This is a genomic window from Klebsiella sp. BIGb0138 (genome assembly GCF_004342285.1).
GTDB lineage: Bacteria > Pseudomonadota > Gammaproteobacteria > Enterobacterales > Enterobacteriaceae > Klebsiella.
Map to the genome: position 1 here is coordinate 1 of NZ_SMCV01000003.1, position 228,080 is coordinate 228,080.

General features: G+C 56.8%; 215 protein-coding genes, 3 tRNA genes, 1 other RNA gene and 2 pseudogenes (1 of these 221 running past the window's edge). 121 read left to right on the forward strand and 100 right to left on the reverse strand.

Going from position 1 to position 228,080, the window contains the following annotated elements:
• Positions 1-12: 12 nt before the first annotated feature.
• Together EDF73_RS08075 and dkgB are read left to right on the forward strand one after the other, a co-directional pair.
• Positions 13-89: transfer RNA gene (locus EDF73_RS08075), tRNA-Asp, on the forward strand.
• 163 nt (positions 90-252) lie between these two features.
• Entirely contained in the window at positions 253-1,056 is an 804-nt protein-coding gene (gene dkgB, locus EDF73_RS08080; protein ID WP_132728148.1) for a 2,5-didehydrogluconate reductase DkgB, read from the forward strand.
• Positions 1,057-1,119: 63 nt separating this feature from the next.
• Here dkgB and yafC read toward each other — a convergent pair whose 3' ends face one another.
• Positions 1,120-2,022, reverse strand: a complete 903-nt coding sequence (yafC, locus tag EDF73_RS08085) for a DNA-binding transcriptional regulator YafC (protein ID WP_132728149.1) — start codon at positions 2,020-2,022, stop codon at positions 1,120-1,122.
• A 104-nt stretch (positions 2,023-2,126) separates the two neighbouring features.
• Between yafC and EDF73_RS08090 the strand changes: the two genes are divergently transcribed.
• From EDF73_RS08090 to EDF73_RS08100, 3 genes are all read left to right on the forward strand, one after another.
• A complete protein-coding gene (locus EDF73_RS08090) occupies positions 2,127-3,314 on the forward strand; it encodes an MFS transporter (protein ID WP_132728151.1) in 1,188 nt (395 codons plus the stop codon).
• 103 nt (positions 3,315-3,417) lie between these two features.
• Positions 3,418-4,215 carry an endonuclease/exonuclease/phosphatase family protein gene (locus EDF73_RS08095; protein WP_132728984.1) on the forward strand — a complete coding sequence of 266 codons (798 nt, stop codon included), beginning with the start codon at positions 3,418-3,420 and terminating at the stop codon, positions 4,213-4,215.
• An 84-nt stretch (positions 4,216-4,299) separates the two neighbouring features.
• Positions 4,300-5,070, forward strand: coding sequence for a class I SAM-dependent methyltransferase (locus tag EDF73_RS08100; protein ID WP_132728152.1), 771 nt, complete (start codon positions 4,300-4,302; stop codon positions 5,068-5,070).
• A gap of 46 nt (positions 5,071-5,116) precedes the next feature.
• Here the strand turns inward: EDF73_RS08100 and mltD are convergent, their stop codons facing one another.
• Positions 5,117-6,484, reverse strand: coding sequence for a murein transglycosylase D (gene mltD / locus EDF73_RS08105; RefSeq protein WP_132728154.1), 1,368 nt, complete (start codon positions 6,482-6,484; stop codon positions 5,117-5,119).
• Between the two features lie 71 nt (positions 6,485-6,555).
• Complete coding sequence (gene gloB / locus EDF73_RS08110) at positions 6,556-7,311, reverse strand: hydroxyacylglutathione hydrolase (RefSeq protein ID WP_132728155.1); 756 nt, start codon at positions 7,309-7,311, stop codon at positions 6,556-6,558.
• A gap of 33 nt (positions 7,312-7,344) precedes the next feature.
• Here gloB and EDF73_RS08115 point away from each other — a divergent pair, with 33 nt between their 5' ends.
• Positions 7,345-8,067: a class I SAM-dependent methyltransferase gene (locus EDF73_RS08115; protein WP_132728157.1), complete on the forward strand. Its 723-nt coding sequence runs from the start codon at positions 7,345-7,347 to the stop codon at positions 8,065-8,067.
• Here the strand turns inward: EDF73_RS08115 and rnhA are convergent.
• Positions 8,064-8,642: a ribonuclease HI gene (gene rnhA / locus EDF73_RS08120; protein ID WP_165905678.1), complete on the reverse strand. Its 579-nt coding sequence runs from the start codon at positions 8,640-8,642 to the stop codon at positions 8,064-8,066. The two genes, EDF73_RS08115 and rnhA, sit on opposite strands and share 4 nt — an antisense overlap.
• On the opposite strand from rnhA, the gene dnaQ reads away from it, so the two are divergent.
• The 9 genes from dnaQ to EDF73_RS08165 all read left to right on the forward strand — a co-directional run bounded on the left by dnaQ (position 8,596) and on the right by EDF73_RS08165 (position 17,690).
• A complete protein-coding gene (gene dnaQ, locus EDF73_RS08125; protein WP_207896617.1) occupies positions 8,596-9,327 on the forward strand; it encodes a DNA polymerase III subunit epsilon in 732 nt (243 codons plus the stop codon). The genes rnhA and dnaQ overlap by 47 nt on opposite strands.
• A 132-nt stretch (positions 9,328-9,459) precedes the next feature.
• A tRNA-Asp gene (locus EDF73_RS08130) sits at positions 9,460-9,536 on the forward strand.
• A gap of 378 nt (positions 9,537-9,914) precedes the next feature.
• Complete coding sequence (locus EDF73_RS08135) at positions 9,915-10,649, forward strand: FadR/GntR family transcriptional regulator (RefSeq protein WP_132728162.1); 735 nt, start codon at positions 9,915-9,917, stop codon at positions 10,647-10,649.
• Positions 10,630-11,643, forward strand: a complete 1,014-nt coding sequence (locus EDF73_RS08140) for an ABC transporter ATP-binding protein (protein ID WP_132728163.1) — start codon at positions 10,630-10,632, stop codon at positions 11,641-11,643. The genes EDF73_RS08135 and EDF73_RS08140 overlap by 20 nt, the downstream gene beginning before the upstream one ends.
• Positions 11,640-12,722: an oligopeptide/dipeptide ABC transporter ATP-binding protein gene (locus EDF73_RS08145; RefSeq protein ID WP_132728165.1), complete on the forward strand. Its 1,083-nt coding sequence runs from the start codon at positions 11,640-11,642 to the stop codon at positions 12,720-12,722. Before EDF73_RS08140 ends, EDF73_RS08145 begins: the two co-directional genes overlap by 4 nt.
• A 2-nt stretch (positions 12,723-12,724) precedes the next feature.
• Positions 12,725-14,239: an ABC transporter substrate-binding protein gene (locus EDF73_RS08150; RefSeq protein ID WP_207896618.1), complete on the forward strand. Its 1,515-nt coding sequence runs from the start codon at positions 12,725-12,727 to the stop codon at positions 14,237-14,239.
• Positions 14,240-14,259: 20 nt separating this feature from the next.
• A complete protein-coding gene (locus tag EDF73_RS08155; RefSeq protein ID WP_132728167.1) occupies positions 14,260-15,201 on the forward strand; it encodes an ABC transporter permease in 942 nt (313 codons plus the stop codon).
• A gap of 2 nt (positions 15,202-15,203) precedes the next feature.
• Complete coding sequence (locus EDF73_RS08160; protein WP_132728169.1) at positions 15,204-16,079, forward strand: ABC transporter permease; 876 nt, start codon at positions 15,204-15,206, stop codon at positions 16,077-16,079.
• 9 nt (positions 16,080-16,088) lie between these two features.
• Positions 16,089-17,690, forward strand: a complete 1,602-nt coding sequence (locus EDF73_RS08165) for a gamma-glutamyltransferase family protein (protein ID WP_132728171.1) — start codon at positions 16,089-16,091, stop codon at positions 17,688-17,690.
• Positions 17,691-17,741: 51 nt separating this feature from the next.
• On the opposite strand, the gene EDF73_RS08170 is transcribed toward EDF73_RS08165, so the two are convergent.
• From EDF73_RS08170 to fadE, 6 genes are all read right to left on the reverse strand, one after another.
• Positions 17,742-18,512: an amidohydrolase gene (locus tag EDF73_RS08170; RefSeq protein WP_132728988.1), complete on the reverse strand. Its 771-nt coding sequence runs from the start codon at positions 18,510-18,512 to the stop codon at positions 17,742-17,744.
• A gap of 292 nt (positions 18,513-18,804) precedes the next feature.
• Complete coding sequence (locus EDF73_RS08175) at positions 18,805-20,154, reverse strand: GntP family permease (RefSeq protein ID WP_132728173.1); 1,350 nt, start codon at positions 20,152-20,154, stop codon at positions 18,805-18,807.
• Positions 20,155-20,198: 44 nt separating this feature from the next.
• Positions 20,199-22,166 (reverse strand): YjhG/YagF family D-xylonate dehydratase, encoded by a 1,968-nt coding sequence (locus EDF73_RS08180; protein WP_132728175.1) that lies wholly within the window; start codon positions 22,164-22,166, stop codon positions 20,199-20,201.
• An 11-nt stretch (positions 22,167-22,177) separates the two neighbouring features.
• Positions 22,178-23,083, reverse strand: coding sequence for a dihydrodipicolinate synthase family protein (locus EDF73_RS08185; protein ID WP_132728177.1), 906 nt, complete (start codon positions 23,081-23,083; stop codon positions 22,178-22,180).
• A 4-nt stretch (positions 23,084-23,087) separates the two neighbouring features.
• Complete coding sequence (locus EDF73_RS08190; protein WP_132728179.1) at positions 23,088-23,876, reverse strand: IclR family transcriptional regulator; 789 nt, start codon at positions 23,874-23,876, stop codon at positions 23,088-23,090.
• 273 nt (positions 23,877-24,149) lie between these two features.
• Positions 24,150-26,594, reverse strand: a complete 2,445-nt coding sequence (gene fadE, locus EDF73_RS08195) for an acyl-CoA dehydrogenase FadE (protein ID WP_132728180.1) — start codon at positions 26,592-26,594, stop codon at positions 24,150-24,152.
• A gap of 238 nt (positions 26,595-26,832) precedes the next feature.
• Here fadE and lpcA point away from each other — a divergent pair, with 238 nt between their 5' ends.
• Both lpcA and EDF73_RS08205 read left to right on the forward strand, forming a co-directional pair.
• Positions 26,833-27,414, forward strand: coding sequence for a D-sedoheptulose 7-phosphate isomerase (gene lpcA, locus EDF73_RS08200; RefSeq protein WP_132728182.1), 582 nt, complete (start codon positions 26,833-26,835; stop codon positions 27,412-27,414).
• A gap of 144 nt (positions 27,415-27,558) precedes the next feature.
• Positions 27,559-28,326, forward strand: coding sequence for a class II glutamine amidotransferase (locus tag EDF73_RS08205; protein WP_132728184.1), 768 nt, complete (start codon positions 27,559-27,561; stop codon positions 28,324-28,326).
• Here the strand turns inward: EDF73_RS08205 and dpaA are convergent.
• Complete coding sequence (gene dpaA / locus EDF73_RS08210; RefSeq protein WP_132728186.1) at positions 28,297-29,037, reverse strand: peptidoglycan meso-diaminopimelic acid protein amidase; 741 nt, start codon at positions 29,035-29,037, stop codon at positions 28,297-28,299. The two genes, EDF73_RS08205 and dpaA, sit on opposite strands and share 30 nt — an antisense overlap.
• A gap of 411 nt (positions 29,038-29,448) precedes the next feature.
• On the opposite strand from dpaA, the gene EDF73_RS08220 reads away from it, so the two are divergent.
• The 9 genes from EDF73_RS08220 to EDF73_RS08260 all read left to right on the forward strand — a co-directional run bounded on the left by EDF73_RS08220 (position 29,449) and on the right by EDF73_RS08260 (position 37,191).
• The gene (locus EDF73_RS08220; RefSeq protein WP_132728188.1) at positions 29,449-30,792 is read left to right on the forward strand and encodes a Na(+)-translocating NADH-quinone reductase subunit A; all 1,344 of its coding nucleotides are present in this window, start codon (positions 29,449-29,451) and stop codon (positions 30,790-30,792) included.
• 3 nt (positions 30,793-30,795) lie between these two features.
• Positions 30,796-32,034, forward strand: coding sequence for an NADH:ubiquinone reductase (Na(+)-transporting) subunit B (locus tag EDF73_RS08225; protein ID WP_132728190.1), 1,239 nt, complete (start codon positions 30,796-30,798; stop codon positions 32,032-32,034).
• On the forward strand, positions 32,027-32,821 hold the full coding sequence (locus EDF73_RS08230) for a Na(+)-translocating NADH-quinone reductase subunit C (RefSeq protein ID WP_132728192.1): 795 nt from the start codon (positions 32,027-32,029) through the stop codon (positions 32,819-32,821). The genes EDF73_RS08225 and EDF73_RS08230 overlap by 8 nt, the downstream gene beginning before the upstream one ends.
• Positions 32,814-33,452 (forward strand): NADH:ubiquinone reductase (Na(+)-transporting) subunit D, encoded by a 639-nt coding sequence (locus EDF73_RS08235; protein ID WP_132728193.1) that lies wholly within the window; start codon positions 32,814-32,816, stop codon positions 33,450-33,452. Before EDF73_RS08230 ends, EDF73_RS08235 begins: the two co-directional genes overlap by 8 nt.
• A 6-nt stretch (positions 33,453-33,458) precedes the next feature.
• Positions 33,459-34,055, forward strand: a complete 597-nt coding sequence (gene nqrE, locus EDF73_RS08240) for an NADH:ubiquinone reductase (Na(+)-transporting) subunit E (RefSeq protein ID WP_123706666.1) — start codon at positions 33,459-33,461, stop codon at positions 34,053-34,055.
• A gap of 11 nt (positions 34,056-34,066) precedes the next feature.
• Positions 34,067-35,290: an NADH:ubiquinone reductase (Na(+)-transporting) subunit F gene (gene nqrF, locus EDF73_RS08245; protein ID WP_132728195.1), complete on the forward strand. Its 1,224-nt coding sequence runs from the start codon at positions 34,067-34,069 to the stop codon at positions 35,288-35,290.
• Positions 35,291-35,292: 2 nt separating this feature from the next.
• Positions 35,293-35,508: a (Na+)-NQR maturation NqrM gene (gene nqrM, locus EDF73_RS08250; RefSeq protein ID WP_165905690.1), complete on the forward strand. Its 216-nt coding sequence runs from the start codon at positions 35,293-35,295 to the stop codon at positions 35,506-35,508.
• 169 nt (positions 35,509-35,677) lie between these two features.
• Entirely contained in the window at positions 35,678-36,733 is a 1,056-nt protein-coding gene (gene dinB / locus EDF73_RS08255; protein ID WP_132728199.1) for a DNA polymerase IV, read from the forward strand.
• Positions 36,734-36,735: 2 nt separating this feature from the next.
• Positions 36,736-37,191, forward strand: a complete 456-nt coding sequence (locus EDF73_RS08260) for a GNAT family N-acetyltransferase (RefSeq protein ID WP_132728990.1) — start codon at positions 36,736-36,738, stop codon at positions 37,189-37,191.
• Between the two features lie 43 nt (positions 37,192-37,234).
• On the opposite strand, the gene pepD is transcribed toward EDF73_RS08260, so the two are convergent.
• Positions 37,235-38,692 (reverse strand): cytosol nonspecific dipeptidase, encoded by a 1,458-nt coding sequence (pepD, locus tag EDF73_RS08265; protein WP_132728201.1) that lies wholly within the window; start codon positions 38,690-38,692, stop codon positions 37,235-37,237.
• 257 nt (positions 38,693-38,949) lie between these two features.
• Here pepD and gpt point away from each other — a divergent pair, with 257 nt between their 5' ends.
• From gpt to crl, 3 genes are all read left to right on the forward strand, one after another.
• Entirely contained in the window at positions 38,950-39,408 is a 459-nt protein-coding gene (gene gpt, locus EDF73_RS08270; protein ID WP_004858267.1) for a xanthine phosphoribosyltransferase, read from the forward strand.
• A 106-nt stretch (positions 39,409-39,514) separates the two neighbouring features.
• Positions 39,515-40,759, forward strand: coding sequence for an esterase FrsA (gene frsA / locus EDF73_RS08275; RefSeq protein ID WP_132728203.1), 1,245 nt, complete (start codon positions 39,515-39,517; stop codon positions 40,757-40,759).
• Positions 40,760-40,816: 57 nt separating this feature from the next.
• Positions 40,817-41,215 (forward strand): sigma factor-binding protein Crl, encoded by a 399-nt coding sequence (gene crl / locus EDF73_RS08280; RefSeq protein ID WP_132728205.1) that lies wholly within the window; start codon positions 40,817-40,819, stop codon positions 41,213-41,215.
• A gap of 195 nt (positions 41,216-41,410) precedes the next feature.
• Here crl and EDF73_RS08285 read toward each other — a convergent pair whose 3' ends face one another.
• The 4 genes from EDF73_RS08285 to EDF73_RS08300 form a co-directional block, all read right to left on the reverse strand.
• A complete protein-coding gene (locus tag EDF73_RS08285) occupies positions 41,411-41,623 on the reverse strand; it encodes a YdgH/BhsA/McbA-like domain containing protein (protein WP_132728207.1) in 213 nt (70 codons plus the stop codon).
• Positions 41,624-41,804: 181 nt separating this feature from the next.
• Positions 41,805-42,221, reverse strand: coding sequence for an SRPBCC family protein (locus EDF73_RS08290; protein WP_132728209.1), 417 nt, complete (start codon positions 42,219-42,221; stop codon positions 41,805-41,807).
• Positions 42,222-42,252: 31 nt separating this feature from the next.
• Complete coding sequence (locus EDF73_RS08295) at positions 42,253-43,050, reverse strand: SDR family oxidoreductase (protein ID WP_132728211.1); 798 nt, start codon at positions 43,048-43,050, stop codon at positions 42,253-42,255.
• Positions 43,051-43,094: 44 nt separating this feature from the next.
• Complete coding sequence (locus EDF73_RS08300; RefSeq protein ID WP_132728213.1) at positions 43,095-44,105, reverse strand: aldo/keto reductase; 1,011 nt, start codon at positions 44,103-44,105, stop codon at positions 43,095-43,097.
• Positions 44,106-44,252: 147 nt separating this feature from the next.
• Between EDF73_RS08300 and EDF73_RS08305 the strand changes: the two genes are divergently transcribed.
• Positions 44,253-45,188, forward strand: coding sequence for a LysR substrate-binding domain-containing protein (locus EDF73_RS08305; RefSeq protein ID WP_132728215.1), 936 nt, complete (start codon positions 44,253-44,255; stop codon positions 45,186-45,188).
• A 24-nt stretch (positions 45,189-45,212) separates the two neighbouring features.
• Here the strand turns inward: EDF73_RS08305 and gabD are convergent, their stop codons facing one another.
• Positions 45,213-46,661 carry an NADP-dependent succinate-semialdehyde dehydrogenase gene (gene gabD / locus EDF73_RS08310; protein WP_132728217.1) on the reverse strand — a complete coding sequence of 483 codons (1,449 nt, stop codon included), beginning with the start codon at positions 46,659-46,661 and terminating at the stop codon, positions 45,213-45,215.
• 465 nt (positions 46,662-47,126) lie between these two features.
• Here gabD and EDF73_RS08315 point away from each other — a divergent pair, with 465 nt between their 5' ends.
• The 4 genes from EDF73_RS08315 to EDF73_RS08330 all read left to right on the forward strand — a co-directional run bounded on the left by EDF73_RS08315 (position 47,127) and on the right by EDF73_RS08330 (position 51,546).
• A complete protein-coding gene (locus tag EDF73_RS08315) occupies positions 47,127-48,167 on the forward strand; it encodes a TRAP transporter substrate-binding protein (RefSeq protein ID WP_132728219.1) in 1,041 nt (346 codons plus the stop codon).
• A gap of 75 nt (positions 48,168-48,242) precedes the next feature.
• A complete protein-coding gene (locus EDF73_RS08320) occupies positions 48,243-50,123 on the forward strand; it encodes a TRAP transporter large permease subunit (RefSeq protein WP_132728221.1) in 1,881 nt (626 codons plus the stop codon).
• A gap of 193 nt (positions 50,124-50,316) precedes the next feature.
• Positions 50,317-51,081: an SDR family NAD(P)-dependent oxidoreductase gene (locus tag EDF73_RS08325; RefSeq protein ID WP_132728223.1), complete on the forward strand. Its 765-nt coding sequence runs from the start codon at positions 50,317-50,319 to the stop codon at positions 51,079-51,081.
• 45 nt (positions 51,082-51,126) lie between these two features.
• Positions 51,127-51,546 carry an RbsD/FucU family protein gene (locus EDF73_RS08330; RefSeq protein ID WP_132728225.1) on the forward strand — a complete coding sequence of 140 codons (420 nt, stop codon included), beginning with the start codon at positions 51,127-51,129 and terminating at the stop codon, positions 51,544-51,546.
• Between the two features lie 40 nt (positions 51,547-51,586).
• Here EDF73_RS08330 and EDF73_RS08335 read toward each other — a convergent pair whose 3' ends face one another.
• The 4 genes from EDF73_RS08335 to EDF73_RS08350 all read right to left on the reverse strand — a co-directional run bounded on the left by EDF73_RS08335 (position 51,587) and on the right by EDF73_RS08350 (position 55,882).
• Entirely contained in the window at positions 51,587-52,630 is a 1,044-nt protein-coding gene (locus EDF73_RS08335; protein WP_132728227.1) for a LacI family DNA-binding transcriptional regulator, read from the reverse strand.
• Between the two features lie 309 nt (positions 52,631-52,939).
• The gene (locus EDF73_RS08340; protein ID WP_132728228.1) at positions 52,940-54,220 is read right to left on the reverse strand and encodes an L-fuconate dehydratase; all 1,281 of its coding nucleotides are present in this window, start codon (positions 54,218-54,220) and stop codon (positions 52,940-52,942) included.
• A gap of 43 nt (positions 54,221-54,263) precedes the next feature.
• Complete coding sequence (locus tag EDF73_RS08345; protein ID WP_132728230.1) at positions 54,264-55,106, reverse strand: ureidoglycolate lyase; 843 nt, start codon at positions 55,104-55,106, stop codon at positions 54,264-54,266.
• 35 nt (positions 55,107-55,141) lie between these two features.
• Positions 55,142-55,882: an SDR family oxidoreductase gene (locus EDF73_RS08350; protein WP_132728232.1), complete on the reverse strand. Its 741-nt coding sequence runs from the start codon at positions 55,880-55,882 to the stop codon at positions 55,142-55,144.
• Between the two features lie 228 nt (positions 55,883-56,110).
• Here EDF73_RS08350 and EDF73_RS08355 point away from each other — a divergent pair, with 228 nt between their 5' ends.
• Positions 56,111-56,872 carry a FadR/GntR family transcriptional regulator gene (locus EDF73_RS08355; RefSeq protein ID WP_132728234.1) on the forward strand — a complete coding sequence of 254 codons (762 nt, stop codon included), beginning with the start codon at positions 56,111-56,113 and terminating at the stop codon, positions 56,870-56,872.
• Positions 56,873-56,909: 37 nt separating this feature from the next.
• Here EDF73_RS08355 and EDF73_RS08360 read toward each other — a convergent pair whose 3' ends face one another.
• Entirely contained in the window at positions 56,910-57,851 is a 942-nt protein-coding gene (locus EDF73_RS08360) for a hypothetical protein (RefSeq protein WP_132728236.1), read from the reverse strand.
• Positions 57,852-58,593: 742 nt separating this feature from the next.
• Here EDF73_RS08360 and EDF73_RS08365 point away from each other — a divergent pair.
• Positions 58,594-59,913, forward strand: a complete 1,320-nt coding sequence (locus EDF73_RS08365; protein ID WP_207896620.1) for an MFS transporter — start codon at positions 58,594-58,596, stop codon at positions 59,911-59,913.
• Between the two features lie 17 nt (positions 59,914-59,930).
• The gene (locus EDF73_RS08370) at positions 59,931-60,641 is read left to right on the forward strand and encodes a cyclase family protein (protein WP_132728237.1); all 711 of its coding nucleotides are present in this window, start codon (positions 59,931-59,933) and stop codon (positions 60,639-60,641) included.
• 231 nt (positions 60,642-60,872) lie between these two features.
• Here the strand turns inward: EDF73_RS08370 and EDF73_RS08375 are convergent, their stop codons facing one another.
• The 10 genes from EDF73_RS08375 to EDF73_RS08420 form a co-directional block, all read right to left on the reverse strand.
• Entirely contained in the window at positions 60,873-62,990 is a 2,118-nt protein-coding gene (locus EDF73_RS08375) for a TonB-dependent siderophore receptor (protein WP_132728239.1), read from the reverse strand.
• Between the two features lie 108 nt (positions 62,991-63,098).
• The gene (locus tag EDF73_RS08380; RefSeq protein WP_347812714.1) at positions 63,099-64,076 is read right to left on the reverse strand and encodes a helix-turn-helix domain-containing protein; all 978 of its coding nucleotides are present in this window, start codon (positions 64,074-64,076) and stop codon (positions 63,099-63,101) included.
• 147 nt (positions 64,077-64,223) lie between these two features.
• Positions 64,224-65,738, reverse strand: coding sequence for a M81 family metallopeptidase (locus EDF73_RS08385; RefSeq protein ID WP_132728241.1), 1,515 nt, complete (start codon positions 65,736-65,738; stop codon positions 64,224-64,226).
• Complete coding sequence (locus EDF73_RS08390) at positions 65,738-67,228, reverse strand: FGGY family carbohydrate kinase (RefSeq protein ID WP_132728243.1); 1,491 nt, start codon at positions 67,226-67,228, stop codon at positions 65,738-65,740. The genes EDF73_RS08385 and EDF73_RS08390 overlap by 1 nt, the downstream gene beginning before the upstream one ends.
• Before the next feature lie 90 nt (positions 67,229-67,318).
• Positions 67,319-68,104 carry a DeoR/GlpR family DNA-binding transcription regulator gene (locus tag EDF73_RS08395; protein WP_132728244.1) on the reverse strand — a complete coding sequence of 262 codons (786 nt, stop codon included), beginning with the start codon at positions 68,102-68,104 and terminating at the stop codon, positions 67,319-67,321.
• A 174-nt stretch (positions 68,105-68,278) separates the two neighbouring features.
• Positions 68,279-69,517 (reverse strand): FAD/NAD(P)-binding oxidoreductase, encoded by a 1,239-nt coding sequence (locus EDF73_RS08400; protein ID WP_132728246.1) that lies wholly within the window; start codon positions 69,515-69,517, stop codon positions 68,279-68,281.
• Positions 69,507-70,901, reverse strand: a complete 1,395-nt coding sequence (locus EDF73_RS08405; RefSeq protein WP_132728247.1) for an NAD(P)/FAD-dependent oxidoreductase — start codon at positions 70,899-70,901, stop codon at positions 69,507-69,509. The genes EDF73_RS08400 and EDF73_RS08405 overlap by 11 nt, the downstream gene beginning before the upstream one ends.
• Positions 70,898-71,872: an ABC transporter permease gene (locus tag EDF73_RS08410; RefSeq protein ID WP_132728249.1), complete on the reverse strand. Its 975-nt coding sequence runs from the start codon at positions 71,870-71,872 to the stop codon at positions 70,898-70,900. Before EDF73_RS08410 ends, EDF73_RS08405 begins: the two co-directional genes overlap by 4 nt.
• Before the next feature lie 16 nt (positions 71,873-71,888).
• Positions 71,889-74,417 carry an ATP-binding cassette domain-containing protein gene (locus tag EDF73_RS08415; RefSeq protein ID WP_132728251.1) on the reverse strand — a complete coding sequence of 843 codons (2,529 nt, stop codon included), beginning with the start codon at positions 74,415-74,417 and terminating at the stop codon, positions 71,889-71,891.
• 46 nt (positions 74,418-74,463) lie between these two features.
• The gene (locus EDF73_RS08420) at positions 74,464-75,498 is read right to left on the reverse strand and encodes a sugar ABC transporter substrate-binding protein (RefSeq protein ID WP_132728253.1); all 1,035 of its coding nucleotides are present in this window, start codon (positions 75,496-75,498) and stop codon (positions 74,464-74,466) included.
• Between the two features lie 317 nt (positions 75,499-75,815).
• Here EDF73_RS08420 and EDF73_RS08425 point away from each other — a divergent pair.
• Positions 75,816-76,474, forward strand: a pseudogene (locus EDF73_RS08425) (IS3 family transposase); the annotation flags it as partial.
• A 21-nt stretch (positions 76,475-76,495) separates the two neighbouring features.
• Positions 76,496-76,687 carry a hypothetical protein gene (locus EDF73_RS27640; protein WP_132728255.1) on the forward strand — a complete coding sequence of 64 codons (192 nt, stop codon included), beginning with the start codon at positions 76,496-76,498 and terminating at the stop codon, positions 76,685-76,687.
• On the opposite strand, the gene EDF73_RS08435 is transcribed toward EDF73_RS27640, so the two are convergent.
• Both EDF73_RS08435 and EDF73_RS08440 read right to left on the reverse strand, forming a co-directional pair.
• Positions 76,678-77,004: a DUF1493 family protein gene (locus EDF73_RS08435; RefSeq protein ID WP_132728257.1), complete on the reverse strand. Its 327-nt coding sequence runs from the start codon at positions 77,002-77,004 to the stop codon at positions 76,678-76,680. The genes EDF73_RS27640 and EDF73_RS08435 overlap by 10 nt on opposite strands.
• Positions 76,998-77,462 carry an STM2901 family protein gene (locus tag EDF73_RS08440; RefSeq protein WP_132728258.1) on the reverse strand — a complete coding sequence of 155 codons (465 nt, stop codon included), beginning with the start codon at positions 77,460-77,462 and terminating at the stop codon, positions 76,998-77,000. Before EDF73_RS08440 ends, EDF73_RS08435 begins: the two co-directional genes overlap by 7 nt.
• A gap of 537 nt (positions 77,463-77,999) precedes the next feature.
• Between EDF73_RS08440 and EDF73_RS08445 the strand changes: the two genes are divergently transcribed.
• Complete coding sequence (locus EDF73_RS08445; RefSeq protein WP_132728260.1) at positions 78,000-78,758, forward strand: DUF4225 domain-containing protein; 759 nt, start codon at positions 78,000-78,002, stop codon at positions 78,756-78,758.
• On the opposite strand, the gene EDF73_RS08450 is transcribed toward EDF73_RS08445, so the two are convergent.
• From EDF73_RS08450 to proB, 4 genes are all read right to left on the reverse strand, one after another.
• Positions 78,755-79,069, reverse strand: a complete 315-nt coding sequence (locus tag EDF73_RS08450) for a hypothetical protein (RefSeq protein ID WP_132728262.1) — start codon at positions 79,067-79,069, stop codon at positions 78,755-78,757. The two genes, EDF73_RS08445 and EDF73_RS08450, sit on opposite strands and share 4 nt — an antisense overlap.
• Positions 79,070-79,743: 674 nt before the next feature.
• A tRNA-Thr gene (locus EDF73_RS08460) sits at positions 79,744-79,816 on the reverse strand.
• 114 nt (positions 79,817-79,930) lie between these two features.
• A complete protein-coding gene (gene proA / locus EDF73_RS08465; protein ID WP_132728266.1) occupies positions 79,931-81,184 on the reverse strand; it encodes a glutamate-5-semialdehyde dehydrogenase in 1,254 nt (417 codons plus the stop codon).
• Between the two features lie 10 nt (positions 81,185-81,194).
• Positions 81,195-82,298: a glutamate 5-kinase gene (proB, locus tag EDF73_RS08470; protein WP_132728268.1), complete on the reverse strand. Its 1,104-nt coding sequence runs from the start codon at positions 82,296-82,298 to the stop codon at positions 81,195-81,197.
• A gap of 290 nt (positions 82,299-82,588) precedes the next feature.
• On the opposite strand from proB, the gene phoE reads away from it, so the two are divergent.
• The gene (gene phoE / locus EDF73_RS08475; RefSeq protein ID WP_132728270.1) at positions 82,589-83,641 is read left to right on the forward strand and encodes a phosphoporin PhoE; all 1,053 of its coding nucleotides are present in this window, start codon (positions 82,589-82,591) and stop codon (positions 83,639-83,641) included.
• 87 nt (positions 83,642-83,728) lie between these two features.
• Here the strand turns inward: phoE and EDF73_RS08480 are convergent, their stop codons facing one another.
• Complete coding sequence (locus EDF73_RS08480; RefSeq protein ID WP_132728272.1) at positions 83,729-84,292, reverse strand: NlpC/P60 family protein; 564 nt, start codon at positions 84,290-84,292, stop codon at positions 83,729-83,731.
• 342 nt (positions 84,293-84,634) lie between these two features.
• On the opposite strand from EDF73_RS08480, the gene EDF73_RS08485 reads away from it, so the two are divergent.
• Positions 84,635-85,579 (forward strand): LysR family transcriptional regulator, encoded by a 945-nt coding sequence (locus EDF73_RS08485; protein WP_132728274.1) that lies wholly within the window; start codon positions 84,635-84,637, stop codon positions 85,577-85,579.
• Here EDF73_RS08485 and EDF73_RS08490 read toward each other — a convergent pair.
• A complete protein-coding gene (locus tag EDF73_RS08490) occupies positions 85,576-86,643 on the reverse strand; it encodes an ABC transporter substrate-binding protein (protein WP_132728276.1) in 1,068 nt (355 codons plus the stop codon). The two genes, EDF73_RS08485 and EDF73_RS08490, sit on opposite strands and share 4 nt — an antisense overlap.
• Before the next feature lie 221 nt (positions 86,644-86,864).
• Between EDF73_RS08490 and EDF73_RS08495 the strand changes: the two genes are divergently transcribed.
• Genes EDF73_RS08495 through EDF73_RS08505 form a run of 3 tightly spaced genes read left to right on the forward strand, consistent with a single transcriptional unit; the run spans position 86,865 to position 90,991 of the window.
• Positions 86,865-88,433, forward strand: a complete 1,569-nt coding sequence (locus EDF73_RS08495) for an ABC transporter permease (RefSeq protein ID WP_132728278.1) — start codon at positions 86,865-86,867, stop codon at positions 88,431-88,433.
• Positions 88,430-89,173 (forward strand): ABC transporter ATP-binding protein, encoded by a 744-nt coding sequence (locus tag EDF73_RS08500; protein ID WP_132728279.1) that lies wholly within the window; start codon positions 88,430-88,432, stop codon positions 89,171-89,173. Before EDF73_RS08495 ends, EDF73_RS08500 begins: the two co-directional genes overlap by 4 nt.
• A gap of 24 nt (positions 89,174-89,197) precedes the next feature.
• Positions 89,198-90,991 carry an aryl-sulfate sulfotransferase gene (locus EDF73_RS08505; RefSeq protein WP_132728281.1) on the forward strand — a complete coding sequence of 598 codons (1,794 nt, stop codon included), beginning with the start codon at positions 89,198-89,200 and terminating at the stop codon, positions 90,989-90,991.
• Between the two features lie 29 nt (positions 90,992-91,020).
• Here EDF73_RS08505 and EDF73_RS08510 read toward each other — a convergent pair whose 3' ends face one another.
• Positions 91,021-91,803 (reverse strand): helix-turn-helix transcriptional regulator, encoded by a 783-nt coding sequence (locus tag EDF73_RS08510; protein WP_132728283.1) that lies wholly within the window; start codon positions 91,801-91,803, stop codon positions 91,021-91,023.
• 102 nt (positions 91,804-91,905) lie between these two features.
• On the opposite strand from EDF73_RS08510, the gene EDF73_RS08515 reads away from it, so the two are divergent.
• Both EDF73_RS08515 and EDF73_RS08520 read left to right on the forward strand, forming a co-directional pair.
• On the forward strand, positions 91,906-92,715 hold the full coding sequence (locus tag EDF73_RS08515; protein ID WP_132728285.1) for a sulfite exporter TauE/SafE family protein: 810 nt from the start codon (positions 91,906-91,908) through the stop codon (positions 92,713-92,715).
• Between the two features lie 178 nt (positions 92,716-92,893).
• A complete protein-coding gene (locus EDF73_RS08520) occupies positions 92,894-93,556 on the forward strand; it encodes an HAD family hydrolase (RefSeq protein WP_132728287.1) in 663 nt (220 codons plus the stop codon).
• Positions 93,557-93,618: 62 nt separating this feature from the next.
• Here the strand turns inward: EDF73_RS08520 and phnE (EDF73_RS08525) are convergent, their stop codons facing one another.
• From phnE (EDF73_RS08525) to EDF73_RS08550, 6 genes are all read right to left on the reverse strand, one after another.
• The gene (gene phnE, locus EDF73_RS08525) at positions 93,619-94,503 is read right to left on the reverse strand and encodes a phosphonate ABC transporter, permease protein PhnE (RefSeq protein ID WP_132728289.1); all 885 of its coding nucleotides are present in this window, start codon (positions 94,501-94,503) and stop codon (positions 93,619-93,621) included.
• A complete protein-coding gene (phnE, locus tag EDF73_RS08530; RefSeq protein WP_132728996.1) occupies positions 94,500-95,372 on the reverse strand; it encodes a phosphonate ABC transporter, permease protein PhnE in 873 nt (290 codons plus the stop codon). The genes phnE (EDF73_RS08525) and phnE (EDF73_RS08530) overlap by 4 nt, the downstream gene beginning before the upstream one ends.
• A gap of 67 nt (positions 95,373-95,439) precedes the next feature.
• Positions 95,440-96,381 (reverse strand): phosphonate ABC transporter substrate-binding protein, encoded by a 942-nt coding sequence (gene phnD, locus EDF73_RS08535; RefSeq protein WP_132728291.1) that lies wholly within the window; start codon positions 96,379-96,381, stop codon positions 95,440-95,442.
• Positions 96,382-96,404: 23 nt separating this feature from the next.
• Positions 96,405-97,247: a phosphonate ABC transporter ATP-binding protein gene (gene phnC / locus EDF73_RS08540; RefSeq protein WP_132728293.1), complete on the reverse strand. Its 843-nt coding sequence runs from the start codon at positions 97,245-97,247 to the stop codon at positions 96,405-96,407.
• A gap of 173 nt (positions 97,248-97,420) precedes the next feature.
• On the reverse strand, positions 97,421-98,602 hold the full coding sequence (locus EDF73_RS08545; RefSeq protein ID WP_132728295.1) for an amidohydrolase: 1,182 nt from the start codon (positions 98,600-98,602) through the stop codon (positions 97,421-97,423).
• An 11-nt stretch (positions 98,603-98,613) separates the two neighbouring features.
• On the reverse strand, positions 98,614-99,807 hold the full coding sequence (locus EDF73_RS08550; RefSeq protein WP_132728296.1) for an MFS transporter: 1,194 nt from the start codon (positions 99,805-99,807) through the stop codon (positions 98,614-98,616).
• A 135-nt stretch (positions 99,808-99,942) separates the two neighbouring features.
• Here EDF73_RS08550 and EDF73_RS08555 point away from each other — a divergent pair, with 135 nt between their 5' ends.
• Complete coding sequence (locus EDF73_RS08555) at positions 99,943-100,851, forward strand: LysR substrate-binding domain-containing protein (RefSeq protein WP_132728298.1); 909 nt, start codon at positions 99,943-99,945, stop codon at positions 100,849-100,851.
• Here the strand turns inward: EDF73_RS08555 and EDF73_RS08560 are convergent.
• From EDF73_RS08560 to EDF73_RS08575, 4 genes are read right to left on the reverse strand one after another with little or no spacing between them, the layout of a single operon-like run.
• Positions 100,811-101,515, reverse strand: coding sequence for an amino acid ABC transporter permease (locus tag EDF73_RS08560; protein WP_132728300.1), 705 nt, complete (start codon positions 101,513-101,515; stop codon positions 100,811-100,813). The genes EDF73_RS08555 and EDF73_RS08560 overlap by 41 nt on opposite strands.
• Positions 101,505-102,257 (reverse strand): amino acid ABC transporter permease, encoded by a 753-nt coding sequence (locus EDF73_RS08565; RefSeq protein ID WP_132728302.1) that lies wholly within the window; start codon positions 102,255-102,257, stop codon positions 101,505-101,507. The genes EDF73_RS08560 and EDF73_RS08565 overlap by 11 nt, the downstream gene beginning before the upstream one ends.
• A complete protein-coding gene (locus EDF73_RS08570; protein ID WP_132728304.1) occupies positions 102,254-103,072 on the reverse strand; it encodes an amino acid ABC transporter ATP-binding protein in 819 nt (272 codons plus the stop codon). Before EDF73_RS08570 ends, EDF73_RS08565 begins: the two co-directional genes overlap by 4 nt.
• A gap of 1 nt (position 103,073) precedes the next feature.
• Entirely contained in the window at positions 103,074-103,883 is an 810-nt protein-coding gene (locus tag EDF73_RS08575; RefSeq protein WP_132728306.1) for an ABC transporter substrate-binding protein, read from the reverse strand.
• 314 nt (positions 103,884-104,197) lie between these two features.
• Between EDF73_RS08575 and EDF73_RS08580 the strand changes: the two genes are divergently transcribed.
• A complete protein-coding gene (locus tag EDF73_RS08580) occupies positions 104,198-104,374 on the forward strand; it encodes a hypothetical protein (protein ID WP_132728308.1) in 177 nt (58 codons plus the stop codon).
• A 113-nt stretch (positions 104,375-104,487) separates the two neighbouring features.
• Here EDF73_RS08580 and eutC read toward each other — a convergent pair whose 3' ends face one another.
• The 3 genes from eutC to eat are packed head-to-tail and all read right to left on the reverse strand — an operon-like array spanning position 104,488 to position 108,041.
• Positions 104,488-105,267, reverse strand: coding sequence for an ethanolamine ammonia-lyase subunit EutC (eutC, locus tag EDF73_RS08585; RefSeq protein ID WP_132728309.1), 780 nt, complete (start codon positions 105,265-105,267; stop codon positions 104,488-104,490).
• Positions 105,264-106,652: an ethanolamine ammonia-lyase subunit EutB gene (locus tag EDF73_RS08590; protein ID WP_132728311.1), complete on the reverse strand. Its 1,389-nt coding sequence runs from the start codon at positions 106,650-106,652 to the stop codon at positions 105,264-105,266. The genes eutC and EDF73_RS08590 overlap by 4 nt, the downstream gene beginning before the upstream one ends.
• A 9-nt stretch (positions 106,653-106,661) precedes the next feature.
• The gene (eat, locus tag EDF73_RS08595) at positions 106,662-108,041 is read right to left on the reverse strand and encodes an ethanolamine permease (RefSeq protein ID WP_132728313.1); all 1,380 of its coding nucleotides are present in this window, start codon (positions 108,039-108,041) and stop codon (positions 106,662-106,664) included.
• Positions 108,042-108,263: 222 nt separating this feature from the next.
• On the opposite strand from eat, the pseudogene EDF73_RS27645 reads away from it, so the two are divergent.
• Positions 108,264-108,362 (forward strand): annotated as a pseudogene (locus tag EDF73_RS27645) (hypothetical protein); the annotation flags it as partial.
• A gap of 50 nt (positions 108,363-108,412) precedes the next feature.
• Positions 108,413-109,345: a homocysteine S-methyltransferase gene (gene mmuM / locus EDF73_RS08600; protein WP_132728315.1), complete on the forward strand. Its 933-nt coding sequence runs from the start codon at positions 108,413-108,415 to the stop codon at positions 109,343-109,345.
• Between the two features lie 31 nt (positions 109,346-109,376).
• Here the strand turns inward: mmuM and fbpC are convergent, their stop codons facing one another.
• From fbpC to EDF73_RS08630, 6 genes are all read right to left on the reverse strand, one after another.
• Entirely contained in the window at positions 109,377-110,423 is a 1,047-nt protein-coding gene (fbpC, locus tag EDF73_RS08605) for a ferric ABC transporter ATP-binding protein (RefSeq protein ID WP_132728317.1), read from the reverse strand.
• Positions 110,424-110,434: 11 nt separating this feature from the next.
• The gene (locus EDF73_RS08610) at positions 110,435-112,513 is read right to left on the reverse strand and encodes an iron ABC transporter permease (RefSeq protein ID WP_132728319.1); all 2,079 of its coding nucleotides are present in this window, start codon (positions 112,511-112,513) and stop codon (positions 110,435-110,437) included.
• Positions 112,514-112,627: 114 nt separating this feature from the next.
• Positions 112,628-113,659 (reverse strand): ABC transporter substrate-binding protein, encoded by a 1,032-nt coding sequence (locus EDF73_RS08615; RefSeq protein WP_132728320.1) that lies wholly within the window; start codon positions 113,657-113,659, stop codon positions 112,628-112,630.
• Positions 113,656-114,960, reverse strand: coding sequence for an MFS transporter family glucose-6-phosphate receptor UhpC (uhpC, locus tag EDF73_RS08620; RefSeq protein WP_132728321.1), 1,305 nt, complete (start codon positions 114,958-114,960; stop codon positions 113,656-113,658). Before uhpC ends, EDF73_RS08615 begins: the two co-directional genes overlap by 4 nt.
• Before the next feature lie 84 nt (positions 114,961-115,044).
• Positions 115,045-116,586 (reverse strand): MASE1 domain-containing protein, encoded by a 1,542-nt coding sequence (locus EDF73_RS08625; RefSeq protein WP_132728322.1) that lies wholly within the window; start codon positions 116,584-116,586, stop codon positions 115,045-115,047.
• On the reverse strand, positions 116,586-117,215 hold the full coding sequence (locus EDF73_RS08630) for a response regulator transcription factor (protein ID WP_132728998.1): 630 nt from the start codon (positions 117,213-117,215) through the stop codon (positions 116,586-116,588). Before EDF73_RS08630 ends, EDF73_RS08625 begins: the two co-directional genes overlap by 1 nt.
• Before the next feature lie 304 nt (positions 117,216-117,519).
• Between EDF73_RS08630 and tauA the strand changes: the two genes are divergently transcribed.
• The 4 genes from tauA to tauD are packed head-to-tail and all read left to right on the forward strand — an operon-like array spanning position 117,520 to position 120,933.
• Complete coding sequence (gene tauA, locus EDF73_RS08635) at positions 117,520-118,482, forward strand: taurine ABC transporter substrate-binding protein (protein WP_132728323.1); 963 nt, start codon at positions 117,520-117,522, stop codon at positions 118,480-118,482.
• An 11-nt stretch (positions 118,483-118,493) separates the two neighbouring features.
• Entirely contained in the window at positions 118,494-119,261 is a 768-nt protein-coding gene (gene tauB, locus EDF73_RS08640; protein ID WP_132729000.1) for a taurine ABC transporter ATP-binding subunit, read from the forward strand.
• A complete protein-coding gene (gene tauC / locus EDF73_RS08645; RefSeq protein WP_132728324.1) occupies positions 119,258-120,085 on the forward strand; it encodes a taurine ABC transporter permease TauC in 828 nt (275 codons plus the stop codon). Before tauB ends, tauC begins: the two co-directional genes overlap by 4 nt.
• Positions 120,082-120,933 (forward strand): taurine dioxygenase, encoded by an 852-nt coding sequence (tauD, locus tag EDF73_RS08650; RefSeq protein WP_132728325.1) that lies wholly within the window; start codon positions 120,082-120,084, stop codon positions 120,931-120,933. Before tauC ends, tauD begins: the two co-directional genes overlap by 4 nt.
• Before the next feature lie 51 nt (positions 120,934-120,984).
• Here the strand turns inward: tauD and EDF73_RS08655 are convergent, their stop codons facing one another.
• The 3 genes from EDF73_RS08655 to ampH all read right to left on the reverse strand — a co-directional run bounded on the left by EDF73_RS08655 (position 120,985) and on the right by ampH (position 125,080).
• Positions 120,985-122,685 (reverse strand): GNAT family N-acyltransferase, encoded by a 1,701-nt coding sequence (locus EDF73_RS08655; protein ID WP_132728326.1) that lies wholly within the window; start codon positions 122,683-122,685, stop codon positions 120,985-120,987.
• 147 nt (positions 122,686-122,832) lie between these two features.
• Positions 122,833-123,807 (reverse strand): porphobilinogen synthase, encoded by a 975-nt coding sequence (gene hemB, locus EDF73_RS08660; protein WP_132728328.1) that lies wholly within the window; start codon positions 123,805-123,807, stop codon positions 122,833-122,835.
• A gap of 115 nt (positions 123,808-123,922) precedes the next feature.
• Positions 123,923-125,080, reverse strand: a complete 1,158-nt coding sequence (gene ampH / locus EDF73_RS08665) for a D-alanyl-D-alanine-carboxypeptidase/endopeptidase AmpH (protein WP_132728330.1) — start codon at positions 125,078-125,080, stop codon at positions 123,923-123,925.
• Between the two features lie 199 nt (positions 125,081-125,279).
• Between ampH and EDF73_RS08670 the strand changes: the two genes are divergently transcribed.
• From EDF73_RS08670 to EDF73_RS08680, 3 genes are all read left to right on the forward strand, one after another.
• Complete coding sequence (locus tag EDF73_RS08670) at positions 125,280-125,813, forward strand: isochorismatase family protein (protein ID WP_132728332.1); 534 nt, start codon at positions 125,280-125,282, stop codon at positions 125,811-125,813.
• Positions 125,814-125,931: 118 nt separating this feature from the next.
• Positions 125,932-127,152, forward strand: a complete 1,221-nt coding sequence (sbmA, locus tag EDF73_RS08675; RefSeq protein ID WP_132729002.1) for a peptide antibiotic transporter SbmA — start codon at positions 125,932-125,934, stop codon at positions 127,150-127,152.
• A 40-nt stretch (positions 127,153-127,192) separates the two neighbouring features.
• Positions 127,193-128,323 carry a DUF1615 domain-containing protein gene (locus tag EDF73_RS08680; protein WP_165905679.1) on the forward strand — a complete coding sequence of 377 codons (1,131 nt, stop codon included), beginning with the start codon at positions 127,193-127,195 and terminating at the stop codon, positions 128,321-128,323.
• Here the strand turns inward: EDF73_RS08680 and EDF73_RS08685 are convergent.
• A complete protein-coding gene (locus tag EDF73_RS08685; protein WP_132728334.1) occupies positions 128,320-128,622 on the reverse strand; it encodes a DUF2755 family protein in 303 nt (100 codons plus the stop codon). The genes EDF73_RS08680 and EDF73_RS08685 overlap by 4 nt on opposite strands.
• Positions 128,623-128,877: 255 nt before the next feature.
• Here EDF73_RS08685 and EDF73_RS08690 point away from each other — a divergent pair, with 255 nt between their 5' ends.
• The gene (locus EDF73_RS08690; protein ID WP_132728335.1) at positions 128,878-129,081 is read left to right on the forward strand and encodes a DUF2754 family protein; all 204 of its coding nucleotides are present in this window, start codon (positions 128,878-128,880) and stop codon (positions 129,079-129,081) included.
• Positions 129,082-129,180: 99 nt separating this feature from the next.
• Here EDF73_RS08690 and ddlA read toward each other — a convergent pair whose 3' ends face one another.
• Positions 129,181-130,278, reverse strand: a complete 1,098-nt coding sequence (gene ddlA, locus EDF73_RS08695; RefSeq protein WP_132728337.1) for a D-alanine--D-alanine ligase — start codon at positions 130,276-130,278, stop codon at positions 129,181-129,183.
• A 99-nt stretch (positions 130,279-130,377) separates the two neighbouring features.
• Between ddlA and EDF73_RS08700 the strand changes: the two genes are divergently transcribed.
• The 8 genes from EDF73_RS08700 (at position 130,378) to psiF (ending at position 138,277) form a co-directional block, all read left to right on the forward strand.
• Positions 130,378-131,061 carry an extensin family protein gene (locus EDF73_RS08700; protein ID WP_132728339.1) on the forward strand — a complete coding sequence of 228 codons (684 nt, stop codon included), beginning with the start codon at positions 130,378-130,380 and terminating at the stop codon, positions 131,059-131,061.
• Between the two features lie 211 nt (positions 131,062-131,272).
• Positions 131,273-132,472, forward strand: a complete 1,200-nt coding sequence (locus tag EDF73_RS08705; protein WP_132728341.1) for a multidrug efflux MFS transporter — start codon at positions 131,273-131,275, stop codon at positions 132,470-132,472.
• Positions 132,473-132,642: 170 nt separating this feature from the next.
• Positions 132,643-133,407: a gluconate 5-dehydrogenase gene (gene idnO / locus EDF73_RS08710; RefSeq protein WP_132728343.1), complete on the forward strand. Its 765-nt coding sequence runs from the start codon at positions 132,643-132,645 to the stop codon at positions 133,405-133,407.
• Between the two features lie 103 nt (positions 133,408-133,510).
• Complete coding sequence (locus tag EDF73_RS08715; protein WP_132728345.1) at positions 133,511-134,800, forward strand: MFS transporter; 1,290 nt, start codon at positions 133,511-133,513, stop codon at positions 134,798-134,800.
• A 65-nt stretch (positions 134,801-134,865) separates the two neighbouring features.
• Positions 134,866-135,858: a substrate-binding domain-containing protein gene (locus EDF73_RS08720; RefSeq protein WP_132728347.1), complete on the forward strand. Its 993-nt coding sequence runs from the start codon at positions 134,866-134,868 to the stop codon at positions 135,856-135,858.
• Between the two features lie 228 nt (positions 135,859-136,086).
• The gene (gene iraP, locus EDF73_RS08725; RefSeq protein ID WP_004858488.1) at positions 136,087-136,347 is read left to right on the forward strand and encodes an anti-adapter protein IraP; all 261 of its coding nucleotides are present in this window, start codon (positions 136,087-136,089) and stop codon (positions 136,345-136,347) included.
• An 87-nt stretch (positions 136,348-136,434) separates the two neighbouring features.
• Positions 136,435-137,865 (forward strand): alkaline phosphatase, encoded by a 1,431-nt coding sequence (phoA, locus tag EDF73_RS08730; protein ID WP_165905680.1) that lies wholly within the window; start codon positions 136,435-136,437, stop codon positions 137,863-137,865.
• 91 nt (positions 137,866-137,956) lie between these two features.
• Complete coding sequence (gene psiF / locus EDF73_RS08735) at positions 137,957-138,277, forward strand: phosphate starvation-inducible protein PsiF (protein ID WP_132728349.1); 321 nt, start codon at positions 137,957-137,959, stop codon at positions 138,275-138,277.
• Positions 138,278-138,333: 56 nt separating this feature from the next.
• Here psiF and proC read toward each other — a convergent pair whose 3' ends face one another.
• Positions 138,334-139,143 (reverse strand): pyrroline-5-carboxylate reductase, encoded by an 810-nt coding sequence (proC, locus tag EDF73_RS08740; protein WP_132728351.1) that lies wholly within the window; start codon positions 139,141-139,143, stop codon positions 138,334-138,336.
• 115 nt (positions 139,144-139,258) lie between these two features.
• Between proC and EDF73_RS08745 the strand changes: the two genes are divergently transcribed.
• Positions 139,259-139,717, forward strand: a complete 459-nt coding sequence (locus EDF73_RS08745; RefSeq protein ID WP_132728353.1) for a YaiI/YqxD family protein — start codon at positions 139,259-139,261, stop codon at positions 139,715-139,717.
• Here the strand turns inward: EDF73_RS08745 and EDF73_RS08750 are convergent.
• Positions 139,714-140,415 (reverse strand): DUF2076 domain-containing protein, encoded by a 702-nt coding sequence (locus tag EDF73_RS08750; protein ID WP_132728355.1) that lies wholly within the window; start codon positions 140,413-140,415, stop codon positions 139,714-139,716. The genes EDF73_RS08745 and EDF73_RS08750 overlap by 4 nt on opposite strands.
• Before the next feature lie 335 nt (positions 140,416-140,750).
• Here EDF73_RS08750 and aroL point away from each other — a divergent pair, with 335 nt between their 5' ends.
• From aroL to ppnP, 4 genes are all read left to right on the forward strand, one after another.
• Positions 140,751-141,308, forward strand: coding sequence for a shikimate kinase AroL (gene aroL / locus EDF73_RS08755; protein WP_132728357.1), 558 nt, complete (start codon positions 140,751-140,753; stop codon positions 141,306-141,308).
• A 96-nt stretch (positions 141,309-141,404) separates the two neighbouring features.
• The gene (locus EDF73_RS08760; protein WP_132728359.1) at positions 141,405-141,596 is read left to right on the forward strand and encodes a YaiA family protein; all 192 of its coding nucleotides are present in this window, start codon (positions 141,405-141,407) and stop codon (positions 141,594-141,596) included.
• A 251-nt stretch (positions 141,597-141,847) separates the two neighbouring features.
• Positions 141,848-142,525 carry an AroM family protein gene (locus EDF73_RS08765; RefSeq protein WP_132728361.1) on the forward strand — a complete coding sequence of 226 codons (678 nt, stop codon included), beginning with the start codon at positions 141,848-141,850 and terminating at the stop codon, positions 142,523-142,525.
• An 87-nt stretch (positions 142,526-142,612) separates the two neighbouring features.
• Complete coding sequence (gene ppnP, locus EDF73_RS08770; RefSeq protein ID WP_041144262.1) at positions 142,613-142,897, forward strand: pyrimidine/purine nucleoside phosphorylase; 285 nt, start codon at positions 142,613-142,615, stop codon at positions 142,895-142,897.
• A 53-nt stretch (positions 142,898-142,950) separates the two neighbouring features.
• Here the strand turns inward: ppnP and rdgC are convergent, their stop codons facing one another.
• On the reverse strand, positions 142,951-143,862 hold the full coding sequence (gene rdgC / locus EDF73_RS08775; RefSeq protein WP_132728363.1) for a recombination-associated protein RdgC: 912 nt from the start codon (positions 143,860-143,862) through the stop codon (positions 142,951-142,953).
• Positions 143,863-143,953: 91 nt separating this feature from the next.
• Between rdgC and mak the strand changes: the two genes are divergently transcribed.
• Complete coding sequence (mak, locus tag EDF73_RS08780; protein ID WP_165905681.1) at positions 143,954-144,859, forward strand: fructokinase; 906 nt, start codon at positions 143,954-143,956, stop codon at positions 144,857-144,859.
• A gap of 57 nt (positions 144,860-144,916) precedes the next feature.
• Here mak and sbcC read toward each other — a convergent pair whose 3' ends face one another.
• Together sbcC and sbcD are read right to left on the reverse strand one after the other, a co-directional pair.
• Positions 144,917-148,051 carry an exonuclease subunit SbcC gene (sbcC, locus tag EDF73_RS08785; RefSeq protein ID WP_132728367.1) on the reverse strand — a complete coding sequence of 1,045 codons (3,135 nt, stop codon included), beginning with the start codon at positions 148,049-148,051 and terminating at the stop codon, positions 144,917-144,919.
• Positions 148,048-149,250: an exonuclease subunit SbcD gene (gene sbcD / locus EDF73_RS08790; RefSeq protein ID WP_132728369.1), complete on the reverse strand. Its 1,203-nt coding sequence runs from the start codon at positions 149,248-149,250 to the stop codon at positions 148,048-148,050. The genes sbcC and sbcD overlap by 4 nt, the downstream gene beginning before the upstream one ends.
• Positions 149,251-149,458: 208 nt before the next feature.
• Here sbcD and phoB point away from each other — a divergent pair, with 208 nt between their 5' ends.
• The 5 genes from phoB (at position 149,459) to malZ (ending at position 156,662) form a co-directional block, all read left to right on the forward strand.
• Complete coding sequence (gene phoB / locus EDF73_RS08795; RefSeq protein WP_004204861.1) at positions 149,459-150,148, forward strand: phosphate response regulator transcription factor PhoB; 690 nt, start codon at positions 149,459-149,461, stop codon at positions 150,146-150,148.
• Positions 150,149-150,169: 21 nt separating this feature from the next.
• Positions 150,170-151,465: a phosphate regulon sensor histidine kinase PhoR gene (gene phoR / locus EDF73_RS08800; RefSeq protein WP_132728371.1), complete on the forward strand. Its 1,296-nt coding sequence runs from the start codon at positions 150,170-150,172 to the stop codon at positions 151,463-151,465.
• Positions 151,466-151,878: 413 nt separating this feature from the next.
• Positions 151,879-153,198, forward strand: coding sequence for a branched-chain amino acid transporter carrier protein BrnQ (gene brnQ / locus EDF73_RS08805; RefSeq protein WP_132728373.1), 1,320 nt, complete (start codon positions 151,879-151,881; stop codon positions 153,196-153,198).
• A 123-nt stretch (positions 153,199-153,321) separates the two neighbouring features.
• Positions 153,322-154,695, forward strand: a complete 1,374-nt coding sequence (gene proY / locus EDF73_RS08810) for a proline-specific permease ProY (protein ID WP_132728375.1) — start codon at positions 153,322-153,324, stop codon at positions 154,693-154,695.
• A 149-nt stretch (positions 154,696-154,844) separates the two neighbouring features.
• Positions 154,845-156,662, forward strand: coding sequence for a maltodextrin glucosidase (gene malZ / locus EDF73_RS08815; RefSeq protein ID WP_132729008.1), 1,818 nt, complete (start codon positions 154,845-154,847; stop codon positions 156,660-156,662).
• Here the strand turns inward: malZ and EDF73_RS08820 are convergent.
• A complete protein-coding gene (locus tag EDF73_RS08820; RefSeq protein ID WP_132728377.1) occupies positions 156,659-157,561 on the reverse strand; it encodes a LysR substrate-binding domain-containing protein in 903 nt (300 codons plus the stop codon). The genes malZ and EDF73_RS08820 overlap by 4 nt on opposite strands.
• 352 nt (positions 157,562-157,913) lie before the next feature.
• Between EDF73_RS08820 and EDF73_RS08825 the strand changes: the two genes are divergently transcribed.
• The 3 genes from EDF73_RS08825 to EDF73_RS08835 are packed head-to-tail and all read left to right on the forward strand — an operon-like array spanning position 157,914 to position 161,051.
• Positions 157,914-158,555 (forward strand): hydrolase, encoded by a 642-nt coding sequence (locus EDF73_RS08825; protein ID WP_132728378.1) that lies wholly within the window; start codon positions 157,914-157,916, stop codon positions 158,553-158,555.
• 57 nt (positions 158,556-158,612) lie between these two features.
• Entirely contained in the window at positions 158,613-159,158 is a 546-nt protein-coding gene (locus EDF73_RS08830; protein WP_132728380.1) for an antibiotic biosynthesis monooxygenase, read from the forward strand.
• A gap of 24 nt (positions 159,159-159,182) precedes the next feature.
• Positions 159,183-161,051, forward strand: coding sequence for an amidohydrolase (locus tag EDF73_RS08835; protein WP_132728382.1), 1,869 nt, complete (start codon positions 159,183-159,185; stop codon positions 161,049-161,051).
• Between the two features lie 69 nt (positions 161,052-161,120).
• Here EDF73_RS08835 and EDF73_RS08840 read toward each other — a convergent pair whose 3' ends face one another.
• Together EDF73_RS08840 and acpH are read right to left on the reverse strand one after the other, a co-directional pair.
• Positions 161,121-161,723 carry a peroxiredoxin gene (locus EDF73_RS08840; protein ID WP_132728384.1) on the reverse strand — a complete coding sequence of 201 codons (603 nt, stop codon included), beginning with the start codon at positions 161,721-161,723 and terminating at the stop codon, positions 161,121-161,123.
• A gap of 170 nt (positions 161,724-161,893) precedes the next feature.
• Positions 161,894-162,475, reverse strand: coding sequence for an ACP phosphodiesterase (acpH, locus tag EDF73_RS08845; RefSeq protein WP_132728386.1), 582 nt, complete (start codon positions 162,473-162,475; stop codon positions 161,894-161,896).
• Between the two features lie 280 nt (positions 162,476-162,755).
• Here acpH and queA point away from each other — a divergent pair, with 280 nt between their 5' ends.
• The 8 genes from queA to EDF73_RS08885 all read left to right on the forward strand — a co-directional run bounded on the left by queA (position 162,756) and on the right by EDF73_RS08885 (position 170,877).
• Complete coding sequence (gene queA, locus EDF73_RS08850) at positions 162,756-163,847, forward strand: tRNA preQ1(34) S-adenosylmethionine ribosyltransferase-isomerase QueA (protein ID WP_132728388.1); 1,092 nt, start codon at positions 162,756-162,758, stop codon at positions 163,845-163,847.
• A 32-nt stretch (positions 163,848-163,879) separates the two neighbouring features.
• Positions 163,880-165,007, forward strand: coding sequence for a tRNA guanosine(34) transglycosylase Tgt (tgt, locus tag EDF73_RS08855; protein ID WP_132728389.1), 1,128 nt, complete (start codon positions 163,880-163,882; stop codon positions 165,005-165,007).
• A gap of 22 nt (positions 165,008-165,029) precedes the next feature.
• Positions 165,030-165,362, forward strand: coding sequence for a preprotein translocase subunit YajC (gene yajC / locus EDF73_RS08860; RefSeq protein WP_004099423.1), 333 nt, complete (start codon positions 165,030-165,032; stop codon positions 165,360-165,362).
• Positions 165,363-165,387: 25 nt separating this feature from the next.
• A complete protein-coding gene (secD, locus tag EDF73_RS08865) occupies positions 165,388-167,235 on the forward strand; it encodes a protein translocase subunit SecD (protein WP_132728391.1) in 1,848 nt (615 codons plus the stop codon).
• Between the two features lie 10 nt (positions 167,236-167,245).
• Positions 167,246-168,217: a protein translocase subunit SecF gene (secF, locus tag EDF73_RS08870; RefSeq protein ID WP_132728392.1), complete on the forward strand. Its 972-nt coding sequence runs from the start codon at positions 167,246-167,248 to the stop codon at positions 168,215-168,217.
• A gap of 116 nt (positions 168,218-168,333) precedes the next feature.
• Positions 168,334-169,731, forward strand: a complete 1,398-nt coding sequence (locus EDF73_RS08875; protein ID WP_132728394.1) for a M24 family metallopeptidase — start codon at positions 168,334-168,336, stop codon at positions 169,729-169,731.
• 75 nt (positions 169,732-169,806) lie between these two features.
• Positions 169,807-170,172, forward strand: coding sequence for a VOC family protein (locus EDF73_RS08880; RefSeq protein ID WP_132728396.1), 366 nt, complete (start codon positions 169,807-169,809; stop codon positions 170,170-170,172).
• A 24-nt stretch (positions 170,173-170,196) separates the two neighbouring features.
• A complete protein-coding gene (locus EDF73_RS08885) occupies positions 170,197-170,877 on the forward strand; it encodes a YafY family protein (RefSeq protein WP_132728398.1) in 681 nt (226 codons plus the stop codon).
• Between the two features lie 84 nt (positions 170,878-170,961).
• On the opposite strand, the gene EDF73_RS08890 is transcribed toward EDF73_RS08885, so the two are convergent.
• Both EDF73_RS08890 and EDF73_RS08895 read right to left on the reverse strand, forming a co-directional pair.
• Positions 170,962-171,846 carry a nucleoside-specific channel-forming protein Tsx gene (locus EDF73_RS08890; RefSeq protein ID WP_132728400.1) on the reverse strand — a complete coding sequence of 295 codons (885 nt, stop codon included), beginning with the start codon at positions 171,844-171,846 and terminating at the stop codon, positions 170,962-170,964.
• Positions 171,847-172,140: 294 nt separating this feature from the next.
• The gene (locus EDF73_RS08895; RefSeq protein WP_132728402.1) at positions 172,141-172,683 is read right to left on the reverse strand and encodes a DUF3251 domain-containing protein; all 543 of its coding nucleotides are present in this window, start codon (positions 172,681-172,683) and stop codon (positions 172,141-172,143) included.
• Positions 172,684-172,831: 148 nt separating this feature from the next.
• Here EDF73_RS08895 and nrdR point away from each other — a divergent pair, with 148 nt between their 5' ends.
• The 6 genes from nrdR to pgpA all read left to right on the forward strand — a co-directional run bounded on the left by nrdR (position 172,832) and on the right by pgpA (position 176,933).
• A complete protein-coding gene (gene nrdR / locus EDF73_RS08900; RefSeq protein ID WP_132728404.1) occupies positions 172,832-173,281 on the forward strand; it encodes a transcriptional regulator NrdR in 450 nt (149 codons plus the stop codon).
• Between the two features lie 3 nt (positions 173,282-173,284).
• The gene (gene ribD / locus EDF73_RS08905) at positions 173,285-174,388 is read left to right on the forward strand and encodes a bifunctional diaminohydroxyphosphoribosylaminopyrimidine deaminase/5-amino-6-(5-phosphoribosylamino)uracil reductase RibD (RefSeq protein WP_132728406.1); all 1,104 of its coding nucleotides are present in this window, start codon (positions 173,285-173,287) and stop codon (positions 174,386-174,388) included.
• Between the two features lie 86 nt (positions 174,389-174,474).
• Positions 174,475-174,945 carry a 6,7-dimethyl-8-ribityllumazine synthase gene (ribE, locus tag EDF73_RS08910; RefSeq protein WP_132728408.1) on the forward strand — a complete coding sequence of 157 codons (471 nt, stop codon included), beginning with the start codon at positions 174,475-174,477 and terminating at the stop codon, positions 174,943-174,945.
• Positions 174,946-174,966: 21 nt separating this feature from the next.
• On the forward strand, positions 174,967-175,386 hold the full coding sequence (gene nusB, locus EDF73_RS08915; protein ID WP_004858621.1) for a transcription antitermination factor NusB: 420 nt from the start codon (positions 174,967-174,969) through the stop codon (positions 175,384-175,386).
• Positions 175,387-175,462: 76 nt separating this feature from the next.
• Complete coding sequence (thiL, locus tag EDF73_RS08920) at positions 175,463-176,437, forward strand: thiamine-phosphate kinase (protein WP_132728410.1); 975 nt, start codon at positions 175,463-175,465, stop codon at positions 176,435-176,437.
• Complete coding sequence (gene pgpA / locus EDF73_RS08925) at positions 176,430-176,933, forward strand: phosphatidylglycerophosphatase A (RefSeq protein WP_165905682.1); 504 nt, start codon at positions 176,430-176,432, stop codon at positions 176,931-176,933. Before thiL ends, pgpA begins: the two co-directional genes overlap by 8 nt.
• Positions 176,934-177,002: 69 nt before the next feature.
• Here the strand turns inward: pgpA and EDF73_RS08930 are convergent, their stop codons facing one another.
• The 4 genes from EDF73_RS08930 to xseB all read right to left on the reverse strand — a co-directional run bounded on the left by EDF73_RS08930 (position 177,003) and on the right by xseB (position 181,065).
• Positions 177,003-177,977, reverse strand: a complete 975-nt coding sequence (locus EDF73_RS08930) for an aldo/keto reductase (protein WP_132728414.1) — start codon at positions 177,975-177,977, stop codon at positions 177,003-177,005.
• A 64-nt stretch (positions 177,978-178,041) separates the two neighbouring features.
• Positions 178,042-179,904, reverse strand: a complete 1,863-nt coding sequence (gene dxs / locus EDF73_RS08935; RefSeq protein ID WP_132728416.1) for a 1-deoxy-D-xylulose-5-phosphate synthase — start codon at positions 179,902-179,904, stop codon at positions 178,042-178,044.
• An 18-nt stretch (positions 179,905-179,922) separates the two neighbouring features.
• Positions 179,923-180,822 carry a (2E,6E)-farnesyl diphosphate synthase gene (gene ispA / locus EDF73_RS08940; protein WP_132728418.1) on the reverse strand — a complete coding sequence of 300 codons (900 nt, stop codon included), beginning with the start codon at positions 180,820-180,822 and terminating at the stop codon, positions 179,923-179,925.
• Positions 180,823-181,065, reverse strand: a complete 243-nt coding sequence (xseB, locus tag EDF73_RS08945; RefSeq protein ID WP_132728420.1) for an exodeoxyribonuclease VII small subunit — start codon at positions 181,063-181,065, stop codon at positions 180,823-180,825. It lies immediately after the preceding gene.
• 287 nt (positions 181,066-181,352) lie between these two features.
• Between xseB and thiI the strand changes: the two genes are divergently transcribed.
• Positions 181,353-182,801: a tRNA uracil 4-sulfurtransferase ThiI gene (gene thiI, locus EDF73_RS08950; RefSeq protein ID WP_132728421.1), complete on the forward strand. Its 1,449-nt coding sequence runs from the start codon at positions 181,353-181,355 to the stop codon at positions 182,799-182,801.
• A 67-nt stretch (positions 182,802-182,868) separates the two neighbouring features.
• Here the strand turns inward: thiI and yajL are convergent, their stop codons facing one another.
• Entirely contained in the window at positions 182,869-183,462 is a 594-nt protein-coding gene (gene yajL / locus EDF73_RS08955) for a protein deglycase YajL (protein ID WP_132728423.1), read from the reverse strand.
• A complete protein-coding gene (gene panE, locus EDF73_RS08960; protein WP_132728425.1) occupies positions 183,425-184,336 on the reverse strand; it encodes a 2-dehydropantoate 2-reductase in 912 nt (303 codons plus the stop codon). Before panE ends, yajL begins: the two co-directional genes overlap by 38 nt.
• Before the next feature lie 199 nt (positions 184,337-184,535).
• Here panE and EDF73_RS08965 point away from each other — a divergent pair, with 199 nt between their 5' ends.
• The gene (locus tag EDF73_RS08965; RefSeq protein WP_004858653.1) at positions 184,536-185,027 is read left to right on the forward strand and encodes a YajQ family cyclic di-GMP-binding protein; all 492 of its coding nucleotides are present in this window, start codon (positions 184,536-184,538) and stop codon (positions 185,025-185,027) included.
• A 69-nt stretch (positions 185,028-185,096) separates the two neighbouring features.
• Here EDF73_RS08965 and EDF73_RS08970 read toward each other — a convergent pair whose 3' ends face one another.
• The 9 genes from EDF73_RS08970 to EDF73_RS09010 form a co-directional block, all read right to left on the reverse strand.
• Positions 185,097-186,461, reverse strand: coding sequence for an MFS transporter (locus EDF73_RS08970; RefSeq protein ID WP_132728427.1), 1,365 nt, complete (start codon positions 186,459-186,461; stop codon positions 185,097-185,099).
• Between the two features lie 156 nt (positions 186,462-186,617).
• Positions 186,618-187,796, reverse strand: a complete 1,179-nt coding sequence (locus tag EDF73_RS08975) for a Gfo/Idh/MocA family oxidoreductase (protein ID WP_132728429.1) — start codon at positions 187,794-187,796, stop codon at positions 186,618-186,620.
• A gap of 611 nt (positions 187,797-188,407) precedes the next feature.
• Positions 188,408-189,295: a heme o synthase gene (gene cyoE / locus EDF73_RS08980; RefSeq protein ID WP_004858694.1), complete on the reverse strand. Its 888-nt coding sequence runs from the start codon at positions 189,293-189,295 to the stop codon at positions 188,408-188,410.
• 11 nt (positions 189,296-189,306) lie between these two features.
• Positions 189,307-189,636, reverse strand: a complete 330-nt coding sequence (locus EDF73_RS08985) for a cytochrome o ubiquinol oxidase subunit IV (protein WP_132728431.1) — start codon at positions 189,634-189,636, stop codon at positions 189,307-189,309.
• Positions 189,636-190,247, reverse strand: a complete 612-nt coding sequence (locus EDF73_RS08990) for a cytochrome o ubiquinol oxidase subunit III (RefSeq protein WP_004129790.1) — start codon at positions 190,245-190,247, stop codon at positions 189,636-189,638. The genes EDF73_RS08985 and EDF73_RS08990 overlap by 1 nt, the downstream gene beginning before the upstream one ends.
• On the reverse strand, positions 190,237-192,228 hold the full coding sequence (gene cyoB / locus EDF73_RS08995) for a cytochrome o ubiquinol oxidase subunit I (protein WP_132728433.1): 1,992 nt from the start codon (positions 192,226-192,228) through the stop codon (positions 190,237-190,239). Before cyoB ends, EDF73_RS08990 begins: the two co-directional genes overlap by 11 nt.
• 19 nt (positions 192,229-192,247) lie before the next feature.
• Positions 192,248-193,195, reverse strand: coding sequence for a cytochrome o ubiquinol oxidase subunit II (gene cyoA, locus EDF73_RS09000; protein WP_132728435.1), 948 nt, complete (start codon positions 193,193-193,195; stop codon positions 192,248-192,250).
• A gap of 480 nt (positions 193,196-193,675) precedes the next feature.
• A complete protein-coding gene (ampG, locus tag EDF73_RS09005) occupies positions 193,676-195,151 on the reverse strand; it encodes a muropeptide MFS transporter AmpG (RefSeq protein WP_132728437.1) in 1,476 nt (491 codons plus the stop codon).
• A 44-nt stretch (positions 195,152-195,195) separates the two neighbouring features.
• A complete protein-coding gene (locus tag EDF73_RS09010) occupies positions 195,196-195,774 on the reverse strand; it encodes a lipoprotein (RefSeq protein WP_132728439.1) in 579 nt (192 codons plus the stop codon).
• A 301-nt stretch (positions 195,775-196,075) separates the two neighbouring features.
• Between EDF73_RS09010 and bolA the strand changes: the two genes are divergently transcribed.
• The 9 genes from bolA to EDF73_RS09060 all read left to right on the forward strand — a co-directional run bounded on the left by bolA (position 196,076) and on the right by EDF73_RS09060 (position 206,538).
• Complete coding sequence (gene bolA / locus EDF73_RS09015) at positions 196,076-196,393, forward strand: transcriptional regulator BolA (protein ID WP_015585028.1); 318 nt, start codon at positions 196,076-196,078, stop codon at positions 196,391-196,393.
• A 343-nt stretch (positions 196,394-196,736) separates the two neighbouring features.
• Positions 196,737-198,035 carry a trigger factor gene (gene tig / locus EDF73_RS09025; RefSeq protein WP_132728441.1) on the forward strand — a complete coding sequence of 433 codons (1,299 nt, stop codon included), beginning with the start codon at positions 196,737-196,739 and terminating at the stop codon, positions 198,033-198,035.
• Positions 198,036-198,382: 347 nt separating this feature from the next.
• Entirely contained in the window at positions 198,383-199,006 is a 624-nt protein-coding gene (clpP, locus tag EDF73_RS09030; RefSeq protein ID WP_132728443.1) for an ATP-dependent Clp endopeptidase proteolytic subunit ClpP, read from the forward strand.
• Between the two features lie 132 nt (positions 199,007-199,138).
• Positions 199,139-200,413, forward strand: coding sequence for an ATP-dependent protease ATP-binding subunit ClpX (clpX, locus tag EDF73_RS09035; RefSeq protein ID WP_004858716.1), 1,275 nt, complete (start codon positions 199,139-199,141; stop codon positions 200,411-200,413).
• A gap of 184 nt (positions 200,414-200,597) precedes the next feature.
• Positions 200,598-202,952: an endopeptidase La gene (lon, locus tag EDF73_RS09040; RefSeq protein WP_132728445.1), complete on the forward strand. Its 2,355-nt coding sequence runs from the start codon at positions 200,598-200,600 to the stop codon at positions 202,950-202,952.
• Positions 202,953-203,159: 207 nt separating this feature from the next.
• Entirely contained in the window at positions 203,160-203,432 is a 273-nt protein-coding gene (gene hupB / locus EDF73_RS09045; protein WP_002444653.1) for a nucleoid-associated protein HU-beta, read from the forward strand.
• Between the two features lie 213 nt (positions 203,433-203,645).
• The gene (gene ppiD / locus EDF73_RS09050) at positions 203,646-205,520 is read left to right on the forward strand and encodes a peptidylprolyl isomerase (RefSeq protein ID WP_132728447.1); all 1,875 of its coding nucleotides are present in this window, start codon (positions 203,646-203,648) and stop codon (positions 205,518-205,520) included.
• A gap of 148 nt (positions 205,521-205,668) precedes the next feature.
• The gene (locus EDF73_RS09055; RefSeq protein WP_165905683.1) at positions 205,669-206,031 is read left to right on the forward strand and encodes a helix-hairpin-helix domain-containing protein; all 363 of its coding nucleotides are present in this window, start codon (positions 205,669-205,671) and stop codon (positions 206,029-206,031) included.
• Between the two features lie 108 nt (positions 206,032-206,139).
• Positions 206,140-206,538, forward strand: coding sequence for a YbgC/FadM family acyl-CoA thioesterase (locus tag EDF73_RS09060; protein WP_132728449.1), 399 nt, complete (start codon positions 206,140-206,142; stop codon positions 206,536-206,538).
• 239 nt (positions 206,539-206,777) lie between these two features.
• On the opposite strand, the gene queC is transcribed toward EDF73_RS09060, so the two are convergent.
• Both queC and EDF73_RS09070 read right to left on the reverse strand, forming a co-directional pair.
• Positions 206,778-207,473: a 7-cyano-7-deazaguanine synthase QueC gene (gene queC, locus EDF73_RS09065; protein WP_132728450.1), complete on the reverse strand. Its 696-nt coding sequence runs from the start codon at positions 207,471-207,473 to the stop codon at positions 206,778-206,780.
• 66 nt (positions 207,474-207,539) lie between these two features.
• Positions 207,540-209,240 carry an SgrR family transcriptional regulator gene (locus EDF73_RS09070; protein WP_132728451.1) on the reverse strand — a complete coding sequence of 567 codons (1,701 nt, stop codon included), beginning with the start codon at positions 209,238-209,240 and terminating at the stop codon, positions 207,540-207,542.
• A 216-nt stretch (positions 209,241-209,456) separates the two neighbouring features.
• Between EDF73_RS09070 and cof the strand changes: the two genes are divergently transcribed.
• Entirely contained in the window at positions 209,457-210,275 is an 819-nt protein-coding gene (gene cof / locus EDF73_RS09075; RefSeq protein ID WP_132728452.1) for an HMP-PP phosphatase, read from the forward strand.
• 45 nt (positions 210,276-210,320) lie between these two features.
• Here cof and EDF73_RS09080 read toward each other — a convergent pair whose 3' ends face one another.
• On the reverse strand, positions 210,321-211,373 hold the full coding sequence (locus EDF73_RS09080; protein ID WP_132728453.1) for a PLP-dependent cysteine synthase family protein: 1,053 nt from the start codon (positions 211,371-211,373) through the stop codon (positions 210,321-210,323).
• Positions 211,374-211,488: 115 nt separating this feature from the next.
• Here EDF73_RS09080 and EDF73_RS09085 point away from each other — a divergent pair, with 115 nt between their 5' ends.
• The 5 genes from EDF73_RS09085 to amtB all read left to right on the forward strand — a co-directional run bounded on the left by EDF73_RS09085 (position 211,489) and on the right by amtB (position 217,434).
• Positions 211,489-211,947, forward strand: coding sequence for an Lrp/AsnC family transcriptional regulator (locus EDF73_RS09085; RefSeq protein ID WP_132728454.1), 459 nt, complete (start codon positions 211,489-211,491; stop codon positions 211,945-211,947).
• 42 nt (positions 211,948-211,989) lie between these two features.
• A complete protein-coding gene (locus EDF73_RS09090) occupies positions 211,990-213,762 on the forward strand; it encodes a SmdA family multidrug ABC transporter permease/ATP-binding protein (protein WP_132728455.1) in 1,773 nt (590 codons plus the stop codon).
• Complete coding sequence (locus tag EDF73_RS09095) at positions 213,755-215,533, forward strand: SmdB family multidrug efflux ABC transporter permease/ATP-binding protein (RefSeq protein WP_132728456.1); 1,779 nt, start codon at positions 213,755-213,757, stop codon at positions 215,531-215,533. The genes EDF73_RS09090 and EDF73_RS09095 overlap by 8 nt, the downstream gene beginning before the upstream one ends.
• Positions 215,534-215,775: 242 nt before the next feature.
• Positions 215,776-216,114, forward strand: coding sequence for a P-II family nitrogen regulator (gene glnK / locus EDF73_RS09100; RefSeq protein ID WP_004858743.1), 339 nt, complete (start codon positions 215,776-215,778; stop codon positions 216,112-216,114).
• A gap of 33 nt (positions 216,115-216,147) precedes the next feature.
• Positions 216,148-217,434 carry an ammonium transporter AmtB gene (gene amtB, locus EDF73_RS09105; protein WP_165905684.1) on the forward strand — a complete coding sequence of 429 codons (1,287 nt, stop codon included), beginning with the start codon at positions 216,148-216,150 and terminating at the stop codon, positions 217,432-217,434.
• Between the two features lie 69 nt (positions 217,435-217,503).
• Here amtB and tesB read toward each other — a convergent pair whose 3' ends face one another.
• The gene (gene tesB / locus EDF73_RS09110) at positions 217,504-218,367 is read right to left on the reverse strand and encodes an acyl-CoA thioesterase II (protein WP_132728458.1); all 864 of its coding nucleotides are present in this window, start codon (positions 218,365-218,367) and stop codon (positions 217,504-217,506) included.
• Positions 218,368-218,586: 219 nt separating this feature from the next.
• On the opposite strand from tesB, the gene EDF73_RS09115 reads away from it, so the two are divergent.
• On the forward strand, positions 218,587-219,102 hold the full coding sequence (locus EDF73_RS09115; protein ID WP_132728460.1) for a YbaY family lipoprotein: 516 nt from the start codon (positions 218,587-218,589) through the stop codon (positions 219,100-219,102).
• A gap of 38 nt (positions 219,103-219,140) precedes the next feature.
• Here the strand turns inward: EDF73_RS09115 and EDF73_RS09120 are convergent, their stop codons facing one another.
• Positions 219,141-219,452 carry an MGMT family protein gene (locus EDF73_RS09120; protein ID WP_132728461.1) on the reverse strand — a complete coding sequence of 104 codons (312 nt, stop codon included), beginning with the start codon at positions 219,450-219,452 and terminating at the stop codon, positions 219,141-219,143.
• A 232-nt stretch (positions 219,453-219,684) separates the two neighbouring features.
• Here EDF73_RS09120 and ffs point away from each other — a divergent pair.
• The 3 genes from ffs to EDF73_RS09135 all read left to right on the forward strand — a co-directional run bounded on the left by ffs (position 219,685) and on the right by EDF73_RS09135 (position 220,649).
• An RNA gene (gene ffs, locus EDF73_RS09125) (signal recognition particle sRNA small type) lies at positions 219,685-219,781 on the forward strand.
• Between the two features lie 398 nt (positions 219,782-220,179).
• Positions 220,180-220,437, forward strand: coding sequence for a hypothetical protein (locus tag EDF73_RS09130; RefSeq protein ID WP_132728463.1), 258 nt, complete (start codon positions 220,180-220,182; stop codon positions 220,435-220,437).
• On the forward strand, positions 220,434-220,649 hold the full coding sequence (locus tag EDF73_RS09135; protein WP_132728464.1) for a hypothetical protein: 216 nt from the start codon (positions 220,434-220,436) through the stop codon (positions 220,647-220,649). Before EDF73_RS09130 ends, EDF73_RS09135 begins: the two co-directional genes overlap by 4 nt.
• 132 nt (positions 220,650-220,781) lie before the next feature.
• On the opposite strand, the gene EDF73_RS09140 is transcribed toward EDF73_RS09135, so the two are convergent.
• The gene (locus EDF73_RS09140) at positions 220,782-222,209 is read right to left on the reverse strand and encodes a PLP-dependent aminotransferase family protein (protein ID WP_132728466.1); all 1,428 of its coding nucleotides are present in this window, start codon (positions 222,207-222,209) and stop codon (positions 220,782-220,784) included.
• A gap of 87 nt (positions 222,210-222,296) precedes the next feature.
• Here EDF73_RS09140 and EDF73_RS09145 point away from each other — a divergent pair, with 87 nt between their 5' ends.
• On the forward strand, positions 222,297-222,911 hold the full coding sequence (locus tag EDF73_RS09145; RefSeq protein ID WP_132728468.1) for a hypothetical protein: 615 nt from the start codon (positions 222,297-222,299) through the stop codon (positions 222,909-222,911).
• A 92-nt stretch (positions 222,912-223,003) separates the two neighbouring features.
• A complete protein-coding gene (locus EDF73_RS09150) occupies positions 223,004-223,357 on the forward strand; it encodes a DUF1428 family protein (RefSeq protein WP_132728469.1) in 354 nt (117 codons plus the stop codon).
• Positions 223,358-223,432: 75 nt separating this feature from the next.
• Here EDF73_RS09150 and EDF73_RS09155 read toward each other — a convergent pair whose 3' ends face one another.
• On the reverse strand, positions 223,433-223,978 hold the full coding sequence (locus EDF73_RS09155) for a flavin reductase family protein (RefSeq protein ID WP_132728471.1): 546 nt from the start codon (positions 223,976-223,978) through the stop codon (positions 223,433-223,435).
• A gap of 822 nt (positions 223,979-224,800) precedes the next feature.
• Between EDF73_RS09155 and EDF73_RS09160 the strand changes: the two genes are divergently transcribed.
• Both EDF73_RS09160 and ykgO read left to right on the forward strand, forming a co-directional pair.
• Positions 224,801-225,061, forward strand: coding sequence for a type B 50S ribosomal protein L31 (locus EDF73_RS09160; protein WP_132728473.1), 261 nt, complete (start codon positions 224,801-224,803; stop codon positions 225,059-225,061).
• A 2-nt stretch (positions 225,062-225,063) separates the two neighbouring features.
• On the forward strand, positions 225,064-225,204 hold the full coding sequence (gene ykgO, locus EDF73_RS09165; RefSeq protein ID WP_003859006.1) for a type B 50S ribosomal protein L36: 141 nt from the start codon (positions 225,064-225,066) through the stop codon (positions 225,202-225,204).
• On the opposite strand, the gene EDF73_RS09170 is transcribed toward ykgO, so the two are convergent.
• Entirely contained in the window at positions 225,201-225,911 is a 711-nt protein-coding gene (locus EDF73_RS09170; protein ID WP_132728474.1) for a GNAT family protein, read from the reverse strand. The two genes, ykgO and EDF73_RS09170, sit on opposite strands and share 4 nt — an antisense overlap.
• Positions 225,912-226,011: 100 nt before the next feature.
• On the opposite strand from EDF73_RS09170, the gene EDF73_RS09175 reads away from it, so the two are divergent.
• Positions 226,012-227,463, forward strand: a complete 1,452-nt coding sequence (locus EDF73_RS09175) for a PLP-dependent aminotransferase family protein (protein WP_132728475.1) — start codon at positions 226,012-226,014, stop codon at positions 227,461-227,463.
• Here the strand turns inward: EDF73_RS09175 and EDF73_RS09180 are convergent.
• Positions 227,438-227,908, reverse strand: coding sequence for a YlaC family protein (locus EDF73_RS09180; RefSeq protein ID WP_132728477.1), 471 nt, complete (start codon positions 227,906-227,908; stop codon positions 227,438-227,440). The genes EDF73_RS09175 and EDF73_RS09180 overlap by 26 nt on opposite strands.
• A 99-nt stretch (positions 227,909-228,007) precedes the next feature.
• Positions 228,008-228,080, reverse strand: the 3' portion of a protein-coding gene (gene maa / locus EDF73_RS09185) for a maltose O-acetyltransferase (protein WP_132728479.1). Its footprint extends 494 nt past the window's final position; only the last 73 of its 567 coding nucleotides appear in the window; its start codon lies off the right edge, out of view; its stop codon occupies positions 228,008-228,010.

Below are 228,080 nucleotides of genomic sequence, written 5' to 3' on the forward strand. Positions count from 1 at the left end.
GAAAAATTCGGTGGAGCGGTAGTTCAGTCGGTTAGAATACCTGCCTGTCACGCAGGGGGTCGCGGGTTCGAGTCCCGTCCGTTCCGCCACTTATTAAAAGCCCTGAGCATTTGCTCGGGGCTTTTTCTTTTCCTGCTGCTCTATTTTTGCTGATTTAGCAAAAATCCTCTGCATTTATCGATCTTTTTCCCCTGCGCCACATCAACCATAATGGCCTCAATCAACCAACATTACGAAATAACGAGGAATTTTATGGCAATCCCTGCATTTGGTCTTGGAACCTTCCGTCTGAAAGATGATGTCGTTATCGCATCGGTGAAAACGGCTCTGGAACTGGGATATCGCACGATCGATACCGCTCAGATTTATGATAACGAAGCCGCCGTCGGCCAGGCGATCGCCGAGAGCGGCGTGGCGCGTGATGAGCTGTTTATCACCACCAAAATCTGGATTGAAAACCTGAGCAAAGACAAGCTGGTTGCGAGCCTGAAAGAGAGCCTGCAGAAACTGCGTACGGAATATGTCGACCTGACGCTGATCCACTGGCCGTCACCGAATGATGCCGTCGCTGTCGAAGAGTTTATGCCGGCGCTGCTGGAAGCAAAAAAACTGGGCCTGACCCGTCAGATTGGTATCTCTAACTTTACGATTCCGCTGATGGAGCGTGCTATCGCCGCCGTGGGCGCAGACAACATCGCCACCAACCAGATCGAGCTCTCCCCGTACCTGCAGAACCGCAAAGTGGTGGACTGGGCACGCGAGCACGGTATCCATATCACCTCTTACATGACGCTGGCTTATGGCAAGGCGCTGAAAGATGAAGTGATTGCCGGGATTGCGGCAAAACATAATGCGACACCGGCGCAGGTGATTCTGGCCTGGGCTATGGGAGAAGGCTATGCGGTCATTCCTTCATCAACCAAGCGTGACAATTTGGCCAGTAACCTGAAAGCTCAGGATCTGACGCTGGATGAGGCCGATCGTCAAGCGATAGCCGCGCTGGATTGCAACGATCGTCTGGTAAGCCCGGAAGGCCTGGCGCCTGAGTGGGACTGATCGGATAGATCAGGATAAATCCCGGCTGGCGTCGCGAAGGCGTTAGCCGGGAAGTTACCGATGCTACAGCTCCTGCGGGAGCTGTTTTACGTGCTCGCTCAGGAAGTCGATAAATGCCCTGATTCGCGTGCTGACCGCTCTGTCGCTGTAGTACACGGCGCTAAACGGCATCTCCACCGGCAGACGCTTCTCTGCCAGCAGTTCCACAAACTGCCCGTTAGCAATTTCCTGATCCACCATATAATCTGACAAACAGGCAATGCCATTGCCCGCCAGACATAGCTGTTTGATGGTTTCCCCACTGTTCGACGAGATCCCACAGTTCACTTCCAACAGCTGGCCGTCGCAGCAGGAGACGGGCCAGGTATTCAGCGATGCCGGTTCGGTAAAGCCCAGACAGAGATGATCCTTGAGGTCGGCGACGTTTTTTGGCGTACCATGCTGAGCGAGATACTCCGGCGAGGCGACAATTTTCCGGTAGCTGTTGAAGAGCGGGCGAGCGCGCAGGCTGGAGTCCGTCAATGTGCCGGCACGGATGGCAACATCAACCTTACGTTCGATCAAGTTAATGAAGGTTTCTGAAGAAACCAGCGCCAGAGTCATTTCCGGATAACGCTCGCGAAAAGGTTTCACCAGCGGCATCAGGAAATGCAGCATCACCGGCGTGGCGGCATCAACGCGCAACAATCCCCTCGGCGTCGTCCGGGTTTCCAGTAGTTCATTCTCCGCTGCCGCCATCTCCTGTAATACCCCCTGCATACGACGAAAATAGCGCTCTCCCTCCTCAGTCAGGCTGAGCTGGCGGGTTGTCCGGTTCAGCAGACTGACGCCCAGTTTTCCTTCCAGCTTTTTCACCGCCCGGCTGACGGCAGAATTTGCCTGTCCCAGTTGCTCTGCTGCCCGGCTGAAGCTGCCGCTTTCAACTACGGCGACAAAGATGGCAATCTCTTCTGAAGTGGCTCTCATTATTGCACCTGTAGCAAAATTATATTGAGACTTTGATAGTTTTTGTTATTTAAACATCGCTTCATACTACGTGTCATCTAAATCCTGATGATACGGAGTAAATTATGCCACTGGCGTTACTTGCCTTGACCATCGGTGCCTTTGCGATTGGCACCACTGAATTTGTGATTGTGGGTCTGGTTCCCACCATCGCTGAACAGCTGGCTATCTCGCTGCCTTCGGCGGGACTGCTGGTCTCTATTTATGCCCTGGGCGTAGCGATTGGCGCGCCGGTACTCACCGCGCTGACCGGGCGTATGCCGCGTAAACAGCTGCTGCTGGCGCTGATGGTGCTGTTTACCGCCGGTAATCTGTTGGCCTGGCAGGCGCCGGGCTATCAAACGCTGATCTTTGCGCGCCTGCTTACCGGTCTGGCGCACGGGGTATTCTTTTCAATTGGCTCAACCATTGCGACGAGCCTGGTGGCAAAAGAAAAAGCCGCTTCGGCAATCGCGATTATGTTTGGTGGTTTAACCGTGGCGCTGGTAACCGGCGTACCGATTGGGACCTTTATCGGGCAGCACTTTGGCTGGCGTGAAACTTTCCTTGCGGTGTCGATCCTCGGCGTGATTGCATTGATCGGTAGCCTGATTCTGGTACCCAATAATATTCCTGCCCGCGCCAGCGCTAGCCTGGCCGATCAGTTAAAAGTATTAACACATCCGCGTTTGTTGATTATCTATGCCATCACCGCGTTGGGCTACGGCGGCGTCTTTACCGCGTTTACTTTCCTCGCGCCAATGATGCAGGAGCTGGCGGGCTTTAGCCCCGCAACGGTGAGCTGGATTCTGCTGGGATATGGGATCTCGGTCGCGATTGGGAACGTCTGGGGCGGTAAGCTGGCGGATAAACATGGCGCCGTTGCGGCACTAAAGGCTATCTTTGCGGCGTTAGTCGTCCTTCTGCTGGTATTCCAGTTTACCGCCAGCATTCAGTACGCAGCCCTGGCTACGGTACTGGTGATGGGCATTTTTGCCTTCGGCAACGTCCCGGGACTGCAGGTCTATGTCGTGCAAAAAGCCGAGCAATATACGCCAGGCGCGGTCGATGTCGCTTCTGGTCTGAACATTGCCGCCTTTAATGTCGGTATCGCGTTGGGTTCAGTGATTGGTGGTCAAACCGTCGAGCGCTATGGGTTGGCTCAGACGCCGTGGATTGGCGCGGTGATTGTGTTAGTCGCGCTGCTGCTGGTGGCGCTGAGCGGCCGTCTGGATAACTCCCGCCCGGCAAAGGCCGTTTCCGTCGAAGGGTAAAGGTTTCTCGCGAATTGCATTGAAAGTGCCTAAGAAAGTCCCTATAACAGAAGAACCAGCCGCAGTCGGGCTGGTTTCCTGTTATCGAGGTTTGATGCCTAAATTGCGAAAGAATACTTATGCTATGCGCTATGTCGCCGGACAGCCCGCGGAGAGAATTTTGCCTCCGGGGTCGTTTGCAAGCATTGGCCAGGCATTTCCTGCCGGCGTCCCGTTAAGCGCGGATGAAAAAATCCGCGTCCTGGTGTGGAATATCTTTAAGCAGCAGCGCGCTGAGTGGAAGTCGGTTCTCAAAAACTTTGGTAAAGATGCCCATCTGGTGCTGTTACAGGAAGCGCAAACCACTCCTGAACTGGTCAGATTCGCCACCACGAATTACCTGGCTGCCGATCAGGTACCTGCTCTGGTCCTGCCGCAGCATCCCTCCGGCGTGATGACCCTGGCTTCGGCCCATCCTGTTTACTGCTGTCCGTTACGCGAGCGCGAGCCGATTCTGCGGCTGGCGAAGTCGGCCCTGGTCACCGTCTATCCGCTGCCGGATACGCGTTTGCTGATGGTCGTTAATATCCACGCGGTGAATTTCAGCTGGGGCGTGGATGTTTACAGTAAACAGCTGTTGCCCATCGGCGACCAGATTGCTCATCACAGCGGCCCGGTGATTATGGCTGGCGATTTTAATACCTGGAGTCGCCCAAGAATGAATGCGCTTTATCGCTTTGCGCGCGAAATGGCGCTGCGCGAAGTGCGCTTTCCGGACGATCAGCGCCGTCGTGCGTTTGGTCGCCCGCTCGATTTTGTCTTCTATCGGGGGTTAAGCGTTCACGACGCTTCCGTGCTGGTGACCAGCGCCTCCGACCACAACCCGCTACTAGTCGAATTCAGTCCCGGCAAGCCTGATTAATAGAGGTATGTCAGGCCTGCCATGGGGCGGGCCTGTGTAAGCATGGTGCCGCCTTTATTATTCAAACAACCGAAGGACAACCCAATGACAACACGCTCTCATCATGACAACGTCGAAAAGCAGTTTGGCTCGCAGGCAAGCGCTTACCTGACCAGCGCGGTCCATGCATCCGGACGCGATCTGCAACGCCTGGCCGAGCGGCTGGCTGATTTCCCCCATGCGCATGTTCTGGATATGGGATGTGGCGCGGGTCATGCCAGTTTTACGGCGGCCGGGCAGGTGGCAAAGGTGACGGCCTATGATTTATCCAGCCAGATGCTGGAGGTTGTCGCCCAGGCCGCGCAGGATAAAGGTTTCTCGAATATTGTGACTCAGCAAGGTTATGCGGAAACGCTGCCTTTTGCGGATGCCAGCTTTGAGGTGGTGATAAGCCGCTATTCTGCTCACCACTGGCATGATGTGGGTCAGGCATTGCGGGAGGTAAAACGCGTCCTGAAGCCTGGCGGGGTGATGATGATTATGGATGTGATGTCGCCCGGCCACCCGGTGCGCGATGTCTGGCTGCAAACGGTTGAAGCGCTGCGCGATACTTCCCATGTCCGCAACTACGCCAGCGGCGAGTGGCTGGCGCTGGCGAATGAGGCCGGGCTGGTTATCAATCATCTGTTGACCGACCGTCTGCCGCTGGAGTTTGCCTCGTGGGTGGCGCGGATGCGCACGCCGGCACCGCTGGTGGAGGCAATTCGCTTGTATCAGGAGAGTGCGTCCGCAGAGGTAAAAGCCTATTTTGCCTTGCAGGAAGACGGCTCATTTACCAGCGATACGATTATGTTTGAAGCGCATAAAGCGGTATAAAGCAAAAAGGCACCGTTAAACGGTGCCTTTGTTTTTATCCGATGTATCAGGAGTCCGGCCTGTCGCTGTTTTTCACAAACAGCGTCAGCTGATCGCCGGGTTTCAGATCGTCGGTGCCGCGGTTCCAGCGCATCACATCACGTGTGTTGACGCCATGACGTTTGGCAATGCTCGATAACGAGTCGCCTTTACGCACGCGATAGGTAATGCTATCGCTGTTGCTGGCAAGACGTTCCGCGCTGCTTCCTGCGCCAATCACCAGGTTCTGGCCCACTTTCAGACCTGAACCACGCAAACCATTCCACTGCTGCAGATCTTTGGTCGATATGCCGAGCCGGGAAGCAATTCCGGAAATCGTATCGCCAGAACGCACCTTGTAGCTACGGCTGGTCAACGGCGTGTTGTCCGCCAGCTGGGTAGGCTGTACGGCGGCAATGTCACCTGAGGCCAAAGATTCACGCAGCTGAGCGGCATGCTTCTGTGGCACCATCACGTACTTTGGCCCGTTTGCACCGAGGGTAGAACCCTTGACGCCGGCGTTGAACGTTTTCAGCTTGCCGACAGGCATGCCTGCCATATCCGCCAGCTGGCTAATATCAACCGGACTGTCGAGGCGCACGCGCGCCAGCGCACGGCTCTCGTCTGCCGTCGGCAGTCTTACGCCATAGCGCTTGCTGTTTTTGAGAATATCGCTCAAAGCCAGCATCTTAGGTACGTAGACCTTGGTTTCCCGTGGTAATGGCAGCGACCAGAAATCGGTGGGTTTCCCACGCGAACGGTTCGCTTTCATTGCTTTCAGTACCCGGCCTTCACCGCTATTGTACGCGGCGACGGTTAATAACCAGTCACCGTCGAACATCTTGTTCAGACGCTGCATCATATCCAGCGCCGCCGTTGTAGAGGCGACGACATCACGACGCGCATCATAGCTGCGGGTCTGTTTTAAACCATAATTGCGCCCGGTGCTCGGAATGATCTGCCAGATGCCTGCGGCATTGGCGCCAGACGTTGCGTGCGGGTCAAAAGCGCTCTCCACTATGGGTAGTAATACCAGTTCCATTGGCATGTTACGTTTCTTAACTTGCCCGGCTATCCAGTACATATACGGCTCTGCCCGTAAAGTTACATCGTGGAGATAGCTCTTATTACGTAAATACTTCTGTTTTTGTTCGCGAATCCGGGGATTTTCCGGAATTCCCATCTTTAGCTCGTCGCCTATGGAAGTCCACAGATCCTGGTCTTGCGCGTAGAAGGTTCCATCATCTAACCAGCGCGCTTGACTTGTGAACTTACCTGCTTCCCCTTGACCAGCTGCAGAAAGGCTCTGTGCGTGCTGTTGGACGTTACCATCGTGCTTAGACGCCTGGCACCCCACCAGCAGGACGGAGGCGAGTAAAATCGCTCGTGCCTTCATGTGTGTGTCAATAGTTGCTTAAAAGACGAGCAAGAATAACGGTGAAGGCTACGAATGACAAGCGTTAAATGTCAGAAGTCATCTTTCTTTGACCTTAACCACGCAAATCGCTGTGCAGAGTGTTGCAAATTTGTTTCTTTTGAAATTTCTTTAATTAAATCATTATCATCTGTGCGTAGAAATATATTTATGCGGCGCTCATTTTTCAGAGTTACGGGGAGTGTTTTTTGTTTTTTCGCGCGTAACTCATTAACTTTATGATAGTAATCGCTTATATCCACATCATGAGGCAGGATACTCAAGGCAAACTTCATGTTTGCTAAAGTATACTCATGTGCGCAACAAATCAGAGTATCCTCAGGAAGGGCATTTATTTTCTTAAATGATTGATACATCTGCTCAGCCGTTCCTTCGAACAGCCTGCCGCAGCCGCCGGAAAACATTGTATCGCCACAGAATAGATAAGGTGCGCTATAGAAACAGATGTGTCCTAAAGTGTGACCCGGCGTGGCAAAAATAGAAAATTCGCGGCCCAAAATAGTCAGTCGATCGCCGTCGGCGACAAGGTGGGTCGTTCCCTTATCCTGGGTTTCTGCCGGTCCGTAAACAACGAGTCCGGGGAATTTTTCGCGCAGTTGTTTTACGCCGCCAACGTGATCGTGGTGGTGGTGGGTCAGCAGAATCGCTTCGGGTTGCCAGCGGTTAGCCTCTATGGCGGCCAGTACCGGCGCCGCTTCGCCGGGATCGACGATCAGACAACGGCCGTTATCCGCACTGAGAACCCAGATGTAGTTGTCCTGGAAGGCGGGAATGCTGATAAGATTCATAAATTACCTCTCAAAGCGTAGCGGAAGGTTACGATGAAGCCGGCAAGGATACCTCAGACAGTTACAGCGCCAGAGCACTGGTCCAGTATGCCCTGGGGCGAATACTATCGCGAATCGCTGGAACGGCAGATGAAACCGTGGCTGGCTAAATTATATGGCTTTCATTTACTTAAGATTGGCAATCTGAGCGCGGAAATCAATACGGAATCCTGTGCTATCTCGCATCAGGTGAACGTTTCTTTGCAGGGGAACCCTATTCAGGTGAAAGCCGACCCGCTACATCTGCCCTTTGCGGAAAAATCGGTCGATGCCTGCCTGCTGGCGCATACCTTGCCCTGGTGCAGCGACCCGCATCGTTTGCTGCGTGAAGCGGACAGGGTATTGATTGATGACGGCTGGATGATTTTGACCAGCTTTAACCCCGTGAGCCTGATGGGGTTGCGTAAACTGGTGCCGGTATTGCGTAAAACCGCGCCCTACAATAGCCGGATGTTTACGCTGATGCGCCAGCTGGACTGGCTGGCGCTGCTGAATTTTGAAGTGCTGCACCATGGCCGCTACCAGGTGCTGCCCTGGTCCAGGCACGGCGGTAAGTTGCTGAGTACTCATCTGCCGGCGCTGGGCTGTCTGCAGCTGATCGTCGCCCGTAAGCGTACGATCCCGCTGACCTTAAACCCGCTGAAATCAGGGAAAGCGAAAACGCCGCTACGGCAGACCGTTGGCGCCACGCAGCAGTGGCGCAACGGGGAGAATTAGTTTTCCGCCTGGTAACCGATATCGCTCTGCGTCGGGTTAGAGGCGGCAGCACGAGCCAGCTCGTCGCAGCGTTCATTTTCCGGATGTCCGGCGTGGCCTTTGACCCACTCCCATTTAATTTGGTGCTGGCCGAGCGCGGTATCCAGGCGCTGCCAGAGATCGACATTCTTAACCGGTTTTTTGTCAGCGGTTTTCCAGCCGCGTTTTTTCCAGTTATGAATCCACTGGGTGATCCCCTGGCGCACATACTGGCTATCGGTGCTGAGTATCACTTCGCACTGCTCTTTCAGCGCTTCCAGAGCGACAATTGCCGCCATCATCTCCATCCGGTTATTGGTCGTGAGGTGATAACCCTGACTAAAGATTTTTTCCTTCCCGCGATAGCGTAAAATCGCACCGTAACCGCCGGGGCCTGGATTTCCCAGGCACGAACCATCGGTGAAAATTTCTACCTGTTTAAGCATATCTGGTAGACTTCCTGTAATTGAAATCGATATGTAAACGGCAAGTCTGACATAAATGACTGATATGAGCACTGCAATTACACGACAGATTGTTCTCGATACGGAAACCACCGGTATGAATCAGATCGGTGCGCATTACGAAGGACATAAGATCATCGAGATCGGTGCGGTGGAGGTGATTAACCGTCGCCTTACCGGCAACAACTTCCACGTTTATCTGAAGCCGGACCGGCTGGTGGATCCGGAAGCGTTCGGCGTTCACGGAATCGCCGATGAGTTCCTGATGGATAAACCGGTGTTTGCCGATGTGGCTGAAGAGTTTATGGACTATATCCGCGGCGCGGAACTGGTCATTCATAACGCGTCGTTCGATATCGGCTTTATGGATTATGAATTCAGCAAGCTGAATCGCGGTATTCCGAAAACCAATACCTTCTGCAAGGTAACCGATAGCCTCGCGCTGGCGCGGAAAATGTTCCCCGGCAAGCGTAACAGCCTCGATGCGCTGTGTTCACGCTATGAAATAGATAACAGCAAACGAACGCTGCACGGGGCGTTACTCGATGCCCAGATTCTGGCCGACGTTTATCTGATGATGACCGGCGGTCAGACGACGATGGCATTTTCGATGGAAGGCGAGGGGCAGCAGCAGACGGGAGAAATGGGAATACAGCGCGTTGTCCGTGCTGCCAGTAAATTGCGGGTGGTTTATGCCTCTGATGAAGAGATCGCGAACCATGAATCCCGCCTCGATCTGGTCCAAAAGAAGGGTGGCAGTTGCCTGTGGCGCGCCTGATTCGCTGGAATATGCGCTAAAAATAGCCGGGTGGGCGATTTTTGCAGCAAACGATTCAAAAGTGAAGAAAAAGCGTTGACGGCGTTACGGGGAGTCCGTAATATTCGCCTCGTTCCCAGGGGAACAGTAAGTGGAGCGGTAGTTCAGTCGGTTAGAATACCTGCCTGTCACGCAGGGGGTCGCGGGTTCGAGTCCCGTCCGTTCCGCCACTATTCAGAAAGCCTGAATCAGCAATGATTCAGGCTTTCGTCGTTTTAGCCCCCCACCCATTTCCCTTATGCTTTCTATTAACAAAAAGTTAATAATCTAGGTGCAATTATTTAACATGTGATCAGTTTTGGTGCATGTAATGCACCGTTTTTGTGCGCTCGCCCTCTGGCATGGTCATTATCCGCTCCCCTAACGCAACAAAATCGTAATAATAAACCTGCCTTTATTCATGGCCTTATCCAGATATTTCAAATAATTTCCGAACCAATAGATGATTGGTTCGGAAATTGCTTGATCTCTATGGTCTCAGGTACACATCTATATCAATAACTTATTGTTAATAAAACCAAAGAAATGATGAAAGCAGGCGAACCAATATGGAAAAGGCGTCACCGTTTCTGGCAAATTCCAGCACTGCGCTGGAGCAACTGCGCGGGCTTATCAATCAGCATGAATCGACCCCAGGCGTACCGCTGCCCACCGAACGCGAACTTGCGGAGACGCTGGGCGTAGGGCGACGCGAGATTCGTCGGGCGCTGGACGTCCTGGAAGAGGAGGGGCGCATCTGGCGCAAACAAGGGAAGGGCACCTTTATTGGGCCTGCGGCCCCCGTTGAGCCGCTGGTGCTTCAGGGGCTGGTGCAGCAAACCAATTTGCTGGAGGTCATGGAGGCGCGTCTGCAGCTCGAACCCGGACTGGCTCGCCTCGCAGCCCTGCGCGCTACCGGGGAAAATCTTGCGCTGATGCAGCGCCTGCTGGAACGGATTAATAAGGTCAGCCCTGACGATCGCGACCTTAACGAGCTGTGGGACAGCGCGTTTCATCGCGCCATTGCCGAAGCTGCCGGCAATCGTCTGCTGTTGGGCCTGTTTGACGCCATTGATGCCGTTCGCCGCGAACCGGGTTGGCAGCATTTACGCGAGCTGGCGCGTACGCCGGAACGCGTTAACAACTATAACTCTCACCACCACGCCATCATCAACGCCATTATTCAACGCCAGCCCAATGAAGCTGCCGCCGCGATGCGCGAGCATCTGCTCTCCCTGCAAAATGCCCTGATCCAGGCCATTCATCTTGAGGACGATACACGCCATGACGACGATCCCCTTTAAGGAAGCCGTGCCGGTACTGCGCCTGCAAAACCTCAACGTTAAATTCGCCGGTTCGCCGGTCAGCGTGCTGGACGGTATTTCCCTCACTGTCCAGGCGGGGGAAACGCTGGCGCTGGTGGGAGAGTCCGGCTGTGGGAAAAGCATCACCTCGCTGGCGCTGATGGGGCTGTTGCCCGCCAGCGCGCAAATTGTCAGCGGCGAGATGCAGTTTCGCCGCCACGATCTGCGCAAGCTGTCGCCGCGGGAATATGCCGATCTGCGGGGCAACGAGCTGGCGATGATTTTTCAGGAACCGATGACTTCGCTGAATCCCGCTTTCACCCTTGGCGATCAGCTAAGTGAAGCGGTGATGCGCCACCAGAAGATGCCGCGCGCGGCAGCGATGAAAACCGCGCTGCAGATCCTGGAAAAAGTGCAGATCCCGGCGGCGGAAATGCGCCTGAAGGCGTATCCCCATCAGCTCTCTGGCGGGATGCGCCAGCGGGTGATGATCGCCATGGCGTTAATTAACCATCCGCGGCTGCTTATCGCCGATGAGCCGACCACCGCGCTGGACGTCACGATCCAGGCGCAAATCCTGACGCTGTTGAATGACCTGAAAGCAGAGACCGGCACCGCGGTACTGATGATTACCCACGATTTAGGCGTGGTGGCGGAAGTCGCCCAGCAGGTCGCGGTGATGTATGCCGGACAGGTGGTGGAGCAGGGGAGCGTCGAGGCGATTTTCGCTGACCCGCAGCACCCTTATACCATCGGTCTGATGGGGTCGATTCCCTCCCTCAGCGCCCGGAAAGGGGCGCTTTCGACTATCCCGGGCTCCGTACCGCTGCCGGAAGCGATGCCGAAAGGATGTCGTTTTGCAAGCCGCTGCCCGTTCGCGCAGGTCCGCTGTCATGAGCAGAAGCCGCCATTACAGACCTTAGGCGCCAGCCACCAGGTCGCCTGTTTCCGTGCTCCGCTGGAGCAGCATATTGCGTTGGGAGAAATCGCATGACCCTACCCATTCTTGAAGCCCGCGATCTGAGTAAATGGTTTCCCGGGCCGAAAAAACTCTTCGCGCCGGCGCGTCATGTCACCGCCGTCGATCGGGTGTCGCTGGCGGTTATGCCGGGGGAAACGCTGGCGATTGTTGGCGAGTCCGGTTCGGGGAAATCGACGCTTGGCCGCCTGCTGCTGCGTCTGCTGGCCGCAAGCGAGGGGCGGGTGTTCTGGCAGGGCGAGGAAATTACTGACGCGACGGGAACCCGACTCAACCAGCTGCGTCGCGAGCTGCAGATCATCTTCCAGGATCCCTTTGCGTCATTGAACCCGCGGATGACCGTGGAGCAGATCGTCGGCGAACCGCTGTGGCTACATCAGAATATGAAAAAGGCCGATCGGCACTACCGCGTCGCTGAACTGCTGAAAACCGTGGGGCTACCGGCGGCATGGGCCGACCGTTATCCACATGAGTTTTCCGGCGGCCAGCGCCAACGTATTGGTATCGCCCGCGCGCTGGCCTCCGGGCCTAAGCTGCTGCTGGGCGATGAACCGGTGTCGGCGCTGGACGTTTCCGTCCAGGCGCAGGTGGTGAATCTGCTGGAGAGTCTTAAGCATCAGCTTGGCCTGACGATGATTATTGTCGCCCACGGACTGGCGGTCATCCGCCATATGAGCGACCGCGTGGCGGTGATGTACCTCGGGCAAATCGTTGAGCTGGCGACGGTCGATGAGATCTTCGATGCGCCGCTGCACCCGTATACCCAGGCGCTGATCGCTTCGGCGCCGCAAATGCAACCGGGCGTGCAGCGTGAGGCTCCGCTGCTACAGGGGGATCTACCTAATCCGGCCAACCCGCCGACGGGCTGCCGTTTCCATACCCGCTGCCCGTACGTCAGCGATCAATGTCGGCAAAGCGAACCGATTAACCAGCTGCTTGACGGCGGACGGCAGATCGCCTGCCACCGCTGGCAGGAGATCAACCGCGATCGCAGCGTGATCCAGATTGCTCCGCCGTCCGCCGCATTTCTGCGCCGCCGCGCGCTGTTTGAACACGCGGCCACTCACTCATCCCTTGCTGCAAGGAACTCATGATAATGACAATGCGTAATTCTCTTTTGACCGTTCTGGGAAGTGTTATGTTGCTTGGCGCGGCGCTGCCCGCGCATGCAGAGAGCGTACTGCGCATCGGCCTGGGGGCGGATCCCGATATGCTCGATCCCCATCTGGCGCGCACCTACTACGGCCGCTTTGTTTTCGCCTCGCTGTGCGACAGGCTGGTGGACGTCGATGAGCATCTCAAGATCGTGCCGGGGCTGGCGACGGACTGGTCGTGGAGCGATGACGGTAAAACGCTGACCATGAACCTGCGCGACGGGGTCACCTTCCACGACGGCGAGAAGTTCGACGCCGCAGCGGCAAAATATAACCTCGATCGCGCGCTGACGCTGAAAGGCTCACTGCGCAAAAGCGAGATCTCCTCGATCGAATCGGTGGCGGTGACCGGCCCGCTGCAAATCGCTGTGCATCTGAAAACGCCGGATGCCGCGCTGCTGATGCAGTTGACCGATCGCGCCGGGGCGATGATGGCGCCGGAAGCGGCGAAAAAAGCGGATTTTGCCGCTCATCCGGTCTGTTCCGGTCCTTACAAATTCGACAGCCGGGTTTCTCAGGATCGTATCGTCCTGAGCCGTTTTGACAACTACTGGAATAAAGGCGCCTACCACTTTGACAAGCTTATCTATTTGCCGATCCCCGATGCTTCGGTCCGGCTGGCTAACCTGCGCGCCGGCGATCTCGAGCTGACGGAAGGTATCGCCGCCAGCGACGTAAAAACCGTTGAAGCCGACAGCAAACTGGCGCTCGCTAAAGTCACGGGGCTGGGCTATCAGGGTATCACTTTCAACATTAATAACGGCAAAGTAGCGGCCAACGATCCGTTTAAAGATACCCGCGTTCGTGAAGCCTTCTCCTTAGCTATCGACCGCGATGCGCTTAACCAGGTGGTATTCGAAGGGCTATATACTCCGGCAAATCAGGCCTTCTCGCCGGTTAGCCCGTATCACGTCAAGCTTCCGGTTGCGCCGCGTAATGTGGAAAAAGCGCAGGCGCTGCTGAAAGCCGCGGGAGTCTCCACGCCGCTGAACGTCAATCTGCTGGTACCGAATAACCCGACCTCGCAGCAGGTGGGACAGGTGCTGCAGGCGATGGTCGCCGAAGCGGGCTTTAACCTCAATTTGCAGATGACCGAGTTTGCCACGCTGCTCGATCGCCAGCAGAGCGGTGACTACCAGTTGAGCTTCTCCGGCTGGTCGGGACGCCCGGATCCTGACGGCAGTATCTACGGTTTTATTCATAGCAAGGGCACCCTCAACGACGGCCGTTACAGCAACGGACAGGTCGATGAATGGCTGACTCAGGCGCGACTGAGCAACGATCAGGCCGTTCGCCAGCCGCTGTATGACAAGGTCGTTCACCAGCTGCAAACCGACATGCCGATCGCCTATCTCTACTTTGAGCCGCGCATTTTTGGGCTCAACAAAAAAGTACAGGGCTTTAAACCTTACCCGGACGGCATCGTACGCGTAGCGGGTCTGTCGCTGACGCAATAATCGAGGCGTGAGGAGAAACCATGCTGGAACTGATTAGCAAACGGCTGCTGCTCGCGATACCGACGCTGCTGCTGGTGAGCATGATGGTGTTTGGGCTACAGAAACTGCTGCCCGGCGACCCGCTGATCGCCATGGCGGGCGAGGAGCGCGATCCGGCAGTGATTGCCCAGCTGCGAGCGGAGTTAAACCTCGATGCGCCGATCCCGGTGCAGTACTACCACTGGCTGACCCGCGCGTTGCAAGGCGATCTCGGCGTCTCGTTACGTACTCATGAGCCGGTGACGCAGCTTATCGCCAGCAAGCTGCCGGTGACGCTGGAACTGTCGCTGCTGGCAATGATTATTGCCCTGATCGTCGGCATCAGCATGGGGATTCTGGCGGCGGTGAACAAAAACAGCTGGATCGATCACGGGGCGAACTTCGTGGCGATCTCGGGGATCTCAATACCGCATTTTTGGTTAGGGATCCTGCTGATCCTGGTCTTTTCGGTCAATCTGCAATGGCTGCCCGCCTCCGGATTTGTACCGTTTAGCGAGGCGCCGCTGCAAAATCTGCGCACGCTGCTGCTGCCGGCGGCGGTGCTGGGGACCGGTCTGGCGGCCACGCTGATGCGCCACACCCGCGCTTCGATGATCGCGGTGCTGAAAGCGGACTATATACGTACCGCGCGGGCAAAAGGGCTACTACCAAAAGCGGTGATCTTAAAGCATGCCTTTCGCAACGCGCTGGTGCCGGTCATCACGCTGACCACGCTGCTGTTTGGCGAGCTGCTGGGCGGCGCGGTCCTGACCGAGCAGGTGTTCACCATTCCCGGCTTCGGCAAGATGATCGTCGATTCGGTGTTTAACCGCGATTACGCGGTGGTGCAGGGCGTGGTGCTGATCGTGGCGATCGGTTTCCTGATGCTCAACCTGCTGGCCGATGTGCTCTACTTCCTCATTAACCCGAAAATGCGAGGCTAACCATGGCGGAATTCACAACGCAGAGCGTGGCGCTCGTCAAGCCGCGTGCGCAAAACCGGGTACTGAAGAAATTTCTCGCCAATAAAAGCGCGGTGATCGGCGCGGTGGTGGTCGGCATCTTCGTGCTGATTGCGCTCCTGGCGCCGTGGATCGCGCCGTTCGATCCGGTCAAGGCCAATTTTCTGATGGTGCGTAAGCCACCATCGGAGATGTACTGGTTCGGCACCGATGAGCTGGGGCGCGATATTCTCTCGCGGATTGTCTGGGGAGCGCGCACCTCGCTGATGGCCGGCTGTATGTCGGTACTTATCGCGGTGGTTATCGGTGTTCCGCTCGGGCTGGTGGCGGGTTATTTTCAGGGGATCTGGGACGGCGTCATATCACGCTTTATCGAAGCGCTGCTCGCCTGTCCGTTTCTGATCATGGCGATCGCCCTCGGCGCATTTTTAGGACCGAGCCTGAGTAACGCGATGATCGCCATCGGCCTGTCGGCGATGCCGATCTTTGCCCGTCTGACCCGCGGCCAGACGATCGCCATTCGTAACGAAGAGTATATCGACGGCGCGCGGGCCATCGGCCTGCCGGACCGGTGGATCGTTCTGCGCTACGTCCTTCCTAACGTGATGTCGCCGATTCTGGTGCAGGCCACGCTGGCGATTGCTTCGGCAATTATCGCCGAGGCCAGTCTCTCTTTCCTCGGCCTTGGCCAGCAGCCGCCGAACCCTTCCTGGGGCTCGATGCTCAATACGGCAAAAGGTTTTCTTGAACAGGCGCCGTGGATGTCTGTGTTCCCCGGCGTCGCTATTTTCCTGGCGGTACAGGGTTTTAATCTACTCGGCGACGGGCTGCGCGATGCGCTCGATCCGCGCCATGACTAAGGAGTCATAATGACAAAAGCGCTTGATTTCTCGACCGGTTATGCTTCACGTCGCCCACCGATGATGGGGCGCAACGCCGTGGCGACGTCGCAGCCGCTGGCGGCGCAGGCGGGGATGCGGATGCTGCAGCTGGGCGGCAATGCGGTTGATGCGGCGATTGCCACCGCGATGGCTCTCACCGTGGTGGAACCGACCGGCTGCGGTATCGGCAGCGATGCGTTTGCCATTATCTGGGACGGTGAAAAATTGCATGGCCTGAATGCCTCCGGGCGCTCTCCCGCCAGCTGGCATGCCGATCTGTTCGCCGGCAAAGGCGCGGTACCGGAAATCGGCTGGGATGCGGTCACCGTCCCGGGCGCGGTTTCCGGCTGGGTGGCGCTGGCGGAACGCTTCGGTTCGCTGCCGCTCACCACGCTGGCGCAGCCGGCCATTGACTATGCGCGTAACGGCTTTCCCGTTTCGCCGCTGATTGGTCACCTGTGGCAGCGGGGCTATAACAAACTGAAAGATCAGCCGGGCTTCAGCGCCTGCTTTGCGCCGCAAGGCCGCGCGCCGCGGGTCGGCGAGATTTTCCGTAACCCAGCGCAGGCGAAAACCCTGGCGCTGATCGCCGAAACCAATGGGGAGGCGTTCTATCGCGGCGAGCTGGCGCAGAAGATTGCGGCATTCGCCCGGGAGCACGGCGCGCATCTGACGGCGGACGATCTGGCTAACCACCGCGCCGATTGGGTCGAACTGCTGTCGCGTGATTTTGCCGGCGGTTCGGTACAGGAGCTGCCGCCTAATGGCCAGGGGATCGCCACCCTGATTGCGCTCGGGATCCTCGAACAGTGTGATATCGGTCGCTACGACCCCGATTCGGTACAGTCGCTGCATCTGTCGATTGAGGCAATGAAGCTGGCGCTGGCGGACCTCGATCGCTACGTTGCCGACGAAGATCATATGGAGTTTGCTGCCGGGACGCTGTTAAGCGACGAGTATCTGAAATCCCGCGCCGCGCTGATCGATCCGCAGCAGGCCTCCGATTTTACCTACGGTTCTCCGACCCAGAGCGGAACGGTCTATCTCTCGACGGCCGACGCCAGCGGAATGATGGTGTCGTTTATTCAGTCCAACTATATGGGCTTTGGCTCCGGGGTCGTGGTCCCTGATACCGGCATCAGCCTGCAAAACCGCGGCTGCGGCTTTGTGCTCGATCCCGGCCACCCGAACGCGCTGGCGGGCGGCAAGCGGCCGTTCCATACCATCATTCCCGGTTTTGCGTTAGATGGCGATGGCAAGCCGCTGATGTCGTTTGGCGTGATGGGCGGTCCGATGCAGGCGCAGGGGCATATGCAGATGGCCCTGCGCATTATGCTGCATGGACAAAACCCGCAGGCGGCGATCGACGCGCCGCGCTGGCGGGTGGTGCAGGGGCGGGAGGTGGTGGTTGAATCGACCTTCAGCCGCAACGTGATTGCGGGGCTGCGCGAGCGCGGGCATCAGATTGTGGTGGAGGACCCGCTGCAGGACTACAACTTCGGCGGCGCACAGGCGATTTATCGCCTGCCGGAGGGCCATTACGTCGCCGCGACCGAAAGCCGCAAGGACGGGCAGGCGCTGGTGAGCTAAATCCTGGTGGCGTAAAAAGGGGGCGAATAGCGCCCCCTTTTGGATCTCGCTTTACCCGAGGGTAAAAGGATCCGCATCCTGCCAGGCGGGAAATTTCTCGCGATACTCGGTGAGCGCCGTCAGCGACAGCTCGGCATCAAGGCGCGTGGCCTGATGGGGCTCGGCGGTGGCCAGAATTTCTCCCTGTGGGCTGATGATACGGCTGTCGCCGCGATAATGATGGCCGTTGCCGTCGGTGCCGACGCGGTTACAACCGGCGACGTAGGCCTGGTTTTCAATGGCCCGGGCTACCAGCAGCGACTGCCAGTGCAGCGAGCGCGGCGCGGGCCAGTTGGCCACGTACAGCGCTAAATCGTAGTCGTTATGGTTGCGTGACCACACCGGGAAACGCAGGTCATAGCAGACCAGCGGTAGAATCCGCCAGCCGCGCCACTCAAAAACAACCCGTTCGCTGCCCGCCTCATAATGATGATGTTCTCCGGCCATCCGGAACAGATGCCGCTTGTCATAGAAGCGCGTGGCGCCGTCGGGATCCACCAGCAGGAAGCGGTTAACCGGCCCGCGCTCGGTTTGCAGCGCGGCGCTACCGGCGATCAGGGCATGAGTTTGCATCGCTTTTGCCCGCATCCAGTCAACGACCTCTTCCTGCGCCATCGACTGCTTTGCCGCTTCCATAGCGAAGCCGGTGGTGAACATTTCCGGTAAAACAATCAGGTCACGCCCGGTAATACCTTCCAGTTGACGATCGAAATGGCGTAGGTTGGCGGGACCGTCCATCCACACCAGAGGTTGTTGCAGCAACGTAATTTTCAGGCCAGGCACGGTGGTGAACTCCAGTATCATTAGGGCGTTATCATTATTTTAATACCATATCAGCCGCAGGATGGTGAGAGGAATATTTTGTTAAAAAAATGCTAATGCTGGAAACGATTTGTGCGGGAAAGAGAGCGTCAGAGGTACAAGGGCGCATGAGGCGAAAAGCCGCAAAGACGGGCTCGCGCGAATTTATTTACGCGGCTTTTTTACTTCAGGGGGGGCTATACGGCGGTGCCCCGTAAACCCTGGCCCGCGAGGGGGAATTTAAGGGGCACTGCGTGAAGCATGGCCGTGCGGTTTAAATCGCCATGCTGGCCAGCATAATAAAGATCAGGCCGCAAAGGGATAACATTGTTGACATCAGCGTCCAGGACAGTAGAGTTTCCTTGATGGTCAGGCCGAAGAAATCCTTTATCATCCAGAAGCTTGCGTCATTTACATGAGAGCAAATGCAGGAGCCTGCTCCCGTTGCAAGAGTAATCAAGGCCAGGTTTGTGTTTGGGTGTGCAGACAGCAGAGGGATCACCAGACCGGCGGTGGAGATGGCGGCAACCGTTGCGGAGCCCAGACAAATCCTCAAAAAGGCCGCTACTCCCCAGGCCATCAGAATGGGGTTGATATCCGTGCCTGCCACCAGCGTCGAAATATACTGGCCGACGCCGGAATCAATCAACACCTGTTTGAATGCGCCGCCACCGCCGATAATCAATAACAGACCGGCAATGCCTGCAATCGCTTTCCCGCAGGAGTCCATCAGTTCCGGAATCGTTTTTCCTCTCCCGAGACCCATGGCCCAAATGGCGAACAGCAGCGAAATCAGCATCGCGATCGTCGAGTTTCCCAAAAAAAGGAACACGGAATAGAGCATACCGGGATCGCCTGCGTCTTTTGGCCGGACCATTTGCATAATGGTGACCAGGGCCATCAGGATAACCGGCAGCATGGCGGTCAGAAAACTTATCCCAAACCCCGGCATTTCGCTTTCGGTAAAGCTCTTTGTCGCCCCAAGGGAAGCAATGTTGCCTTCTTTGGTAAATGCCTCCGGGATCAGCCGTTGGCATACTTTATTCAGCAGCGGGCCACAGAGAATAAAGGTTGGAATGCCCACGATAATACCATAAATCAGCACGACACCAACATCTGCACCATATTCTCTGGCGATGACGGTAGGGCCGGGATGCGGCGGCAGAAAACCGTGCGCCACTAACAAACCCGATAGCATCGGTACGCACATATACATCGGTGATATTTTAGCTTCCCTGGCGATGGCGAATAAAATCGGTACCAGCAGAATTAAACCGACTTCGAAAAATAGCGCGATACCGACAATAAATGCCGAAGTTACTACCGCCCAGTCCAGCCTTTTGACACCAAAATAGTTCAGCATGGTCAATGCAATACGCTGCGCGCCGCCGGCATCGGATAATAGCCGTCCCAGCATTACGCCAAAACCGAATATCAAGCCGATATGACCAAGCGTGCCGCCTAGCCCGGATTCGACAGAAGCGACGACCTTATTCAGGTCCATGCCGCTGGCAATAGCTACGGCCAGCGAGACAATAATTAATGAAACAAAAGTATTGAGTTTTATTTTTATGGTTAAAAGCAGGAGTACAGCGATACCTGCCACAACAATTAATAGTGGCATAACGTCCTCTCATTAATAATGTAACAATGGTTTTAATTATTTCTTCAGGATTTAGTCATGTGCTGGTGCAGCGCAGAGCTTATTTTATTAACGTCGTAGATGCAGCCGCACCAGGTGCCACCGCTCACCGCCTGGAGCATCGCCCAGAGTTGGGTATCATCTGGTAAATCAGGATCGGGCAATAAATCAGGGTGGCTGCTTCTGCTGTTTAATATAACGGTAGCCTCCTCTCGTGAGGGGATGTCCTGAACATTAGCGAGACCCAGGAAATTGACTTCTCCCTGGAGTTGTTTGCAGTCAATTTTAATTTCAATAAGATCCCCGGTGCGTAATTTCCCGATAGCGCCGCCTGCCAGAGCCTCCGGGCCAACGTGGCCAATACAGGCGCCGGTGGAAACACCGGAGAATCGAGCGTCGGTAATAAGCGAAACATGCTTCCCATAGGATAAATGCTTCAGCGCGCTGGTGACCTGATAAGTTTCCTCCATCCCGGTGCCGGATGGCCCTACGCCGATAATAACCAGAATATCGCCCGCTTTAATTTTTTCATGTTTGATATCATAAATAGCGGTTTTCTCCGAGAGGTACACCTTCGCCACGCCCTTATGATAATAAATACCTTCTTCATTAATGACCGAGGGGTCGATAGCCGTGGATTTTATGACCGAGCCCTCCGGAGCGATATTTCCGACCGGGAAGGTAATCGTGGAGGTTAACCCGCGTTTTTGCGCCTGCTGCGGAGACATGATGACCTCCTGGGGATCAACCTGCTCCTGACTGAGCAGCAGATGTTTAAATATCTGCCGACGCTCGGAGCGCTCCCACCAGTCGAGATTTTCCCCTAGCGTATTGCCCGTTACGGTAATGACATCCTCATGCAGGAGACCCAACTGGCGCAGATGCAGCATCACTTCAGGTACGCCGCCAGCCATAAAGGCCCGTACGGTTGGGTGGTAAACCGGGCCATTGGGCAGTACGCTGACCAGGCGCGGTACCTGTTTATTAATACGTATCCAGTCCTCCACCGTCGGAATATGGCAGTCCGCCTGATGGGCAATCGCCGGGATGTGCAGCAGGAGATTGGTGGAGCCGCCAAATGCCGCATGGACCATCATGGCGTTTTCAATAGAGCGATCGGTGAGGATATCCTTAGTCGTGATGCCTTTCTGGCTTAGCTGCAGCGCGGCCCGCGCTGATGCCCTGGCGATCTCCGTCCAGACCGGTTCGCCCGAAGGCGCCAGCGCAGAATGCGGAATCGCGAGGCCGAGGCCTTCAGCGACGACCTGCGAGGTGCCTGCGGTTCCGAGGAACTGGCAGCCACCGCCCGATGAAGCGCAGGCCTGACAGCCCGCCCGACGAGCGTCCTGCAGCGATAATTCGCCGTTGGCAAAACGCGCGCCAATAGTCTGCACCTTGCCGTTATCTTCTCCATGTAAAGCCGGCAGCGTGGCCCCGCCGGGGATCAATACCGTTGCTTTATCATGCTGTGAGGCCAGCGCCATCATAGTGGCTGGCAGCCCTTTATCACAGGTTGCCACGCCAATCACCGCTTTAACTCCCGGTAGGGAACGGATCAGGCGGCGCATCACCATAGAGGCATCATTACGATAAGGTAATGAATCGAACATACCGGTAGTACCCTGCGTGCGTCCGTCGCAGAGATCGGAGACATACACCGCGTAAGGCAGCACGTGATGGTTTTTTATGACCTCCGCCGCTGCTCTCATCTGGATATCCAGCTCGTAATGTCCCTGATGAAGCGCCAGCGCGACGGGTTTGCCGTCCGGCCCGCGCAGCCCGCCTAGCGTGCTAAGCAACAGGATTCCATCCTGATTCAGCTCATCCGGCGACCAGCCCATCCCGGCATTCATAGTCATGCCAAAAATATCGCCGCTAGGGCGGTTGATTAGCATATCCGGGGTCAGCGGCAGCTCGCCCTGCGGACCCGGTGCGTGGGTTCTGACGCGGTAGATATCCGGGTTATTGCTAGCAAAAATATCGTCAATGGACATCGAATGCCTCCTCATGATTTTAAAATGCCCTGCGAGGCCAGCAGCTCGCGAACTCGCGCCTTTGCCTCTTCCGATGCATCCAGAATCGGCGGCAGGCAGTAGGTATTTACCGGCAGCCCCACACACTGCATGGCATATTTGATAAGAGAGACAAATGGTGTTTCCAGGGAGTAAATAGCGGGTAGCTGCAGCAATTTTTTATTGAGCGCCGCCGCTGTTGCGAGATCGCCATCTTGCCAGGCGCTAAAAATGCCTACGGACAGTTCCGGCGCGAAGTTTGCACTGGCGGTAATAGCACCATCCCCGCCCAGCAGCAGGTTATTCAGTAAATGGTCGTCGAAACCGCAGAACACGGAGAACTCGGGGCGCACGGCTTTGACGGTGTTAATCATCGCCCGCAGGTGGCCGACGCTATCGATAGTGTCTTTAATACCGACGATGTTTTCATTTTGCAGTACCAGCCGTTTGACGATAGCAGGGGTGAGATCCTGGCCGGTGAGGTCCGGGAAGTTATAAACGATCGCCGGTAGGCGGACGCTGCTGGCGATGCGATGGTAATAGTCATCCAAATTGCTGGCGGCAACTTTCCAGTAATAGGGGTTAATAATAACGATGCCGTCCGCGCCGCAGGTTTCGGCGTGTTTTGCCAGTTTCACCGCTTCGTCAGTGGAGGGGGAGCCAACGCCAATTAATACCGGAACGCGTCCGCCAACCGCCGCAATTGCCGCCTCGGTAAAGTCCATCCTTTGTCCGGCGTTCATCTGACTAAATTCACCGCCGGTTCCCAGATAAAACAAGCCGTCGACGCCTTTCTTAATAAGAAAATCGGCGACCTTTGTTAAGGCTATTTTATCAATGTTGCCGTCGTTATCGAGTGTCGTGGAGACCGGTGGAATAATTCCCCTGAATTTTTTCATTAGATCAATTTCCTTTTCTTAAATATTCATTTTCGGTTCTATAACCCAGACCATGCGAGATCTGATCGGCGCATTGCCTGAGCAGTTCGAGATAACTATCGATCCTCTTTCCCGCATAAACTATCGGGTCTCCCGATAATGAAATTGCATAATTTACGCGATGATACATATCGAAAATAGGCATGCTCAGGCATACCGCTCCATAGGTCGATTCTTCATTATCTATCGCCCATCCCCTGAGGCGCGTTTTCTGTAGCTCTTCACGAAATAACTTTTTATCGGTGAAGGTGTTTTGCGTGTGCTTTTTCAGAATTAAGACATCGAGAAAATAATCTATCTCTTCTCGCGGCTTCCAGGCCAGCAGCGCCTTACCGAGTGCGGTGATATGCAATTCTAATTTTTTACCGATCCAGCTTTTTTTAGTTGGCACGGAATCCGGGCTCTCGACTTTATCCAGATAAATGGCGGAATAACTCTCCATAACCCCTAAATGGCAGACCAGTCCGCTTTTCAACGAAAGCTCCTGCATCGGGCGCTTCGTCACCTCAAATATGTTTTTCCGGTGCAGCGACTGACACCCGAGCTCGTAATTTTTTATGCCAAGCGAGTATTGATTACGCTCACTTTTTATTAAAAAACCGCAGTCGACCATGGCATTTAATAAATTCAGCAGGCTACTTTTCGGGTACTGAAATTCTTTTAGCAGCTCCATAAAGCTGGCTGCTCCGACATATGCAATGTAGGTCAGGATTTTTTCTGCCCGGATTAATGAATTACATCCTTTACCGCCCATAACGGCTCCTGTTTCTCGTTGATATAAAGCCTATCCACTCTGGAAAGCGGAAAATACGCCTTGTTCAGCAGGCTGAACCGAGTTACTGGGAGGAAACGTGATCCACGTAGGTATTTTAATTATTGAGCGGGAATTTGCGGTGCGTGGCGCTGGCCGATTGACAGCCTATCGCGCTAATTCGGAAAATGATTTGTGCGAAGTCGGGGGGTAAAGCGGGGCAAAAAAAGGCGGGGGAAAACCCCCGCCCCGATCGTGATGTGATTAATTTATGATTCAGGCCGCTTCAATCTTGCGGACTTTCTCCGGCAACTTTACCGGTTTGGTCGCCAGCTCATCCGGCGCGAAATCATCCACGTTAATACTGCGCAGGCGACTGGTTTCCGCGCGGGTGAGGATCGTGGCCTCATCCTGATTGATTAAACCTTTGGTCAGGGCGTTACGCGCCAGTTCATCCAGGCGGGTAAACGGCAGGTTTTTACCCAGCTCTTTGCAGATACGCTGGTGGATCGGGTCGGCCGCCATGACATCAAGCAGCGCCTCTTCCAGCAGACCGACCGGGTTATGTTCGCTCGGGGTCAGATACTGGCCGCGGCCGATGCGGGAACGCGTGGCGCTCGGCACCTGCAGGATTTTCGCCACCTTATGGTCCAGCTTATCGGACGGCGCGTTGTAGTGACGGCCGGTCGGGAAGATGGCGAGGCGCATTACGCCAGCGACGAAACGGTTCGGGAAGTTTTTCAGCAGATCGTCGATCGCCTGCTCCGCCTGATACAACGCATCCTGAACCCCCCAATGAACCAGTGGAAGGTCGGCTTCATTGCGCCCTTCATCGTCATAGCGCTTCAGTACCGCCGAGGCGAGATAGAGCTGGCTCAGGACATCGCCGAGGCGGGCGGAAATCCGCTCGCGACGCTTCAGGCTGCCGCCCAGCACCGCCATGGCGACGTCGGACAGCAGCGCCAGGTTCGCGCTCAGACGATTCATGTGCTGATAGTAGCGGCGAGTGCTGTCGCGGGTCGGCGTGCTGCTGGTCAGGCCGTGGGTCAGGCCCAGCCAGAAGCTGCGCACTTTATTGCTACCGACGTGGCCGATATGCTTAAACAGCAGCTTGTCGAACGCGTCCACATCGTTGTTCTGCGCGGCGGCCATCTCATCAAGTACGTACGGATGGCAACGAATCGCCCCCTGACCGAAGATCATCATACTGCGGGTCAGGATGTTGGCTCCTTCCACGGTGATGGCGATCGGCGCACCCTGATAGGCGCGGGCGAGGAAGTTACCTTCACCGAGCATAATGCCTTTACCGCCGGTGATATCCATGGCGTCAATAATTGAACGCTGGCCGCGGTGGGTACAGTGGTATTTCACGATAGCCGACAGCACCGCCGGTTTTTCTCCCAGCATGATCCCGTAAGTAATCAGCGAAGCGGCGGCATCCATGACATACGCGTTACCGGCGATGCGTGCCAGGGGCTCTTCGATACCTTCCATTTTACCGATAGAAATTTTGAACTGCCGGCGAATGTGGGCATAAGCGCCGGTCGCCATCGCCACGGATTTCAGCCCGCCGGTGGCGTTAGACGGCAGGGTGATACCGCGGCCCACGGAGAGGCATTCTACCAGCATCCGCCAACCCTGACCGGCCATCGTCGGGCCGCCGATGATGTAATCGATCGGTACGAAAATGTCTTTACCCTGCGTTGGTCCGTTCTGGAACGGGACGTTCAGCGGGAAGTGGCGACGGCCAATCTCCACGCCGGGCGTGGTGGTTGGGATCAGCGCGCAGGTAATCCCCAGCTCTTCTTCCCCGCCCAGCAGACGATCCGGGTCAGAGAGTTTAAAGGCCAGTCCCAGCACGGTCGCGACAGGAGCCAGGGTAATGTAGCGTTTGTTCCAGGTCAGGCGCATGCCCAGTACCTGCTCGCCTTGCCATTCGCCCATGCAGACGACGCCGGTATCCGGAATCGCGCCGGCATCTGAACCCGCTTCCGGGCTGGTCAGGGCAAAGCATGGAATTTCCTGGCCACGGGCCAGACGCGGCAGATAGTGATTTTTCTGTTCTTCAGTACCGTAATGTTGCAGCAGTTCGCCCGGGCCTAAAGAGTTCGGTACGCCGACGGTGATCGCCAGAATGCCGGAAACGCCGGAGAGCTTTTGCAGCACGCGGGACTGAGCGTAAGCGGAGAACTCGAGGCCGCCGTACTCTTTCTTAATGATCATTGCAAAGAAGCGATGCTCTTTCAGATACGCCCACAGTTCCGGCGGCAGATCGGCCATCTCATGGGTAATTTCAAAGTCGTTAGCCATGCGGCAGGCTTCTTCTACCGGGCCGTCGATGAACGCCTGTTCTTCGGCGGTCAGGCGCGGCTGTGGATAGTTATGCAGCTTTTGCCAGTCCGGGTTACCGCGGAACAGATCGCCTTCCCACCAGGTGGTGCCCGCGTCAATCGCTTCTTTTTCGGTGCGCGACATCGGTGGCATCACTTTGCGAAACGCGCGAAATGCCGGTGCCGACATCATCGACTTACGCATCGGCGCGAAGTTAAACGGCAGCAGGATAATCGCCAGCGGTACCAGCAGCCAGATATTCCACAGCCCGGCCACGCTAAGCGCGGCGGTCCAGGCGAGTAAAATCGCACTGCTGAGCAGGAGATTGATTCGGTGATAGAAGAGTGCACCGAGCAGAACAACGGTTGCAACAATACTCAAAATCATCATAGAGAAATGCTCCCTGTCTTGTAGGAGGTCTGACCACTTGTGATGATATGGTTGTAGTGGATGTAATTTGTTTTAGCAATGTGTTTACAAAATAATTACAACCTTGCTCACATTGTTGTACGTAAAAGCGGCACGTAAAATCAAAACCCCGGCGGATAAGCGCGCCTGCTGCTTCTCGCCCCGGCGGCTATCCGGTACACTGCCAGGGTTATTCCACCAATACTGAAGGATTATCCTCATGTACCAGGATCTTATTCGTAACGAACTGAACGAAGCGGCGGAAACGCTGGCTAACTTTCTGCAGGACGAAGCCAATATTCACGCCATCCAGCGTGCCGCGGTGCTGCTGGCAGATAGCTTTAAGGCCGGTGGCAAAGTCCTCTCCTGCGGCAACGGCGGTTCCCACTGCGATGCGATGCACTTTGCGGAAGAACTGACCGGGCGCTATCGTGAGAATCGTCCCGGCTATCCGGCGATTGCGATTTCAGATGTCAGCCACCTGTCCTGCGTCAGTAACGATTTTGGTTACGAGTACGTCTTTTCCCGCTACGTCGAGTCCGTCGGTCGCGCCGGCGATGTGCTGCTGGGGATCTCCACTTCCGGCAACTCCGGTAACGTGATTAAAGCGATTGACGCTGCCCGTGCGCAGGGGATGAAAGTGATTACCCTGACCGGTAAAGATGGCGGTAAAATGGCGGGATCCGCCGATGTTGAAATCCGCGTGCCGCATTTTGGTTATGCCGACCGCATTCAGGAAATTCACATTAAAGTGATTCATATTCTGATTATGCTGATCGAAAAAGAGATGGTGAAGGCTTAAAAGGCGACTCTGTTTGCCATTTTGCACCGGGCCAGCGCGCAAACCCTCGCGTACATTCGCTACGGTTGTTGCGCGCTGGCCGTGTTCAGAGCGGCGGCGGTAATAACGCCTTTTGTGTTTAAGCTGAGTGGTGTGAGGTGATGTATGTGCGAATTGCTCGGGATGAGCGCGAATGTGCCAACAGATATTTGCTTTAGCTTTACCGGGCTGGTCCAGCGCGGTGGAGGAACCGGTCCCCATAAAGACGGTTGGGGCATTACCTTTTATGAAGGTAAAGGCTGTCGCACATTCAAAGATCCCCAGCCCAGTTTTCAGTCGCCAATAGCGAAGCTGGTACAGGACTACCCGATCAAATCGTGCTCGGTCATCGCCCATATTCGCCAGGCTAACCGCGGTATCGTCGCCCTGGAAAATACCCATCCGTTTACCCGCGAACTGTGGGGGCGCAACTGGACCTACGCGCATAACGGTCAGCTGGAAGGCTATGAGTCTCTGGAGACGGGGAATCTTCAGCCGATCGGCGAGACCGACAGCGAAAAAGTCTTCTGCTGGATCCTGCACTGCCTGACCGAGCGCTATGCGGGCACGCCGGACGATATGGTGGACGTGTTCAGGTTTATCGCGACGCTGGCGGGTGAGCTGCGGGAAAAAGGCGTGTTCAATATGCTGCTGTCGGACGGGCGCTATGTGATGGCGTTTTGCTCGACGAACCTGCACTGGATTACGCGCCGGGCGCCGTTTGGCGTGGCAACGCTGCTGGATCAGGATGTGGAAATCGACTTTCAACGAGAGACCACACCTGATGATGTGGTCACCGTTATCGCCACTCAGCCGCTGACCGGCAATGAGACCTGGAATAAGATTATGCCAGGTGAGTGGGCGCTATTTTGCCTGGGGGACCGTGTAGTTTGACGCCAGCTGCGGATGAATAACTTCATGGCTGAGCGGTTTGCTCACCACGTAACGGCCATCCATCACCGAGACAACAGGCGGCTTGTGGGTTTGCTGGAAATAGTCGTAGCCGGGCTTCAGCTGTTTCCAGAAATCCGCATAGTAAGAGTACTTGTGGCGTTCCATATTGGCATCGGTCATGCGGAAGGGATAGATGCTGACCTGCACGTTGGGCTGGCCGAACACTAACGCGCCGGTGACAAACTGGAAAATCTCATCGATGCCGGTATCGGTCATCGCATAGCAGCCGATGGATACGCAGGCGCCGTGAATCATCAGGTATTTACCTTCATAACCATGCGCGCGGTCGTAAGCATTCGGGAAGCCGATATTAATGGCTTTATAGAAACGGCTGTCAGGCTTTAGCTGATTGCGCGTCACGTTATAAAACCCTTCCGGACTTTTGAAGTCGCCCTGACGCTGTTTCGGTCCGAGGCCGCCGGAGTAGTTACAGATCCGGTAGCTGTCGAGAAGTTGCCAGGTTTCGCCCATTTTGACGTAAAGATCGAGCATGCGCTCTTCTTTGAAGATCTCAATGTAAACCGGGGAACCCATTAATTGTTGCTTATATTCTTTGCTAACCGGCGTCGTCGGGCCGTTATTGCTGAGTAGCCCAGCAAATGAAACGCACGGCAACAGAAGCATCGCAATAAAGAATGCGATTTTGCGCATACTGCTTGTTCCTTGATAAATCAAAAACCACATTGCCAGGACGGCAAGAGATACCCGAAATCAGACTTTTCTGGATTTAGAGCGCTCACATTAGCATCACGGCAGTTTTTCGCAAGCGCGGCCGCACCGCGTTTACAATTTAGTTTTCCTTTATAACCAATCTGGCGTCAAAGCGCAGTGAGAACTTTGCGCAACATGTCTCATTTTATAGCGAGTTAATCGTGGTTTACCTATAGCCTCCGCTTACGAAATGTTACACTTACGCCGCTAAATGATCAGGGTAAGAAAGGATGCTTCTCTCCCGTCTGGTGAATCACCAGGACCTCGCTTTTCCTTTTTCTCTGATTTCCCATCAATGTTGCTGGCCTCGGCCTGATGCCGGGGTTTAGGTTACGGATACCTGCTAACGATATGATTAAAATCACGAAAGGGCTGAATTTGCCCATAGCTGGCATGCCATCACAGCAGATCACTTTGAGCGTCGCGGTTAAACGCGTCGCGCTGTTGGGCGAAGAGTATGTCGGTATGCGCCCCTCAATGGCGGTCCGCGAAGGCGACCGGGTGCAAAAAGGGCAAACCCTGTTCGAAGATAAAAAGAACCCTGGCGTCCGCTTTACCGCGCCTGCCGCCGGGGTCATTAGCGCTATCCATCGCGGCGAACGTCGGGTTCTGCAATCGGTGGTGATTGATGTCGACGGCGACGAGGCCGTGCAGTTTTCCCGCTATGCGCCCGACGAGCTGGCGGGGCTGGCGCGGGAAACCGTCCAGCAACAGCTGCTGGAATCCGGTCAGTGGACGGCGTTGCGTACTCGCCCGTTCAGTAAAACCCCGGCGCCGGGCAGCGTGCCGGCGGCGATATTCGTTACCGCCATCGATACCCAGCCGCTGGCGGCGGATCCTCAGCCGCTGATTCGCGCCCGGCGCGAGGCCTTCGACGCCGGCCTCACCATACTGACCCGCCTGACGGCGGGCAAAGTTCATGTCTGCCAGGCCAGCGGCGGTAAGCTGGGCGGTCACCCGTCAGGGCAGGTGACCTTTAACCAGTTCGCCGGGCCGCATCCTGCCGGGCTGGTGGGTACTCACATTCATTTTCTTGAGCCCGTCAGCCTCAGCAAACAGGTCTGGCACCTTAACTATCAGGATGTTATCGCCATCGGCCGGCTGTTCCTCGACGGGGAACTGTGTAGCGAACGGGTGATCGCGCTCGGCGGCCCGCAGGTTAAAGAGCCGCGGCTGATTCAAACCTGCAGCGGCGTTAGCCTTGATGAACTGCTGGCTGGCGAGCTACAGGAAGGTGAAAACCGGGTCATTTCCGGCTCGGTCCTGAGCGGCAGCCGTGCGCAGGGGCCTCATGCCTTCCTCGGGCGTTTTCATCTGCAGGTCAGCGTGGTCAAAGAGGGGCGTGACAAGGAACTGTTTGGCTGGGTGATGCCGGGGAAAGACAAATTTTCCATTACCCGCACCACGCTGGGCCACTTCCTCAAGCGCAAGCTGTTTAACTTCTCGACCGATACCCACGGCGGCGAGCGCGCCATGGTGCCGATTGGTAACTATGAGCGGGTAATGCCGCTGGATATTCTGCCCACCATACTGCTGCGCGATTTGCTCGCGGGCGACAGCGATAGCGCGCAGGCGCTGGGCTGCCTGGAACTGGATGAAGAAGACCTGGCGCTGTGCACTTACGTCTGTCCCGGCAAGTATGAATACGGCCCGGCGCTGCGTAGCGTGTTAACCCAGATTGAGCAGGAAGGATAAGTGATGGGCTTAAAGCAACTGTTTGACAAACTTGAGCCGCACTTTACTCACGGCGGCAAGCTGGAAAAATACTACCCGCTGTTCGAAGCGACGGCGACGCTGTTCTACACCCCGGGCCAGGTGACGCGCGGCGCCGCTCACGTTCGTGATGCTATTGACCTCAAGCGTATGATGATTCTGGTCTGGCTTGCCGTCTTCCCGGCGATGTTCTGGGGGATGTATAACGTCGGCCTGCAAACCCTGCCGGCGCTGCATAAACTGTACGGCGCAGAGCAGCTGCAGCAGGTGATCGCCGCAGACTGGCACTACAGCCTCGCGCAGTGGCTGGGAGTCAGCTTCAGCGCCGATGCGGGCTGGATCAGCATGATAACGCTGGGCGCGGTGTTCTTCCTGCCCATCTACATGACCGTCTTTATCGTCGGCGGCTTCTGGGAAGTGCTGTTTGCTATCGTGCGTAAGCACGAGATCAATGAAGGCTTCTTCGTCACCTCGATTCTCTTCGCGCTGATTGTCCCGCCTACGCTGCCGCTGTGGCAGGCGGCGCTGGGGATTACCTTCGGCGTGGTGATTGCCAAAGAGATTTTCGGCGGGACCGGGCGTAACTTTCTCAACCCGGCGCTGGCGGGGCGCGCTTTCCTGTTCTTTGCCTGGCCGGCGCAAATTTCCGGCGATCTGGTGTGGACCGCCGCGGAGGGTTTCTCCGGCGCGACGCCGCTGTCCCAGTGGGCAAGCGGCGGCGGCGAGGCGTTGGTGAATGTGACCAGCGGCCAGCCGGTCAGCTGGATGGCGGCTTTCCTTGGCAATATTCCCGGCTCCATCGGCGAGGTTTCGACGCTGATGATCCTGATTGGCGGCGCAATCATTATCTTCGCGCGCATTGCCTCGTGGCGCATCGTTGCCGGGGTGATGATCGGCATGATGGCGACGGCGACGCTGTTTAATTTCATCGGCTCGGCCACTAACCCGATGTTCGCCATGCCGTGGTACTGGCATCTGGTGCTCGGCGGTTTTGCCTTCGGCATGATGTTTATGGCGACGGACCCGGTGTCTGCATCGTTTACGGATAAAGGGAAATGGAGCTATGGCCTGCTGATCGGCGTGATGTGTGTGCTGATTCGGGTGGTCAACCCGGCCTATCCGGAAGGGATGATGCTGGCGATCCTCTTCGCCAATCTCTTTGCGCCGCTGTTCGATTACCTGGTGGTGCAGGCCAATATTAAGCGGAGGAAGTCGCGTGGCTGAGAAGAAAAGTAACGATAGCATCGGCAAAACGCTGCTGGTGGTGCTGGTGCTTTGCCTGGTGTGCTCCATCGTGGTCGCCGGGTCCGCCGTGGGTCTGAAGTCGCGCCAGCAGGAGCAACGTGCGCTGGATAAACAACGCAATATTCTCGCGGTTGCCGGGCTGATGCAGCCGGAGATGAGCGCGGATGAGGTGGCTTCCGTCTTTGCTGCCCGTATTTCCCCGCGGCTGGTGAATTTAGCCACCGGCGAACTGCTGGATAAAGATCCGGGCAAATTCAACCAAGCGCAGGCGCTGAAAGACCCACAGCAAAGTATCGCGCTGGATGTCAGCCAGGACCCGGCAGGCATTAAACGCCGGAGTAATATTGTCGAAATTTACCTGGTGCGCGATGAGCAGCGGCAGATTCAGGAAGTGGTGCTGCCCATCTATGGCAACGGCCTGTGGTCGGTGATGTACGCCTTTGTCGCCCTCGACACCGACGGTCGTACGGTGAAAGGGATTACCTACTACGATCACGGCGAAACGCCGGGGTTAGGTGGGGAGGTGGAAAATCCCAACTGGCGTCAGCAGTTTGTCGGCAAGCAGGTGCTTGACGATCGCGGCCATCCGGCGCTGAAAGTGGTGAAGGGCAGGGCGCGTCCGGGCGATGTCCATGCCGTTGATGGGCTGTCCGGGGCGACGCTGACCTCGAACGGCGTGCAGCATAGCTTTGATTTCTGGATGGGTGATATGGGGTTTGGCCCGTTGCTGAAAAAAGTTCGTGAGGGAGGGCTGAATAATGGCTGAACTGGGCGATATGAAAGAAATGAAGCGCGTGCTGGTGGGGCCACTGCTGGCCAATAACCCCATCACGCTGCAGGTCCTGGGAGTCTGTTCGGCCCTGGCGGTGACCACCAAACTGGAAACCGCATTGGTGATGACCATTGCGGTGACGCTGGTGACGGCATTCTCCAGTATGTTTATCTCTATGATCCGTCACCATATTCCCAACAGCGTGCGCATTATCGTCCAGATGGCGATTATTGCTTCGCTGGTGATTGTGGTGGACCAGCTGCTGCGCGCTTTTGCCTATGAGACCTCTAAACAGCTGTCGGTATTTGTCGGGCTTATCATTACCAACTGTATCGTGATGGGGCGCGCCGAAGCGTATGCCATGAAGTCGCCGCCGCTGGCCAGCTTTATGGACGGTATTGGCAACGGTCTGGGCTATGGCGCAATCCTGATGATGGTCGGCTTTCTGCGCGAGCTTATCGGCAGCGGCAAACTGTTTGGCATCACCGTGCTGGAGACGGTGCAAAACGGCGGCTGGTATCAGCCGAACGGCCTGTTCCTACTGGCGCCGAGCGCCTTCTTCATCATCGGTTTGCTGATTTGGGCGCTGCGTAGCTGGAAGCCTGAACAGCAGGAAAAGGAGTAACCGATTATGGCTCATTACATCAGCCTGTTTGTGCGCGCGGTGTTTGTGGAAAACATGGCGCTGGCCTTCTTCCTCGGGATGTGTACTTTCCTGGCGGTCTCGAAAAAGGTCTCGACCGCCTTTGGCCTCGGCCTGACGGTCACCGTGGTGCTGGGTTTGTCGGTGCCTATCAATAACCTGGTCTATAACCTGGTGCTGCGTGACGGGGCGCTGGTGGAAGGCGTCGATTTAAGCTTCCTTAACTTTATTACCTTTATCGGCGTTATTGCGGCCCTGGTGCAGATCCTCGAGATGATCCTCGATAAATATTTCCCGGCGTTATACAACGCGCTGGGGATTTTCCTGCCGCTGATCGCCGTGAACTGCGCGATTTTTGGCGGCGTCTCCTTCATGGTGCAGCGTGACTATAACTTCCCGGAGTCCATCGTGTATGGCTTCGGCTCTGGTATCGGCTGGATGCTGGCGATTGTGGCGATGGCGGGGATCCGTGAAAAAATGAAATACGCCAATGTGCCCGCCGGTCTGCGCGGGTTAGGGATCACCTTTATTACCACGGGTCTGATGGCGCTGGGCTTTATGTCATTCTCCGGTGTGCAGCTATAAGGGCGGAAAGTATGGAAATTATTCTTGGCGTCGTCATGTTCACGCTGATCGTGCTGGTACTGTCAGGGTTGATCCTGGCGGCGCGCTCGAAGCTGGTCAACGCCGGTGACGTGGTCATTGAAATCAATAACGAGGCGGATAAACAGATCCACACGCCAGCGGGCGATAAGTTGCTGAATACGCTATCCAGCAACGGGATCTTTGTCTCCTCCGCCTGCGGCGGCGGCGGTTCCTGCGGCCAGTGTCGGGTGATGGTGAAAGAGGGCGGCGGCGATATCCTGCCGACCGAACTTTCCCATATTACCAAACGTGAGGCGAAAGAGGGCTGCCGGCTGGCCTGTCAGGTCGCGGTGAAGCAAAACATGAAGATCGAACTGCCGGAAGAGATCTTCGGCGTGAAAAAATGGCAGTGCGAGGTTATCTCCAATGATAACAAAGCGACGTTCATTAAAGAACTGAAGCTGCGTGTGCCGGACGGCGAAGCCGTACCGTTCCGCGCCGGGGGCTATATCCAGATCGAGTGTCCGTCGCACAAGGTGGTGTATGCTGACTTCGACGTGCCGGACGAGTATCGCGCGGACTGGGATAAATTTAACCTCTTCCGCTATGTTTCCGAGGTTAAAGAGCCAACGCTGCGTGCCTACTCGATGGCTAACTACCCGGATGAGAAGGGCATCATTATGCTCAACGTGCGTATCGCCACGCCGCCGTCGCAAGTGCCGGACGCCCCGCCGGGGATCATGTCCTCGTATATCTGGTCGCTGAAAGCCGGCGATAAGGTGACGATTTCCGGGCCGTTCGGCGAGTTCTTTGCCAAAGATACCGAAGCGGAAATGGTCTTTATCGGCGGCGGAGCCGGTATGGCGCCGATGCGTTCGCATATTTTCGATCAGCTCAAGCGCCTGCACAGCACGCGTAAAATCAGCTTCTGGTACGGCGCGCGTTCGCTGCGCGAAATGTTCTACGACGATGAGTTTGCCCAGTTGGCCCGTGAAAATCCGAACTTTACCTTCCACGTGGCGCTTTCCGATCCGCAGCCGGAAGATGGCTGGACCGGTCACACCGGCTTCATTCACAACGTGTTGTATGAGAACTATCTGCGCGATCACCCGGCGCCGGAGGACTGCGAGTTTTATATGTGCGGGCCGCCGGTGATGAACGCGGCAGTTATTAAGATGCTGAAAGAGCTCGGCGTCGAGGATGAAAACATCATGCTGGATGACTTTGGAGGTTGATGATGTTGACGGTGTTCGTGGCAACCTTTGTTATTTTCGCGCTGGTGATCCTGGGCATGTCTCTGGGGTATCTGGTTAGACGCAAAAGCATCCAGGGCAGCTGCGGCGGGATTGCCGCGCTCGGGCTGGAAAAGATCTGTGATTGTCCTGAGCCGTGCGATGCGCGGAAAAAACGCATGGCCCGCGAAGCGCAGCGCCAGCAGAGGCGGATCCTCTGATTACGCCTCCTTCTGTCGCCCGGTCGAGCGCAGCGGCGCCGGGCGATATCTCCTGTCCCCTCTTATTTTCCACGTAACAAAAAAGGACCCTACGCCGAGCCGGGGTCGCTCTCTTCTCATCTGACAGAGTTGTGCTGTATACTTGTCCAGTGGTAGGTGAGGGCTAACTATGCGTAAAATCATCCATGTCGATATGGACTGCTTCTTCGCGGCGGTCGAGATGCGTGACAATCCGGCGCTGCGGGATATCCCCATCGCCATCGGCGGTAGCCGGGTGCAGCGAGGCGTGATCAGCACCGCCAACTATCCGGCGCGTCAGTTTGGCGTGCGCAGCGCGATGCCAACCGCGATGGCGCTTAAACTTTGTCCGCATCTGACGCTGCTTCCCGGGCGCTTTGACGCCTATAAAGAGGCGTCGTCCCATATCCGGGAAATTTTCTCGCGCTATACCTCGCTGATTGAACCGCTGTCGCTGGATGAGGCGTTTCTTGACGTCAGCGACAGCGTACACTGTCAAGGTTCAGCCACGCTGATGGCGGAAGAGATCCGCCAGACGATCTATGACGAACTTCAACTGACCGCCTCTGCCGGTATCGCCCCGGTAAAGTTTCTGGCGAAAATTGCCTCCGATATGAATAAACCCAACGGCCAGTTTGTGATTGCGCCGCACCAGGTGGCGGAATTTGTGAAAACGCTGCCGCTGGCAAAGATCCCCGGCGTGGGCAAAGTTTCTGCCGCAAAACTGGAAAATATGGGATTGCGTACCTGCGAGGATGTGCAGAAAAGCGATCTGGCGATGCTGCTCCGCCGCTTTGGTAAATTTGGCCGGATCTTATGGGAGCGCAGTCAGGGGATCGATGAGCGGGAAATCAACAATACGCGGCAGCGTAAATCACTTGGCGTCGAGCGTACGCTGGTGGCGGATATCCACGAATGGGCCGAGTGTGAGGCGATTATCGAGAACCTGTATCAGGAGCTGGAGAGACGGCTGGTGAAGGTCAAGCCGGATCTGCTGATTGCCCGCCAGGGCGTAAAACTGAAATTCAATGATTTTCAGCAGACCACTCAGGAACACGTCTGGCCGCGGCTGAATAAAGATGATTTGCTCGCCACTGCCTGCAAAGCCTGGCATGAACGGCGGGGCGGCCGCGGCGTGCGGCTGGTGGGGCTACATGTGACGTTGCTCGATCCCCAGCTGGAGCGGCAGCTGGTACTGGGATTATGACGATGCCGATTATCAGGCCATACCGGGCAGACGACTTTTCTGCCCTGGTCACCATTTTTCTACGCGCGGTCCGGGAGACCGCCTGCCACGATTATTCTCCGGCGCAAATTGCCGCCTGGGCGCAGGTCGATGAGGCGCGCTGGCGGCAAAAAATACAGCACTCCTGGATAGGAGTGGCGGTGCTTGACCAGCAGGTCGTTGGGTTTATTACCGCCGTGGGCTGCCATATCGACTTACTGTTTGTCGCGCCGGACTACGGCCGTCGTGGCGTGGCCAGCGCGCTGCTCAGGGAACTGTTTGTGCAGATACCGCAGAGGACGCTAACGGTTGAGGCCAGTATCACGGCGAAACCGTGCTTTGAGCGTCATGGTTTCAGGGTGGTGGAAGAACAGCAGGTGGAAGCCCGTGGCGAGAGGTTTATCAATTATCTGATGGCGAAGGTGAGAGGGCCCGGATAAGGCGCAACGCGCCGCCACCCGGGCTCTCTTTTCTGGCAGGAGCTTACTTCGCCGGAATAGCTTTCAGCAGTTCAGTCAGCAGCGTCCAGTACTGGCCAACGCTCTCGATATGCACCTGCTCATCCGGGGAGTGCGGGCCGGTAATGGTTGGCCCGATGGAGACCATATCCATATTCGGATACGGTTTCTTGAACAGGCCGCACTCCAGACCGGCGTGAATGATCTGGATATTCGGCGTCTTGTTGAACAGACGCTGGTAGGTTTCACGCACCAGATGCATCACCGGTGAGTTCGCATCCGGCTGCCAGCCGGGGTATGCGCCTTTGGCTTCGGTTTTCGCGCCCGCCAGTTTACCCAGTGAATCCAGCATGCTAACAACATAGTCTTTACCGCTGTCGATCAGCGAACGGATCAGGCAGTGAATCTGGACATTGTCATCGGTCATGGTGACGACGCCAACGTTCAGGGAGGTTTCAACCACCCCTTTGGCCACGTCAGAGTTGCGGATCACGCCGTTTGGCGTGGCGTTCAGCAGACGCACGAAGCTGTCGCGGGATTGCGCCGTCAGCGCCGCTTTGTCATTGGCGGCGGCATCCAGCAGCAGCACCAGGTTCTTCTCTTTTGCCGCCAGTTCGTTTTTCAGAATTTCCTGGAAGGCATTGACCCGCGCTTTCAGCGCATCGACTTTATCAGCCGCGACGGCGATGGTGGCGAACGCTTCACGCGGAATCGCGTTGCGCAGGGTGCCGCCGTTGAAATCCACCAGACGCAGATCCAGCTCCTGGGCATAATCTGCCAGCAAACGGGCCAGCAGCTTGTTGGCGTTGCCCAGACCCACGTGGATTTCACCACCGGAGTGGCCGCCTTTCAGCCCTTTTAAGGTCAGCTTAAAGCTCTGGAAATCCGCCGGGAGCGCTTCACGGCTCAGGGCGAGGTTTGAGGTAAAGTCGATACCGCCGGCGCAACCCATATAGATTTCGCCCTCTTCTTCAGAGTCGGTATTAATCAGGATATCGGCCTGCAGCCAGTTCGCCTGCAGGCCAAATGCGCCGTCCATACCGGCTTCTTCGGTCATGGTCAGCAGCACTTCCAGCGGACCGTGAACCACGCTGTCATCGGCCAGCACCGCCAGTGCGGAAGCCATACCGATGCCGTTATCCGCACCGAGGGTGGTACCGCGCGCTTTGACCCACTCGCCGTCGATGTATGGCTGGATCGGATCTTTGGTAAAGTCATGCACGGTATCGTTGTTTTTCTGCGGAACCATGTCGAGGTGCGCCTGCAGAACAACCGGTTTACGGTTTTCCATACCGGCAGTGGCCGCCTTACGAATCAGAATGTTGCCAACCTGGTCGCGTTCTGCGTGTAACCCTTTTTCTTTTGCCCAGCCCATGATGTGTTCAGCGAGTTGTTCTTCGTGATAGGACGGATGGGGAATGGAGCAGATTTTGGCAAAAATATCCCATAGCGGTTGCGGGGATAATTGAGACAATTCAGACACGATGAGTCTCCTTACGATCGCCTGCAAAAGTCTTTTACAGGTCGAGGGTTAGCAATAAAAAGTACCACAAGCGCAGGCTTGCGCAGTGGGGTTGAGAATACCACTTTCCACGCGGACTGGTAGTGTAAACAACGCAAAAAGCGTCGCTATGGCCGCTTAACACTGGTTTTTAGCGCGTCAGATCTCTATAATCTCGCGCAACCATTTTCCCCCTCGAACATCATTTAAGCCGTATAACACAGGCTGGGACACTTCACATGAGCGAAAAATACGTCGTCACCTGGGACATGTTGCAGATTCACGCCCGCAAACTGGCCAATCGTCTGATGCCTTCTGAACAATGGAAAGGCATTATTGCCGTGAGCCGCGGCGGTCTGGTGCCGGGCGCATTGCTGGCGCGTGAACTGGGTATTCGTCATGTTGATACCGTTTGCATCTCCAGCTACGACCATGACAACCAGCGCGAGCTGACCGTCCTGAAACGTGCTGAAGGTGATGGTGAAGGCTTCATCGTGATCGATGACCTGGTCGACACCGGCGGTACCGCCGTCGCTATTCGCGAAATGTACCCAAAAGCACATTTTGTCACCATTTTCGCTAAACCGGCGGGTCGTCCGCTGGTTGATGATTATGTTGTTGATATTCCTCAGGATACCTGGATTGAACAACCGTGGGATATGGGCGTGGTGTTCGTACCGCCGATCTCAGGTCGTTAATTGATAAGGTCAGTGCTATTTACCACGCCCGGTTATGCCGGGCGTGGTTTTTTTTACCCGTATGCAGGTTACAATAGCCTGAGTGGCAACATGATGGAGGCTGCACATGTCCCAGGCTAACCTTAGCGAAACGCTGTTTAAACCTCGATTCAAACATCCCGAAACCTCGACGCTGGTGCGCCGGTTTGCCTCCGGTGCGCCACAGCCGATCCACTCTGCGCTCGACGGTAGCAACGTCGACCACTGGTATCGCTTGATCAATCGTCTGATGTGGGCCTGGCGCGGCGTGTCGCCGCAGGAGATCCTTGACGTGCAGGCACGCATTGTCATGAGCGATGCGGAGCGTACGGATCCGGAACTTTACGACACCGTGGTGGGGTATCGCGGCGGCAACTGGATTTTTGAATGGTCTAAGCAGGCGATGGCCTGGCAGCAGAAGGCCGGCCAGGAAGACGATCCGATAGCGAGCGGTCGTCACTGGCTGCGGGCGTCGAACCTCTACAGTATTGCTGCCTACCCGCATATTAAAGGTGATGAGCTGGCCGAACAGGCGCAGGTGCTGGCCTATCGCGCGTATGAAGAGGCGGCCCGACGCCTGCCGGGCGAACTGCGCGAGCTGGAGTTCCCGATTCCCGGCGGCGCGCCGGTGACCGGTTTTTTACATATGCCGAAAGGTGAAGGCCCGTTCCCGGTGGTGCTGATGTGCGGCGGCCTGGATGCGCTGCAGACGGACAACTACAGCCTGTATGAGAACTACTTCGCGCCGCTGGGGATCGCCATGTTGACTCTGGATATGCCCTCGATCGGCCTCTCGTCGAAATGGAAGCTAACCCAGGAAACCAGCCAGCTGCATCAACATGTGCTGAGGCATTTACCGAACGTCCCGTGGGTCGATCATACCCGGGTGGCGACCTTTGGTTTCCGTTTTGGCGCCAATATCGCCGTGCGTCTGGGCTATCTGGAGCCACAGCGTTTAAAAGCGGTGGCCTGTCTCGGTCCGGTGGTGCACAACCTGCTGGTGGATCCGCTGCATCAGGGCCGGGTTCCGGAAATGTATCTCGACGTTCTGGCGTCGCGCCTGGGGATGCATGATGCTTCCGACGAGGCGCTGCGCGTCGAACTGAACCGCTATTCATTAAAAACCCAGGGGCTTCTGGGGCGCCGCTGCCCGACGCCGATGCTATCCGGCTTCTGGAAAAACGATCCTTTCAGCCCGGAAGAGGAGTCTCGTTTAATCACCTCGTCATCTGCCGATGGCAAACTGCTGGAGATCCCATTTAAGCCCATTTATCGCAATTTCGATCACGCATTGCGACAGATTGCCCGCTGGATCAACCATAGATTTAGTTAATATATTGCTAAATTTTATTGATTTGGTAAAACAGTTGCATCACTAAAGGAGATCGCAATGACGTTACCGAGTGGACACCTGAAGAGTAAGCTGATTAAGAAATTCACGGCTCTTGGCCCCTATATTCGCGAAGAGCAGTGTGAAGACAACCGCTTCTTTTTCGATTGCCTGGCAGTCTGCGTCAATGTCAAACCGGCGCCGGAAAAACGGGAGTTCTGGGGATGGTGGATGGAGATGGAAGCGCAGGAATCACGCTTTACTTACAGCTATCAGTTTGGTTTGTTCGATAAAGAAGGGGTCTGGCGACCGGTCGCTATCGACGACCCTGAAGTGAGCGAGAAACTGGAAAAAACGCTGCGTGATTTCCGCGAACGAGCTAACGCGCTGCTGGCGACATTCAGCCTGAAGCTGGAACCCGCCGACGACTTTAGTGAACCCATCAGGCTGCGGGCCTGATATCTGCCCTATCCGTCCGGTTACCCCTGCCGGGCGATATGTCGTTCATCGGCGGCGGTGATGGCAACATCCGGTGAACGGGTCAGGGGAAGAAAAACCGCTTCCCCTGAGAGCGCTTTTTGCCAGACCACGTCGTGACAATGTTGGCTGCTTGCGACGGCAACATTGTTAAGACGGGCCGCGGATACGGCCAGCTTATTTATCGAGCTCTGCGCTCATCATCACTTTATTCCCCATCCGGGCGCTGGTGATTTTATACTCGGTGGCATTCAGCTCTTTCGCTTTTTTGGCAATTGCCGCTTCTGCGGAATCCAGAGTATTGCCTGTGGCCGTCACGGTCTGCGCGGAAGCGCCAAAGGCGAGCAGGGAAAGTACGCTTGCGGCAAGAAAAGCGGTCATCGTTTTCATGTTCATTATCCTGTCATTGGTGATGTAAGGCACTCCTTTACGGTGGAACTGCCTGATGTCGTAAATAGTAAAGCGCAGCCGCCGGCGGAAAAAGAAAGCGACGGACAATATACTTTTCTACTTTTGTTCATAAAGAAGGGGGCGGCGGAGAGGCCGACGCACCCCGGATGGCATCATGCGCTCAGGCGGAAAAGTTGTTTTTCAGCGCCTGCAGGCCGTCATGATAAATGGTGAAGAACAGCGCTTCGGCTTCTGTTTCGCTGACGCCGACCGGCGTAAAGCTTCCACTCCATTCCACGCGGCTGATATCGCGATCGGCGGTGGCGTGAACCGAGATCGTCGCCAGATAATCGGCAACCGGGAACGGCGCCTGAATAATCGAATAGCTATAGCTGCGCTGCCGGTTATCGAAGGCTTCCAGGCGCTCGATAACGGTACCGCCGTCGGCGGTGGTCAGGGTGCGTACACGTCCACCTTCTGTGATAACGCTTTGCGGGATAAACGGCAGCCAGTCAGGGAGGGTGTCAAAGCCGCCCATCAGCTGCCATACGCTGTCGGCAGAGGCCGGGATTTCAATCGATACAGTGGTCGTAGCCATTATTTTCTCTCTTAATTTCAGTTGATTAGATTTACATTGCCAGAGTGTCGACGACACCGCCGTCGACGCGCAGGGCGGCGCCGGTGGTCGCGGAAGAAAGCGGTGATGCGAGATAAACCGCGAGATTCGCCACCTCTTCGACATCCGCGGCGCGCTGGATGATGGAACTCGGACGCGCGGTTTTAACGAACTCATCGGCTTGTTGGCGCGGGCTACGGCCCGACTGCGCGGCGGCATCCGCCAGCATCGTCTGCAAGCCTTCGGTAAAGGTCGGGCCGGGTAAAATGGCATTCACCGTCACGCCGGTACCTGCCAGGCGTTTTGCCAGGCCGTGCGACACCGCCAGATTGGCGCTTTTGGTCACGCCGTAATTAATCATGTCGGCAGGGATCGCCACGCCGGACTCCGACGAGACAAAAATAATGCGTCCCCAGCCCTGTTCGACCATTCCCCCGGCGTAGTGGCGCGACAGCCGTACGCCGGACAGCACGTTGACGTTATAAAAGTGCATCCACTCCGCGTCGGGAACGCTAAAGAAGTCCTTATCGTTGAAGATGCCGAGGTTGTTGATGACGATATCGGCCCGTGGCTGCGCCGCGCACAGTGTGGCAACGCCCTGCTCGGTGCTGAGATCGGCGACGACGCCGCGCAGCAGCGCGGCCGGCAGCTCGCTGGTCACTGCGGCCATCGCGCTATCGACGCTGCTCTGCTGGCGACCAACGATAATGACGTTGGCCCCCGCCTGCGCCAGCCCTTTGGCGATGCCAAGACCGATACCGGATGTGGAACCGCTGACCACCGCGACTTTATTGGAAAGATCCAGTTTCATGCTATTTCCCATCTTCTGGAAGGGGCCTTTCGGCCCCGCAAAAATTAACGTGTCGGCAGCGGTGCGTTGCTGGCAACCAGATTCTGCCGGCGCATTTCGTCCCAGAATTCTGCCGGGATAGCGACCTGCAGCGCAGCCAGATCTTCCGCCATACGGCCAGGACGGCTGGAGCCCGGGATCACCGCGGCAACCGCCGGGTTAGCCAGCGCGAACTGCAGCGCAGCGGCCTTCACATCAACCTGGAAGCGGGCGGCAAGCGCCTGGATCTGCGCAACCTGCTGGCGAATCGCCGGCGATGCCAGCTGGTATTCGAAGTGGTCGCCCCCCGCCAGGACGCCGGAGCTATAGGGGCCGCCGACGACGATATCGACATTCTGTTCCAGCGCTTCCGGCATCAGGCGCTGCAGCGCGCGCTTGTGATCCAGCAGGGAGTAGCGGCCAGCCAGCAGGAATGCGTCTGGCTTGGGTTCGTCGAGCGCGAGCGTCAGTTCGCATGGCTCCACGCGGTTCACGCCGAGGCCCCAGGCTTTAATCACCCCTTCGTCACGCAGGCGGGTCAGGGCGCGGAAGGCGCCGGTGCGGGCAATATTGAACTGCTCCAGCCAGCTATCGCCGTAGAAATCCTGCGCCGGATCGTGGATCCAGACGATATCCAGATGGTCGGTTTTCAGACGCGTTAAGCTATCTTCGATCGAACGCAGGGTGGCGTCGGCGGAGTAGTCGTTGAGAATTTTATTTTTCCGCCCATGCTCGAACAGACCGCCTTTCTCACCGAAGTCGCGGGTTGCCGGATCTTCCAGTTCATCCAGCATAATGCGGCCGACTTTGCTGCTCAGAACGAATTCATCGCGCGGATACTGAGAAAGCGCCTCGCCCATACGGATTTCGGAAAGACCGGAGCCATACAGCGGCGCGGTATCGAAGTAGCGAATACCCAGTTTCCAGGCTTCGCTAACGGTGGCATGGGCCTCTTCTTCGGGAATGGCGCGGTACATGTTGCCCAGCGGTGCGCCGCCTAAACCGATGTTGCCTGGAAGAATATGTCTAATGCTCATTAAGATGTCCTCAATATTTTTTCCCGCTATGGGAGGGGTTCATTCAGGGGATTTATGCTTCATCCCTGTGACGAGGATCACAATAACTTGCGATGTTGTGACTTGATAGGACATAATTCGCCTGACTTAAGTCCTTCGAGGTCTAATATGATTGATTTACGCCAGTTGAAATACTTTGTAGTGGTTGCCGAAGAAGAGCACGTGGGCCGCGCCGCCGAGCGTCTGCATATTTCGCAGTCGCCGCTGAGCCGCCAGATTGCCCAGCTTGAGGAGCGCCTGGGCCTGATGTTGTTCGAGCGTAACCAGCAGCGCATCCGCCTGACGGCTGACGGGCAAACCTTTCTGGCGGAAACGCGCTCGCTACTGACCCACGCCAGCCGCCTGGAGTCGCTGGGCAAGCGGTTAGGGCGGGGCGAAGACGGCGGGCTGTGTATTGGCTATATCGAAAATGCCATGCACTCCGGTGTGCTCTCTACTGCGTTGCGCACGCTGCGTATTTCGCGCCCGGATGTACATATCGCGCTCTATAGCCAGCCTCCCGCCACGCAGATTGAAGGTTTACGCCAGCGCAGCCTGGATTTTTCGCTGGTGGATATGCCGCCGTCGGAAGGCGAGCAGGATCTGGAATATATTCAGGTGCTGGATGACCGCATGCTGCTGGCGCTGCCGCAAAGCCATCCGTTAGCGCAGGCGAAAAACGTGTTGCCGGAGCAACTGGCCGATCAGCAGTGGATTGCGGTGATCCATAACGATGATGCGCATTCGCGCGATGATTTTGTGGCCGCCTGCGTCAGAGCGGGCTTTAACCCGGATATTCGCCTGGAAGCGGGAGAGCCGTTAACCGCGCTTGGGCTGGTGGCGGCGGGTCTCGGCCTGGCGCTAATCCAAAACAGCCTGCGGCATAATGCGCCGGAAGGCGTCGCGCTGCGTGAAATTCCGTGGATGGGCTACTCCACGCAGCTGTGGGCGGCGTGGCATAAAGCTAACCGACGCCCGCTGGTGACCCATTTTCGCGACGTGCTGCGCGGTGAAGGCGCAGAGGGCGCGCCGGCGGCCGGCGGCCGGGAAGCCCCGGCGCCATGATCGACGCTGCCCCGGCCGATGTGCTTACAGACCAATACACATGTATTTAATTTCCAAGTAATCTTCGATGCCGTACTTCGAACCTTCGCGCCCGAGACCGGAAGCTTTCACCCCGCCAAACGGCGCGACTTCGTTGGAAATGAGTCCGGTGTTGATACCGACGATGCCGTACTCCAGCGCTTCACCGACGCGGAAGACGCGGCTCAAATCGCGGGCATAGAAATAGGCGGCCAGACCGAATTCGGTATCGTTGGCCTGCTGGATAACATCCGCTTCGTCTTTGAAACGGAACAGGGGTGCCAGCGGACCGAAGGTCTCTTCTTTCGCGACTTTCGCATCAGCGGGAACATCGACCAGAATGGTTGGCTGGAAGAAATTACCGCCCAGCTGATGCGCTTTCCCGCCGGTTATCACCCTCGCGCCTTTACCGATGGCATCGGCGATGTGTTCTTGTACCTTGGCAACCGCTTTCTCATCGATCAACGGCCCGGTCGTCACCCCCGCCTGCAGGCCGTCGCCGAGGTGCAGTTTTTCCACCGCCTGCTGAAGTTTTTCGGCAAAGCGTTCATACACGCCGTCCTGCACATACAGGCGGTTGGCGCAGACGCAGGTCTGCCCGGCGTTACGAAACTTGGAGGCCATCGCGCCCTCCACCGCCTTATCCAGATCGGCATCATCGAAGACGATAAACGGCGCGTTGCCGCCCAGCTCCAGCGACACTTTTTTGATGTCCTGGGCACATTGCGCCATCAGCTGACGGCCAATTTCCGTTGAACCGGTAAACGACAGTTTGCGTACCAGCGGGTTGCCGGTGAGTTCATTCCCGACCGCGCTGGCGGAACCGGTCACCACGTTGAACACTCCGTCAGGGATCCCGGCGCGCTGCGCCAGCTCGGCCAGCGCCAGCGCGGAAAAAGGCGTCTGACTGGCGGGTTTCAGCACCATGGTGCAGCCAGCGGCTAATGCCGGCCCGGCCTTGCGGGTGATCATCGCCGCCGGAAAATTCCACGGGGTGATCGCGGCGGTGACGCCAATGGGCTGTTTAATCACGATCAGCCGTTTATCAGCCTGATGGCCGGGAATCGTGTCGCCATAGATGCGTTTACCCTCTTCGGCAAACCACTCGATGAACGAGGCCGCATAGCTGATTTCTCCCTTCGCTTCGGCCAACGGTTTACCCTGTTCCAGGGTCATCAGGCGCGCCAGATCGTCCTGGTTTTCCAGCATCAGATCGAACCAGCGGCGCAGGATCGCGGCGCGCGCTTTGGCGGTTAATTCACGCCAGGCGGGAAGGGCGCGGTTGGCGGCATCGATGGCCTCATGGGTCTCTTCGGCGCCCATTTTCGGCACTGATCCCAGCTGCTGGCCGTTGGCCGGGTTGCTCACCGCGATGACATCGCCGCTGATGGCGTCTCGCCACTCACCATTGATAAATGCCTGCTGGCGGAACAAGGTTAAATCAGTAAGTTGCATGGTCATTTCCTGTTTCAGAACGTTTAACGGGCGAACGAAGTGCTCCAGCGTAGCGGAGAATGAAAAGTCGCGTTTGCGATAGCCTTCACGTTTACCGGCGATCGCTGCGCGAGGGTAGACACGGATTACCCGGGCGGCCCGCGCTGGCCTTGCACTCCTCACCCGTTAAGTGTAGACGCCGAAGCCGCGTGGCAGCGGCGGCTAAACAGTGACTAAACAGCGATGCCTCGTTGTGATGGTGTAAACCCTCGCGCTCATTTCGCGATATCAGCCACAAAATTAACACATCGCAGGCCATCAACCCGGGAAGCAACTTGCTTTTATGCGGGGAGGCGGATACGTTCTGTAACGTTACACTAAAACGTTACAGAAGAAGTTAACTACCCGATTATAAGTGAAGACCCTGGCGATTTAGCGAGGCCCAAAGGTGCTACAGACACCTCAACGGTACGTGAAAGGATAATTATGATGAAAATGAAACAGTTTTGTTCGGCCAGACGTATTTTAGCGTGCGCCTGTTTGAGCACGGCCCTGCTGGCGGGGAGTGCGCTGAGCGCATTGGCTCATGCGGCGCTTAATTTCCGCGTTTACTCTTCTCTGCCGGCGGACGATTCCTCCGCGCATTATATTTGGTTCAGTCGTTTTCAGGAAAACCTCAACAACAACGCGAAACTGAAAGGGCAGATAAAGCTCAATTATTTCGCCAATGGGATGTTGGGCAAAGAGGCGGATGCCACCCAGCAGGTCCGGATTGGCGCGATTAACATGATGATTTCCGGTACCTCAATCTGGGCCACGCTGGTGCCGGAAATTGGCGTGCTGGATCTCGGGTATTTATTTAAGGATTACGACCAGGTCGGGCGTACGCTGGATGGCAAAGCGGGGGAAAAACTCTCGGCGCTGATGCGGGATAAGGCCAACGTCATGGTGCTTGGCTATGGCTATAACTTAGGTTCCCGTAACATTTACACCAAAAAGGTCATTGAAAAACCGGAAGATTTAAAAAACCTCAAAATTCGCGTTTTGCCGGTGCCTAACTTCATTGCCACCCTGAATCACATGGGAGCGGTGGCGATCCCCATGCCGGGAGGGGAAGTCTACTCCAGTTTGCAGATGGGGGTGATCGACGGCGTGGAGCACGATGCCCCGACGATTTATGCGAGCAAATATTATGAAATTGTCAAAAACGGCACCCTGACCCGCCATAGCTACAACCCGCTGATGATCGCCATGAATAAAAAGAGCTTTGAGCAAATTCCAGCGGATCTGCGTGCCGATGTGCTGGCGGCAGCCAAAGAGGCGACGGATTACGAACGCCTGCAGGCCGGTAAAAAAGAGCAGGAAGCGATCAACAATCTTGCCGCTAAAGGCGTGACGTTCCGTGAGATTGACCGCCAGTACTTCTATCAGCAGGTCCAGCCCGTATGGCAGGCATTCCTCAGCCAGTACCCGGATATGAAGCCTATCGTTGACGACATCACCGCAGCGGCGAAAGACCCGTCATGATCCGCGCCGCTTGCCCGGCCGCGCTCTGGCTGACGCAAGCGGTGAGATTTGCCAACCTTGTGGAGAGAACTCAACATGGCAGATATCTCGATTAAAGCTAAAGCAAAGGATGAGTGCGTTGCCCTTACGCTATTGGGCAAGCTGAGCCGGTTTTTAACCACCCTAACCGCCTGGGCCGGGGCATTGGTGTTGTTTATCAACGTGCTGGTGGTGTTTGCCTCCGTGATCTGGCGCTATGCGCTGCACTCCCCCATCCACTGGGCGGAAGAGGTGGCGCGGGCGCTGATGATTGCGCTGGTGTTTTTTGGGGTGGCGACTTCAACGGCGAAAGGCGGTCATATTGGCGTCGATCTATTCCTGCGTTTTCTGCCGGAACGGATTCGACCTTACGTGGTGCACGCCAGCCGCTGGATCCTGTTTCTGGTCTCGGTTGGGTTGGTGCTTTCCAGCTATGACCTGGTGCAGGCGGCGCGGCTGCAAACCACAGAGAGCGGGCTACCGCAGACGATCTACGTTATTCCGGTGCTGATTGGCTCGCTGGTGATGATGGTGGCGGCACTGGAACTTGCGCTGCGCGAACGGCTGCGGGTGGTGCTGCTCAGCGGGCTGGGGATCGTGGCGCTGGCGGCGATAGGCTATCTGAAACTGTCGCTGATGGCCGACCCCGCCAGCGCCGCGGCAGGGCTGATGCTGATCTGTTTCGTTCTCGGTATCCTGGCCGGCGTGCCGATTGCCTTCACCCTCGGCATGTCGGCGATGGTGTTCTTCATTTGCGATCCCTCCCTGCCGTTTGTCTTTTTCTCGCAGCAGGTCGCCGCCGGGGTGGATCACTTTGTGCTGCTGGCGATTCCGTTCTTCCTGCTTGCCGGCGCCGCCATGGAGATCAACGGGATGTCGACGCGCCTCGTTGAACTTATCGTCCGGGGAATGGGACGTTTTCGCGGCGGTTTAAATATGACCACCGTACTGTCGATGGCCTTCTTCTCCGGGATCTCCGGCTCGAAGCTGGCGGATGTGGCCGCGGTGGGCGGGGTGCTGATGCCCGCTGTACGCCGGGCGAAGCAGGACGGCGAAGAAGCGGCGGGCGTGTTCGCCGCCTCGGCGGTGATGGCGGAAACCATTCCGCCGTGCGTTAACCTGATTGTCATGGGCTTCGTGGCGAACATTTCGATTGGCGCTCTGTTTATTGCCGGTCTGGTCCCGGCGGCCTGTTTACTGGTGCTGCTGATGATTGCCGCTAACCGTTTTGGCGGCAAAATCAACGTCAGCGAAGCCTATCCCGTCTTACGTCCGCGCACGCAGCTCTATCTTGGCGCCGCCGTGGGGCTGGTGATGATTTTTATGATTGGCCGCGGCGTGATGATGGGGATTGCCACCTCGACGGAGATTTCCGCCTTTGCGGTGATTTACGCCATCGTAGTGGGCCGCCTTGCCTTTCGCGAGCTGACGTTTAAAGCGACGGTGAAAATGTTCATCGATATCGCCGCCATGTCCGGGGTGCTACTGTTTATCGTCGCCTGCGCCACCAGCCTCTCTTATGCGCTGACGATACAGATGATCCCGCAGCAAATCGCTGAATTACTGGTGAGTATTGGGGTTGAACAGGGGGCCTGGCTGTTCCTGCTCTTAACCATCGTCATCCTGATTATTTTCGGTGCGGTTCTCGAAGGCGCGCCGGCGCTGATTATCTTTGCGCCGATTCTGGTGCCTATCGCGGTTCAGCTGGGGTTCAGCCCACTCCATTTCGGCATCATTATGATTCTGGCCATGGGGTTTGGCCTCTTTTCACCGCCGATCGGGCTCGGGCTGTACACCACCTGCGCAATTTGCGGCGTGGAAATGAAACATGTTATCCGGCCAATGGCGAAATATCTGGCGGTGGTGTTTGTCGGCATAATTATCGTGGCGATGGTCCCCCCCTTAACTACCTGGCTGCCGGGGCTGGCCGGTTATTAATTGCGAATGCAGTATCTGATGCAGTTGCGGTGTTGATACGTCCCGCCGCGGGGCGTTCTGTCAATCAATAAAGTCGCGCTCAGACGGTGCTATTTAACACGCCTGCGGGTGGGGATGTCCACGCCCTGAATATCTCGCGAGTGATAAATAGACTATGCCGCTAGCGCTTTATGCGAAATAAAAGGAGCAGGCCATGGGATCGTTAACAAGAAAGAAAGTCTTTATTACCGGCGCGGAGCAAGGTATTGGTAAAGAGACCGCCAGAAAGCTGATTGAAGCCGGATGCGATATTTATATTCACTATTTTAGCGGTGAAGAGGGCCCCCGGGAATTAATGGCGATTGCGCAACAACGAGGAGGTAAAGCGGCCAGCGGGTATGCCGATTTAACGAATGAGGCGGATGCGGCGCGCTGCGTTGCCGAAGCGGCGGAGTTTTTAGGCGGGATAGATATTCTGGTGAATAACGTCGGTGGAATTATTGCCCGTAAATGGCTCGGAGAGATCGACCCGCAGTTCTGGCGTACGGTGATTGATGTCAATATGACCACTATGCTCAATGTCACCCAGGCGGCGCTGCCGTGGTTAAAAGCCGCGCCGGACGGCGCAAGTATCGTCAATCTGGCCTCATTAGCCGGGCGCTCCGGCGGACACTCCGGCTCCCTGGTCTATTCGATGACCAAAGGCGCGGTGCTGACGTGGACGCGCTCCCTTGCCGCCGAGCTGGGCGAGTTTGGGATTCGGGTCAATGCCGTGGCGCCGGGGTTGATTCTGGGGACCCGTTTTCATAACCAGCATACCACGCAGGCGTCAGCCGACCGCACCATCGCGGACATTCCGTTGGCAAGAGCCGGTACGCCTGAAGATGTTTCCCGGGCGATCTGTTTCCTCGCCTCCGAATATGATGGCTTTATCTCCGGGGCAACCCTCGATATTAACGGCGGTATTTACCGGGCATAAACCTCAGGGCGGGGATGTCCCCGCCCAATTTAAGCGAGCTTACTGATGATCAGGTCAGATATTATTCACCCGGATTTACTTCAGGCGCTGGCGCAGTGTGGCCATAAAGCCCAGATTCTGCTTGCCGATGCCAATTATTCTTTATTGACGAACACCGCACCGCGGGCCCGTATTATTTATCTTAATTTTTCCCCAGGATTAATCAGCAGCGTGGTGATTCTGGAAAAAATACTCGGCTATATCAGTATTGAAAAAGCGCGGCTGATGTCCAGCCCGGCGGATTTTAATAATACCATCGCCGGGGAATATCGCCATTTACTGACAGCGGCGAGTGAACTGGAGTATGTCGAGCGCGAGGCGTTCTACGCGCTGGCGAAATCATCGGACACGGTGTTAGCCATCGCCTCTGGCGAAACCCGGCGTTTTGCCAATATTCTGCTGACCGTTGGCCCGACGGTGCTGTGAGTGACGGAGAAGAGTCGATCGCTCTTCTCCGGCTCCGCTTTCAGGGGGCGTCTCGTACCGACTGGCGACACACCAGAGCCGGGGGAAACAAAAACTCTTGTGGCGGAAGGGCCGGGTTTTCTATGCGTTCAATTAGCCGCGTCACCATGACCTCCGCCATCTCGGCCAGCGGCGGCATCACCGAGCTCAATCGCGGATAGACCAGTCCGGATAACGGAATATTATCGATACCGATGATAGAGATCTCCCCCGGGACGCTGATCCCGGCTTCGTGCAGACCGGCCATTAAACCAATGCCGAGCGCATCATTAATGGCGACGATCCCGTCGGGGCGGTGCGCCTGTCGGCAGATTTTTTGCGCCAGCGATCGGCCCAGCTCGGTCATTTCAGTGTCGCCATAGGCCGCCATTGTTTTCTCTTCGACGATCGTCCCTTCCTGCAATAAGCCATGCTGCTGTACAGCGCTGAGAAAACCTTCGATTTTATGCGCGCGGCTGGGGGTCATACCGGCGACGGTGGCAAAGGTCAGATGCCGACACCCGCGGGTAATCAGATGTTCTGTCGCCATGCGCCCGGCTTCGACGTTATCCATCGAGACGCTGTCGAGAGCCAGGCCGCCGGATACGGCGCTGGCCGGCATCCGACCGTCGTAGTTGACCATCATCATGCCCTGCGCGGCGGCCCGGGAAAAATGCGCTTTTTCAATATCGCAGGCGGCCACGATAATGCCGCGCACCCCGTGGGCGAACATATCTTCCAGAAAGGCTTCTTCTTCTTCGATTTGCCGGTAGGTGTTACCGATCAGCACCCGGTAATGGCGCTTTTTGGCGGCAAGATCCACCTCGCGGACCAGGGAGGCAAAGCTGGGGTTAACGATGGACGGCACCAGCAGGCCGATCATTTTGGCCTGACCCGTTTTAAGCTGCTGGGCGACACGGTTAGGGAAGTAATTCAGCGTTTGCATGCTGTGCTGAATACGCGTCAAGGTCTCTTCGCGCATCTGATCGGTACGACCATTGAGTACGTTGGATACGGTACTGACAGATACGCCAGCATGTTTCGCGACATCACGAATATTTGCCATACATCTCCTTTGCAGCAATGGGCGAGTGATAGACCCCGGGTCTCATCCAGGCCTCCTGACGCGGAGTCTGCAAGCCTCATCCCGCATCGCTTTCTTTGATGGAATGACTCCGCCATAGCGGTTTAGTGTAACGTTACAGTTGGCGCTGTCAATGGGGTGGCGAGGATGGAAGGCGCAGTCAGCAGAGGCGAAAAGGCGGTGTGGCGGGTTGCACAGCAGATCGTTTCCCCGGACCAAGGTATCTCTTCAATCCGGGGGGACGGGGCGTCGGGTCATCGGATGCGAACGGACTCACCACCAGGCTGCTGTTTATCCGGCGCGGTAGCGGTATTTCTCAATGGAGGCGGGATACATCTCAATTGAGAAGCCTGGCGCCTGCGGCGGCATATATGCTGCGCCCTTGATCACGCAAGGATTGATAAAATGTTCGTGCAGATGGTCGACATATTCGATTACCCGACCGGTATGCGTCCCGGCGATACACAGGTAGTCGATCATCGACAGGTGCTGAACGTACTCGCATAGCCCAACGCCGCCGGCATGCGGGCAAACCGGCAATTGGTATTTTGCCGCCATCAGCATCACCGCCAGCACCTCGTTAACACCGCCCATGCGGCAGGCGTCTATTTGCACCACATCGATGGCCTCACGCATGATGAACTGTTTGAACATAATGCGGTTCTGGCACATTTCGCCGGTAGCGACTTTGATGGGCGCGACGGCCTCGCGGATGCGGCGATGCCCCTCGATATCGTCCGGGCTGGTCGGCTCTTCGATAAACCACGGATTGGCGAAGGCCAGCGCCTTAACCCAGGGGATCGCTTCGTTGGTCTCCCAGACCTGATTGGCATCGATCATCAGCTTACGGTCGGGGCCGATCGTCTCCCGGGCGATGCGCACCCGGCGGATATCGTCCTCCAGATCGCGCCCGACTTTCAGTTTCAGATAATCGAAGCCTGCGTCCACGGCTTCCTGGCACAGGCGGCGCAGTTTATCATCCGGGTAGCCGAGCCAGCCCGCCGAGGTGGTATAGCAGGGGTAGCCTTCAGCCTGCAGTTTCTCCATGCGCAGGGCTTTATCTTCCGCCCGCTGCTGCAGCAGCACGAGCGCCTCCTGTGGCGTAATGCAGTCGGTGATGTAGCGAAAATCGATGCAGCGCACCAGCTCCTCGGGGGACATCTCCGCCACCAGCCGCCACAGCGGTTTGCCTTGGGCTTTACTCCACAGATCCCAGACGGCGTTGACCAGAGCGCCGGTGGCAAGATGGATAGCCCCTTTATCAGGCCCGATCCAACGCAGCTGGCTGTCGTTGGTCAAATCGCGCCAGAACTTTCCCATATCCGCAGTGATATCGGCAAGATGACGGCCGACGAGTAAATGTTCAAGCGCGCGAATAGCGGTACAGCAGATTTCATTGCCGCGGCCGATGGTAAACGTTAGACCGTGGCCGCGAAGCGCGGCGTTATCTGTCTCTAAAATGACGTAGGCGGCAGAATAGTCGGGATCGGGATTCATGGCATCCGAGCCGTCAAGCGATAGCGAGGTTGGAAAGCGTATATCTTCTACGCGGACTGCAGTGATAGTGGTCATGAGCTACGGCTCCAGTGTCCTAAAGGGGAAAAGAGTATGGTTATTAAGCCTGTACGGTTTTCTGTCGCTGCTCGCCGAGGCCGGCGATACCGAGACGAATCTTCTGTCCGGCGCGTAAATAGACCGGCGGCTTTTGCCCCATACCTACGCCGGGGGGCGTACCGGTAGAGATAACGTCGCCTGCCTGCAAACTCATAAAGCGGCTCAGGTAGCTGATGATTTCCGGGATGGTAAATATCATGGTACGGGTATTGCCGTTCTGATAGCGTTTGCCGTCCACCTCCAGCCACATATCCAGCTGGTGCGGATCGGGCACCTCGTCCGCGGTGACCAGCCATGGCCCGGTGGGGCCAAAGGTGTCGCAGCCTTTCCCCTTGTCCCAGGTGCCGCCGCGTTCGATCTGGTATTCGCGCTCTGAGACATCGTTGATTACACAGTAGCCAGCCACGTGCGACATCGCATCGGCTTCGCTGATGTAGCGCCCGCCAGTGCCAATCACCACGCCGAGTTCGACTTCCCAGTCGGTTTTCAGCGAACCGCGGGGGATTTCCACATCGTCATTCGGTCCGACGACGGCGCTGGTCCATTTGTTGAAGACCACCGGCTCCTGCGGGATGGCTGCCCCGGTTTCCGCCGCATGATCGGCATAGTTCAGCCCGATACAGATAAATTTGCCGATCCGCCCAATGCAGGCGCCGATGCGCGGTTCACCCGCGACGAGCGGCAGGTCGTTCGGGTCCAGCTGACGTAGCTTGTTCAGAGTGGCGGGGTGTAAACATTCACCGCTGATGTCGTCAACGTGCGCCGAGAGATCGCGTAGCATACCGCGAGCGTCCAGTAACCCAGGGCGCTCTTTGCCTGCGGGTCCGTAACGTAGCAATTTCATGGCAAAATCCTTGTGTTGATGCAAAGTCCAGGCGGTTAGTTACTCCAGCCGCCGTCGATAATATTGATCGTGCCGGTGGTAAAGGCGCTGCTATCTGATGCCAGATACAGCGCCAGCTGCGCGATCTCTTCCGTTTTTCCGATCCGGCCAATGGGCTGGCGGGCGACGAATGCCTGGTAAACGGCCTCTTCGCTACGGCCTTCTGCGGCGGCCTGAGCAGCGATACGTTGGCGTAGGGACGGGGATTCCACCGTACCGGGGCAGATGGCGTTGCAACGAATTCCGCAGGCGACGTAGTCGGCGGCAACGGAACGGGTCAGGCCGATCACTGCGGCCTTAGAGGCGCCGTAGGCAAAGCGATTTGGGACCCCTTTGACGCTGGAGGCGACCGAAGACATGTTGATGATTGAACCGCTGCACTGTTCGAGCATAGCGGGTAAAAAGGCGCGAATGGTGTGGAACATCGCGGTGACGTTGAGATCGAGGGCGAACTGCCATTCGCGGTCGCTGCAGGAGAGGATATCCCCGCTGTGTACCACGCCCGCACAGTTGAACAGGACATCGATCGGGCCGATGGCGGCGGCGGTCTCCACAATAGCCTGCGGATTGGTTACGTCCAGTACCCTGGCCTCGACGCCCGGAATGCCGCTGAGCGCGTCAATATGAATATCGGTGGCGATGACCTCGGCACCATGTCCAGCGAATAGGGTCGCAGAATGAAAACCGATCCCTTGTCCGGCTGCAGTGATCAGCACTCTTTTGCCTGTCAGGTTCATGCTTGCTCCTCGAGCGATGGGTAAAATTTAAGGTCTAATGGTCAGGCCATTGAGCGCATAAAAAAAAGCGCTTTCCGCCCGTTTGTTTTTGTTAAGATGTGCGATGTATATCCTGCTGAACGCTTTTTTATTTAACCAATTCTTTACATGTCTATTTGTAATCAGCAAGATTTTTGTCGCATAAATGCAAGCTGAATCGCTTAACTGATAAAACGTCGCAGGTGAGAGATGCCGATAAAAAAATTAGAAAACCCAAGGATTTACAGGCAGATAGCAGATCAGCTCAAGACGTTAATCGATAATAAAGAGTTTCCTCCCGGCAGCCGCCTGCCGGCGGAGCGTGAGCTGGCCAGCCAGCTGCAGGTGAGCCGGGCGTCGGTACGTGAAGCGCTGATCGCTCTGGAGGTGATCGGGCTGGTGGACGTGCGGGTGGGAAACGGCGTCATCGTGCGCGAGCCTTCACCACAGCCAGTGGCGCAGCCGCAGGAGCCGGTGATGGCGCGAGCGGGGCGAAACCAGTGGACGGATGTGGATGACGAACTCAATATCGAGCTCGATTTTACCGCTGAGCTGCCGCCGTTTTCCCTGCTGCAAACCCGGCGACTCATTGAGCCTGAGACCGCGGCGCTGGCGGCGCGTCATGCCTCAAATGAAGAGCTGGCCACCATTCGCCAGGCCTATGAGCAGAATTGCCGTGATAACCGACAGGGTTCCGCGACGCATCCCGGCGATCGGCTGTTTCATATTCGAATCGCCCAGGCCAGCGGTAACCCGGCGTATGCGTTTATTATCGCCCACCTGCTGGGGCACCGATACGGCACGATGTTCCGCGCGCTGCAGCTGCATTATACGCCGCAGGATATGCCCCATCGTTCTGAAATTGAACACCTTGCTATCCTTACCGCGCTTGAGGCGCGCGATCCCCGGGCGGCGAAAAAGGCCATGAAAGAGCATCTGGATGCGGTCATCGCTATTTTCGGCCAGGGCTGATGGCGCAAAGCGGCCCGCCGCGCCCGGGCCCCGAGCGTTAAGCGATTGCTATGATGGCGAAGATACTGATTATCGACAAAAGGATAATCAGCGCCGTCGTGATTAATAATCCATAGGCGGTCAGCGTGGGCGTGCCGATCTTATTCAGCGCCTGCAGCGAAAAGAGTTTAATGCCAGCCAGAAGTTTGATACTCGAACATGACAGAATAATAAAAAACAGTGCCAGTTGCGAAAATACACTGCAGTAGAGCATCACTGATTGTGGCACGAAATAGGTGGAATACGGGCCTTTTGAGGTGAAGTGAATCATCGTGTGATTATGAATCAGATTGAGAGATGAGGCGATAATATCAACGGGGTTGAAGACCGGATATTCCCGCGCTTCAAAATAGAGGCCGAGACCAGTATATAGCGCATCGGTCGCCTCTCGCTGTAGCTGCAGAATAATCGCGGAAAGGCTCAGCAGGACCAATATAATAGCGCTGATAAAATAAAGTATGGATGATTTAAACGTAAAGCCACGCTTCTCGATAGATAAAATATAAAATCGGCTGAGCTGTATAACAATCGCATCGAGCAGCAGGGTGTATCCGAGCCCAAAATGGTAATAGTCATGTACGGCGACGCGAATGGCGACCGGGAGACGGGTAGGAATAATATGCTGCGGGTTGAGAAAGAACAGCGCATACAGGAACCAGATGATAAAAAGAAATGCGGAAAACAGCAGGGAAAATAGCGGAATAGTTATTAGCTGTCTTTTAGCAAGAAAGCGGCGGCCAAAGCAGGTGAAAAAATAGTTTAGCCAAAAAGTCTTGAGGCGCAGGAAAAAATTTTCGCCAATGTTGGCCTTCGCGACGGCGGCGCTGATTTTTTTGCGCCGGGTTTTTGGGATCCTGGCGGTACTGATAATAAAAAGGGAAAACGAAAGCAGCGCTGTCAGCGGGATCGCAACGATGCTGATAATCTCTCCTGAACTCATCCTTCTGTCCTTATCTACTCGTCATATTTGATATTGCCTGTGTTTCGGCTTTCCTCGCTTAAGCAGGGCGTATCGTCGGCGAAAACGCCGGCATGATCCCCATTGAGTAGCCGCATAATCGCACGCTGAGCGAAAAAATCAACGTTAGGCAGGGCGGCCGGAAGCGAGACATTTTTGCGTGTCGCGGGTCTAAGGCAGCCTTCGTTCATCGCGATATTTTTTATCATTTAATCGGTTCAGCAGCATTTTTTTACTCCGCTGTTTGGCAATACGGTGGCTTTGATGTAATCAGATGGTTAACAAAAATGTACTGATTACTTTTTGTTAACATCAACATGACCTGATACGCCTTCGGAAACTTGAGACGTACGTTAAACCCGCAGATGCGGGTAAATTTATCGCTTTAATGGCCTGACCATTAGTCCTTTAATTAAAGGGGGATAATTATAACCTACTGAAAATCATCATTAAGCTGGGCTTTTTTACCGGCTGGCGTTAAGGCAGCGATGATCCGACAAGAATTATCGCGATCGGTACGTTATAGCGAACGGCGCGCAAAGAGAGCTGCAGGCGCCGGCGGCTTTGCACTCGTGCCCGGATAGAAAACTGAAAAATAGCGGCAAACGTACGCAGTAGAGCACGTTCATGCATGACGGGAACGTATCAGCGGATGCCATCGGGAGTATTCAACCTGTCTGCTTTTTAACGCGGTACGATGCCGTGAATCAACGCGAGGGGTTTTATGAGTAATGTAATAGAAAAAGAAGCTGCGGCTGCGCCCCAAAAAGGTCTGTTTAAATTTCTGCCGCGCGCCCATCCGGTCTCGTGGCTGATGCTGCTGGTCACGACGCTGGCTATCCTGATGAACTCGGTTGACCGGCTGATCCTACCGACGCTCATGCCAGCCATTATTAATGAGTTCCATCTGACGACGCTGCAGGCGGGCTGGTTGAATTCGCTAAGCTTCGTCGGGACTTTTCTCGGCGCGCTGATCCTCGGGTTTGCATCAGACTATATTGGCACCGGTTACAAGCGCGCCTGGAGCTGGATCGTCGCGGTATTGATTGAGATTGTGGCCGGCGTCGCCAGTGCCTTTAGCCGCTCCTACGGTCTGTTCCAGGCGCTGCGTGTTTTCATGGGGCTGGGAAGCGGGGGATCGGAGCCGATCAATGTCGCCCTGATTGGCGAATGGTGGCAGAAGGAAAACCGCGGCTTTGCGCTGGGCGTACACCATACCGGGTTTCCCCTGGGGCAGTTTATCGGACCGGTGCTGATTGGGCTGGTGATTGCGCTGACGTCGTCATGGCGTAATGCCTTCCTTTTTATCCCGCTGCTCGGCATTCCGATTATTATCATTCAGCTCTGTATTGCCACCAGAAAGCGCCAGGATAAGGTTTATAGCTGGATTGCGGAAAATGGGATGACTCCGCCCGATGATGTCAGCCAAAGTGAACGCCCTTCGTTCCGACAGTCCTTGCTGGCCGGGCTGGCATGTTTAAAAAACCGCAATTGCCTCGCGGCCATCGCCATTATTTTTTGCTTCATCTGGGCGGAAATGGGGATTTCAACGTTCCTGACGTTGCAGCTTACTCAGAAAGTGGGACTGGATCTGGCAACGGCGGCGATCATTTCCGGCGCCTCCGGATTGACCGGCTGGCTTGGGCAAATTGGCTGGGGAAGTTTTTCTGATGTTAAGGGCCGCAAGATGTGCCTGTGGATTATCACGGCAGGGTGGATCGCTGCGACGCTGGCCTGCAATTTTATCACCTCGGCGACCAGCGGCTGGATCATTCTGATCGCATGGGGGCTGTTCCGCAATTCGCCGTTTCCGGTGGTCTACGCGCTGCTGATTGATTCAGCGCCGAAATCGGCGGCGTCCAGTATGGGGCTGATGATTGGCCTGGCCGTTGGCAGCGCCGGCTTTTTGGTGGCGCCGATCGCCGGCTGGATTATTACTGATTTCGGCTTCACCGCGCATTATCTGGCAATCACCGCCGTACTGGTGCTGGGGTGTATCCCGCTGTATCTGGTCAAAGAGACGGTAAGTAAAGCGGTTCATTAATTGATGAGGTTTATAAGATGACCAGCAGTATTCTTGATCTGTTAACGCACTATCGTATTATCGATCTTACGCATGCGCTGGAAGAAGATATGCCCGTCTGGCCAACGCATCCCCGTTTTTTTATCAACGGTGTTGAATCGTTGCATAAGGGAGATGAGGCGTTTCTGAACCAGATTAGCCTGGGCGAGCATTGCGGCACCCATGTGGATGCGCCCGCCCATTTTGTTCGCGATGGCAAGACTATCGACCACGTTGCGCCGCTGACGTTGTTCAGCGCGGCGGTAAAAATCGATATGTCGATGGCGCCGGCCAGCAGTTCGCTGCCCCGTTCGCATATCGAGCAGTGGGAACAAGCAAATCGGCCGATTAAAGCCGATGATATCGTGATTTTTTATACGGGCTATGAAGACCGGTGGGCGCGACGGCCGAACCACCACGCTTTTCTGCGCGATTGGCCGGGCCTCTCCCGCGAGGCGGCGACCTATCTGGCGGATAAAGGGATCCGCGCCGTAGGCACCGACGTCATGACCATCGATGCCTTCGTCCACGAGGGCTACCCGGCACACGACGTGTTCCTTAATCGCGAGATCCTGATTATTGAAAATTTGACCCAGCTGCGTCAGCTGCCGAATCAGTTTATTTTCCTGGCGCTGCCTCTGAAGATAAAAGGAGGGTCGGCGTCGCCGATTCGCGCCGTGGCGCTGGTCGCACGCGGCACGGTGGACTAAGCCTGCATACTACCCGGCGACAGCAGTCGCCGGGGGATGAAGCCTATTTTTCTGCCTAAAGCGCCCTTGAGCTTTAACCGCTCGTCTCGGGCGTGGTATGGCTGGTGCCTGAGGATTTTTTGCCTGCCACTCCTGCAGATGGTCGTGTTCCCGAAATCCCAGGCTGCTTAATGGCCCTTCCTGCTGCAGGTACGGATACCCTGGTCATAGAAGAGCTCAAGGCGATAACGATTAGAAATCGTAACCCACGGTGGCAGCAATTGAACGTTCCGCTCCCCAGTAGCAATAGCCGGTACCATAGCAGGCGGCCACATATTTACGATCGGTCAAGTTATTAGCGTTCACCTGTAGCCAGGCTCCTTTCAGGCTGCTGTTCCAGGCGCCGAGATCGGCGCGTACGGAGGCATCCATCAGCGTGACAGACGCTAAACGGGTACTGTTTTCGTTATCCGCCCACTGTTTACCAATGTAGCGCACGCCTGCGCCTGCGGACAAACCATAATCAAACTGGTAGCGCCCCCAGGCGGAAGCCATCGAATTGGGGGTCAGGTACGGCGTGTGGCCATCGTTGCCGTCAACCGCGTCCTTAAAGCGTACCCGGTTCAAGGTATAATTGGCGATGAGGCTCAAATTTGACGTCAGCTGGTTATGCGCTTCCAGCTCAATCCCTTGCGAATGCACTTTCCCGACCGGCTCGTAGTAAGCCTCGCGTACGATGCGGTTCCCCACGTCTTTCTGGGTCAGATCGTATATCGCAATGCTGTAGAGATCCCTGGTGCCGATCGGTTGGTATTTCACCCCGGCCTCATACTGCTCTGCGGTGGTGGGCTTGAGGATGCTGCCGTCCTGCCCGGACAGGGACTGTGGCGTAATGGCCTGACTGTAGCTGATGTAAGGTGAGATACCGTGGTCGAAGGCGTAAAGCAGCGAGGCGCGGCCGCCGACATGGTCGTCCTGACGGCGATGTTTTATGTCGGTGGCGTCGGTATCCGTCTGTGACACAATGCGGTCATAGCGGCCAGAAAGATCCAGGTGCCAGCGGTTCCACGCTATCTCATCCTGCAGATAAATCCCCGTCTGATAGTAACGCCGCTGGCTACCATAGAAGTCGTAACCATAGCGGGGGCCTACGGTTTCCCCGGTACGGGCGTTGAGCTGATTGGCATAGCCACTCGCGTCTCTGAGATCGTTTTTGTACTGATGGTATTCCGCGCCGAGCACGACTTTATGCTGGAGATCGCCGGTGTTGAAGTCCGCTTCCAGTTGATTATCGATCGCCCAGGCGTCGAGGGACGATCGCGAGCCGGAGTAGTAGCGATTCAACAGATCCGAATTGCTGGCGTCCCAGCCGATCTGATACACCTGATCGAGATCGACATTCGCGTGGGAATAGCTGGCGTTAGTGCGGAATGCCCAGGTTTCGTTAAAGCGGTGCGCAAACGCCAGACTGTAGATCTGCTGACGGCGTTTGAACTGATCGAGGCTACTGTCGCCATCATAGAAACCCTTGCTCAGCTTATAGCCGTTATGTTCGGTAATGCTGCCTTCGCCCGGAACCGCGCTGTGGTAACCCCCGGAAGGCGCTTTTTCCAGATAGGCCCGCAGCAGCAGAGAGGTATTTTCACCGGATTGCCAGAGCAGCGACGGCGAAATGGCGTATTTTTCTTCACGCGTGTGCTGGTACTGCGTATCGCTGGAACGCGTCAGACCAGTCAGGCGAAACGCCAGCCGTTCGTTAATCGCGTTGGTGTAGTCAAAAGCGGCTCCTTGGGTGTTATTGCTGCCGCTCAGCAAGCGGATATGGCCCTGTTCCGTGAACAGCGGATTTTTGGATGTTTCCATCACCAGACCGCCGGGGACGGTCTGGCCATACAGCGCAGAGGAGGGCCCTTTAATCACGTCGATACGTTCCAGGAACCACGGGTCGATTTGTAACACATTATAGCTACCGGCATCGCTCATCAGCCGCAGGCCATCGAGGAAAACGTTGTCGACGTCGCTACCGTGGAACCCTCGCAGAGACACCGTGTCATAGCGTGTCGCCGCTCCGGCAAAGTTGGTGAAAGCGCCGGCGGTGTAGTTTAGCGCCTCATTAACCGTTAAAGCGCCCTGATCTTCCATCTGCTGACGGGTTATGACTGAAATCGACTGCCCGGTGACGATTAACGGTTTGTCTGTTTTGGTCGCTCCTTTACTGCTGGTAGCGGTATAGCCGCTGGTCGGGGCATCCGCAAAGTCCGCCGTAGAGCCGATAACCGTCATGCTATCTTCGGCAAAGCCGCAGGACGGGAAGGTGACTGCCAGACCACACAGAAGAACAGAACGTTTCAGGATAAAGGCGATTCCCATTATCAACACCTCATTATTTAAAGTACAGGAGGCACCATTATCGCTGCGGCGTACTATCCACAGGCTATGCGCGGCGATGAGTTATGTATGAGTAACAACAAAAGAGGGTTAGCTATTGCGTATCGCGCTTGGCGCGATACCGTAGCGACGGCGAAAAGCGGTGGCAAAATTGGTGGCGTGTTGATAACCGGACATCCAGGCCGCCTGCTGGACGCTGCAACCCTGCTGCAGGTGGTGATACGCCAGTGCTAGTCGACAGTCACGCAGGTAATCGAACACTGACTCGCCATACGCCTGACGGAATTTGGCGCTCAGGCTACTGGAGCTCATGGCCGCGCTGCGCGCCAGATCGCACAGCGTATGCTCCTGCTGCGGCTGCTGCTCCAGCCGCTGGCGCACGCTTTCAAGCCGCCCCCATTCGCTGGCGGAGAACTGCGGCGATACCGGACATTCCTCCCTCATTGCATACCCCAGTACCTGCATCGCCACCCCGTCCAACAGCAGCCGGCGCGTGATGAGCGGGGCCTGGCACGCCAGGGCGGCATGGATGCTGGTCAGTAAATACTCCGGTACCGACCATAGACAACAAGGACGTTTCATCTGTCCCCAGACGGAAAGCAGTTCGGCCACCGCTGACGATAGCTGCAGGGTTTCAGGAGAGAACCCCAGCACCATGGTCTTCAACTGCGCATCCGCCAGATGACTGACGTTCATCACCCATTGCTCGCCCAGCCGAGTGGTTAACGCCGTTCCCGGACGCACGATAAAATACTGTTCGCCCAGCCGGATGCGTAAGCAACCCTCCAGAACGATCAGCGTGTACATCGGTGAACTACGCAGCGAGGTCGATTCATACGGCTGCATAACCTGCACGTGGGAATGGGTGAGTTGAATACCGGATGGCAGCAGAGTTTCTTCCACGCTCCCCCGTACGACAATGCGCCGATATTTATCGCAATCGTAGCGCGACGTCAGCGCCGGGAAACGGTAGTCGATCCCATAACGCTCGCCAAAATCGAAGAAGTCTTCAACCAGGAATGATTGTCGCGACGGCGTGGCGGCGTGGTGGTTGGTCATATTAGTCATTGGAAATCAGGAAATGATGGTGAAGTATTATCAGACCAAAGAGATATCATACACAAGAGGAAACGATAATTATTCTCACTTGTGGTTGAGGGGCTTCATCCTGAGTGGAGGCCTTCGAACAGGCCTCGTCGTGAGGAATCGCGTTACCTACTGAGACACCTGATGGGCAAATCTCACCGGCCACTCTGTCAGTTCGTTATCTGTCCACGGATAGAGCGTTTGCGGGAGCTTTTCAAAAGGCAGAGCGGTGAGATCGGAACTTGCTGAGCCAGGAGTATTGGCTTCATAAATCACACCGGCCAGTTTTTCATATGCCACGCGGAATGATGTTGACGCTTTCACCACCAGCAGATCGTACAGCGTCGGTTCGATACCGTGAGCGCGATAGAGTTGCGGATCGCCATTTCCGGCCATCCATTCACAGACGACGATATCGAGATTTCCCACGCTGAGCACCGCCGTCGCGCCTATGCGTTGAATCATTCCGCGCCCGGCAGGCCCTTCTTGCCTGAAAACGCCGTCATGAAGGGATTTGACATAGGCCTGTACCTTAATCGCTTGCGAACGTTTGTCGCGGGATGCACCTAAGGTAAATTCAGCCGTCGCCCCCACGCCCAGACGATGTGCCTGGCGTGCGGCTTGCTCATCATTGACGACGGTGGCGGCACGTAATCCGCTACCTGAGAGCAGGATCTCGGCTGCTGCGGCCATATTGTCGCCAGCGGCTCCTGCATTACAAGAGTCAGCGGAATCCACCAGGATCACCGGTTTTTTTTCATCGGGATCGCTGGCGCGGGTGATAACGTCGCCGATCGGCATCAGTTTGACGCTAAATGCATGGCGCTGGTCATAGAGCATTTGCGCCAGCTGACGAGCATATTTTGCCGCGTCCTCGGGCGAATCGGCGGCCACCACGACGGCCGAGTTGGGGTGAGGAATATCCAGCCAGGGCTGCATTTGGTAAACCGAGAAATCAATGATTTTTTTATCGTTTTTAAGCACGTTACCGAAATCAATAATCGCTTTAAATGGCCCTTTTAACGTGCTGTAAGAGGCCGCGGGCACAATCATCGGTACCGGTACCCAGGCGGTGACGGGTTTATGCTGCGCGGTGATGCACTCCAGCCCCAGAGTGGCGACGCGCACGCCGGTTTCGAAGTAGTCAACGTGCGGATAGGTGAGATAAGCCAGGACCACGTCACTGTTATCAATCAGGGTTTCCGAGATATAGGCATGGAGATCGCTGGCAATGGCAATGACCGCGTCGTCGCCGACCAGTTCCCGGACTCGCCGCGTAATTTCGCCTTCCGGATCGTCATAGCCGGTGGTGACCAGCGCGCCATGATAAGAGATAAACACCCCGTCGAGGGGCAGATTCTCACTGATTTGCGGGAGCAGCTGCGCCAGATAGTGATCCATAACCGCCTGTTCAGCGACCCCGCCGCTTTGGCATGACATCACCGTGCCGCAAACTACCTCTGGCCGATGTTCAGACCGATCCAGAACCTGTAAAAAACCACCTATCGCGCAAGGCTGTCCGGCAAAATGCTGTCTGACTTCGGCCCCCTGGTAAATACCGTTTTGTTGCCAAAATGCCAGTGTCGATTGTTGCGGATTGAATGAGTTACTTTCCTGCCTAAATTCAGTAATCAGCACTTTCATTAGTGTTCACCATTCAGTTGATTATAAATATCTTTCAACGCCGGATAGAGCTGCATATAGATAGCGTAATTTTTTTGATAAACATCCCGCCAGGCAGGATTGGGCGTAAATATTTGCCGGGAAGAGTTCCGTTGGGCGAGCGTCGCGACCTCTTCATGCCAGCCCAAGGCTCGAGCTGCGCAGTAATAGGCGCCCAGGGTGCCGCTATAGCGAGGAGAGGCCGGGACTTCTACGCGAATTTGCAGGATATCGGCAAGCATTTGCATCCAGACCGCGCTCATTGCTCCGCCGCCGACAACGCGAATACTTTCGCGAGATTGACCGGTCAGTTTTTCTAATGTCGCCATATTATGGCGGTGGGTGAAGCAGACGCTTTCCATCATGGCGCGGACCATATGACGGCGATCGTGGCGCGTCGTAAGATTGAGAAATAAGCCTTTGGCATTTTTGGCAAAAGGAGTGAGCTCTCCGGTGAGCCAATGGGCCGCGATAAGCCCTTCACAGCTCGGGGGGACTTGGCTCACCTCTTGCTGAATAAGCCGGTAGATGTCATGACCCATCTGCTCACGTTCGGCGCGGTAAACCTGCTCAATGATCCACTCCAGCGCTAAGCACCCGGTTTGTAGCGGATAGACGGCGCCTTCCTGCTGCGCATTGATCGAAAAATAGAGTGGCGCGGCGAGCTGCGAACGCTGCCGGATGACGTTTACCAGCCATGATGATGTGCCAAAATAGATATGGGCGTCATTCAGCTGTGATTTGTCCGCTCCCCAGGTGATGGCCACCAGATCGCCAAAACCGCTGATAACCGGTATACCGCTGGCGATACCCAGCTGCCGCGCCGCGCGGGGGGTCAGAGAGCCAACGATGTCGGTTGCCGCGCGGGCCGGGGGAAATTTATCGATATCCCCTGCCAGGTTCGCCGCCTCAAGAATCGATTGGTACCAGGCGTGTAGTTGCGGATTCTCAGAACGAATAAAGTCATCCGAAGGTTCGGTATACAGTTTGCCGGTCGCGCGAAATTTAAAGTAGGTATTTAGGCCGACGATATGCGCCGTACGCTGCCATAGCGCGGGGTGCCGCTCTTTTAGCCACATCAACCGCGGCCAGTACTCCTGACCGCTACCGACAACCTGACCGAGGGTATGATTCAGCCGCTCAGACTGCTCATGGGCACGAGCATCCATCCAGATAATGCTGTTATGCAGCAGGCGACCCTGGGAATCGAGCGCGATAATGTTTTTCCACGGCGCAACAAAAATCAGCGCGCTGATTTCACTGCTGCTCACTCCGCTACGATCGATCACCTGCCGGCTGGCAACGCAAATTTGTTGCCAGATTTCATCAGGATCCTGTTCAGCCCACCCTGGCTGCGGGTGCGAAACGCGATAGCTCGCACTGCCTTCGGCCACGATGTCACCCGCTCGATTCATCAAGGCTGCTTTCAGGGAGGTCGTTCCAATATCAAATGTCATGATGTGTTTATGCATCAGGCCTCCGCTAATCAATGGGCTGTTTTGGATACACGCTTCTCTTACCTCACCTTTCCGGCCGGTGACTATTTCTACGCTAAATTCGCCTCAGGCCTCTTTTGCCCCCTGTACCGCGGCGTTAAAGATTTCAACGCCCGCATCGCTCAGGGCGGCCTGTAAGCCGGGCTCAGGATCCCCGCTGGTGATAATGCGATCGACCTTATCCAGAGGACACACGGTGAACAGCGCCGTGCGCCCAAGCTTACTGCTATCCGCCAGAACCGTGACCTGATCGGCTTTGGCAACCATGGTCCTGGCGATTTCAGTCTCCTCCAGGTCATAGTCCATTACGCCATGAGTATCCAGAGCACCAACGGTTATGACGGCGTGCGTGGCCTGGAACTGCTTGATTTGCTCCACGGCGATGGGTCCGATGTTTTCTGCTTCTTCCTCGCGATACTGACCGCCAATCAGGAAAACGCGGTGATTGCGATCGCTGCCGGCAAATATCTGGGTAATAGATACCGAATTGGTCAGAACGGTGAGTTCGGTGGTGCTGATGGCCAGTTCGCGGGCAAATGCCAGGGTCGTGGTACCCGTATCAATAAAGAGCGACTCTCCCTGGTGAAATAAGGTTGCCGCAAACTGAGCAATCATCTTTTTTTCATGGGCGCTTTCCGTCAGTCGGGTGCTAAATTTGCCCTCGTGCAGGGTATCGAGAGAGGTTGCGCCGCCATGAAATTTACGCAGTTGTCCGCTAATGGCTAAATCCGTTAAATCCCGGCGGATCGTTTCTCGCGAAGTGCTGAATTTTTCCGACAGAAAATCTACGGTGACTTTTCGCTTTTCATTCACCAGCGCGAGGATTTCGGTGCGTCGCTGCTCAGGCCGCATAATCAATAACTCCTGGAAAATAGTGCAATAAAAATGAGCAAGTCCCATCGCGCCTGCCATCCGTTTTCGTGATGGCCGCGCGTATGTGCAGAGCAGAACTCTGGGCCACGGTGTTTAATATCATATTTGCTTCAGCTTAATAAGCGTGGCCATTATTTTCATAAGCTAAGTCGGTTACTCTTTATTTTTTAGGGCAATCGTAATCGGTTCTGCAGAGTGCAAATTTTTCAGCTGCGATAGTGGAATAAGGATCCGTCTCTCCGGCAACAGGCTCCTTTTTTTCTGCCAAAGAATCTGCCCCTGCTGAATCAGCTGCAGTTCACCCTGTACGGGCTTCAGGACGCGAAGCTGGAGCCTGTCGATACCCTGACCAATATCCCTGCTGACGATACGCTGTGGTACCAGCCATTTGATCGCCTCATCGCCGCTCTGCAGTGCGATATCCGCGGGTGGAGCCGCTTTTTTCGCGGCGAGATCGCTGGCGACCATTTCGCCAACCAGTTTTCCTTCACGGAAAGACCAGCCTGCGGTTTCCAGGGCTCTTAACATATTGCCTGTCGCATAGTAGGTAGGGTCGCTGCAGCGGCCGAACTGATCGATCTCCGGACCGCCGGTCGCGGGATCCAGGCGCAGATGGCTGGCGCGAATGAGGGCCGAATCAGGAATAAATTGTCCGGTAAATAACACGCCGTCACAGGAGATATCGCGCTCAACGCCTCGCTGGCGTATACGGACCGACTCTACCCGTTTTACCCCATCGATATGCATAATCTCACATTGATAATTTACCGGTACCCCCAGCAGGCGGGGTAGCAGCATAAAGGGACGCCGGGTGGTAGGACGGCCGTGGCTCTCGACCATGGCGACCGGTTTAATTCCCGCGTGGCGACAGGTCAGCAGCGCGGAGAGCGACACCAGCTCCGTTCCGACAATTAAGGGCCGTTTAAACGGCTGTAGCCCCCGGAGATAGACCCAGGATTGTAATGCTCCGGTATTCATTATGCCCGTTGGGCGATCGCCGGAGACCAATAGTGCGGAACGCGGCGATTCACGTACGCCGGTGGCCATAATAATGCGCCGGGCCTGGAGTTGCCGTATCCCCTCCGCGGTACTGACCACCAGCGTCGCGTTGGGTTCAATACTGACAACCGTGGTATTGGCCATCACCTCAACGTTGTGAGCCTCCGCCAGCTGGGCTAAACGTCGCGCATATTCACTTCCCTGCAACACACGGCCGAACTCGCGCATACCGAAAGGCGAGTGGCCGCAATGGCGAGGTATGCCGCCGACTTCAGGTTCCCGTTCAAGAACAATGACCCGGCCAACGTTCTGGCGTTTCAGCGCCACCGCAGCCGCAATACCGGCTGGACCGCCGCCAATAACGAATACATCGGCAACTATATTATTCTTCATCGACGTCCCCTGTTATCAATAAATCGCCCCACTTTTCGCGACTCAATTCAGCGACGCGGCTACTGCAGTAAAAACCCTGGCAGCGCCCCATACAGGCCCGCGTTCTTCTTTTTAATCCCCCAAGATCTCGTGCCGGGAGCTGGCCGCTTAATGCCGCGTCGATTTCACGACGCGTGACTCGTTCACAGTGACAAACCATCTCGTCATTGCCGGGTTGCTGCCAGTCGCGTGGTAAATGTTCGGCGAGATTAGGAACGGGATGACAAACGGGCTCAGCTAAAGGCGTCAGGTTTTTGCCTGGACGATCGCTATACAGGTCAAATAAGTATGCGGCGAGACCCAGCGCGGCGGTCAGACCGGTCGAGCGAATCCCTCCCGCGGCAAGGTAACCCTTTTCCGCATCATGATAGAGACGATATTCTTTGCGCTCTGTGGCCGGACGAAGCCCGGCATAAACTGCGGTGACGGGCACATCAGACAAGGCAGGGATAAGCGAAACGGCTTTCGCAATCAGCTGTTCTAGCGTCTCTTTTTCAACCGTCGCGTGCTGCCGGTCATCCTGCTCTTCCGCGGTCGGGCCCACCAGCAGATTGCCGAAAATGGTTCTGACCAGCACAATTCCTTTCGTGCGTTCACTCGGTACCGGCAGCAGTATGGTGCTTAGCAGGCGCGAAGCCACTTTATCAAAGACCACGAACTGCCCCTTGCGGGGTTTGATGGTAAAGCGTGATTGGCCCAGCAGCAGGGTTTCGACTTTATCGCCCCACACCCCGGCGCAGTTGATCGCGGTCGCGGCGCGAAACTCACCCTGATTGGTGGTTAACAGCCAGCAGTTTTCCTGTCGTACTGCCGATAGCAATTCCGTATCGCACATCACCACGGCGCCGTTATCAACCGCCTGGCGTAGATAGGCAAGGGGCGCGCTCCAGGGATCGATCACATGCTCCCCGGGAACTAAGAGCCCGCCTAAAACATGCGGCGCGAGCTGAGGCTCTCGTTCCAGTAGCTGCTTGCGATCGAGCATTTCTACGTCGTTGACGCCGTTTTGTTTAGCTTGCGCCATGATGGCAGGCAGGCGGCGAAATTCATCTTCATCCCAGGCGGCAACCACGGCTCCGGTATGTAATATCGGCAGGTTAAGCCGTTCCCGGATAGCCTGATATTCGCGATACCCCCTTTGCATACAGGCGAGTTCGTCGCTGTTAACCGGGGCATCGAATCCGGTATGTAAGATAGCGCTGTTGGCTTTGCTGGCGCCGGAGAGAATATCGCCGCCCTTTTCAATCAGGAGAACGGTGGCGCCTTCGAGGACAAAGCGGCGCGCGACCGCGCAGCCGACCACACCTGCACCGACAACCACGACATCAAAGTTTATCCCTTTCATTGAGTTACCTGCTTACGCTGCAAACGGAAATAGTTGATGCACCGATCGAGAAGGAGAATGCCGATGATGATTGCCCCTTTATAGAGATCGAGACTTGAGGGGTCGACGCCGAGGATACGCAGCGCGCCGGTGAGTAAACTGATGATCAACGCTCCGCAAACCACCCCGCTAACGTAGCCGCGACCGCCAAACAGGCTGGTCCCCCCAATCACCGCCGCCGCGATGGCATCCAGCAGGAGGTTTACACCGCCAACGTTAGGGTTCACCACCGGGACGCGGGAAATAAACACCACGGCCGTCATAAAAACAAACACCGATGAAAGCGCAAATACCCCAATCTTCTGTTTTACGACGGAGATACCGGCGAGTTCCGCTCGTTCCAGCGACGATCCGACCGCATAGGTTTTCAGACCAAATGCCGTGCGGCGGGAAATCCAGGCACATAGCAAAGCGGTGATGCCAACAAAGATGACGGTGGGCGGTAGCCCCCATGAAGAGGTAAAGGCGCCGAAGCGACGTAGCACGGGATTCATCACCAGGATGGTGCCGGTTTTCGCGACCATTAAGGTGGCACCCTGCAGAATCAGCATCGTGGCCAAAGTGGCAATAAAAGAGGGTAACTTTAAAACAGCGACCATTACCCCGTTAAAGACTCCAAATGCCAGGCACGCCAGCAGCCCAATCAGCAGGGTAGGAATTAATTCCGTCCCCGATGACAGCAACGTTCCCATGGTCACCGCGCAAAATGAGACTAAGTGACCGGCGGATAAATCAATTTCGCCGGTAAGCAGGATCCAAAACAGGCCTAATCCCATCAGCGCAATGGTGGTTGCCTGTAACATCACGATGACGAGATTGTTTAATGAAACGATCCTGTTATCTACCGCCGCGAAGAGCAGCAGTAAAACGATCAGCAGCAGTATCGGTGCCAGGTTCAACACCATGCCTATCCATGAATGCGATGATTTCATGATGATTTCTTCCTGTTTAAACGTATTTAAAGGCCAGGCTCATCACCTGCTCTTCCGTGGCGCCCCGGGGAAGTTCCCCGGCAATCCGTCCTTTACTGAGGACAATGATTCTGTCAGCCACGCCAAGCGCTTCGGGAAGCTCGCTGGAAACCATCAAAATGCCCATTCCCTGCTGTTTTAATTGCGCAATGAGATTGTGAATTTCAAATTTAGCGCCGACATCAACCCCGTTAGTGGGTTCATCCAACAACAACAAACGTGAGTTGGTTGCCAGCCATTTACCAATGACGATTTTTTGCTGATTACCGCCCGATAAACTGCTCACCGGATTCTCGGGATCCGCAGGACGGACGCCGAGTTGGGCAATCAGCTGCTTCGCTAATTTATCGATGGCTGACCGGCGCAGGATGCCAACGAAGCTGTTATGCAAAATCCAGCGAAGAGACAGGTTATCCTTCAAAGACATACAGCCGATGAAACCTTCTTTATGACGATCTTCAGGAACATAGGCGACGCCTAATTGGCTGGCTCTGCGGGCATGTCCAGAAGTGATTTGCGATTGATCAACGCGTATCTTCCCGTGATGAAAATGGTCTAAGCCCGCGATGCAGCGCATTAACTCTGTGCGACCGCTGCCCATCAGTCCTGTCAACGCCACCAGCTCGCCTCGTTTGACGGAGATATTGATATTCTGTAGCAGACTGCCCATTGAGAGATCTTCAATACTGAGCAAGGTGTCGCCAGGTTCTGCCTGACGCCAGGGGAAAACGTTGCCGATATCACGGCCCACCATCATATTGATCAACGCAGCTTCTGTTGTTTCAGGTAGCGCGGCCTCGCCCACTTTTTGTCCATCCCGCAGCACCACGGCGCGACTGGCGAGGGTATAGATCTCCTGCATTTTGTGTGAGATGTAGAGAACACAGCAGCGTCTTTTCAACAGGCGTGCAATTAATAAATAGAGCTGATCGCGTTCAGGATTCGTTAACGCGCTGGTCGGTTCGTCCATCACAATCAGCCAGGCATCTGCCATCATGGCTTTTGCCACTTCGACCATCTGGCATTGCCCAATAGTGAGATCGGCAATTTTGGCATCAGGATTGATTTCCAGCTGTAGCTCAGCGAGCAAGGCGCGGGCCTGTTGCCGCATTGCGCGACGATTAAGCGAAATGCCGAAATAGCGCGGCAGCGTCGATTGCGCGAGGGCTAAGTTTTCCGCCACGGTTAATTCAGGAATCAGACTGAAATGCTGGTGGATGACCGAAATACCCGCCTGGCGGCTATCGGCAGGAGATTTTAAATTGATCCGGGTATTATCCAGCCATATTTCCCCCTCTTCCGGGTGGTAGATCCCGGAGAGTATTTTAACCAACGTTGATTTACCGGCCCCATTTTCCCCCATCAAGGCCACAACCTCCCCACGATTGAGCCGCAGCGACACATTGGACAGTGCTTTAACGCCGGGGAAAATCTTTGAGATGCCTTTTAACTCAAAACTGTGTGCCGACTGGACGCTCGCCGCCGCGTCAGGATGGGCCGAGCGTTTTGCCGACAGCAAGGATTTAATATTGATATTTTTCAAAAGACTACGCTGACTAAGTAACACCGCAATCAGCACGAAGCCACCGGTGACAAAGTAATTGACCTGCTGGGAGACCTGTAGAAAGGATAGGCCGGTGTTGATCACCCCGAGTAATAAGGCGCCTAAGGCGGTTCCTAATATGGACCCCTGGCCGCCGGCAAGTCTCGCACCGCCAATAATCGCGGCGGTAATCGCGGCAAATTCTAGTCCTAATCCTGCCAAAGGTTGCGCCGATCCCACCCGGCCGGTCGTTAATAACGCGCCAACGCCCGCGCTGGCGCCCGCAAAGACGTAAATCAGCGTGGTGGTCACGCGCACCGGGATTAATGAAGCATGGGCGGCTTCTGTATTGCCGCCGGTCGCATAGATCCAGCGGCCAAATATGGTGCGGCTAAGTAAAAACATCCAAAGTACGGCGAAGAGCGCGGCGATTAATAAGCTGACCGGGATACCGGCGATAGTTGTCTGGCCAAACCAGAGATACAACGCCGAGTCGACGGCAATAGATTGTGAGCCTGAGAAACTGAGGGCGACGCCTCTGGCAAAAGCATAAACCGCCAGCGTGGTCACAAAAGGGCTGATACCAATCAGGCTAATCAGCGTGCCATTTAGCAGGCCAAAACCCGCGCCGATGGCAATCACCACAATAATACCTAACCAACCAGGAATACCGGTCGACTGCATAATCAAGGCCGTCAAAATGCCGCTCGCAGCCAGGACGCTGCCGACGGAAATATCAATACCCTTACAAATAATCACCGCCGTCATCGCATACGCGACGATAGCGATAACTGAAGTTTGCTGGCCAATATTTAACAAATTACCCGGCGATAAATAACCCGGCGTCACTATGCCAAAGATAGCAATAGCCATAACAATCAGCATAAATAAAATAATTTCCTGGTTTAATTTTTTACCGTTTAAGCCAGAAAAAAAAGGCAGCGACTTACGATTTTGCAACATAACGGAATACTCCAAAGCTCGGCTATGCACCGAGCTACGGTTTATTTTATTTTTCAGAGACCGTCATGGCAGAATCAGGCTTCGACGGCGCCATTTCAGCACGATAATCTTTCGCGACGATTGCGGCTTTTTCTGGCGTGATATAAGGGAAAGTCAAACCTTTAGCTTTTAATTCTCCGGCCGTTTTATCCGTGGTGACAAAATAGGTTGGCATGTATAAATCAACCGGATATTTCGCGCCTTTGGCGAGACGCGCCGCCACGGCAATATTCCAGTACCCGACACGAGATGCCCCGTTTAATACATCAACGACGTTCGAACCATCGCTGACATAAGGGAACATTTCGGGGTCGCCTTCATAGCTGACAAAGGAGATCTGGCGGCCGTTTGAATCAGCAATCGTTTTTGCCGCGACGCAAATCGAATCAGCAAAACAGCCGACGCCTTTCAGGTTCGGGTAGGTTGAGAGCCAGGTTTGCATAGCATCCGCGGAACGCGAGCTGTCCCAGTTTGTGGCCTCTACACCGACCAGTTTAATGCCCGGAAATTCTTTACTCATCACATCGCGAAAGGCTTTTTCCCGCGTATCGGAGACATAGTTACCTTTGCCGCCAATCAGTAATGCGACTTCACCCTGACCGCCAAGTTTTTGACCTAATGCGCGGGCAACGGTACTCATGTTTGAATAATCGGGATACAGCGTATTGTAATTCCAGTTACCGTCGACTTTATTGCCCATCGCAATAACCGGAATATTTTTTGCTTTTGCCTTTTGCACCGCGGTGGCGATAGCGGCGCGGTCCAGCGGATCGACCAAAATGATATCAACGCCCTGATTGACAAAGTTTTCAATATTGGAGATTTCTTTTTCAAGGCTACCTTCGGAGCCTTGCCAAATGACTTTAACGCCATAATCTTTCGCCGCTTCATCACCTGCTTGCCTCATACGGACAAAAAATGAGTTTTGCAGATCAATGGCAACCACACCGACAACGGGTTCTTTCTCAGCCGCGAAGGCCGGTGTTGATGCTAATAAGGCCAACATTACAGCGCCGGCAATACCTGTTTTCTTCACAAACATGTTTACCCCTTGCTTGAAATTACGACATCACTGAAATGAAAAACTCATACCTTGTCACGGGTAATGAGTGGCGATAAAAAATACATTTTACGACCGAAAGGTAATTTATTGATGGCCGATCAGTCAATTAAAATGTGACAAAATAGTGATCTTGATGTTGTTTTTTTGAGTTTTTCAAGATGTTTTTATTCTTAATTTATTGAAACTATTATATTAAATGATAATTTAAAATGTCATATGTTTTTTGACTGAATGGTCATAACATGACGCGATACTTAGCGCCAACGTAGCGAGGGAACAGCAGATGTCTGGGAACTCATATTCTTTTACGACGGGAAGGCTGGTTAATAAATCATAAGAAAACACCGGATTTACTGTCTGGAAGGGCTGAATCTGCGGACAAAACGACTCCGCCGACATGTCACTGCCAGACATCGGCGCGTCCGTTCGGAAGTGAGCGCAGTAGATCAGTGCTGGAGCATGGATTTTGTTGCTGATAATCTGTTCAACGGACGCCGGATCCGCGCGCTGACTATAGTCGATAATTCTAATCGGGAATGTCTGGCGATCCAGATTGGACAGGGGTTACGTGGTGAGGATGTGGTGACCGTTATGGAGCGTCTGAAGCAAATGAAGCGCTGTGTACCACTCCGGTTGCAGACGGACAATGGCAGCGAATTTATCTCCAAATCTCTGGAACAATGAGCCTATGAAAATAAGGTGACGATGGACTTCTCACGGTCTGGAAAGCCCACAGACAATGCACTGGTTGGTCGAGTCATTTAATGGCAGCCTTCGTGATGAATGTCTGAATGTGCACTGGTTCCTGTTACTGGAAGATGCTCAGGAGAAGATAGAGTACTGGCGACGGGAATATAACCAGCAACGACCTCATTCATCATTAAACAACCTGACGCCGGAAGAGTACCGACTGATGGCGGAAAAACCGGAAATCTCAAAAAGTGCGTGGAACTAAAATGGGTATGCTTGCATTACCATGGGAGTGCTGGCCCTGCTGCCGCTGGCAACCCTTGCAGGTAAGATAACCTTGAGCAACCCCGATGAACAAGAGCTGAAGGGAAGGGAGCGGCTTTGTACCTACGAAAACAGCATTTATCTGTTTACGCTAGTGACGCGCTCGCAGTCTTGTCCCTTTTCGAAGACGTTCGACACGGATGATCAGTCATAGAGCCAGCGCCCGGCTTTAGCCGACTCAACCAACATTCCTACAGTGAAATCAGGTACAGGGATAGGCTGTGTCTTCTTGAATGGATTCCATAAAATAGGAGCATCAGGGATATATGTTTTAATATCAAAAGCTCCTCTCTCAATATTGAACGTAGTGAAAAACTCGTTCATCAAATCCTCTAATTCGAGTTCATCAATATCCAAATCTGTATCCAGATCAGTTTCTGGGGTAAGCGGAACTTTCTTTGAGCTAAATACATACGTTCCTGCATATTTACGGATCAGCGTATGCACCTGCTCCTCAATGTTCTCTACCATAATTTGTCATTACCTCGTGCTATCGCGTTGTAATCACTTATTGTGTGATAGGTAATTTGAGATACATCGTAGGCTAAGACAATCCAGCCTACAACAGGGATTGCTCGCCCTGTAAATGTCCCTATATTAGCAACGGCTCGAATCCTAATAGTGGAGGGTGGATAGCCGCCAATCACTGAGGGCAGTTTCATGCCAAACGGGAATTTTGCTTTTTTGAATACGGCTCTTGAGGCTCTCGACGCATAAGAGGTTCCCTTTTCTGCGCCTTTAGGCTTTGCCCTTGTGGGGAGAGTGTTTAGCCCTGATACAATAGCAACAACAGAAGAAAAATCAGTTACGCCTAGACCTAATTGATCAACAACCTTTTCACAAAAGATCATGAAAAAGAGTTCTGAAGCGGTGAGATTTGATTGCCCGGCGTAATAGTAGGTTCCGTTCAATTCTTCTGTGGTATCCACGCTATCCCCCATAGACATTAGCCATATCGATGATATTAGAAATGGTAAACAGATACTTGTGTGATTAATCCTAAAACAGGCCTGATTTTGGACAATAGAAGCCATAAAGCCCCGTTAGTGGTACAAGCAACAAGTGGAGCAGGTCAGCTGTATGTAACATGCTCTTACCGTCTGTGTTAGGGGTTATGAAGTGGCTTTTAAGATAATTGATTGCTCATATGGTTACAATCAGCCCTTAGTTGGCAGGGTGTCTCAAAAGGAAGTCCTTTCGAGGCTATCAAAAACCGGTCAGATATTTTAAATTTGCTGCAATTTTGAGTGATGGAGATATTTATCTGCTCAGTAGTGAGAACGTAGAGCCAGGGGTATTTTCAGCATGAGGATGTAAACTGGGAGGATAAAGAGATGGGACCCCCACGGGGGCGGGTTGTGAAAGTATTTCCTGTTGTCTTCGACCTTATTGCACGTAAAATGACCAGACCCATTTTGGGAAGGAGTCTTTAATGGATATCGCGCTGCTCAACATGGTCAGATACCATGGTGAATCTTGAAGCCCGGAAACTCGTCGAAACAGCAAATCGGCTGTCAGCATTCTATTTGCAAGATGGTCTTACACGTATCAAGTTTGTCGAAGAGATAAAGCAGGTCGTAGAAAAGGAGTTCGCGGCAGCACGACGAGCCAAAACAGACGAAGAATGCATTGCATACATCAAAAATCTGCGTGCCGAAACGGATAATCTGCAAGAACAAGATCGCCTGTTAAGGACCAGAGCCGCACAACTTTATGCAAAGATAGAATTTGTTCGAGAAAATAATAAAATCGTTGGTTATGTTATATCCGCTGTAAATGTGGTGCTATCAGGCGTGGTTCTCTTTGGTGGCTTTATGATGTTATCCACTATGGGGCCGATTGGTATGCTGGCTGGGGCAGTCCTGATTGCCGATGGAATGAACGGATTAACGAAAGAAGTGCTCAACTTTGATCAGCCAGCAGGACATAAACCCTCGCAAGGTATAATTGCTGACTCCGCGATGCATACTGCCCAGTTCATGGGATTTAATCCTAACACGGGCTTGGCTCTCTATAATGGTGTTACTCTTGGTGCCAGTATATACAGCATTGTAGGACTCGCTCGAAAGACTGGAGCCTGGAGATTATTCCGCTGGCTTCCACACGATTACTATCGCAAAGTCAGCACAATGAGCACTCCTAAACTAACAATGAAGATTGTCGGTTATGGTGTTAAAGCAAAAGTGATTTTCGACCTACTGACAACAGAAAATGGAACCAGTTAATCCTTGATAGTTTTTCGGTAACGCCAGGATTTATAGGAAATTACCGGCGGCTGTGCGAAGGACATAATGGCAACCCCAAAGATCATCGCCAGCCCCCATGCAACTGCTCTATCAGGTGAGCTGAAGACGATAAGTAGCAATAGGATAAAGGTGCATACAGCCACCACTCCCGCCAAGGTAACAAATCGCCTGGCGAGATCATTTATGGCCTCTCCAAGCGTTCCTCCATATTTTTCAATATTGCTTTTTATCTTCTGCAATTCGGGCTGCGTAAACCCTGAACGTAACAAAGCCTCATCAGTCACTTTCATACAGTCTTGTCCCTTATCTCCCAGAAGTTTTTTCTCAATCGCTGATTGTGCAAGCAATCATACTGATGACCTTTACAGCAATCCAGCCGAAACTTTTCGGCAGACTCCATCTCCCCTTTCTTATATTCTGGGTGGTGCCAAGACATTGCGACGATATAAGATTAACGATCGCATGATGTTTCTGCTATTTATCAGATTTCAGACAATAGCAGCCATAAAGCCCCGTTAGTGGTAAGGAGACAAGCGGAGCGTAGCGACTTCATCAGATTGTCAGAAGGATCGCACCTTATCAGGGTGCTCGTGTACCTTTCGGAGCGTGAGCGAAACGCTGGCAGAGCCGGATCTGTAGCTACCGGGGCATTACCACTATTCACCTGTTTACGTGGCTGATAGGGCCACACATCGGGCTTAAATGTGTGTGATCAATCTGCTTCGGGATGGTTTAGAGACGCTGGCTGCGTCATTGGCTTCGAATTAATAGCGGTTCGTGTGGACTGTTCACGCTTTGTACCTGTTCGAGCTTTACAACTACAGGCCGCTACGTGCTAACATCCCTGAATAGCCACTGTTAACCATAGCGGCAACTGTTGGTCATAGAATCCCTTAAAAAAAGATCGTGCTTGAGATCGAAACTCTCTGTAACTTATTGTTTTTTATGGAATTTTTTGTGTAAGTGCCGATAATAGGAGTCGAACCTACGACCTTCGCATTACGAATGCGCTGCTCTACCAACTGAGCTATATCGGCCCTGAAAGGACATGTTCACGAATGTGAGTCACGGGGTAAAAGGTTAAAACTAAGTGGGTGACGCGTCAATGGCCTTATGAATCAAACGGCTACTTTTGCATCACCCGCTTAGTATTAAGCACGAATGGTATCGTCGCCGAAACCAATCCACTTATAGGTCGTTAACGCTTCCAGGCCCATCGGGCCGCGCGCGTGCAGCTTCTGGGTGCTGACCGCTACTTCCGCGCCGAGACCAAACTGGCCGCCATCGGTAAAGCGGGTAGAGGCGTTGATATACACCGCCGAAGAGTCCACTTCGTTGATAAAGCGGTTAGCATTGCGTAGCGTACGGGTCAGGATGGCATCAGAATGCTGGGTGCCATGGGCGCGTATATGCGCGATGGCCTCATCCAGGTCCGCGACCGCTTTCACGTTCAGATCCAGCGACAGATACTCATCGTTGTACTGCTCCGCCTTCACCGGCTCGACGTTTGCCGGGCCGTTTTGCAAAACCGGCAGGGTGGCGGCGTCGGCATGCAGCGTCACGCCGCTTTCGGCCATCTGTTTGCTCAGGACAGGCAGGAAACGCTCGGCGATATGCTGATTCACCAGCAAGGTTTCTACCGAGTTACAGGCGCTTGGCCGCTGAACTTTGGCATTGACGATAATCTTCAGCGCCTCAGCCATGTCCGCCGAATCATCAATATAGATATGACACACGCCAATCCCGCCGGTGATCACCGGAATCGTGGACTGCTCGCGGCACAGCTTATGCAACCCGGCGCCGCCGCGCGGGATCAGCATATCGATGTATTTATCCATCTTCAGCATCTCGCCGACCAGCGCGCGATCCGGGTTCTCGATAGCCTGGACGGTTGCCGCCGGTAAACCGCACTCCTGCAGCGCCCGCTGAATCACTTTCACCGTGGCGGCATTGGTGCGCCAGGTCTCTTTACCGCCGCGTAGAATCGCCGCATTGCCGGTTTTCAGGCATAAAGAGGCCACATCAACGGTCACATTAGGACGGGCCTCGTAAATCACCCCAACCACGCCCAGCGGCACGCGGCGGCGTTCGATACGCAGGCCGCTGTCCAGCAGGCCGCCGTCGATCACCTGACCGACCGGATCGGCCAGATTGCAAACCTGACGGACATCGTCAGCAATCCCGCGCAAACGCGCCGGGTTGAGCGCCAGGCGATCGAGCAGCGCTTCGCTTAAGCCATTGGCGCGCGCTTCCGCCAGGTCCTCGGCGTTGGCGCGCAGAATCTCTTCGCTCTGCGCTTCGAGATAATCGGCAATCTTTTCCAGCACCTGGTTCTTTTCACGGCTGGAGAGTTGCGCCAGTTGGTAAGAGGCCGCCCTGGCAGCTATGCCCATTTGTTCCAGCATTTTCAGCTCCTTAACGGATAATCATATCGTCACGATGGACGGCGACCGGGCCATATTCGTAGCCCAGAATGGCATCAATCTGCTGCGAGTGCTGGCCGGCAATCATGCGCAGCGCATCGCTGTTGTAGCGGCTCACGCCGTGGGCGATATCGCGGCCTTCGCTATTGCGAATGCGGATAACTTCGCCACGCGAGAAGTTGCCGGTCACGGTTTTGATGCCTTTCGGCAGCAGGGAACTGCCGCGTTCCAGAATCGCCTGGGTAGCGCCGGCGTCAACGCTAATTTCACCCGCCGGCGGGGCGCCGAAGATCCAACGTTTGCGGTTTTCCAGCGGCGATTCCTGAGCGTGGAAGCGCGTCCCGACCGAAACGTTTTCCATCACGTCGGCAATCACGCCGGGACGGTTACCGGCGGCGATAATGGTGTCGATACCCGCGCGGCAGGCGACGTCTGCGGCCTGCAGCTTAGTACCCATGCCGCCGGTCCCGAGACCGGAAACGCTATCGCCGGCAATGGCGCGCAGGGCGTCATCAATGCCGTAGACATCTTTAATCAACTCGGCCTGCGGGTTATTGCGCGGATCGGCGGTGAACAGACCCGGCTGGTCCGTCAGCAGCAGCAGCTTATCGGCGCCGGCAAGAATCGCCGCCAGCGCGGAAAGGTTGTCGTTGTCGCCGACCTTGATCTCGGCGGTCGCCACGGCGTCATTCTCATTAATGACCGGCACGATGTTGTTATCCAGCAGCGCGCGAAGGGTATCGCGGGCGTTAAGGAAACGCTCACGGTCTTCCATATCCGCGCGGGTCAGCAGCATCTGGCCAACGTGAATGCCGTAAATAGAAAACAGCTGTTCCCACAGCTGGATCAGGCGGCTCTGGCCTACCGCCGCCAGCAGTTGTTTCGACGCGATGGTCGCCGGCAGTTCCGGGTAGCCAAGGTGTTCACGTCCGGCGGCGATCGCCCCGGAGGTCACAATGACAATACGATGGCCCATAGCATGCAGCTGTGCGCACTGGCGCACTAATTCGACGATATGGGCGCGGTTCAGGCGACGGGATCCGCCCGTTAAAACACTGGTGCCCAGTTTTACCACCAGCGTCTGGCTATCACTCATGATTCTCTGCCGTTCAAAAGGAATATCGATATCAAGCTGATGTTGTAACAGGACTCAGGCCACTTGCCAACACTGGCGTGCCCGGGCGAACCACTTTATTGCGCGAGATCGGGCATTCTGGAGAATTCAGGTGACGAATTAATGACAGAAACATCTAAATACTCTTTTTTATAAAAAGTTCCACTTTGTCATAAATTTTTAATATCCGGGCGTTAAAAAACCTCCTGTTTTTCACGGGGCCTTCGCCCGGAATTGATTAGCGCGTATAAATAAATCACCAGGACTGAATAATGAAAAAGAGCTCACTGGCATTAATGATGATGGGTCTTATCGCTTCTTCGGCTACACCGGCAGCGGAAGTTTATAATAAAAACGCCAATAAACTGGACGTGTACGGCAAAGTCAGAGCGATGCACTATATCAGCGACGATAATAGCAAAGACGGCGACCAGACCTATGTGCGTTTCGGTATTAAAGGCGAAACCCAGATTAACGACCAGCTGACCGGTTACGGCCGTTGGGAATCTGAATTCTCCGGCAATAAAACCGAAAGCGACTCCACCCAGAAAACCCGCCTCGCGTTTGCCGGCCTGAAACTGAAAGACTTCGGTTCTTTCGATTACGGTCGTAACCTCGGCGCTCTGTACGATGTGGAAGCCTGGACCGATATGTTCCCGGAATTCGGCGGCGACTCTTCTGCGCAGACCGATAACTTCATGACCAAGCGTTCCAGCGGCCTGGCAACCTACCGTAATACCGATTTCTTTGGCGTCGTGGATGGCCTGGATCTGACCCTGCAATATCAGGGTAAAAACGAAAGCCGTGACGCCAAAAAACAGAACGGCGACGGGTTCGGCACCTCTTTAAGCTATGACTTCGGCGGCAGCGATTTCGCCATCAGCGCGGCCTATACCAACTCTGACCGTACCAATGACCAGAACCTGCTGGCCCGCGGCGTGGGTAAAAAAGCGGAAGCCTGGGCGACCGGCCTGAAATATGACGCCAACAATATTTACCTGGCGACCATCTATTCCGAAACTCGCAAAATGACGCCAATCAGCGGCGGTTTTGCCAACAAGGTGCAGAACTTTGAAGCGGTCGCGCAGTACCAGTTCGACTTCGGTCTGCGTCCGTCCCTCGGCTATGTTCTGTCCAAAGGCAAAGATATTGAAGGCGTAGGTAACGAAGATCTGGTCAACTATATTGACGTCGGCCTGACGTACTACTTCAATAAAAATATGAACGCCTTCGTGGATTATAAAATCAACCAGCTGAAGAGCGATAATAAACTCGGTCTCAGCGATGACGACATTGTGGCGCTGGGGATGACCTATCAGTTCTGATGGTGCTGATGCCAGGATGGCGTAAATGATACCGGGAAGGATCAAAAAAGCCGCGGCGCCAGGGCCGCGGCTTTTTATTGTGCATCATCAGCGATTTTTGGCGACGTGCAGGTTGTCATTATTCATGGTGATCTGCGCGTTATACTCCTTTGGCAGGCGACGCGCCTGATAGAACGCCGACTTCCAGTACGGATTGTCCAGCGATGAGCGCATGACGCCCTGGCTGGCGGAGGCGTGGAGGAAGTTCTGGTTGGTATCATAGAAGCCGACGTGCATGCCGCCTTTAATCCGGAAGAACACCAGGTCTCCGGGACGCAGCTGCTGCGGCTTCACTCGCTCTCCCATATGCAGAAGCTCTTTGGTGGTAACCCGCTCCATCGGCAGGTTGAAGCGGTCCTTCAGCGTACGCCAGACAAAACCGGAGCAATCGACCCCGCTTTCATCGGTACCGCCCCACTCGTAGGGGGTGCCGTGCCAGGTGTGCATCTGGTCGTGCAGCGCGGCGAGCACCGGAATCAGGTCATCTGAACCGCTGTCGATCGGGGCGTTGGCATGATGGGCTACGGTTTTCGGGTGTTTCGCCGGGGATGAACATCCTGCCAAAAGCAAAAAGGGGACTAATAATAAAGCGTGAGCAAGTTTAGGCGTCATATCGTTATTTTTCGTGAGGGAGAATGGGCCGTGGTCATTTATAACGTATCCGCCATATTGTCAGAATGGTTCGCTGAAAAATTTACGAAACCTTACGTAGATTAAACTTCCGGCTTCACATTCTTGATTCACGCGGTTAAATATAAGCGGGTTGGATGTAATGCAGTTTGTTAATAAATTATTTCATCATGAAACACTATTTCGCGACCGCAGATAAGACACATCTGATGTTAATTGCCTTATTGCCGGCGCAGAAGGTGAAAGATCCTCATCATTCGGCCATTGCGCGCTGGGGGCGACGTCCAGTACTTTGTCCGCTCAAGGTCCCTGTGAGGCAAGTTTATGCATCTCGATTTTCGCCAGCTGCGCAATTTTGTCGCATTGGTTGAATACGGTAGTTTTCACCGCGCCGCCGAGGCGGTATGCCTGTCGCAATCGGCGTTCAGCCGCAGTATTCAGGCGCTGGAGCAGAGCGTCGGCCATCCCTTATTCGACCGGCAGAATAAACTGCCGACGCTGACGCTACACGGGCAAAAGCTGCTGCCCTACGCCCGTCGTTTTCAGGAACTTAACGTCGAACTGAGTAGTCTGCTGGGGGATGCTGACGATACGCAAGATGGCGAGGTGGCGTTCGGCTGCGGCCCGGCGCCCGCGGCGCGCCTGATTCCGGCGGCCATCGGCGAGTTTCACCACCATCTCCCGCAGGCGAGGGTGCGTTTTCAGGTTGATAACTGGTTTGCCCTGCATCATGCGCTGACGACCCAGCAGTTTCCCTTCGTGGTGGCCGATAGCTGGCATGCGGAGCTGGATCCGCAGCTACGAGTCCAGCCGCTGAGCCCGCAGCGCTGTTTCTTCATCTGCCATGCCGATCATCCTCTGGCGCGGCAGGGGCCGGTGTCTATTCAGGCGATGCTGCGCTACCCCTTTGCCGCGCCCTATCTGCCCCCGGGGGTGCGAAAAGTGCTGGCGACCCTCAGTCAGCAGCAGGATTTCACCCCGGCGATTCAGTGTGATCACGTCTATGCATTGCTGTCGACGCTGGCGCGCACCCAGGCGATAAGCTTTGCCAGCGAAGACGGTTTCGCCCTGTGCCAGCATAGCCATCGCCTGGTGAAGCTTGAGCTCAGCGACCTCCCGGAAGAGTGGCGGTTGATGCAGACCCGGTTTGCGGTGATCACCCCGATTCACGCCGTGCTTTCGCCGCTGGTCACCCGATTTATCGATATTATCCTGCATACCGACCGCCAGCATCAGAACCCGCTGTTGGCGCCGGAGGAGGAGGCTTAGCCGGCGTTCTCCGCCTGGCCTTTGGCATCGTACTGCGGCCAGTGGTTTTCCAGCCGCTGCGTCTTCAGCGCCTGTTCGACAAACTGCCCGTCGACCCACTGCGTCACCGTAAAGGCGTTGCGAATGAGGCGGCCCGTTTTGGCCTGTTCAACGCTGCTGCTGAAGCTGTCGGTCAGGAACGGGTCGATACGCGGCGAGGTGCTGAAGTTGAGATCCTGCGGCTGCAGATCCTCAAGGAACAGCGCCTGTGGAATCTGGCTCTGCTGCGCCATCTCTGCCGACCAGGCCTCGCGATTCGCCGGGTTGCTGATTTCCGCCGCGTTTTTCACCAGCACATCGATAATTTGCTGGGTGGCCTGCGGCCAGGTCTGAATAAACGCCTGAGTTCCGAGAAAACCCGCCTGGGTCGTATTCTGGCGACCGGAATCACCGCTTTTCACCACCACGTCAATTTTGTCGCCGCGCAGCGCCAGCAGCGAGACGCCGCCCCATACCGCATCAACCCGGCCGGCCGCCAGCGCGGCTTTCCCGGCGCTCCAGTCCAGATTAATGACCTGCATATTGCGTTCGCTAAGCCCGACGGTCTGCAAGGCGCGATCGAAGGCCAGCTGGTCTGCGGTACCGCGATACACCGCCACGCGTTTACCTTTCAGGTCCGCCAGCTGTTTAATTCCCGATGCCCGGGTGGCGGCGAGGTAAGATTCCGAACCGCGGCTGCCCAGCAGCAGGCGGGTCGGCAGGCCGTTGGCTTTGCCGATAATCGCCGCCAGGTCACCGAGATAGACAAAATCGAGCTGCTGGTTGGCCAGCGCTTCATTCACCGCCGGTCCGGCGCCCTTAAAGAACTGCCACTGGACCTCCACGCCCTGCGGTTTAAACACCGCCTCCAGCTGATGGCGGATAAACGCCATTCCGACCGGCCCTTCAATGAACGGTTTGCTGCCGGCGCTCTGATCCGGAACGCCAATGCGAATGGTGTGCAGGCTCCCGGCCTGCGCGCTGGCCATCAGTGCGATCGCGGCGACCAGCGCCAGCGCTGTACGGGTAAAAAAGGCTTTCATCATTGGTGGTGACTCCCTGAGTTTTTTCTCACCCTAAAGAGGCCTGGCGCGTGCTGTTAAATGCTTTTATTCGCAGAGCAAAGGCAAAAATAAGCTAAATCAGGGCCCGCCTGTCCGCCAGGCTGAGATGCATTTGCTGCATCGGGATTATTCAGCAAACGCAATGGCGGGAGGCGGCGAGGCGCGATGTGATAGGGCGATGATTTCACCCACAACGGACTGCTATGTCGCAGATGATCTTGAAAACACGCCGGTTCACCTGGCCTGCCATCAGGCTAAACGGCTGGCCCCTGTTGCTGCCCGCGCTGTTAGTGCTGGTGTGGCACATCGCCGCCGTGGAGCGCTGGATGCCGGAACAAATCCTGCCCGCTCCGGCGGTCGTCGCCGATACCGCGTTGTCGCTCCTCAGCGGCGATCTGCTGGCGCAGTGGGGGTTTAGCCTTCAGCATCTGGCCGTCGGGCTGCTGCTGGGCGTGGCGGCGGGGACCCTGCTGGGAGCACTGTTTGGTCTGCTACCGGCCGCGGCCCAGCGGATAGAGCCGCTATTTTATGCCCTCGCGCAGATCCCCACCCTGGGCTGGATCCCGCTGTTTATGGTGCTGTTTGGCATCGATAACGGCCTGAAGCTGGCGGTTATCGTCAAAACAACCCTTGTCCCGATGACCATCAATACCCAGATGGCGGTAACCAGCATCCCGCAGGCGCTGGGGGAAGCGGCGCAGGTGATGAATTTTTCCCGCTGGCAACGGCTGCGCTGGCTGGTTATCCCCGCCAGTCTGCCGGGCTGGTTTACCGGCCTGCGGCTGGCGCTATCTCAGGCCTGGGTCTCGCTGATCGTTGTCGAACTGCTGGCCTCGTCTGAAGGGATCGGCTACCTGATGGTCTGGGGCCGCCAGCTGTTTCAGCTGGATATTGTCTTCGTCACCATCGCGGTGGTGGGCCTGAGCGGGTTGTTGATGGAGTGGGCGACGAACCGGGTATATGCCCGGCTGGTCTTCTGGCCGCAGCCCGCTACCGGGCGACTGGCCTGGAAGCCGCAGGCCAGCTGGCATGCATTCCAGCTGCCGCTGATCCTGCTGGTGCTGTGGCAGCTGGCCAGCCGCTGGGGCTGGATCGACAGCGCGTTATTCTCCTCGCCGCTGGCGGTGGCGCAGCGCTTTATTGCCGGAGCGGCCAGCGGCGAGCTGCCTGCCGCGATGCTGGCGAGCCTCGGCCGGGCCTTTGCCGGCGGCGCGCTGGGGATCGCCGCCGGGCTGCTGTGCGGATTACTGCTGGCTTTGCGTCCGCGCGCCGGGCAGATATTGACCCCGACGCTGAACGTCCTGCGCCATATTGCGCTCTTTGCCTGGCTGCCGCTGCTGACGGCATGGGTGGGCAACGATAACGGCGGCAAAATCGTGTTTATCGCCCTGGCGTCCTTCTTCCCGATGTTTTTCAGCACCTTGCAGGCCGTCAGCCAGCGCGATCCGCAGCTCGATGAAGTGGCGAAGGTGCTGCGCTTTGGTCCGCTGACCCGTCTGCGGGCGCTGATTTTACCGGGGGCGGCGCCGGGCATATTTGCCGGCCTGCGCCTGGCGTTGATTTATGCGTGGCTGGGCAATATCGGCGCGGAATATTTCATGTCCTCCGGGACCGGTATCGGCAGCCTGATGATTAATGCCCAGCAGCTGCTGGATATGCCGACCATTCTTTGCGGCATGGTGCTGATTGGTATCACCGGCGCCGCGCTGGATAAAGGCGGACGTTTACTGGAATCTCGCGCCACCCGCTGGCGCCAACGGGAGCAACGATGACCGACTCGACCCTGGTCTCTTTTCGCCATGTGCATAAATCCTGGCAACAGGTGACGGCATTAGACAATTTCAGCCTCGATATCGCCGCCGGTGAGCTGGTGGTGCTGGTCGGCAGCAGCGGCTGCGGCAAGTCCACGCTGCTGCGGATGTTGATTGGCCTGGAGCCGGTGACGCAGGGGGAAATCCGCGTTAACGGCGAGCCGGTGCGCGGCGCGGGCAAAGAGCGCGGCATCGTCTTTCAGGAGCCGCGGCTGTTTCCCTGGCTGACGGTGATCGACAACGTGATGCTTGGCCTGGCGGATGAAAAGCTGAACCGCGGGGTGAAGCGCCAGCGCGCGCTGGAAATGCTGGAACGCGTACAGCTCACGGAGTTCGCCCATGCGCTGCCCGCCCAGCTTTCCGGCGGGATGGCCCAGCGGGTGGCGATTGCCCGCGGGCTGATCGCCCGGCCGCAAATTCTGATGCTCGATGAGCCTTTCGGCGCGCTGGATGCCCTGACGCGCCATACCCTGCAGCAGGAGCTGCTGCATATTCATCGCCGTACGGGGACCACCACGCTGCTGGTGACCCACGATGTGGAAGAGGCGGTGGCGCTGGCCGACCGGGTGGTGGTGCTCTCTCCCCGCCCGGGGCGGATCCGTGAGGTGGTGACGCTGGCGTTACCCCACCCGCGCCAGCGCGATGATGAGTCGTTTTCCGCTGCCTGCCGGCAGATTCGTACCTTGATTACTTGTGCCTGATTTGACTATTTAAGGAGTGACAACATGGGACATCCTTCCGTCTACCCGACCGGCGCCACGATCTACGATCCGCAGCGCGCGTGGAGCGGCTATACCGTTTTTCAGGCCACCGAACGCGGAGCGATTCTGCTTGATATGAATGGCAACGTGGTTCGCGAATGGCCCGAGCTGCACGGTTTCCCGAATAAGATCCTGCCCGGGGGGGCGATCCTGGGCCACAGCGGCGAACGCGATCCCCGCTACGGGATGCAGGATATGCTCGATCTGATTCAGGTGGACTGGGAAGGCAATATCACCTGGAAATTTGACCGCTATGAACAGGTGAGCGACCCGGGTCACGCGCCGCGCTGGATGGCGCGCGCACACCATGATTATCAGCGTGCCGGAAATCCGGTGGGCTATTACGCCCCGGGGCTCGAGCCGCAGGTTGACGGGGGCAACACCTTAATTCTGGCCCACACCAACCTGGTGAATGAAGCGATTTCCGACAAGCTGCTGCTCGATGACACCATCATCGAGGTCGACTGGCAGGGCAATGTGGTGTGGGAATGGCGCTGCAGCGATCATTTTCACGAGCTGGGCTTTGACGACGCGGCGCGCGCGGCGCTGCGTAATAACCCCAATATGCGCGCCAGCGGCGGCGGGATGGGCGACTGGATGCACATCAACTCCATGTCGGCGCTGGGACCAAACAAATGGTATGACGCCGGCGACGCGCGCTTCCATCCTGACAACATCATCTGGGATGCCCGCGAGTCCAATATCATCGCCATCATTGATAAACAGAGCGGCAATATTGTCTGGCAGCTTGGCCCGGACTACAGCACGCCGCAGCTGAAGCATCTGGGGTGGATTATCGGCCAGCACCACGCGCATATGATCCCCCAGGGATTACCGGGGGCGGGCAATATTCTGATCTTCGATAACGGCGGCTGGGCCGGGTACGGCGCCCCCAATCCGGCGTCGGCGGATGGGGTGAAAAACGCCTGGCGCGACTATTCGCGGATCCTCGAGATCAACCCGGTGACGCTCGATATCGAATGGCGCTACTCGCCGTATGAGGCGGATCTCCCGCAGCCAACCGACTCGTATCGGTTCTATAGCCCGTATATCAGCAATATGCAGCGCCTGGAAAACGGCAATACCCTCATCAACGAAGGCTCCAACGGACGTATTTTTGAAGTGACCCGCGATCATGAAATTGTCTGGGAGTATATTTCGCCGTTCTGGGGCAAGACATTGAATAACAACATGGTTTACCGCGCCTATCGTATTCCGTACGCCTGGATCCCGCAGCTGGCGCAGCCGTCCGAAGTGCCGATTGCGGCGGTTGACGTGCGGACTTTACGCCAGCCCGGCGCCGCGCCCGCGGGGCCGGCGCAAAGCGTGGTGCGCGTCGCCGGCGTGCGGCCCTACAGTAAAAGCGCCGATGCGCTGTGCGTGGCGACTGACAACGATACCCTGCGCCGCAGCCCGAAACTGTTCCGCGTGGCGGAGAGCCGCTTCACGCCGCTGAACGCGGACAGCGAGCTCTCCGGCGAGTCTGAATCTCCGCTGCTGCTGTTCGTCGGGGCCGAACGCTGCGTCCACTGCCGCAGGTTGTGGCAGCTGCTGCGGCATGAGTCCCTCGCCAGCCACCTTGCGGCGCTGGAGACACGCTATCTGGATGCCGACCGTCATCAGCAACTGGCGACAACCCTGGGGGTCCGCGGCTTACCTACGCTGCTGATCCTGAAAGCGGGTCAGCCGACGGCGCGGGCCCCGGCGGATCTTTCCGTGGAAAGCCTGCTGGACTGGCTACAGAGCGCGGTGCGCTAACCCACGCGAGCGAAAGGGCGGCTGCGGCGTCAGGCCGGGCCGCCGTTCATCTGGCGGACAAAGGCGGCGGGAGCCTGGCCGATCGTTTTACGAAACATGGTGGTAAAGGCCGCCGGATGTTCATATCCCAGGCTGAGCGCCACGTCGGTAATCGTTCTGCCTTCGCGCAGCGCCGTCAGGGCGTACATCAGGCAGGCCTGCTGGCGCCAGTCGCGAAAAGCCATCCCGGTCTGCTGGCGAAAATGACGGTTGAAGGTACGAACGCTCTTATTAAGCCTGGCGGCCCACCGTTGCGGAGCGATGTGAATATCCGGCTGCTGCAAAAAAGCGCTGCACAAGGCGGCCAGCTGCGCGTTCTGCGGCAGGGGGGTAAACATCGGCAGCGGCGACGCGGCTTTCAGTTCGTACAGAACCAGCTCAATGAGCGCCGCGTCATGTCCGCTTTCGTTATACAGCAGCGGCAGCTGGCAGACGCTGAGCAGCAGCTGGTGCAGCAGCGGCGAGACCTGGACAACCTCGCAGCGTTCACCGGCGCGCGGCGCCGCCTCCGGTTCAATGTACAGGCTGTGGGTACTGACCCCCGGCATCCACACCCGGTGCGGTTTAGTGGCCGGGATCCACACGCCGCTGTACGGCGGAACCAGCCAGTGACCATCATCCGTCTCCACCTTCATCAGCCCGTTCATGGCATAGAGAAACTGCGCCCGGCGGTGGCTGTGGCGCGCCAGCTGGGTATTGGCCGGGTAATCGCTGCCCAGCGCCAGCACCCGGCGCGGGAGATGGTCGACATCGTTAACGGCAATGTTGCGCATGAATCATGATCCTGGCTGAAATTCATAAGATGATGGCTTTTAATCGTAAGTCAGCCATGGGGTTATTCTATATCGTGACTGCTCTGAATGGAGGAGTATCCGATGATGTGCTGGCTTTTTTTCTGCGGCGTGGTGTGTGGGGTGACGACCTGGCTCTTTGGTTTTGGCGGCGGTTTTGTCACCGTACCGCTTATCTATTTACTGGTGACGGCGATCTGGGGAATGCACAGCGATATTGGCGCGCAGGCGATGCAGATTGCCGTGGCGACCTCCGCGCTGGTAATGCTCTGTGCGGCGCTGCTGGCGACCTGGCGTCATCTGCGGGCTGGAACCCTCTGCTGGCGTCCTCTGCGGGTGATGTTCATCGGCATCGCCGCCGGCGGTATAGCCGGCGCTGTGCTGGCGCTGTCGGTAAAAGGGGAGTGGATCCGCGGCCTATTTATCGCCTATTTGCTGGCGACGATCCTCGACTGCTACCTGCGACCGGGGTTTATGGCTCCGGCCACGCCGCGGCCCGCTCCGACGGCGGCGCGTGAACTGGCGACGGGCGGGGGGATTGGCCTGATTGCCGCGTTTCTCGGCGTCGGCGGTAGCGTGATGACCGTCCCGCTGATACGTCGGCGCGGCGCGGCGATGGCGCAGGCGGCGGCGATGGCTAACCTGCTGACGCTGCCGCTGGCGGCGAGCGCCACCCTAACCTGGCTGGTGTTGGCATGGCTGTCGCCGACGCGTTTACCCGGCGGATTTATCGGCGATATCTGGCTTTCGGCCGCGGGGCTGCTGGTGGCCGGGAGCTGGCTGGGCCTGAGGATGGCGGCCCGCTGGCTCGGGCGCCTGCCGGACCGCTGGCACGCGCGAATATACCCGCTGCTATTGATGACGGTGCTGCTGGTGATGAGCGTCCAGGGATAAATTTCGCGGCAGCGGCGCAGCCATCACGGTGGTGGCATATCGCCGCCGATCCATTAATCTGACCTCTTTTTGGCGCTTTTTGCTACCCTTTGCCTGGCCGACAGGGAGAGTCATTCTGCTGTCATCCTGGTTAAGCATGCTCTGCTGAACCCATTTTGCTGATGAGGAAACATGAACGATGGCCAAAAATCTGACGATATTCGATCTGGATAATACTTTGATTAAGGGTGACAGCAGCACGATATGGAGCCGGTTTCTGGTGAGGGAAGGCTGGGTGAGCGATCCGGACTATCTGGCGCGCGAAGCGATGCTGATAGACGATTACGATCGCGGCGAAATGAATATTGCCGACTATGTTGCCTTAATCCAGGCGCCGCTGATCGGCGTGCCGCAGGCGGAAGTCGATGCGCTGGTTGCCCGCTGCGTGCGCGAGGAGATCCTGCCGCGCGTCTATCCCCAGGCGTGGGATCGGCTGCAGACCCTGCGGGCGCAAGGCGAGCAGATGCTGGTGATTTCGGCCTCGGTGAGCCTGCTGGTGCGCGCGGTGGCGTCGGCGCTAGGGATTGAGCAGGCGTTAGGCATCGATGTGGAGATGGCGGATGGCGGCTATAGCGGGGTGATTGCCGGCACGCCAAGCTACCAGCAGGGGAAGGTGGTGCGGCTGGCGGCGTGGCAGAAAGCCTGGCCGCATGAGAGCGGCGAGGTGACGTTCTATACTGATTCGATTAACGACCTGCCGCTGTGCCTGCACGCGGACCACGTCTGGCTGGTCAATCCCTGCCCGCAGCTGGCGGCGGCGAATGCCACCCACCGCTGGCCGGTGCTGGAATGGCGGCTCTGAGCGAATCCCTGCGGCCGCAGTCATCCGTCGCCCCGGTAAGCGCAGCGCGACCGGGGAGCGGGTTAATTCGCTTTGAACAGCGGCACCACGTGGCCGCCAATATAGCGGCGGCGCAGCCAGGCGGAGAGCGTATCCATCACCATGACCACCGCCACCAGCAGCAGGGTGATAAACATCACCACGTCCCAGTTCCACAAACGCATGTTTTCCGCATAAATCAGGCCGATACCGCCCGCGCCGACGAAGCCCAGCACCGCCGCCGAACGGGTATTCGACTCAATCTGATACAGGCTCAGCGCCAGAAACGTCGGAAAGGATTGGGTAAAAATGCCGAAGCGGTGCTTCTGCAGACCGTTTGCGCCCACCGCGGTCAGCCCGCGCCCCGGCGAACGGTCAACCGCTTCATGTCCTTCGGCATATAGCCGCCCGAGCAGCCCGGTGTCCTGCATGATAATGGCCAGCACCCCGGCCAGCGGCCCGAGGCCCACGGCGCGGACAAAAATCAGCCCCCAGATCGCCATATCAATACCGCGCAGCACGTCAAACAGGCGGCGCATCAGCAGGGCGATAAACCCGGGAATCAAGCCGCGCATTATGTTGCGCGCCGCGAGGAAAGAGAGCAGCAATGCGATGACCGTCGCGGTCAGGGTTCCGACGAAGACAATCGCCAGGGTGATGCCGATTTGCGTGAAATAGTAGCGGAACGGCCAGTTGAAAAAGTCATGCCAGACAAACATCCGCATCAGGTAGCGGCTGATTTGCTGCAGCCCGGTGGTAAGCTGCTCGCCGCTGATGCCGAAGCGGGTAAAAAACCACGCATAATAGAGCACGCAGGCCAGGGTCAGCAGTCCGACGTAACGCAAATAGCGCCCCTGGGCCTGATACAATTCCCGGTGCTGTCGACGGCTGGCGGCGACATCCGGTTGGCTTTGCCATTGACGACTCATTTTTTCCCCTCGAGTACCCACTGCCGCAGGCGACCGGACAGCATATCCAGCAGCGACACCACGATGATGATCAGCAGCAGCGTGATGCTGACCTGATCGTAACGATCCAGTTTGATGTTGGTCATCAGTTCCTGACCGATCCCGCCGGCGCCCACCAGCCCAAGAATGGTGGATGAGCGGAAGTTGATCTCCAGGCGCATAAAACCATAGGAGAGAAAAATCGGTTTAACCTGTGGCCACAGCGCAAAACGGATCCGCTGTATCGGCGAGGCGCCGCAGGCCATCAGCCCGCGTACCGGCTTGTCCTGCGCGCTTTCCACCGCTTCGTAAAACAGTTTGGTCAGGCTACCGATGGTGTGCAGCATCAGCGCCAGAAAGCCGGGGATGGCGCCAATGCCGAAAGCCATCACGAAAATCACCGCCCACGCCAGCTCTGGCATGGTGCGTAAAAACGCCACCATCACGCGAATGGCGAAGCGCAGCGGCGGCGGCGACCAGGCGTTGCTGGCGGCCAGAAACGCCAGCAGGGTGGCGATAGCCACCGCCACCAGCGTAGAGGCCACCGCCAGCTGCAAGGTTTCCCAGATCAGCGGCAGCTGAATCGGCAGGCGATAGCCCCAGTAGGCCAGCGAGCCTTTGGTATGAGAATCGGCGAACAGATCGCGGATATGGATCGTCGGCAGGGTCTCAAACATGTAATCAAGGAAGTTCGGCAGGGAGTGCCAGATGGTAAAAAGATTAAATTCGGCGGCGCTGCCGGCGGCGAAGTACAGCACCAGCAACAGCAGGGACCAGCTAAAAGTATCGCGTTTTTGCCGCGCCCGTACCTGCTGGTAGTAACGTTCAAATTCGCTATTCGATATATTCATACGTCGACGGGTCTTCAGCATGCCGCCGCCTCGCGCATTACCAGCCGGAGGCGGCGTTGGGGCGGGATTAACGGGCGCTCACCAGCTCGCGTTTCATATCGATAATCTGCTGGAAATCGGCGACGCTAGACGGGCCGATATGCTGGGTACCACCCATCGCTTTGATAAAGCAGGCGTGATCGTCGGTATCCAGTTTTTTGACCGCGGCGACGACTTTGGCTTTAAAATCAGCCGGCAGCGCGTTGCTGACCAGAATCGGGCCGTTCGGAATCAGCGGCGATTGCCAGATGATGCGGATCTGCTTCATCAGATCCGGGTGATCCATGCGAATCAGGCGGTTGAAGGCACCGACGCTGTAGCCGCTGTTATAGTCGCCGACCAGCGATGTCCAGGTTACCGCCCCGGCGAACTGCCCGTTCAGCACCCCAAGAATGTCCTGCTCGTGGCCGCCGGAGAAGGTCACGCTGGAGAAGAAGTTGTTATATTTATTATCCGTGGTACCGCCGAACTGCTGTTTAAAGGTCTGGTTCGGAATCAAAAAGCCGGAAGTGGAGTCCGGATCGGCAAAGCCAAACGCTTTACCTTTCAGATCTTCTAACTTCTGATACGGGCTATCGGCTTTGACAATCACCACGGAATGGTAGCCGCGGGACTGATCTTTATCATCCACGGCGATCCCGACGATATCGACCGCTTTCGGGTTATTGATATAAACCGAGGCGTATGACGACGGCGACATACTCAGCACCACGTCGACTTTCCCGCCCAGCAGACCCTGAATGACCCCCGAATAGTCGGAAGAGTTACGCAATTTGGTGTCGACGTTCAGCTCTTTATCGAGAAACTGTTTTACGCACTGGTTATCACCAATCTGCTGGGTGGCGTTCTGCCCGCCGAGGATCCCCAGGTTTAGCTCTTTCGGCTGCTCCGCCGCACCTGCCTGCCATGCCATCATCATTCCCGCGACCGCTGCGGAGAAACGAACTGCGCCAGTGATGTATTGTTTCATTATTTTGTCCGTGTGAGTGGAAATTAATGCAATTGGCTAATTTCATCACCGTACAGCCGGTGCAGGATATCCTGGTTCAGCTGTGAGGGATGGTCGTCAAAAATAATGTTGCCCTTCGCTACGCCGATAACCCGCGTGCAATACTCTTTCACCAGTTCTACCGAGTGCAGGTTCACCATCACGCTGATGCCCTGTTCGCTGATTTCACGCAGCACGTCCATGATGCGCTGCGTATTTTTCGGATCGAGCGAGGCGACCGGTTCATCGGCCAGCAAAATGCCGGGCTTCTGCATCAGCGCGCGACAAATCGCGACGCGCTGCATCTGGCCGCCGGAAAGGTTTTCCGCCCGCTGCAGCGCATGCGGCAGCATATTCATCCACTCCAGCAGCGCGATGGCGCGGGCGCGGTCGGCGTCAGGGAAGACTTTGAACAGCGACTTCAGCGTCGAGGTCTGGCTCAGGCGGCCCAGCAGTACGTTAGTCAACACGTCGAGGCGCGGCACCAGGCAAAAATCCTGGAAAATCATTCCGCACTCGCTGCGCCAGGCGTTCAGCGCGCGGCCTTTGAGTTTCGCCACGTCATGCGGCATGCCCACTTCCGGGTAGCTGAGGATCTCGCCGCCGGTGGCGCTATGAGTACCGTTCAGCACATGCAGCAGGGTCGATTTACCGGCGCCGGAACGGCCGATAACCCCCACCAGTTCGCCGGCATGAAGGTCAAAGCTGACGTTATCCAGCACGACTTGTTGTGCGTTGTAAGACTTATTCAGGTTGCGCACGCTTAAGACTTTTCGCTGCCGGACGGTATTCGGCTGAAGCAAATGCGGATAATCGATGTCGGTTACCGCGGCAAGAGAACTATTCATAAGAGCGTCCAGGTTCGTCATTAAACTGGCACTATTAATGGCGTTTTATGTGATCGTTAGATGACGGTAAGGCGAAAAAATAGTGAACGGCGAGATTATTGCGCCGGCGATAGCGCGGGGAAAAGCGGTGGAAGCCGCATCTGGCGCAGCGCGTCAGATGCGGAAAAAGCCCTTTATTCGTCGTTCAGCAGCGGGCTGACCAGCGCAATGTGGGTTTTGATACCGACGGCCAGGGCATCTTCGTCGATGCGGAAATGCGGATTATGCACGTTCCAGACGGCCCCTTTTTCCTTGTTGCCGCAGCCGATAAACAGGAAGGTACCGGGAACCTTTTCCTGATAGGAGGAGAAATCTTCGCTGCCAAACAGCGGCCGATCCTCCAGCTTCAGGGTCCCCGCCGGGAAGTGGCGTTCGATAGCGGCGCGGGCGATGGCGTTGGTGCTGTCGTGGTTGTGGCCGACGGCGTAACCCTGCTGCCAGCGAATGTCGCAGCTCGCGCCGTGGGCGGCGGCAATCCCGTCAATGATGCGCGACATCAGCTGCGGCACCGCTTCGCGGACCTGCTGGTTATGGGTACGCAGCGTGCCGGCCAGGCGGGCGCTGTCAGGGATGACGTTGTAGCTGTCACCGGCCTGGAAGGTAGCGATGGTCAATACCGGCGCCGTACCCGGGTCGATATTGCGCGCCACGATCTGCTGCAATGCCCCGACCATTTCCGCACCGATGGTGACCGGGTCGATACAGTGCTGCGGCATGGAGCCATGACCGCCTTTGCCACGAATGGTGATATCGAAATTGTCGCTGGAGGCGACGTAGACCCCCTCTTTCAGCGTCAGGGTGCCGACCGGGCTGGTGGGGAAAACGTGCAGACCGAAAATATGCTCCACGTCGTCGACCACCCCCAGCTCCACCAGCTCCCGCGCGCCGCCCGGCGGCACTTCTTCCGCCGGCTGAAAAATAAATTTAATGTTGCCGTGCAGGTTATCGCGCAGCTGGCACAGCACTTTTGCCGCCCCCATCAGCATCGCCGTATGGGCGTCGTGGCCGCAGGCGTGCATCACGCCAGGCACGGTGGAACAGAAACTCTCGCCGCTCTCTTCCTGCAGCGGCAGGGCATCAATGTCGGCGCGCAGCGCCCACGTCGGGCCCGGATGCGGGCCGCGCAGCACGGCAATCACGCTATTATCCAGCGGGCGGCTAATCTCCAGCCCGGTAAACGACGCCAGCTCGCGGGCGATGTAATCGGCGGTCGGCTTCTCCTGGAAAGAGAGGTCCGGGTGAGCGTGGATGTGGCGACGCCAGCGCAGCGCCTCTTCGGCGGCGGCGGAAATCAGCAGTTCGGTGGCGTGATTCATCAGATTCTCCTTCAATCAGCAACGGGCAGGCCGGCGACGGTTTTGCGTTTCATCAGCGGCAGCACCGCTATCGCCGAGCAGACCATCGCCAGTGACAGAAACAGGAACGCGCTGGCATAGTTGTGGGTTTTCGCCACCAGATAGCCAATCACGATCGGCGAAACAAAGCCGCCAAGGGTGCCGCCGGTATTAATCAGGCCGATAGCTGAACCCATGATGTTCTCCGGCAGCCGCTTCATCGGCAGGGTAAAAGCGGTAACGAAAGTGGCCATTAAAAAGATCTCGCCGACGAACAGCAGCAGGCTGGCGGTCAGCGCCGTCCCGGCATGAAAAATCGCGAAAATGGCGGCGGCGCTGAGCAGGGCGCTGACGGCGATCACCAGCGGTTCACGATGAAGAAAATATTTCCCCACCAGCCAGCCGGTTCCCAGCGATGAAACCCAGATCCCGAGGCCGCCGGCGGCCACCACATAGCCTGAAGCCGACAGCGACATGCCCATGCTTTGGACGAAGAATTTCGGCAGCCACGCCATCAGGCCGTAGCTGGGAATGTTGACGCAGAATATAGAGATAAACAGCAGGATAACCGTAGGGTTACGCCACAGCGCGCCGCCAGAGGATGCCTTCTTCGCGACTGCGGGAGCCGGCGGGCGGCGCGGTACCCGCCAGGCAATGAGGGCGGCAGTGACGCAGACCAGCGCTCCGAGGGCGGCAAATGAGCGGTGCCAGCCCAGCAGCGACAGGGCGTTCACCGCGATAATCGGCCCGATAGTCATCGCCAGACCGGCGGAGGAGAGCAGAACTGACTGAGCGAAGGTGCGTTTTTCGACGCTGAAATTACTGACTACCGCTTTCGCGCATGAGCAGGGGTAGCCGGAATGGCCCACCCCTGAGAGAAAGCGAAACAGCAGCAGCAGACCAAAGCTGAGGCCCAGCACGCCGAAGCAGAGGGCGAAAATCCCCAGCGCCGACAGCGACAGTACCAGCATCGTTTTATAGCCAATCCGGTCGTTCAACCAGCCCGCCGGGACCTGGAACAGGGAGTAGGCGAGGAAAAAGATACCGGTGATGTAGCCCAGCTGTTCCGCGTTGAGGCCAAATTCTTTTTCGATCGGCAGCAGCGCGAAGCCGGTGACGGTTTTATCGATATAAACGAATACGTAGCCAATAAACAGCAAGAAGATCATTTGAGACTGACTTTTCATTTTTGTTTCCGCCTTTTGTCTCATTAGTGTGTGTTGTGTGTGCGGGAGACCCCATCCGCATCCTGGGGCTTTACTGCAACGGCGGGAAGATATAATTTTTCTATAGGTGATGCTTTTTTCTGATAGGGGTTGGCGGTGAAATATCTCCCAAAAGTGAGCCATCTGCAGGCGCTAAGGCAGGTGGCGCGCAGCGGCAGCATCCGTTCGGCGGCACGTGAACTGGGTCAGTCGCAGCCGGCGCTCAGCCGGACGTTGCGTGAGCTGGAGCAGACCCTCGGCACGCAACTTTTGCTGCGTAGCAAAGAGGGGATCACGCTCACCGAAGCGGGCAGCGCGTTTTCGCAGCGCGCGGAGTGGGTGCTGGAGGAGTTGCGCCGGGCGGCGGACGAGGTTGAACAAATCAATCAGGTGACCCACGGCCGCCTGACGGTAGGCTTTTCTTCGCTGATCGCGCTGACGGTGTTTCCGGCGGTGGCGGAGGGGTTTAAGCAGGCGTTGCCGCAGATGCTGCTGACGCTAAAGGAGGGGCAGCTCTCCTCCCTGTTGCCCGGGGTGCGCAGCGGCGAAATCGATCTGGCGATCGGTTCGGTGGACCCGATGCGGCCGCCGGAAGGGGTGATGATCGAGCCGCTGTTTACCGCGCCGTTCTGCGTGGTGGCGCGTAAAGGGCATCCGCTGGCGAATGAAAGCGATTTGATGGCCTTACGGCGGGCGAAATGGTTGCTGCCGGAGTCGCCGATGGGCTACTACCAGCAGCTGCAAAACGAGCTGATTCATTTTTATCGCCAGGTGGCGATCACCCCGCTGCGTACGGACTCGGTGATCACCGGCCTCAACATGGTGCTGGAGTCTGATTATCTGACCATTGTCGCCCGGGCTATGAGTCACCCGCTCCAGCTCGGGGATAAGCTGGTGACCCTGCCGGTTTCCTCGCTGCCGGCGGCGCAGTATTGCGCCGTGTGGTCGCAAAAATCGGCATTGACCGCGAACGCGCAGCAGTTTCTTACCCGCCTGCGTAGCGCCTGTCAGCGTTACGCCTGGTAAAGCGGCGGTTTGCCAGCAGGCTCAGGCCGCAGCACAGCAGGTAATAGACCGCGCCGGTGAAGACGAAAATCGCCAGCGGGTAGATCTGCACCCGGTTGTTCACCTGACCGGCGACGGTGGTGAGCTCCGGCACGTTGACGATAAACGCCAGCGAGGTGTCTTTCAGCAGGTTGATAAAAATCCCCACCAGCGACGGCTGCACGTTGCGCAGCGCCTGCGGCAGCAGGATTAAGCGCAGCGTTTGCCCCGGGGAAAAGCCCTGAGTACGCGCCGCCTCATACTGCCCGGCGGGCAGCGACTGCAGACCCGCGAGCACCGAGTGCATCACCGACGCGGCGGTAAACCAGGCCAGCGCCAGCGTCACCGTCACCGCGCCCGGCAGGTCGCTTCCGGTGAGCATCGGCAGCAGATACCACAGCCAAAAAATGACGAAAATAAGCGGAATGCCGCGAATCAGCTCCGCCCAGAGAAACAGCAGCCGGCGCACCAGGCCGCCGTAGCGCCAGGCCGCGCCTGCCAGCAGAATCCCGACGGGTAGGGCCAGCGCCGCCGCGCCGATCGCCATCATCAGGGTCAGCGCGACGCCGCCGGGAATGCCATCCGCCAGCCGTCCCCACAGCAGGTAATCGAGGTTATCGGCGATCACCGCCAGATTAGCGTTCATGCTGGGTGCTCCTGTGCTGGGTTTTGCCCGGGCCGAGACGCGACAGCGCTATCCCCATCACCACGCCGAGCGCCAGGTACAGTACCGTGCCGACGGCGAAGGCCTCCAGCGCATGGGCGTTATAGCTTTCGATTTGCCGCACCTGGTAGGTCAGTTCCGCAAAGCCGATACCGCTGGCCAGCGATGAAAGCTTCATCAGATTCAGGTACTGGCCAATGATCGGTTGCCAGGCGTTCGCCAGCGCCTGCGGCAGCAGAATATGGCGCAGCTCGCCCCATGGAGTAAATCCCTGGGAGAGGGCCGCTTCCCACTGGCCGTGGCTGACGGCGCGCAGCCCGGAGGCGATCTCTTCCACCAGAAATGCGGAGGTAAACACCCCCAGTCCCCACATCGAACAGAGAAACTCCGGCGTCAGCCACCAGACGTTACCCGGCAGAATCGACCATGGACGATCGGCGTTGATAAAATCCCGCGCCGCCAGCGGCAGCAGGTTCCAGGCGGCGAAATACCAGAACAACAGCTGAACCAGCAGCGGGGTATTGCGAAACAGCGAGACCCAGCAGGCCACCAGCCCACGGCCCGCTTTGCCGCCGCCTAAGCGCAGCGCCAGCAGCAGAACGGCCAGCACGGTAGCCAGTATGATCCCGGCGACGCTGACCCATACGGTGGTCAGAAAGCCGGAGATGATCCACTGCAGAGGCTGCCCGCTCAGTACGCCGTGCCAGTCGAGAACAGGGCTCACCCGAGACTCTCCTGGTGCAGCGGATTGAGCACCTTTTGCAGGAAGCGACGCGTGCGGGCGTGCTGCGGATGGGCGAAAAATTGCGCCGGCGGCGCCACTTCGAGAATGTCGCCGCCGTCGATAAACACCACCCGGTCGGCAATTTCGCGGGCAAACTGCATTTCATGGGTGACCACCAGCATGGTGATCCCGCTGTGCGCCAGCGCCTTCATGACCAGCAGAACTTCGCCGATCATTTCCGGATCCAGCGCCGAGGTCGGTTCATCGAAAAGAATAATTTGCGGCGAGGAGGCGAGGGCGCGGGCAATGGCTACGCGCTGCTGCTGGCCACCGGAGAGCTGGGCCGGCATTTGCCGGGCTTTATCTTCCAGCCCGACCTGTCGCAGCAGCTCCAGCGCCCGCTGACGGGCGGCGTGTTTCGCCCAGCCGTGCACGCGTTCCAGCGCAAGGGTGATATTTTCCTGCGCCGTCAGATGGGCATAGAGGTTGAACTGCTGGAACACAAAGCCCACGCGGCTGCGCAGCTGGCGCAGGGCGCTGCCCGTCAGTTGGCTCGTCGGTTTGCCGTCGATCAGGATCTCGCCGCCGCTGAGGGATTCAAGCTGATTGATCAGGCGAATCAGGGTGGATTTCCCCGATCCGGAGGGGCCGAGTATCGCCACCACTTCCCCGGGATCCACCTGCAGATCCACGCCGTTCAATACCTGATGATCGCCGTAGCTTTTTGCCGCTTTACGGAATTCAATGCTGGCGCGCTGCAGATGCGAAAAATCCGCGGACGAAGCCGCGGAGCGTGAAAACAGACCCGATAACATATTATTTAGCTTCTATGGTAAACGCACGCGGCTGAGGCGTTTTGGTGGCCGGGCCAAACCAGACGTCATAGATTTTCGCGGCCTGGCCGGTTTTCTCCAGGTTGACCAGCTCATCATTCACCGCCTTCAGCAGCGCCGGTTCGCCTTTCTTCACGCCAACGCCGATCTCTTCTTTGCTCAGCAAATCAGGGAGGATTTTAAAGTTGGCTTTGTCCGGGGCCTCTGCCAGCAGACCGGCAAGAATGGTGCTGTCCTGGGTGATGGCCTGAACGTTGCCGTTACGCAGCGCGGTCAGCGCCAGCGGAATATCGTCATAGGAGAGCACGCGCGACTGCGGGAAACGCTGGTGCAGCGCCTGTTCGCCGGTGGTGCCTTTTACCGCGCCGATCCGCGCTTTGCTGTAGCTGTCGAGCTGGTCCGCTGATTTTGCCGGGACGAGGAATTGCTGGCCGGTGACAAAATACGGCGTAGAAAAATCAATGACCTGTGCGCGTTCCGGGGTGATGGTGATATCGGCGACGATCAGGTCGGCTTTACCGGATTGCAGCAGCGGAATACGGTTGGCCGGGTTGGTGGCCACCAGCTCCAGTTTTACCCCGAGCGATTTTGCCAGCGCCTGGGCGAAATCGACATCATAGCCCACCAACTGGTGGGTTTTCGGGTCGACGGAACCAAACGGCGGATTGGCGTCGAAGGTAGCGACTTTCACCACCCCTGCGGCTTTAATGTCTGCCAGCTGGTCTGCCTGAACCTGGGCGGTCAGCGCCAGAATTCCCAGCGCCAGCGCGATTTTTGTTTTTGCAATGCGCATGATTATTTCCCCTGAATCCCTGTTTTTGTTTTGTGGCTATCACGCTCCCACAAATGGGCCGCCCCCGGCAAAGAAGAAAAAGTTCTTATCTATAACGAAAAAGAACTTAACAAACTCATGGGTATTCCCCGTCCGCGGTGCGCTGACCGGGGCGATGGATCAGGGGGGGCCGGATAAGGCGCGTCGCGCCGCTATCCGGGGAGCGCTGCGTAATATGCGTCTTTCGGCATTGAAAACCCGGAATTGATATTTCCCGCAGCGGAGGATCTGTGGTTGAAATGTAGCCAGACAAATCGCTTCCCGACGGAGGAAAAATGAAAGTAGCACTATGGCAACGAATCACGCGCTGGCTGGCTTTTTTATCTACCGGTGAGGCCGGGCAGCAGGATACCCAACGGATGATGGAGGCAATATTACCGGTCGCCAGCCTGTACGGCGTGGATATTGGCAATGTTGAAACACGGTGGTTTCGTCATGATAAAACATACTGAGCGACGCAGGACGCGTGAAGCCTACTGGAACGAGGTGTGCTTTGTGTAGCGCGAGGCTGCTGGAGGTTGCGGCGAAAGGGACGACAGGCCGCAGCCTCCAGCAGCTTTAATCTTTAACCCGGTTGAATCCCCAACGGTTTCACCTTGCCATGTAGCGCCGGATTGTCACTTTCGTCCTTGAGGTGTACGCCGGTCAGACGACGTAAAAAAGCCTGCTCCAGCAGCCACGCCAGCTTGAAGGCGGCGGCATCATAACTCAGCCCTTGCGGGCGAATATTCGAAATACAGTTGCGCTCCGACTCCAGCCGCTGGCGATGCGGTTGCCAGGTCAGATAGACGCCAAGGCTATCCGGCGAAGAGAGCCCCGGCCGCTCGCCAATTAACATCGCCACCGCCCTGGCCTGCAGGGTTTCCCCGATATCATCCCCCAGCGCCACCCGCGATTGATGGGCCAGCACTACCGGCGCCAGGCTGATCCCCAGAGTGCGCAGATAGGGCAGCAGCGCGCGTATCAGCGGCAGAGCCTGCCGGTGCACCGCATAAGAGGAAAGCCCGTCGCCAATCACCAGCAGCAGGTCGGCCGGACGGGCGCCGCTGGCGGCCAGACCGGAGCGGCTGGCGTCATCCAGACGACGTCCCAGGTCGGGGCGGTTAAGGTAAATATGCCGATCGCCGGCGGCGCTATGGACCGTTAACGCTGAGAGGCCCATTGCCGCCAGTTCGGGTTCCAGCCGCTCGCTGGCAAACGGCTGGTGGATGGCATCGCGCGCTCTGGCGTGCGCGAGGCCGAAATTGAGCACTTCGCGAGTCGGCAGGCTGGCGCCGCTGCGGCCGAGAGCAATACGCGCAGCGGTAAATTCACGTAGCGGATTCCAGGCGTCGGGGCGATTCATACCGATTCTCCTTGCGGCAGGACGGACAGCAGCGGGTGACGGGCATCGGTCAGACGCAGCGCGCCGTCCGGGTCGATAATCTGCATTCTGCTCAGCCAGGCGGCGAACTCCGGCGCGTGCTTTAAGCCCAGCAGGCGCCGGGCGTACAGCGCATCGTGAAACGAGGTGCTCTGGTAGTTGAGCATGATATCGTCCGCGCCCGGAACGCCAATCAGGAAGGTCAGTCCGGCCGTGCACAGCAGGGTCAGCAGAGTATCCATATCATCCTGATCCGCTTCGGCGTGGTTGGTATAGCAGACGTCGCAGCCGAGGGGCAGCCCCAGCAGCTTGCCGCAGAAGTGATCCTCCAGACCGGCGCGGATAATTTGCTTCCCGTCGTAGAGATATTCCGGGCCGATAAAGCCAACCACCGTGTTGACCAGCAGCGGCTCAAAATGACGGGCGACGGCGTAGGCGCGGGCTTCGCAGGTCTGCTGATCCACGCCGTGATGGGCGTTGGCGGAAAGCGCGCTGCCCTGACCGGTCTCGAAATACATCACATTGTTGCCCAGCGTCCCGCGGTTGAGGCTCAAGGCGGCTTCCCGCGCTTCCTGCAGCAGCGCCAGATTGATACCGAAACCGCTGTTGGCCGCCTCGGTCCCCGCCACCGATTGAAACACCAGATCGACCGGCGCGCCGCGCTCGATCAGCTGCAGGGTGTTGGTGACGTGGGTCAGAATGCAGGACTGAGTAGGGATGGCGAAGCGCTGAATAATATCGTCGAGCATATGGTTAAGCTGCGCCAGCACCGGCAGGCTGTCGCTGGCCGGGTTGATGCCGATCACCGCGTCGCCCGCGCCGTAGAGCAGGCCGTCGAGCATGCTGGCGGCGATGCCTTTCAGATCGTCGGTCGGGTGGTTGGGCTGCAGGCGCACGCTAAGATGCCCCGGCAGACCAAGGGTATTGCGAAAGCGGGTGGTGACCCGGCACTTGCTGGCGGCGAGGATCAGATCCTGATTGCGCATTAATTTGCTGACCGCCGCCGCCATCTCGGGCGTAATCGCCCGCGCCACCCGCTGCAGAGTGGCGGTATCGGTGGCGTCATCCAGCAGCCAGTCGCGGAAATCGCCCACCGTCAGGTGACGAATGGCGGCAAAACCCTGGCTATCGTGGGTATCGAGTATCAGCCGGGTCACCTCATCCTGTTCATAGGGGATGAGAGGATTCGCCAGAATTTCGCTCAGCGGGACGTCCGCCAGCGCGATTTTCGCCGCCATGCGCTCCTCGGCGCTATCGGCAATAATGCCCGCAAGGGCATCGCCGGAGCGCGCCGGGGAGGCTTTGGCCATTAATGTCTTCAGGCTATCAAAGCGCCAGACCTGGCCTGATAGCGTGGTTTTATACATGCCGACTCCTCAGGAGACTGCGCGCAGCTGCGGATCCACCGCCGCGCGTTCGCGGGAGGCCGCGGTTTTACGGAACCACAGGTAGCCTCCCAGCATCATTGCCGCGAAAATCAGCGCCAGCAGCGGGTTATACCAGACCATCGCCACCAGGCAGAGCACCGCCATCGCCAGCGCAAACGCGGGCGCCCAGGGGTACAGCGGCGCGCGGAACGGCCGGATCAACCTGGGCTCGCTGCGGCGCAGTTTAAACAGCGCCGCCATCGAGGTGATATACATAACAATAGCGCCAAATACCGACATCGTGACGATGCAGGCGGTCAGCGGCATGCCGCTGATGGTGATCAGCGAGTCGGAAAAAATCGCCGCAATCCCGACCACGCCGCCGGCGAGGATCGCCAGATGCGGCGTGCGGGTGCGGCGGTTGAGGGTCGCGAGGCTGGCGGGCAGATAGCCGGCCCGCGCGAGGGAGTAGATTTGCCGGGAATAGCCCATAATGATGCCGTGAAACGAGGCCACCAGGCCGAACAACCCCAGCCATACCAGCATATGCAGCCAGCCGCTGCTGCTGCCCACCACGATTTTCATGGCCTGCGGCAGCGGGTCATTGATATTGGCCAGCGTGCGCCAGTCGCCGACGCCGCCGGCGAACACCATCACGCCGATCGCCAGCACGGTCAGGGTCAGAATGCCGCCCCCCAGGGCGCGCGGGATGGTGCGCTGCGGATCTTTGGCCTCTTCGGCGGCCATCGACGCGCCCTCAATCGCCAGAAAGAACCAGATGGCAAAGGGGATCGCCGCGAACATCCCCGGCAGCGCCAGGCCGCTGAAGCTCTCCGCCCCGGCCCAGCCGTTGGCGGTAAAGTGGCTCCATGAGAAGCCTGGCGCAACCACCCCCATAAACACCAGCAGCTCGAAAATCGCCAGCAGGGTGACAATCAGTTCGAAGGTGGCCGCGATGCCGACCCCGAGAATATTCAGGGTCATAAAGACCACGTAGGCGCCGCAGGCTACCCATTTCGGATCCAGCGCCGGGAACTGAACGTTGAGATAGGCGCCGATCGCCATGGCGATGGCCGGCGGCGCAAAGACGAACTCAATCAGGGTGGCAAAACCGGCAATAAAGCCGCCGGTGGGGCCGAAGGCGCGGTAAGCGTAGGCGAACGGCCCGCCGGCATGGGGAATCGCGGTCGTCAGCTCGGTAAAGCTAAAAATAAAGGCGCAGTACATGGCGGCAATCGCCAGCGCCACAATCATAAAGCCCAGCGTCCCGGCCTGCGACCAGCCATAGCTCCAGCCAAAATACTCGCCGGAAATGACCAGCCCAACGGCAATGCCCCATAAACGGAAGCTGCCGAGCGTTCTTTTTAATGTCGTGGTTTGCCCTGTCATCGTGAATACCTCAGCGGATCAAGATGAACGAGAGTTGCAAGGAGGATGCCAGAATGTCGCCCGCGCCGCTGGCCCGGCCGACGGCGGCGGGTGGGCAAAAATGGGGCAGGATGCACGACGATCGCATGACGGAATGGTGCAGGGCGTTTTGCATTTTATGGCGCGGCAGGGTATAACGGACCTCTTTTGGATGTTTGGATGTCCATACGTTTAGAAGTTCATATGCAGACAACGCAACAAGCCGATGGGTAGTTAACGCGCATCATGAAAACGCGCCATCTGATCATGCTGTCATTGGGCGGCGTCATTGGCGCTGGGTTAGGGTGCGTACTATCTGGCTCGTTCACGGACATTGACCCAGGAGTCTCAACATGTCGCAGAGTAACCCGTTAACCGCGCTCCTTGCCAGCCAGCCCTTTGTGCTGCTTGACGGCGCGATGGCGACGGAGCTGGAAGCGCGCGGCTGTCATCTCGCCGATAGCCTATGGTCGGCGAAGGTGCTGCTGGAAAACCCGCAGCTGATCCGCGATGTACACCTCGATTACTTTCGCGCCGGGGCGCAGGTGGCGATCACCGCCAGCTACCAGGCGACGCCGGCCGGTTTTGCCGCCCGCGGGCTGAACCAGGCCCGGTCGAAGGCGTTGATTAGCACCAGCGTTGAGCTGGCGCGGAAGGCGCGGGAAGCGTATCTGGCGGAAAACCCGCGGGCGGGCACGCTGCTGGTCGCCGGGTCGGTCGGGCCCTATGGCGCGTATCTTGCCGACGGTTCTGAATACCGCGGCGATTACCAGCGCACTGCCCAGGCGTTTCAGGCGTTCCATCGGCCGCGGATTGAAGCCCTGCTGGACGCCGGGGCGGATCTCCTGGCCTGTGAGACCCTGCCGTCGTTGGCCGAGATTCGCGCGCTGGCGGCGCTGCTCGCCGACTATCCGCGCGCTCGCGCCTGGTTCTCGTTTACCCTGCGCGACGCCGGACACCTGAGCGACGGCACGCCGCTGCGGGAGGTGGTGGCCGCACTGGCGGACTCGTCGCAGGTGGTGGCGCTGGGGATAAACTGTATCCCGCTGGAGAGTGCGACCGCCGCGCTGGCGCATCTGCAGAGTCTGACCGCGCTGCCGCTGGTGGTGTATCCCAACTCCGGCGAGCACTACGACGCGCAGAGCAAAACCTGGCATCGCCACGGAGAAAACTGCGCCCGCCTGCACGATTACCTGCCGCAGTGGCTGGCGGCCGGCGCAAAGCTGATTGGCGGCTGCTGTCGTACCACGCCGCAGGATATTGCCGGTTTAAACGCGCGCCGCTGAGGGTTGCCGGGCCGCAGTACCCGGCAACGCATTACGCCGCCTCGGCGAGAACAAACATGCCGTACGGATGGATTTCGAGGTAATAGTGCTCGCCCACGTTCGGCTGCAGGCGGGTGGCATTCACCTGCAATAAGATTTCCTGCCCTTGCCATACCACCGTCACTTCATACTGCGGCCCCATATAGGCCACGTGCTGAATGACGCAGCGCTGACTCTCCTCTCCGCGATCGCTTAAGGTGATCGCTTCCGGACGCACGCCGAGGGTGCCGGAGCCCCCGGCAGCAAAGTGCGCAGGGCGCGGCAGACGGTAGCCGTAGATATCAACATATTCCTGACTGAAGGTAGCCGGGAACAGGTTGGCGTCGCCCATAAAGCTTGCCATAAAGCGCGAGGCCGGCTGACGATAGAGCTCCTGCGGTGAGCCGATCTGCATAATATGCCCTTTATTCATCACCAGTACGGTGTCGGAAACCGCAAAGGCTTCGCTCTGATCGTGAGTGACGTACAGCGAGGTGATATCAAACTGCTTTTGCAGCTCGCGGATTTTGTCGCGCATGCTGCGTCTGAGGTTGGCGTCAAGGTTGCTGAGCGGTTCATCAAACAGCAGCACCTTCGGTTTGAGGATCAGCGCGCGGGCCAGCGCCACGCGCTGCTGCTGGCCGCCGGAGATCTGGTCGACATAGCGCTCTTCAAAACCGTCGAGATCGACCATCGCCAGCGCCTCCTTCACCCGGCGCTTCACTTCGGCGCGCGACACGCCGAGCATCTTCAGGCCATAGCCGACGTTTTCGCCCAACGACATATGCGGAAACAGGGCGTAAGACTGGAACACCATGCAGATATCGCGCTGCTGGATAGAACGATGGGTCACGTCCTCGCCATCAATGAAAATCTGCCCTGCGCTCGGTTTTTCCAGCCCGGCGACCAGCCGCAGAATGGTGGTCTTTCCGCAGCCGGAAGGGCCGAGCAGGGTCACCATTTGTCCCTGCGGAATGATGAGATTGATGTTGTCGATAACGGTGTTGCTGGCAAATCGTTTGCTGATGTTGCGCAGCTCAACAAAATTTTTCTGACTCATAGTGCGCTCCATTACGCCTGGTTTTTGGCTTTTGAACGGGAGATTCGCGCTTCACCGATCAGCCAGTCAAAGATGAAAATAATCGCCAGCATCACCACGATCAGGATCGAGCCGTAGGCGATCGCCACGCCGTACTCGCCGTCTTCCACGCGGTTGAGAATGTAGGCCGTTGCCACGCGGGTATCCGGCGTGACGAGGAACACGATGGCGCTAACGGTGGTGATGGCGCGCACGAAGCTGTAGATCAGCGCCGAGAGGATCGCCGGGCGCAGCAGCGGCAGCAGGATGTGGGTGATGGTGCGCAGTGAACCGGCGCGCAGGCTCAGGGAGGCCTCATCCAGCGATTTATCAATCTGCCCCAGGCCGGCGATCCCGGCGCGGATCCCCACCGGCACGTTGCGCATCACCATCGAGATAATGACGATAGCCGCCGTTCCGGTGAGGTACACCGGCGCGCTGTTAAAGGCGAGAATATAGGAGACCCCCGCCACGGTGCCGGGGACGGCAAAGCACAGCATAGTGGTGAACTCGATCGTCTTTTTGCCTTTAAACTGCTGGCGAACGACGATCCAGGCGATCAGCAGGCCGAAGGCGGCGGTGATAGGGGCGGCAATCCCGGCGTAGAGCAGCGTATCGAGCAGGGAAGGCCATGCTCCGTCGCTCATCCCCTGGCCGAATAGTTTAATAAAGTTATCCAACGTCAGGGTGTAATCGACGCCCCAGTTGACGGTGAAGCTGCCGTAGAAAATGCTGCCGTAGAGCAGGGCGTTAAAGGCGATCCACACCGCCAGCAGCGCGATCACGCTCCATACCAGAGTGACCGGCAGCGGCTGAACCTCGCCGCGGTAGGATTTACCGGATACCGTGACGTAAGAGCGCTTGCCGATCCACATGTACTGGATGCAGAACACCAGCAGAGAGAACAGCAGCAGGAAGGCGCCGAGGGTGCTGGCGGCCTGGTAATCGAGCTGTGAACCGGTGATGTAGAAGTAGATTTGCGTCGCCAGCACGTCGAAGTTGCCGCCGAGCACCAGCGGGTTACTGAAGTCGGCCAGCGACTGGACAATCACAATCAGGAAGGCGTTAGCCAGCGCCGGCTTGAGCAGCGGGACAAAAACGCCGTTAAAGGTCTGCCAGCGGCTGGCGCGCAGGGTGTAGGACGCCTCTTCCAGCGAGGGGTGAATGGTTTTGATCGCGCCGTCGAGGATCATAAACGCCATCGGGGTAAAGGCCAGGACCTGCGCCAGCCAGATGCCGGTAAAGCCGTACAGCCAGTTGGTGTTGCTCAGGCCGAACCACGCCACCATAAATTCGGTGACGTAGCCGGAGCGCCCCATCATCAGCGTCACCCCCAGGCCGACGACAAACGGCGGCGTGACGATCGGCAGAATCGAGAAGATGCGGCCAATAATGGCGCTGCGTCTGGCGATACGGGTGGTGTAGATGGCCAGCACCAGGCCGAAGAAGGTGCAGCCGACGCCGACGGCGATCGACAGCAGGATCGAGTTGATGATGACCTGGACAATATGCGCCTGCGCAAGTACCGCCATAAACGCCAGCGGCGCGAATTCCCCCGCATCGTTGGTGAACATCGGGATAAAAATCGCGATGCTTGGCCAGACGATAAAGATGGCGATGAGCGCCACAATCACCACCAGCGCGCCGATGACGAAACGGTCGCCTCCCAGCCATTCGAGGCGGGTCAGCGCCAGGGTCACGATCGCGCCCAATGCCACAAACAGCACGATGGTGGCGTAGCCTAAGCCACGGCCTTCAATCGTGGCGCTGATGACGATAAACGCCATGCACAGGAACGCCCAGCCGGCGTCGAAATAGTGGCGGCTGCGCGGCTCGCGTCCGGCCTCGAGGAACGGGCGAATCAGCAGCAGGCTCGGCAGCAAATACCACAAGGCGCTGATATTGAACTGTGACCAGCCGTAGGCGGCGAGAATTTCATCGCTCGTCGACTCCAGCAGGCCGTAATCGAGGCTCCAGCTCGGCAGCAGCGCGAACGCCAGCCAGCCCAGCAAAACCCAAAGGAATATCGCATCCCGTTTTTTAGCGGGACGGAGTGCAAGTGTGTGTGCCATAAGCTTTCCGGATGTTCAGGCCGGGCAAGGGGTGACGCTTACCCGGCAATAACCGCATACCCGCCGGCGAGCAGGCGGAAAATGTCTGCCGCCCATTGGGCAGAAAATGTGGGCTTATTTACCCATCTTCACTTCGCTGACCCACTTGTTGATCAGCGCCTTACGGACGTCGGTCGACCCGTACTTATCCATGTCGTAGTTGATCAGTTTCAGATCGTCGAGCTTCAGCGAATTCGGCGAGGTTTCGGCGGTGGTGTTGGTCAGGATCTGATAGGACTTACCCTTTTGCCACGCCAGCTCCTGGGCATCCTTCGACAGCACCCAGTCGACGAACAGTTTCGCGTTGTCGAGGTTGCGCGCGCCCTTCAGGATACTGACGCCGCCAATTTCGTAGCCGGTACCTTCGCACGGAGAAATCAGCTCCAGCGGCGCGCCCTGTTCTTTTTCCAGCGAGTAATCGTGTAGGAAGCCGATGCCAATTGCCGTTTCGCCGCGGGCGGCGTTGCGCGCCGGGGCAATCCCGGATTTGGTATACTGAGACACGTTGGCGTTCAGCTGTTTCAGGTAGTCAAAGGCCTGGTCTTCACCCCACAGCTGGGCGAAGGTCGCCAGCGCGGTGTAGGCGGTGCCGGAGCTTTGCGGGTCGGCAATCTGGATTTCACCTTTGTATTCCGCTTTGGTCAGATCCTTCCAGCATTTCGGCACCGGCAGGTTTTTCTCTTTCAGGCGCTGGGTGTTGACGCCAAAACCGAGGATGCCGACGTAGACCGCCGACGAGTAGTTGCCTTTTAGCTTCGCCGGATCGCGAAATTTCTCCATCACCTGCTCGAGGTTAGGGGATTTATAGGGTTGCAGCAGGCCCATTTCCCCCGCCTGGGATTGCGGGTCGAGCGTGCCGCCGTACCAGACGTCGGCCTGCGGGTTTTTCTTCTCAGCATCGACCTTCGCCAGCGTACTGCCGGAGCCGTTGCGGATGAATGAGGTTTTTACATCATATTTGTCGCCGAAGGCTTTGGCTTCTGCCTCGCACATTTCGTTCGTGGCGCTGCAGTAAATCACCAGACGGCCTTTGGCGTGCGCCGCGCCGCTTAACGTCGCCAGCGCAATGCCGGAAGCCATCAGGGTTGTGACCAGCGTTTTTTTCATTGTTTTATCCTTTGATCGGGAGAGGTAGTAATGCCCGCCATCAGTAGCGGCATCAGCAATAAACCCATAAGTACCGCGGCGACCGAGAGCAAACTGAACATGCCCGACCAGCCGTAGCGTTCAATGACCAGCGACAGAGGCCAGCCCGCCAGCGCTGCCCCCAGATAGGCGAACAGGCCGAGAAAACCGGTAATTGAACCCGCCGCCGCTTTGTGCCCATACTCCACCGCCGCCAGGCCAATCAGCATTTGCGGGCCAAAGACAAAAAAGCCCACCGTAAAGAAACAGACTGCCAGCAGCGCATAGTGATGGACCGGCGCCAGCCACAGCGCGGCGACCGAGACCATCAGCCCCAGCGTGAACAGCAAAATCATCGGCGCCCGCTGGCCGCTGAACAGCAAATCCGAGCCCCAACCGGCAAACAGCGCGCCGAGCAAGCCCCCCGCTTCAAACAGCATCACCGTGGCGTTGGCGCTGAGCAGGTTGACGCCGTGGCTCTCCGTCAGCCAGAGATTGCCCCAGTCGTTAAGGGCAATGCGGATCACATAAACCAGCACGTAAGAGACCCCCAGCAGCCAGATCATCGGGTTTTGCAGCATGGTGGTGCGCAGCATCTGCCACAGACCCATGGGCGGGCTTTGCTGCTCCTGACGTAGCTCCAGCGGGTCCCTGCGCCAGTGCCCAACCGATGGCAATCCCTCTTGCTGGGGCGTTCCTTTCAGCTGCAACGTTAACCAGACCCCCAGCGCCATGCTGATTACCCCCGGCGCCAGCATCGCCGCCTGCCAGCCCCACCAGTGGGCGGCAAAGGCGCTGATCGGCGGGATGATCGCCCCACCGATGTTGATCGACATATTCCAGCATCCCCACCAGAAACCGCGCTCATTGCGCGAGTACCAGTGGGTCAGCAGGCGGGCGCAGGGGGGCCACCCCCAGCCCTGAAAAAATCCGTTCAGCGTCCAGACCGCCAGCAGCAGCATCAGCGACTCGCCGAAGGCAAACACCACGTTCAGCAGGCCGGTGGCAAACAGTCCGACGCCCATAAACCAGCGCTGCCCGTGGCTGTCGTGCCACAGCCCGGCGGCAAATTTCGACAGGCCGTAGGTCAGATAAAACAGCGAGCCCAACAGTCCTATAGCGCCTTTATCCAGCCCGAGATCGGTTTGCAGCGCGGGAAGCACGTAGTTAAGGCTTTTGCGCGTCAGGTAAAAGGCGGCGTAGCCAATAACCATGCACATCAGCAGTCGTGAACGTAGCGTCCGGTAGCGTTGCTGGATTTCACTGGTCGCGCCTGGGGGCATAGTCGTCTCCGTTTTGCTGACTATAAGGAAGGGAAAACGAAAGGGGATGAGAGAAAGTCCGGAGTGGCTAAGACTTTTTCCTGGTTACGAGGCGGTTTGTTGCAAATTTGTGGGCAGGTTAACAATTACCCGCGTACCGCGCTGCGACTCCAGCGTCAGCTCGCCGCCGAGGGCGTTAACGCGCTCGCGCATCCCCTGAATGCCGAATCCGGGGGGGTTGCCGGGGCTAATGCCCACGCCGTTGTCCTCCACTTCCAGATGCAAAACGTTATCCTGCTGGCGCAAGGTAATCGCGACCTCGCTGGCTCCGGCGTGTTTGCTGATGTTGTTGAGCAACTCCTGCAACAGCCGGTACAGCGTGAAGCGCAGCGTTTCGCTTTCCGGCGTGGTGGTCAGCTGCCAGATAAACCGGCAGCGAATGCCGCGTTCGGCAAAGGCGAATTCATTGAGCAGATGCTGCAGCGCCTCCTCGAACGACAGTTCGTCAAGGGCCGGTGGGCGCAGCTGACGCAGCAGCTGGCGGGTGGAGTGATGGATCCGCCGGGCCAGGTCGTTAATCTGGCTGGCTGCCGCCTGGGTTTGCGCCGGGTCGCGCGCCCGCTTGACCAGCTGCGACTGGATCTGGATGGCCGTGATGTTCTGCCCAATTTCGTCGTGCAGTTCACGCGCCAGGCTTTTGCGCGTGTCTTCTTCGCTGTGGATCAACTGTTCGGTTAGCGCCCGCCGCGCCGCCAGCTCACTCTCCAGCCGCTGGCGGTAATGATGCAGGTTTTGCGCCAGATGCTGTTGACGGCTGATGGCGATCCCCAGGCCGATGCCGAGCAGTGACTGAGTGGCCAGGAAGATCTCCAGTTCCACCAGATTGCTGAATCCCACGCCAATCTGGCGGGCGATGGTAATCATCATACTGCCCAACAGACCGGCGAGTACGCCGCCCTGCCAGCCAAACTTCCACGCCATCACTACGTTAGGCAGAAATACCACGATCAGCAGCAGGCGCTCAATTTCCGGCGACAGCACCACCTGGGTAGCGATGCCGATAATAAAGAACAAACTGCACCAGATAATTAACGACGTGCGCAGCGGCGGGTTATTGGTATCCAGTCCCAGCAGGTTATAGCGATGCTGCTGACGTAAAAATTCAAAGATCAGATAGACGAACGGCGTCAGCAGCACGCCGCCGGTAAACGAAGCCAGACCTGGCAGCAGCACCGGGGTAGCCACAAACGGCGACAGCAGGGCGGTATTGAGTAATGAGGTCGCCGTCACCGTGGCCAGCAGCAGCGTCAACCGCTGCCAGTAAAGGGGAAAACGGTGCCACCAGGTCTGCGCAAGGGCGGCGGGAAACAGGGGAATGAACGGTGCGGCCAGCAGAGCATAGCCGCTCAGCAGCTGTTCGCCGTGCAGCCAGAACAGCATCGCCGCTGGCGGTAGCGCCAGCGCGGGCCAGTAGCGGCGTGAAAGCAGAATCAGCAGCGCCAGGTAGACGCCGTGGGGTAGAAAAAGCGCCGCCTGCTGACCGTTGTGGGTCAGGTAAAACCCGAGGGTCCACAGCATCAGCCAGCCGCTGCCCCAGGCCAGTACGATAAACAGCGAGATCACCCCATGGCGAAGATTGCGCGACATTAATGCCCCGGGAGCAGCTGGTGATCGAGGGCAAAATGCACCAGCTCAATGGTGCTGTGGCACTGCAGCTTGCTCAATACGTTGGCGCGGTGCACATGCACCGTCTTATGGCTGAGGTCGAGCGTATAGGCGATCTCCTTCACGCTGTTGCCTTTAATCAGCAGGTCAAAGACCTCGCGCTCGCGGGGAGTCAGTCCCCCCAGCGCCGGCGCCGGCTGTTCGCCGCCGCGCAGAGCCCGCAGAGCGTCGGCGCAGAGATAGTGCCCGCCCATGCCGACCGAACGCACCGCCTGCACCAGCTCTTCCGGCCCGCAGCGTTTGGTGAGATAGCCGCTGGCCCCGGCGTCCAGCGCGCTCTGCACAAATGCCGGCGTGTCGTAGATACTGAGAATGATGGCGCGAAAGCCGGGCTTCTGTGCGCGCAGCCGTTTTAGCAGACTCAGGCCATTTTCATCCGGCATGGCGATATCCATCACCGCCACATTGATGTCATCGCGCAGCAGGGCAGGCCACGCCTGCGCCGCGCTGCTGTACTGGCCCGCAACATCGAGGTCTTCTTCGAGGCTGAGTAATTGCGCAAAGCCGGAACGCACTACCACATGGTCATCGACCAGCACCACCCGAATCATGTTGTTTCTCTCTTGCCGAATCATGATCCTATGATGCCTGCTGGCGCTGTGCTGGCAATCGGCCAGATGCAGTTATGCAATGCGTGTAACAAAACCGTCATACTTCTTTCTCATTCCCGGCGGCGTTCCGCGCTGCGACGAATGGCCGGGCGCTGGCGCATTTGACGCTTTTTGTGAAAAACAGATAACGATTGCCGGTATTTATCTAAAAACGATTGGCTATTAACCAGAATTTTTAATTACTTCATCAAACACATCAGGCCGGAAATACTGCACCCATAACAACTCAGGGGAAGCAGACACTATGGCACTCACATCGCGTTTCACACTTTTCGCCGCACTGGCATTCGCCGCATTTCAGGCGCAGGCGGTTAACGTCACCGTGGCTTATCAAACCTCTGCCGAGCCGGCGAAAGTCGCGCAGGCGGACAACACCTTCGCCAAAGCGAGCGGCGCGACCGTTGATTGGCGCAAATTCGACAGCGGCGCAAGCATCGTGCGGGCGCTGGCTTCCGGCGATGTGCAGATCGGCAATCTCGGTTCCAGCCCGCTGGCGGTAGCCGCCAGCCAGCAGGTGCCGATTGAAGTCTTCCTGCTGGCCTCGAAACTCGGCAATTCCGAAGCGCTGGTGGTGAAAAAGAGCATCACAAAACCGGAGGATTTGATCGGCAAACGTATCGCGGTGCCGTTTATCTCCACCACCCACTACAGCCTGCTGTCGGCGCTCAAACACTGGGGCATTAAGCCGGGGCAGGTGCAGATTCTTAACCTGCAGCCGCCGGCGATTATCGCCGCCTGGCAGCGCGGCGATATTGACGGCGCCTACGTCTGGGCACCGGCGGTGAATGAGCTGGAAAAAGAGGGCAAGGTGCTGACCGACTCGTCGCAGGTGGGCGAGTGGGGCGCGCCGACTCTTGACGTCTGGGTGGTGCGCAAAGATTTTGCCGATAAACACCCTGAGATCGTGAAAGCCTTTGCGAAGAGCGCCATCGACGCCCAGCAGCCGTACATCGCGAACCCCGATGAGTGGCTGAAACAGCCGGAGAATATCAGCAAGCTGTCGCGTTTGAGCGGCGTGCCGGAGGCCGACGTCCCGGGTCTGGTGAAGGGGAATACCTATCTGACCGCCGCCCAGCAGGCGCAGGAGCTGAGCGGCCCGGTGAACAAAGCGATCGTCGACACCGCTAAATTCCTCAAAGAGCAGGGTAAAGTGCCGACCGCCGGCGCCGACTACAGCCAGTACGTCACCGACCGTTTTGTGAAGTAAAGGAGGCCATGATGCTGCAAATCTCGCATCTCTCTGCCGACTACGGCGGTAAACCGGCGCTGGCAGATATCAACCTGACGCTGGACAGCGGCGAATTGCTGGTGGTCCTCGGGCCATCCGGCTGCGGTAAAACCACGCTACTGAACCTGATTGCCGGATTTGTGCCTTATCAGCACGGCAGCATCACTCTCGAAGGCCAGCGTGTTGAGGGCCCGGGCGCCGAGCGAGGCGTGGTCTTTCAGCACGAAGGCCTGCTGCCGTGGCGCAACGTGCAGGATAACGTCGCGCTGGGGCTACAGCTGGCGGGCGTGGACAAAGCCAGCCGTCGCGAAACGGCGGCGCAGATGTTGAAAAAGGTCGGGCTGGAAGGGGCGGAAAAACGCTTTATCTGGCAGCTTTCCGGCGGCCAGCGGCAGCGGGTGGGGATTGCCCGGGCGCTGGCGGCAAATCCGCAGCTGCTGTTGCTGGATGAACCGTTTGGCGCGCTGGATGCCTTTACCCGCGAACAGATGCAGACCCTGCTGCTCGGCCTGTGGCATGAGACCGGCAAACAGGTGCTGCTGATTACGCATGATATTGAAGAGGCCGTCTTTATGGCCACTGAACTGGTGCTGCTGTCGCCGGGACCGGGCCAGGTGCTGGAGCGGTTACCGCTGAATTTTGGCCGGCGTTTCGTGGCCGGAGAGTCCTGCCGCAGCATTAAATCTGACCCGCAGTTTATCGAACAGCGTGAATATGTCCTGAGCCGGGTATTTGAACAACGGGAGGCTTTCTCATGAGCGTGGTGATTAACGACAAACCGCGTCAGCGGGCGCTGAAGTGGCGCTGGCCGCTCTCCCGTCAGCTGACGCTGAGCCTGTCGACGCTGGCGGTCGTGCTGGCGATCTGGTGGGCGGTGGCCGCTCTGCAGCTGATTAGCCCGCTATTCCTCCCGCCGCCGGGTCAGGTGTTGCAGAAGCTGATTACCATTGCCGGCCCGCAGGGCTTTATGGATGCCACCCTCTGGCAGCATCTGGCGGCAAGCCTGACGCGGATCGTGATCGCGCTGGCGGCGGCGGTGGTTATCGGCGTCCCGGTGGGGATCGCGATGGGCCTGAGCCCGACGGCGCGCGGGATCCTCGATCCGCTGATCGAACTGTATCGCCCGGTACCGCCGCTGGCCTATCTGCCGCTGATGGTGATCTGGTTCGGCATCGGGGAAACCTCGAAGATCTTGTTGATCTACCTGGCGATTTTCGCGCCGGTGGCGATGTCGGCGCTGGCGGGGGTAAAAAGCGCCCAGCAGGTACGTATTCGCGCCGCGCAGTCTTTAGGCGCCAGCCGCGCGCAGGTGCTGTGGCTGGTGATTTTACCCGGTGCCTTGCCGGAAATTCTGACCGGTTTGCGCATTGGGCTGGGCGTGGGCTGGTCGACGCTGGTGGCCGCGGAGCTTATCGCCGCCACCCGTGGTTTAGGTTTTATGGTGCAATCCGCCGGTGAATTCCTGGCGACCGATGTGGTGCTGGCCGGGATTGCGGTCATTGCGATAATCGCCTTTCTGTTAGAACTGGGACTGCGCGCGTTGCAGCGCCGCCTGACGCCCTGGCATGGAGAAGTACAATGAGTGAACGTCTGAGCATTACCCCACTGGGGCCATATATTGGCGCGCAGGTTGCCGGCGCGGACCTGACCCGTCCGCTGAGCGATAATCAGTTTGAACAGCTGTATCACGCGGTGCTGCGCCACCAGGTGGTATTCCTGCGTGAACAGAATATCACCCCGCAGCAGCAGCGCGATCTCGCTTTGCGCTTTGGCGACCTGCATATTCACCCGGTCTACCCCCATGCCCCGGGCGTCGATGAGATTATCGTGCTGGATACCCATGACGATAATCCGCCGGATAACGATAACTGGCATACCGATGTCACCTTTATCGCGACCCCGCCGGCCGGGGCGATTCTGGCGGCGAAAGAGCTGCCCGCCACCGGGGGCGATACGCTGTGGACCAGCGGCGTGGCGGCGTATGAGGCGCTTTCCGAACCTTTCCGCCAGCTGCTAAGCGGCCTGCGGGCGGAGCATGATTTCCGCAAATCGTTCCAGGAGTACAAATACCGCAAAACGGAAGAGGAGCACCAGCGCTGGCTGGAGGCGGTGGCCAAGAACCCGCCGCTGCTACATCCGGTGGTGCGTACCCATCCGGTGACCGGCAAGCAGGCGCTGTTCGTCAACGAAGGGTTCACGACCCGCATTGTCGACGTCACGGAAAAAGAGAGCGAGGCGCTGCTGGGCTTCCTGTTCGCCCACGTCACGAAGCCTGAGTTTCAGGTACGCTGGCGCTGGCAGCCCAACGACGTGGCGATCTGGGATAACCGGGTGACGCAGCATTACGCCAATGCGGACTACCTGCCGCAGCGGCGGATTATGCATCGGGCGACGATCCTCGGCGATAAGCCCTATTATCGCGCCGGTTAAAGCCCGCCGTAGCCCGGCTCAGGCGCCACGCGCCGCAGGCCGGGGTTCAGGTTACAGATGCGCCCCGATGTAGCGCTGATAGCGGTTGGCCTTCAGATACGTTAAATCCACCAGCACCAGGCCATCGACGCAGTTGTTGAAGTCCGGGTCGCTGCCGAAGTCGATAAACTGCACCCCGCCGGGTTCGCAGACCTCGGAATATTGCTTATACAGTGGCGGAATGGCGCAGCCGAGGTTACCCAGCAGCGACTTCAGCCGCGTGAGGTCTTCGCTGTAATCCTCCCCGCCGAACTGCGCCAGCACATCGGGCAGCGAGGCGGGGTAGGGCCGACGAGATTCCGCCAGCGGATGGCTGGCCGGGAACCACAGGCGATAGAAGGCCACCAGCAGATCGCGTGCCGCAGGCGGCAGGCCGCCGGAAATGGAAACCGGGCCGAACAGGTAACGGTAGTGCGGGTAGCGCGCCAGATAAGCGCCGATACCCGACCACAGATAATCCAGCCCGCGGCGGCCCCAGTAGCGCGGTTGAATAAAGCTGCGTCCCAGTTCAATGCCGTGGGTGAGGATATCATTCATCCGGTCGTCGTAATGGAACAGGCTGTAGCTGTAGATCCCTTCCAGACCGCGTTTTTCCCGCTGCATTGCGGTAGGTATAAAGCGATAGGCGCCGACGATTTCCAGATCGTCTTCATCCCACAGAATCAGATGCAGGTAATCGTCGTCATAGCTGTCGACGTCGCGACGCTTGCCGCTGCCTTCGCCGACCGCGCGAAAGGCAATTTCCCGCAGACGACCCAGCTCACGCAGCAGCGGCGCATCGTCCTGACCATGGCGCTGCCACAGGTAGATGACTTTGCCATCCGCCGTGCGCCCCAGACACTCCGTCCGGCTAAGCTCGCGCTTGAGCAGCGCGCGATCTTCGGGGCGGGCAATGGCGCTTTCCGTTTTGAAGAGCCCAGGCAGCCCTTTGCCCAGCCGTTCGACGTGGCGATAGCAGCGGTCCGCCAGTTCGCGAGCCGGCGTTTGCGCGCAGTGCCAGGCGGACCAGGCAATCTGTTCCCCAATACCGATCGGCAGACTGCTGTTGCGCCGGCGGAACATTTGCTGCATCAGCAGCAGCAGCGGCAGGTTAGCTGACACCAGGGCGCTGGCGTAAAACAGCGCGCTGTTGTGCGCGCGAATCCAAACCGGGAGCAGCGGAGCGCGGTATTTATTCGCCAGTTTGATAAAACCGGAGTGCCATTTTTTATCGCGGATCCCCCGGGGCGTAACGCGCGAGACCTCGCCCGCCGGGAAAAAGATCAGCACTCCGCCGTTCTGCAGCTGCCGATCCATCTGCTGTAGCGCCGCTTTGGCGGTGCGGCCGTTGATGTTGTCGACGGGAATAAACAGCGAACTGAGCGGTTCAAGATGGGTCAGCAGGCGATTGGTCACCACTTTGACATCGCGGCGCACCCGGGAGACGGCGTAGAGCAGCGCAAGGCCATCAAGCGTGCCGGTGGGATGGTTAGCGACGATAACCAGCGGGCCGTGTTCGGGGATTTGTTCCAGATCGTGCGCCGGAATGGCGCAGCGGATGTTGAGATGTTCCAGCACCTGTTCGACCGTATCAAGCCCTTTCAGGTGGCGATGGCGAGCGGCAAATTGTTGAAACTCATCCTCATGCAGTAATTTTTTTAACAGTTTCTTTTGCCAGGGGGCAGGCCTCGCCTGAGGCCACAGGTCGTCGAGTACATTGTCGAGACTAAACATAGCGCTTCCTCCTCCGTCCTGCCCAGACAGTAGAAGGTGGAAATGTCGCTTATATTGCAGTTAAGTGAATATTCGGTATCGGCGGGCCAGGGAACGGTCGGGACAGCAGCCCCGGTCAGCGCAGCGCGACCGGGGAAGACGAGGGGATTAACGCAGGATTTTCTTTTCGGCCAGATCGCGGGCGAAATAGCTGAAAATCAGATCCGCGCCGGCGCGTTTAATGGCGCCAAGGCTTTCCAGAACCACTTTCTGTTCATCGATGGCGCCCGCCTGGGCGGCAAATTTGATCATCGCGTATTCACCGCTGACCTGGTAGGCCCCGATCGGCAGATCGCTGCGCTCGCGGATATCGCGCAGAATATCCAGATAGGCGCCGGCCGGTTTTACCATCAGGCAATCTGCGCCCTGGGCTTCATCCAGCAGGGATTCACGAATCGCTTCGCGGCGGTTCATCGGGCTCATCTGGTAGGTCTTACGATCGCCTTTCAACGCGGTACCGGCCGCTTCACGGAACGGGCCGTAGAACGAAGAAGCAAATTTGGTGGAGTAGGACATGATCGCCGTGTTGGTAAACCCGGCGGCGTCCAGCGCCTGGCGAATCGCCTGCACCTGGCCATCCATTGCGGCGGATGGCGCAATGAAGTCGGCGCCGGCCGCGGCGGCAACGACCGCCTGCTTCCCGAGGTTCACCAGGGTCGCGTCGTTATCGACGCCGTGGTCGCACAGTACGCCGCAGTGGCCGTGCGAGGTGTATTCACAGAAGCAGGTATCGGACATGACGATCATCTCCGGTACCGCATCCTTACAGATCCGCGACATCCGCGCGACCAGGCCGTTTTCGTTCCACGCATCGCTGCCGGTCGCATCGGTATGGTGAGAGATACCGAAGGTCATTACCGAACGGATACCGGCATTGGCAATTCGCTCAATTTCACGGGCCAGCTGTTTTTCCGGAATGCGCATCACGCCGGGCATGGCTTCAATGGCTTTGTAATCGTCGATTTCTTCTTCAACAAAGATCGGCAACACCAGGTCGTTCAAACTCAGTGTTGTCTCTTCAAACATGGCGCGCAGCGAAGCGGACTGACGTAGGCGGCGGGGGCGAGTGATTAAATCTGTCATGGTTTGCCTGATTTTGTGAAATGAAAGCAAATAGTCTAACCGAAATAGCGCCGGGATGTTTCGCCAAAGGAAGCATTAATGCGCTCATCCTTCGGCGCGCCATCCCGCGATCTTATCAGGATTCTGGTATTGCCGCCGGCTGTCCGCCGCTCAGTTCGCTGACCAAATCGTTGATACCGTCACTCATGCTGCTAAAGCGGGTCAGCGATGAACGGGTGACCACCACGAAGGCGCCGACGTTCGCCTGCGGGTTCATCGCCATATAGGTGATAAATCCGCCGCCGCCGCCGGTTTTCTGGATTATTCCCGGATGACCATTTTTGGGTTTCATGTAGACCCAGCCGAGACCGAGCGCATCGGCTTTCCCCGGCACATCCATACCGATGACCCGGGTCAGCTGGCTACGCTGATAAATCAGCGTTTGCATACGGTCAGCCTGTCGCCCGCGGGTATAAAAGTCGGACGAGAGGAACTGCTGCATCCAGCGCATCATATCGCCAGGGGTTGAATAAACGCCGCCGCTGCCGATCGCCGCCAGCGTATTGTTACACGGGCTGGCGCCTTTCTCGGCGACCATCAGGCGGGCGCATTGATCCGGCGATGGCGTGAAGGTGGTGTCTTTCATCCCCAGCGGGCGGGTGATTTGCTCTTCAAAGAGCTGCGGATAAGGTTTACCCGCGGCGGTGGAGAGGGCGTCCGCCAGCAGGTCAAACGCCAGGTTTGAGTAGGCGGCCTGCGAGCCGGGGGCCGTTTTCAGCGAGGCCGTCGACAGCCACGCCCAGCGCTGCTGGCGCGTCGGCCAGACGAAGACCGGACGATGCGCCGCTCCGCCCGGCTGCTCCCGCGGCAGGGCGCTGGTATGCGTCGCCAGGTTAACCAGCGTAATCGGCGTCCCCTGGTAGGTCGGCACCCGCGCGCCCGGCGGCGCGTACTTGCTCAGCGGATCGTTAAGCTTCACGACGCCCTGATCGAGCATTTTCACCAGCATCTCGCTGGTCATCAGTTTACTCAACGAGGCAATGCGAATAACCGAATCCAGCTGCGGATGCTCATTGTTGCCCGGGCGCGTTTCGCCAAAGCTGCGGAATACGCGCTGGTTACCGTCGATAACCACCAGCGCCATTCCGGTGGCGCCGCTGCCGTAATAGATATGGTTGGCGTAACGATCGACCACGTTGGAGGCAAATTCCGGGTCAACGATCGGTTGAGCAGCCTGGACCGATGTCCACGACGCCACGCACAGCGCAGCAAAAATGAGCAGACTACGTTTCAACTGGGGTATCCATAAAAATGAGAAGAGATATAAGGCGTATTTATACTACGAAGCGAGGCAGAGCAAGGTGGGAATAACGTCAATATTTTGCGGAAAAACGTAACGGTGCGTAAAAAGGACTTTTTTACGCATCCGGATATCCGCTTTACCCGGCGGGCGGGTATGATTAGCGTTTGTTTAAGCGGATGGTGAGAGAGATATGACGGCTCAACGGGTGGTAATGGTAGTAGATATGCAAAATGGCGTCTTTGCGACCCCGCGCATTGAGCGTGCGCGCTGCGTCGCACAAATTAACCATCTGATACGCGCCGCAGATCGCGTTATTTTTATTCAACACGCCGAGGACGGCGGCCTGGAAGAGGGCAGCGAAGGTTTTGCCCTGCTGGCGGAGCTGGAGCAACCGGCAGGATCGCTTTATGTCACCAAAACCGCCTGCGATGCGTTCTATAAAACCCGTCTTACGCAGGTATTGCGCGACCTGAACGTCGGCCAGTTCGTGATTTGCGGCTGCGCCACCGACTATTGTGTCGATACCACCATCAAGAACGGCGCCAGCCGGGGTTATGCCATCACCGTTGCCGAAGATGCGCACACCACCGCCAACCGTCCCGCGGCGCAGGCGAAAACGCTAATCGCCCACTACAACGAGGTCTGGCGTACGCTGACCGTCCCTGGCAATCCTTTACATGTGAAACCCGTGGAAACAATTCTGCGCGCATGGCAGACGAACTAAGCTGCTGATATTCGGTCTCATCATCCGGTCGCCTTTCATTGCCGCACCCGTTATGCGGCGGGCGTTTTTGTGGTACACAGCATAACCATAACGATAAAGAAGTTAGCAGGAGTGCATGATGTTTAAATCTTTTTTCCCTAAACCAGGGCCGTTTTTTCTCTCTGCCTTTATCTGGTCGCTGCTGGCAGTGATCTTTTGGCAGGCGGGCGGCGGCGACTGGCTGCTGCGTTTAACCGGAGCCTCGCAAAATGTGGCCATCAGCGCCGCGCGGTTCTGGTCGCTGAACTATCTGCTGTTTTACGCCTACTACGTGTTCTGCGTCGGCGTTTTTGCCCTGTTTTGGTTTACTTATAGCCCGCACCGCTGGCAGTACTGGTCCATCCTCGGCACCTCGCTGATTATCTTCGTTACCTGGTTTCTGGTGGAGGTCGGGGTGGCGATCAACGCCTGGTACGCTCCGTTCTACGATCTGATTCAGACCGCGCTGGCCACGCCGCACAAAGTCAGTATCAACCAGTTCTATCAGGAGATTGGCGTGTTCCTTGGCATCGCGATCATTGCGGTGATTATTGGCGTTATGAATAACTTCTTCGTCAGCCACTATGTCTTCCGCTGGCGTACCGCGATGAACGAACACTATATGGCGCACTGGCATCACCTGCGCCATATCGAAGGCGCCGCCCAGCGTGTGCAGGAAGACACTATGCGCTTTGCCTCCACGCTTGAGGACATGGGGGTGAGCTTTATCAACGCCGTGATGACGCTGATTGCCTTCCTGCCGGTGCTGGTCACCTTGTCCGCGCATGTGCCGGACCTGCCGATTGTCGGCCATCTGCCGTATGGCCTGGTGATTGCCGCGGTGGTGTGGTCGCTGATGGGGACCGGCCTGCTGGCGGTGGTGGGGATTAAGCTGCCGGGACTGGAATTTAAAAACCAGCGGGTGGAGGCGGCGTATCGTAAAGAGCTGGTCTATGGCGAAGATGATGAATCCCGCGCCACGCCGCCGACGGTACGCGAGCTGTTCAGCGCCGTGCGGCGCAACTATTTCCGACTCTATTTCCACTACATGTACTTCAACATCGCCCGTATTCTTTATCTGCAGGTGGATAACGTTTTCGGCTTGTTCCTGCTGTTTCCGTCGATCGTTGCCGGTACGATTACCCTCGGTTTGATGACGCAGATTACTAACGTATTTGGTCAGGTGCGCGGTTCGTTCCAGTATCTGATTAGCTCGTGGACGACGCTGGTGGAACTGATGTCGATCTACAAACGTCTGCGCAGCTTTGAACGCGAGCTCGATGGCAAAGAGCTGCAGCCGGTAACGCAAACGCTGAATTAATGACGGATACCTCAACCTAATTGCAGAGGCAGATTGCAGGATGACGCATAGACAAGGAAAGAGCAGGGCGACAGCGGGGCCACGGATCGCGCCATGCGCCCTGACGTTACTGGCCGGGATGGTGCTGAGCGCCTGTACCAGCCAGCAGGCTCCGGTAGTGAAAAAAGGCGAAAAGGCCGTTGATGTGGCGGCGGTGGTGCGGCAAAAAATGCCCGCCAGCGTCAAAGACCGCGAGCAATGGGCGCAGGCGATCGCGAAAACCTTCGCCAGCCAGAAGCTGGCGCCGACGGAAGAGAACGTCTGTTCGGTGCTGGCCGTCGCGCAGCAGGAATCGAACTACCAATCCGATCCGCTGGTGCCGGGGCTGAATAAAATCGCCTGGCAGGAGATAGACCGCCGGGCGGAGAAGATGCACATCCCGGTTTTCCTCGTGCATACCGCGCTAAAAATTCCGTCGCCTGATGGCAAAAGCTACAGTGAGCGCCTGGATGGCGTAAAAACCGAAAAGCAGCTCAGCGCCGTGTTTGATGATTTTATCGGCATGGTGCCGATGGGGCAGAAGCTCTTTGGCTCGCTCAATCCGGTGCATACCGGCGGCCCGATGCAGGTGAGTATTGCGTTTGCCCAGCAGCATACCGACGGCTATCCGTGGAAAATCAACGGCACCGTGCGCCAGGAGGTGTTCAGCCTGCGCGGCGGCCTGTGGTTCGGCACCTATCATCTGCTGAACTACCCGGCCAACTACAGCGTACCGCTGTACCGCTTTGCCGATTTCAACGCCGGCTGGTACGCCAGCCGCAACGCCGCATTCCAGAATGCGGTCAGTAAAGCGACCGGCGTCAGGCTGGCGCTGGACGGCGATTTAATTCGTTATGACAGCGATGAAGCAGGCACGACCGAGCTGGCGGTGCGGCGGTTAGCCGGGCAGCTGGCGATGAGCGATGATGATATCCACCGCCAGCTGAAAAAGGGCGATAGCCTGGCGTTTGAAAAAACCGATTTGTACCAGCAGGTTTATCGTCTGGCGGAGAAGAAAGCGGGCAAGGCGTTACCGCGGGAGATGCTGCCGGGAATTCAGCTTGAGAGCCCGAAAATTACGCGTAATCTGACAACCGCCTGGTTTGCCAAACGCGTTGATGAACGGCGCGCCAGCTGCATGGCGCGCAACTAGCGGTTGTTGCGCCAGCGTAGGATCAGCCCGAGCACCCCGACCAGCATGCAGCCGACCAGGAAGGGGATCAGGCCGAACAGGGTGCCCACCGCCAGGCCGATCTCAATCCGGGGACGGTCATTGTCCTGGACCTGCATCAGGTGTTCGAACACGCCGGGGGCATGCACCAGCATGCTCAACATTTGCGCCCCGGCCCAGAAGCAAAACAGCACGAACAGGGCGTAGGCGATATTGCTGCTGGTGAGTGGCCCTCTCTTTTTGCCGCCGATAATTGATTTTGAAAAGGCGAACTCTGCCATTTGACCCTCCGAACTTCACTGACCTGCGGGTTTTACACCTGCTACTTAGCGATCATTCTGGCAGCGGCCGGAGGTTGGCAGTATCGGATTGCTGGTAATTTCCACCCAGGAATATTCCTGTTTTCCTCATTGTGTCGGCTGGCGACAATTTTTGTCGAATTTAGAGCAATATCTCAATGTTTGATAATTCTCCGCGGGGCTACAGACCGCGGATTCCGGGTGTGCGAAGATGTTTTTTTTGTTGTCGGAGTGGTTATGAAGCTCACTGAAAAAATTCGCTGGGACTGGCACTACTACGCCTTTGCGCTGGGGCTGATTTTTATTCTGAACGGGGTGGTGGGGCTGCTGGGGCTGGAGACTCAGGGCTGGCAATCCTACGCCGTCGGTCTGGTCACCTGGGTGATCAGCTTCTGGATTGCGGGAAAAATTATCCGCCGTCGCCAGGTTGAGGAAGCGTAAGGGGCCGGTTTCCCCGGCTGCGCCTGGCTTACCGGGCTGTGGGGATCTCTTCCGTTAGCCCGGGTACGACGCCGCGCGCCGCAACCCGGGGGGAAACCATCAATTCATCGAGGTCTTCAGCGCGCGGTCTGCCGCATGGCGCTCCAGCGCCAGTTCAATCAGGCGGCTGATCAGGCTGGTGTAATCCAGGCCGCTGGCTTGCCACAGTTTTGGATACATACTGATATTGGTAAAGCCTGGCAGCGTATTGATTTCGTTGATGATAACCTCGTTATCTGCCGTCAGGAACACGTCCACCCGCGCCATTCCGCTACAGCCCAGCGTCTGGTAGGCACGCACGGCAATAGCGCGGATGCTGTCGTTGACTTCGCTATCGATGGCCGCAGGAACCACCACTTTGGCACCTTGATCGTCAATGTACTTGGTATCGTAGGCATAGAATTCACTGTTCAGCACGATTTCGCCGCAGGTGCTGGCCTGGGGGAAGTCGTTGCCCAATACCGCGCATTCGATCTCGCGGCCTTTAACCCCCTGCTCAACCACCACTTTGTGGTCGAATTCAAAGGCCAGCGCCACCGCCTGCTGGTACTGCTCTTCGCTATTCACTTTGCTGACCCCAACCGAAGAACCCTGGTTTGCCGGTTTCACAAACAGCGGCAGGCCCAGTTTTTCTTTAATTTCAGCAAAACTGAACTGCTGGCGGTTGGCGCGGGTCAGGGTGACGAACGGGGCAACAGAGAGGCCGGCGTCACGCAGCAGACGTTTGGTGACGTCTTTGTCCATGCAGGCCGCGGAGCCAAGGACATCGGAACCGACGAAGGGCAGGTTAGCCATCCGCAGCATGCCCTGCAGCGAGCCGTCTTCACCCAGCGTACCGTGGACAATCGGGAAAATGACGTCGATGGCTGCCAGCGGCTGGCCGCTGTCGGCATCGATCAGCTGCTGTGCGTTGCGGCCCGGGATTTGCGCCAGAGTGACGTCAGAGGGACGCAGCGCAATACGGGCGGGATCGTGCGGATTTAACAGATAGTTACCGGCGTCGTTGATATGCCAGAGCCCCTGTTTATCAATCCCCAGCAGAACCACGTCGAAGCGCGTCTTATCAATCGCTTCAACGATATTCTTCGCCGACTGCAGCGACACTTCGTGTTCTGCCGACTTACCGCCAAAAACGATCCCAACCCTCATCTTAGCCATTTCAACTTCCATCCTGATGACAACAAAACGCATAACATAGCATGTGTAAGCGCCGCCTGGCTGCCATAATATTCACATTGCAAAGCGACGGGAGGCGGCGTGAAAGGAAAGGGTCTTATCGCTGTGCTGGCGCTACTGGCGGCCGGCTACGTCGGATATCGTTATCTTCCCCCGTCGTATAATCCGCTGGCGCCGCTCCGTCTGGAAGACCCGCCGGGGACTATCAGCCAGTTCAAGCTGCGGCGACTGACGCCCGCGCAGTGCGCCGGTCTGCTGGAGGAGGCGAATCGTCGACGGCTCATCTCCAGCCAGCCCGCTGCCGACAGCGGGGGCGCGTGCCCGCTGGAAAACGTGGTGCGGGTACGCGACTTCGGCACGGTCAAACTGAGCAGCAGTTTCCTCGCCAGCTGTTCGCTGGCGCTAAGCAGCGCGCTGTACGTTGAACAGCAGGCGAAACCGCTGACCCGCCGGATGCTGGCGAGCGATCTCCGGCAAATCGATCATCTTGGCAGCTTTGCCTGCCGCAACATCTATCATCGCCAGAACGCGCCGCGCAGCGAACATGCGACGGCGGAGGCGCTGGATATCAGCGGCTTTCGCTTAGCCGATGGCCGCCGCATCAGCGTGCTGAAGGGCTGGCCGGACGCGGAATATCATCCGTGGCTGCAAACGCTGCTGGCGAACGGCTGCCACTACTTCGGCAACGCGCTGGGGCCGGAATATAATGCCGCTCATGCCAACCATTTCCATCTCGGGATGCGCGGGCAGCGTTTCTGCTTTTGAACGGATCTCCTCGTACCGCACGCCGTATGGGCGATAACTTAGGGATAACGTACTGCTTATGTGGCATTTCACCACGAAATTGTTCGCCCGATGGGAGTCAAATGTCATAAAACACTAAACTCATCGCCAGCGCATCTCTGGTAATACGTCGACGGATGGAAATTGCTAAGCTAGGTAATAATTCACAAAAAATTAATGAATACGTGTAGTTATGGAATCCTGGAAGGTCAATCTCATCTCCGTCTGGTTTGGCTGCTTTTTCACCGGCCTGGCGATTAGCCAAATTCTCCCCTTTCTACCGCTCTATGTTTCCCAACTGGGCGTGACCTCTCATGAGGCTTTATCGATGTGGTCGGGGCTGACGTTCAGCGTCACCTTCCTCGTTTCGGCCATCGTTTCGCCGATGTGGGGCAGCCTGGCGGACCGTAAAGGGCGTAAGCTGATGCTGCTGCGCGCCTCCCTGGGGATGGCGGTGGCCATTCTGCTGCAGGCCTTCGCCACCAACGTCTGGCAGCTTTTTATCCTGCGCGCGGTGATGGGACTGACCTCCGGCTATATTCCGAACGCCATGGCGCTGGTGGCCTCCCAGGTACCGCGCGAGCGCAGCGGCTGGGCGCTCAGCACCCTATCGACGGCGCAGATTAGCGGCGTGATCGGCGGGCCGCTGCTGGGCGGCTTCCTTGCCGACCATGTCGGCCTGCGGGCGGTCTTTTTTATCACCGCGATCCTGCTGACGGTGAGCTTCCTCGTCACGCTGTTTCTGATTAAAGAGGGAGTACGGCCGCAGACCAGCAAAGCCGATCGTTTAAGCGGCAGAGAGGTGTTCGCTTCGCTACCCTATCCGGGGCTGATGATTAGCCTGTTTTTCACCACCCTGGTGATTCAGCTCTGCAACGGCTCCATTGGCCCGATTCTGGCGCTGTTTATTAAATCGATGGCGCCGGACAGCAACAATATTGCGTTTCTCGCCGGGATGATTGCCGCCGTGCCCGGGGTTTCCGCGCTGATCTCCGCGCCGCGGTTGGGGAAACTCGGCGATCGGATTGGCACCGCGCGCATTCTGCTGGCGACGCTGTGCTGCGCGGTGGTGATGTTTTTTGCCATGTCGTTCGTGACCACGCCGCTGCAGCTCGGCGTCCTGCGCTTCCTGCTGGGTTTTGCCGACGGGGCGATGCTGCCGGCGGTGCAAACCCTGTTGCTCAAGTACAGCAGCGATAACGTCACCGGGCGTATCTTCGGTTACAACCAGTCGTTTATGTATCTGGGAAATGTTGTCGGGCCGTTGATTGGCGCATCGGTATCGGCGATGGCCGGCTTCCGCTGGGTCTTTATCGCCACCGCGATTATCGTGTTGATCAACCTCTGGCAGCTGGCCGTGATGTTGCGCCGCAGCCGTCGTCGCGCCGCCTAGTCTCTTCTTTCCCGGCATTGGCGCGCCAGGCGCCGATGCCGCATCCAGCGCCTCTCTTTGCGTAAATGTCGCACTGATCACAAATTAATCATTTCTCTGTCTCTCCCTCTTTAAATGTCTACTGTTACGCGTATACAGTTACGCATAACAGTACTTAAAAAAGAGATTTTATGAAGAATCTATTCGATTTATCCGGCAAGCGCGCATTGATCACCGGTTCAGCCCGCGGCATCGGTAACCTGCTGGCCGAAGGCCTGGCGCAGTACGGGGCGGAGATCGTCATCAATGACCGGACGCAACAGAAAGCGGATCGCGCGGCGCAGGCGCTGGTGGACCTCGGCTATCGTGCGGTAGGGGTCGCTTTTGACGTCACCCGTTCGGCGGAAGTTGAACAGGCGATCGCCCGCATTGAGGCGGAGATCGGCGCGATTGATATTTTGGTCAATAACGCCGGTATTCAGCGTCGTTACCCGTTTAGCGAATTCCCTGAGGAGGAGTGGGATCGGGTGATTGAGGTCAACCAGAAGGGCGTGTTCCTCGTTTCGCAGCAGGTGGCCAAATATATGATGGCGCGTCGGGCGGGGAAAATAATTAACATTTGTTCGATGCAGAGTGAATTAGGTCGCAAGACCATTACGCCGTATGCCGCATCGAAAGGGGCGGTCAAAATGCTCACCCGCGGCATGTGCGTCGAGCTGGCGGAATATAATATTCAGGTCAACGGGATTGCTCCGGGTTATTTCGCGACAGAAATGACCGCGCCGTTGGTCAATGATGAGGCGTTTTCCGCCTGGCTATATCAGCGTACTCCGGCCGCGCGTTGGGGGAAACCGGAAGAATTAATTGGCGCTGCGGTGTATCTGGCCTCCCCGGCGGCAAATTTTGTGAATGGCCACCTGTTGTTTGTCGATGGCGGGATGCTTGCCGCCGTGTGAAGCGCTCGTCGTCTTTCTCGTCTGCGGTCTTAACCCGCGGAAAGACGACGAATAATAAAATAATTAAACCAGTTTGATTATGCACATAATCTGAGGATGGCATATGCAAATGCTCGCGAAATTACCAGCGCGTCGCTGGTGGTATTTAATGCCTATTATCTTTATTACCTATAGTCTGGCCTATCTCGACCGCGCGAATTATGGTTTTGCCGCCGCAGCGGGAATTGAAAGTGATTTAGGCATTACCAAAGGGACCGCATCGCTTATTGGCGCGTTATTCTTTCTGGGTTATTTCTTTTTCCAGGTTCCCGGTGCGATATATGCGGTAAAACGCAGCGTACGTAAAATGATTTTCTGCAGCCTGGTTTTATGGGGCTTTTGCGCGGCGGCGACCGGGTTTGTCAGCAATATTCCGATGCTGATGGCGATTCGTTTTATTCTCGGGGTGGTGGAAGCGGCGGTGATGCCGGCGATGCTGATTTATATCAGCAACTGGTTTACCAAAACCGAGCGTTCGCGGGCCAATACCTTCCTGATCCTTGGCAACCCGGTGACGGTATTGTGGATGTCCATCGTCTCCGGCTACCTGATCCAGGCCTGGGGCTGGCGTGAAATGTTTATCATTGAAGGTATTCCGGCGGTGCTGTGGGCGATCTGCTGGTGGATTCTGGTGCGGGACAAGCCGTCCGAGGTCTCATGGCTTAACGCGCAGGAGAAACAGACCCTGCAGCAGGCGATGGACAGCGAACAGAGCCATATCAAGCCGGTACGCAACTATGGCGAGGCGCTGCGTTCGCGCAATGTGGTCATGCTCTGCGCCGTCCATGCGCTGTGGAGCATCGGGGTGTACGGTTTCATGATGTGGATGCCTTCGATTCTGAAAAATGCGGCGCAGATGGATATCGTGGCGGTCGGCTGGCTGGCGGCGGTCCCGTATCTGGCGGCCATTTGCCTGATGCTGACGGTCTCCTGGCTGTCGGATAAGTTCCAGAATCGTAAGCTGTTCATCTGGCCATTGCTGCTGATTGCCGCCATTGCCTTCTTCGGTTCCTGGATGATTGGCAACCAGTCCTTCTGGTTCTCTTATGCGCTGCTGGTGATCGCCGCCGCCTGCATGTATGCGCCGTACGGCCCGTTCTTTGCGTTAATTCCGGAGCTGCTGCCGCGCAACGTCTCCGGCGTGTCGATGGGGCTGATCAACAGCTTCGGCGCGCTCGGCGCGTTCCTCGGCGCCTGGCTGGTGGGCTATCTGAATGGCGTGATGGGCGGACCCGGCGTGTCCTATACCTTTATGGCTATCGCTCTGCTGGCTTCGGTGGTGCTGATGTACCACGTACGCGCCAACGATGAACGCGCCTCTCCTCTAATCACAACAAAGAAGCTTGCGGGTTAACAGAAACGAAGCTGCTGTGTTAAGGTTCTCTGCGAGCATATGCGTCGTTTGCCGTAGAGAACCCGATGAAAAACAACCGGATGACATTACAGGATATCGCGAACCTGGCCGGGCTGAATAAAATGACGGTCAGCCGTTATTTACGCGACCCGAGCCAGGTATCGCAGCGCAGCCGTGAGCTGATTGCTAAGGTCATGGAAGAGAACAACTATATCCCTAACCGGGCGCCGGAAATTTTGCTCAACGCGCGCAGTAAAACGATAGGCGTGCTGATCCCCTCCTTCCGTAATCAGATTTTCGCCGACGTGCTCGCCGGGATTGAGTCCGTCACCTCCGCGCATCAGTATCAGACCCTGATTGCCAACTACGGCTACGATCCGCAGCGTGAAGAGCGCGAAGTGCTCAATTTACTCTCGTATAATATCGACGGACTGATCCTGACCGGCAAACAGCACAGTGAGCGCATGATCCAGTACGTGCGCGCCAGCGGTATTCCGGTGGCTGAACTGATGGACTTTGGCGGTGAGCCGCTCGATATTCAGGTGGGGTTTGATAATGAGAAAGCCGCCTGGGATATGAGCCATGCGTTTCTGGAAAGCGGCAAGCGGCATATCGCTTTTTTTGGTTCGATGGACGATCCCCGCGATTTGAGCCGTTTTCGCGGTACCGAACGCGCCGTCGCGGCCTATGGCCTGAAAGCCTATCATATGACGCCGCGCACCATCTCCTCGGTCGCGCTTGGCCGCCAGATGTTCCTGCAGATGCAGCAGTCGCATCCGGAGATTGACGCTATTTTTTGCACCAATGACGATCTTGCGGTCGGCGTGCTGCTGGAGTGCCAGGCCCAGGGAAAATCGGTACCGCAGGAGATCGCCATTGCCGGTTTCCACGGGCTGGAAATCGGTCGCGCGCGTCTGCAGAAAATCGCCAGCGTCATTACCCCGCGTTATGACATCGGCAAAACGGCAAGTGAAATAATCATTGCTCGTCTGGCCGGTAAAGACGCGCCAGACAGCGTGAATTTGGCCTATCAGATATATTATGGTGATACGCTATAGTTATTACCCGAATAGCAATATGCCTTTTTATTATTATCTATTGAATTTAGTTATGACCAGTATTGTTCTGGTGCTGAGTTTATTCCTCGGGCGTGCGCAGAATGAGCAAAACGTTTCGCTTATTATATTCCGGGATGAATAATCATTTTTAAAAAATAATACTGGTATCCGACGGCGGATGTATGACATAACTAGCAAATAATGGAACCCGCATAAGGATAACGTGCTATGAAGAATCTGATTGCCGAACTACTGGTCAACCTTGCGCAAAAGGAAGAGGAAGCAAAGGAATTGACGGTGCAGGTTGAGGCGCTGGAGGTAGTCGTGACGGCGCTGCTGCGTCATATGGCGCAGGACGCGCAGCAGGCGCTAATTAACGATATTGAGCACGCGATTGAACAGGCCAGCCCTGGCCCGCTGGTAGACGATCGTGACGCCCAGCTGTTACAGCAATATATAAAAAAGCTGTTGCGGCATCCGCGTAGTTAGTTCTTGTGACAGGACATGGATGCTGTCATTTTACTGTCATCTCACTTTTATAAAGTCTCCTTCGTTTTGTTTTTTAAGTATTTTTACATGGAGACGACAAAAGTGAAATTAAGCGCCCTGTTTATTGCCCTGATACCTCTGCTGGGTTCCCCGGCTATTCATGCCGAAACCACCGCCGCTCCGGTTCTGGAGAATCGTGCCGCTCAGGGCGATATCACCGCCCCCGGTGGCGCGCGTCGGTTAAGCGGCGACCAGACCGCCGCGCTCCAGGCCTCGTTAATCAACAAACCGGCGAAGAATATTATTTTGCTGATTGGCGACGGAATGGGCGATTCAGAAATTACGGCTGCGCGCAATTATGCTGAAGGCGCGGGCGGTTTCTTTAAAGGCATTGATGCGCTGCCGCTGACCGGCCAGTACACCCATTATTCTCTGGATAAGAAAACCGGCAAACCGGATTATGTGACCGACTCCGCCGCGTCCGCTACCGCCTGGACCACCGGTGTGAAAAGCTATAATGGCGCGCTGGGCGTCGATATCCACGAAAAAGATCATCAGACCATCCTTGAACTGGCGAAGGCGGCGGGCTTTGCCACCGGCAACGTCTCCACGGCGGAGCTGCAGGATGCCACGCCAGCGGCGCTGGTGGCGCACGTCACCTCACGTAAATGCTATGGCCCGAGCGTAACCAGCGAAAAATGCCCGGACAATGCGCTGGAAAAAGGCGGTAAGGGCTCCATTACCGAACAGCTGCTGAATGCCCGCGCGGACGTGACCTTAGGCGGCGGCGCGAAAACCTTCGCCGAAACCGCCACCGCCGGCGAATGGCAGGGAAAAACCCTGCACGATCAGGCCATCGCTCGCGGCTATCAGATTGTGACCGATGCCAGCTCGCTGGCGGCAATCGACGAAGCTAACCAGAACAAGCCGCTGCTGGGCCTGTTCTCTGACGGTAATATGCCGGTTCGCTGGGAAGGGCCGAAAGCCTCTTACCACGGTAACATCGATAAACCTGCGGTTACCTGCACGCCGAATAGCAAACGCGACGCCTCCGTTCCGACGCTGGCACAGATGACCGAGAAAGCGATTAACCTGCTGAGCCGCAACGAGAAGGGTTTCTTCCTGCAGGTTGAAGGGGCTTCTATCGACAAACAGGACCATGCGGCAAATCCCTGCGGTCAGATTGGTGAGACCGTCGATCTTGATGAAGCGGTACAAAAAGCGCTGGAGTTTGCCAAAAAAGAGGGCAATACGCTGGTGGTGGTCACCGCTGACCATGCGCACTCCAGCCAGATTATCCCCGCCGAGACCAAAGCGCCGGGTCTGACTCAGGCGCTGACCACCAAAGACGGTTCCGTGATGGTTATCAGCTACGGCAACTCGGAAGAAGAGTCGATGGAGCACACCGGCACGCAGCTGCGCATCGCCGCCTACGGTCCGCATGCCGCTAACGTGGTGGGATTAACCGATCAGACCGATCTGTTCTACACCATGAAAGCCGCTCTGGGCCTGAAATAAGCCAACGCCGGCGGTGAATTATCGCCGCCGGCTGGTTTTTTTCCCATCAGCGACCAGACTTACAGAGATCGACTTACAGAAGGGTGGTGCGATGAAAATAACATTACTGGTATCCCTACTTTTTGGCGTGATCTTTGTGACTGCGGTGAGCGCCGCGGAAAAAACGCCCACTCCTCAGCAGCAAAAAATGACGATCTGTAACAAAGAGGCCTCGTCGAAGTCGCTGAAAGGGGACGAGCGTAAAACGTTTATGAGCCAGTGTCTGAAGAAAGATGCACCGGCGCAGGAGGGGAAGGGGCTGACGCCGCAGCAGCAAAAAATGCGCGAATGTAATGGTCAGGCAACCCAGCAGTCCCTGAAAGGGGACGATCGTCAGAAATTTATGAGCGCCTGCCTGAAAAAACAGGTGTAGCGAAAAGTGTAATGAGCACGGGTGAGCTCTGCCTCACCCGTGGTTTATTTTCAGGATCAGGCGCGACTAAGCTTCTCTGATTTTTCCATGCACTTCACCATCGCTTCGATGACCGCAGAACGGAAGCCTTTCTCTTCCAGCACCCGCACCGCTTCGATAGTGGTTCCGCCCGGCGAGCAGACCATATCTTTCAGCGTACCCGGATGCTCGCCGCTTTCGAGAACCATTTTCGCCGATCCCATCACCGCCTGAGCGGCAAATTTGTAGGCCTGGGCGCGCGGCATTCCGCCGAGCACCGCGGCATCGGCCATCGCCTCAATAAACATAAACACATAGGCTGGCGCGGAGCCGCTGACGCCCACCACCGGATGGATCATCGGCTCAGAGATAATCTCCGCCTGGCCGAAACAGCGGAAAATCGTCAGCGCTTCGGCGATTTCCTCGCTGGTGACCAGCGCGTTAGGCGTAACGGAGGTCATGCCGGCGTTGACCAGCGACGGCGTGTTCGGCATGGCGCGCACGATCTTGCGATCGTGGCCCAGCGCGCGCGCCAGCTGATCGAGAGTGACGCCGGCGGCGATAGAGATCACCAGCGAGTCTTTATTCAGGCTGGAAGCGATTTCGCTCAGCACTTTCACCATGATGCCCGGCTTCACCGCGCCGAAGACAATGTCCGCGACCTGGGCGACTTCCTGCGCGCTCTGCGCCGCATTGATGCCGTACTGGTTATGCAGGGCAGCGACCTTGTCCGGGGACGGGGTATAGACCCAAATTTGACCCGGCTGTACCTGTCCGCTGGCGATCAGCCCGCCCAGAATGGCCTTACCCATATTGCCGCAGCCGATAAAGCCAATTTTCTTCTCCATCACCGTTCCCCTTTGCTTATTTTGTCGTGAGTTGTCTAGCTTATCACTCTGGCGCTTTCATGGGGGACAAAAGCAGGTGACAATGATGACTCCCTTTTCGTCGACAGGAGCCGGAATGGCTATTTGGGTAGATGCGGACGCGTGTCCGAACGTCATTAAAGAGATTTTGTTCCGTGCCGCGGAGCGCACGCAAACGTCGCTGACGCTGGTCGCCAACCAGCCGCTGCGGGTGCCGCCGTCACGGGTTATCCGCACGCTGCGCGTGCCGCAGGGTTTTGATGTCGCTGATAATGAAATTGTTCGCCTGTGCGAACCGGGCGATCTGGTGATCACCGCCGATATCCCGCTGGCGGCGGAGGTGCTGGCCAAAGGCGGCGCAGCCTTGAACCCCCGCGGCGAGCGCTACAGTGACGCCACTATTCGCGAGCGGCTGACGATGCGTGATTTTATGGAGACCATGCGCGCCAGCGGCGTGCAGACCGGCGGCCCGGATAGTTTATCGCAGCGCGACCGGCAACAGTTCGCCGCCGCGCTGGAGAAGTGGCTGTTGGAGACGACGCGCCAGCAGGGTTAAACCCAGCTATCGTCATCGCCGCTGAAATAGTCATCAGCGCCAAAACCGGCGTCGAAGTCGGAATTCAGGGTGTTATTATCCGCGAAGAACGGGTTATCTTCCTGACGGAACGGAGCGTCGGCAGCGCTGGCATCCGGGGTCTGGCTGAGATCGGCCTGCGGCTGCTCTTCGATAATATTGACGATTTCCTGCGGATGCGAGCCGCTGAACATATGGGTCAGCATATTGCCCAGCACCACGCCGCCGGCCACGCCTGCTGCCGTTTGTAGCGCGCCGGCCATAAAGCCGCCGCCGCTACGCGCCGCCTGCGGGGCGTAGTTTTGCTGCTGTACGGGCGGAGCATACTGCGGCTGTGCATTCGCCTGCGGGCGAGCGTACTGCTCTGCCCCTGGAATAGGGTCAGAGACGCGGGACTGGCCGCCGCCAAACAGGCCGGAAAGGAACCCGCCGCTGCTCGGTTTTGCCGCCTGCAGCTGCGTCACCTGGCTTTCCAGCGCCTGGATACGATCGTTTAGCTGCTTGATCGCCGCCTCCTGAATCAGGATCGTTTGCGCCATATAGTAAGGGGCCGCGGGCTGCTCTTTGATATGTTGCGCAATCCGCTCCTCAGCGCTGGCATCGCGCGAAGCGCTCTGCGTCCCGGCTTCTTTCAGCCGGGAAAACAGTCCATCAATAAGGCGTTGTTCTTCAGATTGCATGGTACATTCCTCTGTCACATAGGTCATTTAGCGTCAGAGTGCGTCCGAATGGCCCGGTTTGTAAATATGTTGTCGCGTAAAGCTATACCTAAATGTGTTACCGTTTACGCCAGCCAATGATTGAAAAATAACCCGCGGAAATAAGTAAATCTGGCATAACACTTGATGCAATGATAAGTTTACACGAAAAATCCTTTTGCTCTCTGTGGTGGAATGGGGTTTTTAGATTAATGTAACGTTTATTTTACGGTTATTGTGCAACGTTTTTGCAGGTATCATTGCTTACTTTTCGTATTCATTTTCCCGCGACATGCGGAACCAGGGGGTCTTAGGTAATGACATTGCCAATCTTTCTCATCGGGCCACGCGGCTGTGGTAAAACGACGGTCGGCCATGCACTGGCGCGGGCGCGTAATTACCAGTTTACCGATACCGATCACGCTCTGCAGGAGCGTGAACAGCGTACGGTCGCGACGATTGTCCAACAGGAAGGTTGGGATCGTTTTCGTGAACTGGAATCAGAGGCGCTGAAAGCCGCCACGCAGCCGGGCACGGTCGTTGCGACCGGCGGCGGCATTATTCTGGCTGAAGGCAACCGGCAGTTCATGCGGGAAAATGGCGTGGTTATTTACCTCCAGGCCTCGGTTTCGGCGCTGATCGTTCGCCTTGAAGCCTACCCTAAAACAGAGCAACGCCCGACGCTGACCGGCAAACCGGTCCGTGATGAAGTCGGCGAGGTGCTGGCGCAAAGGGAAGCGCTGTATCGGGCCACGGCGCATCATATTATCGATGCGACGGCGACGCCGGATGAGGTCGTCAGGCAAATTATGGCGACGTTGCCGGGTGTCTCAGCCCCGCAAGAGGCTCAATGCGTCGAGGCGGCACGCGAGTAGAGGGATGCCTCGCCCGGCGAGTTAAGACTTTACTGACGGTAAACGGCGTAGAGGCCCCTATACTTAATAGCTCTGATGGTCGAAGAAGGAAGAGCTATGCCAACCCAACCGCCATATCCGAGAGAAGCGCGTGTCGTTGCCGTTGAGAAAGGTACCCGGGGCCAGGGGGAGACCTGGTATCAGCTGCGTGCCGATTTCCCGACCCCCGATTCACTGATCAGCGAACACCCAACTGAGCAGGAAGCGCTGGATGCCAAACGGCGCTATGAAGACCCCGATAAATCATAATCCCTCGCGCCCGGAATTCTTTTGCACAGCGGAATACCGGGCCTTCATCACATTTTCAATTCATCACCCATACTAATGAATACCTAAGGTACGGATTTTTCAGGCACCCACCTGAGGTCGCTTCAATCTTTACATTCAACGGCGGCGCGAAGCTGCTACGCTTCTGGTCGGTTGATTTTTAGTCAACAGGGGGGCGGATGTTGTGTGTAGTAAGCCTGTGCTGAAGCAGTGGTAGTGAAAAGGTACGTGATATGAGTACAACGATGGCAATTTTAAGCGTTGGCGTGGTACCGGTGGCCGAAGTTCTGCCGCTTTTAACCGAACATATCAGGGAAGAACAGATCACCCATATTAGCCTGTTAGGCGAAATGACGCGTGAAGATGTGATGCAAGATTATGCCGTTGATTCCGGCGACGAAAGCCTGCTGACGTTATTAAATGATAACCAGCCGGCAGAGGTCTCGCGGCAGAAGGTCGAGCGCGATTTAAAGCATGTTATCGCGATGCTCGACAGGCAAGAATATGACGTCATCCTGCTGCTGAATTTCGACATGCTCAGTGGCCTGACGGCGCACAATGCCATATTACTGGAACCGCAGCGGATTATTCCGCCTCTGGTGGCGTCGATTGTTGATGGTCATCAGGTGGGGGTGATTGTTCCCGTCGAGGAAGTGCTGCCCATGCAGCGGCAAAAATGGCTGTCCTTAGAAAACGCACCGTACTATGCGTTAGCCAACCCGAGCAGCGGCAGCGATAGCGATTTATTGAGCGCCGGGCGTGAACTGCTGGAGCAGGGGGCCGATGTGCTGGTGCTGGATTGTCTGGGCTACCATCAGCATCACCGGGACGTATTGCAAAAAGCGTTGGATGTGCCGGTTCTGTTGTCAAACGTGCTGGTTTCGCGACTGGCCGCAGAACTATTAGTTTAACATGGCGTAATCGAGTAATTTTGCGTGACAGGGGCAAGGAGCGCCCCCTATATTGAGGTTTCAACAAAAGATCATAAGGGTTTGTTTATGCTTCAAAGCAATGAATACTTCGATGGAAAAGTGAAATCTATTGGCTTCACCAGCAGCAGTACCGGCCGTGCAAGCGTCGGGGTGATGGCGGAAGGGGAATATACCTTTGGTACCGCCCAGCCAGAAGAGATGACGGTGGTTAGCGGCGCGCTGAATGTGCTGCTGCCAGGGGAAACCGAGTGGAAAGTTTATACCGCCGGTGAAGTATTCAATGTGCCGGGCAGCAGCGAGTTCCATCTGCAGGTGGCTGAGCCGACTTCTTATCTGTGCCGCTATCTGTAATCAGCAGCCTTCCTGCCGCGGCGGGAAGGCATGCCTATTATCGTCACCCGATCTTAACGCTGGGCTTCTCCGCCCAGAGCTTCCACCAGACTGGCAATCAACGCCGCCAGTTCGCCGGTCATCAGAATAAAGTCGGCGTCGAAGCGCTGAGCGAAATCTTCCCGGTCAATATCTTCATTCTGGTCGCGCAGTTCGTCACAAAACTTCAGCCGTTTGATTGAACCATCGTCACACATCAGGAACTGGATACGCTGCTGCCAGTCAAGGGCCAGCTTGGTCACCACTTTACCGGCTTCGATATGAACGGCGATTTCATCGCTGACCAGATCCTGTTTCTTCGCGCGGATCACGCCGCCATCTTCGAGCATCGCTTTCAGCTCGGCTTCATCCAGCAGCTGGAAGCCTTGCGCCACGGTTCCGGAGCGGACCCACTCGGTGAGCGTCAGCTCGATCGGGTTTTCCAGCGCCAGGGGGACGACCGGCAGCGATCCTAAGGTTTTACGCAGCAGCGCCAGCGTATCTTCGGCTTTCCTGGCGCTGGCGCAATCCACCATGATCAGACCGTTGACGGTATCGATCCACATCATGGTCTGGCTGAAGCGGCTGAAGGCACGCGGCAGCAGCGAGTGCAGCACTTCATCTTTCAGCGCATCTTTCTCGGTTTTTTTCAGCTTACGGCCCTGATCGGCTTCCAGCTTGAGGATCCTGGCTTCCAGCGCCTGTTTGATCACCGGCGACGGCAGGATCTTCTCTTCTTTACGTGCGCAGATCACGATCTGGCCGTTAGCCGTATGCGTCAGCGCATCGCTGTGCGATCCCATCGGCGAGACCCAGCCGGTTTTCGCCATATCCTGGCTACCACAAGGGGTAAAAGTCAGCTCGGCCAGCTGTTTTTCCATCTCCCCGGCACGCAATGAAATGTCGCGGCTGAGACGGTAAACCATTAAATTTTTGAACCACAGCATGATAATTTCCACGGCGTTATCGTTAAATCCAGCGGGCATGATAGCGAATTGTCGCTATGCTTGCATTGTTAATCGGGGAGAGGAGCGTACAGTGCGTATTGGTATTGATCTGGGTGGTACAAAAACAGAAGTCATTGCCCTGAGTGACCAGGGAGAACAGCTCTTTCGCCACCGTCTGCCGACGCCGCGGGAGGATTATCGGCAAACGATCGACAATATCGCCGCGCTGGTGGCGATGGCGGAGCAGGCAACCGGAGAACGCGGCAGCGTGGGCGTCGGGATTCCGGGGTCGATTTCGCCGTATACCGGAGTGGTAAAAAATGCCAACTCCACCTGGCTCAACGGTCAGCCGTTTGATAAAGACCTCAGTCAGCGCTTAAACCGTGACGTGCGACTGGCGAATGATGCCAACTGTCTGGCGGTATCGGAAGCGGTAGACGGCGCCGCCGCCGGGGCGCAGACCGTGTTTGCGGTGATTATAGGCACCGGCTGCGGCGCGGGAGTGGCGATAAGTGGCCGTTCCCACATTGGCGGCAACGGTACCGCGGGCGAGTGGGGGCATAACCCGCTACCGTGGATGGATGAGGATGAACTGCGCTACCGGGCGGAAGTTCCGTGTTACTGCGGTAAGCAAGGGTGCATTGAAACCTTTATCTCCGGCACCGGCTTCGCCACCGACTATCGGCGTCTGAGCGGCCATCCGCTAACGGGAAATGAGATTATGCGGCGGGTCGCAGAACAGGATCCGCTGGCCGAGCTGGCCCTGTCGCGCTATGAGATGCGTCTGGCGAAGTCGCTGGCCCACGTGGTGAATATCCTCGACCCGGACGTCATTGTGCTGGGGGGCGGGATGAGCAACGTCGAACGTCTGTATCAGACGGTGCCCAACCTGGTGAAACCGTGGGTGTTCGGCGGCGAGTGCGAGACGCCGATTCGCAAAGCGGTTCACGGTGACTCCAGCGGCGTGCGCGGCGCGGCCTGGCTGTGGCCGCTGTAACCGGCTGACGGCGCCCCGGGTCGCGGCATGCTGCCTGACCCGGGGAACGGTGCTTACCTACTCCACCGCAAAGGCTTTATCCAGCCGGCTGTAGCCCAATCCATTGATTTTTTTCACCTTAATCTGCACCGGAATGCGTTCCTTCATCGCTTCGACGTGGCTGATCACGCCGATCACTTTGCCGCTGGCGTTGAGCGCATCTAAGGCATCCAGCGCGGTATCCAGCGTTTCGCTATCGAGCGTGCCGAACCCTTCATCAAGAAACAGTGAATCAATGCGCGTTTTGTGGCTCACCAGATCGGACAGCGCCAGCGCCAGCGCGAGGCTGACAAGGAAACTCTCGCCGCCGGAAAGGGTACGGGTATCTCGTACCGCATCCGCCTGCCAGGTATCCACGACCTCCAGCTCCAGCGCTTCGCTGGCCTTGCGTTGAAGCTGATAGCGCCCGTGCAGACGATTCAGCTGGTGGTTTGCCAGCCAGACCAGGTTATCCAGGGTGAGTCCCTGGGCGAATTTGCGGAACTTATCGCCTTCTTTAGAGCCGATCAGCGAATTGAGCCACGCCCAGTCCTCCAGCTGGCGGGTGGCAAGCTCCATCTGCTGGCGGAGCGCCTGCTGACGCTGCTGATTTTCGGCGTTCTGCTTCAGCTGCTGGCGTATTTCCCCCTGACGGGCGCTATTTTCCCGCAGCAGCGGCGCCAGCTGCTGCAGACGGACCTGCACCTGTTCCAGCGGCCGGGTGATATCCGCATCCGCCGGCGGCTGTTGCTGATGCTGGCTGAGCGCTTCGCGCGCGCGTACGGCCAGGGCATTGCTTTGCTGTAAGCGATTTTCCAGCGTTTGCTGGCGCTGCTGCAGGCGCTGGCGCGTCTCTTCATCAAGCAGGGCGTCAAGAAAGGCCTGTCGATCGGCAAACGGGCTGCTGGCTAACGCGTCAGTGAACTGCTTTTCGCTGGTGCGCAACGCTTCCTGCTGCTGATTTTCCTGCTCGCACAGCGTACGCCATTGGCTTTGCAGGGCCAGGCAATCGTCATGCACCTGACGCCAGCCCGTCAGCGGCGCGGGTTCGGCGCTCTCTGTGCTCTCCGGCAGGGTTTCCAGCAGCGGGGTCAGCTGCTGAAGTTGCTCCTGCAGAGCGACGGATTCATTTTGTTGCTCCTGCCAGCGCCGCGTCTCCTCTTCCCGCTGCGTCAGCCAGTTCGCCGCCTGCTCGGCCGGCGGGACGCTGAGGGCGAAGGGCGCAAGCTCTGCTGCCAGCTGGGCATGACGCTGCTCAAGCTCGCGCTGGATCTGCTGTAACTGCTGCTGGCACTCCAGCTGCTGGGCCTGCCAGGCCAGCCGCTGCTGGTGCTGGTACAGCTGCTGTTCATGCTCCTGCTGCGCCTCCAGCCAGCCGGGAATATCGTCCTGCGGTTGCAGTGTAATATTTAATCCGCTGACGGTGGCCTGCCATTGTGATGTAAGTACTTGCTCCTGCTGGAGAAGAGAGTCCTGCTCCTCTTTTTCTTGACCTTGCTGTTTCAGCTGCGCCTCCAGCTGGCCGCGCAGCTGGGCGCCTTCTTCCGCCAGCTGCTTGACCTCGCGTTCCAGGGCCTCGCGGCGAGCCTGGTTAACGCCGGGAACCAGCGCCCGGTATTCGGCGACGGCCGGGTGTTCGCTGGAACCGCAGAGCGGGCAAGGCGCGCCGGGCTGCAGGCGGGCGCGCTCTTCTTCCAGCCCGGCGATCCGCGCTTCCAGCTCACAGATGGCTTTGACATCGCTGAACTGCTGATTTTTCTCTTTATAGGCCTGACGCCGCTGATTCAGCGCCGTCTCCAGCTTTTCCTGCTCCGCGCGGCGGGCCTGCGCCAGCGTTTGCAGCTGCTGCAGGCGCTGACGGAGCGGCAACAGACGCCCGTGCAGGGCGGCAAGCTGCTGGCGCAGCGGGCGGGCGGCGGCATGCTGCGCCAGGCTGGCGGTCACCTGTCCGGCATCCAGCGCCAGCGTCGTCGTCGGCAGTTCGGCCAGCTTGCGGGCGGCATCGGCCTGACGCTGCTGTATCAGGGCATACTGCTGTCCGTCGCGAGCCTGCTGCTGAAAGACCGCCCGCCAGCCTGCCAGCGCATTTCCCCACTGGCGATAGCGATCGTGTTCTTTCAGCCAGCCGTGGAGGGCGTGATGCGCCTCCTGTAAACGGGCTATCTGCTGCCCCGCCGCAAGGCGAATGCCCGCGCGCAGGCGCAGCCGCTGATGTAAGCGAGCATTTACTTCTTCCACCTGACGACGGGTGTGTGCCAGCGCGGTGGTCTGTTCCTGCTGTCGGCTCCACAGCGGGCGTAGCTGTTCAGCCGGCTGGGCCTTCTGCAGAGCGGAGAGCTGCGGCTGGGCCTCCTCCAGCGCCTGCCGCGCCGCCGCGAGCTGCGTTTCGGCCTGAGATTGTTCCGCGGTGAGCTCCTGGCGACGCAGCAGCCACTGCTGCGTCGTTTGCAGCTGGCTCTGCTCGGCCAGCTGCTGACGTTCTTCATCAGTAAGTACTTGCAAACTTTGCTGCAGCGCCTGCTGCTGCTCGTCGCTCAGCAGCAGCACGCCCGATGCCTGCGCCTGCAGCTTATCCAGTTCGCCGCGGGCGAGTTTATGTTTTTCAAAGACCTGCGCCGAGATTTGGCCATAGATTTCCGTGCCGGTCAGCTCCTCAAGGAGCTCGGCGCGCTCTTTGGGTTTCGCATTGAGAAAGGCGGCAAACTGGCCCTGAGAGAGCAGCATCGAGCGGGTAAAACGGCCGTAATCGAGGCCGGTTAGCGACGCGGTGAGTTCCAGCTTATCCTTCACTTTGTCGGCCAGGATTTGGCCATCGTCGCAGCGCGCCAGCTCGACGCGCGGGGCCTGCAGATTACCGTCCGGCTGGTTGCGGGCGCGGTTCTGACTCCAGAAGGCGCGATAGGCCGTCCCTTTGACCTCGAACTCCACTTCCGCCAGACACTCGGCGGTGTCGCGGGTCATCAGATCGTTTTGCGATTGCGAGACGCTGCTCAGACGCGGCGTTTCGTGATACAGCGCGAGGCAGATGGCGTCCAGCAGGGTGGTTTTCCCCGCGCCGGTCGGCCCGGTGATGGCGAACAGCCCGTTGCTGGCGAACGGCTCGGCGGTGAAGTCGATTTTCCATTCGCCTTTCAGCGAATTAAGGTTTTTCAGGCGCAGGCTCAGAATTTTCACAGGTGCTCCTCCCCGTGCAGACTCTGCAGCGTTTCGTTAAACAGCTGCTTCAGGCGCAGCTGCTGCGCCTCTTCCAGCGTTTCCAGCGCCAGACGGCGCTCAAAAACGTCTTCCACCTGCAGTTCGCTGAGCGTTTCGCGCCGCTCTCCCGCCAGAATGCGTTCGCGCTGGGCCCGGCTGCGGCGCACCAGCAGCACTTCGACCGGCAGATCGTCGGCCTGGGCCTGGATTTTGCGCTGAATATCATGCAGGTATTCGTCGCTGGTGATTTCGATATCCAGCCAGACGACCGGCTGTTGCGGGGCGTCACGCCACTGAGCGAGCTGTTCGCTGATGCTGGCGAAATCGCCTTTCAGCACCGCCAGAGGTTGGGTGACCGGGACCGGCAGCGGACGCACCTCGCTCAGATGTCCTGCGCTAAAGGTCACCAGGTTGACGCTTTTAGGTTTACCGGTTTCATCAAAACTGAGGGCGATCGGCGAACCGCAGTAGCGAATGTGTTCGCCGCCGCCGACCACCTGCGCCCGGTGGATATGGCCGAGCGCGATATAGTCCGCAGGCGGAAAATGGCTGGCGGGAAAGGCATCGAGGGTACCGATATAGATGTCGCGCACCGCATCGCTTTTGCTGGCGCCGACGGTGGTCAGGTGGCCGCTGGCGATAATCGGCAGCGGACGATCGCCGCGCAGGGCGCAGGCTTCCTGATACTGCTGTTGATAGTAGTCGCTGATGGCGCTTAGCAACTGCTGCTGCTTTTCACCGCTGGAGTGTCCAGCCTGGCTGGTGACCAGCTCGCGCGGACGCAGGAAAGGCACCGGGCAGAATATGGCCCCGGGGGTACCGTCGCGCAGCGGCAGAATAAAGGGCGAATGGCCGGCATTCGCTACCACCGTGGTTTTCAGAAAAGCCAGAATATCGCGCGACTCATTTAAGGTGGCGACCGAATCATGATTGCCCGCCAGCACCACCAGCTGACAGCCGGTTTGCTGCAGCTGGACCACAAAGCGGTTATACAGTTCGCGGGCGTAGCTCGGCGGCGAACCGGTATCAAAGATATCGCCAGCGACAATAATGGCATCGACCTCGTGTTCCTGCGCGCTGGTCAGCAGCCAGTCGAGAAAGGCCGAATGTTCGGCGGCACGGCTTTTGCTGTAAAAATTCTGGCCAAGGTGCCAGTCGGAGGTGTGGATGATGCGCATAATTCTTCCCTAACGAAAAAGCATGGGCGCATTATATACGCGTCATCCCCCGGTTGCCCCCTTAACACCACGAGGATCGGTTGTTAGTCCTTGTCATGATTCAAAATCCGCTATCATCAAACGGTCATTTTCTTCATAAATCTGTCACAAAACTGACGCATAATGACGCCGCACTCTATACTGATGGCTAAAAAATACAGGGTAAATAATGGCGAGAAGAATTCTGGTCGTTGAAGATGAAGCTCCAATCCGCGAAATGGTCTGCTTTGTTCTGGAGCAAAACGGCTTTCAGCCCGTCGAGGCGGAAGATTATGACAGCGCGGTGAATCAACTCAATGAACCCTGGCCTGATTTGATTCTCCTCGACTGGATGCTGCCGGGAGGATCGGGCCTGCAGTTTATTAAACTGCTCAAGCGTGAAGCGATGACCCGTGATATTCCGGTGGTGATGCTGACCGCCCGCGGTGAAGAAGAAGATCGCGTACGCGGTCTCGAAACCGGCGCCGATGATTACATTACCAAGCCTTTCTCACCAAAAGAGCTGGTGGCGCGGATCAAAGCCGTCATGCGGCGAATTTCGCCGATGGCGGTGGAAGAAGTGATTGAAATGCAGGGGCTGAGCCTCGATCCTTCATCGCATCGCGTGATGACCGGCGAAAGTCCGCTGGACATGGGGCCGACGGAGTTTAAATTATTACACTTCTTTATGACCCACCCGGAACGCGTCTACAGCCGCGAACAGCTGCTGAATCACGTCTGGGGAACCAACGTGTATGTAGAAGACAGAACGGTGGATGTGCATATTCGCCGTCTGCGCAAAGCGCTGGAACATAGCGGCCACGACCGGATGGTACAAACGGTCCGCGGTACGGGATATCGTTTCTCCGCCCGTTTCTGAATCTCGACAGGAGTGTGAACCGTGCTGGAACGGCTGTCATGGAAAAGGCTGGCGCTTGAGCTTTTCTTATGTTGTATCCCGGCCCTGATTCTCGGGGCATTATTGGGTTATCTGCCGTGGTTTTTACTGGCGGCAGTGACCGGGCTTCTTATCTGGCATTTCTGGAATCTGCTGCGTCTTTCATGGTGGCTATGGGTCGATCGGAGTATGACCCCGCCGCCGGGAAGAGGCAGCTGGGAACCGTTGCTCTACGGCCTCCACCAGATGCAGATGCGCAATAAAAAGCGCCGACGCGAGCTGGGAAGTCTGATCAAACGCTTTCGCAGCGGCGCCGAGTCGCTGCCCGATGCGGTGGTGCTGACGACGGAGGAGGGGGCCATCTTCTGGTGTAATGGTCTGGCGCAGCAGATCCTCAATCTGCGCTGGCCGGACGATAGCGGACAAAATATTCTCAATCTCCTGCGCTACCCTGAATTCGCCAACTACCTCAAAAACAGGGATTTCTCAAAACCCCTCAATCTGGTGCTGAATACGGCTCGCCATCTCGAGATCCGCGTGATGCCTTACAGCGACAAGCAGTGGCTGATGGTGGCGCGCGACGTTACGCAGATGCATCAGCTCGAAGGCGCGCGGCGGAACTTTTTCGCCAACGTCAGCCACGAGCTGCGCACGCCGCTGACGGTGCTGCAGGGATATCTGGAGATGATGCAGGAGCAGGTGCTGGAAGGGGGAACGCGCGAAAAAGCGCTGCATACCATGCGTGAACAAACCCAGCGCATGGAGGGGTTAGTCAAGCAGCTGCTGACGCTGTCGCGCATTGAAGCGGCGCCGGTGCTGGCGATGAATGACAGAATCGACGTGCCGATGATGCTGCGGGTGGTGGAGCGCGAAGCGCAGACGCTCAGCCAGCAGAAGCAGACGCTGCGTTTCCTGGTTGATGAATCCTTGCAGGTGTTGGGCAACGAAGAGCAGCTGCGTAGCGCGATTTCCAACCTGGTATACAACGCGGTTAACCATACCCCCGCAGGAACGGAGATTACCGTTAGCTGGCAGCGGGCGCCGCATGGCGCGCTGTTTAGCGTTGAAGATAACGGGCCGGGCATTGCGCCCGAGCATATTCCGCGGCTGACCGAACGTTTTTATCGCGTGGATAAAGCCCGGTCACGACAAACCGGCGGCAGCGGTCTGGGGCTGGCGATTGTCAAACATGCGGTTAACCATCACGATAGCCGTCTGGAGATAGAGAGTACGCTGGGCAAAGGGACGCGCTTTAGTTTCTTACTGCCGGAACGTTTAATTGCCAAAAAAAGCGCCTGACCGCAGCGATGTCAACATGACTTGCCAATGACCAGCTTCGGCTGGTCATTTTCGTTTGCAGCCGCTTTTTAGTCGCGTAATTAATGAACGCCTGCTGCTTTTTTGTTCGCATGATTAGCCATGTGTTTTCCATCAGCATGGTCAATAATTCCAACCTTAAAAATAGAGTTAGCATAATCATCTGCTTTTGCGATCCCTCCTTGCATTAAAACGTTATAAGCGTTTAAATTGCCCCCCATACAGTCGCAGACAGACTGTTTTTGCGTGGTAATTCAAAAAACAATTCTTTCCCACGCCGCTTCGGGAGCATATCTCGCTGAGTTTGCCGGCAACCGCCGCTGTATCATCCCCAGGGGAAGGCACGGTATTTCCCGTTTTTTAACAACACCACATCCACAGGCAGTAATGAATTTATGACCCATCAGTTAAAATCTCGCGACATCATCGCGTTGGGCTTTATGACCTTCGCGTTGTTCGTTGGCGCAGGCAACATTATCTTCCCTCCGATGGTCGGTTTACAGGCAGGTGAACACGTCTGGACCGCCGCTATTGGCTTCCTGATTACCGCCGTGGGGTTACCGGTGCTAACGGTCGTGGCGCTGGCGAAGGTGGGCGGTGGCGTGGAAAGCCTGAGCACGCCGATCGGCAAAGTCGCCGGTATCCTGCTGGCTGTGGTCTGCTACCTGGCCGTCGGGCCGCTGTTTGCCACGCCGCGTACCGCCACGGTCTCCTTTGAAGTGGGGATTGCTCCGCTGACCGGCGACGGCGCGCTGCCGCTGATGGTTTACAGCGTAATCTATTTCGCGCTGGTGATTCTGGTCTCTCTCTATCCGGGCAAGCTGCTGGATACCGTGGGCAATTTCCTTGCGCCGCTGAAAATTATCGCCCTGATTATTCTCTCCGTTGCCGCGATTATCTGGCCGGCCGGCCCGATCAGCGACGCGCTGGAGGCCTATCGTACCGCGCCATTCTCTAACGGCTTCGTCAACGGCTATCTGACCATGGACACCCTCGGCGCGATGGTCTTCGGGATCGTGATTGTTAACGCCGCGCGTTCCCGTGGCGTGAGCGAAGCGCGCCTGTTGACCCGCTACACCGTGTGGGCTGGGCTGATGGCCGGCGTGGGCCTGACGCTGCTGTATCTGGCGCTGTTCCGCCTCGGTTCTGATAGCGCGACGCTGGTGGATCAGTCCGCTAACGGCGCGGCCATTCTGCATGCCTACGTTCAGCACACCTTCGGCGGTGCGGGCAGCTTCATGCTGGCGGCGCTGATTTTCATCGCCTGTCTGGTCACCGCCGTGGGCCTGACCTGCGCCTGTGCGGAGTTCTTCGCGCAGTACCTGCCGTTATCCTATCGTTCACTGGTGTTTATCCTCGGGATTTTCTCGATGGCGGTCTCCAACCTCGGGTTGAGCCACCTGATTCAGATTTCTATTCCGGTGCTGACGGCTATCTATCCGCCTTGTATTGCCCTGGTGGTATTAAGCTTTACCCGCAACTGGTGGCATAATTCGTCCCGCGTGATTGCGCCGGCCATGTTTATCAGCCTGATGTTTGGTATCATTGACGGCATTAAATCGTCGGCGTTTGCGGATCTGCTGCCCGCCTGGACCGCGCGTCTGCCGCTGGCCGAGCAGGGTCTGGCCTGGCTGATGCCTACCGCGGTGATGGTGGTTCTGGCGGTTATTTGGGATCGTGCGGCAGGGCGTCAGGTGACCTCCAGCGCACACTAACCGGCATTTATAATCAGTGTTAAGCCACGGGACTTCGGGTCCCGTGGTTTTTTGTTTTTCAGGTAATCCTCTTTTGCTTTTTGCCCTCGCGAAGGCTAAAAGAGAAAAACGGCATGGAATACGATGGAAAGTAGTAACAAGCTTAAGCGCGGGCTAAGTACCCGGCATATCCGCTTTATGGCCCTGGGTTCCGCAATCGGTACCGGCCTGTTCTATGGTTCGGCTGACGCCATTAAGATGGCCGGCCCGAGCGTACTGTTAGCCTATATTATCGGCGGTGCGGCGGCGTACATCATTATGCGCGCCCTGGGCGAGATGTCGGTACATAACCCGGCCGCCAGCTCATTTTCACGCTATGCGCAGGACTACCTCGGTCCGCTGGCGGGCTATATCACCGGCTGGACCTACTGCTTTGAAATTCTGATTGTGGCGATTGCCGACGTGACGGCCTTTGGCATCTATATGGGCGTCTGGTTTCCGACGGTGCCGCACTGGATCTGGGTGCTCAGCGTGGTGCTGATTATCTGCGCCGTCAACCTGATGAGCGTTAAGGTCTTCGGCGAGCTGGAGTTCTGGTTCTCCTTCTTTAAAGTCGCCACCATTATCATCATGATCGTTGCCGGTTTCGGCATCATCATCTGGGGGATCGGCAACGGCGGTCAGCCCACCGGCATCCATAATCTATGGAGCAACGGCGGCTTCTTCAGCCACGGCTGGCTGGGAATGGTGATGTCGCTGCAGATGGTGATGTTTGCCTACGGCGGGATTGAAATTATCGGCATTACCGCCGGTGAGGCGAAAGACCCGGAGAAATCTATTCCGCGCGCCATTAACTCGGTTCCGATGCGGATCCTGGTGTTCTATGTCGGCACGCTGTTCGTGATCATGTCCATTTATCCGTGGAACCAGGTCGGAACCGACGGCAGCCCGTTCGTCCTGACCTTCCAGCATATGGGCATTGCCTTTGCCGCCAGCATCCTCAACTTTGTGGTGCTGACCGCTTCGCTGTCGGCGATTAACAGCGATGTGTTTGGCGTCGGGCGTATGCTGCACGGGATGGCCGAGCAGGGCAGCGCGCCGAAGATCTTCGCCAAAACCTCGCGTCACGGTATTCCATGGGTGACGGTGCTGGTGATGACCGTCGCGCTGCTGTTTGCGGTCTATCTGAACTACATCATGCCGGAAAATGTCTTCCTGGTGATTGCGTCGCTGGCGACCTTTGCCACCGTCTGGGTGTGGATTATGATCCTGCTGTCGCAGATTGCCTTCCGCCGCCGGCTGCCGCCGGAAGAGGCGAAAGCGCTGAAGTTTAAAGTGCCTGGCGGGGTGGCCACAACGGCGGTAGGGCTGGCGTTCCTGGTCTTTATTATTGCGCTGATTGGCTACCACCCGGATACCCGCATCTCGCTGTACGTCGGCTGCGCGTGGATTGTACTGCTGCTGGTTGGCTGGCAGTTTAAAATCCGCCGCGACCGCCAGCTGGCGCAGGCGCAGTAACGTTCCCCTTCGCCTGCCGGGTCGCTATGCGCTATCCGGCAGGCGTTTTCTCCACCCCCATTATCCTCCCCCAATAATTGCGGTGATGATGAGTCATATGCCCGCGCGCTGTGGCAAGGTGTGCCCATTCTGGAGAGAGAGGAATGACGATGTTGAAGGCATGGCACCTGCCTGTGGCTCCGTTTATCAAGGAGCAGCAGGAACGACTGTTGATCACATTATGGTTAAGCGGCGATGATCTGCCGCAGCGGGTGACGCTCCGCGGCGAAGAAGATAATGAAGAGCTCTCGCTGCCGATGCACCGGCTACGCCAGGAGCCTCGTCCGGGCGTTGTCGCCTGGCGCGGCGAGATAAGCCTTGCCAGCGGCCAGCCTCGTCGGCGCTATAGCTTCAAACTTCTGTGGGCGGACCGCCAGCGCTGGTTCACCCCGCAGGGCTTTAACCGTTTCCCGCCGGCGCGCCTGGAGCAGTTTGCCGTCGACCTGCCGGATAGCGGCCCGCAGTGGGTGGCCGACCAGGTGTTTTATCAAATCTTCCCTGACCGCTTTGCGCGCAGCGAGCCGCGGGAGGAGGGGCAGGATCGGGTCTATCATCATCATGCCGCCGGGCAGGATATCGTGCACAAAGCGTGGGACGAGCCGCTGACCGGCGAGGCGGGCGGTTCCACCTTTTATGGCGGCGACCTTGACGGCATCAGCGAGAAACTGCCGTACCTTAAACAGCTTGGGGTGACCGCCCTGTATCTGAATCCGGTGTTTGTCGCCCCCAGCGTGCATAAATACGATACCGAAGATTATCGCCGCGTCGATCCGCAGTTTGGCGGCGATGCCGCGCTGCTGCGCCTGCGGCACAACACCCAGCGGGAAGGTATGCGCCTGATTCTCGACGGGGTGTTTAACCATACCGGCGATTCGCACGCCTGGTTCGACCGCCACCAGCGCGGCAGCGGCGGCGCCTGCCACCATGCGGACTCGCCGTGGCGCGACTGGTTTACCATCTCTCCCGCGGGGGAAGCGCATAGCTGGCTGGGCTATTCCAGCCTGCCTAAGCTGGACTATCAATCGACGAGCCTGATCAATGAGATCTATGCCGGGGAGGACAGTATTGTCCGCCACTGGCTGAAAGCGCCGTGGAGCATGGACGGCTGGCGGCTGGACGTGGTGCATATGCTGGGCGAAGGGGGCGGGGCGCGGAATAACCTGCGGCATATTGCCGGCATTACCCAGGCGGCGAAGCAGACCCAGCCTGACGCTTTTGTATTCGGCGAACATTTTGGCGATGCGCGCCAGTGGCTGCAGGCGGACGCCGAAGATGCCGCCATGAACTATCGCGGTTTCACCTTCCCGCTGTGGGGCTTCCTCGCGAATACCGATATCTCCTACGATCCGCAGCACATCGATGCGCAAACCTGCGTCGCCTGGATGGATAACTATCGCGCCGGGCTGTCGCATCAGCAGCAGCTGCGGATGTTTAACCAGCTCGATAGCCACGATACCGCGCGCTTTAAGTCGCTGCTGGGGAAAGACGTCGCGCGGCTGCCGCTGGCGGTGGTGTGGCTGTTCTGCTGGCCAGGCGTACCCTGTATTTACTACGGTGATGAAGTGGGGGTTGACGGTAATAACGATCCCTTCTGCCGCAAACCCTTCCCGTGGGATCCCGCTCTGCAGGATAACGTCCTGCTGGGGCTGTATAAGCGCATGACGAAACTGCGTAAAGCCAACCAGGCGTTACGTTACGGCGGTTGTCAGGTGATTTATGCCGAAGACAACGTGGTGGTCTTTGCGCGCGTCTATAAACAGCAGCGCGTGCTGGTTGCCATCAACCGCGGCGAAGCCTGCGAGGTGGTCGTTGAGGATTCGCCGCTGCTGGACGTCAGCGAATGGCTGTTGAAAGAGGGCGCCGGCGCGTGGCACGAAGGGGTGCTGACGCTACCGGCGATTTCCGCCAGCGTGTGGTCTGGTCGTTAAGGATAAAGCTGGCTCAGAAACGATGGCTGGAGAATAGCCTCCCGCCACCAGCGCTGAGCCAGCCCGTCGTTATCGCTACGCCAGGCAAGATAGGCGAGATCTTTCTCTCGACAGGAGAGGACGGGTTTTTGCACCAGTTCTCCGCTATCCAGCCACGGTTGGGCAATATGGCGCGGCAGAAAACCGCAGCCCAGTCCGGCCCGCAGCAGCGCCACTTTGCTGGCGAAATCATCGACGCGAATTTGCGACTGCTCGGTAAGCAGGTTGCTGTTGAGCGCCTGGCAATAGCGGGCGCTGTCGCTGATCACCACCGCCCGATGCAGGCTCAGCTGCTTGTTGCCGAGCGGCTGGGTGGTCTCTGCCAGCGGGTGGCCGGGGGCGACGACGAAAATATTATCCAGCGTGCCGACCATTTTCCACGACCATTCGGCGGAGGTGGGCGGTTCGTTGATGGCGCCGAGAATAATATCCGCGCCGTTGCGGGTCAGTTCTTCCCACGCTCCTGCCAACGTATGGTGGGTAAAGTTGAGCCGGGTCTGCGGGTTTTGCGCATAAAAGGCGTCGATCAACGGCAGCAGACGTGCGAAGGGGAACGAGGCGTCGAGCGCGATATTCAGATCCCGCTCCCAGCCGGCATCCAGTTGCCGCGCCTGTTTTTCCAGATCTTTCGCTGCGTTGAGCAACAGGCGCCCCTTTTCCAGCACCATTCTGCCGGTATCGGTAAATTTTGCCCGGTGGCCGCTGCGATCGAGCAGGGTGATATTCAGATCGCTTTCCAGCTTCTGGATCATATAGCTCAGCGCGGCAGGGGTCTTATACAGCGACTCTGCGGCGGCGGCGAAAGAGCCATGGGTCTCTAATGCATCCAGAATCAGCAGGACATCAAGGTTTAAGCGCATCCATTACTTACCCGATAAACAAGAATGGCTCAGTTTTACCGAAGCCAGAGGGGCAATACCAGTGAATAATTTAGAACCCTTTGGCGTAATTTTTTGTCCAACAGCATGCCGGGTAATAACAGATTCTTGAGCCATCTCGCCGGCGCCTTTCAGGCGGCATCAACGTTGATTTTCCTCCCTTAGCCCGAAATCCATTATCCATATAGCTGTTTATTTTCACCATACAACAGAAAATTTCTTTAATAACTCGTTAGAAATAACTGACTATACTCATCAGGCTTTATCCGTCACGATTCAGACCCACAACAGTAGCCGTTATATCTCTTTAACTTATTGATTAAGAGGGTATGTCATGTCTATTCGGGAACTGATCGATCCAACTAACTCCACGCTTATCTTTATTGACCATCAGCCGCAAATGTCTTTTGGGGTAGCCAATATTGACCGCCAGACGCTTAAAAATAATACCGTTGCGCTGGCCAAAGCCGGCAAGATTTTTAATGTCCCGGTTATTTATACCTCGGTAGAAACAAAAAGCTTTAGTGGTTATATCTGGCCGGAATTACTGGCGGTACACCCGCAGGTTAAACCAATTGAACGAACCTCAATGAACTCCTGGGAAGATGCCGCTTTTGTGCAAGCGGTGAAAGCCAGCGGGCGGAAAAAACTGATTATCTCCGCGCTGTGGACCGAAGTGTGCCTGACCTTCCCGGCGCTGATGGCGCTGGAGGAGGGGTATGAAGTGTATGTGGTGACCGATACCTCCGGCGGCACGTCGGTTGACGCCCATGAGCGCTCAATCGACCGTATGGTGCAGGCCGGGGCCGTACCGGTGACCTGGCAGCAGGTTCTGCTGGAATACCAGCGCGACTGGTCGCGCAAAGAGACCTACGACGCGGTGATGGATCTGGTGCGCGAACACAGCGGCGCTTACGGTATGGGCGTGGATTATGCCTATACGATGGTGCACGGCGCTTCGCAACGCCAGGCCTGATCGCCTGTCCTGGGTGGGTTAACGCTCGCCCGTTGTGCTGCAGCAAGGAGTCCGGTCATGACGCAACAGAAATCGGTGACCCTGGTGATAAGCCATGTACTCAATCCCGAGGATGGGGAACGCTATGAGCAATGGCTCGGGAAAATTATGCCTGTCGCGGCGGAGTTTCCTGGCCATCTTGGCGCAAACGTGATTCGCCCGGCGGCCGGGCAGAATCTCTGGAGCATCATCATTCACTTCGACACCATTGAACATCTCTACGCCTGGACGCAGTCGGAAACGCGCCGCGAACTGGTGGCGGAAATTGCGCCGCTGCTCAATGAAGGCGATCGCACGGAAGTGCGCACCGAAGCGGCATTCTGGTTTACCCCACCGGCGGTGAACGTCCGTCAGCCGCTGCGCTGGAAACAGTTTCTGCTGACGCTGCTGGTGATTTTTCCCAGCACCAACCTGGTGCCCTGGCTGACCGGGATGCTGTTGCCCGCATGGCGGGGAAGCCTGCTGCTGCATTTGATTAATGATGCCTGGGTGGTCGCGCTGGTGGTCTGGCTGTGGATGCCCATCGTGACCCGCCTGTTTGCCGGCTGGTTAAAGAAAAACTGAGCCGGCCTCCTGAAGGAGAGCGTTATGTCGCAAACTGCCACACTGATCCTGACGAATGGACGAATTCATACACTCGATCGAAACAACCCATTGACCGATTCTGTCGCGATCGCCGAGGGTAAGATCCTCGCCACCGGCAGCCGGGATCGGATCATGAGCTTTGCCGCGGAGGGGACGCAGATCGTCGATCTGCAGGGGCATACGGTGATCCCGGGACTGAATGATTCCCACCTGCATCTGATCCGCGGGGGGCTGAACTACAACCTCGAGCTTCGCTGGGAAGGGGTACCGTCGCTGGCGGACGCGCTGCGGATGCTCAAAGAGCAGGCCGATCGCACACCGTCGCCGCAGTGGGTGCGCGTGGTGGGCGGCTGGAGTGAATTCCAGTTCGCCGAACGGCGCATGCCAACCCTTGACGAACTCAATGCGGCGGCGCCGGATACGCCGGTATTCGTCCTGCATCTCTACGATCGCGCGCTGCTGAACCGGGCGGCGCTGAAGGCGGTGGGCTACGGCAAAGAGACGCCGGATCCCGCCGGCGGCGAAATTGTCCGCGATAGCCACGGTAACCCGACCGGGATGCTGATCGCCAAACCTAACGCCATGATCCTCTACGCCACCCTGGCGAAGGGACCGAAGCTGCCGCTGGAGCTACAGGTCAACTCGACGCGCCAGTTTATGCGCGAGCTGAACAGGCTCGGCCTGACCAGCGCCATTGACGCCGGCGGCGGTTTCCAGAACTACCCGGAAGATTATCAAATTATTGAACAGCTGCATGCGCAGGAGCAGATGACCATACGCATCGCTTATAACCTGTTTACCCAGCGGCCAAAGCAGGAGCTGGACGATTTCGCCCGCTGGACCGATATGCTCAAGCCGGGGCAGGGGACCGACTTTTTCCGCGCCAACGGCGCCGGCGAGATGCTGGTGTTCTCGGCCGCGGATTTTGAAGATTTCCTGCAGCCGCGCCCGGACCTGCCCGAAGGGATGGAGGATGAGCTGGAGCGGGTGGTGCGCCATCTGGTGGAACACCGCTGGCCGTTCCGCCTGCACGCAACCTATGACCAGTCCATCAGCCGGATGCTGGACGTTTTTGAGAAGGTGAACCGCGATATTCCGTTTAACGGTCTGCACTGGTTCTTTGATCACGCGGAAACCATTACCGAACGCAATATTGAACGGGTGAAGGCGCTCGGCGGCGGCATTGCGGTACAGCACCGGATGGCGTTCCAGGGCGAATATTTCGTCGACCGCTACGGCCAGGATGCGGTCAGGCATACGCCGCCGGTGGCGAAAATGCTGGCGCTGGAGGTCCCGGTGGGGCTGGGGACCGACGCCACGCGGGTGGCGAGCTATAACCCATGGACCGCGCTCTACTGGCTGGTCTCCGGGCGCACCGTGGGCGGTATGGCGATGTATGACGAAAGCAACCGTCTGCCGCGCGACGTGGCGCTGGAGCTGTGGACGGCGGGCAGCGCCTGGTTCTCCAGTGAACAGGGTAAGAAAGGACGAATCGAGAACGATCTGCTTGCCGACCTCGTGGTGCTATCAAAAGACTATTTCAGCGTGCCGGAAGAGGAGATTAAAGGTATTGAGTCGGTGCTGACGGTCGTTGACGGCAAAGTGGTGTATGCCGCCGGGCACTTTTCGCCGCTGGCGCCGCCGCCGATTCCGGTCCTGCCTGACTGGTCTCCGGTGGTTAAGGTTCCGGGTCACTATCGTTCCGCAGCGCCGGCGGCGGCCAAAATCGGCGCCGTCGTGCAAATGCATCAGTGCTGCGGCAGCTGCGGCGTGCACGGGCACCAGCACAATATCGCCCGCCAGTCGTCGATCCCGGTCGCGGACGAGCAGGCGTTCTGGGGCGTGCTGGGCTGCTCCTGCTTTGCGTTTTAACCCCTGGACATTCCGCGAGGAAAACAAAAAAAGCCCGCATTCGCGGGCCTTTTTCACAACGTCAACCGATTACAGGCTGGAGACGTTTTCGGTCAGGTATTTTGCAACGCCTTCCGGAGAGGCGGACATCCCTTCTTTGCCTTTTTCCCACTGCGCCGGGCAAACTTCACCGTGCTCTTCGTGGAACTGCAGCGCGTCAACCATGCGCAGCATTTCGTCGATGTTACGTCCCAGCGGCAGGTCGTTAACTACCTGGTGGCGAACGACGCCGTTAGCGTCGATCAGGAACGAGCCGCGCAGCGCCACGCCTTCGTCCGGATGTTCGATACCGTAAGCTTTCTGGATTTCACGTTTGATGTCAGCAACCATCGCGTATTTAACCGGACCAATACCACCCTGGTCTACCGGGGTGTTACGCCATGCGTTGTGGACGAATTCGGAATCGAAGGAGACGCCAACCACTTCCACGCCGCGCTTCTGGAACTCTTCGTAACGTTTGTCAAAGGCGATCAGCTCAGACGGGCAAACGAAGGTGAAGTCCATCGGCCAGAAGAACAGGACGGTCGCTTTACCGTTGGTGTGTTGTTTGAAGTTGAATTTCTCAACGATTTCGCCGTTACCTAAAACTGCCGCCGCGGTAAAATCCGGAGCCTGACGAGTGACCAGAACCATATGATTCTCCTGTTAATAATAAGGTTAATTGGAACGCAACGCGGGCAAGTATAGGGATTGGTTCATGCGAACTCAACGTGACGTTGACAATCAATGAGATAGGTTTTACCTATCAATAGATGTTGGAATACGCCGTTCAGAATAGACTTTTTATAAGAAAGCGCAATCATTTATAACTCATGTTTTTTGGCCTGGGCCATCATACGCGGGTAAAAATGCCAGAACTGCTGTTCAAGACTGTGGTAATGGGCGTCCAGATCCTGCCAGGAGTCGCGCAGGGCGTCGAGACGTGGTCGGCGGCTGGCCATGCCGTTGAGGACACGCTGAATAAACGCCATATCCTCATAACGTTCAAGCCAGCGTTCGGACCACAAATAGGCGTTGAGATTGACGAATCGCGGTGGCGAATCCGCTAAAATGGTTGTCACCTGAGCTTCGGCATAGCGCACAAATTCACTGAGCGGCATATCGGGTGCAATCCGCTCCCAGTGGCGTGAAAGAAAGTGATCCCACATTACATCCAGCGCGATCGGCGCCACGCGACGGGTTTGCGGGCGAAACCACTCGCGGGCTTGTTTTACTTCCGCCAGATTATCGGTCATGACATCGATGCGGCGATGCATAAAAATGCCGTCGACGATATCGGCCGGATAGTCCGCCTGCGGGTTACCGCGGACGAAATCCGCCAGCAGATTACCGGGCAGCGAGCTGTCGGCAAGATGGGCGAGGTGCAGGTGTGCCAAAAAATTCATCGTTATACTCTGTGTGTTTCAGGCTGCATGGGCGTTGTCTTCCTGGGGTCATGGTCGCGCTCGGTTGCGCCGACTCCCTTGCGGGCATACGCCCGGCTGCGATGCGGGCCGTCGGCGGCCGCGCCCCGAAGGACCTTCGCTATTCACTCACGCCGCAGGGGTTATCGCCAGACGACGCGTATTATTTCGCGGATTATCTCCGCGCGGGGGTGGTAACGGTTGCAGGGAGCACGTCCCGGCACTAGACTACCCGCCTCTTTATTTAGTCTGAGCCACCGTCATGCGCGTTACCGATTTTTCCTTTGAATTACCCGAATCACTGATTGCCCACTACCCACAGCCGGAGCGCAGTCGCTGTCGCCTGCTGTCGTTAGACGGGCCGACGGGGGCGCTGACGCATGGTACTTTCACCGATCTGCTCGATAAGCTCAACCCTGGCGATCTGCTGGTCTTTAACAATACCCGCGTGATCCCGGCGCGTCTGTTTGGCCGTAAAGCCAGCGGCGGCAAGATTGAAGTGCTGGTCGAGCGCATGCTGGATGATAAACGTATTCTGGCACATATTCGCGCTTCTAAAGCGCCGAAGCCGGGCGCGGAACTGCTGCTTGGCGATGATGAAAGCATCAGCGCCACCATGGTGGCGCGCCACGACGCCCTGTTTGAAGTCGAATTTAACGATCGGCGTCCGGTGCTGGATATTCTCAACAGCATCGGCCATATGCCGCTGCCGCCGTATATCGACCGCCCGGATGAAGATGCCGACCGCGAGCTGTATCAGACCGTCTACAGCGCCAGGCCGGGGGCCGTCGCCGCACCGACCGCAGGCCTGCACTTTGACGAGCCGATGCTGGAAAAGCTGCGTGAGAAAGGCATCGAGATGGCGTTCGTCACGCTGCACGTCGGGGCGGGGACCTTCCAGCCGGTGCGCGTGGAGACGATTGAAGACCACATTATGCACTCCGAATACGCCGAAGTGCCGCAGGAGGTTGTCGATGCCGTGCTGGCGGCGAAAGCGCGCGGCAACCGCGTGGTTGCGGTAGGCACCACCTCCGTGCGTTCGCTGGAGAGCGCGGCGCAGGCGGCGAAAAACGACCTCATTGAACCGTTCTTCGGCGACACGCAGATTTTCATCTATCAGGGATATCAGTACAAAGTGGTTGATGCGCTGGTGACCAACTTCCATCTCCCTGAATCGACTCTGATTATGCTGGTGTCGGCTTTTGCCGGCTATCAGCACACCATGAATGCCTATCAGGCTGCGGTAGAACAAAAATATCGCTTTTTTAGCTACGGGGACGCGATGTTTATCACGTACAATCCGCAGGCTATTTTTGAGCATGTCGGGGAGTCAGTCCGCGGCATGAGTGTTTAACGTCAGACTGTTTTTCTGACGCAGGAGTGAAGATGAAATTTGAACTGGATACCACCGACGGCCGCGCCCGCCGCGGCCGGCTGGTGTTTGATCGCGGTGTGGTTGAAACACCTGCTTTTATGCCTGTCGGCACCTACGGCACCGTAAAAGGGATGACGCCGGAAGAAGTTGAAGCCACCGGCGCGCAAATTATCCTCGGCAACACGTTCCACCTGTGGCTGCGGCCTGGCCAGGAAATCATGAAGCTGCACGGCGATCTGCATGACTTCATGCAGTGGAAGGGGCCGATCCTGACCGATTCCGGCGGTTTTCAGGTCTTCAGCCTCGGCGATATTCGGAAGATTACCGAGCAGGGCGTCCATTTCCGCAACCCGATCAACGGCGATCCTATTTTCCTCGATCCTGAAAAATCGATGGAGATTCAGTACGATCTCGGTTCCGACATCGTGATGATCTTCGACGAATGTACGCCGTATCCGGCGGACTGGGATTATGCCAAACGTTCGATGGAAATGTCCCTGCGCTGGGCGCAGCGTAGCCGCGACCGTTTCGACGGGCTGGGCAACAAAAACGCGCTGTTCGGCATCATCCAGGGCAGCGTTTACGAAGATTTACGTGATATCTCGGTTAAAGGTCTGGTAGATATCGGCTTTGATGGCTACGCTGTCGGCGGTTTGGCTGTCGGCGAGCCGAAGGAAGACATGCACCGTATCCTGGAGCACGTTTGCCCGCAGATTCCGGCGGACAAACCGCGCTATCTGATGGGCGTCGGCAAACCAGAAGATCTGGTTGAAGGGGTACGCCGCGGTATCGACATGTTCGACTGCGTCATGCCAACGCGCAACGCGCGCAACGGTCACCTGTTCGTCACCGACGGCGTGGTGAAAATCCGTAACGCGAAGCATAAAAGCGACACCGCGCCGCTGGATGCGGAGTGTGATTGCTATACATGTCGCAATTATTCACGGGCTTACTTGCATCATCTCGATCGTTGCAACGAAATATTGGGCGCGCGCCTCAATACCATTCATAACCTGCGCTACTATCAGCGTTTAATGGCTGGTTTACGCAAGGCTATCGAAGAGGGTAAATTAGAGAGCTTCGTGACCGATTTTTACCAACGTCAGGGGCGACCTGTTCCACCTTTGAACGTTGATTAATTTTAATAATGAGGGAATTTGAATGAGCTTTTTTATTTCTGATGCGGTAGCAGCAACCGGTGGCGCGGCGCAGGGTAGCCCGATGTCTCTGATTCTGATGCTGGTGGTGTTCGGTCTGATTTTTTACTTCATGATCCTGCGCCCACAGCAGAAACGCACCAAGGAACATAAAAACCTGATGAACTCCATCGCGAAAGGTGATGAAGTGCTGACGAATGGTGGTCTGGTCGGTCGCGTGACTAAAGTGGCGGAAAGCGGATACATTGCTATCGCACTGAATGACACCACTGAAGTGGTTATTAAACGTGACTTCGTAGCTGCCGTTCTGCCGAAAGGCACCATGAAGGCGCTGTAATCCACTTTTCCCTAAGGGAACTGCCGTGTTAAACCGTTATCCTTTGTGGAAGTACATCATGCTGGTCGTCGTGATCATCGTCGGCCTGATGTATGCGCTCCCCAACCTGTATGGTGAGGATCCGGCCGTTCAAATCACTGGCGCGCGCGGTGTCGCCGCCAGTGAGCAAACGCTGATCCAGGTCCAGAAAACGTTACAAGAAGAAAAAATTACCGCTAAGTCTGTGGCACTGGAAGAGGGCGCCATTCTTGCGCGCTTCGACACCACCGATGTCCAGTTACGCGCACGTGAAGTGCTGATGGGCGTATTGGGTGACAAATACGTTGTGGCGCTGAACCTTGCACCGGCTACCCCGCGCTGGTTAGCGGCCATTCATGCTGAGCCGATGAAGCTGGGTCTTGACCTACGCGGCGGCGTACACTTCCTGATGGAAGTGGATATGGAGACTGCGCTGGGCAAACTGCAGGAACAAAATATCGACAGCCTGCGCAGCGAACTGCGTGAAAAAGGCATCCCTTACTCCACCGTGCGTAAGGAAGACAATTTTGGTCTGAGCATTGCTTTTCGCGATAGCGCAGCACGCGATCAGGCCATCTCCTGGCTGGGCCCGCGCCACCGCGATCTGGTCATCTCCAGCCAGGGAAATAACGCCCTGAAAGCGGTGATGAGCGATGAGCGCATGAAAGAGGCCCGCGAATACGCCGTACAGCAGAACATTAATATACTGCGCAACCGCGTTAACCAACTGGGCGTTGCCGAGCCGCTGGTTCAGCGTCAGGGCGCCGACCGTATCGTGGTTGAGCTGCCGGGTATTCAGGATACCGCGCGGGCGAAAGAGATCCTCGGCGCCACGGCGACCCTGGAATTCCGTCTGGTCAACAGCAACGTTGACAGCGCCGCTGCCGCATCGGGCCGCGTGCCTGGCGACTCCGAAGTGAAAGATACCCGTGAAGGTCGCCCGGTTGTACTCTACAAGCGCGTGATTCTGACCGGTGACCATATCACCGACTCGACGTCGAGCATGGATGAGTTCAACCAGCCGCAGGTTAACATCTCTCTGGATAGCGCAGGCGGCAACATCATGTCTAACTTCACCAAGGACAACATCGGTAAGCCGATGGCGACCCTGTTCGTGGAGTACAAAGACAGCGGTAAGAAAGATGCCAACGGTCGTGCGGTTCTGGTGAAAGAGGAAGAGGTGATTAACATCGCCAACATCCAGTCGCGCCTGGGCAACAGCTTCCGTATCACCGGTATCAGCAACCCGAACGAAGCGCGTCAGCTTTCGCTGCTGCTGCGTGCCGGTGCGCTGATTGCGCCGATTCAGATCGTTGAAGAGCGTACCATCGGTCCAACCCTCGGGATGCAGAACATCAAACAGGGCCTGGAAGCGTGTCTGGCTGGTCTGGTCGTTTCTATCCTGTTCATGATTTTCTTCTATAAGAAATTTGGTCTGATTGCGACCTCGGCGCTGGTGGCGAACCTGGTTCTGATCGTCGGTATCATGTCCCTGCTGCCAGGGGCCACGCTGAGTATGCCGGGGATTGCGGGTATCGTGCTCACCCTTGCGGTGGCGGTCGATGCTAACGTACTGATCAACGAGCGTATTAAAGAAGAATTGAGCAACGGGCGTTCCGTTCAGCAGGCGATTGATGAAGGTTACAAGGGCGCATTCAGCTCGATCTTCGATGCTAACATCACGACGTTGATCAAAGTTATCATCCTGTACGCGGTCGGTACCGGTGCCATTAAAGGGTTTGCTATTACTACCGGTATCGGTGTGGCAACCTCGATGTTTACCGCTATCGTCGGCACCCGTGCCATCGTGAACCTGCTGTACGGCGGCAAGCGCGTTAAAAAGCTGTCTATCTGAGGAGTGCGTTGTGGCACAGGAATATACTGTTGAACAATTGAACCACGGCCGTAAAGTCTATGACTTTATGCGCTGGGACTACTGGGCTTTCGGCATCTCCGGTTTTCTGCTGATTGCCGCCATTATTGTGATGGGCGTGCGTGGGTTTAACTGGGGTCTGGACTTCACCGGCGGGACGGTGATTGAAATTACCCTCGAAAAACCCGCGGACATGGACCAGATGCGCGACGCGCTGCAGAAGGCGGGCTTTGAAGAGCCGCAGCTGCAGAACTTCGGCAGCAGCCGCGATATCATGGTGCGTATGCCGCCGGTACACGATGCCAACGGCAGCCAGGAGCTGGGCAGTAAGGTCATTAGCGTGATTAACGAATCGACCAGCCAGAACGCGACGGTGAAACGTATCGAGTTCGTGGGGCCAAGCGTCGGGGCAGACCTGGCGCAAAGCGGCGCGATGGCGCTGCTGGCGGCGTTGATCTGTATCCTGGTGTACGTCGGTTTCCGTTTTGAATGGCGTCTGGCCGCCGGGGTGGTTATCGCCCTCGCGCACGATGTGGTCATTACTATGGGCATCCTGTCGCTGTTCCATATCGAAATTGACCTGACCATCGTGGCCTCGCTGATGTCGGTGATCGGCTACTCGCTGAACGACAGCATCGTGGTCTCTGACCGTATCCGTGAAAACTTCCGTAAGATCCGCCGCGGTACGCCGTATGAGATCTTCAACGTGTCGTTGACCCAGACGCTGCATCGTACCTTGATTACCTCCGGTACCACGTTGGTGGTGATCCTGATGCTGTATCTCTTTGGCGGCCCGGTGCTGGAAGGCTTCTCGCTGACCATGCTGATCGGCGTCTCTATCGGTACGGCCTCTTCTATCTACGTAGCGTCCGCGCTGGCGCTGAAGCTGGGCATGAAGCGCGAGCATATGCTGCAGCAGAAAGTTGAGAAAGAAGGGGCGGATCAGCCGTCAATTCTGCCGTAAGTCAGGTACGTTCTGTTAATGTCATCCCGGTCGCAAGGCCGGGATTTTTTTATTACCGTTCCCCGCAAATTTGGTTACTCTCCCTGCACAGCGTTTAATGACATGGAGATCTGCCGATGGCCGTCATCACCCTTTCCCCAGTAGCCCAACCTGACGTCTGGCACGACCTGCCTTCCGTCACCCTCAGCGATGAAACCCTACGTCAGCGCAAAGCCAAAGTGCTTGCGCACATGCGCCAGCACGGGTTTGACACGCTGATTGTCTACGCCGATAAAGAGCATGGCGGCAACTTTGAGTATCTCACCGGATTTATTCCTCGTTTTGAAGAGGCGCTGCTGGTGCTGCACGGCGCGGGGGAGACGGTGCTGGTGCTGGGCAATGAAAACCTCAAGCTGGCGGCCTGCGCCCGGCTGGAAAACCGGGTGATCCATGCGCCGTGGTTCTCGTTGCCGAATCAACCGATGACCAATGACCAGCCTCTGTCGCAGCTGTTGCAGGACGCCGGCGTTAGCGCCGGGAAAAAACTGGGGCTGGCAGGGTGGAAGCTGTTTACCGGCCACGCTGACGACCGGGCGCAGATGTTTGACCTGCCGGCTTTTATCGTTGATGCCATTCGCCAGGCCGCCGGACCGCAGGCGGTACTGCGCAACGCCACCGGGATATTTATTGCGCCGGACGGCGGGGTGAGAACGGTTAACTCCGCCAATGAGCTGGCCCATTACGAATACGGCGCCAACCTGGCATCAACGGCGATCCTGACCGCACTCAACGCCATCGCGCCGGGGAAAACGGAAAAGCAGATCGGCGCGCTGCTGGCTGCGGAAGGCCAGCCCAACAGCGTGGTGATGATTGCCGCCACGGGGCAGCGCTTTGCTCATGCCAACCTCTACCCCGGTGATAAAACCATCACGCGTGGCGATAAGTTCTCGCTGACTACTGCTTATAAAGGCGGCTTAAGCAGCCGTGCGGCATATGTGGTCCACGATGAAACGGAGCTGGCACCGGAGGTCGCGGATTATCTGGAAGTCGTGGCGAAGCCCTATTTTCGGGCGGTGGTCAGCTGGCTGGAAAATCTGCGTATCGGGATGCGCGGCGGCGAGATGTATGCGCTGATCGAGCGGGTTTTGCCGAAAGCGGAGTATCGCTGGCACCTGAACCCCGGGCATCTGGTGGCTGACGAAGAGTGGCTGTGTTCACCCATCGGACCGGACTCCAGCGCCTGCCTGCGCAGCGGTATGCTTTTGCAGATCGACATTATCCCGTCCCGGGCCGGCTATGGCGGGGCAAGTTGCGAAGATACGGTGGCGTTAGCGGATGCGGCGCTGCGCGATGAGCTGGCGCAGGCTTACCCGCGGCTCTGGCAGCGGATCCTCGCCCGGCGCGCCTATATTCGCCAGCAGCTGGGCATTGCCCTGCCCGAGGAGGTGCTGCCGTTTTCCAACACCGTGGGCTATTTCCGCCCGTGGCTGCTGGATCCGTCGCGCGCGCTGGTGCAGGCAGCAGAGGGCGCGTAAAACACTCCTGACAGTATGCTGTCAGGAGCCCTGTCATACACTCCTTGTGAACTTACACAACGGACAGGAGGATGTATGAATAATGTGATTAACTGGTTTGAAATTCCGGTCGTCGATATGGATCGCGCGATGAAGTTTTACTCGCAGTTACTGGCTATTGAATTCCGTCAGGAAACCATCTCTGGCATTGAGAATGCGGTGTTTCCGTATACCCATCCGGCAACCGGCGGTGCGCTGGTGAAAGGTGAAATGTTCACCCCTGCCAGTACCGGCGTGGTGGTGTATCTGCATACTGCCGATATTGCCTCAACCTTAACGCGCCTGGAGCAAGCCGGCGGCAGCAAGGTTTTTGGCCCGGAAGTGCTACCGCACGATATCGGGACCATCGCCCTGTTTACCGACAGCGAAGGTAACCGCGTTGGGCTGCACCAGCCGGCTTAACCCGCAGAACGATGTGAAAGGAACATGACCCGACGCGCCGATCGTTTATTTCAGATAGTACAAATTCTGCGCGGCAGGCGGCTGACGACGGCCGCGCTGCTGGCGGAGCGGCTCGCCGTGTCGGAGCGCACGATCTACCGTGATATTCGCGATTTATCGCTTTCCGGCGTTCCGGTCGAAGGGGAGGCCGGCAGCGGCTACCGGCTGATGTCGGGCTTTGATCTCCCGCCGCTGATGCTGACCCATCGTGAATCGGAAGCGCTGATGGTGGCTATCCGTGTGCTTAAAACCTGGGGCGGCGATTCGCTGTCGCGAGAGCTGGAGTCGGCGCAGGAAAAGGTGCTGGCAATTTTGCCGGAAGAGAGCCGTCGCAAGGCGGAGCAGACGCGGATTTTTGCCCCGGATCTCGGCAATCAGCCCTATTCCAGAAGTGATTTTGATCTCATCCACCAGGCGATTTCTGCGCAGCGGGTGCTGGCACTGGATTACCGTGACGAGGCCGGGCAGCGGTCGCAGCGGGAGGTGATGCCGCTGGGTCTGTTCTTCTGGGGCGAACGCTGGATGCTGGTGGCCTGGTGCGAACTGCGCAACGACTATCGCTGTTTTCGCCTCGACCGCTGTCTGCGGATCGTTGCCACGGAGCGGCGTTTTCGCGAAGGTGCCGACCGTTCATTGAGCGATTTTTTACGTAAGGTGAAGTGTTAAGCCTGGTCTGGCGGGGCAGTCTTATTGCCGGGAGCGGCTTTTTTCCGGCGGCGCGGCGCCGCCGGATTTTATCGTCAGGCAGGATTAGAAGTTGTAGCCGACAACAAAGTAACCACCCCAGCCGGTAGAACGGACGTTGAAGTCGCCGTCGCCGAAGTTCAGCTTAGCGTCGTCTGCCCATTGGCCGCCGTTGTGGAAGTAACGTGCTACGACAGAGTAGTGCCAGTGATCATAGTTCAGCGCCAGGATGTGGCTGGAAGCGATGGAGTTGCTGCTACGCGCGTGCTTACCGTTCAGGTCGTAGAAGTTGTCATCGCCCAGATCGGAACCCCAGTCAAAGTTGGTGAAGCCGATATAGCTCAGCGAGCCGCCCCACAGGTCGGTCAGCGGAACAAAGTATTTCACTTTGAAGCGATAGCCATCCCACTCGTTTTCGTTGGACGCGCCATAGTTCTGCCACTGGTATTTCGCATACACGTTCAGGGACAGGCTCATCGGCAGGCCGGTATCGATGTCGGTACCCAGACCCATGTACCAGGTGCTCTGGCGACCGGAGGCGTTACGACCCATATCGTAGATATAGTTGTTGGCGAAATACCACTCTTTGAACGGACCAAAGCTCAGATCGGTATTGGTCAGTTTGTCGATGGAGAAGCGCGGTTCAATTTCCATAAACAGTGGTGAACCGTGGTTCCAGATACCTTTCGCGTCGGTGTTACCGCCAAAGAATACTGGCGCATCCATGTAACCATAAAAATCGAACCAATCTTTCTTGGCGAACGCTTCGTATTCCAGGTAGGTATCGTTACGGATCTGCGGCCCAAAACGCGTGTGGTAGCTACCCACCACGTTTACACTCTGGTGCCACCAGTCAGACAGGTACTGCGGTTTGTCGTTTTCTGCCGCGCCAGCAGTGAACGATGTGGACAGCGCCAGAACGGCGCCTGCTGCCAGTAATGTTTTTTTCATAATGATGCCACTGTTTAAATTAAGCCAAAAGGCGTGAGAAACGTTGCCGAAGCGTTGCTAAATATTTCGTATTTCTGTGGGGGTCTATTATAGAAATCATTGCTCACAAAAATACGTGTTGTTTCACAGAACAGAAACATACGTAATCGATTGCGTTCACGATTCTATGCATTTCTTGACAAAATGCCACTGAAATTCATCAGTGCGGCCAATTTTTACTGAACCGAACGGAAAAATTGTGAATGAATTTTCGCGGGGGAGGGCCGGATGTCAGCGACACCCGGCGACAGCGCTTTACTGCGGGTTGGCGGGCTGGATATCGTGAATGCGCACGAAGCCGAGCCGATCCGGCGTGACGCCGTTCAGGCGCAGCGGGATGTCCACATCGCTGGGGGCCAGAGTGCTGGCGGGCGCGCTGATCAGCTGATCCTGAACGTTCACTTCCTGATAGTTTTCCGTCGTGCCGCTGAGCTCACCGGAGGCGACGGTGGCGCTAAACGCCGGTAGCGGATCGTTCGATTCACCCTGAATACGTAACGTCAGGCGAGTGCCGCCCGCGTCAGGGGTGATATCACGTAGCGACATCCGCAATGTCCCGATTTGGCTTTGCAGGCGCGCCGGGGTTCTGGCGCCGGGCAGGAGATAGACGCCGCTGCTGGACTTTGCGTTCAGGGCGTTTTGCTGGGTAATCTTCACCGTTTGCTGATTAAGCTGCGTCATCTCTTTGCTCAACGTACTCACGCTTTGGTCCATCTGGCGAACTGCACTTTGCTGGGCGCAGGCGCTGAGGGTAAAGAGACTCGCCACAATGGCCAGCTTAAAATAACGTCTTGTCATGGTAGGGGATTCCGTTAACAGAGAATAATTAATGGTAGCCAGTTCAGATTAACCAGGCATAGATCCTTTGTCTCAAAAGCTCTTTCTTTGTTGTCGGGTCACTTCGCGGTAAACTACCCGTCAGTTTAACTTCCTGTCAGGACGCGCTATGCATTGCCCTTTCTGTTTCGCCGTAGATACCAAAGTGATCGACTCTCGTCTGGTGGGTGAGGGCTCTTCTGTGCGTCGTCGGCGGCAGTGCCTGGTCTGTAATGAACGTTTCACCACCTTTGAGGTGGCAGAGCTGGTAATGCCTCGGGTGATCAAGAGCAACGATGTGCGGGAACCCTTCAATGAAGATAAGCTGCGTAGCGGGATGCTGAAAGCCCTGGAGAAACGTCCGGTCAGCGCTGACGATGTTGAAATGGCGCTCAACCATATCAAGACGCATTTGCGCGGCACCGGCGAACGCGAAGTGCCCAGCAAAATGATCGGCAACCTGGTGATGGAACAGCTGAAGAAGCTCGATAAAGTGGCCTATATTCGCTTTGCTTCGGTCTACCGCAGTTTTGAAGATATTAAAGAATTCGGCGAAGAAATCGCCCGCTTACAGGATTAAGCCATGCATGACGAAATGTACATGGCGCGAGCGCTCAAGCTGGCGCAGCGCGGGCGTTTTACGACCCATCCGAACCCGAATGTCGGCTGTGTGATCGTGAAAGACGGTGACATCGTCGGGGAAGGTTTTCACTATCGCGCCGGTGAGCCGCATGCGGAAGTGCATGCGCTGCGCATGGCCGGCGACAAGGCCAAAGGGGCGACCGCCTACGTAACGCTGGAGCCCTGCAGCCATCATGGCCGTACGCCGCCCTGCTGCGAAGCGCTGATTGCCGCGGGCGTCACCCGCGTCGTTGCCGCGATGCAGGATCCTAACCCGCAGGTGGCGGGGCGCGGTCTGTATCGTCTGCAGCAGGAAGGAATTGCGGTCAGCCATGGCCTGATGATGGGCGAAGCTGAAGCGCTGAATAAAGGCTTTCTCAAGCGGATGCGCACCGGATTCCCTTATGTTCAGCTCAAAATGGGCGCTTCGCTGGATGGGCGCACGGCGATGGCCAGCGGCGAAAGCCAGTGGATCACCTCGGCGCAGGCGCGGCGCGACGTACAGCGTCTGCGCGCCCGGAGCCATGCTATTTTGACCAGCAGCGCCACCGTTCTGGCGGACGACCCGGCACTGACCGTGCGCTGGGAAGAACTGGACCCCGATACCCAGGCGCTGTACCCGCGGGAAAACCTGCGTCAGCCGCTGCGGATCGTCATCGACAGCCACAACCGCGTCACGCCGCAGCACCGCATTGTGCAGCAGGCGGGAGAGACTCTTTTTGCCCGTACCCAGGCTGACGATCGGCAATGGCCGGAAAACGTGCGCACCCTGCAGATCCCGGAACATAACGGCCACCTTGATCTGGTGTTATTGATGATGCAGCTTGGCAAACAGCAGGTGAACAGCATCTGGGTGGAGGCGGGGCCGACGCTGGCCGGCGCGCTTTTGCAGGCGGGGCTGGTGGACGAGCTTATCGTCTATATTGCGCCTAAACTATTAGGCAGTGACGCGCGCGGGCTATGCGAGCTGCCGGGCCTTGAGAAACTGGCCGCAGCTCCCCATTTCAAATTCAATGAGATACGTCATGTAGGCCCGGATGTTTGCCTGCATTTAGTGGGCGCATGATCTCCCTGGTCGAAAGGGAAGCAGCGCACAAATTATTATGATAAAATCCGCCCCCCTGCGGGGCCATATGAACCCGAAGGAAGAGTATGAACATTATTGAAGCTAACGTTGCTACCCCGGACGCTCGCGTCGCCATCACCATTGCGCGTTTCAACAACTTTATCAATGACAGCCTGCTGGAAGGGGCGCTTGACGCACTGAAGCGCATCGGTCAGGTAAAAGATGAAAATATTACCGTTGTGTGGGTTCCAGGCGCGTATGAGCTGCCGCTGGCGGCTGGCGTACTGGCAAAAACCGGTAAATATGACGCGGTTATTGCGCTGGGTACGGTGATTCGTGGTGGTACCGCGCACTTTGAATATGTGGCTGGCGGAGCAAGCAATGGCCTCGCTCATGTCGCGCAGGACAGCGAAATCCCGGTAGCCTTTGGTGTTCTGACCACAGAAAGCATTGAACAAGCCATCGAACGCGCTGGCACCAAAGCCGGTAATAAAGGCGCAGAAGCTGCGCTGACCGCGCTGGAAATGATTAACGTATTGAAAGCCATCAAGGCCTGATTTTTTTGTAAGGGGAATTCCGTGAAACCTGCTGCTCGTCGCCGCGCCCGTGAGTGTGCTGTCCAGGCGCTTTACTCCTGGCAGTTGTCCCAGAACGACATCGCCGATGTTGAATACCAGTTCCTGGCGGAACAAGATGTTAAAGATGTCGACGTTCTGTATTTCCGCGAACTGCTGTCCGGAGTGGCGACTAACAGCGCATACCTCGACGGCCTGATGAAGCCGTACCTGTCCCGTCTGCTGGAAGAGCTGGGCCAGGTGGAAAAAGCGGTACTGCGTATCGCCCTGTTCGAGCTGTCAAAGCGTGACGATGTCCCGTACAAAGTGGCGATCAACGAAGCTATCGAACTGGCGAAAACCTTCGGCGCCGAAGATAGCCATAAGTTTGTTAACGGCGTGCTGGACAAAGCAGCCCCGGCAATTCGTCCCAACAAAAAGTAAACTCCAGGCCGGGTCTCGCGGGATGTCATCCACGCAGGGTCCGGCCTTATTCTTTTCTTTTGCTGAGGCATAACGTATGGCATGCGGCGAATTCTCCCTGATTGCCCGTTATTTTGATCGCGTAAAAAGCAGGCGTCTCGATGTAGAAACCGGCATCGGCGATGACTGCGCTCTCCTGAATATTCCCGATAAAAAAACGCTGGCAATCAGCACCGACACCCTGGTGGCGGGCAACCATTTCTTACCTGATATCGATCCTGCAGACCTTGCCTATAAGGCGCTGGCGGTCAATCTGAGCGATCTCGCTGCGATGGGCGCTGAACCGGCGTGGCTGACGCTGGCGCTGACGCTACCGGAGGCGGACGAAGCGTGGCTGGAGTCGTTCAGCGACAGCCTGTTCATGCAGCTTAATTATTACGATATGCAGCTGATCGGCGGTGATACGACCCGCGGTCCTCTGTCAATGACCCTGGGTATTCACGGTTTTGTGCCGCCGGGACGCGCCCTGAAGCGCTCCGGGGCGAAACCCGGCGACTGGATTTATGTTACCGGCACCCCCGGCGATAGCGCCGCGGGGCTGGCTATTTTGCAGGATCGGCTGGTGGTGGAATCGGCGGCCGACGCCGATTATCTGCTGGCGCGCCATTTACGCCCGCTGCCGCGGGTACTGCAAGGTCAGGCGCTGCGCGATCTGGCCAGCTCGGCTATCGATCTTTCCGACGGCCTGATTGCCGATCTCGGCCATATCCTGAAGGCCAGCGGCTGCGGCGCGCGGATCGATCTCGACGCGCTGCCGCTATCCGATGCGCTGCTGCGCCAGGTTGCGCCGGAGCAGGCGCTGCGCTGGGCGCTGGCGGGCGGCGAAGACTATGAACTGTGCTTTACCGTCCCGGAGCTGAACCGCGGCGCGCTCGATGTGGCAATCGGCCAGCTCGGCGCGCGCTTTACCTGCATTGGGCAGGTGGGAGCCGAAGCGGACGGTTTGCAGCTGCTGCAGGCCGGCAAGCCGGTTCAGCTGGATTTAAAGGGGTACGATCATTTTGGTGCGTAGTAAAGATGTGGCAAAAAGCCGGCTCAATATGCTTAATCCCTGGCATTTGCTGGCGACCGGTTTTGGCAGCGGTTTAAGTCCCGTCGTGCCCGGTACGATGGGCTCGCTGGCGGCGATTCCGTTCTGGTATCTGATGACCTTTCTCCCCTGGCAGCTCTATTCGCTGGTGGTGATGATGAGCATCTGTATCGGGGTCTATATCTGCCATCGCACGGCGAAGGATATGGGCACCCACGATCACGGCAGCATCGTCTGGGATGAATTTGTCGGTATGTGGATAACCCTGATGGCGCTGCCGACCCTCGACTGGCAATGGGTGGCCGCCGGGTTCGCGATCTTCCGTATTTTCGATATGTGGAAACCGTGGCCGATTCGCTGGTTTGACCGCAATATTCACGGTGGGATGGGAATTATGGTCGACGATATCGTCGCCGGGGTGATTTCCGCAGGGGTGCTGTACGTGATTGGCCACCACTGGCCGATCGGCCTTTTCTGATGCCGGTACTCCGGCGGCGTTACGCAACCGGAGTGTCGTTCCCCGGGCGGGTCGCCCGGGGCGGCAATATCATTTAAAGCCGACAATCGGGTGCGGCTGGTACGGCGCTTCCAGCTTCGCCACCTGCTCGGGGGTTAGCGTTAAATCCACCGCCCCCAGCAGTTCGTCGAGTTGCTCCTGGCGGGATGCCCCGACGATCGGCGCGGCGACGCCGGGTTTGCTCAGCAGCCAGGCCAGCGCCACCTGCGCGCGGTTGGCTCCCAGTTCTTCCGCCACGTCGGCAAGATTCTGCGCAATCTGCGCATCGTTTTCATCGGTGGCGCTGTAGAGCGTTTTGCCAAACTCATCGGACACCAGACGCGCGGTGGTTTCGCCCCACGGGCGGGTTAAGCGGCCCCGCGCCAGCGGACTCCACGGGATCACCGACACGCCGGCGCGCCGGCACAGCGGCAGCATCTCGTTTTCTTCCTCGCGATAGATCAGGTTGTAATGATCCTGCATGGTTACAAAGCGCGCCCAGCCGTTACGCTGCTGCAGCTCGAGGGCCTGGGCAAACTGCCGGGCATGCATCGATGAGGCGCCGATATAGCGCGCTTTACCCGCTTTTACCACCTCATCCAGCGCTGCCAGCGTCTCTTCGATCGGCGTGGTGTAATCCCAGCGGTGGATTTGCAGCAGGTCGACATATTCCATGCCTAAACGTCGCAGGCTGTCGTCGATAGAACGCAGAATTTGCCCGCGGGAGAGGCCTTCCGGCAGATCGCCGACCTGGTGATAAACTTTGGTGGCCACCACAACCTCATCGCGACGGGCGAAGTCGCGCAGCGCGCGGCCGACGATCTCTTCGCTACTGCCGTCTGAGTAGCTGTTGGCCGTATCGAAGAAGTTGATGCCGCCTTCCAGCGCGCGCTGAATCAACGGGCGGCTACTCTCTTCAGGCAAGGTCCAGGCGTGTTTACCCCGATCCGGCTCACCAAAGGTCATGCAGCCGAGACACAATCGGGAAACCCGCAGGTTGGTTGATTCTGGCGTGATGTATTGCATTGATATGCTCCTGCTATGCGCTAAAAAAGGTTTCTTTTAAGCATAGCAGGAGCCGTTGCGAGGGTTATGCGAGCCAGGCCGTGATTTTGGCTTCGATGCCGGCGGCATCAAGTCCGAGATCGGCACGCACTTCTTCCTGAGTCCCCTGCGGGATAAAGAAGTCCGGCAGGCCGATATTCAGCACCGGAACCGCGCGGCGGTGCGCCATCAGTAGCTCGTTCACTCCGCTGCCCGCGCCGCCCATAATGGCATTCTCTTCCAGGGTCACCAGCACGTCGTGTTCGCTGGCCAGCTGCAAAATCAGAGCATGGTCCAGCGGCTTCACGAAACGCATATCGACCAGGGTGGCGTTGAGTTTTTCCGCCACCTGGGCGGCTTCCGGCAGCAGGGTGCCGAAGTTGAGGATCGCAACTTTTTCGCCGCTGCGCTTAACGACGCCTTTGCCGATGGGCAGCGAAGCCAGCGGTTCCAGCGTGGCGCCGGTACCCGTACCGCGTGGGTAGCGGACTGCGCTGGGACCGTCGTTATAGTGATAGCCGGTATACAGCATCTGGCGGCACTCGTTCTCGTCGCTTGGCGTCATGATCACCATTTCCGGGATGCAGCGCAGGAAGGAGAGATCGAAGGCGCCCTGGTGCGTTTGCCCATCGGCGCCGACGATACCGGCGCGGTCGATGGCGAACAGGACCGGCAGCTTCTGGATGGCAACGTCGTGAATCACCTGATCGTAGGCGCGCTGCAGGAAGGTGGAGTAAATCGCCACCACCGGCTTATAGTCACCGATCGCCAGCCCGGCGGCGAAGGTGACCGCGTGCTGCTCGGCAATTGCCACATCGAAATACTGGTCGGGATATTTCCTGGAAAACTCGACCATGCCGGAACCTTCGCGCATGGCCGGGGTGACCGCCATCAGCTTGCGGTCCTGCGCCGCCGTTTCGCACAGCCAGTCGCCGAAAATTTTCGAATAGGAGGGCAGGCCGCCGCTGCTTTTCGGCAGCACGCCGCTGGTGTGATCGAATTTAGGCACCGCGTGGAAGGTAATCGGGTCCTTTTCCGCCGGCTCATAGCCGCGACCTTTTTTGGTCATAATATGCAGGAACTGCGGCCCTTTCAGGTCGCGCATATTTTTCAGCGTGTTAACCAGACCGAGCACATCGTGGCCGTCTACCGGGCCGATGTAGTTAAAGCCCAGCTCTTCAAACAGGGTACCGGGAACGACCATCCCTTTGAGATGTTCTTCGGTGCGTTTGAGCAGCTCTTTAATCGGCGGTACGCCGGAGAAGACTTTCTTCCCGCCTTCGCGCAGGGTCGAGTACAGCTTGCCGGAGAGCAGCTGCGCCAGATGATTATTCAGCGCGCCGACGTTCTCGGAAATCGACATTTCGTTGTCGTTGAGGACCACCAGCAGGTCGGGTTTAATATCGCCGGCGTGGTTCATGGCTTCAAAGGCCATGCCAGCGGTAATGGCGCCATCGCCGATGACGCAGACCGCGCGACGCTGCTTGTCTTCTTTCGCCGCGGCAATCGCCACCCCAATGCCTGCAGAAATGGAGGTCGATGAGTGGCCGACGCTCAGGACGTCATATTCGCTTTCGCCGCGCCACGGGAACGGATGCAGCCCGCCTTTCTGCCGGATGGTGCCGATTTTATCGCGGCGCCCGGTCAGAATTTTATGCGGGTAGGCCTGGTGGCCGACGTCCCAGATTAAACGGTCAAACGGGGTATTATAGACATAGTGCAGCGCCACGGTCAGTTCGACCGTGCCGAGGCCGGAGGCAAAATGCCCGCTGGAACGGCTGACGCTGTCCAGCAGGTAACGCCGTAGTTCGTCGCACAGTTTCGGCAGGCTATCTTTCGGCAACAAACGCAACTCCTGGGTGGAATCCACCAGCGCCAGGGTCGGGTATTTGGCAATATCAAAACTCATCAGAGACTCATTTATTGTTTATTTATCGCGCTGAATTATGTAATTCGCGAGCGCTTCCAGTGCCGTAGTATCCAGAGATTGCGCGGCCAGGTCATTGAGCGACCGGCGGGCGTCTTCTATCAGGTCATGCGCTTTTTTGCGGGCTTGCTCCAGTCCCAGAAGCGCGGGGTAAGTGCTTTTGCCTAACTGCTGGTCGGCTCCCTGACGTTTGCCAAGGGTCGCAGTATCCCCTACCACGTCAAGAATGTCATCCTGGACCTGGAAGGCGAGACCGATATTTTGCGCAAAGCGATCGAGCGCCGGCAGGGCCGTACGGCCGCGTTCACCCGCGCTGAATGCTCCCATGCGCACCGCCGCGCAGATGAGCGCGCCGGTTTTATGGCGATGGATACGCTCCAGCGCCTGCAGGTCTACCTGCTGGCCTTCTGCTTGCAAATCCAACGCCTGTCCGCCGCACATGCCGGCCACGCCGCTGGCGTGCGCCAGCTCGGAGACCATCGCCAGGCGATCGCTGTCCGGCACTTCGGGCATTGGCGCATCACTCAGTATAGAAAACGCCAGCGTTTGTAGCGCGTCTCCGGCGAGAATTGCGTTCGCTTCGCCAAATTTAATATGGCAGGTCGGCAAACCGCGACGCAGATCGTCATCGTCCATGGCGGGCAGATCGTCATGCATCAGAGAGTAAGCATGTATGCATTCGACGGCGGCGGCCGGCGCATCCAGCGTCGTGCGGCTGACGCCGAACATCTCGCCGGTGGCATAAACCAGGAAGGGGCGCAGGCGTTTGCCGCCTAATAATGCGCCATACTGCATAGCTTCAACCAGTGGAGTGTTCTGAAAAGGCAGCGGTGCGAGAAAACGGCGCAGCGCCTCGTTGGCCTGTTCAACACAAGTCTGTAATTGTTGCGAGAAATCCATTTATTCAGCGTCCGGCGTAAAAGGCGTTAGCGGGCTATCCTCACTGTCGGCCAGCAGAATTTGTACGCGCTGCTCGGCCTGCTGCAGTTTGCTCTGCCCCTGACGCGCGAGCTGCACGCCGCGCTCAAATTCGCTGAGCGCCTCTTCTAACGGCAGAGCGCCGCTTTCCAGACGGTTAACAATCTGCTCCAGCTCGCCCAGGGCGGTTTCAAAGCTGGCCGGGGCCTCATTTTTCTTTGGCATAGTGAATATAGACTCTTGTAATGTCGCGACACCAATATGGTAACCAGGTCACGTGGTTAAGCAAATATACACGTCATTCTTTCGCGGCGCCGTAGCCGATGGTGGCAACCCGCGGCGCGCGCCTGCCGCCTTGAGCGAACCTGAATGATTTTGTGTAAAACGCGCAATGCGAGGCGTAATGCACTCAATGGTGATATACTGCGCTCCCTGGATGCAGGCACCGCGGTGCACTGCAGTACAACTTTTGCTTAAAGCCCCATCGGGCTTGCCAACGAACTATTGTCGCCATGAAGTTTATCATTAAATTGTTCCCGGAAATCACCATCAAAAGCCAATCCGTGAGATTGCGCTTCATTAAAATCTTAACCGGGAACATTCGTAACGTTCTCAAAAACTATGATGAGACGCTTGCCGTCGTTCGTCATTGGGATCATATCGAAGTTCGCGCGAAAGACGAAAATCAGCGTCCGATTATTCGCGACGCGCTGACCCGAATCCCAGGTATCCACCATATTCTGGAAGTCGAAGACGTTCCGTTCACCTCCCTGCACGATATTTTTGAGAAAACGCTGCCGCTGTGGCGCGAGGCTCTGGAAGGCAAAACCTTCTGCGTGCGCGTAAAACGTCGTGGTAAGCATGAATTTACCTCTATCGAGGTGGAACGCTACGTCGGCGGCGGCCTGAACCAGCATATTGAAACGGCGCGCGTGAAGCTGACTGACCCGGATGTTACGGTCAATCTGGAAATTGAAAACGATCGTCTGCTGCTGGTGAAAGGGCGTTATGAAGGGATCGGCGGCTTCCCGATCGGCACCCAGGAAGACGTGCTATCGCTGATTTCCGGCGGTTTCGATTCCGGCGTGTCCAGCTACATGCTGATGCGTCGCGGCTGTCGCGTGCACTACTGCTTCTTTAATCTCGGCGGCGCGGCGCATGAAATCGGCGTTCGCCAGGTGGCGCACTATCTGTGGAACCGCTTCGGCAGCTCCCACCGCGTGCGCTTCGTGGCGATTAATTTCGAGCCGGTAGTGGGCGAGATCCTCGAAAAAGTCGACGACGGCCAGATGGGCGTGGTGTTGAAACGCATGATGGTCCGCGCGGCATCGAAAGTGGCCGAGCGCTACGGCGTGCAGGCGCTGGTTACCGGCGAAGCGTTGGGCCAGGTCTCCAGCCAGACCCTGACCAACCTGCGTCTGATCGACAATGTCTCCGATACGCTGATCCTGCGTCCGCTGATTTCTCACGATAAAGAGCACATCATCGACCTGGCGCGGGAAATCGGTACCGAAGATTTTGCCCGCACCATGCCGGAGTATTGCGGCGTGATCTCGAAGAGCCCGACCGTGAAAGCGGTGAAGGCGAAGATTGAAGCGGAAGAGGAAAATTTCGACTTCAGCATCCTCGATAAAGTGGTTGAGGAGGCGAATAACGTGGATATTCGCGAAATCGCCCAGCAGACCCAGCAGGACGTGGTGGAAGTTGAGACCGTGACCGGGTTTGGCCCGAACGACGTGATTCTCGATATTCGCTCTATTGACGAGCAGGATGATAAGCCGCTTAAGGTAGAGGGTGTCGACGTGGTTTCCTTACCGTTCTACAAGCTGAGCACCAAATTTGGCGAGCTTGACCAGAGCAAAACCTGGCTGCTGTGGTGTGAGCGTGGCGTGATGAGCCGTCTGCAGGCGCTGTATCTGCGCGAGCAGGGCTTTGAGAACGTGAAGGTTTACCGCCCGTAAAGCGCGAACAATCACGGTCATCCCGGATAAGGCTCTCCTGCCTTGTCCGGGCGACCGCCTCGGCAAATCAGGCTTCGTAGTAGTTATAAATTCCCGCCGCCATCACCAGCTGTGAAGCGACCTCATGGGCCTTTTCGCGACTCACCAGCAGGTCGATCATTTTAAGTGCAAAATCAATCGATGTTCCCGGCCCCTGGCTGGTGAGCAGGTTGACCCGTGGGTCCCAGACCACACGCTTATCCTGCCACTGTTCGGCGGGGATCTGCTCCTTCAACGCCGGAAAGCCGGTCATATTGCCGATCGGGAAAAGATTATGCGGAACCAGCACGGTAGCGGCAGCCGCGCAGATCGCGGCGACAATCCGCCCGGAGAGATGAAACTGCCTGACCGTCTCTACCAGCAGCGGGCTATCGCGGAAGTATTCCGCGCCCTTAATGCCGCCGGGAAGGACGATCATGTCATAGTCACCGTCAGCGACTTCGACCAGCGGCGCATCGGCCAGCAGTTTGACCCCCCGCGAGCAGACGATGGTCAGGCCGCCATCGCTGGCGACGCTGGCGGTGGTAACCTGCACGCCGCCGCGAACTAATAAATCCATCGTGGTGACCGCTTCGGTCTCTTCGCTACCAGGGGCGAGGCAAATCAGTGCCGACGCGCTCATATTCATTCTCCTTATGCTTTACCAGTTCAAACAAGCGGGCGTTTTCCGGTACGGCAAGGCCGTGGGCGCGGGCGCGCTTCAGCAGAAAACCGGTGATATAGTCGATTTCCGTGTGTCGCTGCGCGCGAATATCCTGCAACATCGAAGAGATATTTTCTGCCGTACTTTCAATTACCTGATGGACATAAAATAGCAGGTTTTCTGCTGAAGTATGAATACCTTCGCGCTCCATGACCGCGGCTACCTCGCCACAGAGGGTGGCTACCTCCTGCGGATAGTCGCGTAAATCGCCGTTGCGGCACTCTTTTAGCGCGGTCAGCGGGTTAATCACGCAGTTGACCGCCAGCTTGCTCCACGCGGCCGGGCGGATATTATTGTGCCAGGCGACATCCGGCAGGAGGCTTTGCAGAATATCGGCAAGGTAGCTGTAATCCTCGGGATACTCTTTTGCCGGGCCGATATGGGTGGTGCCGTTGGCAACATGAACGATAACGTTGCCGTCGCGGCGCGCGGCCTGGGTGGTTGAGCCCAACAGCAGCGGCTGCCGGACGCCTTTGAGTTCATCGACGGTGCCCATGCCATTATGGATAAGCAGAATCGGCGATGTCACGGGCAGAGTTTCGGCGAGATTTTTTACCGCGTTGGAGACCTGCCAGGCTTTTAACGTTACCAGCAGCAGGTCGCTGCTGGCGAGAAAATCGGGATCGTTAGCGGTTAACGATTCATTAAAAATAGTGCCGTCCGTCTCGATCAGGTTGACGCTACAGAAGGGTTGTGGAACCCGTAGCCAGCCCTGGACTTCATGTCCGTGTTTGCACAGCGCGGTGAGCCAGAGTTGCCCCAGTGCACCGCATCCGAGTACGGTTACTTTCATTATTCCTCCTCACCTGCGACTACCTCAGGCATTCATAGCTAAAGTATATACTCGTTGTTCTGACGGCTGCAGCCCTCTCATCTGCGCCCTGGCCGGGCATTGAGCAGGGCATCATCGGCTATGCTTGCCGGATAACCAGTTGAGTTATGTCGCGTTGCGGGTATTATGCAACGCAAAAGAAACAGAAGGAGAGGAAAAGATGCCATCTTTCGATATTGTCTCTGAAGTCGATCTTCAGGAAGTTCGAAACGCCGTAGAGAATGCGACCCGTGAAGTGGAGTCGCGTTTTGATTTTCGTAACGTTGAAGCGAGCTTCGAACTGAACGAAAAAAACGAGACCATCAAGGTCCTCAGCGAATCTGATTTCCAGATTAACCAGCTGCTGGATATTCTGCGCGCTAAGCTGTTAAAACGCGGCATTGAAGGCAGTTCTATCGAAGTGCCGGATGAGTTCGTGCACAGCGGGAAAACCTGGTTCGTCGATGCCAAACTGAAGCAGGGGATTGAGAGCGCGACGCAGAAAAAAATCGTCAAGCTGATCAAAGACAGCAAGCTGAAGGTGCAGGCGCAAATTCAGGGCGAAGAGATTCGCGTCACCGGTAAGGCGCGCGACGACCTGCAGGCGGTTATGGCGCTGGTGCGCGGCGGCGACCTGGGACAGCCGTTCCAGTTCAAAAACTTCCGCGACTAAGCCGGGTCTGCGCAGGCGTATCATCTGTAAACGTCGGCCAATAAAAAAGCGGGGAGTTCCCCGCTTTTTTTATACCCCTTTGATGGCCTGCTCAATTTCAAAGCGGTTGGTCACCTTGCTGTCGATTTTGATATACACCGAACGTTCGTCGGGCACCACCAGAACCTGTTTGACGCCATCTGTACTCTGCAGACGCTCCTGCAGCGCGCGATCGGCCACCACATCATCGGGAATTTCGACCCGCAGGCTGCTGACGTACGGCGGTTCGCTCATCGTCCCGGCAACCAGCAGCCACAGCATCGCCAGCAGCGCGCCGAGCAGGAACACGGTTTGGGAATCAAAGAAACCATCAACCCAACCGCCGAGTGAGCCGCCAATCGCTACCCCAAGGAACTGGCTGGTCGAATAGATGCCCATGGCGGTCCCTTTGTAGCCGGCCGGCGACTCTTTGCTGATTAAGGAAGGCAGCAGCGCTTCCAGCAGGTTAAAGGCGAGGAAGAACAGCTGAACGCCCGCTACCAGCTCCCAGAAATAGCCGCCTGCGCCCCACAGGACAATTTCGGCCACCAGCAGCAGCGCGACGCAAAACAGGAACACGTGTTTCATCTTGCGCTTCACTTCGGCATAGATGATAAACGGCACCACTGAGACAAAGGAAATCAGCATGGTGACCAGGTAAATTTTCCAGTGTTCGGCGGCGGGGAAACCGGCGGCCTCCAGCTGACCAGGCAGGGCCACAAAGGTGGACATCAGCATGATGTGCAGGCACATAATGCCGAAGTTAAGCTTCAGCAGCTTTGGCTCGGCAAGGACTTTGCTAAAGCAGCCTTTGACCATCCCTGATTCACGGTTCAGCACATGATTATGGCTGTTGGGCACCACCCATAGCGTCAGCAGGATACCGATCGCCGCCAGGATGGCGATCATCCAGAACAGCGCGTGCAGGCCCAGCTGATGGGTGATAATCGGCCCCAGCACCATGGCGATAGCAAAAGTGACGCCGAAGCTGACGCCGATAAAGGCCATCGCCTTGGTGCGGTTCTGTTCGCGGGTTAAATCGGAGAGTAGCGCCATGACCGCTGCGGCAATGGCGCCGGAACCCTGCAGCGCGCGGCCGAGGATGATGCCCCAGATGGAGTCGCTCAACGCCGCGATAACGCTGCCGATAACGAAGATCAACAGGCCGCCGACGATCAGCGGCTTACGACCAATGCGGTCGGAAAGCAGGCCGAACGGAATTTGAAATACCGCCTGAGCCAGACCATAGATACCGATAGCGAGGCCAATTAGCGCCTCGCTGGCGCCCTGTAGCGCCATGCCATAGGTGGTCAAAACCGGCAGAACCATAAACATGCCGAGCATACGCAGCGAGAATACGGTCCCCAGACCCCAGGTTGCGCGCAGTTCACCTGGCGTCATTTTGTTATCGTTCATTACCACCTCAATCTAAAAACTGCGACTAGTGTAGTGGTGGCAGCCAGAAGCGTAAATAAATGTTTGTTTAACAGATATTACGGCTGTGTTGCATGATGAGATAAGCGCGGAAGGAACACAGAAACCAGTGGAGAGACCCCCACTGGCCTACGGCATTTATTGTAAATTGAAGTCCACCCACTGGCTGCCGGCGTCGGCGGATTTCACGCACTGTTCTACCCAGTATACCCCGTGCAGGCCCGCCTCAACGTCCGGGTACCAGAAGTTTTGCAGAAACTCGCGATCGCCCCGATCCATCGCATCGATGGCTATCGCATAGCGCCGGTAGAGGTTTGCCCACGCCTCAAACAGCCCCTCCGGGTGGCCGCCTCCGATACGATCTTCGGCTAACGCTTCGGCGCTCAGATAGGGCATGCCGCGTTCGAGAACGCGGGCCGGTTCACCCTGCACCTCGTAGCTTAGCTGATTAGGACGTTCATCCCACCACTCAATGCTCGCCTTTTCACCGACGATACGCACCTTTTGCGAATGCATTGCCCCGCTGTTCACCGCGCTGGTCCACATTGAGCCGATGGCGCCATTATCATATTCCATCAGCACAAAGGCGTTATCTTCCAGCGGCGCGCGTGATTGCACGAAGCTCTGGCGGGAACACATCAGACGGCGAATGTTGAGGTGCGGCGCCATCGTTTCGGCGACAAAGAGTGGATGCGTTGCCAGGTCGCCCAGCACGTAGCTTGGTCCGGCATACTTCGGCGTAACGCGCCAGCGGGTCGACTCCGCCTGCAGCTCGACGGCTTCATTATGAAAACCGTGGGCAAACTGCATATTGATAATTCGAATCTGCCCGAGCAGCCCGTCGGCAATCATCTGGCGCGCCTGCTGAATCATCTGATACCCGGCATAGCCATAGGTGACGCCGACGATTTTGTTATGCTTGATGCTCAGCTCCCGCAGCTGCTGGGCTTCCGCGGCGGTAAAGCAGAGCGGTTTTTCGCAGATGACGTGCAGTCCGGCTTCCAGCGCCGCTTTGGTGATGGCGAAATGGGTATTGTTCGGCGTGGTTACCGACACCACTTCAATACCGTCCAGGCGTAGCGCCTCTTCGCGGAACAGCGTTTGATAATCGGCGTAGCAGCGTTCCGGCGCGATCCCAAGCTGCTGACCAAACTGACGACCGCGCTCGGCATCGATATCGAGCGCGCCAGCCAGCAGGGTAAAGACATTATCGCGCAGCGCGGCCGAGCGGTGGCTGTAGCCGATCTGGCTGGTGGCTCCGCCGCCGACCATGCCCCAACGCAGGGAGCGGGACAGGGGTTTCATGCCGTTTAACATGGTGTTCTCCTTTAAATAAAAGAAACTACGGATGTCTGAAAAATTGCGAGCCACGCCGCTGCCGAAGAAGGAAGACGCCGATAGTCTCTTTCCTCATCAGGAACGCGCCGGTTCCAGCAACGGCACCTTATCCTGCAGAATGGCTTTGGTATTGAAAATTTCATTTTGTCATTATATGGAATTAAATTTTTATTTATGCGAGAGGGATCGAAAAATGATGAGGAACAGAGGTGTGCGATAAAATTTACTGAGTTAATGTTATGAAGATTTATCGTCTATTAAATCAGCGTATTAACCCTGTTTTTAGTGGTGCATTAAGCGGCGGGTAACAGGAAGATCGTAAATGTGAGGTGGCTTTTGAGTGGTTTTATATTTTCATTTTATTTTATTTTGAAATTTATTTTCTTTTTTACTGTCCTTTATGGGTAAAAAACAGCGACTGCATTGTACTGGGGCGGCTGGTCACGGCGCGCGTTCCCGGCGGCGAGATGATGGCGATAATGCTCCGGCGAGCACCGGGTTGCGCTATCGCTGACAGGCGATGCGGGTGAAGGGATGAAGAAACGGCAATAAAAAACCCCGCCTCAGCGGGGTTTGTCAGAGCGACAATCTTATCTGACGTAGGCCAGCAGATTGTGTGAATCCGGCACCATAAAGTCGACGGACATCATCACCGACAGCGCGGTAATGGCAACGATAGAAAAGACGAACAGCTTACGCGCCCAGACTTTATCATCCGCCACTTTGTAACCGCGCAGCGCCATCCCCAACCACCAGACGCTCACCGCGGCGGCGACCACCAGGTATTTATACCCGGCGTAGCCGCCCAGGGAGAGCATCAGCGTAGCGACGGCAAAAGCCACGATGTACAGCGTAATATGGTTTTTGGCCACGGAAATGCCTTTCACCACCGGCAGAACCGGAATGTTCGCCGCCTGATAATCCTTGAAGCGGAAAATCGCGATGGCGTAGGAGTGAGGCATTTGCCACAGGCTAAAGATAGCCAGCAGAATCGCCGCGCCGCTGTCAAAATTACCGGTCACCGCACAGTAGCCAATCACCGGCGGCGCGGCGCCGGAGAGAGAACCAATCAGCGTGCCATAGACGGAGTGGCGTTTCATGTACAGGCTGTAGACGCCGACATAAACCACGAACCCCATCACCCCCAGCCAGCAGGCCAGGGGATTAGCGCCGAACCACAGGAGCATGAAGCCAGCAATACCCAGCAAGGTGGCATATACCAGCGAAACTTGTGGCGAGATCAGCCCTTTGACCAGCACCCGGTTTTTCGTCCGTTCCATCTTACGATCGATGTCACGGTCGATGTAGTTGTTGAATACACAACCCGAGGCGACCACCAGGGACACCCCAAGGAGCGTCCATGCAAACAGCGGATAGTCGATGTGGCCCTTGGAGGCCAACAGGAAACCGCCGATCACGGAGATCAGGTTGCCAAAAATGATGCCAGGTTTCGTTACTTGCAGGTATTGCTTAAACATACACGCCGCTCTTAGTGCATCATCATGTTGTAATTCAGGTTCCACATAATCCAGATGGAGCCTACAACAACGATAGCAATGATGATTACGGTGAAGATAAATGCGGTCAGGTTCCAACCTTCGTCAGATTTGCTGTTCATGTGCAGAAAGTACACCAGGTGTACCACAATCTGCACAACAGCGGTGACCAGGATAGTCCCCAGAATAGCCGCATGCGATGCGGAGCCACTCATAACCATAGCAAACGGGATCACCGTCAGAATGATCGACAGGACAAAACCTGTCATGTAGCTCTTTACGCTGCCGTGAGAAGCGCCGTTATGATCGCTAGAATGACTCATTACATTGCCCCCATCAGATAGACAACCGAGAACACGCAGATCCACACTACGTCCAGGAAGTGCCAGAACAGGCTCAGGCACATGATACGGGTACGGTTAGTGTTGGTCAGGCCGCGACGAGAAACCTGTACCATCAGCACCGCCATCCAGATCAGACCGGAGGTCACGTGCAGACCGTGGGTGCCGACCAGCGCGAAGAACGCTGACAGGAAGCCGCTGCGATCCGGGCCCATACCTTCAACAATCAGGTGATGGAATTCATAGAGTTCCATCGCGATGAACCCTGCCCCGAAGAGGAAGGTCAGCGCCAGCCAGGAAACCACCTGGCTCTTGTTGTTTTTGTACATGGCGATAGCCGCCATGCCGTAGGTGATGGAGCTGAACAGCAGCAGCGCGGTTTCAACCAGAACAAACGGCAGTTCGAAAATATCTTTACCGGTCGGCCCGCCAGCAGTGCCGTTCACCAGAACGGCATAAGTTGCGAACAGAGTGGCGAAGATAATGCAGTCGCTCATCAGGTAGATCCAGAAGCCGAATACCTTCATCGGCCCTGTATCGTGGTGCCCGTGTTCGTGCGCGTGGGCATTATGCGCAAGAGTATCAGTTGCCATTTTTCAGCCCTGCTTTGTTAATCTCATCGAAATGCTGATTTTCCAGTTTTTCGACTTCTGCAACCGGCACGTAGTAATCCACGTCCTCGTCAAAGCTCTTAATAATCCAGGTCACCAGGATACCGACGAAGCTTGCAATCGCCATCCACCAGATGTGCCAGATCATCGCGAAACCAAACACCGTGGCAAAGGCAGCAATAACGATGCCCGCGCCGCTGTTTTTCGGCATGTGAATTTCTTCATAGCCAGCAGGTTTCTTGTACGCTTCGCCTTTTTCTTTCATTTCCCAGAACGCATCGCGCTCGTGGACCTGCGGAACGATGGCGAAGTTGTAGAACGGCGGAGGAGAAGAGGTTGCCCACTCCAGAGTACGGCCGCCCCACGGGTCACCGGTCAGGTCGCGGTTTTGATCGCGATCGCGGATGGAGACGTAGAACTGAGTCAGCTGGCAGATAATACCGCATGCAATCAGCGCCGCGCCGCATGCCGCAACAACCAGCATCGGGTGGAACTGCGGGTCAATCTGCTGGCTGAGACGACGGGTCATCCCCATAAAGCCCAGCACGTACAGCGGCATAAATGCCACGAAGAAGCCGATGATCCAGAACCAGAAAGCGCGTTTGCCCCAGGTTTCGTTCAGCGTGAAGCCAAAGGCTTTTGGCCACCAGTAGGTCAGACCTGCGAAGCAACCGAATACCACACCACCGATAATAACGTTATGGAAGTGGGCAATCAGGAACAGACTGTTGTGCAGGACGAAGTCCGCGCCCGGTACCGCCAGCAGCACGCCGGTCATACCACCAACAGAGAAGGTTACGATGAAGCCGATAGTCCACAGCATCGCTGAGTTGAAGACGATACGGCCCTGGTACATGGTAAACAGCCAGTTGAAGATCTTAACCCCGGTCGGGATCGCGATAATCATCGTCGTAATACCGAAGAAGGCGTTGACGTTCGCGCCCGCACCCATGGTGAAGAAGTGGTGCAGCCAAACGATGAACGACAGCACGGTAATACAAATGGTTGCCCATACCAGCGAGGTGTAGCCAAACAGACGCTTACGCGAGAAGGTCGCTGCGATTTCGGAGAAGACACCGAATACCGGCAGCACCAGGATATACACTTCCGGGTGGCCCCAGGCCCAAATCAGGTTGATGTACATCATCATGTTGCCACCCATCTCGTTGGTAAAGAAATGGGTGCCCAGGTAGCGGTCCAGGGTCAGCAGCGCGACGGTGACGGTCAGGATTGGGAAGGAGGCAATAATCAGGATGTTGGCGCACAGAGATGCCCAGCTAAATACTGGCATCTTGAACATCGTCATGCCAGGGGCACGCATCTTGATAATTGTCACGAAGAAGTTAATACCGGTTAACGTTGTACCGATACCGGAGAGCTGAAGCGCCCAGATCCAGTAATCGACCCCGACGCCCGGGCTGTACTCGATTCCCGACAGCGGCGGATAGGCCAGCCAACCGGTCTGCGCGAACTCACCGACGCCCAGGGACAGGTTAACCAGAATCACGCCGACAACGGTGAACCAGAAGCTCAGGTTGTTGAGGAACGGGAAGGCAACGTCGCGCGCACCGATCTGCAGCGGAACCACGAGGTTCATCAGACCGATAACAAACGGCATCGCTACGAAGAAGATCATGATAACGCCGTGGGCGGTAAAGATCTGATCGTAGTGGTGAGGCGGCAGGAAGCCTGCTTCCCCGGCCGAGGCCAGCACCTGCTGGCTACGCATCATAACGGCGTCAGCAAAGCCACGCAGCAACATCACGATTGCTACGATAACATACATGATACCGAGTCTTTTGTGGTCGACCGAAGTCAGCCACTCATTCCAAAGGTAGGACCACTTACCGAAGTAAGTGATTGCCGCCAGAAGCGCCAGTCCCCCAATGATGATTGCAGCCACCGTAATCACGATAATAGGTTCGTGGTAGGGCACTGCATCCAGTGTTAGTTTTCCGAACATCGTTTTCTTCCTCGGTCCCTTAGTGAGCGGTTTCCGCGTGGCTCATGTCCATGCCTTCCATCCCGTCGTGCGCCGCGTGCTCGCCTTCAGGTTGGGACATATCCATGCTCTTACCGTGAGACATAAATTTGTTAACAACATCTTTGAACAAATCAGGTTTCACGTTAGAGAAGTACTCCACTTTGTTGTATTCGCTAGGCGCAGCCAGTTTGTCGAAGGCAGCCATGGAGTCCATGGTGTTCGGTGACTGTTTCGCTTTCGCTACCCACTGATCGAATGTTGCACGATCCGGCGTGGCGATAGCTTTGAACTTCATACCAGAGAAGCCCGGGCCGCTATAGCTTGCGGAGATGCCGTCATAAGTGCCAGTTTCGTTCGCGATGAGGTGCAGCTGAGTCTGCATCCCGGCCATTGCGTAAATCTGGCTGCCTAAACGTGGGATAAAGAACGAGTTCATCACGGAGTTAGAGGTCACTTTGAAGTGTACCGGCACGTTCGCCGGGAAGGCGATTTCGTTGACGGTAGCAATACCCTGTTCCGGATAGATAAAGAACCATTTCCAGTCCATCGAAACAACTTCGATGACGATCGGTTTCTCTTCGTGAGCAAGCGGTTTGCTTGGCTCGAGTGCGTGAGTGGTTTTCCAGGTCAGAACGGCCAGGAACAGGATGATCAGAATAGGAACCGTCCAGACCACAGCTTCAACTTTGTTGGAGTGTGACCAGTTCGGGCTATACTTCGCATCTTTATTGCTCGCGCGATACTTCCAGGCAAATCCTACAGCCATCAAGACGGCGGGAATAACGACAATCATCATCAGGCCAAAGGCCGTCAGTATCAGAGAACGTTGCTCCAGTCCAATCTGTCCTTTTGGGTCAAGGAGCGCAGAATCACAACCACTGAGTAATACAGTACCTGCGATTAATGACATCCATCCCAAACTTTTATTGTATTTCCTAAGTCTCATTGAACGACCTCAATTCCACGGAATCTGGTGGCGCTTAAAGTGTACGGGCATTTTACGGGAAGGTTGCATTACTGTAAACATGATTGGAGCTGTGTCAGTTCTGTGTTAGCGGGTTCTGCTTGCTTTGTCACATATGTAACCGGGTGTGACGCAGACGCTTGCAAAGCCCGATATATGCAGGATCTATAACGAAAGCGATAAGAATTGATGGGCTTATAGGCTAATGAGCATAAACACCGGGAAAATAACACAACTAATTAACAATTAATTATCAAATAACAGACATCGCCAGCGGGAGATATTTAATCACTTTTGCTGAATCGGTTAAATTATTTAATGAATTGAATAAAAGGAGTCAATAATTTCCGAAAATGTTAAGCGCACAAAACAACAAATGAAAAATGCAGAATATAGAATCGTTAATAAGCCGTTATAATTACGTTGAGTGATTACAACGGCTAATAACATCCCGATCGGGCGCTAAATCAGCGCGGTCTTCCGCAAGGCCAGATAATCCAGCAGACTTCCGAGCACAATACCGCCTACGGCCGTTAACGCTGCGATCTCCAGCATGCCGGGCAGGAAGGAAAAGGCGGTGTAGTCCATGGCATTCAGCACCAGTAACAGTAGCCATATCGCCAGCATCAGGCACCCGGCCGCGAGGATCAATAGCGCCAGAGCGTAAGCCCGCGGGTAGTGCGTGCGTGGCATAAAGCTTTCGGTGCGCTGGGTGTGTTCCAGCGTGCGCCGACAGACCAGTAAAAGCACAATCCCCGGCACGGCCGCAATCACCGAGAAGAGATAAAAGGTTGGCCAGCCGTGCGCTTCGACAAACCAACCGGCAATCGGGCCGACATACACGCGCCCGACCGCCGATAGCGCCGACAGTAAGGCAAACTGGGTGGCGGAAAACGATTTATTGCACAGCGTCATTAACAGGGCGACAAACGCCGCGGTGCCCATCCCGCCGCACAGGTTTTCGAAAAATACCGCCGTCGCCATCGAATAAAGATGTTTATCGGTGATCGACAGCAGCCAGTAGCCGGCATTGGAGACGCCCTGCAGCACCCCGAAGATCAGCAGGGCGCGGAACAGGGTCAGACGCTGCATTAATACCCCGCCGTACAGCGCGCCAACAATGGTGGCGAAAAGTCCCAGCGTTTTATTGACCATCCCGACCTCTCCGGCATCAAAACCAACGCCGCGAATCAGGAAGGTGGTGGTCAGGCTCATGGCAAAGGCGTCGCCAAGCTTATAAAGGACAATCAACAGCAGGATCAGCCAGGCATTGTTACGCCCGAAGAAATCACGTAGCGGCGCCGCAACCGCCTGTTCGAGGCTCTTCGGTACCGGGATCACGTCGCTTGGTTCCGGTGCCAGCAGCGTAGCGATGATGCAGGGGATCAGCAGCGCGGCCATCAGCCAGTACATTCCCTGCCAGCCGAGCCAGCGATCGGCCAGCCATAGCGCCAGGCCGCCGGAGACCAGCATCCCGAGGCGATAGCCCAGCACGCTGATGGCCGCCCCTGCGCCGCGCTCTTCTGCCGGCAGGACATCGGTTTTCCATGCGTCAAAGACAATATCCTGTGACGCGGAACAGAAGGCGATGACCACCGCTAACGCGGCCATCCAGCGGAGCTGGCTGGCGGGCTCAAGGAACCCCATGGCGGCAATGGCGATAAGCAGCAGAAACTGGGTGGTCAGCAGCCAGCCGCGGCGGCGGCCAAGAAACGGCGGCGTGTAGCGGTCCATGACCGGCGACCAGAGAAATTTAAACACGTAAGCCTGGCCGACAAGCGAGAAAAAACCGATGGTTTTCAGATCGATATTTTCAACGGTCATCCACGCCTGCAGCGTGCCGGAAGTCAGGGCAAGAGGCAAACCGGAAGCGAAACCGAGGATCAGCAAAATGGCTGATTTAGGTTGCTGAAAAATGCGTAAGTAGTGGTTGGACATGGTTTATTGCGCCAACCCGACGTGAGGCCGGGTTGGCGAACGAATCAACGAGCGTTTTGCTTGATGAAATCGTGGATGCTGGTGTCCTGCGCCATATCGGCGATGGTGTCGGTCAGGACGCTGTTCACAGCATTGGCAATATTCTGGTTGGAGGCCTGGAAGGCGCCTTCAACAGAATAGCTTGCGCGATAGTTTTTAGTCATTTTGGTACCGTTCGCGGCAGTCGCGATGATGGCGATATCCGCCTTCGTGGCGATGTTGTAGCGCACGTTGCCCTGAGAAACATCGGCATACAGTTTGTTGACGATGATCTGCAGATCGACGGCGCCGTTCGGCCCAATCATATAGCCGCGGGCGGTCATTTGCTTCTCAAGCACTTCCTGCAGCAGGAAACGCAGGTCGCGGGAGGCGGTCAGCGTCACCTGCTGGTTATTGCGGGTCACTTTCGCCAACGCCTGGTCCGGACGCTGATCCGCGCCGTTGATGCTAACGGTGACGCCCATCAGGCTCGGGTCCTGCTGCGGCAGGCTCATTTTCGGCGATACATCAATGGTCGTCGGCGGCGTGGCGCATCCGGCCAGCATAAACAGCGCGACCAGCGGGAAAATAATTTTCTTAAACATGTTCAGGGTCTCAACGCATGGTGTTGTTATGAGGAAAATTCCCGCCATCATAACATCGCCAACGGCAAGGGGAAGTGGCAACGTATGTAAATTCATCGCGTTGTACATTTTATCGTCTCCCCCCATTTTTCTCGCGATTCAGGCGGGTGTTCTGGGGGACTCAGTGAGTAAACTCGATACTTTTGAATGAAAATATCAGAGGAATGCTAATTTTTTGTTGTTTTCCCGTAATGGAAGCGGTAAAAGCGGCTAACATTTAAAAGGAATGGCGGCATCTCAGCGTTGTCGGAGGAGAAAATTCATGATGATACGTGAACAGATCGAAGCAAAACTTAGGGCAGCGTTCGACCCCGTGTATCTCGAAGTCGTGGATGAAAGTTATCGCCACAATGTCCCAGCGGGCTCTGAAAGTCATTTTAAAGTGGTGTTGGTCAGCGATCGTTTCACCGGTGAGCGTTTCCTTAACCGTCACCGGATGATTTACGGTACGTTGACCGAGGAGCTGTCGAGCACCGTGCATGCGCTGGCGCTGCATACCTATACGATCAAAGAGTGGGAAGGGCTTCAGGACACTGTCTTTGCGTCTCCTCCATGCCGCGGGGCAGGAAGCATCGCGTAAAAATCCCATTTGCAACCGCTGGAGCTTTTCCAGTATGTTGCGTGAAGATTTATCAAAAAACGGCCTACGGGCCGTTTTGTTTTGCCTGGAAAATGTGCGCTGTCGGCACTTTTACAGACAAATTTGCGCGGGAAATGTGAAAAATGCCGCAGCAGTGGGCGACAACCGTTCTCGACTCACAAAAGTGATGCCGCTATAATGCCGCGTCTTATATGAATGTCTTCGGGATGATTCTGACGACAGGGAATGTGTTTCTGATTGAAGAGGGCATCCCGGTTCTGCGAAGCAACTTACACGCGCTTCCAGAGTTGACCGAGCACTGTGATTTTTTTGAGGTAACAAGATGCAAGTTTCAGTTGAAACCACTCAGGGCCTTGGGCGCCGTGTAACGATTACTATCGCCGCTGACAGCATCGAGAATGCTGTCAAAAGCGAGCTGGTCAACGTAGCGAAAAAAGTTCGCATTGACGGCTTCCGTAAAGGCAAAGTGCCGATGAATGTTGTTGCTCAGCGTTATGGCGCATCCGTTCGCCAGGACGTGCTGGGTGACCTGATGAGCCGTAACTTCGTTGACGCGATCATCAAAGAGAAAATCAATCCGGCTGGCGCGCCGAACTACGTTCCGGGCGAATACAAGCTGGGTGAAGACTTCACCTACGCGGTAGAGTTCGAAGTGTATCCGGAAGTTGAACTGCAGGGTCTGGAAGCGATCGAAGTTGAAAAACCGGTTGTTGAAGTGACCGAAGCTGACGTTGACACCATGCTGGACACTCTGCGTAAGCAGCAGGCTACCTGGAAAGACAAAGACGGCGCTGTGGATGCAGAAGATCGCGTAACCATCGACTTCACCGGTTCTGTTGACGGCGAAGAGTTCGAAGGCGGCAAAGCGTCTGACTTCGTACTGGCGATGGGCCAGGGGCGTATGATCCCAGGCTTTGAAGACGGTATCAAAGGCCGCAAAGCGGGCGAAGAGTTCACTATCGACGTGACCTTCCCGGAAGAATACCACGCAGAAAACCTGAAAGGTAAAGCGGCTAAATTCGTTATCAACCTGAAGAAAGTGGAAGAGCGTGAACTGCCGGAACTGACTGCTGAATTCATCAAACGTTTCGGCGTTGAAGATGGTTCCGTAGAAGGTCTGCGCGCTGAAGTGCGTAAAAACATGGATCGCGAGCTGAAAGGCGCCGTGCGTAACCGCGTTAAGTCTCAGGCCATCGAAGGTCTGGTAAAAGCTAACGAAATCGACGTTCCGTCTGCCCTGATCGACAGCGAAATCGACGTTCTGCGTCGTCAGGCTGCTCAGCGTTTCGGTGGTAACGAGAACCAGGCGCTGGAACTGCCGCGCGAGCTGTTCGAAGAGCAGGCTAAACGCCGCGTGGTTGTCGGTCTGCTGCTGGGCGAAGTGATTCGCACCAACGAGCTCAAAGCTGACGAAGAGCGCGTTAAGGGCCTGATCGAAGAGATGGCTTCTGCATACGAAGATCCGAAAGAAGTTGTTGAGTTCTACAGCAAAAACAACGAACTGATGGACAACATGCGTAACGTTGCGCTGGAAGAGCAGGCTGTGGAAGCCGTTCTGGCAAAAGCGAAAGTGTCTGAAAAAGCGACCACTTTCAGCGAGCTGATGAACCAGCAGGCGTAATTTCGCCCCCGGTTTAAGGTTCAGATAAAACCCGTTGCCGCGAGGCTACGGGTTTTTTTTTATCGCAACGATAGCTTCTGCGTGAGTGCGAAAACGCGATATCAATGATAGCGTTACGGCAAAAGGTTGTTATGCTTGAATTACGATGGCATCGTCCCCATTACCAGGAGACGGCACTGCACGCGTGAAATCATGCATAATGACGCAGCGTGGCTATCCCGAGTCGTTCAGGCTGCCAATATGCAGGTAATTTGAATGATGACGGGTAGAAGGCTCTGGCTGATAATCCGTCCATAAGGTTACAATCAGTGCAGCAGGTTTATTCAAAATTAATCCAGGAGACGGAAATGTCATACAGTGGCGAACGAGATAACTTTGCACCCCATATGGCCCTGGTGCCGATGGTCATTGAACAGACCTCGCGCGGTGAACGTTCTTTTGATATCTATTCCCGTCTGCTCAAGGAACGCGTTATCTTTCTGACCGGCCAGGTGGAAGACCACATGGCGAACCTGATCGTGGCGCAGATGCTTTTTCTGGAAGCAGAGAACCCGGAAAAAGACATTTATCTGTACATTAACTCTCCGGGCGGGGTGATCACCGCCGGGATGTCGATTTACGACACCATGCAGTTCATCAAGCCTGACGTGAGCACCATCTGTATGGGGCAGGCGGCATCCATGGGCGCCTTCCTGCTGACCGCAGGGGCGAAGGGCAAGCGTTTCTGCCTGCCGAATTCCCGGGTGATGATCCACCAGCCGCTGGGCGGCTATCAGGGGCAGGCGACGGATATTGAAATTCACGCCCGCGAGATCCTGAAAGTGAAAGGCCGAATGAATGAACTGATGGCACACCATACGGGTCAATCCCTTGAGCAGATCGAGAACGACACCGAGCGTGACCGTTTCTTGTCAGCATCGGAAGCGGTGGAATACGGCCTGGTCGATTCCATTTTGACCCATCGTAATTGATGCCCCTGGCGTAAGGGTGCCGCTATACTTGTCTGAAGTAGGGCGGCACAACGCTGATAAGCGGCTTGCGCCTGAGAATGGCATTTGCGTCGTCGTGTGCGGCACAAAGAACTTAATAAGAGGTTTGGACTCATGACAGATAAACGCAAAGATGGTTCGGGCAAACTGTTGTATTGCTCTTTTTGCGGCAAAAGCCAGCATGAAGTGCGTAAGCTGATCGCCGGGCCATCCGTGTATATCTGCGACGAATGCGTTGATTTATGTAACGACATCATTCGCGAAGAGATTAAAGAAGTCGCGCCGCATCGCGAGCGCAGCGCGCTGCCGACTCCGCACGAAATCCGCCACCACCTGGACGATTACGTTATCGGCCAGGAACCGGCGAAGAAAGTGCTGGCAGTGGCGGTATACAACCACTACAAACGTCTGCGCAATGGCGATACCAGCAACGGCGTTGAGCTGGGGAAAAGCAACATTCTGCTGATCGGGCCGACGGGCTCCGGTAAAACGCTGCTGGCGGAAACGCTGGCGCGTCTGCTGGATGTGCCGTTCACCATGGCTGACGCTACCACCCTGACCGAAGCCGGTTATGTGGGCGAGGATGTTGAAAACATCATCCAGAAGCTGCTGCAGAAATGCGACTACGACGTGCAGAAAGCGCAGCGCGGTATCGTGTATATCGATGAAATCGACAAAATTTCCCGTAAATCGGATAACCCGTCGATTACCCGCGATGTCTCCGGCGAAGGCGTGCAGCAGGCGCTGTTGAAGCTGATTGAAGGCACCGTTGCCGCGGTGCCGCCGCAGGGCGGGCGTAAGCATCCGCAGCAGGAGTTCTTGCAGGTTGATACCTCCAAGATTCTGTTTATTTGCGGCGGCGCATTTGCCGGCCTGGATAAGGTCATTTCCCATCGTGTAGAGACCGGTTCTGGTATTGGTTTCGGCGCGACGGTGAAAGCCAAATCTGACAAAGCGAGCGAAGGTGAGCTGCTGTCCCAGGTTGAACCGGAAGATCTGATCAAATTCGGTCTGATTCCTGAGTTCATCGGCCGTCTGCCGGTGGTGGCGACCCTTAACGAGCTGAGCGAGGAAGCGCTGATTCAGATCCTGAAAGAGCCGAAAAATGCCCTGACCAAACAGTATCAGGCGTTGTTCAATCTGGAAGGCGCTGAGCTGGAGTTCCGTGACGAAGCGCTGGATGCTATCGCCAAGAAAGCGATGGCGCGTAAAACCGGCGCTCGTGGCCTGCGTTCCATCGTAGAAGCGGCTCTGCTTGATACCATGTACGATCTTCCGTCGATGGAAGATGTGGAAAAAGTGGTTATTGACGCTTCGGTCATCGACGGGCAAAGCAAGCCGTTGCTGATTTATGGCAAACCGGAAGCGCAGCAGGCGTCTGGTGAATAATTAGCCAAATCGCTCAAGTAGTTAACTAAAAAGGGGGGATTTTATCCCCCCTTTTATTTTTCCTGCATTCCCGCCGTTGAATGTGTGGAATACATCCCCATATACTGGATTACATATTAACGGCGACGCGATCAAGAATCGTGCCGTCGGCTACCTGGCGGACTTTAAACTAAGAGAGAGCTCTATGAATCCTGAGCGTTCTGAACGCATTGAAATCCCCGTATTGCCGTTGCGCGATGTGGTGGTTTATCCGCACATGGTCATACCCCTGTTTGTAGGGCGGGAAAAATCTATCCGTTGTCTTGAAGCGGCTATGGACCATGATAAAAAAATCATGCTGGTTGCGCAGAAAGAAGCTTCGACGGATGAGCCGGGTGTAAATGATCTTTTCACCGTCGGGACCGTGGCGTCAATTTTACAGATGCTGAAGCTGCCTGATGGCACCGTCAAAGTGCTGGTTGAAGGCCTGCAGCGCGCACGCATTTCCGCATTATCTGACAATGGCGAGCATTTTTCCGCGAAGGCGGAGTACCTCGAATCGCCGGCGATCGATGAACGCGAACAAGAAGTCCTGGTGCGCACCGCAATCGGTCAGTTTGAAGGCTATATCAAACTGAATAAAAAAATTCCGCCGGAAGTGCTGACGTCGCTGAACAGCATCGACGATCCCGCGCGTCTGGCAGATACCATCGCTGCGCACATGCCTCTGAAGCTGGCTGATAAGCAGTCCGTGCTCGAGATGTCCGACGTTAACGAACGTCTGGAATATCTGATGGCGATGATGGAATCAGAAATCGATCTGCTGCAGGTTGAGAAGCGTATTCGCAACCGTGTGAAAAAGCAGATGGAGAAATCTCAGCGTGAGTACTATCTGAATGAGCAGATGAAAGCCATCCAGAAAGAGCTTGGCGAGATGGATGACGCGCCGGACGAGAACGAAGCGCTGAAGCGCAAGATCGACGCGGCAAAAATGCCGAAAGAGGCAAAAGAAAAAACCGAAGCGGAACTGCAAAAGCTGAAGATGATGTCGCCGATGTCGGCGGAAGCGACCGTCGTACGTGGCTACATCGACTGGATGGTGCAGGTGCCGTGGAACGCGCGTAGCAAGGTCAAAAAAGATCTGCGACAGGCGCAGGAGATCCTCGATACTGACCATTATGGTCTGGAGCGCGTGAAGGATCGTATCCTTGAGTATCTCGCAGTGCAGAGCCGCGTTAACAAGCTCAAAGGGCCGATCCTGTGCCTGGTCGGGCCGCCGGGGGTAGGTAAAACCTCGCTGGGCCAGTCTATCGCTAAAGCGACCGGACGTAAGTACGTACGCATGGCGCTGGGCGGCGTGCGCGATGAGGCGGAAATCCGCGGCCATCGTCGTACCTATATTGGCTCTATGCCGGGCAAACTGATCCAGAAAATGGCGAAAGTGGGGGTTAAAAACCCGCTGTTCCTGCTGGATGAGATCGACAAAATGTCCTCCGACATGCGCGGCGATCCGGCTTCGGCACTGCTGGAAGTTCTTGATCCTGAACAGAACGTGGCCTTTAACGACCACTATCTGGAAGTGGACTACGATCTCAGCGATGTCATGTTTGTGGCGACCTCTAACTCCATGAATATTCCGGCGCCGCTGCTGGACCGCATGGAAGTGATTCGTCTCTCCGGGTATACCGAAGATGAAAAACTGAACATCGCCAAACGTCACCTGCTGTCGAAGCAGATTGAGCGTAATGCGCTGAAGAAAGGCGAGCTGACCGTTGAGGACAGCGCTATCGTCGGGATTATTCGCTATTACACCCGTGAGGCGGGCGTGCGTGGACTGGAGCGTGAAATCTCCAAACTGTGCCGTAAAGCGGTTAAACAGCTGCTGCTGGATAAGTCCCTGAAGCACATCACCATTAACGGCGATAATCTGCATGATTTCCTCGGCGTGCAGCGCTATGACTACGGTCGCGCGGATAGTGAAAACCGCGTCGGTCAGGTTACCGGCCTGGCGTGGACGGAGGTGGGCGGCGATCTGCTGACCATTGAAACCGCCTGCGTACCGGGTAAAGGCAAGCTGACCTATACCGGTTCGCTGGGTGAAGTGATGCAGGAGTCGATCCAGGCTGCGTTGACCGTGGTACGTTCGCGGGCGGATAAGCTGGGTATTAACCCGGACTTCTACGAAAAACGCGATATTCACGTTCACGTTCCGGAAGGGGCGACGCCGAAAGATGGCCCGAGCGCCGGTATCGCTATGTGTACCGCGCTGGTTTCCTGTCTGACGGGGAACCCGGTACGTGCCGATGTCGCGATGACAGGGGAAATTACCCTGCGTGGACAGGTATTGCCAATCGGCGGTTTGAAGGAAAAACTGCTGGCGGCCCATCGCGGTGGTATTAAGACTGTTCTGATTCCTGATGAAAACAAACGCGACCTTGAAGAAATTCCAGATAACGTTATCGCCGATTTAGATATCCATCCGGTGAAACGAATCGAAGAAGTTCTGACACTTGCGTTGCAGAACGAGCCTTTCGGCATGCAGGTTGTGACGGCGAAATAGTGACTTCGCGCAAATTGCGTTAATAAAAATAGGGCTGGTAAGTAAATTCGTACTTGCCAGCCTTTTTTTGTGTAGCTAACTTAGATCGCTGGCAGGGGGTCATCTACAACTCTGTTGTAAGGGCATGACAGTCCTGATATAACTGCTGCGCGGTCGCACCACGAAGGATTCTGGTGCGATATAAATTATAAAGAGAGGAAGAGAACAGTGAATAAATCTCAACTGATTGACAAAATTGCTGCGGGTGCGGACATTTCTAAAGCTGCAGCCGGACGTGCGTTAGATGCTTTAATTGCTTCTGTTACTGAATCTCTGCAGGCTGGGGATGACGTTGCGCTGGTCGGGTTTGGTACCTTTGCTGTGAAAGAGCGTGCTGCCCGTACAGGCCGCAACCCGCAAACCGGTAAAGAAATTACCATTGCAGCGGCTAAAGTCCCGGGGTTCCGTGCCGGTAAAGCGCTGAAAGACGCGGTAAACTGATCGGCTTCCCGTCAGGGAATGTGACGAAGTACAAGGGCGCATCGTGAGATGTGCCTTTTTTATTTGTCCGGAACTCGACTTTATCGGTGTTTGTGCGCACTTGTGGGCTGACAATCACCCCGTTTTCTTGTCAAAATAGGCCCTCACGCGCGGCAGCCATCACGTGCTATGCTGCGCGAGCTAAAGTCATCTACAGCGGAGCGTTGTTACACCATGATGGACAACCTACGCACGGCCGCCAACAGCGTCGTGCTCAAGATTATTTTCGGTATTATCATTGTCTCGTTCATTTTGACCGGGGTGAGTGGTTACCTGATTGGCGGCAGCAGCAACTATGCCGCGAAAGTTAATGACCAGGAGATTGGTCGCTCGCAGTTTGAAAATGCCGTTGCCAGCGAACGTAACCGCATGCAGCAGCAGCTTGGCGATCGGTTCTCTGAACTGGCGGCCAACGAAAACTACATGAAAACCATGCGTCAGCAGGTGTTGAACCGTCTTATCGATGAATCGCTGCTGGACCAGTACGCCCGTGAGCTTGGTCTGAGCGTCAGCGACAATCAGGTAAAACAAGCCATCTTCCAGACTCAGGCTTTCCAGACTAACGGCAAATTTGATAACGAACGCTTTGGCGGCATCGTGAATCAAATGGGCATGACCACCGATCAGTACGCGCAGGCGCTGCGTAACCAGCTGACCACTCAGCAACTGATTAATGCCGTTGCCGGTACCGACTTTATGCTGCCGGGCGAATCTGACCAGCTGGCGGCGTTAGTTTCTCAGCAGCGCGTGGTGCGTGAAGCAACCATCGATGTGAATGCGCTGGCGGCGAAACAGACGGTGACCGATGCGGAAATCAACGCTTACTACCAGCAGAACCAGGCGCGTTTTATGGCGCCAGAGCAGTTCCGCGTTAGCTACATCAAAATGGATGCCGCTAGCATGCAGGAGAACGCTTCTGACGCAGAAATTCAGTCATGGTATGACCAGCACCAGGATCAGTTCACGCAACCGCAGCGTAATCGTTACAGCGTGATTCAGACGAAAACCGAAGCGGATGCCCAGGCGGTGGTGGATGAGCTGAAAAAAGGCACAGATTTCGCCACCCTGGCGAAAGAAAAATCTACCGACATTATTTCTGCCCGCAACGGCGGCGATATGGGATGGATGGACGATGCCGCGACGGTACCTGAGCTGAAAGATGCCGGTCTGAAAGAAAAAGGCCAGCTGTCTGGCGTGATTAAATCTTCCGTCGGTTTCCTGGTGGTGCGTCTTGATGATGTGCAGCCGGCACAGGTTAAACCGCTGGCCGAAGTACGCGATGATATTGCGGCGAAAGTTAAGCAGGAAAAAGCGCTGGATGCTTACTACGCGCTGCAACAGAAAGTGAGCGACGCGGCCAGCAACGATAACGAATCTCTGGCAGGCGCTGCGCAGGCTGCGAATGTGAAAGTGGTTGAAACCGGCTGGTTTGGTCATGACAACCTGCCGGAAGAGCTGAACTTTAAACCGGTCTCCGACGCGATCTTCAACGGCGGTCTGGTGGGCGAAAACGGTACGCCGGGCAGCAACTCCGATATCATCACCGTGGATGGCGATCGCGCATTTGTCCTGCGCATCAGCGATCATAAAGCGGAAGCGGTGAAACCGCTGGCGGAAGTGAAAGCGCAGGTTACCGATATCGTGAAGCACACCAAAGCTGAACAGCAGGCGAAGCTGGATGCCGACAAGCTGCTGGCGGCGCTGAAGGATGGCAAAGGTGACGAGGCGATGAAAGCGGCGGGCTTAAGCTTCAGCGCAGCGCAGACGCTGGCACGTACCGGTCAGGATCCATTAAGTCAGGCGGCATTTGCCCTGCCGCTGCCGCAGCAGGGGAAAGCCAGCTACGGCGTGGGGAGTGACATGAAAGGTAACGTTGTGCTGCTGGCGCTGGATGAAGTGAAAGCAGGCGACATGCCGGAAGCGCAGAAAAAAGCCATGGTGCAAGGTATTACGCAGAACAATGCCCAGATTGCTTTCGAAGCGCTGATGAGCAACCTGCGTAAATCAGCGAAAATTAAGCTCGGCGATATCGTCGACCAGCAGCAATAATTTCGCGGCGCTTCGCAAAGCTCAGTAACGTGATGTAATCCCCAAAGGCCGCTTTCGCGGCCTTTTCCATTTCTCTGTTTTGCCTTTTGTCCTCATGTTTCTTGCTCGTTATCGTAGCCTTGCTGTCAACACACAAGGAGATCACAGCATGAAACGAGGTATCACAACGATGATTGCCGCCACCGTACTGTTCTGTGCGGCGGGAAGTCAGATGGCGCTGGCGGCATCGACCAGCGGTAAAGCCGCGGCGGCAAAGGAGAGCGTACAGGCGCCGCAGGATAAAGCGCCTGAGACGCTCAACCCCATGCCGGGCGCTGCCAGGGTCAGTATCAACAGCGCCAGTGCGGAGGAGCTGATGCAGGCGATGAACGGCGTCGGCCTGAAAAAAGCGCAGGCCATTGTCAGCTATCGTGAAGAATATGGGCCGTTTAAAACCGTGGACGATCTCAAGCAGGTTCCCGGAATGGGGCATTCCCTGGTTGAGAGAAATCTGTCGCATTTGACGTTGTAATTTACCTATGGGGCTTGCACAGCCGCAAATTTTTGCCAGACTAAAGAGGTTACACCAGTGGTGTGACCTCTGACCTCAATATGACAATAAGACTAAGGCACTTGCGCTATGCAGACACAAATCAAAGTTCGCGGCTATCATCTGGATGTTTATCAGCACGTTAACAACGCTCGCTATCTTGAGTTTCTTGAGGAGGCTCGTTGGGATGGCCTGGAGAACAGTGCCGCATTTCACTGGATGACCGCACGTAACATCGCCTTTGTGGTGGTGAACATAAATATCAACTACCGTCGCCCGGCGGTACTGGGGGATGTGTTAACCGTGACCAGCCACCTGCAGCAGCTTAATGGTAAAAGCGGCACCTTAAACCAGACGGTCACGCTAAATCCTGAAGGTGAAGTGGTGGCGGATGCGGTAATTACGTTTGTCTGCATTGATTTAAAAACCCAGAAAGCGCTGCCGCTGGACGGTGAACTGCGTGAGAAGCTGGAACAGATGGAGATGTAAGAATGCATCGCTGTAGCATTCTGTAGCCCCGCTAAGCGCAGCGCGAGCGGGGGCGTTCCCGGATAGCGGCGCAAGCGCCTTATCCGGTCTACCGGCTGTAGCATCTGGTAGCCCCGCTAAGCGCAGCGCGAGCGGGGGGCGTTCCCGGATAGCGGCGCAAGCGCCTTATCCGGTCTACCGGCTGCAGCATCTGGTAGCCCCGCTAAGCGCAGCGCGAGCGGGGGCGTGGTGCAGAGGGTTTATTTCAACCCGGTTTTTTGTTTCATCACCGTCATCACGCCGACCTTATCGGCCAGGTACTGATGCAGGCCGTTGGCGCGCAGGTTACAGGCGGCGCACTGCCCGCAGCCGTCACCTTTAATGCCGTTATAGCAGGTCAGGGTTTCGCGACGTACCCGCTCCAGCTGGCCCCAGTAGTCCGCCAGTGCCCAGGTTTCGGCTTTGTTCAGCCACATTAGCGGGGTTTCGAAGCGGATATCCTTCGCCATACCCAGGCTAACGGCGTGGTGGAGCGCTTTGACGAACTCGTCGCGGCAGTCCGGATAGCCGGAAAAATCGGTTTCGCAGACGCCGGTAATAATGGCTTCCGCTTTGACCTGATAGGCATAAATCGCCGCCAGGGTTAAAAACAGAATATTACGCCCGGGAACGAAAGTATTAGGGATCCCGCTGGCATCCGGCGCGTAGTCCGGTACCGGGATGTTATCGCGGGTCAGGCTGCTGACCGCCAGCTCATTGAGCAGCGTCACATCCAGCACCTTATGAGCGACGGCGCCAAGCGTCAGCGCCAGCTCGCGAGCCACGTCAATTTCCGCGCGGTGGCGTTGTCCATAATCAAAAGTGACGCAATGCACTTCATCATACTGTTTCAGAGCCTGCACCAGGCAGGTCGTTGAATCTTGTCCTCCGCTGAAGACAACTACGGCGCGTTTCATGGCAATTCCTGACTATCGAAGTGAAAGCGATATGGTAGCGCTTGATGAGCGCGGCGACCAGCTTCATCACGGCGCTGATGCCGGCAGCCAGGCGCTGGCGAAATCAAACCAGCCGCGGGCATTGAGCCGCAGGCCATTTACGCCCGGCGGGGCGCTGATGCGATAATTGTAATTAAACAGCGGCGTCATGATGGCATCATCCATCAGAATGTTGAAGACGTTGCGCAGCGCTTCGTTACGGCTACGTTCTTCCGGCTGAGCCTGGACGGCATCGAGCGTCGCCTGCAAATGCGCATATTGCGCCCCGGTCAGCAAATTAGGCCACATCGTATCGCAGCGCAGCCACTGTTCCAGCGTATATTCCGGCGCTTCACCAATCAGGCGATCGCCCATGACCAAATCCGCCCGGGCCAGATCCTGGCAACCCTCCCAATTTTTCGCGTCGTGAAAAATGAGTGTCAGTTGGCAACCGAGGGCGGCAAGCCGCTGGCGAAGCTGTTGTGCCATCGCATGCAGTTCGACGGGAAGGTGGTACAGCAGCGTCAGTTTCCCCGGCAGCGGAACGTCCTGATTCTCCGGCCCCTGGGGTATTGACCAGCCGGGTAGCACTGCATTGCTGGGCGTGATCAGATCTTCGTCCAGAGGAAGCGTTTCCAGCAGTGAAGAACGGTGGATCAACGACACCAGCCGCTGAGCCTGGGCTTTACTGAGCCGACGGCTCTGGCGCAGCGTCAAATAGCAAAAGCCAAGGCTAATGCTATTACTGACCTGACGAAGATTCGTCAGCTCGTCCGGGTCGCCAATGGTGATCTGCACCGGGTGACGGCAGCTGGTGCCCAAATTCTGTTCAAACAGCTGGGGGGTGATCCAGTACTCTACGGCCTGGATCAGGGGATGATTCAGATGATAACGCGGATGGTTTTCCAGCCTGACCAGCTCCGGGCTGAACAGCTTCAGGCGGAACGGGCCGCTGCCAAGGCTGGGATCGTCGGGGTGCGCCAGCACGCTACAGTAGCTCGCCAGGCGAAACGGTAGCCAGTAATCCGGGCGGTGCAGGGTGATGGTCAGACATTGGGCATGGGTGATATCAATCCGGCTAATACTGGCAAACAGCGTGCGTAAGGCCGGCAGCTTGAGCAACATCAGCAGCCGTTGCCGAAGCTGCGGCGTTTCTATCGGGTCACCGTTATGCCAGAACAACGTCGAGCGGATATAAAAATGCCAGCGTAGACCGTCCGGCGACACCTGCCAGTGGTGGGCTAAATCGCCTATCGGCGAGGTACTTTGCGCATCAAAGCGCGTCAGGCCGGAAAAAATTTGTCCGGCGAGATGCTGCTCCGCCCGTCCGGGAAGAAAACCGGGACGTAGCGCTTCAAGCGGGCGGTAATAGGGAATACGCAGCGTGGGCGTGTTATTTTGCCACTGGCCGCCAAGAAACGGGGACAGCAGCGCTTTAAGTTCCACCGGCGCCAGCTGCGCCAGCTCCAGCGCATTTTTCTGCTGCCCGTTATTCAGCGCCTGTTCCATCATTTCATTACGCAACGTTTCCGGCGCTTTGTGAAAAGTGAGGGTGCCGCGCTTTCCGCGACCGGAACTGGCCTGCCAGCTTAGCCAGCCGGCCTGCTGAGCCTGGCGCAGCAGCGTGCGAATATGGCGTTCGCTGCAAAAACAGCGTTCAGCCAGTTCACCGACGGTGGCCTGCTGCGGCGCGCCGGAGGAGGGCAGCCAGAGGCGCTGGTACTGGTTTAGTCGATTCAGTAATCTCATATTACACTTCGTCCTTCAACCTGCCTCTGCGTTGGCTACGGTCGCTCACCCCGGCCACTGCCTGGAGTAAGCTCCCGGGATTCGCTCGTTCGCGGTCGGCGCGGGCGCCGTTTATAAACCCGGAACAATAAAAAATATCTATTCACTATTACTTCCGTATATATCAGGCAATACTGGAACACAAGCAAAATCCACCCCCCTTCCTGGGAGCAGAACATGGCAAGACTCGCGGCATTTGATATGGACGGCACGCTGTTGCTGCCGGACCATCGTCTGGGAACGTCGACGCTGGCAACGCTGAAGCGTCTGCGTGAGCGCGACATCACCCTGACCTTTGCCACGGGACGCCATGCGCTGGAGATGCGCCATGTGATCGGCGAGTTCTCGCTGGATGCCTACTTAATTACCGGCAACGGCACGCGTATTCACTCTCTGGATGGGGAGGAGCTGCACCGCAGCGATCTTGATCCGGGCGTCGCGGAAGTGGTGCTGCACCGCCGCTGGGAGACCGCGGCCAGCATGCATGTGTTTAATGACGGCGGTTGGTTTACCGGCAAGGAAATTCCCGACCTTCTCAAGGCGCACGTCTTTAGCGGTTTCCGCTATCAGATTGTCGATCCGCAGCGGATGCCGCTCGATAAAGTCACCAAGGTCTGCTTCTGTGGCGATCATGAAGATCTCCGGCGACTAGAAGTGCAGCTGAGCGCAGCGCTTGCCGATCGCGCCCATATCTGTTTTTCCGCGTTCGATTGTCTGGAAGTGCTGCCAACTGGCTGTAATAAAGGCGCGGCGCTGGCGGTGCTGAGCCAGCATCTTGGCCTGTCCATGCAGGATTGTATGGCGTTTGGTGATGCGATGAATGATTGCGAGATGCTTGGCAGCGTCGGGCGTGGCGTCATTATGGGCAACGCGATGCCGCAGCTCAAAGCTGAACTGCCGCATTTACCGGTTATCGGAGACTGCCGTCATGAGGCGGTCTCCCATTTTTTAACTCATTGGCTGGATAACCCTGATCTTCCTTATTCCCCCGAATAAATAGACGCTTCCAGCAAGCCAGACACCGCGGTGTCTGGCTTTTTTTTATTGCGCCTTCACCATTTGCGCAATTTTTGCCTGCCACGGCGCGATATCACCGATATGGCTCGCCACCCACTGCGGGTTGTAATAGCTTTCCAGATAGCGTTCGCCGCTATCGCACAGCAGAGTGACGATCGAACCTGAGCGGCCTTCCGCGCGCATCCTTATCGCAAGCTCAAGCACGCCCCACATATTGGTGCCGGTCGAAGCGCCGACCTTACGCCCGAGCAGCGTTTCCAGCCACAGGGCGGTGGCGACGCTGGCGGCATCCGGCACCCGCAGCATTTCATCGACGACGTCAGGAATAAATGACGGCTCGACGCGCGGGCGGCCAATCCCTTCAATCTTACTGCCGACCGGACTGCGCAGGCTGGCATCGCGGCTTTGCCAGTAATCGAGAAAGACCGAATTCTGTGGGTCAACCACCAGCAGCCGGGTGTCATAGCCCTGGCAGCGGATATAGCGGCCAATCGTTGCCGAGGTGCCGCCGGTGCCCGCGCTCATCACAATATAAGAGGGCTGCGGATGGGGTTCATGGGTCATCTGACGGAAGATGCTGTCAGCAATATTGTTATTGCCGCGCCAGTCGGTAGCGCGCTCGGCGAAGGTGAACTGATCCATATAATGGCCGTTCAGCTCGCGGGCCAGCATCTCGGATGCGGCATAAATTTCGCAGGCGCTGTCGACAAAGTGGCAGCGACCGCCATAAAACTCAATCTGTTCAATTTTACGTTTCGCCGTGCAGGAGGGCATTACGGCGATAAAGGGCAGGTCTAGCAGCCGTGCAAAATAGGCTTCAGAGACCGCGGTCGAGCCGGAAGATGACTCAATAATCGTCGTCCCCTCTTTAATCCAGCCATTACACAGGCCGTAAAGGAACAGCGAGCGCGCCAGGCGGTGTTTCAGGCTGCCGGTGGGATGGGTGCTTTCATCCTTCAGGTAGATCTGAATTCCAGGGAACCCCGGCAGCGCCAGGCGAATAAGGTGCGTATCGGCGGATCGCTGATAATCGGCGTTGATTTCACTCATCGCGTGTTTTACCCAGGCGCTATTCATCGTCATTTCCTGTTTGTCATTTTGTGCCCAGCTTAGCGGAACTCACAGGAAAAATTGTTGCTATTTAGCCTTTCAATTACAATTAAAGGAGTAAATTTTTCTCCCGAGGCGCCCTATGTTAGATAAAATTGACCGAAAGCTGCTTTCTTTGTTGCAAACAGACTGCACCCTCTCTTTGCAGGCGCTGGCTGATGCCGTTAATCTGACCACCACACCCTGCTGGAAACGCCTGAAGCGACTTGAAGATGACGGCATTCTGCGCGGGCGCGTGGCGCTGCTGGATGCCGAAAAGCTTGGGCTCGGTCTGACGGCTTTTGTGCTGATTAAGACCCAGCATCACAGCAGCGAGTGGTACTGCCGTTTCGTCAGCGAGGTCACGCAGATGGCGGAGGTTCTCGGCTTCTGGCGGATGGCGGGAGAGTATGATTATCTGCTGCGGGTGCAGGTGGCGGATATGAAACGCTATGACGATTTTTATAAACGGCTGGTGAACAGCGTACCGGGGCTCTCCGATGTCACTTCGAGTTTCGCCATGGAACAGATAAAATACACCACTGCCTTGCCCATTGATTAACGGCTTTTGCCGCGACGATTTCTACACTCAGGATTTAACTGCTTGCGATTATTTGCTCAACTTAGCTGGTACTTCCGCCGGGAGTGGCGCCGTTATCTCGGCGCCGTCGCCCTGCTGGCCATTATCGCCGTCTTACAGCTGGTCCCGCCTAAAGTGGTGGGGATCGTGGTCGACGGCGTCACCAGACAACATTACACCGCAGAGAAGGTGTGGATGTGGATCGGGCTGCTGGTTCTGATCGCGGTGATGGTCTATCTGCTGCGCTATGTCTGGCGCGTGCTGCTTTTTGGCGCCTCTTATCAGCTGGCCGTGGAGCTGCGGGAGGACTTTTATCGTCAGCTCAGCCGCCAGCATCCGGCCTTTTACCTGCGCCACCGGACCGGCGATCTGATCGCCCGCGCGACCAATGATGTGGACCGGGTGGTCTTTGCGGCGGGTGAAGGCGTCCTGACGCTGGTGGATTCGCTGGTGATGGGCTGTGCGGTATTGATTGTCATGTCGACGCAAATCAGCTGGCAGCTCACGCTGCTGGCGCTGCTGCCGATGCCGGTGATGGCCCTGGTGATTAAGCGTAATGGCGATGCGCTGCATGAGCGTTTTCGCGTTGCGCAGGCGGCCTTTTCCAGCCTCAATGACCGGACGCAGGAAAGCCTGACCAGTATCCGCATGATTAAGGCCTTTGGCCTTGAAGACCGGCAGTCGGCGCAGTTTTCTGCCGATGCGGCGGATACCGGCAGAAAAAATATGCGCGTGGCGCGTATCGATGCGCGCTTCGATCCGACGATCTATATCGCGATTGGTACCGCCAATCTGCTGGCGATCGGCGGAGGGAGCTGGATGGTGCTGCAGGGCAACATGACCCTCGGCCAGCTGACCAGTTTTGTGATGTATCTCGGTTTGATGATTTGGCCAATGCTGGCGCTGGCATGGATGTTTAACATCGTTGAGCGCGGCAGTGCGGCCTATAGCCGAATTCGGACGATGCTCGAAGAGGCGCCGACGGTGAACGATGGTAGCGAAAGCGCCCCGGAAGGGCGCGGGGCGCTTAACGTCGCGGTGCGTGAGTTTATCTACCCGCAGGCGAACAAAGCTTCGCTGGAAAAGGTGAACTTTGTGCTGCAGCCGGGGCAAATGCTGGGCATCTGCGGGCCGACCGGAGCGGGGAAAAGCACCATTCTGGCGCTGATCCAACGCCATTTCGACGTCACGCAAGGGGATATTCGTTTCCACGATATTCCGTTGACCCGCCTGCAGCTCGATAGCTGGCGCGCCAGACTGGCGGTGGTGAACCAGACGCCGTTCCTGTTCTCAGATACCGTCGCCAGCAATATCGCTCTCGGCAGGCCCGAGGCGACGCAGGAGCAAATTGAGCATGTCGCGCGGCTTGCCAGCGTGCATGAAGATATTCTGCGTCTGCCCCAGGGGTACGACACCGAGGTTGGCGAGCGCGGCGTGATGCTATCCGGCGGGCAGAAACAGCGCATATCCATTGCCCGCGCGCTGTTGCTGGAGGCGGAAATTTTGATTCTTGACGATGCGCTGTCGGCGGTTGATGGCCGGACTGAGCACCAGATATTGCATAACCTGCGCCAGTGGGGAGAGGGGCGGACGGTGATCATCAGCGCCCATCGCCTGTCGGCGTTGACCGAAGCTAATGAGATTCTGGTCATGCAGCATGGGCATATTGCCCAGCGCGGTCGCCATGATGCGCTGAGCGCTCAGCCCGGCTGGTATCGCGATATGTATCGTTATCAGCAGCTGGAAGCGGCGCTCGACGATGCGCCGCAGGAACATGAGGAGGCCGCTGATGCGTAGTTTTTCCGAACTTTGGCCCACCTTAAAACGCCTGCTGGCCTACGGTTCTCCGTGGCGTAAACCGTTGATCATTGCGGTCGTCATGATGTGGATTGCCGCGGCGGCCGAGGTGAGCGGTCCGCTGCTGATCAGCTACTTTATCGATAATATGGTCGCCAGGAACTCGCTGTCTCTGAAGCTGGTATGCGGTCTTGCCGCAGCCTATATTGGGCTGCAGATCCTCGCGGCGACCCTGCACTACAATCAGTCGCTGCTGTTTAACCGTGCCGCCGTCGGCGTGGTCCAGCAGCTGCGCAGCGACGTAATGGATGCGGCGCTGCGTCAGCCGCTCAGCGAATTTGATACCCAGCCGGTCGGGCAACTGATCTCCCGCGTCACCAACGACACCGAAGTGATTCGCGATCTGTATGTCACGGTGGTTGCGACGGTACTGCGCAGCGCCGCGCTGATTGGCGCGATGCTGGTGGCGATGTTCAGCCTCGACTGGCGAATGGCGCTGGTGGCGCTGGCTATCTTCCCGGCGGTGTTGATCGTGATGATGATTTATCAGCGCTACAGCACGCCCATCGTACGCCGGGTTCGCGCCTGGCTTGCGGATATTAACGATGGCTTTAATGAAGTCATTAACGGCATGGGCGTTATCCAGCAGTTCCGCCAGCAGGCGCGGTTCGGCGAACGGATGCGTGAAGCCAGCTATGCTCACTATCTGGCGCGGATGCAAACCCTGCGCCTCGACGGTTTCCTGCTTCGCCCGCTGCTGAGTCTGTTCTCATCGCTGGTGCTCTGCGGGCTGCTGATGCTGTTTGGCTTTAGCTCGGCAGGTTCTATCGAAGTCGGGGTACTGTATGCCTTTATCAGCTATCTGGGGCGCCTGAATGAGCCGCTGATTGAGCTGACGACCCAACAGTCGATGCTGCAGCAGGCGGTGGTGGCCGGCGAGCGCGTCTTCGAGCTAATGGATCGCCCACGCCAGGCGTGGGGAGAGGATAATGCGCCGCTGCGCAGCGGCGCGGTGTCGGTAGAGAATCTCTCGTTTGCTTATCGCGGCGATCGCCTGGTGCTGCAGGATATTAATCTCGACATTCCGTCCCGCGGGTTCGTGGCGCTGGTGGGGCACACCGGCAGCGGCAAAAGCACGCTCGCCAGCCTGATGATGGGCTATTACCCGCTGAGCAGGGGAGAAATTCGGATTGATGGCCGTCCGCTCTCCTCATTAAGCCACAGCGCATTGCGCCAGGGCGTGGCGATGGTGCAACAGGATCCGGTGGTGCTGGCGGATACGTTTTATGCCAACGTCACCCTTGGCCGCGACATTAGCGAGGCGCAGGTCTGGGAAGCGCTGGAGTCCGTGCAGCTGGCCGAGCTGGCGCGTGGGATGAGCGGGGGGATCTACACCCAGCTGGGCGAGCAGGGGAATACGCTCTCCGTCGGGCAGAAGCAGCTTCTGGCGCTGGCTCGCGTGCTGGTTGAGACCCCGCAGATACTGATCCTCGATGAGGCGACGGCGAATATCGACTCCGGCACCGAGCAGGCGATTCAGCAAGCGCTGGCGAAAGTTCGCCAGCGCACCACCTTAGTGGTTATCGCGCACCGTCTGTCGACGATCGTTGAGGCGGATACCATTCTGGTGCTGCACCGCGGGCAGGCCGTTGAGCGTGGAAACCATCAGCAGCTGCTGGCGGCAAAAGGACGCTACTGGCAAATGTATCAACTGCAGCTGGTGGGTGAGGAACTGGCGGCCAGCGCGCAGGAAGAGTCGCTTATCGCCTGATGCACCATAAGCAGGCAGTCGCTGCGGCGCGATTTAGCGTGGTGCAAAAATGCAACCCGCAATGCACTATGATGGTGCGTTTTTGGCCGTGGCTGCCCGTTTTGCGTCATCTTCTGTCTCCGTTCGCCTGTTTTCTTGCTTAAAAGGGCCGCTTAGCGGCCCTTTTTCATTTCTGGCATAGCCCTTGCTTTATTCCCTGTGTGTTAGCTGCTGCCATTACGAATTTCGAGCGGAGGGGACTTATGAAGCTGGTTACCGTGGTAATCAAACCATTCAAACTGGAAGATGTGCGTGAAGCGTTATCTTCTATCGGCATTCAGGGCCTGACGGTCACTGAGGTTAAAGGGTTCGGCCGCCAGAAAGGCCATGCCGAGCTATACCGTGGTGCCGAGTACAGCGTCAATTTTCTACCAAAGGTGAAGATTGATGTCGCGATTGCCGACGATCAGCTTGATGAGGTCGTTGATGTGATTAGTAAGGCGGCCTACACCGGAAAAATTGGCGATGGCAAAATTTTTGTCGCCGAGTTGCAACGCGTTATTCGCATCCGCACCGGCGAAGCCGACGAAGCGGCACTGTAACGTCCAGACCACACAGTGATGGGGATCGAGAAAATGAAGATAGCAACAATGAAAACAGGTCTGGGTGCGCTGGCGCTGCTTCCGGGGCTGGCGATGGCCGCGCCGGCAGTGGCAGATAAAGCCGACAACGCCTTTATGATGATTTGCACCGCGCTGGTGCTGTTTATGACCATTCCGGGCATCGCGCTGTTTTACGGCGGCCTGATTCGCGGTAAAAACGTGCTCTCCATGCTGACCCAGGTGATTGTCACCTTCGCGCTGGTGTGCATCCTGTGGGTCGTTTACGGCTACACCCTGGCGTTCGGTACCGGTGGCAGCTTCTTCGGTGACTTCAACTGGGTATTGCTGAAAAATATTGAGCTAACAGCGCTGATGGGCTCCTTCTATCAGTACATCCATGTCGCTTTCCAGGGCTCGTTTGCCTGTATCACCGTGGCGCTGATCGTTGGCGCGCTGGCGGAGCGCATCCGCTTCTCCGCGGTGCTGATTTTTGTGGTGGTGTGGATGACGCTCTCCTATGTGCCGATTGCGCATATGGTGTGGGGCGGCGGTCTGCTGGCGACGCATGGCGCGCTGGATTTTGCCGGCGGCACCGTGGTGCATATCAACGCCGCCGTTGCCGGGCTGGTGGGAGCCTATATGATGGGCAAACGCGTCGGCTTTGGCAAAGAAGCGTTCAAACCGCATAACCTGCCGATGGTCTTCACCGGTACCGCGATTCTGTATGTTGGCTGGTTTGGCTTTAACGCCGGTTCAGCGAGTGCGGCGAACGAAATTTCTGCCCTGGCCTTCGTTAACACCGTCGTGGCGACAGCCGCCGCGATTCTGGCCTGGACCTTCGGCGAGTGGGCGACCCGCGGTAAACCGTCTCTGTTAGGCGCCTGTTCCGGGGCGATTGCCGGTCTGGTTGGCATTACGCCGGCATGTGGTTTCGTTGGGGTTGGCGGCGCGCTGATTGTGGGTCTCGCTTCTGGCCTTGCGGGTCTGTGGGGGGTAACGGTGCTGAAACGCTGGCTGCGCGTTGACGACCCGTGCGATGTTTTCGGGGTGCATGGCGTGTGCGGCATCGTCGGCTGTATTCTGACCGGTATCTTTGCCGCAACCTCACTGGGCGGCGTCGGCTATGCGGAAGGGGTGACCATGGGCCATCAGCTGCTGGTGCAGCTGGAAAGTATCGCCATCACCATCGTCTGGTCCGGCATTGTGGCCTACATCGGCTACAAAGTGGCGGATATGACCGTCGGTCTGCGCGTACCGGAAGAGCAGGAGCGCGAAGGTCTGGACGTCAACAGCCATGGCGAAAACGCCTACAACGCCTGATAAATTACGTTGTCTCCTGTAGCAGCAAAGCCTCCCATCGGGAGGCTTTGTTCGTTTCGGCGGCCTGGCTTACGCATGACGGTTGCGCATGACGCCTTCCTGCACCGTCGAGGCCACCAGGGTGCCGTCCTGAGTATAGAACTCACCGCGTACAAAGCCCCGGGCGCTGGAGGCGGAAGTACTCTCTACGCTATACAGCAGCCATTCATTGATGTTGAACGGGCGATGGAACCACATGGAGTGATCGATCGTCGCCACCTGCATGCCCGGCTCAAGGAAGCCGACGCCATGTGGCTGCAGCGCGACCGGCAGGAAGTTAAAATCGGAAGCGTAGCCCAGCAGGTACTGATGGATGCGGATATCATCCGGCACCGCGCCGTTGGCGCGCAGCCAGACCTGGCGCGTCGGTTCTGCAATATGGCCTTTCAGCGGGTTGTGGAACTCAACCGGGCGAATCTCCAGCGGCTTATCGCTGAGGAACTTATCTTTCGCCTGCGGCGGCAACAGATGCGCCAGTTTACGGGCGATATCGGTCTCGGACGGCAGTCCGTCCGGCGCGGGAGCGTCAGGCATCGATTTCTGGTGTTCGTAGCCCGGTTCCGGGGCCTGGAAAGAGGCGGTCATATAGAAAATCGGCTTACCGTTCTGAATCGCCGCCACCCGGCGAGCGCTAAAGCTGTTACCGTCGCGCAGCACTTCGACGTCATAAATAATCGGTTTTTGACTGTCGCCAGGGCGTAAAAAATAGCTGTGAAACGAGTGAATCAGACGCTCGGCAGGCACGCTTTCTTTGGCGGCGTACAGCGCCTGGCCAACGACCTGGCCGCCAAAAACCTGACGCAGTCCCAGATCTTCGCTCTGCCCGCGGAATAACCCTTCTTCAATTTTTTCCAGATTCAACAATGCCAGCAGATTGGTTAGTGCCTGACTCATATTTACCCTCAATCAGTGATGACTGCTTCGCGCAGCGCGTATTGAGGCCAAGTATAACCTGGAATCGCAAGTGGTCCGATGGGTGTAATAATCTGAATAACGGGTTGTTTGCAGGAAGAGAACTGAGATCTGTGCCACACTTATGCACGATACAAATGTTCTTACCCGCCAGTCGGTAGGACATGCTCCGGTGTATAAAGGGATGAAAAGGAGAACATAATGAAATTTGCCTATCTGTTAAGTGCTTTAGCCGTTGCAACTGCCTTGACCGCCTGCGCGAATAATCACAGCGCTACGGCGAATAATCACGCAGCCGCCCCCGATCCTTATGGCATTGCGTCACTGACTTCTTCACAACAGCAGCCTAATGTATCAGGGACTATCTCGATCCGGCAGAGAGTCGCCTTACCGCCGGATGCGGTACTGACTGTCACCTTATCGGATGCGTCGCTGGCCGATGCACCAGCGCATGTCCTGGCGCAGAAAACCGTACGTACCGAAGGCCAGCAGCCGCCGTATAACTTTGTCCTGCCGTACAACCCGGCGGATATTAAACCGAATGCCCGCATTTTGCTGAGTTCGGCCATTACGGTTAACGGTCAGATGATGTTTATCACCGATACCGTACAAACGGTAGTGAACGGTGGAGGGAATCGGGCCGACCTGCTTCTGGTGCCGGTACAGCAAACGGCTGTCCCGGTCGCCAGCGATAGCAGCCCGGCTGCCGTCCAGTAAACGCGCCGATGCCCCTGCTCAGGGGCATTTTTTTGCCCTTAATAAATCCAGCGATAGCGCTGCAGGTCAATATGGCCGCTGCCGGAAACCTGTACGCCTTCAGCCAGCAGGGCCTGACGCTGGCGCTGCAGATCCGGGCCGGTCAGGGAAATATCGCCGTGGCGGTTGACCACCCGGTGCCAGGGGAGCGTTGAGCCTTCGGGCAGACGCTTAAGTACGCCGCCGACCTGGCGGGCAGCGCGCGGCGATCCCGCCAGCAGCGCAACGTCACCATAGGTGGCGACATAGCCTTCCGGAATGGAGGCCACAATCTGCCACACCCGCTGAGGAAATGTGTCGTGAGTATCCATCGTGCGTCCTGTTTAGCGCAAAGGCTCAGGATAAGCGCTGGCAGACGGAGTGTACAGGGCGTGCGTGAGGCGTTGCTGAGCGTCTCAAAAGGCCGTGCTAAGGCCATATAGCAAACTTTATGCCCGGCTTTGCACAATAAACCAGCATCCGGTCGGGGTTAGCTTGCAATTCACCGGTACTCCCGGGATAATGCGCTTGCGCGTTGGATAACAACGCTCTCAATGGGGGCTCTGTTGGTTCTCCCGCAACGCTACTCTGTTTACCAGGTCAGATCCGGAAGGAAGCAGCCAGAGCAGACGACGTGTGTGCCGGGATGTAGCTGGCAGGGCCCCCACCCAATTCCGGGGCCCGCCGATGTTCAGGCGACGTCAAGGGCATATTCCACGCCCGCTGGCAAATTTTCCCACGCTTAGTCAATACTCATTTTAGCCTTATTGTTGATAAGGTATTATCGCGATCCGTTGGTACTTCGCATCCCGCCTGCGCCGTACGGCAATTCCAACGACCCGCCAGGTTCTAAAAACAACTCTTTTTTATACTATAAAAAGTATATGTCATAATTTTGAAATAATACTGACATATTAATGTCATTTTCATGTCACAAATAGCAGGCAAATTAGTTATGGGCATTTATTGCCGGATAGCCAGGCGTAAATAATATGTCTGGATCAATTTGTTAACTTCGTGTATTAATTATGATAAATTTATTGCACGGGAAGCATGACGATGACCACAGTAGTTCTGAACGTTAAAATCGATGCAGAGTTGAAAGAAAAGCTGCGTCATTATGCGGAAGAAAATAACGAGAATCTGGGCACTGCAACAGAGAAACTGCTGCTGCTGGCGTTTGAAATAGCAGATTCGGCAGGTGAGGCGGGGGTTTCGGAAGATGATATCGATAGTCAGCATACCGAAGAAGAAGCTTCTCCATTAACCCCTAAAGAAATCAAAGCGTTAAGAAAAATTCTGAAGAAGAAAAAATGAAACAACAACTCTCTACAGCCAGCAACTATAGCGAAGCCTGTGACCTGTTGCGTTCAGGATATGTGAAGCATGTTCGCCTCAACTGGAATATCGGTAGTGATGAGTTCTTTCGCATTGCCTCCGACTGGTGTGATACCGGAGCGAAAATAAAAAAAGATGAAAATGGCTTTATTATTTCGCTAAAAAGCTTCCCCATTCCACGCCAGCATTAATGAAATCCACCCATTTATGTCATCGAACTGACATAGAGCAATGAGATGATAAAGCGCAATTTATAAAAAACATCTCATATGCGTCATGGATGATGATTTTTGACGGGCTGAACCCAGCCCGTCGATATTTTATTATATGATTTTACGTACTCGTGTATTTTCATTCTGTTGCGCCAGGCTATGCCACACGGGCTGCAGGGTGGTGAATGCGCTGCGTAACTCCTCATCGGCAAGGGTGAAAGGTAAACGCAAATAGCGATCAAAGGCGCCCGCCAGGCCAAAGCGCGTGCCGGTACCAATATGAATCCCGCGACTTTCGGCCCTGGCAGAGAATAACGTCGCCAGCATCCCCGGTAATTCCACCCAAAAAGAGAGCCCGCCTTCCGGCGAAGTAAAACGCCAGTGAGGGAAGTACTCGGCCATCAATGCGCCGCACATATCCCGGCGTGCCGCCAGCATCTCCCTGCGCGCAGGCAACAGCGCTTGCTCATTGTCCAGCAGCCAGCGACAGGCCAGTTGTTCAAGCAGCGGCGAACCCAGGTCGAGTGAGTCGCGCGCCTGAACTAACGCAGCAATCGTACGTGAAGAGGCGCGGATCCAGCCAATACGTAACCCACCCCAAAAACTTTTTCCGGCGGAACCGATGGTAATAACCGGCGCATCGGCGTTAAAGGCGGCCAGAGGCGGCGGCGGCGGGGCGTTGTACCATAAATCCACCATCGTCTCATCGACTACCAGCGTGGTCCGCGTTTGTGCGGCGATGTCGGCCACCCGCTGACGCGTGACGCTGTCCATGCAGCGGCCGGTCGGGTTGTGAAAGTCAGGCATCAGCCAGGCCAGTCGCGGCGCCGTTTGCGCAATGGTCGCCGCCAGTCCGTCGCAGTCCCAGCCCTGCTGCGGGAGGGCAACGCTGACCGGCCGGCAGGAGGCGCCCTGGATCGCGCTGATAGCCATCGGGTAAGTTGGCGCATCGACCACCACCCGATCCCCTGGCCCGGTAAGCAGGCGTAGCACCAGCGCAAAACCGCTCAGCGCGCCGTTCACCACCATCACTTCATCGCTGCGGGTGGGGAGGCCTCGCTCGCAGTAGCGGCGGGCGATCGCCTCGCGTAACACCTGCAATCCGAGCTGATCGTACCCGGTATGGGACAGATGCTGCGGCATCACCGTCAGCGCCTGGTGATAGGCCTGATGGATTTCCGGCCCGGCGCTCAGCGCGGCGGTAGCCAGATTCACCGATGACGAGCCGAGCGCCGCGTCGGAGATGGCTCCCGGCCGCTCCGGTAGCGCCACGCGCGAACCGCTACCCTGACGGCTGTAAAGATAGCCCTCTTCGCGTAGCTGACCCAGCGCGCTGGCGATGGTGGTGCGGCTCACATTCAGCGCCATTGCCAGCTCCCTTTCCCCAGGCAGCCGCGTTTCCAGCGTCAGGCGACCATCGAGGATCAGCAGGCGCAACGCTTCTGCCAGCTGGCGCCAGAGCGGCGTTCGGGTAGAAGACTCCTGCCAGTGGCCCAGCAGACGCACCAGCGATTGAGTACCAAAGCGACGAGATACCATAGCGATCCACTTTTCCAAAACTGGCCATTAATTATCAATCCATTTTTGCTGATGATGACAAGGTCCGCAATCATCCAGAGGTAAAAAATGTTACGTCGATTAGCGCAGCTCTATATCGGTCTTGTCCTGTACGGCGTGTCGACCGCGCTATTTGTTCATGCCAACCTCGGTGCCGATCCGTGGGATGTTTTCCATCTTGGCGTCGGTAAACAGCTGGGCCTGGATTTTGGCACGGTGATGATTCTGACCGGCGCTGCGGTACTGCTGCTGTGGATCCCGCTGCGTCAGATGCCGGGACTGGGGACCGTCAGCAATGTGGTTGTGCTGGGCCTGGCGGCCAATGCGACCCTGGCCGTTTTGCCGCCGCTGGAGTCGCTGGCGGTGCGGAGCCTGATGTTGGTCGGGGCCATTGTGCTGAATGCGCTGGCCACCGGCATGTATATTGGCGCCGGTTTTGGCCCCGGACCGCGTGACGGGCTGATGACCGGTCTACATGCGCGAACCGGCTGGTCGCTGCGGGGGATCCGTACCGCGATCGAAGTGTCGGTGCTGGTGATTGGCTGGCTGATGGGGGGCACATTTGGCGTGGGCACGGTGCTGTATGCCTTAACCATCGGGCCGTTGATTCAGCTGTGTTTACCGTGGTTCCGTCAACCGGCTACCGGTAAAGCGCGAGCCCGCCCCGGCGAAGTGGTCTCCTGATTATCCGCGGTCATCGGAGATGAGGACTAAACTGATCCTTGCAGATGCGGCCGGGTTCTCCGGTCGCGCTGTTCACTTCGGAGATCGTGCTCATGAAGTACGTTGATGGTTTTGTCGTTGCCGTCCCCGCGAAAAATAAGGAGGCCTATCGCGAACTGGCAGCAAAGGCCGCACCGCTGTTTAAAGAGTTTGGTGCGCTACGCGTGGTGGAGTGCTGGGCCGATGACGTCCCGGCCGGTCAGCTCACCGATTTTCGTCTGGCGGTGAAGGCGGCAGAGGACGAAGAGGTCGTCTTCAGCTGGATTGAGTATCCGTCAAAAGAGGTTCGGGATGCCGCCAATGCCGCTATGATGGCCGACCCACGGATGAAGGCGTTAGGCGACAGCATGCCGTTTGACGGCAAACGGATGATTTTCGGTGGTTTCTCACCGTTATTAGATGAATAATTCATCCTCGCCGTCCTCATTGACTCTGGGGACGGCGCTTGCACGGCTCCCGTTCGGCGATGATAGCGGCCGTCGTCAGGAAACCTTAGTAAACAGGTGACTATAATCCCGGACGTCGCCATCGGTACGGAACAGACCGCCGCCAGCATAGTGCAGGGTTTGCGGCCATTGGGGTTCTGGTTTCACTCTTGCCGCAACCACTTCAAAAATAAAGAAGTTATAGTTATCTACCAGCACGTCGTCGAAAAGCCGGCACTCGAAACTGGCGTGGCATTCCGCAATCGACGGCGCGGCGACCTGTTCGCTTTGTTCTGCCGTGAGCTGGAAGGCGGCGAATTTATCCAGCCTGTCGCCATCGCAATTGCCAATTCTGGCGACCGTTTCTGCCATCGCCGCATCCGGCAGGTTAATCACGCACTCACCGCTGCGGCGAATCATCCCGAAGCTGATATTGCCGGCGGAAATCATGCACCCCACCAGCGAGGGGGAAAATTCCAGCACCGTATACCAGCCGAGGGTCATGATATTGTTGTGCTCCTGCCAGCGGCTGCTGATTAAGACCACGGCACCGGGCTCCAGCCAGTGACGTACATCATGTAAAGGCCAGGGTTGTTTCTGCATCAGAGACTCCTCCCGTCATGGATTTACCTTAAGCGTAGTCCAATCTGTTTTGAGGTTATTTTCCGCCCACAGAATAAATTTCTCTTTTGGCAGCGCCGGGCTGTACAGCTATCTCTGAGCATAAAGCAGGCCACAGTTGCCTATATCTTCGGTTACGTGGGTAATCAGTTCGTTCTGTCCGGCATGGGGAATAAAAATAGCCGGCGTACGTTCGCTCGCGTGAAGCGTGGCTATCCTGCTCGCGATAAAACGGCATTTTTACCTGACGGGGAACCAGCCAGATGCTGAAGGCGATAGGCACAATAAGGGCGAGTATCAACCTCCTGACACCAGACTCGCCCGATGCCGGTCGTCATGTGTATATCGGTATGTCAGAGGGGAATATCCAATAGCGGAGCAAGGATTATTATTGGATATAAAAAAGGCCCGATATGGCCAAATAATGGCGATATCGGGCTAATTACGGATGATCCGCGGCGTTCGAGGCGCTGAACGATACGGTTAAAACGAGGGCTGAAGCTGGAATGCTGACCGCATGCGCGATCGGCATCCATTGACAGTGTAAAACGCGATCATGACAGCCAGATGTTGCTTTTAATGCGCATCCGGCGCGCTTATGGCGCTCATCAAAGACCCTACAGAAGCGCTCGCCGAAGGCGACGTCGATTTTCTGCCCGGCGCTTGCCCATCAGTTGAACTCGTAATACCTCACGGGCGGTTCGCTCCGCCCGTCGTTTGACTCCCTTCACTTCTCATGGTTGATCTTTGCGTTTTAGCGGCGTAATCTTATTGTTATGTTATAACATATCCGTAGGGGTTATCATGAAAGCCAATATCCATCCGCATTATCGTACCGTTGTGTTCCATGACACCAGCGCGAATGAATATTTTAAAGTCGGGTCGACGATTAAGACCGAACGAGTGATTGAACTGGAAGGGGTGACCTATCCGTATGTCACCATCGACGTCTCTTCCAAGTCGCACCCGTACTACACCGGCAAGCAGAAAACCTTCAACAATGAAGGTAGCACTGCGCGTTTCCGCCAGCGTTTTGGCGGTTTTATTGATGCGAAAAGGAACTAAGGATGCAGGTACTCAACTCATTGCGCAGTGCGAAACAGCGCCACCCGGATTGCCAGATCGTCAAACGCAAAGGACGGCTGTACGTTATCTGTAAGAGCAACCCTCGCTTTAAAGCCGTGCAGGGGCGCAAGAAAAGACGTTAGTCCACCCGTGCGCGGAAACTCTCCAGCGTGTGATGCTGCTGGCCATCGGGGCTAAAATTCCCGGCGGCCAGCCAGCGCTGCATCGCCTTATCAATTTGCGGCCACTCGCTGTCGATTATCGAAAACCAGTCGGTATCGCGGTTGTGCCCCTTTATCACTAATGCCTGACGAAAACGCCCCTCAAACTGAAACCCCAACCGCTGCGCCGCCCGGCGTGAAGGCTCGTTCAGACTATTGCATTTCCACTCATAGCGGCGGTAGCCGAGGGTATCGAAGACATAGCGCATCAGCAGCCAGTGCGCTTCCGTCGCCATTGCCGTGCGGCTCAGCAGCGGCGAAAAATGCACGTGTCCTACTTCGACCACGCCATGTTGCGCATCAATACGCATCAGCGCCAAAGAGCCGACAGGCCGGCGGGTCTGTTCATCGATCACGGCAAAATGCATCGGGTCGGCAAGCTTTTCTACGCCGGCGATCCAGGCGCTAAATTCCTCAACGCTGCTGTCCGGCTCGCGCAGTAGCCAGGTCCAGCTGCGGGTATCCGGGGCCAGTTGATAAGCGGCAAAGAGGGCGCTGGCATGCCCGGTGGTCAGAGGTTCGAGGCGACATAAACGTCCTTGCAGAACGTGCCGTTCAGGATAAGCACGCGGCTGCCAGTCGGGCAGGGCCTCGCCGACGGGTTGACCAAACAGGTTTTGCTGATTCATGGGTTTTCCTTGTGGGGGGATATATCCTGAGACTAAAGTTTTACTGGTTCCATAAAAAGTGCCATCAAGGTATGTTTTTATGGTGCCACGAGGAGCTGCGATGAATATCCCTGACGATGCCTTTTTCACATTACTGGAACATGCCCTGCAGAGGCGGGGAGAAGAGACCCTCCAGCGGACGCTGTATCGCACGCTGCGAGAGGCCATGTTGCAAGGGGAGCTGGCGGCAGGCAGTCGTTTACCCGGCTCGCGGGCGATCGCGCTACGGCTAAACCTGTCGCGTAATACGATTAACGGGGCGCTGGATCAGCTGGCAATGGAGGGTTATTTGCTACGTAGCAGTCAGGGAAGCCACGTAGCAACGCTGGCATCGTCGGGTGAGAGTGAGGTTTCGCCGTTCACTATCGCGCTGCCTGAGCGGCTGCTTGCGTTACCGCCCGGCACCCGCCGCGACTCGCCGACGCTGGCGTTTACCCCGGGTACGCCGGCGATCAACTACTTTCCGCTGCCCATCTGGCGACGGTTGCTCGATCGGGTGCTGCGTGAGGAGGGAAGTGCGCTGCTCGGGTACGGGGATGCGGCGGGTGAACCTGCGCTACGGCAAGCGATTGTTCGTCATCTGGCCCTGTCTCGCGGCATCCGTTGCGCTGCCCGCCAAATCGTGATTACCGAAGGCGCGCTCGAAGGGGTCAATCTCTGTACTCATCTATTGAGCGTGGCTGGCGACACGGCATGGGTGGAAGATCCGGGTTACGCAGGCGCAAAGAGCGTTTTCCTGAAGGCCGGGCTGCGGATAAAGGGGATGCCGGTGGACAGTGAGGGAATGCGCCCGGATGTTCATGATAGCGCACCCCCGCGGCTGATCTTCACCTCCCCTTCACACCAGTATCCCTGGGGCGTGGTGATGAGCGCCGGCAGGCGCCTGGCGCTGCTGGAGTATGCGCGGCAACATGACGCCTGGATCGTTGAGGATGATTACGATAGCGAATTTCGCTACAGCGGCGAGCCGGTTCCGGCGATGTCAGGAATGATAAAACATGCGCCGGTGGTCTATCTCGGAACCTTCAGTAAAACGCTGTTTCCGGCGCTGCGTATGGGTTTCGTGGTGATGCCTCCGGCGTTAGCCGAAGCGGCGCAGGGCGTGGTTGGATCGCTGCTCCGCGGTGGCCATCGCGCCGAGCAGCGTGCGCTGGCGTTGTTTATTGAAGAGGGGCATTACGCGCGTCATCTGGCGGCGATGCGGCGTTTGTATCGCAAGCGACAGCTGCAGCTGCGGGAGGTGCTGGAGACGGAGCTGACGCACTCGTGTGATATTATCGGCGGCGGCGGCGGCCTGCATCTGACAGTGGCAATCGACGGAATAGACGACTGCGCGGTGGCCGAGCGGGCTCGTCAGTTTCAGCAGGCCCCGGCGGCGTTAAGCCGTTTTTATCTCGATGCGCAACGCGCACGTAGCGGACTGGTGCTGGGGTATGGCAACACGTCCGCCTCGCATTTTACTCCGGCGATCCGCACGTTGAATCGGCTTATCGGGCAGTATCGACGCGGGTAAGGCTGAACACATCGTAAAAAGAGAGCTCACCTTTGGTCGCCACCATTTTTTGCAGCTGGCTTTTCTGTTCGCCGGCAACCCGCGGCGACTGCATGATGCGTTCAATCAGTTGTTCTGGCACATAGCGCGTGTTGTACCACTCCCCGTTATAGCAGACGCGGAAATCCAGCACGTCGATGTCTTCGTAGCGATAGCGCGGGTAGACATCAAAAAAGAAGAAACCGTTTAGCAGGACAAACAGGACGACCAGCAGCCAGACTGAATCTGCCAGCGTCTCTGAACGCTGCATGACGACAAAGGTCGCGAGGAATGCGGCGTACATTGCGACGAACAGCCACGGATGATTGCGAATAAAACTGATACTAAAGCGCGGGCGGTTGTCGCGCTTCTCTTTCACATTGAGCTCATCAATCGTGTTGGTCAGCAGTCGCTGTATTTCTGTCATAGTGCTCCCCGAATTCTCCTAAGGCCCAGCCTGAAGGCTATTTTATGTTGCGGGTAGCACACGGGGAAGTAACAGATCGGTTGCAGAAAAGCATAACAGTTAGGTTTTTTCCGGGATCAGCATCTTAATGATCTGCGCCGGGTTGCCGCCGACTACGGCATTTGCCGGAACA

Excerpts from the sequence above, each read along its gene's own strand:
- dkgB (WP_132728148.1), top strand. The coding sequence starts at position 253 with ATGGCAATCCCTGCATTTGGTCTTGGAACCTTCCGTCTGAAAGATGAT.
- yafC (WP_132728149.1), bottom strand. The coding sequence starts at position 2,022 with ATGAGAGCCACTTCAGAAGAGATTGCCATCTTTGTCGCCGTAGTTGAA.
- EDF73_RS08090 (WP_132728151.1), top strand. The coding sequence starts at position 2,127 with ATGCCACTGGCGTTACTTGCCTTGACCATCGGTGCCTTTGCGATTGGC.
- EDF73_RS08100 (WP_132728152.1), top strand. The coding sequence starts at position 4,300 with ATGACAACACGCTCTCATCATGACAACGTCGAAAAGCAGTTTGGCTCG.
- mltD (WP_132728154.1), bottom strand. The coding sequence starts at position 6,484 with ATGAAGGCACGAGCGATTTTACTCGCCTCCGTCCTGCTGGTGGGGTGC.
- gloB (WP_132728155.1), bottom strand. The coding sequence starts at position 7,311 with ATGAATCTTATCAGCATTCCCGCCTTCCAGGACAACTACATCTGGGTT.
- EDF73_RS08115 (WP_132728157.1), top strand. The coding sequence starts at position 7,345 with ATGAAGCCGGCAAGGATACCTCAGACAGTTACAGCGCCAGAGCACTGG.
- dnaQ (WP_207896617.1), top strand. The coding sequence starts at position 8,596 with ATGAGCACTGCAATTACACGACAGATTGTTCTCGATACGGAAACCACC.
- EDF73_RS08135 (WP_132728162.1), top strand. The coding sequence starts at position 9,915 with ATGGAAAAGGCGTCACCGTTTCTGGCAAATTCCAGCACTGCGCTGGAG.
- EDF73_RS08140 (WP_132728163.1), top strand. The coding sequence starts at position 10,630 with ATGACGACGATCCCCTTTAAGGAAGCCGTGCCGGTACTGCGCCTGCAA.
- EDF73_RS08145 (WP_132728165.1), top strand. The coding sequence starts at position 11,640 with ATGACCCTACCCATTCTTGAAGCCCGCGATCTGAGTAAATGGTTTCCC.
- EDF73_RS08150 (WP_207896618.1), top strand. The coding sequence starts at position 12,725 with ATGACAATGCGTAATTCTCTTTTGACCGTTCTGGGAAGTGTTATGTTG.
- EDF73_RS08155 (WP_132728167.1), top strand. The coding sequence starts at position 14,260 with ATGCTGGAACTGATTAGCAAACGGCTGCTGCTCGCGATACCGACGCTG.
- EDF73_RS08160 (WP_132728169.1), top strand. The coding sequence starts at position 15,204 with ATGGCGGAATTCACAACGCAGAGCGTGGCGCTCGTCAAGCCGCGTGCG.
- EDF73_RS08165 (WP_132728171.1), top strand. The coding sequence starts at position 16,089 with ATGACAAAAGCGCTTGATTTCTCGACCGGTTATGCTTCACGTCGCCCA.
- EDF73_RS08175 (WP_132728173.1), bottom strand. The coding sequence starts at position 20,154 with ATGCCACTATTAATTGTTGTGGCAGGTATCGCTGTACTCCTGCTTTTA.
- EDF73_RS08180 (WP_132728175.1), bottom strand. The coding sequence starts at position 22,166 with ATGTCCATTGACGATATTTTTGCTAGCAATAACCCGGATATCTACCGC.
- EDF73_RS08185 (WP_132728177.1), bottom strand. The coding sequence starts at position 23,083 with ATGAAAAAATTCAGGGGAATTATTCCACCGGTCTCCACGACACTCGAT.
- EDF73_RS08190 (WP_132728179.1), bottom strand. The coding sequence starts at position 23,876 with ATGGGCGGTAAAGGATGTAATTCATTAATCCGGGCAGAAAAAATCCTG.
- fadE (WP_132728180.1), bottom strand. The coding sequence starts at position 26,594 with ATGATGATTTTGAGTATTGTTGCAACCGTTGTTCTGCTCGGTGCACTC.
- lpcA (WP_132728182.1), top strand. The coding sequence starts at position 26,833 with ATGTACCAGGATCTTATTCGTAACGAACTGAACGAAGCGGCGGAAACG.
- EDF73_RS08205 (WP_132728184.1), top strand. The coding sequence starts at position 27,559 with ATGTGCGAATTGCTCGGGATGAGCGCGAATGTGCCAACAGATATTTGC.
- dpaA (WP_132728186.1), bottom strand. The coding sequence starts at position 29,037 with ATGCGCAAAATCGCATTCTTTATTGCGATGCTTCTGTTGCCGTGCGTT.
- EDF73_RS08220 (WP_132728188.1), top strand. The coding sequence starts at position 29,449 with ATGATTAAAATCACGAAAGGGCTGAATTTGCCCATAGCTGGCATGCCA.
- EDF73_RS08225 (WP_132728190.1), top strand. The coding sequence starts at position 30,796 with ATGGGCTTAAAGCAACTGTTTGACAAACTTGAGCCGCACTTTACTCAC.
- EDF73_RS08235 (WP_132728193.1), top strand. The coding sequence starts at position 32,814 with ATGGCTGAACTGGGCGATATGAAAGAAATGAAGCGCGTGCTGGTGGGG.
- nqrE (WP_123706666.1), top strand. The coding sequence starts at position 33,459 with ATGGCTCATTACATCAGCCTGTTTGTGCGCGCGGTGTTTGTGGAAAAC.
- nqrF (WP_132728195.1), top strand. The coding sequence starts at position 34,067 with ATGGAAATTATTCTTGGCGTCGTCATGTTCACGCTGATCGTGCTGGTA.
- nqrM (WP_165905690.1), top strand. The coding sequence starts at position 35,293 with ATGTTGACGGTGTTCGTGGCAACCTTTGTTATTTTCGCGCTGGTGATC.
- dinB (WP_132728199.1), top strand. The coding sequence starts at position 35,678 with ATGCGTAAAATCATCCATGTCGATATGGACTGCTTCTTCGCGGCGGTC.
- EDF73_RS08260 (WP_132728990.1), top strand. The coding sequence starts at position 36,736 with ATGCCGATTATCAGGCCATACCGGGCAGACGACTTTTCTGCCCTGGTC.
- gpt (WP_004858267.1), top strand. The coding sequence starts at position 38,950 with ATGAGCGAAAAATACGTCGTCACCTGGGACATGTTGCAGATTCACGCC.
- frsA (WP_132728203.1), top strand. The coding sequence starts at position 39,515 with ATGTCCCAGGCTAACCTTAGCGAAACGCTGTTTAAACCTCGATTCAAA.
- crl (WP_132728205.1), top strand. The coding sequence starts at position 40,817 with ATGACGTTACCGAGTGGACACCTGAAGAGTAAGCTGATTAAGAAATTC.
- EDF73_RS08285 (WP_132728207.1), bottom strand. The coding sequence starts at position 41,623 with ATGAAAACGATGACCGCTTTTCTTGCCGCAAGCGTACTTTCCCTGCTC.
- EDF73_RS08290 (WP_132728209.1), bottom strand. The coding sequence starts at position 42,221 with ATGGCTACGACCACTGTATCGATTGAAATCCCGGCCTCTGCCGACAGC.
- EDF73_RS08295 (WP_132728211.1), bottom strand. The coding sequence starts at position 43,050 with ATGAAACTGGATCTTTCCAATAAAGTCGCGGTGGTCAGCGGTTCCACA.
- EDF73_RS08300 (WP_132728213.1), bottom strand. The coding sequence starts at position 44,105 with ATGAGCATTAGACATATTCTTCCAGGCAACATCGGTTTAGGCGGCGCA.
- EDF73_RS08305 (WP_132728215.1), top strand. The coding sequence starts at position 44,253 with ATGATTGATTTACGCCAGTTGAAATACTTTGTAGTGGTTGCCGAAGAA.
- gabD (WP_132728217.1), bottom strand. The coding sequence starts at position 46,661 with ATGCAACTTACTGATTTAACCTTGTTCCGCCAGCAGGCATTTATCAAT.
- EDF73_RS08315 (WP_132728219.1), top strand. The coding sequence starts at position 47,127 with ATGATGAAAATGAAACAGTTTTGTTCGGCCAGACGTATTTTAGCGTGC.
- EDF73_RS08320 (WP_132728221.1), top strand. The coding sequence starts at position 48,243 with ATGGCAGATATCTCGATTAAAGCTAAAGCAAAGGATGAGTGCGTTGCC.
- EDF73_RS08325 (WP_132728223.1), top strand. The coding sequence starts at position 50,317 with ATGGGATCGTTAACAAGAAAGAAAGTCTTTATTACCGGCGCGGAGCAA.
- EDF73_RS08330 (WP_132728225.1), top strand. The coding sequence starts at position 51,127 with ATGATCAGGTCAGATATTATTCACCCGGATTTACTTCAGGCGCTGGCG.
- EDF73_RS08335 (WP_132728227.1), bottom strand. The coding sequence starts at position 52,630 with ATGGCAAATATTCGTGATGTCGCGAAACATGCTGGCGTATCTGTCAGT.
- EDF73_RS08340 (WP_132728228.1), bottom strand. The coding sequence starts at position 54,220 with ATGACCACTATCACTGCAGTCCGCGTAGAAGATATACGCTTTCCAACC.
- EDF73_RS08345 (WP_132728230.1), bottom strand. The coding sequence starts at position 55,106 with ATGAAATTGCTACGTTACGGACCCGCAGGCAAAGAGCGCCCTGGGTTA.
- EDF73_RS08350 (WP_132728232.1), bottom strand. The coding sequence starts at position 55,882 with ATGAACCTGACAGGCAAAAGAGTGCTGATCACTGCAGCCGGACAAGGG.
- EDF73_RS08355 (WP_132728234.1), top strand. The coding sequence starts at position 56,111 with ATGCCGATAAAAAAATTAGAAAACCCAAGGATTTACAGGCAGATAGCA.
- EDF73_RS08360 (WP_132728236.1), bottom strand. The coding sequence starts at position 57,851 with ATGAGTTCAGGAGAGATTATCAGCATCGTTGCGATCCCGCTGACAGCG.
- EDF73_RS08365 (WP_207896620.1), top strand. The coding sequence starts at position 58,594 with ATGAGTAATGTAATAGAAAAAGAAGCTGCGGCTGCGCCCCAAAAAGGT.
- EDF73_RS08370 (WP_132728237.1), top strand. The coding sequence starts at position 59,931 with ATGACCAGCAGTATTCTTGATCTGTTAACGCACTATCGTATTATCGAT.
- EDF73_RS08375 (WP_132728239.1), bottom strand. The coding sequence starts at position 62,990 with ATGGGAATCGCCTTTATCCTGAAACGTTCTGTTCTTCTGTGTGGTCTG.
- EDF73_RS08380 (WP_347812714.1), bottom strand. The coding sequence starts at position 64,076 with ATGACTAATATGACCAACCACCACGCCGCCACGCCGTCGCGACAATCA.
- EDF73_RS08385 (WP_132728241.1), bottom strand. The coding sequence starts at position 65,738 with ATGAAAGTGCTGATTACTGAATTTAGGCAGGAAAGTAACTCATTCAAT.
- EDF73_RS08390 (WP_132728243.1), bottom strand. The coding sequence starts at position 67,228 with ATGCATAAACACATCATGACATTTGATATTGGAACGACCTCCCTGAAA.
- EDF73_RS08395 (WP_132728244.1), bottom strand. The coding sequence starts at position 68,104 with ATGCGGCCTGAGCAGCGACGCACCGAAATCCTCGCGCTGGTGAATGAA.
- EDF73_RS08400 (WP_132728246.1), bottom strand. The coding sequence starts at position 69,517 with ATGAAGAATAATATAGTTGCCGATGTATTCGTTATTGGCGGCGGTCCA.
- EDF73_RS08405 (WP_132728247.1), bottom strand. The coding sequence starts at position 70,901 with ATGAAAGGGATAAACTTTGATGTCGTGGTTGTCGGTGCAGGTGTGGTC.
- EDF73_RS08410 (WP_132728249.1), bottom strand. The coding sequence starts at position 71,872 with ATGAAATCATCGCATTCATGGATAGGCATGGTGTTGAACCTGGCACCG.
- EDF73_RS08415 (WP_132728251.1), bottom strand. The coding sequence starts at position 74,417 with ATGTTGCAAAATCGTAAGTCGCTGCCTTTTTTTTCTGGCTTAAACGGT.
- EDF73_RS08420 (WP_132728253.1), bottom strand. The coding sequence starts at position 75,498 with ATGTTTGTGAAGAAAACAGGTATTGCCGGCGCTGTAATGTTGGCCTTA.
- EDF73_RS27640 (WP_132728255.1), top strand. The coding sequence starts at position 76,496 with ATGGGAGTGCTGGCCCTGCTGCCGCTGGCAACCCTTGCAGGTAAGATA.
- EDF73_RS08435 (WP_132728257.1), bottom strand. The coding sequence starts at position 77,004 with ATGGTAGAGAACATTGAGGAGCAGGTGCATACGCTGATCCGTAAATAT.
- EDF73_RS08445 (WP_132728260.1), top strand. The coding sequence starts at position 78,000 with ATGGTGAATCTTGAAGCCCGGAAACTCGTCGAAACAGCAAATCGGCTG.
- EDF73_RS08450 (WP_132728262.1), bottom strand. The coding sequence starts at position 79,069 with ATGAAAGTGACTGATGAGGCTTTGTTACGTTCAGGGTTTACGCAGCCC.
- proA (WP_132728266.1), bottom strand. The coding sequence starts at position 81,184 with ATGCTGGAACAAATGGGCATAGCTGCCAGGGCGGCCTCTTACCAACTG.
- proB (WP_132728268.1), bottom strand. The coding sequence starts at position 82,298 with ATGAGTGATAGCCAGACGCTGGTGGTAAAACTGGGCACCAGTGTTTTA.
- phoE (WP_132728270.1), top strand. The coding sequence starts at position 82,589 with ATGAAAAAGAGCTCACTGGCATTAATGATGATGGGTCTTATCGCTTCT.
- EDF73_RS08480 (WP_132728272.1), bottom strand. The coding sequence starts at position 84,292 with ATGACGCCTAAACTTGCTCACGCTTTATTATTAGTCCCCTTTTTGCTT.
- EDF73_RS08485 (WP_132728274.1), top strand. The coding sequence starts at position 84,635 with ATGCATCTCGATTTTCGCCAGCTGCGCAATTTTGTCGCATTGGTTGAA.
- EDF73_RS08490 (WP_132728276.1), bottom strand. The coding sequence starts at position 86,643 with ATGATGAAAGCCTTTTTTACCCGTACAGCGCTGGCGCTGGTCGCCGCG.
- EDF73_RS08495 (WP_132728278.1), top strand. The coding sequence starts at position 86,865 with ATGTCGCAGATGATCTTGAAAACACGCCGGTTCACCTGGCCTGCCATC.
- EDF73_RS08500 (WP_132728279.1), top strand. The coding sequence starts at position 88,430 with ATGACCGACTCGACCCTGGTCTCTTTTCGCCATGTGCATAAATCCTGG.
- EDF73_RS08505 (WP_132728281.1), top strand. The coding sequence starts at position 89,198 with ATGGGACATCCTTCCGTCTACCCGACCGGCGCCACGATCTACGATCCG.
- EDF73_RS08510 (WP_132728283.1), bottom strand. The coding sequence starts at position 91,803 with ATGCGCAACATTGCCGTTAACGATGTCGACCATCTCCCGCGCCGGGTG.
- EDF73_RS08515 (WP_132728285.1), top strand. The coding sequence starts at position 91,906 with ATGATGTGCTGGCTTTTTTTCTGCGGCGTGGTGTGTGGGGTGACGACC.
- EDF73_RS08520 (WP_132728287.1), top strand. The coding sequence starts at position 92,894 with ATGGCCAAAAATCTGACGATATTCGATCTGGATAATACTTTGATTAAG.
- phnE (WP_132728289.1), bottom strand. The coding sequence starts at position 94,503 with ATGAGTCGTCAATGGCAAAGCCAACCGGATGTCGCCGCCAGCCGTCGA.
- phnE (WP_132728996.1), bottom strand. The coding sequence starts at position 95,372 with ATGAATATATCGAATAGCGAATTTGAACGTTACTACCAGCAGGTACGG.
- phnD (WP_132728291.1), bottom strand. The coding sequence starts at position 96,381 with ATGAAACAATACATCACTGGCGCAGTTCGTTTCTCCGCAGCGGTCGCG.
- phnC (WP_132728293.1), bottom strand. The coding sequence starts at position 97,247 with ATGAATAGTTCTCTTGCCGCGGTAACCGACATCGATTATCCGCATTTG.
- EDF73_RS08545 (WP_132728295.1), bottom strand. The coding sequence starts at position 98,602 with ATGAATCACGCCACCGAACTGCTGATTTCCGCCGCCGCCGAAGAGGCG.
- EDF73_RS08550 (WP_132728296.1), bottom strand. The coding sequence starts at position 99,807 with ATGAAAAGTCAGTCTCAAATGATCTTCTTGCTGTTTATTGGCTACGTA.
- EDF73_RS08560 (WP_132728300.1), bottom strand. The coding sequence starts at position 101,515 with ATGAACGCTAATCTGGCGGTGATCGCCGATAACCTCGATTACCTGCTG.
- EDF73_RS08570 (WP_132728304.1), bottom strand. The coding sequence starts at position 103,072 with ATGTTATCGGGTCTGTTTTCACGCTCCGCGGCTTCGTCCGCGGATTTT.
- EDF73_RS08575 (WP_132728306.1), bottom strand. The coding sequence starts at position 103,883 with ATGCGCATTGCAAAAACAAAAATCGCGCTGGCGCTGGGAATTCTGGCG.
- EDF73_RS08580 (WP_132728308.1), top strand. The coding sequence starts at position 104,198 with ATGAAAGTAGCACTATGGCAACGAATCACGCGCTGGCTGGCTTTTTTA.
- eutC (WP_132728309.1), bottom strand. The coding sequence starts at position 105,267 with ATGAATCGCCCCGACGCCTGGAATCCGCTACGTGAATTTACCGCTGCG.
- EDF73_RS08590 (WP_132728311.1), bottom strand. The coding sequence starts at position 106,652 with ATGTATAAAACCACGCTATCAGGCCAGGTCTGGCGCTTTGATAGCCTG.
- eat (WP_132728313.1), bottom strand. The coding sequence starts at position 108,041 with ATGACAGGGCAAACCACGACATTAAAAAGAACGCTCGGCAGCTTCCGT.
- mmuM (WP_132728315.1), top strand. The coding sequence starts at position 108,413 with ATGTCGCAGAGTAACCCGTTAACCGCGCTCCTTGCCAGCCAGCCCTTT.
- fbpC (WP_132728317.1), bottom strand. The coding sequence starts at position 110,423 with ATGAGTCAGAAAAATTTTGTTGAGCTGCGCAACATCAGCAAACGATTT.
- EDF73_RS08610 (WP_132728319.1), bottom strand. The coding sequence starts at position 112,513 with ATGGCACACACACTTGCACTCCGTCCCGCTAAAAAACGGGATGCGATA.
- EDF73_RS08615 (WP_132728320.1), bottom strand. The coding sequence starts at position 113,659 with ATGAAAAAAACGCTGGTCACAACCCTGATGGCTTCCGGCATTGCGCTG.
- uhpC (WP_132728321.1), bottom strand. The coding sequence starts at position 114,960 with ATGCCCCCAGGCGCGACCAGTGAAATCCAGCAACGCTACCGGACGCTA.
- EDF73_RS08625 (WP_132728322.1), bottom strand. The coding sequence starts at position 116,586 with ATGTCGCGCAATCTTCGCCATGGGGTGATCTCGCTGTTTATCGTACTG.
- EDF73_RS08630 (WP_132728998.1), bottom strand. The coding sequence starts at position 117,215 with ATGATTCGGGTGGTGCTGGTCGATGACCATGTGGTAGTGCGTTCCGGC.
- tauA (WP_132728323.1), top strand. The coding sequence starts at position 117,520 with ATGGCACTCACATCGCGTTTCACACTTTTCGCCGCACTGGCATTCGCC.
- tauB (WP_132729000.1), top strand. The coding sequence starts at position 118,494 with ATGCTGCAAATCTCGCATCTCTCTGCCGACTACGGCGGTAAACCGGCG.
- tauC (WP_132728324.1), top strand. The coding sequence starts at position 119,258 with ATGAGCGTGGTGATTAACGACAAACCGCGTCAGCGGGCGCTGAAGTGG.
- tauD (WP_132728325.1), top strand. The coding sequence starts at position 120,082 with ATGAGTGAACGTCTGAGCATTACCCCACTGGGGCCATATATTGGCGCG.
- EDF73_RS08655 (WP_132728326.1), bottom strand. The coding sequence starts at position 122,685 with ATGTTTAGTCTCGACAATGTACTCGACGACCTGTGGCCTCAGGCGAGG.
- hemB (WP_132728328.1), bottom strand. The coding sequence starts at position 123,807 with ATGACAGATTTAATCACTCGCCCCCGCCGCCTACGTCAGTCCGCTTCG.
- EDF73_RS08670 (WP_132728332.1), top strand. The coding sequence starts at position 125,280 with ATGACGGCTCAACGGGTGGTAATGGTAGTAGATATGCAAAATGGCGTC.
- sbmA (WP_132729002.1), top strand. The coding sequence starts at position 125,932 with ATGTTTAAATCTTTTTTCCCTAAACCAGGGCCGTTTTTTCTCTCTGCC.
- EDF73_RS08680 (WP_165905679.1), top strand. The coding sequence starts at position 127,193 with ATGACGCATAGACAAGGAAAGAGCAGGGCGACAGCGGGGCCACGGATC.
- EDF73_RS08685 (WP_132728334.1), bottom strand. The coding sequence starts at position 128,622 with ATGGCAGAGTTCGCCTTTTCAAAATCAATTATCGGCGGCAAAAAGAGA.
- EDF73_RS08690 (WP_132728335.1), top strand. The coding sequence starts at position 128,878 with ATGAAGCTCACTGAAAAAATTCGCTGGGACTGGCACTACTACGCCTTT.
- ddlA (WP_132728337.1), bottom strand. The coding sequence starts at position 130,278 with ATGGCTAAGATGAGGGTTGGGATCGTTTTTGGCGGTAAGTCGGCAGAA.
- EDF73_RS08705 (WP_132728341.1), top strand. The coding sequence starts at position 131,273 with ATGGAATCCTGGAAGGTCAATCTCATCTCCGTCTGGTTTGGCTGCTTT.
- idnO (WP_132728343.1), top strand. The coding sequence starts at position 132,643 with ATGAAGAATCTATTCGATTTATCCGGCAAGCGCGCATTGATCACCGGT.
- EDF73_RS08715 (WP_132728345.1), top strand. The coding sequence starts at position 133,511 with ATGCAAATGCTCGCGAAATTACCAGCGCGTCGCTGGTGGTATTTAATG.
- EDF73_RS08720 (WP_132728347.1), top strand. The coding sequence starts at position 134,866 with ATGAAAAACAACCGGATGACATTACAGGATATCGCGAACCTGGCCGGG.
- iraP (WP_004858488.1), top strand. The coding sequence starts at position 136,087 with ATGAAGAATCTGATTGCCGAACTACTGGTCAACCTTGCGCAAAAGGAA.
- phoA (WP_165905680.1), top strand. The coding sequence starts at position 136,435 with ATGGAGACGACAAAAGTGAAATTAAGCGCCCTGTTTATTGCCCTGATA.
- psiF (WP_132728349.1), top strand. The coding sequence starts at position 137,957 with ATGAAAATAACATTACTGGTATCCCTACTTTTTGGCGTGATCTTTGTG.
- proC (WP_132728351.1), bottom strand. The coding sequence starts at position 139,143 with ATGGAGAAGAAAATTGGCTTTATCGGCTGCGGCAATATGGGTAAGGCC.
- EDF73_RS08745 (WP_132728353.1), top strand. The coding sequence starts at position 139,259 with ATGGCTATTTGGGTAGATGCGGACGCGTGTCCGAACGTCATTAAAGAG.
- EDF73_RS08750 (WP_132728355.1), bottom strand. The coding sequence starts at position 140,415 with ATGCAATCTGAAGAACAACGCCTTATTGATGGACTGTTTTCCCGGCTG.
- aroL (WP_132728357.1), top strand. The coding sequence starts at position 140,751 with ATGACATTGCCAATCTTTCTCATCGGGCCACGCGGCTGTGGTAAAACG.
- EDF73_RS08760 (WP_132728359.1), top strand. The coding sequence starts at position 141,405 with ATGCCAACCCAACCGCCATATCCGAGAGAAGCGCGTGTCGTTGCCGTT.
- EDF73_RS08765 (WP_132728361.1), top strand. The coding sequence starts at position 141,848 with ATGAGTACAACGATGGCAATTTTAAGCGTTGGCGTGGTACCGGTGGCC.
- ppnP (WP_041144262.1), top strand. The coding sequence starts at position 142,613 with ATGCTTCAAAGCAATGAATACTTCGATGGAAAAGTGAAATCTATTGGC.
- rdgC (WP_132728363.1), bottom strand. The coding sequence starts at position 143,862 with ATGCTGTGGTTCAAAAATTTAATGGTTTACCGTCTCAGCCGCGACATT.
- sbcD (WP_132728369.1), bottom strand. The coding sequence starts at position 149,250 with ATGCGCATCATCCACACCTCCGACTGGCACCTTGGCCAGAATTTTTAC.
- phoB (WP_004204861.1), top strand. The coding sequence starts at position 149,459 with ATGGCGAGAAGAATTCTGGTCGTTGAAGATGAAGCTCCAATCCGCGAA.
- brnQ (WP_132728373.1), top strand. The coding sequence starts at position 151,879 with ATGACCCATCAGTTAAAATCTCGCGACATCATCGCGTTGGGCTTTATG.
- proY (WP_132728375.1), top strand. The coding sequence starts at position 153,322 with ATGGAAAGTAGTAACAAGCTTAAGCGCGGGCTAAGTACCCGGCATATC.
- malZ (WP_132729008.1), top strand. The coding sequence starts at position 154,845 with ATGTTGAAGGCATGGCACCTGCCTGTGGCTCCGTTTATCAAGGAGCAG.
- EDF73_RS08820 (WP_132728377.1), bottom strand. The coding sequence starts at position 157,561 with ATGCGCTTAAACCTTGATGTCCTGCTGATTCTGGATGCATTAGAGACC.
- EDF73_RS08825 (WP_132728378.1), top strand. The coding sequence starts at position 157,914 with ATGTCTATTCGGGAACTGATCGATCCAACTAACTCCACGCTTATCTTT.
- EDF73_RS08830 (WP_132728380.1), top strand. The coding sequence starts at position 158,613 with ATGACGCAACAGAAATCGGTGACCCTGGTGATAAGCCATGTACTCAAT.
- EDF73_RS08835 (WP_132728382.1), top strand. The coding sequence starts at position 159,183 with ATGTCGCAAACTGCCACACTGATCCTGACGAATGGACGAATTCATACA.
- EDF73_RS08840 (WP_132728384.1), bottom strand. The coding sequence starts at position 161,723 with ATGGTTCTGGTCACTCGTCAGGCTCCGGATTTTACCGCGGCGGCAGTT.
- acpH (WP_132728386.1), bottom strand. The coding sequence starts at position 162,475 with ATGAATTTTTTGGCACACCTGCACCTCGCCCATCTTGCCGACAGCTCG.
- queA (WP_132728388.1), top strand. The coding sequence starts at position 162,756 with ATGCGCGTTACCGATTTTTCCTTTGAATTACCCGAATCACTGATTGCC.
- tgt (WP_132728389.1), top strand. The coding sequence starts at position 163,880 with ATGAAATTTGAACTGGATACCACCGACGGCCGCGCCCGCCGCGGCCGG.
- yajC (WP_004099423.1), top strand. The coding sequence starts at position 165,030 with ATGAGCTTTTTTATTTCTGATGCGGTAGCAGCAACCGGTGGCGCGGCG.
- EDF73_RS08875 (WP_132728394.1), top strand. The coding sequence starts at position 168,334 with ATGGCCGTCATCACCCTTTCCCCAGTAGCCCAACCTGACGTCTGGCAC.
- EDF73_RS08880 (WP_132728396.1), top strand. The coding sequence starts at position 169,807 with ATGAATAATGTGATTAACTGGTTTGAAATTCCGGTCGTCGATATGGAT.
- EDF73_RS08885 (WP_132728398.1), top strand. The coding sequence starts at position 170,197 with ATGACCCGACGCGCCGATCGTTTATTTCAGATAGTACAAATTCTGCGC.
- EDF73_RS08890 (WP_132728400.1), bottom strand. The coding sequence starts at position 171,846 with ATGAAAAAAACATTACTGGCAGCAGGCGCCGTTCTGGCGCTGTCCACA.
- EDF73_RS08895 (WP_132728402.1), bottom strand. The coding sequence starts at position 172,683 with ATGACAAGACGTTATTTTAAGCTGGCCATTGTGGCGAGTCTCTTTACC.
- nrdR (WP_132728404.1), top strand. The coding sequence starts at position 172,832 with ATGCATTGCCCTTTCTGTTTCGCCGTAGATACCAAAGTGATCGACTCT.
- ribD (WP_132728406.1), top strand. The coding sequence starts at position 173,285 with ATGCATGACGAAATGTACATGGCGCGAGCGCTCAAGCTGGCGCAGCGC.
- ribE (WP_132728408.1), top strand. The coding sequence starts at position 174,475 with ATGAACATTATTGAAGCTAACGTTGCTACCCCGGACGCTCGCGTCGCC.
- thiL (WP_132728410.1), top strand. The coding sequence starts at position 175,463 with ATGGCATGCGGCGAATTCTCCCTGATTGCCCGTTATTTTGATCGCGTA.
- EDF73_RS08930 (WP_132728414.1), bottom strand. The coding sequence starts at position 177,977 with ATGCAATACATCACGCCAGAATCAACCAACCTGCGGGTTTCCCGATTG.
- dxs (WP_132728416.1), bottom strand. The coding sequence starts at position 179,904 with ATGAGTTTTGATATTGCCAAATACCCGACCCTGGCGCTGGTGGATTCC.
- ispA (WP_132728418.1), bottom strand. The coding sequence starts at position 180,822 with ATGGATTTCTCGCAACAATTACAGACTTGTGTTGAACAGGCCAACGAG.
- xseB (WP_132728420.1), bottom strand. The coding sequence starts at position 181,065 with ATGCCAAAGAAAAATGAGGCCCCGGCCAGCTTTGAAACCGCCCTGGGC.
- thiI (WP_132728421.1), top strand. The coding sequence starts at position 181,353 with ATGAAGTTTATCATTAAATTGTTCCCGGAAATCACCATCAAAAGCCAA.
- yajL (WP_132728423.1), bottom strand. The coding sequence starts at position 183,462 with ATGAGCGCGTCGGCACTGATTTGCCTCGCCCCTGGTAGCGAAGAGACC.
- panE (WP_132728425.1), bottom strand. The coding sequence starts at position 184,336 with ATGAAAGTAACCGTACTCGGATGCGGTGCACTGGGGCAACTCTGGCTC.
- EDF73_RS08965 (WP_004858653.1), top strand. The coding sequence starts at position 184,536 with ATGCCATCTTTCGATATTGTCTCTGAAGTCGATCTTCAGGAAGTTCGA.
- EDF73_RS08970 (WP_132728427.1), bottom strand. The coding sequence starts at position 186,461 with ATGAACGATAACAAAATGACGCCAGGTGAACTGCGCGCAACCTGGGGT.
- EDF73_RS08975 (WP_132728429.1), bottom strand. The coding sequence starts at position 187,796 with ATGTTAAACGGCATGAAACCCCTGTCCCGCTCCCTGCGTTGGGGCATG.
- cyoE (WP_004858694.1), bottom strand. The coding sequence starts at position 189,295 with ATGTTTAAGCAATACCTGCAAGTAACGAAACCTGGCATCATTTTTGGC.
- EDF73_RS08985 (WP_132728431.1), bottom strand. The coding sequence starts at position 189,636 with ATGAGTCATTCTAGCGATCATAACGGCGCTTCTCACGGCAGCGTAAAG.
- EDF73_RS08990 (WP_004129790.1), bottom strand. The coding sequence starts at position 190,247 with ATGGCAACTGATACTCTTGCGCATAATGCCCACGCGCACGAACACGGG.
- cyoB (WP_132728433.1), bottom strand. The coding sequence starts at position 192,228 with ATGTTCGGAAAACTAACACTGGATGCAGTGCCCTACCACGAACCTATT.
- cyoA (WP_132728435.1), bottom strand. The coding sequence starts at position 193,195 with ATGAGACTTAGGAAATACAATAAAAGTTTGGGATGGATGTCATTAATC.
- ampG (WP_132728437.1), bottom strand. The coding sequence starts at position 195,151 with ATGTCCAACCACTACTTACGCATTTTTCAGCAACCTAAATCAGCCATT.
- EDF73_RS09010 (WP_132728439.1), bottom strand. The coding sequence starts at position 195,774 with ATGTTTAAGAAAATTATTTTCCCGCTGGTCGCGCTGTTTATGCTGGCC.
- bolA (WP_015585028.1), top strand. The coding sequence starts at position 196,076 with ATGATGATACGTGAACAGATCGAAGCAAAACTTAGGGCAGCGTTCGAC.
- tig (WP_132728441.1), top strand. The coding sequence starts at position 196,737 with ATGCAAGTTTCAGTTGAAACCACTCAGGGCCTTGGGCGCCGTGTAACG.
- clpP (WP_132728443.1), top strand. The coding sequence starts at position 198,383 with ATGTCATACAGTGGCGAACGAGATAACTTTGCACCCCATATGGCCCTG.
- clpX (WP_004858716.1), top strand. The coding sequence starts at position 199,139 with ATGACAGATAAACGCAAAGATGGTTCGGGCAAACTGTTGTATTGCTCT.
- lon (WP_132728445.1), top strand. The coding sequence starts at position 200,598 with ATGAATCCTGAGCGTTCTGAACGCATTGAAATCCCCGTATTGCCGTTG.
- ppiD (WP_132728447.1), top strand. The coding sequence starts at position 203,646 with ATGATGGACAACCTACGCACGGCCGCCAACAGCGTCGTGCTCAAGATT.
- EDF73_RS09055 (WP_165905683.1), top strand. The coding sequence starts at position 205,669 with ATGAAACGAGGTATCACAACGATGATTGCCGCCACCGTACTGTTCTGT.
- EDF73_RS09060 (WP_132728449.1), top strand. The coding sequence starts at position 206,140 with ATGCAGACACAAATCAAAGTTCGCGGCTATCATCTGGATGTTTATCAG.
- queC (WP_132728450.1), bottom strand. The coding sequence starts at position 207,473 with ATGAAACGCGCCGTAGTTGTCTTCAGCGGAGGACAAGATTCAACGACC.
- EDF73_RS09070 (WP_132728451.1), bottom strand. The coding sequence starts at position 209,240 with ATGAGATTACTGAATCGACTAAACCAGTACCAGCGCCTCTGGCTGCCC.
- cof (WP_132728452.1), top strand. The coding sequence starts at position 209,457 with ATGGCAAGACTCGCGGCATTTGATATGGACGGCACGCTGTTGCTGCCG.
- EDF73_RS09080 (WP_132728453.1), bottom strand. The coding sequence starts at position 211,373 with ATGAATAGCGCCTGGGTAAAACACGCGATGAGTGAAATCAACGCCGAT.
- EDF73_RS09085 (WP_132728454.1), top strand. The coding sequence starts at position 211,489 with ATGTTAGATAAAATTGACCGAAAGCTGCTTTCTTTGTTGCAAACAGAC.
- EDF73_RS09095 (WP_132728456.1), top strand. The coding sequence starts at position 213,755 with ATGCGTAGTTTTTCCGAACTTTGGCCCACCTTAAAACGCCTGCTGGCC.
- glnK (WP_004858743.1), top strand. The coding sequence starts at position 215,776 with ATGAAGCTGGTTACCGTGGTAATCAAACCATTCAAACTGGAAGATGTG.
- amtB (WP_165905684.1), top strand. The coding sequence starts at position 216,148 with ATGAAGATAGCAACAATGAAAACAGGTCTGGGTGCGCTGGCGCTGCTT.
- tesB (WP_132728458.1), bottom strand. The coding sequence starts at position 218,367 with ATGAGTCAGGCACTAACCAATCTGCTGGCATTGTTGAATCTGGAAAAA.
- EDF73_RS09115 (WP_132728460.1), top strand. The coding sequence starts at position 218,587 with ATGAAATTTGCCTATCTGTTAAGTGCTTTAGCCGTTGCAACTGCCTTG.
- EDF73_RS09120 (WP_132728461.1), bottom strand. The coding sequence starts at position 219,452 with ATGGATACTCACGACACATTTCCTCAGCGGGTGTGGCAGATTGTGGCC.
- EDF73_RS09130 (WP_132728463.1), top strand. The coding sequence starts at position 220,180 with ATGACCACAGTAGTTCTGAACGTTAAAATCGATGCAGAGTTGAAAGAA.
- EDF73_RS09135 (WP_132728464.1), top strand. The coding sequence starts at position 220,434 with ATGAAACAACAACTCTCTACAGCCAGCAACTATAGCGAAGCCTGTGAC.
- EDF73_RS09140 (WP_132728466.1), bottom strand. The coding sequence starts at position 222,209 with ATGGTATCTCGTCGCTTTGGTACTCAATCGCTGGTGCGTCTGCTGGGC.
- EDF73_RS09145 (WP_132728468.1), top strand. The coding sequence starts at position 222,297 with ATGTTACGTCGATTAGCGCAGCTCTATATCGGTCTTGTCCTGTACGGC.
- EDF73_RS09150 (WP_132728469.1), top strand. The coding sequence starts at position 223,004 with ATGAAGTACGTTGATGGTTTTGTCGTTGCCGTCCCCGCGAAAAATAAG.
- EDF73_RS09155 (WP_132728471.1), bottom strand. The coding sequence starts at position 223,978 with ATGCAGAAACAACCCTGGCCTTTACATGATGTACGTCACTGGCTGGAG.
- EDF73_RS09160 (WP_132728473.1), top strand. The coding sequence starts at position 224,801 with ATGAAAGCCAATATCCATCCGCATTATCGTACCGTTGTGTTCCATGAC.
- ykgO (WP_003859006.1), top strand. The coding sequence starts at position 225,064 with ATGCAGGTACTCAACTCATTGCGCAGTGCGAAACAGCGCCACCCGGAT.
- EDF73_RS09170 (WP_132728474.1), bottom strand. The coding sequence starts at position 225,911 with ATGAATCAGCAAAACCTGTTTGGTCAACCCGTCGGCGAGGCCCTGCCC.
- EDF73_RS09175 (WP_132728475.1), top strand. The coding sequence starts at position 226,012 with ATGAATATCCCTGACGATGCCTTTTTCACATTACTGGAACATGCCCTG.
- EDF73_RS09180 (WP_132728477.1), bottom strand. The coding sequence starts at position 227,908 with ATGACAGAAATACAGCGACTGCTGACCAACACGATTGATGAGCTCAAT.